Raw genomic sequence first — 230686 nt, forward strand, 5'->3', positions numbered from 1 at the left:
ACCTCGGCGGCCTTTTTGTTGAATTCTTTATCGTCTGAAAGCTCATGGGCGGAGTCGCGCAGCAACGTCACTGCTTCTGCGGGTGCATCCTTGGGTGCCCAGAGTCCCTTTTGGTAGGTGTAGGTCAAGCCGAGCAGAGTTTTGTAGGCCTCAAATTTAGGCCCTTCAGGTGCTTTTCCATGCAGTTGCTGATACACCTCGGTCACTGTGGGCGTGTCCGTGAAGTTGGGATCACGGATAACTTTCCCATTCTCATCGAGCTGGCCAAAGGACATCAGTACGGTAGCTGACCCGTCCTTTTCGCTCGGCTCAACGGCGGACTGATACGAGGAGGTGGTGGTGTAGTCGATATCTACTTCTCCACGTTGTAGGGCTAAGTTGACTGGTCCGCGTCCTTCGAAGCCGAAGGTTGCCGAGATGTCTGCTTGCAAGAGATCGAAGGCAACCAGCGTAGTGAGATCAAGGCCGGTAGCTGAAATGCCGCCAAAGACCAATGGCTTCTGCCGGTCGGTCAGGTCCTTGGGGGACGTCACACCAGCGGCCGTGCGAGCGTAGATCACCCCGCCGGTGCCGTTGACCAGAACCGGTGTAAGATCCTCGAACGAGTACTTCACCACGTTTCGGTCCAAGACCCAAGGGACCACCGTAGTGGCGGTGCTGACCAGTAGCTCGGTCCCGTCATCCGAGGCGGAGGAGGCGAAGCGGTTACTCCCGGTAATGCCTTCACCGCCGGCCTCGTTGACTGGCGCGAATCCGGGCTGCCCGGGAATGTCTTGAGCTAGTTCTTGGCCGACAAATCGGGCCCAGGTATCGGTGCCTCCACCTTCGGCCAGTGGAATGACCATCTCAATGGTTTCCCTGAATAGTCACCGTCGGCCGTGGTGGCTGGTGGGTTCAGTAATCCTCCACCCACGAGGGTAGCTCCCAGACCGAGCACCGCGAAGGCTGTCACCGATGCGAAGACGGTGCGGCGACGATGAGGTTCTGGGTCGGGCAGAAGCTGATCTTCTGAGGCGTCGGGAAGTTCAAGATGAGTCACGGTTGGTTCACCATGTTCTGTGCTGATGGGGTCAAAACTGAGCGTAGATTCGGCTAATACTCGAGCGGTGCGGGTGGTGCCCACAACCATTGTGCCGTCGATCTGGCGCTGCCAGGTAGTGATCTGACCGGCAGGTGTTTGTAGTTTGAGGAACTCGCCGGGCGTCTGCTTCAGCAGCTTTGCCAGCACGGTTCCTTGATGTTGGGCTGCCAGGGTCAGCCCAATGCTTCCGGTGATGGCCAAGGCTGGATGCGGAGCACCCATGGAGAGCATCATGACCAGTAGGTCGTTGTGGTTCTGTGTGTCGGCGGCTTGGACGATGGCCAGCTTGGGGATGGCCCGTTCGGCTTGGGCTGGAGAGTCGGCTAGCCCCATGGCCACCGCGCCGGCACGGCGGATGCGGTCAAGGCGTGGCATTTCATCCAGTGACTCGGTGAGCCAGTGTGAAAACTCAATGCCTTCAAGTCGTGCGGACTGCGCATCAATGATGACGATGGGTGCGCCGGCATCGATGAGCGTTGCCTGAACTTGCTCCGACGTGTCGCCGTGAATGCTCAGCGTTGACGTTTCGTTTCTATCAGGAAACAGCTTCCCGGTGGTGGCACCGGCCGGATCGAGGAAACCTATCTCAACGCCTTGGGCGGTTAAAGGGACGCCGGGGATGAGGGCCGAAGATTCTGAACCGTCGAGGTTCATTTGTTCGACGAGCAGCTGTCCCGTATTGGTGTTGCGAATGTGCACGGTGACAAACTGGTCCTTGGCCTGAACCCAGCCCCGTTTCAGGGCGTAAGGAGCGATGACGGCGGAGCAATTTCCGCAGTTGCTTCCCCAATCTACGACAGCTTGGTCGATTCCGACTTCGGCAAAGGTGTACTCAACATCGATTCCTGGTTCCTGGCTTGGTTCCAGGATGACGGCTTTGCTCGTCGTTGAGCTGCCTCCACCAACGCCATCGATTTGGCGGGAGTCGGGAGAACCAAAGAGGCGAAGCAACACCTCATCGGTAGTGTACCCGGGGACTTGCAGTGCGCTTTTTTCGAAGACCCAGCATTTGCTGGTACCTCCGCGCATCCAAGTCGCTGTGACTGCTTGTTTCAATGGATTGAGCCAATCTCTTCAGAACTGCGCGCCAGCCTTGACTGTGACGGCCAGCACAATAATCTGCTATCGATGATCCGTGAGCAGTCAGTTAATGAGTAGCTACAAAAACTGCATATAGTTGTAGTAATGCTTAAAACTGCGAAATTACAAACTGTTTAGACGTGGAGAATTGCTGCTGGGGCTTGAAGTGGGCTGAAGCGATCGTTGTCTATTCGAGTGATTCCATGGCGTGTAAGCTTTCTGAAATATAGTTAAGTTTTACTGAAAGGTGCTGGCGTGCTCGACATCAAAAGACTGCAAATACTGCTCGCCGTCGTAGAAGGCGGATCGGTCACGGCGGCTGCTGATGAACTTTTTACACTCCATCTGGCGTCTCCCAGCAGTTGCGAAAGCTGGAAGAAGAAGTGGGGCAACCGCTGCTGCAGCGACATGCGCGCGGCATGGTTCCCACGGATGCAGGACATATCCTTGCCGGTCACGCACGCTCGATCTTGCGTCGAATGGATGCGGCCATAGCGGACTTAGACCAGCTGGCAGGACTGAAAAGTGGCAGCTTGAGTTTGGGTACCTTCCCAACGCTGGGTAGTTCGTTCTTGCCTCAGGTCATCAGCAAGTTCCGCAAGATGTACCCGTCGATTAATCTCGACGTGCGTAGTACGAGATTGCAGGAGCTTATGGGGTTGCTCTCCCGTGGCGAAATCTCCCTTGGTCTGCTGTGGGAATATGACTGGATGCCGCTGAACCGGACGGACTTTGAACTCACCACGTTGTTTACCGAACCTACTGTTTTGGTTGTTGGTGCCGACCACCCTTTAGCTGAGTTTGATGAAGTGGATATGGCTGCCACGTCAGGCGATCACTGGATCGTCAGAGCAAACATGCATCCGGTTGCTGAGCTCCTAGAGCGCTCTTGCAACGCCGCAGGTTTCTCGCCAAAGATCTACTTCCAGGCTAACGATTATCAAGAAGCTCAAGCGATGGTTTCTGTTGGACTGGGCATTGCCTTGGCGCCGCAGTCCGCGGTGATGAACCCACATCCAGGCGTCAAAATCCTTTCTCTTGGTTCGGGTGCCGCAGCGCGAAGTGTGGTCTTGGCTCAGCGCAGGGATCGTGTTCGCGCACCAGCAGAAAACGCGTTCCAGACGTTACTGGTTGACATGGGTAAGACTTGGATTGAATAGCACGAAACAACCAGGCGCGAGTTGAGTATTTAGGCTGCGCCTCATTGTCTGTTTGGGACTGGAAGTTAACGTTCGTGGAGGCTAGCGGAAAAGCTCTTGACCAGCGCACGGTGGTGTTCTAGGCTTCAATAAAGTCTGATATACCAACTGGATATTAAGCCCTATGTGTCGTCTTCAGCATTCCTGTGGCCCATTATGGTGCGGGCTGAAGCACCCAACACGGCCAGATCCGGTTGGTCTAGGACTGTCATGCCATGCACACTGAGCGATGGGATATTCCATGATCACCACTGAAACTGTCACCAGTTATCTTCAGCGGCTCGCTTCTAGAGCGCCCGCTCCAGGCGGAGGGGCGGCGGCAGCACTGCATGCGGCCCAGGGGCCGCACTGGTGTCAATGGTGGCAGAATTTACCTCCGGCCCACGGTATGTCGAGGTTCAAGAGCAAGCTGAGCTCATCGCACAAAGAGCAAAGCAGCATATGCGAGAAGCAATACACGCCGCTGAAGAAGATGAGCGGCTGTTCGGACTGCTCAGTGATGCGTATTCTTTGCCAAAAGATGATGAAGAGCAGAAGCTCATTCGAAGTACAACGATTCGCAAGGCCACCATTGAAGCAGCCGCTCCTTTGATATCCACGGTTGACATCGCTTCTAAAATCATCAACCTTGCCCAAGACTTATTGCCTATAGCAAATCGCGCCGTTTCTAGTGATATTGCTGCCGCAGGGGAGTCTGCGCGCGCTGCTTTAGGAACCGCGCTGGTCACCTTAGAAATGAATATCGCTGCCATCAAGGATGAAGCAGAGCGTGAGCGCCTGGGTCTGGTCACGAACCTAGCCAGTGAGATGATCGGTCAAGCTCAAAAGCTCAGCTGCGAGGTGCGCTCGGCGGTGACGGTATGACGGCACAACGTTTGAGTGGGAAACCGGTAGCTGATGAGATTCGGGCGCGGACCGCTCAGTTGGTAGCCGGTCTGAACCGTGATGGCTTCAGTGCACGGTTAGCGGTCGTCCTCGCGACCCGGAACGAAGCGACCACATGGTATGTGCGCTCCATCGAGCGAGCCGCCGCTGCACAAGGCGTTGAATGTCAAGTGCTGGAACTGCCGGATGGTACCCAGGCGCAACTTACTGCCACCATTGAGGCCTTGAACGGGGACGAAGCAGTCCACGGCATCATCCTGCAGACCCCGGTACCCAGTGGCGTGGATGCTGCGGCGTTGGTGCAGTTGATCGACCCGACCAAAGATATTGACGGGGCCAATCCATTGAGTCTTGGCCGACTAACTGTGGGCCAGCCTGCTTTTGCTCCAGCGACCGCGCGTTCGGTGATTGAGATTCTTGAGCATTATCGGATCCCGCTCGCGGGCCACCATGTGGCAGTAGTCGGACGCTCAGCGGTCGTGGGTAAACCCTTGGCTCAGCTGTTGTTACAGCGTGATGCCACGGTGAGCATCTGTCATTCGCAAACCGCAGAACTGCCCGAATTCACCAAGACGGCTGCGGTGACGGTCATGGCTGTTGGACGCGCCAACCTGCTCACCGCCCATGAAGTGGCTGACTCGTCGGTGGTTATCGATGTAGGAACGAACGTGGATGACGATGGGCAACTAGTTGGCGACGTCCACACCGCTTCGGTGCAACCCAAGGTTCGCGCGCTGAGCCCAGTACCTGGCGGTGTGGGAACGGTGACCACCGCCTTACTTTTGCTGCACACCGTGCAGGCAGCAACAAAAGTTTGCCAGACGATCATGTGGAGAGGAGAGTCCATGAGCACACGCCGGTAACTGTACGCCAGCGTTTGGGGTTGGCCATGGCGGGCAATCCAGTCCGTCGGGCCGCGTAGGAAGCTGGGAGGGCCGATGCCAGGCGAAGCGATGAATGAATAGGGGCTTTTCCGGCGACGTGGTGAAGTGGGATCTGTCGATCGGATAATGCCCGCCAAACCGCCGCATAGTTGATGTGGAGGTCAAACATGCGGCGGTTTTCGCCGTGGGCTCGCGGTGCCGCGTGAATTATTGGCAGGCCGGGTGCCGCAGCTGTTAGCGCCGGGGTTGACAGCACGCGTTGAGACCGGCCTGAACACGTGTTTGACTTATGGCAGCGCTGATCTGGAGCCAGGGTCCTGCTTGCTTGATTATCGACGCTGTGAATTTACTGATGCTCGACCGTCGATGATCCTCGTGCGCCTCGCCATGACAGTGAGCAACGAGGGTCGGCGCGCTCAGCCACCGACTCTCCGCCCACTGGTCAGCGTCCAAACAGCCGTGAACTACTACAATGCCGGGCACAAAGTGCTCACTCGAATGTTCGCGGTGGAAGATTCGCACTGGTGTGCTTCCATGATTCCGGGCATCGAGGTCAGCGGAATTCCATTGCCGCTGGGTGGCACGTCGAATCACTTGCGCTCTGCGCAACTGAGTGAGCTCGATGGTTGGGATCCGTGGAACGTTACCGGGGCGTTGACTTGGGGCTACGCGACAGTATGCGTGGATTCCGACTGGGGTTCATCGACTCGACCACGTGGGTGCAAGCCTGTTCCAAGGTCTCAGCGTGGGTCAAAGGTTATATGGTTACGGCCGCCGTGAATATGCGTCGTCTCCTGGGGTTTGTGCGGCGCACCTGTCTAGGGGAGCGGTGGGTATAGGTTGGCCTCATTGCCAGTGCTCCGCTCACGAACCTGTCCTACCCGCTGGTTCGCGGATTCACGATCATCACCTCTGTGGGTGTCTGCTTGATCGGGTTGCGATGTCGCGCAGGCCTCTTAGCCTTAGGCTGGGCGACCATGCTCTTGGGTAATGCAGAATGATTCTGTTTTCGGCACTGGTTTCGAGGCGCCGCTGTGGGACCAGGGTGGCAGTGTTCGCGGTGCTCAACCCCGCCTACTGGGTCCTACCCTCCATCGCTGCGTGTCTGGGCGAAGACCCCGCATGGGCTTGACTAGGACGAGGGAATTGCTAAGACAGCCACACGGGTTCGGTGAGCCAGTTATTTCCCTCTGGACGTGCCGATGGTGCTTTGGGCCACGGAGGTAAACAGCCCTGTTGGAATGTCCTGAGCGCAGATGAAACGGCACCGTTCACTGCTGGTACTCAGGTTCTCGGGCTGCCCGCGGAGAGTGATTTACGCTGGCTGCATGAACCCCAGCCATAGCCTCACCTCCGCCCAGGGATGTCAGCTAGTACTTTTCCGCGATGATTTGCGCACCGCAGACCATCCTGCACTGCTGGCGGCCAGTGCGATGGGGCCGGTGGTGGGGCTGTATATCCTTGATGAGAGTTCTCCCGGCATCAGGCCGTTGGGAGGCGCGGCCCGTTGGTGGCTGCACCACGCACTGCTCAGTTTGCGTGCATCGCTCAAAGAGCTCGGCATTCCGCTGTTGTTGCGTCGAGGCAGAACAGTGCAGGTCCTCGACGACGTGATCGCCCACGGTGCTGTGGCTGGGGTGCACTTCAACCGGCGCTATGGCCATGCTGAACGCGCCGTCGATGCCGAGCTTGAGAGTTCGATGCGCAAGGCTAGGATTCCCGCGCACAGCTACGCCGGGAGTTTGCTTCACGAACCGTGGGAACTGCTGACGCAGTCAGGGACCGGATACAAGGTTTTCACCCCTTCCATAAGGCATTATGCGACACCGAGATTCGCCCTGCCCAGCCCGCGCCTGCCCCACAATCCGTGCCGCAGGGCAAGCTGCCACTCAACGAAGAGCTGCAGAGCTGGGAGTTACTGCCGACCTCTCCGGATTGGTCTACGGGCTTGGCTGAAACGTGGACGCCAGGCGAACCAGCAGCCCACGAGCGCCTGGCCATGGTGCGTGATCAGATCGCGCAAGACTATCAGGATCAGCATGATCGACCGGACCTCGACGGGACCTCCGCGCTGTCTGCGGCCCTGCGTTGGGGACACCTCAGCGCGCACCAGGTATGGAACGAGCTCAGTGTGTTGGCGAGCAGCACCCCGGGGTTCGCTCAGGGTGCGTTGGCTATGCGCCGCCAAATTGCGTGGCGGGATTTCTGCTGGCATCTCTACTACCACCATCCAGAAATGCCCACCGAAAATTTGCGCGTAGAGTTTGACGATTTTGATTGGGCCTGGCCCGAGGATTCGGCTCGGGCGGCGCAGTTGGCGCAAGCGTGGCAACGTGGTCGCACCGGAATCGCACTGGTTGACGCGGGGATGGCGCAGTTATGGCAGACCGGTTGGATGCATAATCGCGTGCGTATGGTGACGGCCAGCTTACTGGTCAAGAATTTTGGGTTGCACTGGCGGGTCGGCGAGCAATGGTTTTGGGACACCTTGTTGGATGCGGATCTGGCGAGCAACACGGCCAATTGGCAGTGGGTTGCCGGCAGTGGGGCGGATGCTGCCCCTATTTCAGGGTGTTCAATCCGGAACTTCAAGCCAAGAAGTTTGATCCTTCAGGTAGCTACGTCGCTGCCTATGCGCCGTTGGCCGTTGAGCCGGTGGTGGACCTGAAGGAATCACGGCAAATGGCGCTCGATGCTTATCAGCAGATGAAATCCGCCAAAGGTCAGTGATCGGGGCCCGCTCAGCCTTGAAAGGGACCGTATTTCCAAAGTATGGTGCTGCGGATGCATCCACGGCAGAAACCACCCTGTGGGCAGCTGCTGGGGTTGGTGTTCAGTAGCTGCCCACAGGGTGGACTCTAAGGAGAAGAGCCTGCTGGCTATTTCGCGTCGGTGGTTGCCAAAGTGAGCCGCTGGGTCGGTAGCTGGTATCTCATGCCAGCGGTATTTGGCGTCTGCATGGCAGGGCAGGAAGGAATCACGTGGGCTACGGCGGTGTGCTGCCAGAACCTCACACGAAATTCGACAATTGTCATCGAAGCGACACGGTCTAAGAACTCCCCAATGGTCATCGAGGAGGGTGCTGGGGTAACCACGCGTAGCGCAGGTTGCGGGGTGGTGATGTGTAGCATGCGCAGCTCCTCGCTCCGGGGATCGAGTGTGGCCACCAGCACCGCTCGACCGTGTACAGAGACCATCGCCATCACATCATGGAGAGGTTCGCTGGGGCGAGTAATCACGATGGGCATGCCCGGAGCCCAGCCAAAATACGTCAAATGGGACTTGCCCTCACGGGTAGCGAGAAAATCAGCGACCCGATCAGCGGTCTGGGTTCTAGCAAATCGACCTGGCATTGTAGATACTTCCCTTTCATACGTTACTCAGTGAATACGGTGCTGCAAAGGGTGCGCTATCGATGCACTGGAATGTCATCGATCGCGCTGGCCTTGGGATTCCTTAGGCCATGCTCAAATCCGCGTGCGCCCCTCCCGTTTCTACCCGCAGGCCTTGGGCGGGGGTCAAGGTCGGTGCAATGAAGGGGTTCGCTAGCCAATCAGTGGCGCGCTGCCCGTCGTGGAGGTGTTCGGGCTGAGCCAAGAGATTTTCCCGGCCAGCCACGGCGAACTGTAGATTCCGTACTTCAAACTGGATACCCAGGAGCTGCTCCATCTGCGGCAACAAGGTGTCATTGACGAAGTTCATGTGCTCGGTGACATGTTCTTCGCTCTTTGCGGTGCAGGCAAGATTGACGATCAGCTTTTCCGGCGTGCCTTGGATGGTGCAGATCGCCGAATGCACTGTGCTTCTCAGTCGGCATTGCTCTGTCCCGAACGATGCGATCTTTTGCATCCTGTCAGTCCATGCCTTTTTGACCGTAGTCCTGTGATCTGTGGGAACTGCTAAATGCTCTTTCATCTTGCACTCCGGCACTCGTCGATGTTTCGTAGTAGAATATGTTTAGACAAGCTAACTATTAGAAAGGCTACATTATTTTTTTCAAAAGATGCAAGGCGGAGTTTAACCGTGAGGTGTGAGCGGTCCTCAAAATTCTCAACTGTTGTGCTCGAATCCGATGAAAGGAGTTCTCATGAGTGGCCATGGGGCAAATGGATATTGGTATGGTGACCGCCATTGGGATCCGGACGCTGTTGACCTGTTGAACCTGATGCGCCGCTATCGTGATGCGGAGCGGAAAATGCGCGAGCAGACTCGCGGATCCATGGGGATGAACGAGACCGATATGACTGCCCTACGTTTTTTGTTGAGGGTACACCGAAAGGGGGAAGTGCCCCGTCAACGAGATTTCGCTGAGAAACTAGGTATTTCTAATGCCTCGGTGTCAGCCATGATCGACCGGCTGTGTCGTGACGGATACGCTGAACGGATCGTGCATCCGGCTGACCGCAGATCGGTGGGTATTGTCCCCACCCAGTACAGCGACACCGAGGTGCGAGAGACCTTGCAACAGATGCACGAGCGGATGATGGAAGCCGTTGACGTGCTCAGCGCGCAGGAGCGCAGGGCGGCGGGGAAATTCCTGCAGGGCCTGATTGACAGCGTGGAATATAGCGACCGCGAGCTGCACCATCCTGCGCAGGGCGATCACTCATCTGGCACTGATTCCCGGGGAAATCTTACTTCGTCTTAGCTCGATGGCAGGGGGATGTGAATGCCACTGAGGCGTATTGATCTGAGTGTCAGCCCAGACGAATTCGAAGACCACCGCAATGGATTGACGGATATGACGAAGGAAGTGTCCAACGGCTTTCGCCTCGAACCCGAATACTGGGTGGGCCGGGCCGCGGGAGTCCAAACCTTGCTCAAAAGATTCACCGAGCATAACTATGAAGAATAGGCAGAGTGCGAAGAGTCGAGTCAAGCTCGGGGAACTGGACAGTGCCTGGAGTGCAAGTAGCAGAAAGAACCGCAAAACTAGGGCAGGCCCTTGCCTGGGCACGTGGAATTGCCGTTGACCGTGAACGCACCCCTGAGCGGGGTGCGTTCACGGGCTATGGCATGAGGCCTAGGCGCGTCGGCGGGTCAGCAAGCCCCAAATGACCAGGACCACGAGTGAACCACCAATAGCCAGTAGCCAGGTTGAGAGTGACCAGAACTGGTTGATTCCCACATTGAAGATTGCGGAGCCGATCCATCCGCCGACGAGGGCACCGACGATACCCAGTAGCAGTGTCGCGATCCATCCGCCGCCCTGTTGCCCGGGCTTAATGGCCTTGGCAATAGCCCCAGCGATCAGTCCCAAAACGATCCATCCTAGAATGCCCATGGAGATTTCTCCTTTGTTCAGTGTCACGGTGCTTCGGTGGTGCCTGCTGGCACCGCCTTCCAGATCAGTAAGGTACTAGAGGCAGTGGAATCCTCGATGCCAAGCTGGGTGCTTCCTGGGAATCGACCCTTGGGGTACCCCGGGAATTAGCCATGGTCATTAGCACATCCAACAGGAGAGCTGCAACGTATCTTGCTGGAGCGGGCGGGTTCAGTAATGCACTGCGCAAAAATGCCCATTCGGTGAGAACACAGCGAAGGAACCTGATCGCTTCGGCACCGGCAAATCTCGACCCGGCAAGCAGGCAGCCGGGCCTCTTCTACTTCTTACGCCTAGCTGGCCGAAGTGGCCAGCGACAGGCCACGCAAGCGTTCCATCTGCGGATCGTACAGTGGATCATCGACCACGGTGGCAGTGATTGGCTTACCGAAGTATTCGATGTCTACCGAGTCTCCGGTTTCAACAGTGATAGGCAGCCAGGCGTAGGCGATCGGCTTACGCACCGTGTAGCCGTAGGCGGCACTGGTGACGTAGCCAGCAGGTTTGCCGTCCACGAATACTGGCTCCTTGCCCATCACCACGGAAACTCCGTCATCCACGGTCAAACAACGCAGACGCTTGGTGGCGGCAGCGGCACGTTCGGCCAGGGCCGACTTGCCTACGAAGTCCACGGTCTTGGCGGCCTTGACCGCAAAGCCCAGGCCTGCCTGTTCTGGTTCGTGCTCGGTGGTCATGTCGGTGCCGAAGGAACGGAAGCCCTTCTCCAGACGCATCGAGTTGAACGCCTCGCGTCCACCGGCGATGATGCCCTGTTCTTGGCCAGCCTCGAACAGTGCGTCCCAGAGTCGTGCGCTGACATCGGCTGAAGCGTAGAGCTCCCAACCGAATTCACCCACGTAGGACAGGCGCATGGCGGTGACCGGGATGCCAGCGATGGTGATCTGCTTGGTGCGGAAGTACTTCAATCCGTCGTTGCTCATGTCATCGTCGGAGACCTTGGCCATCACTTCGGGAGCCAATGGACCCCACAAACCAATGCACGAGGTGCCGGCGGTGATATCGCGGACCGCAGCCCACTGGCCCGGGTTGGCCGCGTTGTGCTTTTTGGCCTCACGACTCAGGTAGGCAACATCCACATTCGAGTTGATGCCGGCCTGGTAGAGCTCGTCGGAAATGCGGGCCACGGTGATATCACTGGTTATACCGCCGGCGGCGTCGAGCAGTAGGGTGTAGCTGACCATGCCCGGGGCACGCAGCATGTTGGCGGTGGTTAGACCCTGAAGCAGGGCGCCGGCGCCGGGGCCGGTGATTTCCACACGCTTGAGCGGAGTCATATCAAACATGGCCACCGCGGTACGGGTCTTCCACGCTTCTACTGCCGCGATCGGCGAGTGGAACTTGTTGGACCAATCATCACGTTCTGGGGCAGCCCATTCGGCGGGCAATTGATCAAGTAGTGCAGCGTTGGCCTCGTACCAGTGTGGACGCTCCCAGCCGGTACCTTCTAGGAAGAAGGCGCCGAGTTTTTGCTGGCGGGAGTAGAACGGGGAGGTGCGCACCGCGCGAGGCTTGGTGCGTGGTTCCAGCGGGTGGCGGACGTCGTAGATTTCCACAAAGTTCTGCTGTGAGGTTTCGCTGACGTATTCCTTGGTGGTCTGCACGTCTTCAAAACGGTTCAGATCGCAGTCGCTCAGATCGGTCTTGGAGGTACCGGTGATGATCAGCTCGGCCACGGCCTTGGCGATGCCCGGTGCGTGGGTGACCCAGACGGCCTCGGCCGCGTAGAAGCCATCAACTTCCTTGGACTGACCGACCAGTGAGCCGCCATCTGGGGTGAAAGAGAAGATGCCGTTAAAGCCGCGCTGGATCTGGGTGTTGCGCAGATCTGGCAGCAACTCTTGGGTGGCTTCCCACTCGGCGGCAAAGTCGTCTGGGGTGAACTCCAGCGAGGAAGGCATACGTTCGTGGGTGATCTCCTCTGGGCGGTAGGACTGAAGGGTATCCAGATCAACCGGCATCGGGCGGTGCGCGTAGGAGCCGATGCCAATGCGATCTCCCCATTCGCGGTAGTAGAGGTCGCGGTCCTGGTAGCGCAGGATCGGACGGCTGGCACCATTAGGCAACTCGTTGATGCCGGCCAGCGAAGGGGCCGGGGTGGTCCAGACAAACTGGTGGCCCAGGGGCAGCAGTGGGATGGTGGTGCCAACCATCTTGCCGATGTTTGGACCCCAGAAACCGGCGCAGGAGACCACCACGTCGGCCTCGAAGCGTTCGTCGCCACAGATCACCGCAGTGACCTTGCCGCCGGACTGTTCAATGTCGGTAACGATGGTGCGGTCACGGAATTCAACGCCGGCCGCCTTGGCACGTTCCATCACCAGCGCGGTGCCCTTGGCAGCCAGGGCCAGGCCGTCGCCCGGGGTATATAGCCCGCCAAGCACCTTGCCTTCGGCGAGCATCGGGAACTTCTTCAGGCACTCGTCCGCGTCAATCACCTCGGCTTCAACACCATAGGAGCGGTTCCAGCCGGCACGGCGGTGCAAGTCGTTCAGGCGCTCTGCGGTGGTGGCGATTTCTAGGCCGCCCACCGGCAGGAAGGATCCGGTGCCATCGGCGCCCACCAGAGAAGTGAGCTTCTTGATGGTGTACTGGGCAAACTCGGTCATCGACTTTGAGGAATTGGAGGAGTACACCAGTCCCGGAGCGTGCGAGGTGGAACCTCCGGGAATGTTCAGTGGCCCCTGCTCAATGACCAAGGTATTGGTGTGGCCCAGGGCGGCCAGTTCGTCGGCGAGGTTGGCTCCGACAATGCCGGCGCCGATGATGATGACCCGAGGGGAAACGGGGGACATGGTGACTCCTTAAGCTCTTGATGACTAAGTTTGTGGTGGATCTGGAAACTAGGCGTCGATGACCAGATCCGAAGAGGCGGTGGAACAACAAGGCAAAAACTTGCCGGCCGCAATTTCGCGGGCGCGGATGCCGCCTTGATGATTCATGGTGACCTCGCCGGAAAGTTTGATGACCTTGCATGAGCCACACATGCCTTCTTGGCAGTTGGCGGCGATACGTACCCCGGCATTTTTGGCCACACCGAGAATCTTCTGCTCCGGGTTGATCAGCACGTTGAGTTTGGAGCGCACAAAGCTCATGGTGATGTTGCCTTCACCGACGCACTCGTAGTCCGAGGTATCTGGCGGCAACAGTGGGTCAACCGGTTCTGGTGGGGGAATCGGTGCGGCAGAATCCACCGCGATCAGCTCTTGGCCAACCGACTGGAGGGTCCCGGTCTCATCGTATTCCGGTTCGTACATGCCAAGTTCTGGTGGTTGGCTCTCGTAGAACTCTTCCACCGACTCGGCCACTTCCTCGGCGATGGACTCGGCGAGCACAATTTCCTTCTGGTATTCCAGTAAGGTTTTGCGGTCGCCAGAGAAAAACTCCATAAAGACCGAGGTGTCATCCACGCCGACTTCATGCAAAAGCTGGGTTGCGGAGTTTAAGTAGCCTTCGGGTCCACAGGCAAAAACCTTGCGTCCATTGGCATCGGGGGCCACCGCATCAATCATGGAAGCCGACAGTCGGCCGGTGTAACCCTTCCAATTTTTGGGTTTGTCGCGGTCTCCTAGGGAGTAGTACACCTTGATGCGGGTATCAACCTTGGAGATATATTCCAGCTCCTGCCAGAAGGGAAAGTCTCCTGGGACGGTGCCGTGGCAGAGCACAATCACATCGGCCTGGCCTGGCAGGGTGTGAATGGTGCGCACCATGGACATGATCGGGGTGACGCCTGCTCCTGCTGCCAAAAGAGGTAGCGGGCTCGACGGTCCGAGTCACCGAGGTGGAAGGCACCCACCGGTCCGAGCATATCCAGCACCATGCCCGGGCGCAGGTTTTCGTGAGCCCAGTTGGACACCAATCCCTTAGCGTCGCGCTTAATGCTGATATTAAAGGTCCAGGGCACGGTCGGAGCGCTAGAAATTGAGTAGCTGCGATCAACGGTCTCTTCGTTTTCTCCGTAGACCGGGAAAGCGATGTTCAGGTACTGACCGGCACGGAAGGCCAGAGGAGCGCCGTCCACGCGGCGGAAGACGAACGTCATCAGCCCGCCGGCTTCCTCGATGTTCTGCACACACTCGGCCAAAAATTCCTGCGGGTGCCATGGTCCCAGCGCCTTAGCCGCGGTGGCTGGCTGCTCGGGGCTGCGCAGTACCCGGTTCCACGGCATTTCCAATCCGCGGATGCGCTGTGCGGTGGAGGGGCCTACCACGGTCGTGCCTTTGTTCATGCCAGGTGCTCCAGCACGCGCTGGGTGTACCAGTTGATGAAGGCTTCGACCTGGTATTCGCTCTTCATGTACGGGCCTTGCTGGTAGGCAGGGCTGCCGGCGCCGGTTTGGCACAGTTCCACAAAGGCCTTGTCCTGCAGGTTGGTCTGCTTCCAGGTGTAGGTCAGCTTTTCCAGGTCGTAGTCGACGCCCTCTACCGCGTCGTCGGCCACCAGCCAGGTGGTGCGCACCAGGGTCTGGTGTTCATTGATCGGGTAAGCGGCGAAGGTGATCACGTGGTCGGACTGGAAGTGGAACCACGAGTTGGGCTGTAGGTGCATGGAGCAGCGGCCCAGGCGGAAGTCGCGCAGATCGCCCAGTAGCTTCTTGGACAGTCGGCGGCCATCGGCGGAGAAGGATTCTCCGTCTCCGTCCAAGGATTCGCGCGAGATGCGGATGCCGGCGATGCGGGTATCAAGTTCTTCTACCACTTCAAAGGGCAATCCATAACGGCGGCAGCGTTCTTCCAATGCGGCTTGGGCACTCTTGTTGCGTTCCCAGACCTCTTCGAGGTGTGGTGGGACCAGTTCGTCGGTGAGACCCCAGGTGGGGAACAGGGAACAGGCCAGCTCTGGGTGGCCATCGCAGTGGTAGCACTCGCGATTGTTCTCCATCACCAGCTTCCAATTACCTTCTTCAATGATGTCCTGCTGGTAGGCGACCTTTGAGCTGCCCAGATCATGAGGAGCGAGGTATGGTTCAAAGATTTTGGCGACATCATCAAAGTCAGCCGGTGGCGTGTCAGCGATGGAGACAAAGATTAGGCCAGCATGGATGCGGCCGTGGGCACGCTTGAGCGCAAAGCAGTTTTTGTCGAAGTCGATTTCACCCGGGGAGGAGGCGTGGATTAGGTTGCCTTCTGGCGAGTAGGTCCACGAGTGGTAGCCACAGACCAGATTGCCGGTGCTGCCCGAACTAGAGGTAAGTACGCGGGCTCCGCGGTGGCGGCAGACGTTGTGTAGGACGTTGACTCCGCCGTCATCGGTGCGCAGCACGATCAGTGAGTGGGGTCCGTAATCCAAGGTGACGTAGTCGCCGGGCTCCGGGAGTTCGGCAACGCTGGCGGCAAAAAGCCAGTGGGTGCCGAAGACGGCTTCCATTTCTACTTTGAAGATTGCGGGGTCGGTGTAGAAGGGGGCTTCGAGTGAAAAGCCCTTGCGCCGATTTGAGAAGAGTTCGGTAATCTCGGCGAGCTGTTGCGTGTCCAGTGTCGAAACGAGTTTGCCTCGCGAGCTTCGCGTGGCACCTACCGAAGCGGTCATCTGTACTCCTAGAAACACGGGGCGATGCGCGCCCTTTTGCTGTGGATATAGCGGTGAAGGGAACACCATTGTGATCTACCGCATGAATCGAGACTAGGGAGAATTAGTATCCATGAAAAGCGCAATATTTTGGATGAAATCGTGCACAATTAGTGCATGATTGATCCACGCCTGAGCACCCTGCGAGTCTTCTCTTCCACCGGAACTATCGCCCAAACCGCGGAATTGACCGGATACTCGCCCTCGGCGGTATCCGCGCAGCTACGCGAACTACAGCGCAGCCTTGGCCTAGAGCTATTGGTCAAGGACGGTCGAGGGGTGCGGTTGACTGCCACCGGCAGACATTTTGTTTCTGGCGTTGACTCGATTGTGACGCAGTGGGAGCTGTTGATGGCTTCTTCGCGCACCGCGTCCGGGCAGTTACAGTCCAGCTTTGGTCTTGGCGGATTCTCCACGGCTGCGGCCGAACTTCTGGCCCCGCTGGCGGCCAAGCTACGCACCACCCGACCGGAGATGGAAGTGCGACTTGTTGAGGCGCAACCCCAGCGCTGTCTAGATCTGCTGCTTTCTGAGCGCATTGACCTCGCGGTGATTGTGGCCAGCCAGGCGCAGACCGGTTCCATGGTTCAGGCTCGCTTTGAGCAGACGGTGCTGCTTGATGATCCCTTGGATGTGGTGTTGCCTGCTGACCATCGCTTGGCCGGCAATAAGTCGGTGTCTTTGGAACAGTTGGCCGATGATCCGTGGATTACCGAAGCCGAGCACTCGGTGTACCGGGCACTGTTTGTTGCCGCGTTTACCTCCCTGGGCGTGACTCCGCATATTGCTCATGAAGCGGTGGAGTGGGAAACCATGATCGCGTTTATTGGCGCCGGATTGGGTGTGGGACTTTTGCCTCGCTTGGCCACCCTGGGCAATGTTGAAAACGTGGTGCGTCGACGGGTCAGCGGCGCGGCAAAGCCCTCACGTCGAATTCTCGCCGTCACCCGAAAAGGCAGCGTGGGCTCTCCGATGATTGACGAGTCTTTGAAAATTTTGCAGGACACAGCCCGCGGAATTATCTCCCAACGCTCGGCCGACGAACTGGACTGAGCTGGTAGGCCTAGGGCTCACCTAAGGGCACTTCTTAGTTCCAGCAACCTATTGACATGACTGACTCAGATGTGGAGACTTTCGTACATCCGATTAGTATCCAACTAATATTTCATTCGAAAGGTCTGGCATGGGCAATCTAGCAGTGAGCTATGCAGGAGCCGGAAAAGTCGAACTCATCGACACTCCGTACCCCGAATTTGAACTCAAAGACGGTCCGGGAGTGCATCCGGCCAACATCGGCAGAAAAGTACACCACGGCGTCATTCTCAAGACCATCGCCACCAACATTTGCGGCTCTGACCAGCACATGGTTCGAGGACGCACCACCGCACCGGAAGGCTTGGTCCTAGGCCACGAAATCACCGGCGAGGTGGTGGAAGTTGGTCGCGACGTTGAGTTCCTCAAGGTCGGTGATGTGGTCTCGGTACCCTTCAACATTTCCTGCGGACGCTGCCGCAACTGCAAGGTTGGCCAGACCGGCATCTGTTTAAACGTGAACCCTGATCGTCCGGGCTCAGCCTACGGTTACGTGGACATGGGCGGCTGGGTCGGCGGACAGGCCGAGTATGTGCTGGTTCCCTATGCAGACTGGAACGCACTGAAGTTCCCTGACCGTGACCAGGCCCTGGAGAAGATCTTGGATCTGACCATGCTCTCGGACATCTTCCCCACCGGCTATCACGGTGCCATTGGCGCTGGCGTCACCGTTGGCTCCACCGTTTACGTGGCAGGTGCCGGCCCAGTGGGTCTGGCAGCAGCAACCTCAGCCCAGTTGCTCGGTGCAGCAACGGTCATCGTGGGAGATCTGAACGAAGATCGTTTGGCCCAGGCACGCAGCTTCGGTTGCGAAACTGTGGACGTCTCCAAGGGAGATCCGGGAGAGCAAATTGCGCAGATCCTCGGTACTCCAGAAGTAGATTGCGGTATTGACGCGGTGGGCTTTGAAGCTCGCGGACACGGACACAATGCCGGCAAGGAACAGCCTGCCACCGTGCTGAACTCGCTGATGGAAATCACCCGAGCAGGCGGAAGCTTGGGCATCCCGGGCTTGTACGTCACCGGAGATCCAGGAGCCACCGACGAGGCTGCTAAGCAGGGTTCGCTGTCCATGCGGTTTGGTCTTGGTTTTGCTAAGTCTCACACCTTTGTCACCGGTCAGTGCCCGGTAATGAAGTACCACCGTGGCCTGATGCACGCGATCCTTTCCGACAAGGTTTCGATTGCTAAAAACGTCAATGCCACCGCCATTGCGCTGACGGATGCACCGAAGGGTTATGCAGCCTTTGATGAGGGTGCGGCACAGAAGTTTGTGCTTGATCCACACGGCATGATTGGCGCCTAAACGCCACGAAGAACTTCAGCAGGTGCGGGGTTGAGGCAGCGAAGCCTCAGCCCCGCAATACCTGTGGCAAGCACGTCATCGGAGCCGGTTGCCTGCCATTTCTAGCTTGGGCTGGGGCAATGATGCGCCCTCCCGACTCCCTCATCACGGCTCACCCCCGTGATCTGGCACTAGGCTAACCGCCACGGACCACACCCAGCCGGCGGGGCGCCAACTCACCGCAAAGGAAATGCTATGAAGAGCACAGAGCAACCTGAAGTAGACCTTGTGAGCGAGCTGCATACAGCGCGCAAACGCAAGCCACGAAGATATCTGAACAGCGGAACTGACTATTGGGTGTTCGGAATTGCAGGCATTCTCACTCTGGCGTTTATCGCCTGGGGATTCATCTCGCCCGAGGGGTTGGGTAGTGTCGCATCCACTGCCCTTGATTGGGTGATCACCAATACCGGCTGGGTCTTTGTTATCGCAGCCACCGTCTTCACCATCTTTGTTCTCGTGGTGGCCGCCAGGAACTTTGGCCGCATCCCGCTGGGTAAGGATGATGAAAAGCCACAGTTCAGCACCGTCTCATGGATCTCCATGATGTTTGCTACCGGTATGGGCATCGGGTTGGTGTTCTACGGTGTGGGCGAACCGCTGTACTTCTACATGGTTCCACCACCTGAAACGGTCGGGGGACAGACCTCGGCCGCAGTGGGAACCGCTATGGGAACCACGCTGTTCCACTGGACGCTTTTCCCTTGGGCCATGTACGCAATTGTTGGTTTGGGTATGGCGTACGGAAGTTTCCGATTGGGTCGCCCGCAGTTATTCTCTTCAATGTTTTCTTCGATTTTTGGCGAACGTGCCGTCAACGGTTGGGGCGGCAAAACCATCAACATCCTGGCCATTTTGGCCACCTTGTTTGGTTCGGCTTGTTCGCTGGGTCTAGGCGCATTGCAGATTGGTGGCGGTATTCAGTCCGCCGGGATCATGTCCTCAGTAGGCTCCGGCGTGCTGGTCTTGATCATCGCCATCCTCACTGCTCTGTTTGTTGCCTCGGCAGTCTCCGGTATTGAGCGCGGAATTCAGTGGCTTTCCAATATCAACATGGTGCTGGCCGTCGCTCTGGCCTTGGTGGTCTTCATTGGCGGCCCGACGCTGTTCATCTTGAACGTTATCCCGAACGCGGTTGGATCCTTCATTGCTGATCTGCCGCAGATGGCATCACGCACCGCATCATCCGGTGATGGTGACATGGCCAGCTGGTTGTCCTCGTGGACCATCTTCTACTGGGCTTGGTGGGTTTCATGGACCCCATTTGTTGGTCTGTTTATTGCCCGCATTTCCCGTGGCCGCACCATCCGTCAGTTTGTCACCGGCGTACTGCTGGTTCCATCGGCAGTGACCCTGCTGTGGTTCGCGATTTTTGGTGGCGGTGCCATCGGCATTCAGGAACGTGCTGAACGCTCGGGCGATATGGGCCAAGCGATCACCCAGATGGTGGACGGGGCTCCGGACATCAACTTCGACTCGGTACTCTTTGAGCTATTGGGCAGCCTGAACCTACCTGGCTGGTTCGCCTCGGCACTGATGGTTTTGACCGTCATACTGATTGCCATCTTCTTTGTCACCGGCGCTGACTCGGCCTCGATTGTGATGGGTGCGCTCAGCGAACGCGGAGCCGAAGAACCGACCAAGAAATCAGTGATCTTCTGGGGCGTCTCCGTAGGGGCGGTGGCCGCAGTGATGCTGCTGGCCGGTGGAGAGCATCCGGCAGAAGCGCTGAATGGTCTAAAGAACATCACCATTGTCGCGGCGCTACCGTTTGTGCTGGTCATGCTCTTGCTCTGCGTGGCTATCTGGAAGGACCTGAGTAAGGATCCTTTGGTGCTTCGTGGCAAGGTAGCGCTGGAAGTTCTGGAGCAGGCCGTGGATGAGGGTATTGACCGCCATGACGGTGAGCACTTTAGCCTGATGACCACCGAGCAGCCTATTGTTCAGGTTTCCAGCGATGAACCGGTGATCCTGCCAGCTGCTGATCCAGATCTAGAGGCAGAAGGTGTCGGGAAGTAAAAGTATCTGCTCACAGCGCCTCTTGGACCGTGAAAGATTGCGGACTAAGGGGCGCTGCGCAGCGCCTGCTCAAAGTGGGTCACATGCTCGGAGACCAACTTGGCGGCAAGCTCTCCGTCATTGTCTAAGATGGCTCGCAAGAGTGCCGAATGCTCTTTGAGGTGTTCGGCGATTGGTGGCATCTGATCGATAACGAGGCACCAGATTCGCGTTACGAGGTTATCCAGGCGCACCAGGGTTTCTTCCAGATGCTTATTGGCTGCGGCCTTGTAGATGAGTCGGTGAATCTGTACATCCAGTAGCAACAGTGAGCGCTGATCCAACGTCGGATCAAGTGCATCAATGCGTTCCAAATAACCGGCGAGCTGGGACTGGATCTCGGGATCCTTGTTCGCTGCCGCATTACGTGCTGCGAGCGGTTCAAGGGCTTGGCGCATCTCAGAAATGTAGTTCAGTTCATGGAAATCTACCGCGGTGGCGAAGGTTCCACGACGCGGATAAGAGACCACCAGGTGATCAATTTCTAAGCGCTTAAGAGCTTCGCGCATCGGGGTGCGTCCCACGCCCAATTCTTCAGCCAGCTGTGGTTCATGAATCGGGTGAGTTGGAGCGATCTCTAACAGCATCAGCCGATCACGTAGCGCCGCGTAGGCGCGATCCGCCATCGAACCTTGTTCGGTGATGGTGCTGGAGAATTCGGGGGCCATCGATATTTCGCTTTCTTCACTGTTCAAAACGCACTTGCCACTACACAAAGGGTATCGCCTGCAACCGCGAGGGGTGATTTTTGCCCCGCGGAAGCGGTGAGAGTGCTGCGGATGAAGAAGTTAAAAATCTGTTGAGAAATGTTGTTGACGCTGTCCTAGTACACACATAGTATTGTGATCAGCTATTGATATATCAGTCTCATGGTCAGACTTTCAGACACTTGCTAAGTCAGGAATCGACGGAGTTCTCAAAGATCTCTGACCATCACACGCCACCAATCTTGAACTCAGATACCACCACGAGCCATGGCGAAGCTAGCGCTAACTCGGCGAACGCAAGGAGCGGCACGATGACCGAACCGAACAACAAATACGTCTTGACCTTCACCTGTGCTGAGCGCGCAGGAATCGTGCATGCGGTCACCGGTCTGCTACTTGATCATCATGGAGATATTCGCGAACTCAAGCAGCACGATGATCAGCGCTCACGCACTTACTTCCTGCGCATCGAATTTGAGGTTGCGGACAGCGACAATAATGAAATCGCTATCGCAGACCTAGAATCCAACCTGAAAAACCTGGCTGAAGAACACGACGCCAAGTGGGGCCTACGCCCAGCGGGCCAGAAAAAGCGCGTGCTGATCATGGTCTCCAAGTTCGGCCACTGCCTGCATGACCTACTCTTCCGTGCCCGCATGGGGGAGCTTCCGGTAGAAATTGCTGCGGTTGTTTCCAATCACCCAGATCACCGTCAGCAGGTTGAATGGAACGGTATTCCGTTCTTCCATGTTCCAGTCACCGCAGCGACGAAGCCAGAGGCCGAAGACAAGCTGATGGAACTGGTGGATCGCTTTGACGTGGATCTTGTGGTGCTCGCTCGCTACATGCAGGTGCTCTCCGATGACTTGACCCGCAAGCTCAATGGCCGTGCGATCAATATTCACCACTCCTTCCTGCCTTCGTTCAAGGGCGCTAAGCCGTACCACCAGGCATTTGAACGTGGCGTAAAAACCGTGGGCGCTACCGCTCACTACGTCAACAGCGAGCTGGATGAAGGGCCAATCATCACCCAGCGTGTTCAGGAAGTTGACCACAGCTACGAACCCGAACACCTAGTTGCCGCCGGCCGCGATACCGAGTGCAAGGCGCTCTCGGACGCAGTGCGCTGGCACTGTGAAGATCGAGTCTTCCTCGACGGTTCGCGCACCGTAGTTCTTCGCTAGAAAGACGAAAAACAGCACAAGGCCAGCCGTGGCACACAGATACTGCGGCTGGCCTTGTGCTGTTCAGCAATCTTCTCTTTCCCTTGCGGGGCAGGATTTATTCGACAAGGATGGGTGCCAGCGCCTAGTGCGACTGGCGTCACATCACTGCATTGATGGACCTGGACCAGGGGCGTCAACATTTTCATCACCCGTCACTATTGAGGAAGAACGAAGGAAGAACCATGCAAAGAAGTTCATCACTGTTCCCAACCCAAGCGATGAAGAAAGGAGCCTGCATCGTTGCCGGATCAGCGTTGATGCTCGGACTAGGTCTGGCTCCGGCGCAAGCCGTAGGTGAAGGGCCAAACAACAACCAGAATGGAACGACCAACACCTCGATCTTGCACACCTATGATTCGATGGTGGCCGAACTGAAGACTCAGGATGCCAAACAAGCGGCACTGGACCTCGAAGTTATCGGTCAGTCGGTTAAGGGTCGTGACCTGTACTTAGCAAAGTACATCTCGGACCCGAGTAACCCGACGATCCTTTTCCTAACTCAGCAGCATGGCAACGAACAACTGACTACCGAGGGAACTCTTGAAGTTATCAAACATCTCGGATCAGGTCGGATGAAAGACGTACTAAAGAACGTTAATATCCTCGTGGTGCCAATGCTCAACCCGGATGGGGCCATGGGAGACGTGGATTTCTCGCTGGATGACTACATAGCATCCGGCGACCGTCACCTCACCCGATACAACGCCAACAACGTTGACATAAACCGCGATCACGTGGCCAAGAGCCAGCCGGAAATTCAGGCTCTGCACAATAACGTGCTGTCCGCTTTCAACATTGATTACATGATCGACTTGCACCATCAGGGAACTCGCTCAGCCATCAATGGGGAATTGGTCTCGGGGTCGATACTGTATCCAACTACTGCCGACGTTTCGGAAGAAGTGCGCGAGGGGTCTAAGCGCCTTGGTTCCATCGTTTACCAAAACGTGGATTCCACGGGATGGGGCCACTTAGGAAAGTATGTTGGCGGTACGGCTAACACCATTGCTCGCAACGGCATCGCGGCCGAATACGGCATCTCGACTTTGCTCTTCGAAATGCGCGGAATGAGCGATCACTACAACGCTGACTATGTGCTGGGTCAGAAGTCCAACGGATATCTGCGCCAGCGAGACCATCCTGACCTTGGAATCCACCATCAAAGCGGTGGCCGACGGCTCGGTTGAAACGGCAGACACTTCCGTCTGGGATACGTTGCCGGAGCAGTCGACGTTGCCAGGTGAAGAAGAAGCAGACGAATAGAAATTCAAAAATGCATGCGGGCCGGTTACGTTAGCCGGCTCGCAGTTCGTCCCGCTACTCTCTGACGGCATGCCACATTAAACTCGTGCACGTCCTGCGAACGATTCGGACCGATACTAAACACTGATGCAAGGACTTACCTCCCGACTGAAGCGAATATTCCGCTCCTCAAACATCTGCGCGACAGCAATACAAGTGAACCGTCGAGCACGTTGGGACCGCTGAGCCGCACGGTACGTTTTACCAACCAGGCACAGGGCAGTAAGACCGACGGAAAAGCACAGTGCACCAAGCACCTGTTCCTGCGGGATTCTACAGGCGAATCCTGCACACACCGCGCCGATTCCTAATCCAATGAGCAGCAAAGCCACAATCATGGACTGGATGCGGATGCGGCGTTCAAACTTTTGGATGTGTTCTAGGGCTGTCTGAAACCCTGAATGCAGTTCAAGAACTCTGGCGCGATTCTTGATGCGCCGGTTGCGACGCAAGATGAGCAGTGTCCTGTGCGGGGTGCGTTGCACGCAAGTTCAATTATCTGAGGAATCGTCAGGGACTACATCGGACCAATGAAGTACGGGCTAGTACTGCATTTGAAGTAGTTAAGAGGCCAGATCCGCAGTAAAGTTGAACAGGCTGAAGAAGTATCAGTTGGGGTGCCATGCAGCACCAAGGTAACTAGTGACCTTGGCTGTCGGCATTCTTTACAGGGCATCAGTAGTCGCCTGCGCACGAACCTGAAAGCAGGACCGGCAATGAAAAAGCATTCGGAGCTAAAGCTTCAGCGAAAGTCCAAGAAGCAACGGCTTGGCGCCTCATTGCTTGGAGCTAAGACCCATAGCGATCAACATGAGCGGCTGAACGTGGCGTTGGTGCTGCGCTTATTGGTTCAGGCCCTGCGGCTGAGCCACGCGCATGTGCCTCGCTATTTGGGTGCCATCATTCTGGCTCAGGCGTTTAACGGTTTTGTTGTGCTCCCTGCGGTCAAGGCGATCTTCTCGTACGCACTAAACGTCAGCGACCTGGCCAACCTGACGAACCGCGACCTGCCAACGATGCTGAGCCATCCGGGGGCCGCGCTCCTACTCTTGCTGATTGCATTTATTGTTCTGTTGGCTCTCGGGCTTCAGTTCTCCGTGCTCATCGTGATGGTCAATCGCCAGCAATCAGGTTTATCGCTGAGTACCAAAGAGGTAGTGCGGGAAACCGTGGGCACGCTGTGGCGTATGGTGCGCAGACCTCCGCTGCCACTGATGCTTTACCTCATTGTGGTGCTGCCGTTGGGTGGGTTGGGTCTTTCCTCGGTGTTGATTCAAGGAATTGAAATCCCACCATTTGTCAGCAGAGAGTATCTGAAGACTCCACTCAGTGGCGTGGGATATTCATTGCTGATCGCGGTGATCTTCTACCTGAATCTGCGTCTTATACTCAGCCTGCCGATGTTTGTTGTGGGCGGGAAAAAAGCTACGCACGCTATTTTTGAGAGTTTCCGTGCCACAAGCGGCAACTTCTGGGGCTCGGTGTTTATGTTCGGTATTCCGGCGCTGGGTTGTGCACTGCTCTCATCATTGATGGTGGAAATTCTGATCTGGATTTCCCGTACGGCCAACACTCTCCTGGACCTTCAGCGATCCGCGTTTGTGGCTTTGGTGTGCATCCAAGCCGGTTATGTTCTGGGCTTCTTACTTGTAGGCGTCACCACGGTGGTCATCATTCAAGTCCTCGTGGTCGCAGCCCGATCCCAGTTGGATCTTCCGCATGGACTAGCACGCGTATCGACACCCAACCACACTGCACGCTCAATGCTGTTCATGATTGTGGCGGTCGTGGTTTCCTCGTTACTGCTGGCCTTTAGCGTCCGTGCCGTGCCACTGATGGCTGGCACCACGTCCAAAGCAGAAGATACTGCGATCTTGGCCCACCGAGGATTCTCGGGTGGAGGAGTGGAGAACACTATTGGCGGTTTGGAAGCGGCCGCAAAATTGCATCCGGACTATGTTGAAGCTGACTTTCAAGAAACCAAAGATAAGCACTTCGTGGCCAGCCACGACACCAACCTCTTGGTAGTGGCTGGGCGCAATCAGAACATCTATGAAATGAACGTCGATGAAGTGACCTCGGTGAAGCAGAACGTCAGCGGGTTTACCGGGACAATCCCCACCATGAATGAGTATCTGAATCGGGCGAAAGAGTTGAAGACTCCGTTGCTTGTGGAACTCAAGGTCTCAGGACATGAGGCGCCTGGCTTTATGGACCGTTTCCTCAAAGAGATTGACGCGGCCGGCACCGCCGAGCAGAACATCTATCACTCGCTGGATCCCGCGGCGGTCAGTGAACTGAAAGAACGGCGTCCCGAACTTCGTGTGGGGCTCACCATGGCCATGAGCCTTGGGGCGATCCCGGAAGTTGAGTGCGACTTCATTGTCGTGGAGCAAGCGTCCTTTGACCCTGAACTGTTGGCGATGGCCAGGGAAGCGGACAAGCCGGTCTACGTCTGGACGGTTAATGAGGAACAGAAAATCCTAGAGCTCCTAAGTCTAGGAGTGGATGGAATTGTCACCGACAGCGTGGACGTCGCGCTGCGAGACCGGGACTTTGTGGCTGAGAACCCGAGGTCTGATTACCGTGTTGGTGTAGCTCTAGCGCACCTAGACCTCTTCAGATAAGAGCACCAACATTTGCGAGCTGTTCTGATTCTGTCTCCACCCTTGGGTTGATCCGGGCGCTCTAAAGTCGTCCTTGTATGCGAGGTATTGGAAGTGCCTACGGATCTAGGCTTGAGACTGTAGCAATTGCACACCTTGATCTCGTGAAGGAATTTCATGCGTGGATTTTCATCGTCCGACCTTTCTCGCAACATTGCCCGAATGTCGGCGAGCACAGCATTTTTAGCATTAGGCGTAGGTCTGGCAGGGTGCGGCGCAGTGGACTCCTACGACAAAGCAATTTCCGATGCGTGGTCTGTGACCTATGAAGTCAGCGTGGATGGTGCCTCCGACGACACTTTGAGCGAAGTCTCCTATCTTGAGGCGCAAAAGCGTGGCGAGGAGTCGGCTGAAGTCACCGAAGATACGGTGACAGCTAATGCCGACGAGAAGAAGAAATCTCGCAAGGTCTGGTCCTTGGAAAGTATGGTCACCGCAGAACAAGATGCGGCCATTGCTGCCACGCCGGGGAAAGACGCAACGGCAACCTGCAAGATTCTCCTAGACGGTGTTAAAGAAATAGCTTCTGAAACGGGCGCACCAGGCCAACGCGTGGACTGCGAAGCTACGACCCCAGCGTTTGGCGCAAAATAAATTGTTGCCATCCTTAACGCTTTTGAATCCAGAATCGTCCAGAGAACTCTAAGAATTCGGGGTTGTTTCTGAGACCCCCTCCACAGCGCAGAAAAAGAGACCGGGATAAGATAGTCGTTAGCCTTCTTTAGCTTTCGAAACGATTGGAACGGGATAAAACGCTGTGAACGACAGAATGAAATTCGGATCTACTTGCCCGGATCATTCTGCTCAGTTGCACCCGGCGACCCGCGAGGTGGCACCAACCTTTTCGCAGATTCCCGGATTCCTTCGTCGAATTTGGCGTCTTAGCCATGCGCGAGTTTTCCGCTACCTAGCTGTCATTAGCGTGATTCAGCTGATCAACGGACTAGGCGTCTTGCCGGCTATCAAGTACCTGTTTGGGCTGGCCCTTGAAGCTAGTCATTTGGAAAACGTCACCGACCGTACCTATACGGAATTGCTGACCCATCCGATCTCCCTTCTGTTGATACTGGCCATCGCGATCCTTGCTTTTGCGGCCATTAGTTTGCAGTTCGTGGCGTTGATCGTGATGGTCAATCGGCAACAATCAGGCCGCCCACCAAACCTGGCTGACATGGTCAGGGATACTCTTACGGTGATGCGCAAGTTGCTGCGCTATCCATCTCCACTGTTGATGGTTTACTTCTTCCTGGCGTTGCCAATGGGCGGCTTGGGCCTCTCATCGGTATTGATTCAAGGTGTGGGTATTCCGCCGTTTATCACCCGTGAGTACCTGAAGGTCCCGCTAAGCACGGGCCTTTATGCATTGATGATCGCCGCGATCTTGTGGCTGAACCTACGTCTGATTCTGACCCTGCCACTGTTGGTTATTGGCGAGAAAAAGTCATACGCAGCATTGGGCGGAAGCCTCAAAGCAACGCATAAGAACTTCTTCCGATATCTTCTGCTTGTGGGTCTGCCACTAGGGATAGCCGCGTTGAGCGCCTCGCTGTTGGTAGAAGTTCTGGCGTGGATCTCCGAGATGGCCACCAACATCATGACTGCGCAAAGCTCTGCGGTGGTTGCGAGCTTGTGCATCGGGGTAGGCCATACCCTAGGGTTCATGATCATCGGTGCTGCCACAGTGGTGGCCCTGCAAATTCTGGTCGCTTTGGGACGTGACCACCTCGGACTCACCTCCGTCTTTGAGGAGTACACGCTACGCAAGCGCACTGTGCAGGCCAAAGCTACCCGTGCCTCGGTAGAGGCGCTGGCTTTTGGTCTTGCGGTCTCCGCCAGTTTGTATGCCGCTCCGGCCTTGGGCCAAACAACCTCCAGTGCCGAAGACAGTTTGGTGATAGCCCACCGCGGTTATGCCGCCGGTGGGGTGGAAAATACGCTTGGTGCTCTGGATGCCGCTGCCGAAAACAAGGCCGACTATGTTGAAGCGGATTTCCAGCAGGCCAAGGACGGAAAGTTCGTCGCAAGCCACGACACCAATCTGCTGATGGTTTCCGGCGTCAACAAGAATATCTACGACATGACCGTGGACGAGGTACAAAAGGTGACCGTCCGAGAGGGTGGCTTCACCGACCACATTCCCACCATGGCGGAGTACTTGAAGCATGCCAAAGAACTTGGAATACCGGTTCTAGTAGAGCTCAAGGTCAACGGGCATGAGCATAAGGGATACCTCAAGGAATTCCTCAAAGAAATCGATGCGGCCGGGACTGCAACCGATAATATCTACCACTCGCTCAACGCTCCTGCAGTCAAGGAAATTAAGCGCCAACGCCCTGAACTTCGTGTTGGTCTCACTGTGGCCATGAGTGTTGGCAGGCTGCCACAGGTGAACTGCGATTTCTACACGTTGGAACAGGCATCGTTCCGTCCAGACTTGCTGGATCAGGCTCACGAGCAGGGTCAGGAAGTCTACGTTTGGACCGTTAATGACGAGTCCAAAATTCGGGAGCTGTTGAGCCTGCCGGTAGATGGCATCGTGACGGACCAAGTTGAAATGGCGATAACTGACCGCCAGATGGTTGCTAGCGAACCAGCCAGCGAGTATCGAGTCGGCTATTCGTTGGCGTACCTGGACCTGTTTCGGTAATACCGAGACGGCTCTGTGCCCTCTTGTTTAATTGGTACCAATAGTGGAACTATGGTGTCATGCCATTGGTAGACGCCGTTGTGGCGCAGATGAGCCAAGGTCCCAATAAGGTTCGTTTCTCAAAGCTGACCAAAGCTTGCAGCGCATGATTTGGGTATTCCGCGTCAAAGTTTTTTGGCGTAACCCGTGGACGTTCAAAACACCAACGGGACAACTGGGTCTTATTAGGTGAAACTAGGGCCTCCGGTTATCAAGGAAATGGGGAACGGAAGATGGCAACTGAAGAATCAGTGCAAGTAACTCGCTATAAGTACAGTGTTGCGTGGTCCGCTGAAGATGATGAGTATCTCGCCACCGTGGCCGAGTTCCCGTCACTGTCCTGGCTGGCCGAGTCCCAAGCAACCGCACTGTCGGGGATGCTTGGTCTGGTGAGAAGCGCGGTTGCTGACTTATCCAGAGCAGGCGAAGAAGTGCCAAGCCCATTTGCCACACGTGTGTACAGCGGAAATATTCGACTGCGAGTGTCACCCCAAAAACATCGGGACCTAACAATCAAAGCTTCGGAGCAAGGCGTTTCGTTTAACCGCTATCTGAACGAACTGCTCTAAGTGCGCCAGTTCCGGTTGATCAGGACGGTTGGATTCCACTAGAGCGCGACGGTGTGCAGTTCATATGGCGTAGCATATATGTTACGCTAGAATCCACGCCGAGGAGGGTTCAATGGAAGCGTCAACAACATTTTGGGACGATCTAGCTAAGGATCTTGAGGATCCGGAATTCCTCAGGGAGTACGTTGTCGAATCGATCCGGATTGCCACTATCGACAGCATCGTGAATGGTCTGGATGAGGCTCGCGTTGCCGCGGGATTGTCGAAAGCTAGCCTGGCCCGCGCTATAAGTGCTGAGCCGGCAACAATGCGACGGCTCTTTTCTGGCAGTGCATCTAATCCGACACTTGGGACGCTCGCCGAAGTGGCTGCAGCTTTGGGCATGAGGGTAAAGCTTGAACCTCTACCTAAATCAGAACGCTCGGCGCTCACCCGGCCGCTACTCGAAGGAAGATCTGCCAACACGGAAGAATTGGCTGAATACTTAGAAAAACTCCGTCAAACTACGAAGGCTTCAAGAGCTGCGTAATAATGGACTCAAGCAAGAGGCCGTGGGTTTCGACTGAAATATTCGTCGCCTAGCTTGCGCACTGCAGCGTAGTCTTCATCTGAAAGCGTCGTTCGAATTGGTTTGCTTCGACCGTCAATAATTACAAGCAAAGGCTTGTCGAGTCCTTCTGCTTCGTAATCGAGTCTGCAGAAAAGACGGAAATGTTCTTTCTTCTTTGGGCCGTCGACGCGAATCTCAAACCATCCAGACATATCGCAGTGCATTGCTTCCCAGTATCCGCCGCCAGAGAAGCTTTTGGAGGGGCCTCGGCCACTGCGATAAGTACTGCCCTCATGGTTGCCCGAACTTTCGGTGGGCAGGATTTTAGAAAATCTCGACCTGGAGAAGGTTGGTTCGGATCATCATCCTTATGGCGCTTGAAGTAAACCAATGAATGTACATCATCGCTGGAGGGCGCTCACTTTGCCTGCGAGGTTGCTTTTAGTGGCAAGCGTGACTGCTTAGAGGACTTACGTTGTCTCTTATCCGGACTCATGAAGCGAGATTCTACGCATCGCACTCAATGAATGGGCCAAATAGTATCTTTGGCGGGGATAAATCTGCCCTCTGTCCGGCGCATTGGCTCTACTAGTCTCGTGCACAAGGTGCTTGCGGTGAGGTTACTGGGTAGCGACTAGATGCCCCCTGTAGGACCTTCGAGTCCTGCTTCTTGCTATGAAAAACAAGCCCTAAATCGCGTGCTGAGCAAGGATTGGTTTCTCGCTCCAAGTATTTACTTGGAAGCCCTAGTATTTAGTAGGATGTCCAACTATATTTGTGGCTAACCGCATCTTTGGAAGGCCCGAGCATGTTTGAAATTACCGAGGACCAGCGCGCACTAGTAGATATGGTGCGTGATTTTGCAACCACCGCATTGGAACCAAACGCGGCGAGCTGGGACGAAAATAAATACTTTCCCGTAGAGGTTTTGGCCCAAGCCGGTGAATTGGGAATGGGTGGCATCTACGCCACCGAAGAGTTCGGCGGCTCCGGACTGACCCGCAGTGATGCGGTGCTGATTTTTGAAGAGCTTGCCAAGGCTGATCCGACCATCGCAGCCTACATTTCCATCCACAACATGGTTGTCTGGATGATCGATACCTTCGGATCCAGAGAACTGCGTGAGCAGTGGATCCCGCAGCTGGCCTCCATGCAGTCCTTGGGTAGCTACTGCCTAACCGAACCCGGCGTGGGTTCAGACGCCGCAGCTCTTCGCACCCGAGCAGTGCGCGAAGGCGACGAATACGTGCTCAATGGCGTTAAGCAATTCATCTCCGGCGCCGGATCTTCGGCCGCTTACGTTGTTATGGCTCGCACCGCGGACACCGGATCGCGTGGCATCTCCGCGATCCTCGTCCCTGCCGATGCTCAAGGTTTGTCCTTCGGCCCTAACGAAAAGAAGATGGGCTGGAACGCACAACCTACCCGACAGGTCATCCTCGACAACGTCCGAGTACCCGCAGGCAACCTATTGGGAGCTGAAGGTGACGGTTTTGGCTTTGCCATGAAGGGTTTGAACGGTGGACGTCTGAACATTGGTGCATGCTCGCTAGGTGGCGGACAGAAAGCCTTAGAAAAGTCAGTTGCCTATCTCAAAGAGCGTGAAGCTTTTGGCGGCCCACTAACTAATCAACAGTCTTTGGTTTTCAAACTTGCCGATATGGAAACCGAATTAGAAGCCGCCCGCACTCTACTGTGGCGGGCGGCAGCAGCGTTGGATGCAGGCGCACCCAACGCAGTGAGGCTGTGTGCCATGGCCAAACGACTAGCCACCGACGCAGGATTTAATGCTGCCAATTCCGCCATACAGCTCCACGGCGGCTACGGATACTTGGCTGAATACGGGTTGGAGAAAATTGCCCGTGACCTTCGAGTGCATCAGATCCTTGAAGGCAGCAACGAGATCATGCGCCTGATCGTAGGCAGAACCTTGCTGGACTCATAGACTTCCGGGTTGCAGACTGAAACCCCAACGAATAAACCTTCAATGAAGAAGAGAGAATTTCAATGGTAAAGAACATCGCATTCATCGGTCTGGGCCATATGGGTGGTTATATGGCCGCCAACCTGGTCAAGGCAGGACATCAGGTAACAGGCTTTGATCTCTCGGCCCCAGCCCTAGAAGCTGCGATCAAGGCCGGCGTGAATATTGCCGAATCCGGGGCCCAAGCAGTGACGGATGCCGACGTTGTCATCACCATGCTTCCCGCCGGTCGCCACGTAATCGGCGCGTTCGAGGGACCGGACGGACTACTCGCAGCAGCCGCCAAAGGAACGCTGTTCTTGGAATGCTCAACCATTGCCGTGGACGATGCCCACACAGTGCATCAGATGCTCAGCGCCGCCGGGCATCGCGGTGTGGACGCCCCAGTATCCGGCGGAACCACCGGTGCAGAAAACGGGACACTGACCTTCATGGTTGGCGGCAGCGACGCAGATTTTGCCGACGCAGAAGTCATCTTCAAAGATATGGGCAAGCGAATTGTGCACTGTGGCGGCCCTGGCGCCGGACAAGCGGCGAAGGTCTGCAACAACATGATCCTCGGCGTGAGCATGATTGCCGTTTCTGAAGCTTTTGTACTGGGTGAAAGCCTCGGACTGTCCAATGAAGCGCTCTTTGAAGTGGCCTCCGCAGCCACCGGCCAATGTTGGGCGCTGACCACCAACTGCCCAGTCCCCGGACCGGTACCAACAAGCCCGGCCAACAAAAACTTCGAGCCAGGCTTCGCCGGTGCATTGATGGCCAAGGACCTCGGCTTAGCGGTCCAGGCGGTGGACGCCGCAGGCGTTCAAGCCCGACTGGGAGTGGCCGCCGAAAAGATCTACCGAGACTTTGCTGCCGGTGAAGGCGCACGCAAAGACTTCTCCGGAATTATCAACGAGATCCGAGCTGCTTCCGCCGCAGCCAAGCCCGCCAACTGATCTGGTCAACCCTAGCTTTATTGAATACGAGGAACAATGAGCACTTCTAACACTGATCCACGCACCGAAAACCTGCTCAACGGTTTTGACCAGCCCATGTGGATAGATGGCGAAAAAACCGAATCGAGTACCGGTGAATGGCGCGAGGTCCGCAACCCGGCGATCCGTGAAAGTGTCATCGCCCGAGTGCCTGCCGCCGGTATCAAAGATGTGGATCGAGCGGTTGACTCAGCTCGCAAGGCGTTTGGTGCATGGCGCGGGGTGCACTTCACCGAGCGTGCCAGGGCACTGGCCAAAATCGCCGACGACATTGAAGCACGAGCCGAAGACTTCGCTAAGCTCACCTCCCTTGATACCGGCAACGCGCTGCGCACCCAGGCCCGCCCGGAAGTCACCACGCTGGTGGCCCTGTTCCGCTACTTCTCCGGCATCGCGGGCGAAGTCAAAGGCACCACACTGCCCGCGGGCGAGAACCAACTGCAGTACACCCGACTTGAACCGTTGGGAGTGGTCGCGTGTATCTTGCCGTGGAACTCACCGCTGATGATTGCCGGCTTTAAGATTCCAGCGGCGCTAGCAGCCGGAAATACTGTCATCCTCAAAGCGGCCGACGATGCGCCGCTGACCATCTTGCTACTTGCCGAAATCTGCAACCGACACCTGCCCGCAGGAGTGCTCAACGCGTTGACCGGTCGCGGATCCGTGATAGGTCAGGCCCTATCCGAGCACCCTGGCGTGGACAAAGTCTCCTTCACCGGATCAACCGACGTAGGTCGAGGAGTCGCCCGCACCGCAAGCGAACGCCTTGCCCATGTCTCTCTGGAACTAGGCGGAAAGAATCCTTCGATTGTCTTCCCCGATGCCGTAGACGATGAACTGATTGATGGGCTGCTTGCCGCCTCGCGCTTCACCCGTCAGGGGCAAAGCTGCACCGCCGGATCGAGGCTTTTCCTACATGAAGACGTCTATGACGAAGTCTTGGAAAAGCTGACCCTTAAGCTCGGAGCGCTGAAGGTGGGTGACCCGCTGGATGAGGCCACTGACATGGGCGCGATCATCAATGCCAGCCAGCACCGCCAAATCAGTGACTACCTGCAAGAAGGTCGGAACAACTCGGCGCTGACCGTAGCTTTGGGTGGAGACGAGCCAACTTCAGGGCCACTGACCGAAGGATACTTCCACCAGCCCACCGTTTTTGGCGGAGCAAGCAATGACTTCCGTCTTGCACAAGAAGAGATTTTTGGGCCAGTGCTGGTGGCTATTCGTTGGAAAGAAGTCGACGAGGTCGTGAAGATGGCCAACGATTCGCACTATGGTTTGGCCGCCTACGTATGGAGTCACAACCTAGATAATGCGCTGAACACTGCCCACCGTGTGGAAGCAGGTTGGGTTCAAGTCAACCAGGGAGGTGGCCAAGTGGTGGGCCAATCCTATGGTGGCTACAAGCAGTCAGGCATCGGGCGCGAAGTATCTCTAGAGGGCATGCTGGCCGGCTTCACCCAGACCAAACAAATCAACGTAAAGTTGCGCGGCTAGAAGCAACAAAATGGGCCGAGTAAAAGCTAGTTCGCCTGGTCAAGAAAGAATGGTGCTTTGATAGAGGCAGGAATGATCAACTGGACCAGAGCTGGGTCAGTGCTAAGGGGCGGACAATGAGTGTCGAACAGCAACCGGATCTAACCGGTAGCCTGCGCGTAGAACGCAGTGGCGCGGTGGCAACGCTGTATATCGATAATCCGCGTCGACGTAATGCGGTGTCCAAAGATATGTGGGGACAATTTGCGCCCCTGCTGTATACCCTGGCTGAAGACGACTCGGTACGCGTGCTGGTAGTTCGCGGGGCCGGAGAGAACTTCAGTGCCGGTGCTGATATCAGAGACTTGCGCGCAATCTTGCATGATGCCGAATCAGGCCGCCATGACGGTGGACATGTCAGCGCCGGAGAAAATGCGTTGGCCGTATTCCCTAAGCCAACTATCGCGGCGATTGATGGTTATTGTGTCGGCGGTGGTTGGCAGATTGCCGGAGCGTGCGATATCCGCATCGCTAGCGAGCGTGCCCACTTCGGGATTACTCCGTCCAAGATTGGCATCGTTTATCCCACCAGTGGTATTGAACGTCTAGTTCATCTTGTCGGCCCAGGCGTAGCCAAGCAATTGCTGTTCAGCGCTGACTTCATTGATGCTGATGAGGCAAAAAATGTTGGGCTGGTTGGAAGTGTTTTACCGGTTCAGGGTTTCTGGGAAGAGATCGAAAAGTACGCACTGCATTTGGCAGGACGTTCGGCCTTGTCCATTCAAGCCATGAAAGCCATTGTTGACGCGATAGCTGTTGGTGGCATTGACCTAGAAGAGGTCAACGCCTATTGGCAACAGCAGGTGGATGTCTCGGATGACCCAACCACGGGCATTACGGCGTTCCTAGAAAAGCGGACCCCGGAATTCACTTGGAACGGTACGGTTCCCTTAGGCTAGCGCTTTGAGGGTGAGGGCTCACCACAAATCCGCACCAAATAGCGCCAGAACCCTTGGGAAGGATTGAACGTGGGGAACGCTATTAGCGCAGGTATTCAGATTGCTCAGATGACACAAGATCATTGGGAGTCGGTATCCACTATTTATGGTCAAGGGATCACAACCGGACTGGCGACTTTTGAATCCGAGGTTCCGTCCAAGGAAAGATTCTTCGGTGCGAAGATCCCGGAACTATCCCTGGTAGCGCTCGTTTCCTCTGGGAATGTTGCCGGTTGGGCTGCTGCCACGCCTATTTCAGAACGTTCCGCCTACCGTGGGGTCGTTGAGCATTCGGTCTACATTGATCCGCAATGCTCGGGGCGTGGGATCGGAACCATACTGCTTCAAGAGCTCATCAAACGGGCCAATGAGCAGGGTTATTGGACGATTCAATCAGCGATTATTTCCGGCAATGAAGGTAGTAGATCACTGCACAAAAAAGTTGGTTTCCGGGAAGTCGGCCGCCGAGAACGTATTGCGAAGGGCGCATGTGGTGAGGTTGCCGGACAGTGGATGGACACGTACCTGTACGAGCTGAGGCTTTGAGTGGACGGCAGTGAGCTGACCGGCTCGCTAGGGCGGGGTCATCTGAACTAATGAAGCTACTTTTTTGCCACCAAGGCTGCGCTTAGGGATTCCAGTGCGCCGGGAACCACGGAGAAGTAGGCCCAGACGCCACGCTTTTCGCGGTGTAAAAGCCCTGCCTCAACCAAGATTTTCAGGTGATGGGAGACGGTGGGTTGCTTCAGTCCCAGGGGTTCGGGCAAGTCGCAGACGCACGTCTCAGATTCCTTGTTCGCCGAGACAATCGAGAGAATGCGAAGCCGGTTGGGATCGCTGAGCGCCTTAAAACGAGAGGCGAGTAGCTCGGCTTCTTCTGCCTGAAGGATGTCTTTGCCCTCAGCTGGAACACAACATGGAGATTCGAAAGGCTGAAGGTTCAGGCCCGACTCGGTGCTTGTGTCCGTACTCATTGTTTGGGCCGCTTTCGTAGTTCCGTCAGAGATTGACAAACGTCGATATACGCAAGGATACTCGAAATATCGATAGTCGTCGATGTCTAATCTTGGAGTGATAATTCAGTGACACCCGCGCCAATGCCCGACACCGCCCCCGTGGCGGCGAAGCTCTCTTTCCTAGACCGATATTTGGCACTATGGATCCTGCTAGCCATGGCCATCGGGCTGGGGTTGGGACGCATCTTTCCTGCGCTGGGTGAACTGTTGGACCGCTTCACTGTCGGTGGGGTTTCGGTTCCCATTGCCATGGGGCTCTTAGTGATGATGTACCCGGTCCTAGCCAAGGTGCGTTACAACGAAACCTCTCGAGTTCTCACTGATAAAAAGCTCATGATCACTTCGCTGGTGATCAACTGGGTGCTGGCACCGGCCTTCATGTTTGTCCTGGCCTGGATCTTCCTCGCAGACCTCCCCGAGTACCGCACGGGGCTGATCATTGTTGGTTTGGCTCGCTGCATCGCGATGGTGTTCATCTGGAACGATTTGGCCTGCGGTGACCGAGAAGCGGCAGCCGTGCTGGTAGCCATCAACTCGATCTTCCAAGTCGTTGCCTTTGGTGCGCTGGGTTGGTTTTACCTCCAGTTGCTGCCTTCCTGGTTAGGGCTGGAAACCACCAGTGCAGAATTCTCCATAGGTGCCATCACCGCCTCGGTACTCGTCTTCTTGGGCATTCCACTGCTGGCTGGTTTCTTGACCCGAACCCTGGGTGAAAAAGCCAAGGGCAGGGATTGGTACGAGGGTAAATTCCTGCCAAAGATTGGCCCGTGGGCGCTCTACGGTCTGTTGTTCACCATTGTTCTGCTCTTTGCCTTGCAGGGAGATAACATCATCTCCAAACCGTGGGATGTACTGCGGATGGCGCTGCCGCTACTGACCTATTTTGTGGTGGTTTTTGGTGCTGGAATGCTCATTGGTCGAGCCCTGAAGCTTGGCTACCCACGCACCACTACGCTGGCTTTCACTGCAGCTGGCAACAACTTTGAGCTGGCTATCGCGGTGGCCATTGCCACCTTCGGTGCAACCAGTGGACAAGCGCTCGCTGGCGTGGTTGGTCCACTGATCGAAGTACCAGTTTTGGTGGCACTTGTGTATGTGGCCCTCTGGACTCGCAAATTCTTCCCATCCACTGAACGCGCAACTACTTCGGCCTAAGGAATCAACTAACCATGACTGAGCTCCACAAACCTTCGGTACTCTTTGTCTGCGTTCACAATGCAGGACGTTCACAAATGGCTGCTGCGTACCTCTCCCATCTTTCCGAGGGCAAGATTGAGGTCCGTTCAGCCGGTTCCGCACCAGCTGATTCGGTGAACCCTTCAGCCGTGGCAGCCATGGCCGAAGAAGGCATTGACATGTCGGCGGAAACTCCAAAGATTCTGACCACCGAAGCAGTGAAAGAATCCGATGTAGTGATCACCATGGGCTGCGGAGATACCTGCCCGATCTTCCCGGGTAAGCGCTACGAAGACTGGAAGCTGGAAGACCCAGCCGGTCAAGGAGTGGACGCCGTACGTCCAATCCGCGACGAGATCCGCAGCCGGATCGAAACCCTGATTTCCGAGTTGCTACCAGCTAACTAGCCACCTAACGCAGTCCTTACGCTAAGGAGAATGCCATGAGCTCAACCTATCCGGTGATCGTAATTGGTGCGGGACCCATTGGCCTGGCCACCGCAGCACACCTGCGTGAACGCGGTCAGGAAGTATTGGTTCTGGAAGCAGGAGAGCAGGCTGGTTCGGCCATCAAGCAGTGGGCACACATCAAGCTCTTCTCTCCTTGGCGGTTTAACATCGACGCTGCCGCTCAGCGTCTGTTGGAAACCGCAAGCGAAGGCTATGCAGGGGAGTGGGAAGCACCGCGAATCACCAAACTGCCTACCGGCGGCGAACTGGTCAGCGAGTACCTTCAGCCGCTGGCCGCGCATCCCGAACTGGCGCCACGCATTCGTTACGGTCACCGGGTTATCAAGGTCAGCCGCATCGCCGCCGACGGGCGCGGTGTAGACAAGACTCGCGGTGCCAATCGGGACGAAACACTATTTTTGGTGCGCGCCCAAACTAACGAGGACCAAGTAGATCTCATTGGTCGCGCCGTGGTTGATGCCAGCGGAACCTGGAACCAGCCCAGCCCAGTAGGTCGAGCAGGTATCGAAGCCATCGGAGAAGCGAAAGCCCGCGAACGCGGATATATCCTCGGTGGTCTTGTTGATCCGCTAGGTGCTGATGAGCAGGAATTGGCTGGAAAGTCCTTGCTGGTTCTCGGCGCCGGGCACTCGGCAGCCAACACCATCATTGCGCTGGGTCGATTGCAAAAGCAGTATCCCGAGACCAGGGTCGTGTGGGGCTTGCGTGGGGACGCGAATCCGATTCGCCTCTATGGCGGTGGCGCCGCTGATCAGCTGCCTGCGCGAGGACAACTGGGAACCAGCCTGCGCCGACTGGTAGAAAACGGCAACGTGCAGCTACTTGAAAATGTGGCTGTGGCTTCGCTGAAGTCCGAAGAGCAATTGACGGTGTCCCTGTCCGATGGCCGGGAGCTTGTAGTGGACCGCATTATCGCGGCGACCGGTTTCCGCCCAGACCTGCAGATACTTTCCGAGCTTCGTTTGGATTTGGATGAAAGTGTTGAAGCACCACGACAGTTGGGGCCACTAATTGATCCCGAGTTCCATAGTTGTGGCACGGTCACCGCGCACGGAGAAAAGTTGCTGGCTCATCCGGAAAAGAACTTCTACATCGCCGGAATGAAGAGCTACGGACGCGCCCCAACCTTCTTGATGGCAACCGGGTATGAGCAGGTGCGCTCCATTGCCGCCGCGTTATCCGGCGATAGCCAAGCCGCTGACCGGGTGGAGCTGGACCTACCGGAAACCGGAGTCTGCTCTACGGATCTGGGTGGCTCATGTGATGCCCCGGCACAGGAAGAATCTTCGTGCTGCAGTAGTGGACCGCAGCCGGTGGTCTTCGGGCTATCAACCGGAACGTTGCATGGGAATGCACAGTTGGTCGAGGGAACTTCAAGCGACTAGGTGCTTCTTCGGCGCTCCCCTTCGGTCCGTCAGCGGGGTGTCTGCAAAGAAGATCAGGACGCGCGCGAGAGGTACTCGTCCAAGGCGCGACGGATGACCTCGCTGGGCTTTATCTGGTCATGCTCTGCTCTTTCGATTAACTTCTCATCCATGTCTGCAGGTAGTCGTACAGATCTGGCGGGAGATATGCCGCGTCCACTGAGGGACGGTTTCCCAACGGCGCGATGCACCGCTATTTTCGAACCTAAGGCAGTTGCGAGTAGATCCATTCCGGCACCCGCAGCTTCGGATTTACTAATCAACGCATTTTCAGAGATCTGCGCAGTTTCTGCCCAAACCTCTAGCTCTTTGATCTCAGTTTCGCTCAACATGTCAAAGGTGCCTGAGCTCTTGATGGGTGGATTCTTCTTATGCATGTCTACTGAGTGCTTTCTCGCACAATATTCAAAATCTTCTTTCGAGCCTCCATGGCGTGAAAGTTGAAGACCTTGTTTGGCGGGGTAACTACCGCCATAACTTCTAGCAACTTTGAGCGGTCTCGTAATGGATCGATGAACAGGTCGGGGCGACCGTGCGATCCGACACTGGGCTTGGCAAATTTCTCTTCGCGATACTGATAATTCAAAATAGCGTTCAATGCATCTCTGCGGTCTATGCCGTGTTTGTCCGCACTGTTAGAGAATTCCAATGACACAGGAATATTGTCACACAATATTGATTGGAATCAAGAAGATTTTTTCCGATGGGGAAAACTCAAGCGACGCTGAGGGGTGCCAGCAAAATCCCCAGCGAGACATAGCCTTACAGCGCAAGGTGAGCAACCCTAATTGCTCAGTGTTGTAACGATCTCTAACCAGAGGCAGGCCACCGGAAAACATCTAGCAAGCCATGGTCTGCTTGAAAGCCTTTGGTGGGCGTCCTTTGGTTTAGGGTGAAGCAAGGAACCGGCCCTCTAAGCATTAGCTCTGACAGTCGGTCTGACCCTAGGTGTAATGCTGCGGCAGCCTGGGGTTGCTTCTTCTAAAGTCCTGGATGTGGATCTATAGGACAAATGGGGGAGCGGGCTCAAACCTGGAAGGGTTGATCCCTTGAATCTTTCATCTCTTGAGGAAGCGCACCGACTGCCGTGCCCTTGATGACGAACAACCATGAAGCTATGGATAAAACAGGAGCCACGAGTTGCTAGTACATGAGCGCAATGTGAACTCGCTGAGGTGTCAGGCAATTAAAAATAGGTATGGCGGGCACACTTCAAAAACGGATTCAATAACCTAAACCCGACCGGCGCGTTAATGCTTGCGTGAACCACACGGAGTGTTAATTTGTGGGTATGCCAACCCCCGAAGTCACCGACGCTGAACGCCGACTGCTCAAAGACTACAAGAACACTGCTCCCCACAAGCTCGTGGTGAAGAAAGCAGAGGCACTCTTACTGCTTTCTGCGGGTGTTGACCCGGTGATTGTTGCTGACTTCGTGGACCGTGAACCTTCCACGCTGGAGGACTGGGCCCGGGACTGGAGTAAGCAGCGTATGGCGTCTTTGTTTACAGGTCATGCAGGAAACCTGAACCGTAGTTTCCTCACTGAGGAGCAACGAGAGATTATCGCTCAGGTCCTCTCCCAGCCGCCAAGTGACCAGTACTTGCCAGCACAGTTCTGGGATGTCCCGAAACTAGATCACTGGTTATTCACGACGTTCAACGTTGAAGATGCGTCCGCGACTTCGTACCAGTTCTTGTTGCGCATGGCGGGGTTGTCTTTTCATAAGCCAGAGAAGTTTGACCGCAGACGAGGCGATGACAAGGCCATTGACCTGCGGATCAAAGAGATCCGTGAAGAACTCGCGGTCCCGTTAGCTGACGAGGACACGTTGGTCTTCGCTGCGGACGAGGTGCGTATTGATCAGGAAGCCGTTCTCCGGCGGGCTTGGTATGAGAAGGGCACGAAAACCGTGGTGAAGGTTGACCGGCAGAAGGCTTCGCAGTCGTTTATCGGGTTCTTGGATCAGAATACGGGCCAGTGTTTGACGTTGCGGTTGGATTGGCAGAACGCCACCACGATCCTTGAAGCTGTGCAAACGTTGGTGGGGTTGCATCCAGGGAAACGGATTGTGATTGTGTGGGATAACGCGACGTGGCATAAGAACCAGTTGCTACGTGCAGAGCTAGCTCAGGGCGAAACGTTGCAGGATGTTCATTTGATCAATTTTCCGCCGTACGCTCCAGATCATAATCCGATTGAGCATGTGTGGAATGATGCGAAGAACGCGATCAGTAATGTTCAACGTGATGACTTTGAATCGACGGTGGCGGCGTTTGAAGCGCATATCCGGTCACGGTTGTTTGATTACAAGATTTGAGGTTCTGGCTGACCGTTTTTGATATATGAGAGCCATATCTCCCAACAAATTAGCTTGTGGCCTATCCGGGACGCCAACAAAACGGCGGGTTTATTCTCAGAACCGCTCGCTGAGCATGAGGAACGCAGAGAGCCGGCAATAAACCCTCAGCCTGAATGACTTGAAAACTCGGCGGTTTTACCTAACGCGCTGTATGTACAATTCATTAAATGTACTGAGTCCAGAAAAGCAGGTAGGGTCGAACCATGGCTAACGATCAGGAATTCGAGAAAATGTTGCGAGCAGCTTCGCTGCGCGTGACGCGTACCCGTATTGCTGTTCTTAATGCAGTCGATGCCCGACCCCATGCCGATGCCAATGATGTTTTTGATGCCATTCACCAAGGGACGGAGAGTGCTTCGAAACAGGCTGTCTATGACGTTTTGACTACATTGGTTGATGTTGGTCTGCTGCGATGCATTAAACCTTCCGGGTCAACGGCACGCTATGAACGCAGGGTGGGGGACAACCATCACCACGCGGTGTGCCGCGATTGCGGAAAGATCACCGACGTGGATTGTGCCATCGGTCAGGGACCTTGCCTGCATGCCTCTGACAGCCATGGTTACAGCATTGACGAAGCCGATGTGATCTATTGGGGAATTTGCCCGGACTGCACTGCTAAAAAACTTTTGACGCAATCACCGTCGAACACCACAAGGAGCAAATAACATTATGACTACCGAGAACACTGCGCCACTGACCACAGCTGCAGGAGCTCCTGTTGCTAACAATCAGGACAGCCTCACCGCTGGTCCCCGCGGACCAATGTTGCTGGAGGACGTTTGGTTTCTGGAGAAACTGGCCCACTTCAGCCGCGAGGTCATCCCCGAGCGCCGCATGCACGCCAAGGGCTCAGGCGCTTTTGGTACCTTCACGGTGACCAATGACATCACTAAGTACACCAAGGCGAACATTTTCTCCGAGGTAGGCAAGCAGACTGAGCTGTTCACCCGTTTCTCCACCGTTGCCGGTGAGCGCGGTGCTGCCGACGCTGAACGTGATATCCGCGGCTTTGCCATGAAGTTCTACACCGAAGAAGGCAACTGGGACTTGGTGGGCAACAACACCCCAGTCTTCTTCTTCCGTGACCCTCTGAAGTTCCCCGATCTGAACCGTGCAGTCAAGCGCGATCCTCGCACCAATCTGCGCAGTGCCGAGAACAACTGGGACTTCTGGACCAACCTACCCGAGTCCCTGCACCAGGTTACGATCGTCATGTCCGACCGCGGCATTCCGGCAAGCTACCGTCACATGCACGGTTTCGGCTCCCACACCTACAGCCTAATCAACGCTGAGGGCGAGCGTTTCTGGTTAAGTTCCACCACCGCACTCAGCAGGGCATCAAGAATTTGACGGACCAAGAAGCTGCTGCAGTCGTTGCGGCGGACCGCGAGTCGAGCCAGCGCGACCTCTTCGACTCGATTGAAAACGGAGACTTCCCGAAGTGGAAGCTCATGGTACAGATCATGCCCGAAGCCGATGCTGAGACTTACAAGTACCACCCGTTTGACCTCACCAAGGTCTGGTCCAAGAAGGACTACCCGCTGATCGAGGTAGGCGAATGGGAACTGAACCGCAACGCTGAAAACTACCACGCAGATGTTGAACAGGCAGCTTTCACCCCGGCCAACGTCGTTCCCGGCATCAGCTTCTCTCCGGACCGCATGCTTCAGGGCCGTCTGTTCTCCTACGGCGACGCCCAGCGCTACCGCGTCGGTGTGAACCACCACCAGATCCCCGTGAACGCGCCGAAGAACGCCCCGGTCAACACGTACCACCGTGATGGCCAGGGCCGCGTTGATGGTAATCAGGGTCGCACCCCCGGCATTGAGCCGAACTCCTACGGTCGTTGGTCCGAACAGCCAGCCTACGCCGATCCAGCACAGTCGATTGGCGCCGTCGCGGACCGTTTCAACTACCGCGAAGATGATGCCAACTACTTTGAGCAGCCTGGCATTCTCTTCCGCGAAAAGATGACTCAGGAGCAGCGTCAGGTGCTCTTCGAGAATACTGCCCGCGCCATCGACGGTGCTTCACAGGCCACCATCGAGCGCCACATCTACAACTGCACTCAGGCCGATCCTGCGTACGGTGCAGGTGTCCGGGCAGCCATTGAAGCTCTGCAAGCTGGCAAGAGCTCCAGTGTGGATGTTAACTCTGACTCCGTGTAGTCAACGCTAGCCATCTCCGGCGGCACCCACCTTTTGCATTTCTGCATGAGGCAGGTGCCGTCTTTGTTTGCCATGACCTCACCTGCTGAGGCTGGGGTTCAACCAGCGGGGTTGATCAGGTGTTCGCGGGAGAACATAGCGGCGGCAGCTCGGGCCGATGGGGTACCTGCATCGAGATCGGCTCCGGCCGCCACAAGCTGCACGCAAATGGTCTCTTCTCCCTTAAACAGGGCTCCGGCGAGGGGTGACTGGTCCCTGTTGTTGCGGATATCGACGTTGGCACCGCGGTTCAGCAGCATCGTTACCGTGTCCACTTCGCCTTTATACGCGGCGAGCATCAGCAAGGTGTTGCCGTCGGGGTCCTGAATATCTATGGGGAGCCCATGGTCTAAGAATTCTGTCAATTCTGTGCTTTTGCCTTCACGGGCCAGGTCCATGGCAAGAGCTGTCAGTTGAAGAATCTGTTCTTTATTGAGGGAGGAATCCTTGTTCATTTCTCCACATTAGGCGATCGGCCACTATTTTCCATTTCCTACCCAGTCGGTCCCACACCAATACTGACCTAGCGACGCTAATCTGAATCCGCGACCAACCTACGTGTCGAGGGGCAAACTTTGCTACCTCATACACAAACTGACAGGCTGAATCGCGCAGAGTTTTATACCGTTTTACTTCCAGATAATCGATAGCATGCCCCAGCAGTACACCCCGAAGCCAAGAACCGGGCAGTGATCCACGCGATGCAACCCCTAGACCGCTACAAGCCGACCTCCGCAGCCTGCGCAGATATGGTGGGGACGCAAGGCCCCACGCAAGCACAGATGAATAATGGGCCGGTATTCACTTTGGGATGAATTCCGGCCCATGATCGTGTGTTCGTTGAACTTTCGTTGGAATTGTTAGTTTGTCGTTTTTCTTTCGAGAGCGACGACGCATGGGGGTGGCGAGTATATTCAGTTCTGCTTGTGACCATCCTTTTTGAGAGCTGCGGCGAATAATTGTTTTACGCCGGCTTTTGGCTTGCTCTAGGTGTTGTTCTGCTTCGAGGAGTGCGGCGACAGCTTGGGCGATGTCGTTGGAAACACAGGTTAGCGCGCTCGAAAAATTCTGCACGGAAATCGGGTCGACAGTTTTCCAAATCTTCGGTCTAGGCTCCTGCTATGATCTTCAAAAATGAAGATAGCGATCTGATGACTGCGAGCACACATCCAAACGGGAAAGTTAGGTAACCATGGAGTTCATGACCTTTCTAGCAGCCATCGGGATCGTGGTTTCCACATTCCTGCTTGGGTTTTTCATTGCCGGCCTACACGAGACCGGGCCAGAATCCGACAACGAGAGCGCGACATCGGTGGCACTCACCGCGCTCGTGATGCTTTTCGTGGCCGTCTGCACCGCATTCATTCTCGTTGAGCCTGCACTGATCAACCCACTGTGGTTGCAATACACACTGATGGCAGGCGTTCCGCTGGTGGTTGGGTACATCTTGCGCCGAGCGTTGGCCAAGAGTATGGATAGCACTCAGCAGTAGCAACTGTTTTGACTGGAGAGGAACCCCTAGCAACGCTAGGGGTTCCTCTCGTTTAACTAGGTGCCAGCCTGACTGACAGGGAGTCGGGGATCAAAGCGGTGCGTTACCCGAAACTTCATTATGTGCGGTAGGAGCAAATAGTCTTTTTATAACTTGACATAACGTATCTTATCGGCGAAAAACTCACGGGAGTGGAAGTGTGGCGCGCTCAGCGAGCGAAGCTGAAGACTGAATCGCAATTGGAAATCTAGGTAGAAATCTATATAGTTTTTTGTATGACTACTCTGAGCATCACCGAAGCTTCGCGGTCCGGTCTTTCCGCATTGGTGGCAGCCGCTGAAGAAGGCCACGATACGGCGTTGTCGCGCCATGGCAAGGTTGTGGCCGAAGTGGTATCCGCCAAGGAAATCGCTCGGCTGCGCCAGGATCGGGAGACACTTCGCGATGCCGCATTGGTCATGGCACGCTTCGCCACGGATGGCGGCGTACGCACGACCCTTGATCAAGCCATGGAATTCTTCAACTTAGACCGCGCAGAGCTTGAAGCCGAAAATGCCGAAGAAGCTAAGTCAGCGGATTCGTGAATCAGCCTCAAGAGCGGTTATGTATTGTTCGGCTGACTGAGGACGCAGTGTCCGACCTGCATCGCCTGCACAAGAAAGACCCCCAGATCGTCCGTGCAGTGTTCAAGAAAATACTGCTTCTGGAAAAGTCACCTGAAGCCGGTGAACCCCTGCTTGGTGCCTTGGTTGGCTTTCGCAAGTTAGTTGTTGGCGATCGGGATTGGCGCATCGTTTGGCGCATCACCGAGGACGCTTCAGGGATGCCCTTCCTTGATATCTCCGAAATCTGGGCCGTAGGAGCCCGTTCAGATGGCGAAGTTTACGATGAGCTCACCTCAAGGGTTGCGCGCCTGGGCAACAGCCCGAAAATTCGGCCCTTAAAGGATGTCATCATCCAAATGGGCCGGCTCTACGATTCGGTTGAGGCAACAGCAGAGCCAGACCACACGTCGGCCCTTCCCGAATGGATGATTAGTGCACTAAAAGATCAGCTGCACCTGTCTGATCAGGAAATCTCGGAGCTCAGCGAACAGCAAGGCCAAGAACTGCTCATGGCGTACTGGTCTCGCGCATCCGAAAACTAAATCTCCTGCCACCACCTCGGGGTAGAACAGTCGCGTCCACTCAACTACCGTGCTCGGCACTTCAGATCCATTGCCATGGATGGAATCTATGCACCCCTGCTCTTTTATATGTCCTGTGAGCTCATTAGTGACAGGTGCAGCAGGAGCCTTGTTTCCCTATATGAGTTCAGTGGCCCTCCAGCTATAGCTGGAGGGCCACTGGCGGCTATACGTTATACATAGAACTGTTCAGTAGCTCTGTTTGTGTTTGAAGCTGGGTGGCCGCTTGCTCGAGCGGCCCCGTGGCGATGTTCTGCAGTATCTCGGCAAATCCGGTATCGAAACTAGCATCGGGGCTAATAGCAACCTCAGAGTAGTCCGCAAGCTCATGTTGAAGTTCTTGCAATGTCTGGATCGAAGCATCCAAAACTGATTTCAGCATCCGATCTTCGGCATGCTCAAGATGCACTAGGTCCAAGACATACAACGAAGACACCGCGAGAGAAGCTGCCAGCCTTTCGGCACCTTCCAGCGTTGAAGTCCAAGCGGTGATGAACTCATCAGCAATCTCGGGGTGTTCTCCCGCCACGTTGCGAAGGACATCCACGACTCCCGAAACTGACTGCCTTGAGGCCACTTCCACTGCAGCGCTTACCTCTGCAGGATGCCCGGCAAGACCTTCCCCAGCGCCGCAGCCATGGCCTCCTACGCCGGCTTGGCACCAACCACGCGTCAATCAGGGACATCGATCAAGTCCGAACGCGTCAGCCATTCAGGGAACAAACGCTTGAAACGAGCTCTCTTCCTCTCAGCGTTCGCGTCCATCCGCTTTGATCCGACCAGTCGGGACTACTATGACCGGAAACGGGCACAGGGGAAACGCCATAACCAAGCACTCATCGCGCTAGCGCACCGTCGCCTCACAGTCATGTTTGCCATGATTCGGGATGGCTCACTTTATGATGTTCCGGAGCCGAAAATTGCTTGACAAAAAACATAGGGGCACCCCCTGTGTACAGGCTGAAGCCTGGAGCTTCAGTTTGCTCACTCAACGTTTTTCAGACGTGTAGGAGTGGCCTAAGAAAGCAGCATCGATTATTCGATGCTGAACTGCAGCCGGTGCCACCCGGAGGAACCGTTTGGAACGGGCGCGGCGGTTTCTTCTGTCTGTAGCTGGCCATGGGCATCGGTCATGCGGACGGTAGCGGAGTGATTGCCCGCGGTTGCCTCTGTCCATTCGAATCTCCATTGACGCCAGGTGTCTACGGAGAGCTCGGTGGCCAGTTCGACCTCTTGCCACGGCCCGCTATCGATACGGATCTCCACTTTGGAAACTCCCGTGGTCTGAGCCCATGCGGTGCCGCCAAAGACGACCTTGCCGGCGGGCAACTTTGCGAAGGACCGTGGGGTATCTATCCGAGATGACATCTTGATTGTTCCTCGTTCCGACCAGCCTCGCGTTGTCCAATAGGCTGCTTTGTCTTGGAACCTTGTCACTTCCAGATCAACCACCCATTTGGTGGCCGAAACATACCCGTAGAGTCCTGGAACCACCATACGGACCGGGAACCCGTGCTCTAGTGGCAGGGGTTCGCCGTTCATTCCGATGGCCAGCAGGGCTTCGCGACTATCGGTGAGAGTTTCCAGCGGTGTGGAGGCGCTGAAGCCGTCGAAGGAGGTAGACAGAACCATATCGGCACCCGGTAAGGGTTTGGCCTGGGCCAGTAGTTCTCGTAGTGGGTAACCAAGCCACTTGGCGTTGCCGACGAGATCGCCACCGACCGGGTTGGAGACACAGGTCAAGGTGAGGTAGTGCTCAACCAGATCCATGTCCAAGAGTTCATTGAACGTGAGTGTGAATTCTTTCTCGACCATTCCGTGAATTTTTAATGACCAGTCTTGAGGGTCGATTTGCGGCACAGACAAGGCCGTGTCGATTCGATAGAAGTCCTGGTTCGGTGTGACAAATCTAGAGGCTCCAGGGACGTCTAGTTCAGCTCCTTGAGGTGGGGCTTGTACTTTCACTTTCGCCGGTGGAAGACCAAGGGCTGAGCGGGCTGACTCTGCGGTATTTCTAACGGTCCGCAGGGCCTGGGTAGCGCCGACGGCTAGTAGTCCCAGTGCCACGCTTCCCGCTGATCCGAGGAGAAATTTTCTTCGTGATGTTGTGTTTTCGGACTGGGGATGGACCGTTGGTACACCGGCACGGGTAGCCATGCCGGCAAGAAGTGTGAGTGTTCCCAGGCCTAGTATGGTGCCGACTATTGTCGGTATTAGATCGAGGAAGTTTGTTGCCGAGCGGCTCAGCACGGAAGCACCTAATAGTACTGATAGCCCTATTACCAAGCTCAATCCGAATGCAAGGCTCCGTGCCGTGGCAAGTCCCACTATGGCCGCTAAGAGGGCGGCGGTGATCGATAAGGTGATGAATAGAAAAAGCTTGTCGTTGGTGCCGAATAAACCGATGGCCAAATCTTTGAGCCACGGTGGAGTGAAATCAATGATTGTTGACCCTAGAGCGACGAGGGGCGATGAAGCAGTCCCGAAGAATGTGGACGCTGCTTGAGCGATAGTGAACAAGACAATAGCTGAGCAGATGCCAGCTATTGGATAGCGCCAGATATGACGCTTGCTTTTTCTTTGTTGTTGCTCCATGGCACTGAACCCCACACTTCGTTGCGGTGCGTTCGAATGCTTTACTCGAACACCGGATAACTCCTATTCGGTGTCACCCGGTGCCTGGATTGGATGTCAAGGAATTGCGGCATGAGCGCTGCATGCGTGTCTGTGTTTCTAAAGGCTTTGCAAGAGAATTGGTTCGGTAGTCGGAGCAGGTGAGCCCGTTGCAGGTTCCACGGTGATTCCGAAGTGGGTGATGCCCTCCATTGAACCGGTAATCATTGCGGTTGCTGAGGTGCTGGAAGGATCCAGCATGCCGGCAGGGATAGCTTTCTCAGCGGAGATGAGCCAGAGTTCGTAGCCTTTCGCTTCTGGGAGTTCAGGCAGCGCGTGGGTTGATACGGCCATGACGCCAGACTTTGCGGAATATGAAAGCCTAATTGTTGCCCCATTATCTAATGTCTGGGATTCAGACTGCATGTCCTGAGCGCTCAAGATCTGCTTCATCGTATCCCGCTCGCTCTTCATAGCCTGAACAACCATGTTCATCTGCTGCTGAGTATTCAAATTCCATGCCAGCGCACCGAGACCACCAGAAGCAACAAGTAAAATCCCCGCATTTAGGGCAAAGAACTTCCGCGACTTTCTGTGAGCGCTCTGCATACTTCCAGCCAATTCGTTATGAGAGTAAAGCAGAGCTCTTGCTTCCGTTGCGGAATGCTCGCATTGACTCTCATCAACTCTTGCGGGAACCTGTTCAACGGTGCGAATCGCATCCATGACGTAGGTCTTAATTCTCGGTGGCGGCTTCACCTCACGGACGGTGAGAGCAAGGTAGGCACCAGTCTGTTGCAAAGAAGCAAGCTCTTGCTCGAGCGTGGCAGCATTGGCCTCATACTGCAGCGCCTGATCACGTTCAGTTTGGGTCAGCGCATTCAGGGCGAAGCCGCTGAACAGTCTACTTTTGTGCTTACCCATGACATGGCTCCCAGTAATTCTCGTATTTCCTTCGTTCTGTCTCGTGAGCCGGCTTTCACGATCACCACAGGTCGTTGAGCATGATCAAGGATCTAACAATGCGTCAAACCCCGAAATAGACCAGTTGGATCGTACCTCTTTGCTCTTCAGTCAGTTGGCGAAGAGCTTCGATCATGCGTTTGACTTCATCAGGCCGTACTACTCTTCCCTACATTGGTTGATGTCTTGCTTAGGAGGTTTCAACAGCGATTTCCAGTTCAGATTCCGGGCGCTCTGAAGTGAAGCGGATCTGTCCGACAGCAGGCTGATGGACGATCTTCAGCAGCCAAGTTGGTGCGGTAGTTCGCACAGTGGCGAAGCCATCAACATGCTGTCAGGCGTCTGGAAGTATTTCTTGGATAGCTTCCTGCCTTTGGACTTCATCGCTCAGTTGACGGGCGTCAAAACCGAACACTCTTGGGACAAGTCCGCCATAAGGCTGCGTAGCTGCTTCATCTCCTTGCGCTGCTTGAAGCAAGAGAGCTTCATCCGGCGCTGAACCGTCGGTGACTTCAACCTCTCGATTCAGAATCTTGGGTTCAACGACCCCGTAGCGTCAAGGGCCATTGCTCTCGTTCAGGAAACGGCTGCAGGTCAAATCTTGGGTAGACGGAAGCCAGGGAACGGGCGTCCCCCAAATCGTGCATCGCCCGTTCCCTGGCTTCTTCAGCTTGATGCTGTAGTGCTACTTCTTTGCCGGTGGCATCAGCACCGAATCAACGAGGTAGACCGTGGCGTTGGCAGTCTGCACGCCACCGCAAATGACCTTGGCATCGTTGACCATCAGGTCATCGCCGCTGCCGCTGATCTTGACCTTGTCGCCTTCAACGGTTTCCAGATCACCCTTCAGATCATCAGGGGTTATCTGGCCGGGGACCACGTGGTAGGTCAATACCTTGGTCAGCATGTCGGCATCCGACACGACAGCGTTAAGGTCCTTTTCTGGGATGGCCTTGAAGGCATCATCCACCGGAGCGAAGACGGTGAACTCATCGCCATTGAGCGTGTCCACCAGGTCGACGTCCTTGTTGAGCTTTCCCGACACGGCCTTCGTCAGGGTGGTCAGCAACGGGTTGTTGGATGCTGCAACGGCTACCGGATCCTGGGCCATGCCAGCAACGGAACCGTCACCTTCGGGCACTGCTTCTGCGTACGCTGCACATCCTGAGCCAACAAGGTTGGCGGCCGGATCCATGGCCGATTCGCTGGCCATGCCCGAATCCTCGGATGCGCTCGGGCTGCTCTCAGTCATGCTGGAGGCCGAGCTTTCGCTGCTGGGGGCGGTCTCGCTGCTGCTGTCCATCGAGCAAGCGCTCAATCCGAACGCGGCGACCGCGGCGATCGAGAGCAATCCTACCGTCTTGCGCTGCATGGTTTTCATGTCGAACTCCTTACCTGGCGACCCCGCTGGGCCAGTCGTTGATCCAAACCTCTTGGTCTGTGATGTCATAGGGCATTCGGGGCCAGGGATGTTCCGGATTGGATTATTTAAAAGTTTTTTGCCCTTCCATCCGAACGTAAAGGGCTCATATCATGACTGATAACTAGCGCTTAGTTGAGTCATAGATCTCGTTGACGAAGCTGTTTGTTCTCTCAAGAAACTTGCTTCGCTTGAGTTTCAAGGTCGGCGTCAGCAGCTCACTGTTTTCCCCTAAATCGGTGGAAAGCATAATAATCTCTTTGACTTGTTCACTTCTTGCTACCCGCTTATTGGCTGAGCTGACGGAGTCGGAGATGACTTGAAACAGGCGCTGGTTTCTAATCCTGTCAATTGATCCTTCTGTGCGATGCTGAAATAGGGATGCGTCTGTAATCCCTTGGCTTGAAGCCCACTGTTGAACTGCTTCCGAGTCAATGAGCACGAGGCATCCCAGGAACGGCTTACCCTCCCCGACCATTACCGCGTGGGCAATTAGTTGATCAGTTTCGGCATATCCTTCCCATATGCTGGGAGATATTGTTTTTCCTCCCGCAGTTACTATGACGTCTTTGATTCTTCCCCTCAGCGTGATGCGTCCACGCTCGTCAATTGATCCCAAGTCTCCTGTGCGAAAGAACCCATCGGTGAAAGCGTCGGCGTTATCGTCGGGATTGGTATATCCAGCAAATACGCCGACTCCTTGCGCGAGCACTTCACCGTCGTCCGATATTCGTACAGTGGTCCCAGGCATCGGAACTCCCACGGTTCCCGACTTGATCGACCCGGGCATATTCCCCGTTAGCGGCGCTGTAGTTTCTGTCAGCCCATACCCCTCAATTACTGGTAAGCCGATCCCCCTGAAAAAGAGGGAAACTTCTCTATCTAGGGTTGCAGCTCCTGATAGCAGGTACTCAAGACGGCCGCCGACTACTTTTCTTAGACGCGAGTAGAAAATCCGGTCAAAAATGAAATGTCTCATCCAAAGGCTAGGAGAAGCTTGCTTCGACGAACCGGCATCGTTTACCTCAGCCATCTCGCCCCACTGCGTTGCCGTGTCGCTGGCCCACTTCCAAATAAGATTAAGGCGTTTCTGATTAGCGGCCTGTGCTGCGGAGTCTTGGATCTTTTGTAACACCCGTGGCACCACTACGAGAAATGTGGGTTTGAGGATTTCCAAAGACGGTATTACTTCTTTGGGTTCTGAGAGATGCGCGATGCGCATCCCGTTGGCCAAACAGATCAGCTGTAGACCACGAGCCAGAACGTGGGCCATGGGAAGGAAAATAATCGTATTTCCTGTCTCCTTGACCACCTCAGTGTAAGCGGCAGCGACATTGAGTACTAAGCCAACGAGGTTACCATGCGTAATTAAAGCGCCCTTGGGTGCTGCCGTCGTTCCCGAAGTGTAGACGATGGTCGCTATCGTCTCTGATGTTGCTATCACTCGTCGTTCTTCAACCGCATGATCGGTGATAGATTTCCCTACTTCAAGAAGATCTTCAAGATCGAGATCATTCCGGGTGTCCATTGTCCAGATTCTCGACCCGCCTATTCCCGCTTCAGTTAGTCCGCGCTCGAGAATCGAGGCCTGGTCGGTGCTTCCAGCAACTATAAATTTTGGGGAGCAATCGGCAAGTATGGCTGTGACCTGATCAAGTGACGAAGTTTCATAAATCGGGACCACGACCGCACTTGCAAACCATGCAGCCATATCCACCTGAGCCCATTCGTAGCGTGTAGGTGACATAATCACTAGCTTGTTTCCAGGTTGCAGCCCACTAGCGATGAGCCCCTTGGCCAATGCCTGCACTTCGAGAAAATATTCCCGAGTAGTTATTTGCTTCCATGGGGCAGCGACGGCGCCATCAGCAGATCGAACTTCGAATGCTATATGCTCAGGCGAATTCTTCAGGCGCTCCATCAAGAGATCGGTGGCATTCCTGTGCATGTGCAAAGGGGCCAATAGTGGCGTCGAAAATTCCCTCATAGCTTTTCCTTCTGGTCAGGGGTAACGATGGATATCAAATACGGACAGGACTAACCTGTTGTGGGCTACTTCTCGGCCAGGCGTCATTCAAGGTAGGTATTGTTGGGCGCTATCATCTCAGATAGGCAGCATAAGCAGGGACGAGGCGAGGTTCGCATAGCTTGGTTTCAAGCTTGTTTAGTGTGAGGCTTGAAACCAGGCCATGCGTTCCGTTTCGACGTAATAACTAGTCAATCGATATTAGAACGGTTTTCATCTGGCATTCAGAATGCTTGATTTGTCCAGTCAGGCCAATTAACAGGTCGCGAACAATTCTGGGGACGAAAGCTGTTTCTGCAATCCTCCGCCAACGGCAGGAATCTCCTAGACGCTAGCCCCGCGAAGAGATTCCATGAGAAGCGTCAAGCCGCGATTCCATCAAAAGCTTTGGCTCAACCTGTGTCCAATAGTATTGCCCGGTCCCAAACAATATGATGAAGCGACTCTTGGATAAAAGTATCGCAGGATCCCTGGGTTGTCCCTGAGGGAAATTTAACGGAGGAAACCTCATAATGAAAAGCAAGGAACGCAAGGCGCTGACCGCCGTGCCTGTAGTGCTTCTGCTAGGTGTGATACTTGCATTGTCCGGTAGTGATGGTGGGCTTACATGGGGTTCGACGCCCCTCTTCGCTCTGGCTGTACTGACGTCCTTCATAGTCCAATGGGTCGCTTTCATACCTTCGTTCCTAGGACAAACAGAGAGATTCTACGACCTGACCGGGACTCTGACCTATACGGCAGTCACATTGTTTTTGCTTCTCTTAGCCCCTGAAGTTCATTCCAGATCACTATTACTGGCGTTTATGGTGTTGGCCTGGACTCTTAGGCTGGGAATCTTCCTCTTCCGCCGGGTTAATAGGGACGGCAAAGATGATCGCTTTGACCAGATCAAACCGTCTTTCATCCGGTTCTTCAGTGTCTGGACCATCCAGGGTCTCTGGGTCTCTTTCACTGCTGCTACTGCTTGGGCTGCCATGACCTCGGAACGCGCTAGTGAACTGGACGGATTCGCACTGGCTGGGTTCGTCATCTGGGCGATAGGTCTCGGTGTGGAAAGCCTAGCCGATCACCAGAAATCAATTTTCAAACGCGACCCGGAGAATAAAGGGAAATTCATTTCCTCCGGATTGTGGTCCAAATCCCGTCATCCGAACTATTTCGGAGAGATTCTGCTTTGGATCGGAGTGGCTGTTGTTGCCGCTCCGGCATTGCAGCACTGGCAGTGGGTTGTGATGATTTCACCGGTATTCGTGGCTGTGCTGCTCATCAAGATTAGTGGAGTCCCGCTACTGGAAGCGAAAGCTGAATCAAAATGGGGAGGTCGCTCGGACTATGAAGCTTACAAGGAAAATACGCCAGTGCTTATCCCGAAGTTCTGGTAGGAAGACGGTTTGCGCAAATATTTGCTGACGCTCCCTCGACTCTGTCATTTCTAGAACTTGCTGTATGTGAAGTCGTCGAGATCCAAAACGAATCTAGAGCAGATAAAAGCGAGCTGCACATCGTCGACGAGCGCAGGTCGCCCTGTATCGTGGGTGACAGCGCGGGCCAGCCTGGCCAGTGCGAATCTGCCAACCGGCCATGCTGCATAGTGAGTGTGCTTGCCACTGCGATGCAGACCCTCGGAAAGTTGTGGCGTTTCCGCCGATAAGCGGAGGGCGCGCATGCTTAAACGAAAAATCCCTCGTAGGTCTCTGTCTACCTACGAGGAATTCTTTGGCCGGCTGCGGCCGCTTATGAGATATCCGCAGGTGTAGAAAAGCGGTACCCACAGATGTTTTTAGTCTTCCACGGCCTGGGCTGAGTCAACGTCTGAGGGAGCTTCATCAGTGGCCTTTTCTTGACGAATCACTGCGGCCAGAAGCTTTTCCATTTCCTTTGCAACACCGGCAGCCGAGGCAGGGTTCTGACCGGTGACCAGACGCTCGGATACCTGGACATTTTCTTCAAAATCATCGGCGGCGATATGGTTGGCCCCCTGCTCAACAAGTTTGTCGGCCAATGAGAATGGAATGATCTTGTCCTTGCCGACCGCGACTTCTTCATCGTTGGTAAAGGCAGCAACATCCTTGCCACTCAGCAACTTGATTCCGTGGTGCAGTTCTACATCCAGCAACCCTGCCGGACCGTGGCATACTGCTCCAACTATGCCTCCACTGTTGTAGATGGCCCCGATGAGCTTTTGCAAGTCTTCGTTGTTGGGGAAGTCCCACATGGTGCCATGACCACCGACAAGATAGATGGCATCGTACTGGTCCGGATCAACTACCCCGACCCTCGCCGTGTTGTAGAGACCGGCTCGTGTGGTTTCATCTTGGGTGAATTGCACCTGGATCGGGTCGTCGGTATCGACAGTATCTTGTGGTGGCTGTCCGCCCTTGATAGAGGCGAAGTCGACGAAGTGTCCCGCGTCCCGGAAAACCTTCCAGGGATGGGCTGCTTCCGCGACGTTATAGCCAGTGGGTTCTCCTCCTGCACCGAGTTCGGAAACGCTGGTCAGGACCATGAGGATTTTCTTCACGTTAAGGGCCTTTCATAATTTTAGATTGCGAGTTTCTTCTTCCCCTGCTGAGCGGGAATCTATGGGAAGCATTGTGAGTTCTGTTCGGAAATAGTTGTCTTGCGCCATGCCGCGTCCTTGCAAACCACGGCAGAATTGCAGATCTGCTGATGCACTGACACCCTGTTAAATTACTAGCGGTAGAATGCATTGTCGGCCTAGCTAAGCACGGCAACTAACGTTCACGGATTCATCAGCCCAAAGTTGCTTGTAGACATCTTTGACAATCTCTGTGGCACCCCGCCGGCTATGTCATATTGGCCCATCAGCTCCCAGATCCTTGTTGCTGAAGGAATCATCCATGCTTTCTTTGACTTGTCCGATATTTCCTGAGCCTTGTTCCGGATCTTGTCTCCGTACCGCTGCTGCTTTCCTTCGATTGGTTAATTAATACAAATCATTAGGTCAGGGTCGTTTTGGCGGATGTTCCCGATGTCTTAGGCTGGAAATCAATGTTCACGTGTTTTCTGGCGAACCGGGCGCCGAGGGCTTGCTCCATCTGAGGAATGAGAACATCCCTTACGAGGCCCATGCCATCCATTGGCCGGGCATCCACGCGCAAAGCGAATCGTGCGTACAGTATCGGGCTCTTCACTGTCCCATTAATACGTATATCTGCACGGGCAACCTCAGGTGTGCTTTCAGCTGCTTCCCGGGCAGCCAGGGCGACGGTTCCTGAATCGACAGTGGAGATGCCAGTGCCTTTATCTGATTGGTAGATGAAGGTCCGTTTACCCGGTTTCTTGGGTAGAGCTGACACCATCACAAAGATCAGCATGATCGACATCAGGGCTAGTGCGCCGGCTATGTAAATGCCCAATTCTGGCATTTGTGCAGGAAAGCTATCGACGAGACGTTTCTGGGCAAGTCCGTTCTGAGTTGAATCCCAGCTTAGCCAGGCCACGCAAGCACCCCTGCCATAAGAAGCACTCCAAAGAGCGCCAGGAAGACTCGTTGCCGAATGCTATTGGGTTTCCACAAATCTACTGCCCTCCTCGGGTAGTTGCTTTGACACTGACGCTTATCGAATGTGCTAACGGGATGGCCGATAGGGCTTCCTGGACGTTCGCTTGCACCGACTGCGAAATATCTTTGGTTTCATGCACCGGAGTGGAAACGCCGACATGCAGCTTCTTACCCCGCAATATCAGCGAGGCGCCGCCCACCCCATCAGTGCGCTCTGCTTCGTAACGCGCCAGATTAGCCAAGCCGCGGTTATCCGCAACCCACTCCTCATGCTCGTGGACTGAATCCCATTCAAGCAGTGCTGTACTGCGCTTTCCCGGGACCAAAGCAGCAATCAACAGAAGCAGACCGATAACGGCGACGCCAATAGCTAAGGCCAGCAAACTGCTATTTTCCCAAACAATATTCTTAGCAGAATTCAGAAATCCGGTTATCCAGCTCGGCCAAGAACCGCTAGCTACTCTGATAAGGCAAATCACCAGGAATGTAGTTGAGATGCCTAATAACAACAGGCAGGTACTGAGCAGGGTTGCAGTTCGAGCACTGCGAACATGCCAAAATCTGCTCATCGCAGCCTCCCCTTCACAGCATTGGTTGAAGCTGCATGAAGCCATGCAACATCGATGTCGACTTGGACTGATGAAGCGCCAAGGAAATGAACGAGCTCATCTGTCACTTGTTGACGTATGGCCTCGCAGGTTTGCTGCAAGCTCAGCGGGTATCGAATGCCGACTTTCAGCTCGACTGCTATGGCACCACCGAGAACCTCTGCTGTAGCAGTAGGTTTCCCTGTAATATCGCGTGGTTTGCCCAATTGCAATAGGCCGCCAGAGCTGGCTCCGACTCCAGGGATCTTGGAGGCCGCTTTTGCCGCGATCTTGGAATAGATCTGGTTATTCACGGTAGTAACACCCACGGTGGCACTATTTGTCGCCATACTGATCACCGCCGACGGCTAATGAACACACTCTCCCAGTCGACGCGGGTCTGCAGGAACCAGCCGACCACACCACCGATGAGCACGAAGAATGCTACGACTATGAACTGGGTGAATGAGCCGAATGCGATAAGCAACCCGGCCACTAGCCCTATGACTAGTCCCCACCTGAGCTGATTCATGGTTTTCCTTTCGTTGTTCACCGGTGGTGCAAAGGCCTACTTCAGGTCCTCGCGCGGCTCGTCATCTTCGTCGTCTTCTGGCAGGTGCACATCGGTCACATCGATATTCACTTCGATGACTTCCAAACCGGTGGCACGTTCAACTTGAGAGACAATGTTGGAACGGATGTCGTTCGAAACCTCCACGATGGAGAAACCGTAAGAAATGACGATGGAGACATCGATCGCAGTCTGTTGCTCACCCTTCTCAACGCTTACGCCACCGGAAGTATTTGCCGATGCTCCTGGAATGCGTTCGGCAAGTGAGTTGAAAGTTCGCCGGGCAGCATTGCCCATTGCGTATACGCCGGGCACCTCCCGAGCTGCAATGCTGGCAATCTTCTGGACCACGCGGTCTTCGATCGTAGTCTTACCCAGTTCGGTGTGCAGCGGACCGGAAAGCTGTTCCTCCGATGCTTCATGGTTTCCTTGACGCTTTGCCTGGCGTTCCAGTTCCTCGCCGGTTGGCTTGATGATCTTGTCGTTCGACATTGGCTGTGCCATATTCTTCGCTCCTATATCGAGGGAAACTTTTCGCTTACACTCATACAGACGAGGTCCGTACCCATATCCTCACACACAAGATAAGTGATTTGCATCACATAGGGGTTGTGTGGACGATTTAGAGCGGCTGGCGATCGTGGGCCGATCCCGTGAGGGCGCTCCAGAAGCTTTCGGGGTGCTTGTTGCCGAATTAACACCGGGGCTTGGGAGATATTGTCGTTCCTTCTTTGAGAATTGGCAGGACGCGGACGACGCTGTGCAGGAAGTTTGGATCAAAGCGTGGAAGAACCTGCATACGCTCAAGGCTAATGGTGCCTTCAAGACGTGGATCTTCCGAATGGCAAGGAATGTTTGCTTGGATCGAGTTCGTTCTGCTCAAAATCGGGTTCGCGTGGTTGATGCTGAAGAATTTTCTGGCCAGCCGGCGCCGGAGCATCTTTCACCCGAATACTTGGCCGTACAACGAAGCGAGGTTGATATTGCGTGGGGTATCGTCGCTAGGCTTCCTTCGACCTTGAAGCAGGCTTTTGTTCTGGTATGCCTTGAGGGAATGACCTATGGGCAAGCAGCCGCAATCGCCAACACGTCAGAATCCACTATTCGCGGACGGGTCGCCCGGGCGCGCAAGGCAATCATTGAGGCGGTGTCATGAAAAATCTTCCCTGCGGACGCACGATAGAGGACGTACTTCATAAGCTTGATGACGCACCAGACCTGCATGAGCTCGAATGCCGATGGTGCCATCAAGAACGACGCCGTCTCAAGGACCAAACCGCTACTGTCCTGGATCAGCTTAGAGGCGAAGATCGCTCCGCCGACGGCGCTGACATAACTAGCATTGTCCTGGCCAAGATCTCAAAACTGCGACCTATGCAGAGGACTTGGGAAGCTGCCTCACGCGACACGGGAGAAATTGTACGTGTCCCCGCGAGCGAGATCATCAGCAGCATTAGGCAGCAGTTCTCGCGATCCCAAACTGCCCAGTTGAACTACACCGAGGTTAAGGCCACGGACACGAAAATACCTCATGTTCAGTGGCTGGTTAGATGCACCGTCAGCATGCTCACCGAAGCTAACGTTCAGCAGATCGAACGGGAGGTCTTAGAGCATGTTCAGAGGGGCCTTGGTGCCCAGCTACTCATTGAACGTTTACGGTTGGAGATCGCGGTCGAGGATGTTCATGGAGAAATTCTCGGTTATTCGGAGATCGGAACCTGATTATTTCGATCCAAGAGTAGCCGCTGCATTAGAGATGCTTACTCCTTAGCGTTGCGCCTCAGCGCCCGATATACGGTGCTGCGGCTGACACCCAGAACTTCACCAATTTGCGCGACCGTCATGTCCTTCTGCTCATACAGCCTCTTCGCGGTGCGCAGCTTGTCGGGGGAGAGGGATGAGGGGCGGCCGCCGGTACGTCCACGGGCACGTGCCGCAGCTAAGCCGGCATTGGTGCGCTCACGGATGAGGTCTCGTTCGAACTCTGCCAGGGAAGCAAAGATGTTGAACACGAGCCGGCCACCTGAAGAACTGGTGTCGATATTCTCCTGCAGGGATTTGAACTCGATGCCTTGTTGCTGCAACGCGTCCATGTGGTTAATCAGGTGACGGATGGATCGGCCGAGTCGGTCCAGGCGCCAGACTACGAGAGTGTCTCCGGGACGGATCTGGTCCAGGAGCTTATCAAGCTCTGGGCGTGACTCGAGGGCGCCGGAGGCCGTGTCGGTAAAGATTCGGTAGCAGCCGGCGTTAGTCAATGCATCGAGCTGAAGTTGCGCGTCTTGGTCGCCGGTGGAGACCCTGGCGTACCCGAGAAGATGTCCCATGGCTCTAAATGTATCAATACTCGTGGCGTGATCACTGTTTCGACGCATAGTTTGTGACACTGGGTATTGCGACTAAACGCGCTTGAAAAACTATTGAGTTTTCAACTATCGAGGATCTTCACCTTAGCTGGCAGGATGGTGCGTCAAAAACGAACGTTATTGGCACCAAGCTAAATTCTTACTCCAGTGTTGTGCCATGCATTGTATTAAAAGCTGTAGGGGCTAAGCAATTATCCAGACGTTGTCTAGACAATTGCGACGAGGGGTACCGTCGCCGATTATGGTTAATGCATGTCGCAGATCGAACTTGAACTCCCTGACGGTTATTCCGATGCGGTAGCCACGTTGAAATCATTGATTCATGATGCTCAGCATCGGGCGCAGCGGATGGTCAATACGGCGATGGTGGAGTTGTACTGGAATATCGGACGAATAATTCTTGACCGTCAGGCTGATCAGCCGTGGGGAAGCAAAGTCTTTGACCGGATCGCTAAGGAGCTGCGCGCAGAGTTCCCTCATATGAAGGGCTTTTCTCGGACGAATCTCTACAACATGCGAGCGTTTGCCGCAGCTTGGAGTGATGACAACTCAATTGTCCAGACACCGTCTGGACAATTGAGTTGGAGTCATAATGTTGTGCTTCTGAATAAGCTTGATGAACAAGAGCTACGGCAGTGGTACGCGTGTCGTGCTGTTCAACATGGTTGGTCGCTGGCCGTTTTGGAACATCAGATTCGCACTCAATTGCATGCTAGGGAAGGTGCTGCACCCAACAATCTTGGATCTCGTCTGCCAATAGAGGGGACCGACTTGGCCCGCGAGGTTGCCAAGGACCCCTTAATCTTCGACTTCCTAGGTCTGACGGCAGAAGCGCAAGAGCATGCCATGGAAGAAGCGATGACTTTGCGATTGTCGCAGACCCTGGCAGAGTTTGGTGCTGGTTTCGCCTTCGTTGGCAGGCAGTACCATCTTGATATTGATGGCGATGATTTTTATATTGATCTACTGCTCTATCATGTGCCGTCAGACCGCTACGTTGTTGTTGAATTGAAAGCCGGCAAGTTCAAGCCCGAGCATCTGGGGCAGCTGAATTTCTATGTCGCTGCGGTCAATGACATGCTTCGGCTTCCACGTCAGGCCCGGACCGTGGGGATCTTGGTCTGCGGGTCCAAGAGTGACCGGACGGTGCGTTACGCGTTGGATGGTTCTACACAGCCATTGGCAGTGTCGTCTTATACGTACGAGGCTCTGCCGCAGGAAGAAAAAACCACATTGCCGTCCCCTGAAGCGATTTTGGCTGCTTTAGAGTCAGAGGATGGGGCAGCGAATTAGTGGTGCCAGTGAGACGTCTTACAACCTAAGAGTTTCGACACGCCGGTGTCTAGGATGCCAGGCATCTAAGGAAGACAGCCCTAGATGCCAGTTTCACGAGAGGACCGAGTTGAACGCTAGAAGCCGGAATGAAGTGAAGTGTTGGCACTTCTAATTAAATGACTGCAAGAGTCCTCGCCCATCCTACGGATTTTCTTTTATAGGATAAGCAGATGAGCGAAACTGCATCAGGGACTGCTGGCCCAGCCCAAGTTTTAGCGTTCGACGGTCAAGTCGGAGAAGAAAAGCTTGCAGAGCTCCTTGCTCTTGGAGCGGAACACTCATCTCTCGACTTCAAGAGGGAACTAAACCTCAACGAGCCGATTAAAAAACTCGATTTCATCAAGGATTGCGCAGCCATGATGAACCAACCCCAGGGCGGGTATTTGGTCATCGGGGCAAATGACGACGGAACCCCTGCAAAAGGGGCCTTTGCTCCATCGAAGGAGATGTTCGATTCAGCTTCGCTCACCGAAATTGTCGGAGGCTATGTCGACGCACCCATCGACATACGCGCTCAGGTACATACGCTACGCCTGGCAGGGAGCTTGCCCAAATGGCAGTCGTCTACATCGCCCCTCCGGCTGATGGGATACCCGCAGTGATGGCAAAAGACGGCATCGGTAAAGCCCCGAGCGGCACGAACGTAACACGGTTCAGCCGTGGGGTTGTATTCACCCGCGAAGGAACTTCCAATGCCGTAGTCACACACAGAACGTGGCGTAACGTTCTGTCCAACTTCAGGAGCCAACAACGGGCCGAATCTCGTCAAGATGTGGATACACTTATCCGGAAAACTTTACAAATGGTTGGCACCTCGGGCACCCCTCCACTGATAGTTCCCGATTTGAGCATGGACGCAGCGACATTCGCTGACGCCGTGAGTATGACACTGACTGATGGCAATGTGGGTGCCCTCAAAAAGTTCTTTATCGCGGCGAAGAACGCCTACCTCCATGAAGAAGGTGACGAGCAGAGGGAAATAGCGCTCAACAGGATTGCTGCAGTCGCGGCAGAAGCTGTGAGCATGGGCGACGTCGCAGCCGTCAAGCTCGCCATGGAAGTGCTATCCAACTTATACGAAAGTCGTCTGCTTAGGCCGGGAAGCACGTCAGGTAATCAAGGGGCAGCGGCTGAATGGTTAGAGATCATTCTCCGGGTTATGGCCGTAGGTGCCGCCGCTGTTCGGAACGGTCTGTACGGATCTCTCCCCACCATTGTTTTGAGACCCATAGGCGATAGTGTGTACTCCTACAGATCCTGGATCCGGCACGGGTTAACAGTGGCCTCCAGAGAGAATCTATTGGTTAGGTCCGAAGAAAATGAAAAGGGCGGAAATCTCATTGCAATGTCCGCCGCGCTTCTGCGCCATACTCCCGAGTTGAGACCTGACATGCAGGTTTCTGGCGACGAAGACTCGGGTGAAATATTTCTCGATTCTTTGTGCCAGTTCGACTTTCTGTGGTGCTGCCTGTCCTTAGCTTCGAACGAAGACGCATCATCTTCAGCTGCCTACTACCCGAGTTGTGCTGCCTACCACCAGCACAGGATCATGCCAGCGCTCTACGCCATTGAGAATAAGCCGGAGGTCAGAGCGGCAATCTTTGGGGACCTCTCAAATCAGAAGATTGCAGATTCAATTCTCGAAGTCATAGACGTGGCTAAAGGACAGTCATGGAATTACGGAGGGTGGTGGGGAGGCCGCCGCGAGATAGATCCAGCTGGCTGGACCATGAAAAATGGAACTACCGCGGATTCTGATAACGGTTTCTAGACACTGAGGTCGACTGATCAATCTGGCATGTCTAGTCGAAGGAACTCGAATATCCACGATGTGGACACCGTATCCATGGCTGGGAACTGTGCAGTTTGGAACTCGGAATGTGTCAGACCTTCGAAGACACCTTGGACGAGAGCGCAATAACCAGCGTTTTAGAGACTAGGGATACATCTCGAAGCCCCTGGGTTACACGGCGCCTTCTCCAGAGTCTCAGCTAGGCCCAACCGAGGACACTCCAGGCCCTACGACAAGCACCAATGCAGTACAAGAACTTATTTGAGAAAAGATGCCCATCTCGGGCGTAAATACTCCGATATCGTTAGTGCCAACGTATCTAACTATGGCTTGATTCCACGAACGAAAGAAGGCATCAACTGATGGCGCGTGTAAGTTTCAAAATAGCTCCTGGTGTACGAATTAGCGCCTCCAGTCGGGGAGTACGAACAAGCCTCGGCAACTCCAAGGCGCGGGTATCATTCGGGGGTGGGCGAACTTACACGTCGGCGAAAGTGGCCGGAATCCGTGTTAGCAAGACAGCATCGCAGTCCCCAAAGTCCTCCGGTTCGACCGGCCGCCTGACACTGGCTCAACTCGAAAGAGCAGAGAGAGCTGCTGCCCAGACCTCAGCAGTGGAAGACTTAAAGGAAATCGAAGAAGCACTGGTGTCGCATCACCAGGAAGAGTTCCCTCCTGCACGCAGGCAAGAAATCGAAGCGCCCCAACCAATAGACCGGAGTGAGCTACAACGTGAGTTGGAAAAATCTCAACTTGCAGATATCAGTTGGTTTCGTTTTTCCGCAAGAAAAGCTGCCAAGCTAAAAGCTACCGAACAAGCTCGAATTGAAGCAGATCGAATCGATACAGAGAATCAGAATCTCTACCGTCAAGTTAGCCTAGAAGCAGAGCAGGATTGGCGCGATTTACTGAACCATCAACAAGAGGCCGTCATGTCTGCCCTGGAAACTGCGTTCGCTGACAATCTGTCAGAGGCCACATGCGTAGATGTTGGGGTTGAAAACGGTGTCAACTACGCCACCGTCGTTATCGTATTCGGATCCGAGAATCAGATACCTGAACGAGCGCCTTCGGTTACTCCGCAGGGGAGGCCCACCACAAAGAAGCGTACGAAGACTGACCGCAATATGTTGTACGTTTCCGCGCTTGGGTCAACAATCTTGGCCACGATCAAAGAAGGCTTCGCGGCAGCTCCATCCGTTATGGAGTTCAGAGTATTTGTCCTGCGCAAAGACCTGAACGCACTGACTCCTGAAGAATTTGTGACGCCGATCTATAGGGCGGAATTCCCTCGAAAAATGAATGATTCGTTGGATTGGAAATTCGTTGACCCAGCCGAAGCCCTTCTAGCTGCGCCTGATGCGCGTTTCCACCGTAAAGGTGCAGTTGGAAATGTAATGCCTATTGATGTTAAGGATGAACCGGAACTGCTGAATCTGGTCCAGATCTTCAGATCTATCGTGCGTGGCTAGTTGAAGATGCCAGGCGGAAACAACGATAACCGGCGGGGCACGCAGCTGCTGCTTGGGCGCCCCACCGGTCTGTTTTACTGCTGCTAGAAATCGGATTCCGTATCAATGGTCTCAGCGATCTTGATCGCGACCTCTTCCAGCGAAGATGACTGTGTGCTCAGACCCGAGCGAGCAGCCAAGAGAGGGCTGACATCCCGAAGCTCGTCGAACGTAGTTTGATGTGTTACAGGAATGACTCGGTCAGTCGCTAGAAGTGCTGAAAGCTCTTTGTCAGCGATACCTTCCATATCGAGACTCTTAAACATTGACGGCGTCACAAGCACAATTCCGATTCTGGATGTTCTGAGTCCTTTATCAATCTCTCGGATAAGTGATTTTCCTAGGACCACGTCTTTCTCGCTGAACCAGACACTTACGTTCTGCTTCTCCAGCTCATCATGCAGTTCCCTCGCCGCGCCCTGCCTGTCATCCCAAGCATGACATAGGAAAATATCACGGCGGTCAGGATACCTTTCGGAAATCCGCACGGCTTGCTTGTGCACCGGGGAGAGGGTTCGCACTTCGGCAGGGGTAAAAGAAACACTCATACCCTTCGAGGTACGGCGCTTACTACTGCGCCCGCCACGCGAAGACGAGGAAGACGCCGAAGACCGAGACTGTGTTGCTTGGTATGGGGAAGCGGTATAAGAACGTCGATATGAACGGCTTGAACATGCCGGGCAGCGTGCTGCTGCGCTAGCCGAGCGGTGACCCTGAACGGGAGCTGTACATTGCATAAGTCAAATCCTAACAGTGATTCAAGACACATTTGCACCCTGTTCGCTTGCAATGCTATTTGTACAAATTAAGAATAGCCTTAACTTTACATAACGGAGGTTATCGGCGAACGAATTCCGTCCAAAAAAGCGGTCGCAGAGGTAGATAAGATCAGCAAAATAGCATGTCAGTAATGATATTAGTGAACACAGTTTTCGATTTAGAGATCTTCCTGGCAAGAGCGCATTTAGATGGATATAGTTCTCTAAAGGCCGTTGCAAGGACAGTCTGTTAGCTGTTTTTCCTGGCACGAACGCGACTCTGATATTTCTGCTGATACATTAAAGCATCAGCCGCGGCAATGCACTGATCAATGTTGGTACTACCTGGCTGAGCTGAATAGAATCCTATGGCTGCAGGAATCCCTGCCTCTTCCAAGGACTCTTTGAATACTGAGAAATAAGCCTCTGTCTGGGATGGAGCTACTCCGTTGGCCAAAATCATGAACTCATCACCCCCATATCGAGCGACGCGGCAGGACTCAGTGCTTTTACCTCTCAGGATCTCACCAGCGCGCTGCAACAATAAATCTCCAGCTGCATGACCTTGGCTGTCATTGACCTGCTTAAGCCCATTGAGGTCTATCACAGCAACCGAGACGGAATCGCCAAAAGCGTCGAGACGTTCTTGCGCATCGCCGACGATCTTATCCCACCCTCGTCGGTTCAACAGACCAGTCAAAGCATCTGTTTGCGCCAAGGCATCGGATAGCTCACAATTTCTCCGTTCTCTATCAGCTACTCTTGCTAACTTCAATTGGGCAGATAGAAGTGAACTGATAAGGGCAACGAGTTCTTCATCAATTTTCTCTCCCTCAGTGAGCGGATCGGTGCGCACCCCGCACAGGACACCAAACATCTCACCCCGGTCATCATTGATGGTGTACCCGGCATAGGCCCCCACCTCAGCTGATAATCGCATACACGAATAGTCAGGATCTTCCTGCGTATTTTCCACAATATGAGCAGCACCATTGGCCATTCGACTGCATAAAGATTCCTCCCACTCAACACGTTGACCAGTTTTGAGCAACTGATCCGGCTGCACGTGCAAGTGGACCTGCTCTCCATCGATTACGCGAGAAACAGACCAATCTGTCAGCGGAGTATGCTTTTAAGGTAAGAAATAGCCTGTTCGGCCGAATCGGTGAATATCTGAGCACCGTTAAATACCTGCGCATCTTTCGCCATGCGTGTCATCTTAGGCTTTAACCTCCATACGGCTCAGGCGATAATGCCCTCAGAGCCCCATTCGAAATTAATCAAACATAAATCCTCAACGAGAACAGCGATCTGGTGTGGAACTATTTCCTGCTGAACAGCATAACAACCATCAGTTGCTGAATTGATATCTAAGCTCAGGATAAAATTCGTCTCGATACTCGCGTCGTAGCATTTGAGAAAAATTGAAAAATAAATTATCCGGCATCACGAATATCGGATATTGATTGACTTCGTCAGTAAGCAGGAATGGCGGAGACGTCGATTCTGCATGGTACGCGGACTCCGCCGTCGGCTATGTACAGCTATGTCCATCATTTGAGGGTCTGAGCGGTGTTCGCTTTGTGCTTAGGTCCGCGCTTGCTCATCCTCGCAGCAATTTGTCCGACCTGGGAACTAACAACGAGCTGGTCGCAGTTGAAGATCCGATTAGATTAATCCTTTAGAAATGCGATGGCATCATCAAATCTAGTGACGTACTTCGCGATTTTAGTGGTGGAGAGATCAGCCATCAGAAAGCCAGAAAGCACTTGGTCGACATGGCTGTTCCCGAAGAGCGCCAATCGAGTCGATTCTGGTGCCTTACTTAGGTGCGCAGCCACATCAGGGCACACGTCTACCAATCCACTTAGATGCACGATTACGCGGATGCGGTCATTTTCATTTTGCCTACAATATTGACTACCGATTTCATCGAGCAAGAAGCGATTGAGTGTGGTACCTTGAGCGAACTTAATTTCACAAAACGCTGAGTCCCCGTGAGACATTGTCCAATGAGGGTCTACTGTCGGCGCTGACGGTGAATCTGGCGGGTTGATGGTCATTGGTCCCCAAATCCTGATCGCTGAAATCACCGAGGGAGCTTGCGCTCGAACCTGAGGCGAATGTCACTTTGTATTTTCTGGACACAGCCTACCCTATGATTAGGGAAATTATCAGGACCTGTTCAAGGGTGGGATGTAAAGGTCTGGTTTTCCATATAGATAGCCTTGGAAATAAGTGGCTCCAATATCACGCAGTGCAGCTTCCTGCCCCTGGGTTTCCACGCCTTCCACAATGCAATCTAGTTCGCAAGCTCGTCCCAAATCCAGCACAGAACGCAATATCGACTGTTGCATCGCACTGGTATCTATTTCGGTTATTAGAGAACGGTCAATCTTCACTCCCGTGATCGGAAGCTTGTCAAGATAACCGAAGGCGGAGTATCCGGCCCCGAAATCGTCAATGTAGATTCTAACGCCCATGCTCTTGAGCCCTCTGAGTGAATATAATTCAAGGTTTCCACCTGAAATGTATTCGTTCTCGGTAAGCTCAATGGCTAGTGAAGAGGCGGGTATCTGATAGTCGCGCAACTGACTTTTCACGAAGTCTGGAAATGCCAGATTACTCAGTTCTGAAGGGGTGACATTTATATGCATGCGGAATTCTTCAGTGACACTTCGGTTGGCTCGCCACTGAGCCAGATCGGCAAGAGCTCCAGAAAGGATCCGCGCAGTCAAGCTATGGTCCAACCCCGCGCTAGTTGCTAATGGCAGAAAATCACTTGGTGGCAGAATTCCTAAACTCGGGTGAGCCCATCGAGCTAATGCTTCTACGCCTACGTGCTCACCGGTGGCCGAACTAACGATGGGTTGGTAGATCGGATAGATCTCTTTTCGTTCTAGAGCTATGCGCAACTCGGAACTGAGCCTAGCTTTATGTTGTCGTTCATAGAGCATGTACTTTTCGAACCGTTGAACTTTAGTGACATTACCGCGTTTGGCGACGTACATCGCTGTATCGGTTTGTTCTATCCATTGTTCGGAGTGCTGGGATGGTGTGCTTGCACTGAAACCGATACTTCCACCAGGTGTGATGACCGATGAACCGATGTTCATTGGCTCATGCAGGGCGTTGAGGATACGCTGTCCCATTGATTCCGCTACGGCGATGTCAGTGTGTGCCAGGATAGCAAATTCGTCGCCACCTAAACGTGCCGCGACATCTCCTGGGCGAATATTCTCCTTCAAGCGCCGAGCGACTTCCTTGAGAACTAAGTCGCCGGCATTATGACCCTGGGTGTCATTGATGTGTTTAAAGGAATCGAGATCCAATAGAAAGAGGACCGCTGACGGCTCCCCGCGACCTAGGGCAACTAAGTGCGCATCAAGTTTACGCAGAATTGCAGCGCGATTATCTAGTCCGGTTAATGCATCGGTAAATGCGAGAACCTCAAGGTCGCGTCGTGCCTCTTCCAATAAGCCAGTTCGTTGCCGGACCCGCTGTTCTAAAGCCTCATAGGTTGCTTCCAGCCTTAACGACATAGCCTTGATACCGACGATAATTGCATCCACCTCGTCACGTAATGGACTGGGAGATAGTGAGACAGAAAAGTCGCCAGCGGAGATCTTGACTATTGAATCAACGATCTCTTGGATGCGTGGATCAGAATCCGCCAGTGACATTCTCTCTCGATTCATCATTCTTCTCTTGGACAATTTTTTCGATGAACTTCTGTTTTTCGTCAGCAAGCTCTGATTGATCCGTGAGGGCCAGTAATTCGGACCACCACTGGTACAACGGGATGAGGTGTTCAGGGGCCCCCGAATAGTCAGCACAAAATTCTTCGAGCATCTTCAATCCTCGAATAGGGTCTCCACCTAAAGCTATGAATCGGGACTTCGTCATGTACAATCCCACCTGGTCCAAGTCGCCGGGCTGCACCAGCCCGAAAGCAATCTCGGCTCGACTAAGGCAATCGCTGGTGGAGGGTTCGAACAGACCCGCTTGCAATCTGAGCTCTGTCGAAGCTCTATTGAAACGTGCCCAAAGCAGCATGTCTTTCGTCGGGCTGAGCAATGTCGCCGCACGATCATGATAACGCATGCCCAGAATGGGCTCTGAAACCAAGAACGCCAGATTTCCCAACGTCCAGTAAGCCTTACCCTGTTCATGTAGATCAGCGATCAGGTGAAGCGAGCTATCTAGTAAATTGTGCAGTTTCCACGCCTCATGTAGCTGGCCAGTTTCTACTAGGGCGGCCAGAAGGACTTGGAGAACCTGAACGCGCAATGGGAAACTATCGGGAAAATTCGCTGCTTGTGCACGCGCTGCTTCCGCTATGTCTAGCGCCGCATCTCCATCGCCTAAGCATCTTTTAGCCGTCGAAGATTTACACAAAGCCATGATATGCAGATCAGGGCGGTCCATGAGATTTGCGGTATGTAGCAACTCTTCAGCGATGGTATTCATCAGTTCGTAGTTGTCTGTCTCATGCGCGGCAGAACAGATAGCCTCCTGTACAAGCCATATTGTTGAAGGATCCGTGTTTGGCGACATCTGGCTAAGCATAGTCCTGCCGAGAGTAATCACCGCATCATGGTCTTTGAGTCGTACGTTACTCAGCAGCTTAGAGACCATCAATTGGAAAGAGGCTGCAGGGAGTATTGGGTTCATGTAAGTAGTATTCCATTGCCGACCCAAGCAGTTGTCGGGAGTCGGGGCATTCACTAAGATTAGGCACGACGCTCGCTATGTTCTCAAGGCGTCGTGCCGCATTGAAGCTTTTAACATTGAAGGACGCACACCCATGATGATTAAGTTTAAGAAGCTACTAGTTTTAGCGGTAGCAGCCGTGGCGTTGTTGGTTGGTGTTACCGTCAATTCTCCAACACAAAGTGATACTGATGCCGGTGGATTGTGGCCTTATAAAGCCTCCGTTACAAATCCAGCTGGTGGGCTCTGGCCATACTAAGAGTGATTTGATCCCCGGTAAGCGATGAACCTTGTCCAGTAACATCAGCAACCGGGAGGCAAATCTCCGCGTCGATGTGGCTACCGACTAAAGTCCGTAGGAAACTGCTCCCTGAAAGTTGAACTCTACAAGTCAACAACTTTCAGGGAGCATTTTCATGCGTGCACCAAGCACACTATCCGAGTATCAACTCTCAGGGAAAGCTCTTTGTGCGCACAAATTAAACTCTCAGCCGTGTTCTCGACGATCCCTACAATAGCAATGAAGCGACTGGACAGCTGACTTGACGCAATAGCTGCACCGCAGGTTCTTCTCGACGCAAAATGGTATTAGTTGGCAGTCACTACGCTGCTCTTCGTTGTGTAGCCCTTCTTTATTGCGCTCACCTTGACTGTCAGTTTCTTGCCTTTGTCAGCTTTAGTAACCCTGTAGCCGCTCTTGGTTGCACCTTTGATGTTCTTGCCGGAGCGTTGCCACTGGTACGTCACTTTCTCAGCAATGGGGCTATAGGCGCCGGATGACGCTTTTACGGTTTTCCCCACGATCTTTTTGCCTGAGAGAGTCGGTTTCTTACTCACCTTTAGCGTTCCCGGTGCCACTGTCTTGGTCGCTGTACTTTGAGTGACCACGGTGTTGTAATAACGGTGGGTGAACTGTGTTTTTACGCTGATCTTCTTCCCCAGGTCGGCGGGAACAAGAGTATAGGTGCTGCGGTTCTGCTGGAAAATTTCCTTTCCGTTGCGCAGCCAGATGTAAGTAAGTTTCGCATCCTGCTTGGATACCGTTCCCGGTTTGGCCGTCAGCTTCGACCCCACCCTAACGGATCCAGAGATGGTCGGTTTCCCGGATTTCAGATTGCCATGATCGATCTTTACGGATTTGGAGATCAGCTCGACCGGCTCCGCATGTGCGCCAACGAAAGTTACGACGGCGTGGACCCGCTTCAAGTTCAAAGAATCATCTGGGATGAAGGTGGGACCAGTCGCGCCCTTGATCGCAGTAGTGTCGTCTTTGAACCACTGATACGTCTTCTGGGCATGGGGGAACACGGTGGGATCCAACGCAACACTGAGTTTCTCCGTCACGAATCCGGTGCCGGTCAGCTTGGCAGCGGGGTGAGCGGACTCAGAGGCCGGGATCTGTAGGTCGTACTCGGTGGACAAGGTAGCGGTAGGGACGTAGACAATCTTCTTGTCCCAAGAAGTTTTCTCAACGCTGGTGTACTTTGCGGTGATCTTCTTCCCGGCATCAGCGGGGGTCAGCTTATAAGTGCGCCCGGTAGCCCCAGGGACCGCGACAGCATTGCGGAACCACTGGAAGTTCTTTTGCGCATAAGAGCCCCAAGGTATTTCCAATTCGTCACCGACGATAGCGAAAGGAGAGTCGGAATTGCCCTTTCGTGCTGTGCGGTAGTTGACTCTCAACGGGCTTGACTTCGCGGTATCAAATACGTCGGTGACCAAAACAACGTATATATCAGAAGAGATCAGGGAGGAACCCGTGGTTGCATCGGAAGTTGCGACCATGACGTTGCTGCCAGCCACCATGGGCAGCACGGATGTGGCAGTAAGTTTCGTGTAAACAGGCTGTGGATCAGCGGCCCCTGAAGGCCGATGCGGAACAAGGGCTCGGCCGTCCACACCAACAATTGGTGCGAAGGCTAGCGTTTTGCCCACCCAGCCCTTGGAAAGCGAATGCGTCTCATTGGCTTTGAACTCTTCAAGCAGAGGCATAGCTGCCACCCACGAGTAATCCGTGAGGCCCGCGTCTTGCACGGTCAGACTGGTTAGCTTTGTCATCTTGGTCAGAGCAGTCCGCGTGGCCTCAGTGACACCGGACGCTGGCAGGAAGGTGACCCACAGCTTCTTCAGGTTGGGCAACTGAGCCGCTGCCGCAACCGCCTCGTTGGTGGCACCGTAGATTTCCACAGAAATCAGCTGTTGCATGTCCTTCAGACGCTCCAGCCCAGCTATGGTCGATTCGTCCTGGTTCAGAATCCTCAGCTCGGTCACCGTGGTGGGAACCTCCAGATCAGCCAATGATTCAACCTGAGAGCATTCCATATGGAACGGGCGATCTTCTTCATCGCTCCATGACCAGCAACTGTGCGGTGGGGCTGCCTGAGCAGCCGGCGTGAGGCCGCCGACAACGAGAGCCAGGGCAGCGCTGATGGCTAGTGTTGTGCGGTGAAAGTTCATGCGCCCCTCGGGATGCTTAGATTTGAGAACTGGGTAAATCTTTGCACAGCTTTTCGGATCAGAGTATTCGCGGGCGAACATCGCCTCAGAATACGAGCACATTCGACGGTTAGACTAAAAATCCGCCGAGTATCAGCGATACCATGGCGCGCTTCAGCCGCCCAGGGTCGGGGATCGATGCGAGGCGTTACCTGAAAGTTCATTATGTGCGGTGAAAGCAAATAAAGTCTTTTCTACTTTACATAAGATAGGTTATCGGCTTTCGATTCACGGGAACAGAGGTAGCTGCGAGAACTCCCTTCCATTACCAAATCCTCGTATCTGAATGTCAGGTGGACTTTGTATGTTTCGCCGCTCTTAGGATCGGCGACTGCTCTAAACTCTTGCGGGCATAGCCTTCCTGCACCTCCGCGCACAACGAGCGATGCTGGAAAATCTTGTATAGGTGAAATTCTAGGTAGAAATCTATATAGTTTTCATATGACTACTCTGAGCATCACTGAAGCCTCGCGCTCCGGCCTTTCCGCGTTGGTGGCAGCCGCTGAAGAAGGCAACGATACGGCGTTGTCGCGTCACGGCAAGGTCGTAGCCGAAGTGGTGTCAGCCCGGGAAATCGCTCAGCTGCGGCAGGACCGGGAGACACTTCGCGATGCCGCATTGGTCATGGCACGCTTTGCGACGGATAGCGGCGTACGCACAACCCTCGATCAAGCCATGGAATTCTTTAACCTGGACCGTGCAGAGCTTGAAGCAGAAAATGCCGAAGAAGCTAAGACAGAGGATTCGTGAATCCATCCCAGGACCGGCTGTGCATTGTTCGGCTGACCGAAGACGCAGTATCCGACCTGCATCGCCTTCACAAGAAAGACCCCCAGATCGTCCGCGCGGTGTTCAAGAAAATGCTGCTGCTGGAAAAGTCACCGGAAGCCGGCGAACCCCTACTTGGCGCCCTGGTTGGTTTTCGCAAACTAGTTGTCGGAGACCGGGATTGGCGTATTGTTTGGCGCATCACCGAAGACGCCTCCGGGATACCCATCCTCGATATCTCTGAAATCTGGGCCGTAGGGGCCCGTTCAGATGGCGAAGTCTACGATGAGCTCACCTCACGCGTTGGACGCTTGGGCAACAACCCGAAGATTCGGCCTTTGAAGGACATTATCGTCCAGATGGGCCGGCTCTACGAATCGGTTGAGGCAGCAGCAGAGCCCGACCGCACATCCTCCCTGCCTGCCTGGATGATCAGTGCATTAAAAGACCAGCTGCATCTGTCTGAACAAGAAATCTCTGGTCTCACGGAGCAGCAAGGCCAGGAGCAGCTCATGGCGTACTGGTCCCGTACATCCGAAAACTAAATCTCCTGCCGCCACGGCGCTACCTACATCCGGCTGCGTCAATCCCCGGCAGTTGGTGTTGCTTCCCGATGTATAAGCCCAGTTATGGTGCCATCTTTCGGTGACATTCTCGATCATCGCTAGTGGGACCGAGGCAGATGATTTCAGACTAACCAGGGCAAATGATGATTAGTCCATTGATTTTTCAGCAGAGCTCGTGAAGAGTCGACCTCATGCGCACTTACATGATTGTCATCCCCAGCGTCATTGTCGCGTTTGCCGCCAATGTGGCGCTGGATATTCTTACCGATATCCCGATGCTTCTTCGGTGGGTCCTGTCTATCGCCGCTGGCTTGGTCGTGACCCATGTGCTCAGCACCATCGCAAACCGCAGGCAGCGGTCAATCAATAGCGATCAGACGAAGTAACCGCGCCATCAATGCATGCCATGGCAGAGCAGGGCTCAAGGTTCTCCGGGTGTCGAGGACCGCTGGGCCTTCTCCTTTGGCGGGGCAAAGCCTTCCTCCTCGTCGAGCCCATGCGGGGTTTTCTCCCAGACATGCGGAGTGCGTGCCATCTGGTACGCCGCACGCCAGGCGGCGATGGAGTGCAAGACCCAATAGGCGGGGTTGAGCACCGCGAAAACGGCCACCCTGGCCCCGTAGCGGCGCCAGGACACCAGCCCCGAAACCAGAATCATCATGGCATTTCCAAAGAGCATGGTCGCCCAGCCCAGACTCAGTAAACCCGTGGGAAGTTGCAGCCCGATAAACCGGACACCGACATAGGTGAAGATCGTGAACCCGAGAACCAGCGGGTATGACAAGAACGCCAGCGGAGTCCCGGCAATCAGGCCGATCATGCCCACTGCTCCCCGAACCCGGTACGCTGAACGAATCGCAGGGGACGACGCATATTGACGGCAGCCGTAATCATGTAACCCTTGATCCACCGGGTGCGCTGCTTGATCCATGCCGGGACCTTAGAGCAGGCTTCCTCCCAAGTCGTCGAATCGATGATCCCCACCCGAAATCCCCGCACACTGGCGCGCAGCCCCAGATCCGCGTCCTCGGTGACATTCCACGGATCCCAGCCGCCGAGCTCACGCAACTGCGCAGAGCGGAAATGATTCGATGTGCCACCCAGCGGCAGCGGGATGCCGGTGCCCTCCATGCCAGGCAGCATGGAGTCGAACCAGTGCGAGTATTCCACAGCAAACATCCTGGTGAGCACGTTGTGCTCGGCATTGAAGTAATTCAAGGCCGCCTGGACGCACACCAGGGGTCGGGCAGTGGGATCCACGTCGCGCCGAATTCTTTCATCCTCGCGGAAAGCAGCAATGGCCAGTCGCAGCTGGTCCGGTTCGGGGCGGTCCTCGGCATCGTAGATCACGCAGAACTCGCCCCTGGACAGCGCCAACCCGTAATTGCAGGCGCGGGGCTTGGTCTGCGGCACGCCTCGGGGTACCACCAGGATCCGCACGTTCATTGGCGGGGCTGCGGCTTTGGCGGCCGCGATCGTTTCCGCGTCATCCTCCTCCAGCAGCAGCAGGACTTCGAGCTTGGAGCGGGGGTAGTCCAACGCCCCGATATTATCCAGCAGCTTCGCGATGATATTGGCCTCGTGGAAGGCCGGGATCAAGATGGTGTAGACCGGCAATTCATCATCCGGGATGCGTCCACCGCTATCGACGGCGACCCCCAAATCCTTCCGCCACCGCTGTAGCATCCGCGCGCCCAGGCGTTCGCGGGCCCGTTGGATCGGGGCGTTGACGCTGGCCAGCGTCTTGAACAGGATGCTGGAGGCAAAACTGATATTCGCGATGAACAGCACAACGATCAGCGTAAGCCGCACATCAAGTAGCAATCCGGCGGCCAGCGCCGCGGCCAGCAGCACCGGCAGCACTTTCTGCCAGGTCGTCAGCGCCACGCGCGCCGACGCTGAGGGCTCCTCGGCGGAGAGCTTATCGGAGGCGTCATAGAGCATTTCACGGCGGAACGCGGACTGCAGCGCCTGCTGCATGTCCCAGTCGGTGGCCGCCACAACCCGCACAGGTGTGCCCACGCGCTCTTCGGCTTCGGCCACCATCAGCTCGGTCGGACGCTCGCAGGTGACGATGACCGTGCTATCGCCCTCGCAACGGTAGGGCAGCCACGCGGAGGACAGTGCCCAGGTGTGGTCGAGTTGCACAAGCAGATCCAGTTGCGGCGGATCTGCCACCAAGTCCACCAATTCGGTCTGCCATTGCGCGGCAAGCACCCGGTACATCGCGCGGCGGTCGACCGAGCCGTTGAGAAGCAGGTGGCGGCCCAGCAGGCCGCCTTCGCGGCGCTGGTCCGCCAAGGCGCGGTCGATCGCCGCTTGATCCACCAGACCATGCTCGATCAGCAGCTGCCCCAGGGGAATGGAGGAAGTATTCATCAGTCGTTCCTTTGCAACACGGCATGCGTGGGTGAGCTGTAGACGGTGTGGTACTGCGCCCGGACTGACGGCAGCCTGATCAACGCCTGGTCCACAAGATCCACCGGGCCCGAGTTGATGGCGGATCCTTCTTCTTCGACGTTGAGCAGTATCCAGCGTGCGTGCGCTGCCGGATTGGCCAGGGCCTGGTCGAACAAATCCCCCGAGGCCCTCAGGTAGATCTGCGAAATGTCAATCCCCAGCAGCGGAACGACCGAATTGCCGCGTGCGCTCTCATCGATAAGCACCGAGCCGCCATCGTAGTGCTCGGAGAGCCAGCGCGCGGCCGCGGTGGAGTAGCGGGTCGAGTCCCGGCTCATCTGCGCCTCGGCCAGCACGGGAGCACGAGCTATCGGCCCATTGGCCCACCAATTGACCTGCAGCACGGTCGCGACCAGCAGCATCCCGGCCAGAACCGCCCTTGCCGCGCGCGCCGGGAAGCGCGCGAATACCCGGTCCACGGCCAGCGCGGCGGCCACCAGATACAGCGGCATGGCAGTCACTGCAAAGCGGTTATTCCACCAGGTGCTCGGCAAGGAGTGGGCGTTGTTAATCGCGGTCTGGCCCATGTACATGCTTAGTACCGCGAAGACGTAGGCGCTGGCGGTAAGCCAGAATACCAATCCGGCCGTGGACAAGCGCCAGCGGTAGGCGGCCACGAACAATCCGGCGCCCGCCATGACCAGCAGCAGCGTCCCCGCGGTTCCCAGCACTGAAGCATGGAAGGTCACCAGGGTCAATCCGAGGTTTCCTTGGTGGGCAGCAGGCCACTGCCACTGATGGAGGACTGCTGCGCGCTGGCCGAATACTGGCCGAACATAAATTCCAGCGGATCGCCATAAATACCCCAGTTGTAGGCCAGCCACCAGAGCACCGACAGTGCCGGGATCCAGGCGAATCCGGCGCCCATGATCATGACTTGGCGCACCGAGCGGGTGCGCCTGATGGTCACCAGGATCACGAACATGGTCCCGGTCAGCGCCAGCATCCAGCCCTCATAGCGAGAGAGTATGGCCGCGGCCGTCGGCAGGCCAGCGAAGATGGCCAGCTCCCCTGCGCTCATGCGCCGCGTGCCCAGCGCCCATCGGGTGAGACCGGAGAGCGCCGCGACGAGAAACAGCAGGAGCACCGGTTCGGTGAGTGCGGTGGTGTATAGATACAGCACGCTGGGGTTCGTCACGAGCATCAGGACCATGCTCAGCCGCCCGGCACGCCCGATACCGAGCCTGGCCACAATGCGGTAGAGCCCGGCTGCGGTGCCGGCTAGCGAGAAGCTGCCCAGCAGCGCGGCGGCCCACCCCGAATGGAACAGCGGATCGAGCTGGACCAGCGGCACCAGCAGCAGGTGCGGCACCGGGAGCCATACGGTGCCCAGCTGGGCAAAACCGGAGCCATGGAATCAACGATGCGCCGGGCGATGGTCAGGTGGCTTTGCGCATCCGAATAGGCCAGCGCCCACCCGGTGCTGACGGTATATACGCTGACCGCAAGGGACACTGCCAGCGCGAAGCCTGCGATCAGCAGCGTGCCGGGAACCTTGCGGTCTTCCGGCGGCGCATCCAGCAGCTGCCAGGCGCGCCGCCAGCCTCGCAATGCGAGCCGAACTGGCGCCACCTGTGCGGCGGCCGAGGCGTAACTAGAGCTCATCGTGGGCAGTAGATGGGGCGGCGGCCTTCGCTTCGGCTTCTGCCTGCGCCCGCGCCTTGCGGTTGGTGCGCCGGTATACCAGAGCGCCAGCGGCACCGAGTGCTACCAGCACGGCCAGGCCGCCGACGGCCCACCACCCATAAATCCGGTAATCATCGGTGCGCGATGGCTGGGGCACGACGGAATTGCTCTCCAGCAGTACTGGTTCGGCATTTGGCTGGGCGATCAGCAGATTGCGCGAAAGCGCGGACCATCCGCCTTCGGAAGCGAGCACCTGGTGGGCCAGGTCGGCGTAGAGCGAGCCACCATCGGCCCGCGATAACTCGGCCGCGCCGGTGGCATCACCCGGTGCCCAGCCCCCGGCGGCCAGGATGGTGCGCGAGTTACTGGTAAATGCCTGCAGTGCCGCGTACGGCGCCTCGGTGCCGACCCCGGCGGAGAGCATCCCCTCGTCGATGGTGCGCATTTCCTCCAGGCGCAGTGGCGCACCCAGCTCATTGATGGTAGCCGCCGAGGCCCCGACGACAATAGCGCTGAGCGGGGAGGACGCCACCTTATCTTCCGGCAGCAGCGTGACCTGCAGCGGAATACCACTGGCCTGCTGCAGGGAGGCCAAGAGCCCCGTGGCCAGCAGGTAGGCATCGGATGGTTCCGCGGACTGGCCAAGTGCCAAGGCGATCTGGCCCGAAGCGGCCTGGGGCAGCATCTCGAAGCCTTGGGTCGCGCTGGTTCCGTAGGCCGGGGTGATCGAGCTGGCCGCGCCATCAAGGTGCACCTGGACCGGCAGTGATCCGGCGGTGCGGCATTCGGCTCCGACGGCCGCGGCATCGAGCTGGATCCGCAGGCCATTGCGCCCCTTCACGAGGCTTTCGGGCACGGCTATGTCGGTGTTGATGGAGGTGTCCTGCGCATCCAGCGCATAGGAACCCACCAGGCTGTCGTTCCAATACACATTCAATGCAGCCTCGGCACTGCTCGGAAGCGCGCTGTGCGTTCCCTCGAGGTGGATCAGCACACTTTGCATGCTGGCGCCGAAGACTGCTTCATCAACCCCGGTATACAGCGAGGACTGCCCGTAACCTTCCAACCGGGGATTCTCAAGCCCCAAATCCTTCAGGCTCAATTCCTCGGGTGGCGCCCACCGCACCGGCTCATCCGGTGTGACTTTGGCGGTGGTCTCGGTGCCGGTGGCAAGGCTGATGGCCTCCGTGCGTAGCACCGAGTCCAACCCCGCAAATTCTTGTGCATCCCCGGACACGGTCAGGGTCTTGCCCGCCCGGTCTAGCTTCAGCTTCAGCTTCCCGCCAGACGCGTCGAAGCGAACCGTCAGATCAGGGTTCTTGGCCTCCCAAGACACATCGGCGTCGCCGAATGCCGTGGCGATCGCCGGGACGGCGGTCATTGCAGCTGCTGCGGACTGGTCGGTGGCCTGGATGGCAACACGTTTCGGGGACATGGCAAAGAACTGAGCGATCGATTGCGGGGCGGCCGCCTCGCCCTCGACCTTGATGCGCAGGCCGGATAAGCTGACCTCTTCGGGTTGCGCGGCCAGGCAACGCCCGGCAGAGTCCTCCGGTACCCATCTTGCGCCCACACTCAGGCGACCGCCGTTTTCCGCGTCCGCCAGCAACGTGCGCGCTGGCTCATCCAGGTCGATAGCGAACTCTCCTGCCTGCTGCGCCGGGAAGGTCTTGAGAATCTTCTGGCCAACGCGCAGCTGGATTTCTCCGCTGCTGGCTGTTGTCTCGATCAGCCCCTGCACCGAACGCGGGCTTTGCCCTTCAGGAATAGCCACGGAACTCGAAGCCCACGCCCCGGTATCACTGGTGGACGCCGGGTTGGGAACGGTCAATGTTTCGTCAGCTGCAGCAGGTCCCAGCGGCTGCAAGACGAGGAAGGCGCTGGCTGCCAGGGCCAGAGCGTAATGGGAACGGGGCAAAGCTACTCCTGGGTTTTCTGCCCGGGCGTTTTGGCCCGGGCTGGCAGATGAGTCCTGTGCAGAGGGACGGTATCCAAACGCGCAGGCAATCGTTGCTTGTCATCATTTTGAGGCGCGACAAAAGTGTTCAGGGTCGAGCATCGGTAGTTCGTAGCTTCCTTGATCAAGGAAGCAGCAGTACCCTAGCTCCAGAACAGTGCTGTGGTCAGCGACTCGCGTTAGGTCTGCGGTCTCATCCTACCCTAGTCAGCAGCGCGTTCGCGTCCCTCCAGCGCGGGCCATTGGACGGATGCCGTCAGCTGTGGAGTGTAGTCGCCGACGAACTCACGCGGCGACGCCCCTCTGGGGTTGCGCGCTTGGGCAACAACCCGAAAATTCGGTCTTTGAAAGACGTCATCGTCCAAATGGGCCGACTCTACGATTCGGTTGAGGCAACAGCAGAGCCCGACCACACACCATCACTTCCTGAATGGATGATCAGTGCATTAAAAGATCAGCTACATCCCATCCTGGAAGTCTCCGACCTGGGCGCACTGCCCCGAGGCCGTGCCATTGTCACCGGCTCGGGCATCCCTGCAGGACTACTCGAACTCGTGCACTTCTCCCAGAAGCCATACGGCGAAGATGTGAAGCTCTCGCAGGACTACTACGAGAACGTGGAAAAGTTCCTCTCATAGGCGCCGCCTTCTCCCCAGCAACGCGTAGAAGTAATCACATACGCACAAAACCAAGCCGTACGAAACCTCGGATACTCCCCTTAGGCCACAAAAAGGCTGCCAACGAGCTATCGCTCACTGGCAGCCTTTCAAACCAACGGGAAGACCTCCTACGAGGAAGATCCCTGAGAATTAGTAGGAGACATCTCCATGATTCCCTCGGGGCCTTCCTGAACCGACCATTGCTGATCGGCCGGGAACGCCTTTAAGTAGTCTGACTTTCCAGAGCAGAAATCAACCTTCGAACGGCTCAACTCAACCGGCTGGGCATCATTCCCTTGTCCAAAGACCAACCACTGTCGCTGGTCCCCGGAGTCAGCATCCAACTGATCCACCACGCTTTTCATCGGGGCAGGCAGATCTGCAGAAACCGAGGAATACGGGCACACTACTGCGACACGTTCCCAAGATTCCATGGGCGAATCCTGCTGCGGAAGCATGACAGTTTTACCAGGCTTCGCCTCAGAAATCAGCGTTTCCTCGTATGTACCTTGCGTAGAGCAACCAGCCATCAGCACGGCCAGAGCAGTCACAGGGATAATCTTCAAAGACAGTCGTTTAGTAGTTTTCATGCTCACATTCAATGATTATTAGAGGGTGACCAGCTTATTCTGGTTGGCCAAAGACTTGCACTTATGGCGGGCACACTTCAAAAGCGGGTTCAATAACCTAAACCCGACCGGCGCGTTAATGCTTGCGTGAACCACACGGAGTGTTAATTTGTGGGTATGCCAAACCCCGAAGTCACCGACGCTGAACGCCGACTGCTCAAAGACTACAAGAACACTGCTCCCCACAAACTCGTGGTGAATAAAGCAGAAGCAGTACTCCTGCTTTCTGCGGGTGTTGACCCGGTGATTGTTGCTGACTTCGTGGACCGTGAACCTTCCACGCTGGAGGACTGGGCCCGGGACTGGAGTAAGCAGCGTATGGCGTCTTTGTTTACAGGTCATGCAGGAAACCTGAACCGTAGTTTCCTCACTGAGGAGCAACGAGAGATTATCGCTCAGGTCCTCTCCCAGCCGCCAGGTGACCAGTACTTGCCAGCACAGTTCTGGGATGTTCCGAAACTAGATCACTGGTTATTCACGACGTTCAACGTTGAATATGCGTCTGCGACTTCGTATCAGTTCTTGTTGCGCATGGCGGGGTTGTCTTTTCATAAGCCAGAGAAGTTTGACCGCAGACGAGGCGATGACAAGGCCATTGACCTGCGGATCAAAGAGATCCGTGAAGAACTCACGGTCCCGTTAGCTGACGAGGACACGTTGGTCTTCGCTGCGGACGAGGTGCGTATTGATCAGGAAGCCGTTCTCCGGCGGGCTTGGTATGAGAAGGGCACGAAAACCGTGGTGAAGGTTGACCGGCAGAAGGCTTCGCAGTCGTTTATCGGGTTCTTGGATCAGAATACGGGCCAGTGTTTGACGTTGCGGTTGGATTGGCAGAACGCCACCACGATCCTTGAAGCTGTGCAAACGTTGGTGGGGTTGCATCCAGGGAAACGGATTGTGATTGTGTGGGATAACGCGACGTGGCATAAGAACCAGTTGCTACGTGCAGAGCTAGCTCAGGGCGAAACGTTGCAGGATGTTCATTTGATCAATTTTCCGCCGTACGCTCCAGATCATAATCCGATTGAGCATGTGTGGAATGATGCGAAGAACGCGATCAGTAATGTTCAACGTGATGACTTTGAGTCGACGGTGGCGGCGTTTGAAGCGCATATCCGGTCACGGTTGTTTGATTACAAGATTTGAGGTTCTGGCTGACCGTTTTTGATATATGAGAGCCATAACTGACTTGTTAAAAGGTGATTTCGTTCGGTTCTTTGATGCGCATGATCCACGTTGCTTCTTTATCGAGAACGCTTCGTGAATCCATCTTCCTCCGGGCATACCCGGAAGACTTTTGGACTGGGTTTGGACGTACGTCGCGTTGATATCCCGCTGGATTCCGTGTGGATTCCGCGTGGATTCACAGTTGCATTCGGGATTGCGGCGGGATTCAAGTGAAGACGTCCAGGAGCCGCACTTGCTCGGTTCATTGGGCGGTCCAGATTCCCACCGCCACTCTGCATGCGTAGACACGCAATTTCTTCGCTGACAGCGAACCGTTTATGCTGAACCGTACGAAAAATCATTGCAGCAACGCGTGCAGATTGAACCTTTCTCTAGTGAGGCACCATGGCAGGAACACAAGATCCCTCCAGCACCCCAACCGGAACGACAGTTAAGCCCAAGCAGCTTCGCTCGCGCCACGTCATGATGATTACCCTCGGCGGAATCATCGGCGCAAGCTTGTTCGTCGGTTCGGGCAACGTCATCCGTTCGGTGGGTCCAGCGGCAATTATCTCTTACCTCATCGGCGGCTTGCTGGTATTTCTTGCCATGCGGATGCTCGGTGAGATGGCAGCTACCCGCCCTGCGGTCGGTTCCTTCATGGAGTATGCCCGAGTAGGGCTGGGCAATTGGGCCGCGTACCTGGTGGGTTGGCTGTACTGGTATTTCTGGGTCGGAGTGCTCGCCTACGAAGCGGTGCTTGGCGGTGAAACCCTGAACTCCTGGTTTGCTTTCCTCCCTGCCTGGACCTGGTCGCTGATCCTGATCCTAATCTTCATCGGCACTAACGCCATCTCTGTGCGTACCTTCGGCGAAGTCGAATTCTGGCTGGCAAGCATCAAGGTCTTGGCCATCGTGGTCTTCCTCGGCGCTGGTCTGCTCTTCTCGTTGGGCCTGTGGCCTGATACCGAAATTTCGGTGAGCAACTTGTGGAATCATGGCGGGTTTGCCCCGAATGGCTATGGGGTGGCGCTCACCGGTGTGGCACTGGTGATTTTCTCCTACTTCGGCACCGAGATCGCCGTGATGGCAGCGGCCGAGTCTGAGGACCCAGCCAAGGGAATTAAACAGGCGACCAGTACCGTGATCTGGCGTATCCTGCTCTTCTTTGTCGGAGCAGTATTGATCATCACCATGGTGATTCCATGGGATGAGCTGCCTGAACCAGTGAACGTAGCCGCAGCCCCGTTCACCAAGGTCTTTGAACTGCTCGGTTTGCCGGGAGCTGCGATCATCATGCAGCTGGTCATCTTCACCGCGGTGATTTCCGTGCTCAACTCTGGACTGTATTCTGCCTCGCGCATGTTCGCCGCGCTGGCTGATCAAGGGTTCGCTCCTAAGTTTGTGGCCCGCCGTTCCAAGAACGGCGTCCCATTGTGGGCTTTGGTGGCTTCCACTTCCGGTGCGGTGATTGCGACTATTGTGAACTTCGCTGCTCCCGATTCGGGAGTCTTCGACTTCATCATGAACTCTGCCGGTCTGGTGGCGTTGTTCGTCTACGTCTTCATTTCGTTGACACAGATGCGCTTACGCCAGAAGATGACCTCCGAAGAGGTTGCGAATCTTAAGCTGAAGGTGTGGCTGCACCCATGGCTGAACATTGTGCTGTTTGTTGCTATCGCGGGCGTGCTGGGAGTCATGCTCAGCTCCGAGAGCGGTCGAACCCAGGTGTGGACCAGCTTGCTGGCCACCGCGGTGCTCGTCGCCTTCTGGCCGCTGGTGCGCAAGAACCTGAAGAAGCGCGGAACGTCTCAAGACGCCCTGGCGCTGAACAACGGCACCGAAGGCGAGCGCGTCAGCGAACACTAGGAATCATTGAACAAATGAGAATCGCCCTCAACCATTGATCATGGTTGAGGGCGATTGCCGTTCTGGCCCGGAGTGAGTGACCCGAAGTGAGAACCAAAGGGCATCTGGTCGGTGCCTAGGAGTACGGTAAAGGCATGACCTCAGCAAAGATTTCCTTGGGCGCAATAAACATGACCGCCGACAACCCACAAACACAGGCCACCTTTTGGGCAGCAGTAACCGGCAACCAAATTTCTGGTGGAGGCGACAGCTTCTACCTGGCACCTGCCAGTGCTGACGGCTTTGGAATGTTCTTCCAGCCTGCCACCGGGCCACGTTTGCAGTCGCAGGACGCTCATATGGATCTCACGGTCCCTTGGGGAACACGGGAAGAAGAAGTTCAGCGGGTGATCGAACTGGGCGCTACACACAAATGGGACGTCCTCGAAGAATTTGAGCACGTTCAGTGGACTACTCTGGCAGATCCAGAAGGCAACCTCTTCTGCATTGCGGAGCATCCTCCGGTTCACTAATTCTTGGCCTTTATGGGCAGATAATAGAGGGGTATTTCTTTACCGAGTTCCTTGCCGGTGAACCCTAAAATCGACGCACCGTATCCCCAGCCTCTTGCTTTATCAGCGAGGTGGGCGTGATGGAAAGATGGGGCGCCTGCCGCAGCGTGAGTTTGCTCCGATTCTTGGTGTGACGCCTTTTGCCGTTTCAGCCCTCGCCATCCGCGCACGTGACGGTCAGCGTTAGGCGTATCTTGCAGCACATCTGAAGGATCCGTGCGTGCTGTCCCAGCGGGGCGTTGATGTGCGCAAGCATCTTCTCCCTTTGATCCTTGGCTCTAATAAAAGCAAAGAAGAGAAGGCATTAAAGCAGCACAGTAAAGTTTGCAAAGAATGCAGTACGGTTTTTGCTGAGCTCAATGAAGTGGGCTCGGGCCTGCGCGCCGTCATTCTTCCATTGGTTGTTGATGGCACTACAGCCCTGGGTTTTCCGGCGGCCGGCCAATAATTCGGCGGTGCTGGACGTATTACCGCGATGGCTTTGGCGAGTGTTGCCGGCAGTGCTATCCGTGACTATGTTGCAAACGAACAGAAAACGTTCGATCAGCTCTGACCTCCCGGAGAGTCCCCAGTCGTTCTCCGAGTTCAGGATCCGCTAGTTGGACTAAAGATATCGCCCAAGATCAAGAAGATCTTGGGCGATATCTTTATGCGAAATTGAGCAGTAGCCAACAAACTATTTTTGAGTTTCCAGCGGCAGATCTGACAGAGGTAAGTCATCGCTCGTGCGGCGCCCTCCGCGCTGTGCCCCGGCTCCGGCAGCGATCACGATAATGATGCCAAAGACTTGGAACCAGGTTGGGGTCTGGGCCAAAACGAGCAAGCCGATAAGAATGCCAAAGGCCGGTTCGATGGAAAGCAATGTGCCAAAAGCGGTGTGCGTCATCCGCTTGAGGGCCAACATCTCCAAACCAAAGGCGATGACCGGGGTGATGAGGGCAATGCCCGCTGCAGCGGGCAGAGTCCACCACGCAAAATCGTGGCTGATAACTTGTGGCAGGCCCACCGGCATCGTTGCGATGGCAGCCACGGGGATGGTCAATGACAAGCCGCTGATTCCCGAGAAGCGATCACCAACGTGTTGAGTCAGTATGTTGTATAAGCCCCAACAGGTTCCGGCGCCCAGTGCGAACATCACACCTACTGCGTCAATTTTCCCGTGCCACGGTTCGGTGAGCAGTACAACGCCTAGGACAGCCAATATTGGCCACATCAACGCCTTGCGGTTTTTGCTCATGATTCCCGCAACGGTGAGCGGACCGAGGAACTCGATGGATACGGCAGTGCCCAGGGGTATGCGGTCAACGGCTTCGAGGAACAACGCGGTCATGAAACCGGTGACCACACCTAGTGCGATCAACGCTGGAATGTCTTGCTTGCGAATAGAGCGGAAATTTGGGCGCGCTATGATCCAGAGGAAAACAACGCCAAAGCACATGCGAAGCCATGCCGTACCGCCAGCGCCAACCTGCCCGATGACAAAGACGGACGTGGCGTTGGATAGCTGGACTGCCAGCATCGCGGTAACCGCCAAGGTCCACGGCGGCAGGCCATTGAGTGTGGAGCGAGGGTTCACTGGGCACCTACCATCCGCGTGGACACTTGTACTGCGGTGCCCAAAGATTCCAAGGCTTGGCTCAAGGCTTCGCCGGTTGCCTCTAGCTCTTCATCGGTCATGGGTGCCAAAGCATCCAAGATGAAAAAGCGGTAGTGGTGTCCTGGGACAGCGCGGTGCGCTTACCTTGGCGCCAGTTCCAGCGGCGGCAAGTCACCCCGGTATTATCCCGCCAAATCACTTCGCCTGCTTCAGGGTTCTCTAGCACCACTTCGCCACCGGCGGTCGTATCAAAGGATTCATCACCGGTGGCACGGGTGAGCATGGCCGGTCCGTCATAGAGATCAAAGTCTTCGCCACCGAGCGGAATTTGATGCAGTACGGAAATGGCGTTGTAAATATCAGTCAATGCATTCACACGCGGTAAGCCTGTGCCCGCGCGACGAGTGAGTGCTTCGAGGCTGTTGCGGGTGCGTTGAGGTTTGGCGCCAAACCCGCGGTAAGCTTCGCGCCAAGCGCTGATCTGCGGTAGCTGATCCACTGGGGTGGAGGCCAATAACTCATTGGCGTGAGCTTCTGCCTTGTTGATCAATTCATCAGCGATCTCAGAATTCGCCTGTGGGTCGATACCTTCAACCACCAACAGTAGTGCGCGGTAGTCGGTGCGTAGTTCTATGACCGAGGGGTCAATGGAGCAGCCGTAGAGGAATTCGGTGGGGGTCAGTCTATTCGTCATGGATGTTCTCCGTCTTATGTGTGTGGCCCACGCCTGGTTCGAATACGCACAGGCTGAATATGGCGGTGGTCTTGTGAATGTTTGAGTAAGAGTGGGCGGTGTCCCCGTCAAAGGACATGGCATCACCGGCTTTGAGCTCATGGGCTTCACCATCAACGTCTACGGTGATAGAGCCTTTGAGCAGATGCAGAAGTTCGCGGGTTCCTGCAACATGGGCTTCGCTCTCGTGGCGCTCGCCGGGGGCTAAATTCCAGTCCCATAGCTCAACGACTTCAGGGGCTTGGGTGCCGGCCACCAGAATTCCTCGGCCGCCATTCTCACCGTTCCACAAGACAGCACCTTCGCCTGCGCGCGTCACATTAGAGTGGCGTGCTTCCGGCGGTTCAACCAGGGCGGGCAGTCCTAGTCCCAACGCATCAGAAAGTTTGAGTAAAATGCTGACGCTGGGGTTGGCTGTCCCTTGCTCAACGTTGATGAGCATGCGGCGGCTGACCCCGGCATGCTCAGCGAGCTGATCCAGCGTCCATTCGTGTTTTTTGCGTTCGTTTTTTACTCGCGTGCCGATGGTTTGAGCGAGCCGCTCCGCGCTGGTCTCCATTAGTGCATCATATTGCACTGAAAGTGCATAGTCTATATTTAACGTCCGAAATGTCTGTAACTTCGTGGTCATAGGGTGCTTGTCATAAGAGCGGAATTCATTGACCGGTGCCAACTGATCACCTAGGGTAAACAAAAAATGCATATAGGTAATCCATCTCACGCCATATGCCCACCTCGAAGCGTCCGAATCCGGACCTCATCCTTGGGAGAACCGTTGAGCACAGTTGCACCTACCGAACAAGACGTTCTGGCCGCCGCCGCCAAAATCGTGAAAGCATTTGGCACGACTAACACTGAAGAATACTTCTCACTCTTCGCGCCCGAAGCATCATTCATTTTTCACCCCGAAGCATCCCGCTTAGATGACCGCGCTAGTTACGAAAAACTCTGGGACAGCTGGCTCAGTGATGGATGGCAGGTCACCGGATGCCAGTCCACTGAGCAACTGGTTCATGTTTTCGTTGGCGGTGCAGTCTTCAGCCACACCGTGGCAACACAAACCCGCACTGGAAATGATCCAGAGAACTACACCACTGATTCCTATGTAGAACGTGAAACTATCGTTTTCCGCCACGAAACAGACGGCTCACTGATAGCCATCCACGAGCACCTTTCAACGGTGCCGGAGACAGCACCAGCTGAAGCCACCGGTGAGAACGCATGAATCTCTACCGCAAATTTGAACAGAAGCTAGAAGCCGGCGCCGAAAGCTCCGGCCCGATTCGCGGACAGCTGGGCACCGGCCGCATCGGCATGATCTGGCTAGCAGCAAACCTCGTGGTAACCACACTTCTGACCGGAACCTTCTTTGTACCCGGACTGAACTTCTCACTGGCGCTGGTGATGATCGTTGCCGGAACGTTGATCGGTGCCGTCATCTTGGTGTTGATCGGAAACATTGGCACCCGCACCGGGCTGCCGACCATGGCCATCACCCGCGGAGCTTTTGGCACGCGAGGCAGCTTGTTACCCGTGGCGGCCAATGTCATCGTATTGATGGGATGGAGCTGGGTGCAAGCCATGCTGGCGGGCGTCACCGTCAACTATCTAATTGCCTCCACGACCGGGTTCAGCAATCCTGTCCTATTCTCAGTGCTTTGCCAAGTCTTCGTAGTGATACTGGCACTGTTTGGGCACGAAGGAATCTCGAGAGTTGAACCCTGGCTTGCCGTATTGATCTTGGCCATCATGGCCTACGTCTTTGCCATGGCCTTCGGCAAATACAATCCTGCAGAGTTTGCTGCGATCCCAGTTGATACCTCGCTAGGGTACACACCGTTTATCGTTCTGGATATCGTGATTGCCACGGCGATTTCATGGACTGTGCTATCGGCCGATATCAACCGCATGGCGCGCAATACTCGCGCCAGCATTGTCGGTTCAGGCATTGGCTATACGCTTTCCACCGTGTTGGCAATGATCCTTGGCGCCACCGCTATTGGGTACGTCATCCTTTCCGGTGACCAAGCAACAGAGTTTGATCCAACAATCCTTGTTGAAGCCTTTGGCGCCCCACTGGCTATTGCCATTTTCTTATCGGTGATGGCCACCAATACGATGGCGGTCTACGGAATGATCACCTCGGTGGTCAACTCTCGTCCCGAACGTAAACTGCCGTTCTTGGCTACAGCTTTGGTGGTCGGTACAGTTTCCATCCTCGGAGCCACCTGGCTAGCGTTACTGGATCAGTTCACTGATTTCTTGACGCTCATCGGTGCATTTTTCGTTCCAGTCTTCGCCATCATGATTGTGGACTACTACCTGCTCAAGCGTTCGCGCTACACGCGTGACATCCTGCGCCACACCGGTGGAGCCTACTGGTACCGCAACGGAGTGAACCCGATTGCCGTTGCCGTATGGGTGGCAGGTGCGGTTGTCGCCTACCTGCTGACCTACCTCTTCCCAAGCCCAATTGGCGCCACCCTTCCGTGCTTCTTCGTCAGCTTCCTGCTCTATCTGGGTCTGTCCTGGAAACAACGAGACCGAGGCCAAGTTGTAGCTCATGAGCACCTAGTAAGTGAGGAATCTCAGAACGCCAGCTGACCGGCAAGAGAGCAAGGTCTGGAGCTTATATCTGAATCTCTGGCACCGGTAGCCACCACTTCACTTCTACACATAGACTTGCTAAAAACGGGACGAGTCAAGCTCATAGCTACTGACATCGAAATGACCGCCAGCAGTGTTCTCCGCCGTAAGAATGTGAGTAGTGACTATGGAAGTTACCGGTGCTTTAACACCCTTCAATTCACCCATTGTGAAACTTGAGCGTCTCTTCGATGCCAACGAAATTGAAATATTCGCCAAACTGGACTCATTACAACTTTCTGGCAGCACCAAGGAACGCACCGCGGAATCCCTGATCACAGCATTCCTAGAGACAGGTGAACTGAAGCCTGGCGGAATGGTGGTGGAATCAACTTCAGGTAACTTGGGGATTTCCCTGGCCCGGCAATGCATCGTGCGAGACATCAGATTTGTTGCCGTTGTTGATGAAAACGCCAACAAATCAGCCCTAGACATCATGCGTGCCTATGGAGCAACCGTGGACCTAGTGGTGGATCCACCCGATGGCAACAGACTTGCCGCACGCCGGAAACGGGTCGCTACCCTGTTGGCAGAAAACCCTGGTGCGGTGACCACCAACCAGTACGGGTCTGCGCGCAACCCCGAGGCTCATTACTCCACGACCATGCCAGAAATCATGGAGGCGATGGGTGGGGATCTAGATATGCTCTTTGTCGCCACCAGCACCACTGGCACGATTCTCGGATGCCAAAAGTACGTGCGAGAACATCAGCTCAAAACAAAACTGATTGCGGTGGATGCGCTGGGCTCGGTGCTCTTTGGCGGCCAATCGGCCGAACGGCGCCTGCCTGGTCTGGGTGCAGGAATCGTCCCTGAGCTGTCCCTAGAAGTACAGCCCGACGAAGTTTTACGTATACCTGAAATCGAAATGGTTCGTGGCTGCCGACTACTGGCCAAGCGGGAAGGCATCCTTGCTGGAGCATCTACCGGAGCAATCGTCGCTGCCATGGGGAAAATGCTCCCAGAAATTCCCCAAGGATCACGGGTTGCTTTCCTCGTGCACGATTCGGGGGTTCCCTATCTCCACACGGTCTACAACGACGAATGGGTGCAAAAACTCTCGGTGAGTCGCCTCAGTCTGCAAATTTAGCTGAGTTAGAAGTTGATGCTGAACGATGATCCGCATAGCGATGATCGGAGGCGGACCAAAATGTTTGTTTGCTTTGCTGGAACTGAACGATGTGCTCAGCGACAACGAAGCCCAAACAGTTCAGGTTGATGTTTATGACCCATACCCGCCGGGAGCCGGACGGGTATGGAATACCACGCAGCCCAACGAACTGAGATTGAACGTCAACTCGCGCATTATCGACGCGTCATCCAGTCTGTGCGATCAGACGTTCAACGAATTCAGAAATAACGCATTGCAGGGAACTACCGATGAGGTCTTTCCGCCGAGGGCTCTTGTCGGGGAGTACCTCAGCGAGCAATTTCAACGATTGGTACAGCACGGGAAACTGCCGGTCACACATCGGGCGTCAGCAGTGCACAAAGTGGAACGCCAAGCAGGACAGTGGTTGGTGACCAGCGACTCCTGGTACGACCTCTATGACGAGGTAGTCATCGCCACTGGGCATGGACTCGCTGGCTACCAACACGAGCAGAAGTCGGCAACGACCATAACTGCGGCTGAACTAACGGTAGAGCGCTCGGCCGATGCTCAGCATAAGGTGCCCGACCGAAGCACGGTGCGGATCCGCGGTGCAGCACTGACCGCTTATGACGTGGTCATGACGTTGACCGAGGGACGTGGCGGGCAATGGGCACCTTCGGAGGACGGGACACCGGGCCGCTTGAGATATGTGCCCAGCGGAAAAGAACCACGGCTCATGACCATGCTCTCGCGTCACTGTATCCCGATGACACCCAAACCCATGGGCCTTCCGACCCAAGCGCAGGACATTCTTCATAACTACCGGTTACAACTGCGCCAGTGGAGCAACACTAGCGAACACCACACCGAGCAGATGTGGCGGATCCTTTTAGCTTGCGCCATGGACATCGCCGGTAGCGCCGGAGTTCCGGCGAGCAAAGAATCCCTAAAACAAACGGTGGATAACGGGAGATCAGAGCAGTTCTCCACTCTGGCCAGTCCCTTTGAACAAATGAGATATACCCTTGATGCGCACCGTGGGCTGAAGCCGCAAACCCATGAATGGGTGTGGGCCATCGTTTGGTCTGGCCTGTATTCAGAACTAGTGACCGCACTGGCTAGATACCAGTGGGCCCCGGCGGACCGGAAGAAGTTCAACGCGGCGGCCACTAATCTTGAACGCATGGCTTTCGGACCGCCAGAACCGACGGCGCAGAAACTGCTGGCCCTGTACGACGCCGGAATGCTCCAGCACCAAACATCCGGCATGGAACATACCGGCGGCGTCCTAACCATCGATGCCGTGACCGCACCTCCCGGTGTGCTCGCAGCTGCCTTCCCTGACGGAGAACCCGCCAACGAATTGATCAGCTCGTTACTCTCTGCCGGCGAGGTCAAGATCAGGACCGGCGAGCGCGGGCTGCTCACGGATGCCGACGGGACCTGTATCAATGCCGAAGGTTCACGCAACGAATCCTTGAGTGCTCTAGGACGCCCCACCGAAGACCCCACCTTGGGCCATGACACCTTGAATCGAACCTTGCACCTGGAGTACCGGGGCTGGGCCCGGCGCATCATGGCGCAAGTGAACGCTCGAAGCCAGAAAGTAGCCAACTGATGCCACCGCTGATGCACGGAACCTTGCCCATGACTGCCCGACTAGAACCATGGATGGAGAGCCTGGTTCAGGATCCGGAGCTATGCAAAGAATTGCTGTCCGATTACGGGTCACCACTGAACGTTCATGATTACTCATCCATGGCCCGGAACGTCGCTGAATTACGGGATGCCGCGGCAGTGCATGACATTGATTTCCAAATCTATTTGGCACGCAAGGCCAACAAGACCCTGGGTGCCATCGACAAAGCCGTGGCCGAGGGATGCGGTGTAGATGTGGCGAGCTTCAATGAGCTGGATCAATGCTTGAGACGCGGTGTCAGCCCAGAGTCGCTGATTGTCACCGCCGCGGTGAAATCTAGAGCTCTGCTGAAGTTGGCGGTAGAGAATGACGTCGTGCTGAGTCTGGACAACACCGATGAAGTCATGGATCTCTTGGAATTGACTACGAGTGACGGAACGCCGGTGCCGGTGGCTTTGCGTCTGGCCTCAAGCAACCCGGCGATTGCGCCCACCAGGTTTGGGCTGAGCGCTCAGCAATGGCTGGACTTCTTTGCCCAGATACATAGTCCCGAAGTTTTCAGCATTGTTGGTGTGCACTTCCACCTTAACGGCTACAGCGGCGAACAGCGGGCACTAGTCTTGCAAGAGTCCTTGGAATTTGCAGACGCCCTGGCACAGCTGGGTCATAAGGTGAAATTTGTAGATATGGGTGGCGGTATTCCCATGTCTTATCTTGATGATTCGCAGCAGTGGTCTGGATTCTGGGAAGCGCTCGCCGAAGTACCTGAGGGTGATGAATCATTAACTTGGAAATCTGACCGGCTGGGCGCCACTGGGCCGCAGGCCAGCACCGCTTTGTATCCGTATCACCAAGAACTGATTCGCGGCCCATGGCTGGAGAAGATTCTCATCGCTCGGGGTGCTGATGGGTCCCAGACTGTGGGCCAGATGCTCAATGCCCGGGGGATCCAGCTGCGTTGCGAACCGGGACGTTCGCTACTTGATGGGTGTGGACTGACCCTGTCCGAGGTGGCGTTTACCAAGGAACGCAACGACGGGGTGAGCCTGGTGGGACTTCATATGAATCGCACCCAGTGCCGTTCTACTGCCGCGGACTTCTTGGTCGACCCGATTCTCATCAAAGCTTCGGGAAGGCATGCGCACGATCGTTCCCCATACAGTGGCTTCCTCGTAGGTGCGTACTGCATCGAGGAAGAACTCATCCTGCGCCGGCGCTTCGAATTCCCGCAAGGGGTAGCCAAAGGCGATGTAGTGGCTTTCCCCAATACCGGGGGATACTTGATGCACATTATCGAAAGTGCTTCGCACCAATTGCCGCTAGCCAAAAATGTTGTATTGGATGGTGCCAACGCGAGCCTTGACGATATTGACCAGGTCGGCGCCGGCCATTGATGGCTGGTACCGACCTGGTGCATGACGCGCAGAAGCGGATGATTTGGACTAGCCCACGTGCACCCAGGGCCGGCGCTGCAGATTAGGCTCTGCTTCGCGCAAAACTTCGCGGGTCAAGGGGGCAATCTCACCTTGTCCAAGGAAAATGAACTTGGCCAGGTTCAACAGTGGATTGCCTTCGGTCCAGCGGAAGTAGATGTGTGGCATTACTTTGTACTGATCTCGAATAGCCATGGAGATGGCCGCAATCGAGGTAGAAACCGATGGGGCTGTCGCTTCAAGAATCCATTGACCATGACGGGTGATACCGCGAACTTCAATATCTTGGGCGAAGTCCGAGTAGTCACTGACCTTGATTTCCAGGAACACCACCTGTGCACGCTGCGGGATATGGCTGGCAAGGATAGCGTGCTGGTGCTTGTGCAGGTAGCGCCGCTTGGAAATCTTCACCGGCTCGTGGGCGATCAGTCGGAGCAACCCAGCGCTGCTGGCTTTCTGGATGATGTCCACTGCGCAGTCATCAAACATGACCGAGGTGGCGCGAAGTTCAGTGGAGCGGCGGAACCTAGAAAGTATCGAGACCACGAGCACTCCTGCAATGAAGAAGGCAGCAATCTTCAAGCCATCCGGGCGCTCAACACAGTTGGCAATCGTGGTGTAGACGAAGACCAGGCTGGCAGTTCCAAAGAGAATTGTTTTGCCTCTTTCACCGTGCCGTCGTGCCGAGATGGTTACCGCAATGGCCGCGGAACTCATGAGCACCAGAACACCGGTGGCATAGGCGGCTCCCTGCGCATCAACACTTGCATCAAAATGAACGGTGATGCCAATGGCTACCAGGATGACAACAAGAACCAGGGGCGCACTGCGCTGGCCCAAGCCGGAGCCATGCCAAAACGAGGCAGGTAACGCGGAATAAGGTTCAGCATGCCAGCCAACGCTGAAGCGCCAGCAAACCACAAAATGAGAATCGTGGAAATGTCATAGACCGTTCCAAATGCGTCACCCATCAGGTGGTGAGCTAGCCACGATAGTGCACGGCCATTGGCCTCACCGCCGGCTTGGAATTCTCGAGCTGGGATCAAGATGGTGGTCACGATAGATGACAGGACCAAGAAGCCGCTCATGATCAGCGCTGCTGTGGTCAAGAGCTTTTTGCGCCCTTGATGCGTCCAGCAGGGTTCGCTTCGGTATCACCTGGAGCCTTGGAGATTTGGGGCATGACAGCAACGCCGGTTTCAAAGCCGGACAGGCCCAAAGCTAGCTTGGGGAACACCAGCAGGCAGACCAGCAACATCATGATCGGATCCCCGTGCGCGGTGAACAGTGAGTCCACCCAGTTGCTGACCGTGACCGGGTGTCCAATGATGTTGGCGGCCGAAACGATGATGATGACCAAGTTCAGTGCCAAGAATGAGAACACGAGAGTTACGGCAATCCAGATGACCTCGGAGAAGCCACGCAAAAACAGCGCACCGAGCAAGATGAGTAGAACTAGGGTGATCGGCACTTCCTTGCCGGTGAACCAGTCTGGGGTGAACGGGTTCTCAATGAGGTGTGCTGAAGCGTCCGCGGCCGACAGGGTTGCGGTGATCATAAAGTCGGTGGCTGCGAATCCTAAGAGGATGAGGACAAATACTTTGCCCTTCCAATGCGGCATGAGCCTTTCGAGCATGGCAATGGAACCTTGGCCGTGGGGGGACTCTTGGGCAACGCGGCGGTATACCGGCAGAGCGGCGCCCAAGGTGACGGCAACAAGTATCAATGTTGCAAAGGGTGCGAGTGCGCCGGCAGCAAGCGCGGCAATAGCTGGCTGGTAGCCGAGCGTAGAGAAGTAATCCAGACCTGAAAGGCACATTACCTGCCACCATTTGGCACCATGCTTGCCCTCGTTGCTGGTGTCTTCCTGGCCGACTGAACTGTCGGTCAGCCACAGGCGCAATCGAGATGGCACCTTGGCTGCTGGTGCCTGATTCGACCCTTGGATCTGCGCATTTGTTTTGTTCACGAAAATGTACAGTACGCCTCAATTGGCAAGTAAGCGCCCCTTTGGGAGGAATATTTTTAAAAGCCCAGTCAACGCAGGAAATAGTGATTGTACGCAAGTTAGGGTGAACGTTTATGAGGCGTCAGAAATACTCTATTGGTGCGCAAGCCGACCCGGAACGGTCCAGAGGGAAATCCCTTTGATCTATACCTTTAAAATCCATACGATTGGTTGATGGCGAGATTTGAGATCTCGGCATCGAGAGTCTCTTTTCTTTGGCAGTGGGAGCATTCAAACGAAAGAAATTGTGTCGTTGAGCACAGGAATGGCCGTGATGTGAAGCCATTATCAAGATTCCTCCAAGGCGCATTAAGACGGCGTTAAGAGCCGGTCTTGGCGGGGCCTTGGGGAGGTGCAATGGGAATGTATCAGCGTCATGCATTGGTATGACCAAAACTTCGCAGAGTGCACAAAGGTGGACAGCATCGTGTTCATGAGGGTCCAGCGTTCCCACGACGCAGCGCAGGTCATCAGTGCTCTGACCGGACCAGTTCGCAAAGCATTGCTGAATAATCCTGTCCGCCTGGTTCCTCTAGGATTTTTAGCCGCAATTGCGTTTGGAACGCTCATGCTGCTTTTGCCCATCTCGCGAGTTGACCCAGAGGTTGGCGGCTTCATGCCAGCCTTGTTCACCGCAGTATCCGCTGTCTGCGTCACCGGCTTGGTTACGGTAGATACTGCTACCTATTGGACTGAGATAGGCCAAGGTTTTATCCTGTTGCTGATCCAGGTGGGCGGTTTCGGGATCATGACCTTGAGTTCACTTCTGGCGTTGTTAGTGCGCAAACAACTGGGCTTGCGCACACAACTTGTGGCCGCTTCGGAGACCCAAGCCTTAAACCTCGGCGATGTGCGCCGGATACTCGTTTTTGTCGCCAAAACTACTTTTGCCATCGAATCACCGATAGCCCTCGTGCTGTCGGTACGGTTCTGGGTTATTAATCCCGCAGATCCGGCTGGCGCCATCTGGGGCGGTGTCTTCCACTCGATTTCTGCTTTTAATAATGCTGGATTCGCCCTCTACAGCGATAGCCTGATCAGCCACGCAGGTGACCCGTGGATTATGGTCCCGCTGTGCGTCGCGGTGGTTCTGGGCGGATTGGGATTTCCGGTGATCTACGAATTGCTTCGTGGCAATGGCTCAAAGAAGAGCTGGTCCGTACACACCACGCTGACCCTCTGGGGAAGTGTCGGCCTGCTGGTGATAGGTGCACTGCTTCTGGGTCTGTTCGAATGGAACCGGCCCGAGACCTTGGGGAACCTTTCCCCAGGAGGTAAAGCACTGGGCGTGATGGGATTGAGCGTCTTTCCACGTACCGCAGGATTTAACAATATTGACTATGGGCAGGCTTCGTCCGAGTCCTTGCTGGTTACAGAGGTCCTAATGTTCATTGGTGGAGGAAGCGCAAGCACCGCCGGTGGCATTAAGATCGGCACCTTTCTGGTGCTCGCCTTCGCCGTGTGGAGTGAGGCGCGCGGCCATGAGCAGATCACCGTGGGACGTCGTGCTATTGGAACAGTGATTCAGCGCCAAGCGCTGTCTGTAGCCCTATTGGGCGTTGGCGCGGTGGTGGTCGGTTCGCTGTTACTACTGGTGCTCACAGAGCATTCGTTGGAAGAAGTCTTGTTTGAATGCATCTCGGCGTTCGCTACTGTCGGAGTAAGTATGGGAATTACTGCCGATCTGTCCACCGGCGCCCAACTGGTGATTACCAGTCTGATGTTCATCGGCCGTGTGGGGATCGTTTCGGCTGCCGCCGCGCTGGCCCTGAGCCACCGACGGTTGCTGTTTAGGTTGCCAGAAGAGCAGCCGGTCATAGGCTGAGTGGGGCACCGTGTCTGAGCTACCGTATTCCGGTACGATCACTGGGTACTGGCTAGGATCCCGAACGCCAAGGAGCATCATGGACGTGTCGAACACCGGGCCACAGGTCCACCCGCTTCTGATCGTCGCGCTGTCGGGCCGTGCCGGGTCCGAGTCCCTGCTGCGCCGCGCACTGCACGAGGCCGTGCAGATGCAAGGGGCTGAGGTAATGGCGGTCCATGTTCCACAACGCGGCATAGGTGCAAATCAAGCAGGCCAAGAAGCAGAGCTTGCCAGATTGCGCACGGCCGCGGAAAGCGCCGGGGCCACCTGGCATATGGTGCTGGGCCAAGACATCAGCGAAGCGCTACTGGGATTCGCCCGAAGCACACAAGCCACGCACCTGGTCATCGGAGCCCAGCTCCCAGGCTCTGGACGCCGGCGGATGCGCGATCAGCTGTCCCTGAGGCTGGCACAGCAGGCCACCGCACCGGCTGATCCCAGCATCATGATCATTCCCAGTCCCGCACTGCCAGGTAGCGAAGGAAGGGCCATGCGTGATGTTTTCCAGAAACGCCAACGGCTTAACGGCACCCGGCGACTGCTGGGCTGGCTCTTAGCCGCTTGCGGACCACCCTTGCTAGCCAGCGGTTTTCTACTGGGCGGCAGTGAAAGCGAACTGCTGACCTTGATCTTCCTTAGCCAGCTCACACTGGTGGTCTTTGTAGCCCTGTTGGGAGGCTGGTGGCCAGCGCTGGCAACGGCCTTACTGGGCACCGCCATCCTGAACTGGTTCTTCACCCCACCGACGGGGCAATTGCATATCCATGAGCCATTCAATGTCGTGGCGCTGAGTCTTTTCTTGCTGGTCGCGGCCGGCGTGGCACGGGTGGTGGACATCGAAGCACGGCGCACCGCCGAGGCCGGCCAAGCCCGGCACCAGGCGGACACGCTCTTTGAATTATCCGGCGGGGTGATCCGCGAAGGGCTGCGCGTTCCGGCACTGCTCGAGTGGCTCTGCCGTTCCTACCAGCTGCGCGGGGCCGCACTGGTTCGGCGGGGTAGTGAGTCCTCGCCGACTCCGGTCACCGTGGCATCGGCTGGAGTAGCGCCTGCGAAGGCAGAGACCAGCGACTACGCCATCACGGTAGATGCAGAACATCTGCTGTTGATCGATGGCATTCCGCGTGAAGCCTCGGATCAGGGAATCTTTGAGGCCTTTGCTGGGCGCATCGCCGCAGTGCTGCAACATCGGGCGCTCGCCGAGGCGCGTTTGCAGTCCCGAGAACTGGCCGCCGGTAATGCCATGCGCACCGCATTGCTCGCCGCGGTCTCCCATGATCTGCGCACTCCGTTGTCGGGGATCAAGGCTTCGGCCTCCAGTCTGCGGATGCAGGATGTGGTGCTGAGTGAGGAAGACACCTCGGACCTGTTGGCCACCATTGAGGAGTCGGCCGACCAGCTCAGCGAACGAATCGAGGATCTGCTGAGCATGAGCCGGATCCAGGCCGGCGAGCTGGTGGTGCACCGTAGCCGGATCCAAGTTGAGGATCTGGTGGCTTCGGCCGTGCGCGATCTGGCCGGGCAGATTCGTCCGGCACACCTGCAGGTGCAAATTCCCCCAGACTGCCCACCGGTCAGTGCAGACTACGGACTGGCCGTGCGAGTGTTGGCCAACCTGCTGGAAAATGCGGTGCGCTATGGCGGGGAGAGCCCGTTGCAGCTGCGCGCGGTCCCCACCTCCACCGACGTACGTATTCAGGTCATCGACCATGGGGCCGGGGTGCCGCAGGAAGAAAAAGACCGGATCTTCCGCCCCTTCCAGCGGCATGGCGATAGGGATAACACCACCGGCCTAGGGCTGGGATTGGCCGTAGCCCGAGGCCTGGCCGCCGGCATGGACGGAGACGTCCAAGCACAAGATACTGAGGGCGGGGGAGCCACGATGGTCTTCATCCTGCCGATATTCGAGGACAGAACATGACCACCACTGTATTGATCGTGGAGGATGATCCGCAGATCGCTCGTGCCCTGCTGGTGAACCTCAAGGCCCGAGGCTACCGCGCACTGCATGCAGCCACCGGACTCCAATGCCTGCAGTTGGCTGCGGACGCGCACCCGGACGTGATCCTGCTGGATCTGGGGTTACCCGATCTTGAAGGCGGAGATGTTATTGACGGAATCCGTGGCTGGTCAAGTGTGCCAATTATTGTCGTCTCCGCCCGGCACGAGTCCCACAGCAAGGTAGATGCCCTGGACCGGGGAGCGGATGACTTTATTACCAAGCCCTTTGCCATGGATGAGCTGTTGGCACGATTGCGTGCAGCACTGCGCCGTGCACTTCCGGACCCGGGACAGGCCGTCGTGGAAACCTCGGACGGTCGGCTGCGCATTGATCTATCCAGCCACTCGGTGAGCGTTAATGGCGGAGCGGTGCGGTTGACCCGTTTGGAATGGCGAGTGCTGGAAGTGCTAGCCAGCAACCCGCATCGGCTGATCGGCGGTAGCGAGCTGCTCACCACGGTCTGGGGTCCCGAATACGGTGAAGAAGCGAATTATCTGCGTGTGTATATGTCGCAGCTGCGCACCAAGCTGGAACCTGAGCCTTCCAACCCCTGCTACTTCCTGACCGAATTGGGTATGGGGTACCGCTTTACGCCGTGAGCGACGAGCACGATTAGAAGGTCTTGCCCGAATATCCCAGCTTGCGCGAAATTTGCGCTGCGGTAGTTCCCATGACCGTCTTCAGTGCCTTCATGCGTTCATCCGGCATATATGGATTGGTGGCCGACATGCTGATGGCGGCAATGATTTTTCCACTGCCATCACGAATTGGCGCAGCCACGCAACGGATTCCAGGTTCATTGTCTTCCAGATCCAAGGCGATACCTTCTTTGGCGTAGGACTTCATGCGCTTGAGGAAGGCTGCCTTAGTTTGGTGCGGTGCTTGCTCGATGGGGGACTCCGAATCGAAGGTTGATTCCCACCTGTCCGGGGTGTCTAACAGCAACGCCTTGCCAATGCCGGTGCGGCTTAGTGGCATTCGTTGACCTACCCGAGAGCGCATCTGTGCGCCACGAGTTCCGGGAACTTTGTCTACATAGAGCACCTGCGCTTCGTCTTCCACTGCTAGGTGCACGGTGTCCTGATATTTGCGGGCCAACTCTTCAAGGATTGGTTTGGCAATGACTGGAACTGGGCTTTGGTAGAGCGCATGGAAACCCAGCTCAATGAGCGCTGGGCCCAAACTGAAATCAGTGCCATGGGTGCTGCGCAGGAATCCGCGCTGCACCAAGAGCTTCACCATGCGCTGGGCGGCGCTTTTGCCAATGTTCGCTTCAGCTGAAACTTCATTGAGGTTAGTTGCACCGCGCCCAACAGCACGCAAAATGTCTAGTCCGCGTGCAAGTGTGAGGGTGCCGGCGGGCGGAGAGTCAACTGAATTTTCGTCTTTGAGTTCAGCTTCGAGTGCCATTGACGTCCCCTTGGTTTGATAATCAACAAGATCCTGTATCCCACTATATGCAACGCTCTTTGAAGTATTGGGATGACTCAGAGAATATTCACATGTGAATGGGACCACATTCAAGTGAGCTCGTGCAGTGCACGAGATGAAACAGGAGTTATGACAAACATCGCCGAAGCCCAGCTGATTGCCCTTGACTGGGGAACCACCTCCGCACGTGCCTACCTCATGGGCAACGACGCGAGCATTGTGGCCGAACGAAGTGCAGCTCTAGGAATCATGCAGGTCGCGGCACGAGCTAAAGAACAGTCCCTGACACTGAATAAAGCATTCGAGCAGGCCCTGGCCGAACTATGCGATAACTGGCTGGAAGACTATCCGCAGATCCCCGTCATTGCCTGCGGAATGATTGGCAGCCAGCAGGGCTGGGTTGAAGCAACCTACCGTCAGGTGCCCGCCACCGTGGCAGACCCCACCTTTGAACTAGCCTCGGTCCAGATTGCCGAGAACCGACGAATGCACATCATTCCCGGCGTCCTAGACCTCAGAGAACTTCCCGATGTCATGCGTGGAGAAGAGACTCAGATTCTCGGCGCAATCGAGCTTGGTGATGCAGCTGTAGATAATGCGGCGGAGCAGCTCTTCTTGCTACCCGGCACCCACTCAAAGTGGGCCACAGTTCAAGGGCGGACAATCACCGGATTCTCGACCTCCATGACGGGGGAGACCTTCGGGTTACTCAGCACCCAGTCCATCTTGTCCAAACTAATCAAGCCAACAGACTCAGTGAGCTGGGATGCCTTTGAACGTGGGGTGAACATCTCCAAATCTTCTAATGGGGATGCGGACCTCATGCTGACGTCGTTCTCGGCGCGCACCTTGGTACTCACCGGACGTTTAGAGCAAACCGAAGTCAGTGACTATCTGTCCGGATTGATGATTGGTGCCGAAATTAGGTCGGTACTTGGCGCCTGGCAAGACTCAGCACTTCCAGCGCTGACCATCTGCGGCAACGAAGAACTTAGCGCCAGATACACACGGGCACTGAAGATCTTTGGTGTCACCGAAGTCCGCGCACTTCAGGGCACCGCGCCTCGTGGAGTCTGGGCCGTGGCCAGTGCGCTCGGCATGTTTCAGACCACCTCGATCTAAGTCATTTATCTCGCCAACAACTCTTATAGAAAGGCTCACACCGTGAATGAAGATCCATCCTCGTTGCGTCCCTCAGGGCTTGTCGCCATCTTGCGTGGCCTTGACCCGGCTGAAGCGCAGGCCGTCGGTGAATGCCTCTATGCCAGTGGTTTTCGCTCTTTAGAAGTACCGCTCAATTCACCACAGCCACTGAAGAGTATCGAAATCTTGCGCCGCACACTTCCTGCGGACGCCGTTGTTGGTGCCGGGACCGTACTCACCGTGGATCAGGTTCGCGCTTGCCACGATGCGGGCGCACAGATCATCGTTTCGCCAAACACCAACGTCGCGGTCATCGCCGAAACCGTGGCACTACGGATGGAATCATTCCCCGGAGCCGCGACTCCGAGCAATGCCTTTGACGCCATCGAAGCTGGCGCCACAAACGTAAAGATTTTCCCGGCCGAGCAAGTTGGCTTGGCGGGCTTCAAAGCCTGGACCGCAGTGCTCCCCAAAGAGATTCGCCTGATACCAGTAGGCGGTATTACCGAGGAGAACATGCAGCAATGGGTTGAAGCCGGTGCCACCGGATTTGGTATTGGCTCCTCGCTCTACAAAGCGGGACGAAGCCTAGAAGATTTGAAAACCAGAGCGGACAAGATTGTCCACGCTTACCAAACGATCCATGAGATGAGGATGTCTGCATGAAAATCACCAAACTGACCACTTACATGGTGCCACCACGTTGGCTCTTCCTGAAGATCGAAACCGACGAGGGAATTTCCGGCTGGGGAGAACCAGTTCTTGAAGGTCGTGCATCAACCGTAGCTGCGGCTGTGGAAGAACTTTCTGATTACCTCATTGGCCAGGATCCACGAAACATCGAGGACCTGTGGACCGTGATGTACCGTGGCGGTTTCTACCGCGGTGGCGGAATCATGATGAGTGCGCTGGCCGGTATCGACCAGGCGCTGTGGGACATCAAGGGCAAGGCACTTGGTGTTCCTGCCTACGAGCTGCTGGGTGGCAAAGTCCGCGACAAGATCCGTGTGTATTCATGGATTGGTGGCGACCGCCCCTCGGACACCGCTGCCGCAGCGAAGGCCGCTGTTGATCGTGGCTTCACCGCGGTGAAAATGAACGGTACCGAAGAACTTCAGTACATCGATACCTGGGACAAGGTCCAGGGCTGCTTGGAAAACGTTCAGGCAGTTCGTGATGCCGTAGGTGAGAACGTAGGTATCGGCGTCGACTTCCACGGCCGAGTCCACAAGCCTATGGCCAAGGTCCTGCTCAAAGAACTAGAACCCTACAAGCTGATGTTCATTGAAGAGCCAGTGCTCAGCGAAAACGTGAACTCAATGCTGGAACCGCTGCGTAACTCCAGCACTCCTATTGCCTTGGGTGAACGCCTCTTCTCACGCTGGGACTTCAAGGATGTTCTGGCCAGTGGGGCAGTAGATATTATTCAGCCGGATCCTTCGCACTGCGGTGGCATCACCGAAGCGCGCAAGATCGCGGCCATGGCTGAAGCCTATGACGTGGCCGTAGCGTTGCACTGCCCACTAGGCCCAATCGCTCTGGCAGCAAACCTGCAGATTGACGCCGGCGCGTACAACGCCTTTATCCAGGAACAATCCCTGGGAATCCATTACAACAAATCCAACGATCTCCTTGATTACGTCAATGATCCGTCGGTCTTCGCCTACGAGGATGGCATGGTCGCTATCCCTGACGGCCCGGGTCTGGGTGTTGATGTAAATGAAGAGTACGTCATTGAACGCGCAGCTGAAGGTCACCGCTGGCGCAACCCAATTTGGCGTCACAAGGACGGATCCTTCGCAGAATGGTAAATCGAATGTCTCAGTCGACAGTGTCGTCAGCTGCCACACTTAAGAGCACTGACAAAGCAACAAAGATGCGCTACGCCGTAGCGTTGATGTTGTTCCTAACCGTAGTCATCAACTACATGGACCGTTCAAACCTTTCGGTTGCAGCTCCATTGATCTCCGAGGAATTCGGTCTCGATACTGCACAGCAAGGTCTGCTGCTCTCCGCCTTTGGCTGGACCTACGCCGCCATGCAGCTGCCTGGCGGATGGTTGGTAGACCGGGTACAGCCCCGCCTGCTGTACCCAATCTGCCTCGTGCTCTGGTCCGTAGCGACCATCTTTATGGGCATGGCTGGAAGCTTCGTTGCCTTGATCGTTTTGCGTTTGGCCGTTGGTGGTTTTGAAGCACCTGCGTACCCAATCAATAACAAGGTAGTCACTGCTTGGTTCCCAGAGCGTGAACGCGCCACAGCTATTGGCTTCTACACCTCGGGCCAGTTCATTGGTCTTGCGTTGCTGACCCCAGTTCTGCTGTGGTTGCAGCATGCACTGACCTGGCACTGGGTCTTTGTTGTCACCGGCGCTGTTGGCATCGTGTGGGGCTTGATCTGGTTCTTCATGTACCGCAATCCGGTGGACTCAAAGCGGACCAACGCTGCTGAACTGCAGTACATCCGAGAGGGTGGCGGACTGGTAGATTTGGGCAGCTCGCAGGCCAAGGCGCCTGCTGCGAAACTGAGCAAAGCAGACTTCGCTCTGGTGCTGGGCCGACGCAAGCTCTGGGGCATCTACATTGGTCAGTTCTGCTTGACCTCTACCTTGTGGTTCTTCTTGACCTGGTTCCCAACCTACTTGGTGACCTACCGCCACATGGACTACATCAAGACTGGTTTCTTAACGTCGCTTCCGTTTGTTGCAGCGTTGGTGGGTGTATTGATTAGTGGTGTTCTCTCTGACTTCATGCTCAAGCGTGGAGTAAGTCTGGGGACTTCTCGAAAGCTACCAATCATTACCGGGCTGTTGCTCTCCATGAGCATGATCGGTGCCATCTTCACCGACAGCACTGCTCTGGTTATCACGTTCATGTCCATTGCTTTCTTCGGTAATGGTCTGGCATCGATTACCTGGTCGCTGGTTTCTGCGCTGGCACCGTCGCGCCTGATTGGATTGACCGGTGGCATGTTCAACTTCATCGGCAACCTGTCCTCGATTGCCACCCCAATCGTGATTGGCCTGCTGGTCTCGGCAACTGACTTCGGTCCGGCCTTCATCTACATGACGGTCATTGCGGCGGTTGGCATTCTTTCCTACGTGTTCTTGGTAGGTAAGGTGCAGCGCGTCGAGGGGTAATCGCTCCTATCAGGTAGAGGCCACGCTTCCTTATTCATTCGGGAAAACAAGCGTGGCCTTTTCATTTTGCGAAGGTGTAAATGACGACCAGGGCTGGTGGCGGTATCGACGGACGACACCAATTCACGCGCAGTCCGCAATCTGTCCTTCTCGCCCGATATGATCGCAAGTAGCGGAAGGTTCTGATCAAAAGAGACGTCAATGGGGGATTGGGTTGAAGAAACAGATCAATGTTGTCGGGGCAGTAATTGTTCGGAACGACGAAATTCTCTGCGCGCAGCGTGGCCTTGGCGGCAGCCTCGGCGGAATGTGGGAGTTCCCGGGCGGCAAGATCGAATCCGGTGAAACTCCTCGACAAGCCCTTGAACGCGAAATTCAAGAAGAACTACTTTGCACCGTTACGGTAGCTGACGAGGTCACCAGCACAACTTACGAATATGACTTTGGGATCGTCACCCTTACGACTTTCTACTGCGAGCTAGTCGACGGTGAACCGCAGCTCACCGAACACGAAGACGCAAAGTGGCTCAAGCGAGATGAGCTCTCCACACTTGAGTGGGCCCCAGCTGATATCCCAGCTGTAGAGATTATTCAGGCTGCATGATGTCATCCAACCCCGATATCTCGTTCGCGGTCGGTCTTTCTGGCGATGTCACCTATGGATTTCTGGATGGAGCGAGGCAATCTCGCCGCCATCATCACCCACGGGTGGTTCTAAACGCTGACGGCAATACTGTTCTGCGTATTCTCCGAGAAGAACTAGCTCGATGCGACGAGTTCATTTTCTCTGTAGCTTTCGTAACTCCCAACGCAATCGCCATGCTCAAACAAGAATTGGTGGAGTTTTCTGGCCACGGCACAATAATCACCTCGGACTACTTGGGGTTCAATTCGCCCGCAGCATTTAGCGAGCTGTTGAACCTGGAAGCACTCGGCATTGACGTCCGAATTCATAGCGCTGATGCCTTCCATCCGAAAGGCTACATTTTTAAGTCGACTGACGTAGTCACGGCGATGATTGGAAGCTCGAACCTCACGGGCAACGCCATCGTCAAGAACCATGAGTGGAATTTGAAGGTTACTGCGGCGACCGATAGTGACTTAGCAGGTCAGCTAGCTGAACTGGCTGGTAACCAACTTGCCGATTCAGTGTCGCTGAGCCAGGACTGGATTGATCTTTATGCTGAGCAGTACACGCCGCCTCCACCGCGCAAAAAGATAGAGATTGCCAGAAAACTGAAACAAGCAGACGAGCAACTCATCGACGAAGTTGCCGCAGGACTTTCCGAATCCACTGGACTGGGTGGCGACGTCAATTGGGCCGACCAGCTCATGCCGATTTTTCCCAACCAGATGCAGTCTGAAGCGCTCAAAGCCCTGGAAGCGGTTCGACTAAGCGGCGAATCCAAGGCAATCGTAATTTCGGCGACGGGCACGGGAAAGACAATTCTGTCTGCTCTTGAAGTGCGAGCCGCCCATCCTGAACGATTCCTGTTTGTTGTTCACCGCGAACAAATTCTAGACAAGACGATCAAGGAGTATCGACGCGTCATTGGCGGAGATGCCCAACAGTTCGGCAAGCTCGCCGGCGCAGCCAAGCAAAGCGACCGAAAATATGTTTTTGCGACGGTTCAGACGTTATCTCAAGATTCAGTACTCCAAACTATCGAGTCTGATGCCTTTGACTATGTGATTGTCGATGAAGCTCATCGTGTCGGTTCGCCGACCTACAAGAAAGTCTTGGCTCACCTGGAACCGTCGTTCCTGCTCGGATTGACTGCAACCCCAGAACGCAGCGATGGCTTCAACGTATTCGAGTTTTTTGACTACAACGTTCCCTATGAGATTCGCCTGAGCCATGCTCTGGAAGAGAACATGCTGAGCCCGTTCCACTATTACGGAATTGCAGATGTGACTCTAGACGATGAATCGGTGCGTGACAGTTCCGAAGATCTTTCACATTTGGTGACTCCGGAACGTGTACACCACGTAGTCGATGCATTGACCAAGTACGGGCAAGCGGGCGTTGCACCAAAGGGACTGATTTTCTGTTCTCGAAAAGATGAATCCAACGCTTTGTCAGCCGCACTGAACCAGCAACAACTACGCGGAAAGACGCTGAGGACTTTGAATCTGAGCGGCGACGATTCGATTGAACGCCGGGAACAGGTCGTTGCGCAGCTGGAAGCTGGCGAACTCGATTACATACTCACCGTGGATATCTTCAACGAAGGCGTGGACATCCCGACCGTGAATCAAGTGGTCATGCTCCGACAAACGCAGTCAGCGATTGTCTTCGTTCAGCAGCTTGGTCGAGGCCTTCGCAAGGCGCCAATGAAGGACTATCTGGTTGTTATTGACTTCATTGGTAATTACGCGAATAACTACATGATTCCCATCGCCTTGTTTGGCGATGAATCGTTGAACAAGGAGTCTCTGAAGGAAAAGCTGATCGCAACAGAGCAAGCCGGAGTGATGGCAGGTCTGTCGAGTGTCCGTTTCGATAAGATCGCTCAGCAAAGAGTCCTAGACTCTATCCGCACGACTGTCTTGGACAGCATTCAAAAGCTACGTAGTTCAATGCAAGCAATGCAGAATCGTGTTGGGCAATCGCCTCGGCTGTTCGACTTCTATCGCTTTGAGTCCGTAGACCCAGTATTGCTCGCGACGAAAAAGGAAAACTATCCGACTCTCGTGAAAAGTCTCCTTCGGATCGATCATGATCTTGATCGGGATGAGCTGAGAGCCTTGTCGCTGCTTTCACACGAAGTGCTAACCGCGAAACGAGTCCACGAGTTCGTCCTGGTGCGAGAACTGCTTACACACGAATCAATTACGCTGAACCAATTCAAGATGGCTCTGCGTGAGTATGGCGTGGAAACCACCGAGCGTGAAATGCGCAGCGCGGTTGAGACTCTGAACCTGGCTAATCACGCTCAGGTGGACCAGACCCGGTACGGAACTCAACTAGCCTCAATTGAGAATGAAACCGTTTCGGCTAACCCGGGTTTCATCCATGCGTACCGCACCCATGGATCCTTCACCGAGGAGGTCGACGACCTTATCCAAACAGGTTTGGCTTTGGTCAGCGACCGGTATGTCGGCGGCAGTCCGTTCATCGTCGGCGGTCAATACTCGCGTAAAGAGGTCACGAGACTGTTGGGTGTCCCGCGAAAGTGGACTTCAACTTTGTACGGGTACAAGGTCGACATGGATTCAAAGACCTGTCCGATTTTCGTGACTCTCCACAAGTCTGACGACATCTCGGCTAGTACGGCCTACCAAGACGAATTAGTGGACCCGTCTCACCTGAGGTGGTTCACGAGATCACGTCGTACGTTGCGCAGTGATGAGGTTCGCCGCATCGTCAATAATGAAGTGGACCTTCATATCTTCGTTAAGAAAGACGATGCTGAAGGTACTGAGTTCTTCTATCTCGGCAAGGCGGACTCAAGAAATGCACAGCAAGCGCAGATGCCCGACAAGGACGGCGTGCCGCTGGACGTAGTCATCATGGACTTGCATTTTGAAGAGGCCATCGACCGCGCGTTGTACGACTATCTAAGTCCGAACAATGACCTCACGTAATACAGAAGCAGGTAGAAACGACAAGTTTCAAACGCGATTGGGTGATGAGAACGAAGGGACCTTGGCTCTGACCAACTACGCGGGTGCGCCGGGAACGAAAGACGATTTGATCCGTCTTCTTATCGACTGCGACACCGGCATCGACGATGCCTTAGCCTTGGCATATCTTTGCTCGCTCGACCACGTGCATATCCGAGCCATCACCAGTACTCCGGGCAACGTCGATGTTGAGCAGGTCGCGGCCAACAACCGCGCACTCCTCAAGCTCTGCAGCAAGCCTGATGTTCCGGTGCTCATTGGTGCGCGAAAGCCACTTGACATTCCGTTGGTGACAACTCCGGAAACGCATGGCCCTCAGGGCGTCGGTTACGCGACTCTTCCAGCTCCTGGTCCTGATTCGCTGGCGAACAACGATGCCGTTGATTACTGGATTCAAGCGGCCCGCGCGAACCCCGGTGAGCTAACCGTTATGCTGACTGCGCCTCTGACCAACTTCGCGTTGGCTCTCCGACGTGAACCAAGACTTCCTTGGCTTCTTCGCAAAGTAGTGATCATGGGTGGCGCCTTCTACTACCAAGGCAACACCACACCCACCGCAGAGTGGAACACCCACGTGGATCCGCACGCTGCCAAAGAAGTTTTTGCCGCCTACACCGCTGCTGCTGAGCAAGGCCTTGAATCTGAAAAACTTCCCATTCTCTGTTCCTTGGACACCACCGAACGCTTTGAGATGCAGCCTGAATTTCTGACCAAGCTTGCCGAAGAAGCCGGATGCGCAGAGCCCGAACTGGTTCAGCCAAGCGATGTTGAAGGAACGCTAAGCAAAGCATCAAATCCACTGGTACGCTACCTCTCGGATGCATTGCGCTTTTACTTTGAATTCCACCGTCACTATGACCAGGGCTATATCGCTCACGTACACGACTACTTCGCCGCCGGTGTTGCTGCAGGAACCTTGGATTACGAAACGCGTCCAGCAACCATTGATGTTGAGACAGAATCACAATTACTGTTTGGAACCACCGTTGCTGACTTCAGAGGTCTTTGGGGCAAACCAGCAAATGCGCACGTGGTCTCAAGAAATGATCCAGAAGCTGGCTTTGCGGAACTGGTGAAACGGCTTGGTACCTTGGCCCGGAAACTGAACTAAGACTCCTGAACGCTGAGTGTGGTGGGCTAGAATTGTCTACTGGGTCGAGGTGACATAGACCCGCAGCTCGCGCGCGCCAGTACGACCTTTGGTGCGCAGTCATACCCGTACCTCAGGACTGCCCCATCATGTCATCAAATCTTCTGTTGCCCGAAGAAACTTCGTCGCAAACTCTTCGCCGCCGGCTCATGGCTGTCGCAGGAACCGTAATCCTCGTTGCCACCTATCTGACCTTGATCATTACCCAGCCAATGGGAATCGTCGAGGGACTGGGACAGGGCGTTGCCCTTGGTACTTTCGCTGCTTACCTCATCTCTGCTGTTCTTCTTTTGCTTGCTGTATTGCCTGATCTTCCAGTCTCAACCCTGACCTTGATCCCAGTCGCCTTGGCACTGAATATCATTCTTGGTCAGTTTGTTGGCTCGGTCATGATTCCCCTCTACATTGACTCCATCGGTACTGTCATCGTTGGCTTCTTGGCTGGCCGCCGCGCCGGTGCGGCCACCGGTGTATTGAGCACTTTGGTTTGGTCCCTGTTCGCGCCAACTGTCTTGCCTTTCGCAGCAGGAGCGGCCCTTGTAGGATTCCTTGCCGGAACCGCAGCGCGATACGGTGCGCTGCGTCGTGTCTACCTGGCTCCGATTGCTGGCCTTGTTGCCGGTGTACTAGTTGGTGTGGTCTCTTCGCCGGTAGCTACCTTTGTTTACGGTGGAACCTCCGGCGTTGGCACCGGTGCCTTGGTTGCTGCCTTCAGCTCTATGGGTGATTCACTGCTCTCCGCAGTCACCAAGCAGGCCTTGATTTCTGACCCAGGGGATAAAGCAGTGGTCTTCTTGGTTGCAGCTCTCTTGGTTTACGCATTGCCAAAGCGTCTGAGCGGTAGCTTCGCCTTTGTTCGTCGCTACCGGGTCTTGGGAAAGCGCGTCAGCAAGTAAGCGAAAACTCCATGCCCCGCTCAAATAAGCTTCATCCGTTTACCATTCTGGCTATTGCCGTGGCAGTCGTAACTATGACTACCGCAGCAAGCCAATGGTGGTTGAGTTGCGCCGTCATTGGACTGTGCTTTCTCATCACGGGATGGGCGGGGCACACCAAAAAACTGGCATTGCTCAGCGGTGCCATGTTGCTACCAACGTTCCTTTCTCTGTTGTTGATTCATGGATTAATCCCCGAGTCCCGTCGCCTGCTGTTGCACAGTGGGGACCACTGCGGGTTACTGTTCATGGACTTGAAGTGGCGTTGTCTTTAGGGCTGCGTACCGCAGTACTCGTGGTGGTGGGTCTGCTGTGCGGGCTACTCATTGATAAGCATCAGCTGGTGGCAGCGATTGATCTATCACCCGTGCCACCTCAGGTGGGCTATCTGCTGGCGGCGACATTGTTCTTGCTGCCGCAGATGACTGAGAAACAACGGCAGATTGGTGAAGCCCAGACTCTTCGCAATGCGGGCATTGGTACGGGCCTGACAGGATGGTTTCAGCGGGTGCGGTTACGGGCTGTGCCGTTGGTGCTGACTTCTATGCAAGACGCTCAAGACCGAGCCGTCCACTTATCCGCCCGGGGATTCCCAGCCACTGGAGTTCGCACCCGCTTGCGCGAAGTTCCAGATACTTCGGTCCAACGCGGAATCCGCTGGGCTGCTGTGATCTGCGCGGTGCTTGGTCCAGTCATGATCTTGGCTCCCACCTGGTTTGGGATTAACTAATGATGGACCGTAATCTCTCCGCACAGTCGACCACCGTCCTCGGTCTGGACCTGCACAGCTACACATATTTGCACGCACAGAGCTCCGTCCTGAGCGATATTCGTCTAGAAATTCAGCCAGGTTCTTTGACTGTTATTTCCGGTCATTCAGGTTCCGGGAAATCAACGTTGGGCGCCGTCTTGGCTGGCCTGCTTCCGCGTTATGACATGGATCAGCTTGTCGGCAGTGTCAGTGTGAACGGCACGAAGGTTGAGTTTTCTGATTCGTTGCAGCCTCGCGTTGATATCGCGCAATGGTCAAAGCATGTAGGTCTACTGCCTCAGGAAGCAGGGCACTACCTATCCGGGATTCGCGGGACAGTTTCTGAGGAACTGGTCTTCTGCCTAGAAAATCAAGGGATGCCCCGTGAGCAGATGCATCAACTGGTCACTGCACTTGCCCAGCGGCTTGGTTTGGAGCATCTACTAGACCGCCACCCGCAACAGCTCTCTGGCGGACAAGAACGACTTGTTGCGATGGCCGCATTGGCCATCAGTGAACCAGAAGTCCTAGTTCTTGATGAGCCTCTGGCTGGCTTAGATAAGCAGGCTACTGCGTTGGTTTCGCAGATGATCAATCTTTTGCGCGCTCAAGGAACTGCCTTGGTGGTCCTTGCCGATTCAGTACACTTCTGGTCTCATGAAGCAGACGCTCTTTGGTCCTTAGAACAGGGGACTCTCCAACGACTTTCAACTGTGGATCAACAACACCAGGCGAAAACCTCGAAGGTTGAGCGTCAGCCGGCGTCGGACGATTCTCGCGTGCTGCTGAACATGGCTTCAGTGCAATTGGCATACCCTGGAGCTGCTCGCCCTGCAGTCCAAGATCTTGATCTCCAGGTGCGTGCGGGGCAATGCCTGGGTCTGGCCGGAGCCAATGGTTCAGGCAAAACAACCGTGCTCAAAGCTATGGCCGGATTGCTGAAACCCACAACAGGAACGCTGGACACCGTTGGACAAACTGGGCTATTGCTGCAGAATTCTTCTGATCAACTCTTTGAACGCACAGTTCTTCGAGAGGTGTCCTTTGGAATTCCAAAGAAGAGTCCTCTGCGCAAACGCGTCCCGGAGGTTCTTGCCCAACTGGGTCTAGAACACTTTGGTGATACACATCCGTACGAGCTGCCAGCTTCTGCCCGCAGGCTTGTTGCTCTGGCCACCGTGTTGGTCCGCGAACCGCAGATCCTGCTTCTAGATGAACCAACGGAAGCCTTGGATGAAGCTGGCGAGACAATCCTTCAGGAAGTCATTAACTCGGTGCTGGAACGTGGGGGAGCCGTGGTCCTGTCTTCTCATGATGAGCAGTTCATGCAAAGAACTGCCGACCGCGTCCACGTGATGAACTAGCGGAACTCTAGCGTTGTTGTGCCTTCCCATGAGGTTGGCACTCTTAGGGGCTTCGCTGTCAACCAAACGTGAGTCAACTCAATTTTTAACCACAAGTGGAATACCTCAGCGGTTGCCTTGGTTGCACCAAGCAACTGCAATTTTCCAATTCCACTTAAGGAGTTCCACGCATGGATCTGTTTTCCCCGCTAACCCTTGGCGACCTCAAGCTCTCTAACCGTTTGGTCATGGCACCACTGACCCGCTCGCGTTCCGGTGTAGACGGCGTGCCAAACGATGACGTTGTTGAGTACTACCGTCAGCGCGCAACCCTCGGCCTGATTGTCAGCGAAGGCACCTACCCAAGCTTTGTTGGCCAGGGGTTTGTGCGCCAGCCAGGTCTGGTTACCGAAGAACAGATTGCCGGCTGGAAGAAGGTCACCGATGCAGTGCACGCCGAAGGCGGACTCATTGTCGCTCAGGTCATGCACGCAGGACGTGTAACCCACCCAGAGACCACCGGCGTTGACCACGTTGTTGGCCCAAGCGCCATCGCAATTGAGGGACAGACCCGCACCTACACCGGCAAATATGACTACCCAGTGCCAGTGGCACCAACTACCGATGAGCTACCAGCCATCATCGAGGAATTTGTCACCGGCTCACGCAACGCAATCGCTGCCGGCTTTGATGGCGTAGAACTTCACGGAGCCAACGGTTACCTACTGCACGAGTTCTTGGCCCCATCGGCTAACACTCGTACGGACAACTACGGCGGATCACCTGAAAACCGTGCCCGCTTTGTCATCGAGGTAGTTACCGCTGTTGCTGAAGCAATTGGCGCTGGCAAGACCGCCCTGCGTATTTCGCCAGAGCACAACGTGCAGGGCGCCGTGGAAAATGACCGCGAGGACGTGTTGGCGACTTACACCGCACTGTTGGAAGGTATTGCTCCGCTGAACCTAGCGAACTTGAGCATCCTGCACCACGATCCAGCCGGCGAGCTAGTTCAATCGCTGCGTAAGTCCTTCGGTGGTCCAGTCCTGCTGAACACCGGCTTCGCAGAGATCACCACCTATGAAGAAGCGGCACGCGTTGCTGGTGAAGGTTGGGGAGACGCTGTAGTTGTTGGACGTCCAGCAATTGCCAACCCGGACTTGGTCCGTCGTTGGAAGGAACAGCTACCTTTGAACGAACCAGACTTTGCGACCTTCTACACCGAAGGTCCAAAGGGTTACATCGACTACCCATTCTGGGAGAACTAACCTGCAAAACGTCTAACAGTGATTAGACAAAGCCACCCTTGAACTACTCCTCAAAAGGTGGACTGCCACATGAACAGTCAGTCCAACTTTTGGGGAGTTTTTCATTTGCTTAAAAGCAATTGATCGCCGTCGATGATTTCAGCATTGGAGCAGATGTGTGGATTTGAAGGCCTCCAGAAATGCTTTTGGTACTTCAGCAGAGGGAACCTGAAAGCCGGTTAGGCGTCATGAGAGCCAGTCATGGGTCCCTCCAAAGTGATAGTAAGGATCGGTGTTGCTATCACTTTCAGTTTGGTGGTTCATGGCCTAGAAGGATCCTGGCAGGAAAGGGGCCCGCCTCGGTCAGGATAGAGTGACGCAGGATTTCATCCGGGCATTATGCACAGTTGATCCAAGGCGCTTTAGAGGCTCTTCGCAATCTAAGGTGTAAGAACCTCAACAGATCCCGGGCATCAGGTAGCGTGTCACGGCATGGACAAGGCCGGGAGCTTCACGAGAATGAAAGTTCCTACACAACCACCGTCGAAAGCTCCCGGCCATGCTCAATGCTACCTACTGCACCCCGGAGTTGACGGCATTCTGCGGCCTTCAAGACCTCGGACTGACCGCCACCGGCCAGCACATCACCGAAACCCGCGCAGTGATCGAGTGCCGAGTCGTTGATGATGGCAAGTTCTGCCACCGGTGCGGGGCCCAAGGGTACTACCGCTAACACATGCATCTGCATTGATATTTCTTTACGTCCGGACTCAAAATCGATGTCCAGAACGTAGAGGCTAATCTGGCTTGATGAAGAATCATTCGATGCATCACAGACTTACTTCGTGCCGCTTAGGCGGCACATGCTCAAACCATCGTTTACTCGCTGGTTAAGATTTAGGAATACACATGGCTACTGGCACTGTAAAATGGTTCAACTCCGAAAAGGGCTTCGGCTTCATCGCTCCTTCAGACGGATCCGCAGACGTTTTCGCACACTACAGTGCGATCCAGAGTTTCGGCTTCAAGAACCTTGAAGAAGGCCAAACCGTTGAATACAAGCTTGAAGCTGGCCCTAAGGGTCCTCAGGCTACCGAGATTCAGGTGCGCTAAGCACGCCTAGTAATTCTATGAAGAGTGGCGGGATGGGCTGTGAGCCCATTCCGCCATCTTTATTTGGTTGATTCTTTCAGGCTCTTCCTTCCATGAAGCTACGTGCCACGCCATCAAGATTTAGGGCGTGTAGTGTCTTCAAATCTCACAAATCTCGAATTCGCAGGTACCCTTCGGGTTGCTAAGATCTGTGGCTTGCCGGTAAGGAATCCCAGCTAGGTGTTGTCGGCTTCTGATCCCTTCCCATGCAGCAAGTCGTAGAACAGGAACCACTCCCTGGGCTCAACGGACCTTCGGGAGTGACCGACGGAGAATCGACCGTTTCCCCGCGATATTGAGCCGCCCGCTCCAAGGTAGCATCGACAAGCCCCGACACAAATATCGGGTCAACCCCAACAGTCGCGGCCCGCACATAATCAAGTCCAAGATCTTTGGCAGTCTGTGCTGCCTCGGTATCAAGATCGTATTTTACTTCCATATGATCGGATACGAATCCCAACGGAACAACGACCACACCTTCCACCCCTGAGCTAGCGAGCTCCTCAAGTCGATCATTGATATCAGGCTCCAACCACGGAGTTCGCGGCGAACCAGAACGAGAACAAAAAACAAGCTCAGCATTCAACGGTTGCTTTTCTCCCAGTTCTTGATTGATCCATTCGATCAGCTGCAGATGCTGCTCCCGATACCCAACAGTCTGACGCTCCGAGGCTTCTTGCATTGCTAGAGGGATCGAATGGGTGACATAGAGCAAGCTGTGCTTCTGCGGATCCAAGACCCCGACTTTCTGGATCAAGTCTGTGAGCCCGCGATGCACGCAATCCAATTCCGCATAAGCAAAGCCCGGATGGTTATAGTATTGGCGGATCTTCTCGAAAGATACCTCGATACCTTCTTGAGCTAGCACATTTTGGGTGTGGGCGAAATCTTCGCGATACTGGCGGCACGAGGAGTAGCAAGAATATGCGGAAGTGTCGATAGCAAGGAATCGCGACCCTCGCGTCCTTTTGGCGAAGTCGCGCACGGTGTCTGTGAGATAAGGATCCCAGTTGCGGTTGCCCCACAATACTGGCGTCGTGATTCCACGTTGTTCGAACTCTTGACGTAGGGCTTCTAGTAGCTGGCGGTTCTGGTCGTTGATGGGGGACTTTCCGCCGAACCCGTAATAGTGTTCACCTACTTCGACTAGTCGCTCATCGGGGATGCCTCGTCCCGCAGTGACATTCTGGAGAAACGGAAGAACATCTTTATCTTTCTCCGGTCCGCCGAAGGACATGAGGATGACTGCGTCGAAGGGTGCTAGGTTGTTGATTTCCATGCCTGAATTTTACGTACTGTAGAAAAGACTGTGCCATTCGTTCAGGATATCTCCAGCTTTGCTCAGCTCGTCGCTTCATTCTTGAAGATGGTCTGAGAGAATAACTAAAGTCGTACCATATCTAGTACCACTAGGAGGCGGTATGGCAATTACCACTGGTTGGGTCCCTTTGAGCAGCCCAGCAACTATGCGATAGCTAACTGATTCTCTCTGACCCATTCATCCCAAAAACGGGACGGCGTCGACCCATCCAAGGAGCCATGGGGACGTTCCTGATTGTAAATGTCCTTCCATTCATCAGCCAAATATCTCGCCTCCGCCATGGTGTCCATGATTTCTCCGGAGAGTTGTTCACGTCGGAACTGCGCATTAAACGACTCAATAAAACCGTTCTGCCAAGGCGAACCCGGATCAATGAACGCAGTAGAAACTCCAACAGTGTTGCACCAGTTCACCAACGCACCGGCAGTGAATTCAGGCCCGTCATCACACCGCACGAATGTTGGTTGGGTCCCTGTCTCGGCGATGATCCCTTCCAAAACTGCCACCACGTCCTCAGCCTTGAAAGACCGCCGCGGAATAATCGCCAATGCTGTTCTCGTGTACTCATCAATGACATTGAAAAAGCGGAAGTGACGTCCGCAGGAGGTGACATCCGACTGAAAGTCGAAACTGAGCACATGCATTGGATACGTTGCGATCAGTCGCTTCTGCTCCCCGGCATCTGGGCCGGTACGGCGCTTCTTTCGACGCTTGGGCTTACAGACCAAGCCTTCCTCGCGCCACAACCGTCGGACACGCTTGCTGTTCAAGGCTGTGCCTGCCCGTCGTTCAGTGCTCAATAGATGCCAGCGGGCCTTGCGCCAGCCCCAGACCGGATAGTCGGACGCGACGGCGCGCAAATCGGCCCTCAGCTGCGCTTCGTCAAAGCTCATCGGTGATTTCTTCTTACGCAGCGCAGAACGGTTCTGGCCCAGAACTTGGCATGCGAAGCGTTCGGATGCCCCGAATTTTTCCATCGCCATCCGTACGGCACGGCGGCGTGGTTCAGGGTTTAGAATTTTCCCTTAGCTACCTCGGTCAAGATGTCGTTGGCGAGCATCTGATCGGCTAGCAGCTTCTTCAGGCGGGCGTTTTCCTTTTCCAGCTCTTTGGTACGTTTGCTGGCTTCAGCGTTTTTCTCGGACCCGTACTGGTTGATCCAGCGGTACCAGGTCGCTTCGGTGATCTGAAGTTCCTTGATGACCTCGATCATCGGGTGGCCTTCATTGAGCATCTTCTGTCCTTGGCGGACTTTAGCGATGACCTGGTCTGGTGTGTGTCTGCGTGCCATTGTTTCTGTGATTCCTCCTGTGTCCATTGTCGGACACGAGTACTCACATAGTCACTGGACTACTTTCCCGGGACCCAACCAGTGCATTGGGTGGAAGCTGAAGAGCTTCGCAGGGAGCTCGAAGACATGATTGGTGACGAATACCGGATAATTCTCACTCGCTCATACCGATGAATCCTCCAATTGCCGGACCGTGAAGCACTGGCACATGGAATCAGCTTTGAGGATAGCCAATCTGTGGCATTCCAACTCGTGTTTCCATTGCCACTCTCTTTGTGAAGGCTGCTTCACGCCCGCATTGCCGCGGTGATATTTAGCGCGGCCACTAGGTCCTTGCTGTGCGGATGTTCCGCATTGGTCAAGAATTCGTTGAGTGGGCGCTGCTCCACTAGCTCACCCTCATAGAACACGGCCACATCATCACTGACATAACGGATCACGTCCATGTCATGGGAAATGACTACAAGGCTCAGACCCATGCGCTCGCGTAGATCCAGCAACAGATCAAGGATGTGGCGCTGCGCCACCGAGTCCAACGCCGAGGTTGATTCATCACAGATCAATACCTGTGGATCGGTCAGAAGCGCCCGGGCAATAGCTAACCTTTGTAGCTGTCCACCTGAGCATTGGCCCGGATACCGGTCCAATAATTCATCGGGTAATCCAACCTGAACCATCGCTTGTGCCATGCGCTCCCGGGCCTGATCTGCAGGTAGCCGGTGCACTGCGGCGCTCATGCTGGTACGGATAGAAAGCCGCGGATCAAATGAAGAGAACGGCTCCTGCGCAATAATCTGTACTCGCGTTGCCGTAGCACCCTCGTGCTTATCGATGATCTGTCCGGTAGTTGGCTGCTCCAGTCCAGCAAGGAGTCTGGCAAAGGTGCTCTTGCCAGAGCCGGAACGTCCCACAACGCCCAATACCTGCCCGCCATGGAGGCAAAGGGTAGTGGGCTTCAACGCTGCTTCACCCTTGGCTCGGCGCCAATAATTCTTGCTCGCATCCACTGCTTCGAGCAGGCAGCCGGAATCCTCGGACCGTGGTTCACGAACTGCAGGCAGGCTGGCCTCAACTAATTCACGGGTTTTTGCGTGACGGTCTTTGGAGAAGATCTGTGCGGTGGGGCACTGGTCAACAATCTGACCGTCACTGACCACCACTACGCGGTCAGCAATATGCTGGACGCTGGCGATGTCGTGGGTAATAAAAAGAACACCAACGCCACGTTCTTGCTGCTTGCGGCGCAGTAGCTGCAAGACTTCAGCCTTGAGAATTGAATCCAGAGAAGACGTCGGCTCATCAGCCAGAATGAATTCTGGATCCGCGGCCAAAGCAAGGGCCAACATGGCACGTTGAGCCATCCCGCCAGAAAGTTGATCCGGGCGCTGGCCAGCAATCTGCGCGGCAGGGGACAGTCCAACTTCTTCTAACAGAGCTAGGACCTCAGCCGCATGCTTTCGGGCCTTGCCCCAACCATGGGCACCCATGGCCTCAAGCAAGTGCGCGCGGATGGTCATCCGAGGATTCATGACGCGCTTAGGCTGTTGGAACAGCATGCTGATACGGTGCCCACGCACCTGGTTCATGGCTTTATCGCTGAGCTGATCTAGCCGCTGGCCATCGAGCAGGATCTGACCCTCGGCCTGCAACTGTTCTGGGAGAAGTCCCATGATCGCTTTGGTGAGCAGCGTCTTGCCTGAACCGGAGCGCCCCACCACGGCCACCAGTTCTCCGGAGCGCAGTGCGCCACGAGCCTTGGACAGCAACATTTTCTGTCCCGAGCTGACCGATAGATCAATGAATTCAAGTTCTTCAGCCATGGGCTTCCGCCTTGGTTTTGATGTACAGAACGTCGTTTCCGCCCAGCACGTGGGTGATGCGGTTGCCCAGCAAGGTGACGCAGAAGCTGACTAAGAAAATGGCAGCTCCAGGGACAAGTAAGCCCCAGGGGGAGCGGATGGCATGTGGTTGGGCTTCGGCCAGCATGGATCCCCAGTCGGACTGCGGTGGTTGTACGCCAATGCCCAGGTAGGACAGCGAACCGAGCAAAACAAGGAGCAAACCAAAACGTAATGCGGCCTGGGCTAGCACCGGTCCAGCAACGAAGGGCAAGACGTGGTGGCGCAGGATGAACCAGCGTGAAGCGCCCACATGTTTGGAGGCTTCCACATGGTGCGTGGACAAGGCTTGGGCAGCAATGGAACGCACCAACCTTGCGGTGGGGGTCCACGCCACCACGCCAACGGAGAGCACCATGGTGAAGAAGCCAGGACCCATGACCGCAATAATCAACAGGGCAATGACGATTTCGGGCAGCGCGAGCAGCAGGTCATTGATGCGCAGGAAGATCTCGTCCAGCCATCCGCCACGCAGTGCGCTGAGCAATCCCAGCACCGTGCCGACCAACAGTGAAAACAGCGTGGTGATCAGTGCTACGGACAGGGAGAACTGTCCGCCATGCAGCACCCGGCTCAAGGTATCGCGTCCCAGGGCGTCGGTGCCCAAGAGGTGCGCTGCACTTGGGCCCTGCAACCTATCTGCCAGCGACTGAACGTCAGGGTCATAGGGAGAAATCAAGGGAGCTGTGATGGTCAAAAGAACTATCACTAACAAGATGAACGCTGGAACGGAAAGAAGAATCTTTGAAGCAGTGCTCTTAGCCATGTCGAACTCCAATCCTCACGGTGGGATCACTGAGCTTGTGAATCAAATCAATAATTCCGGTGACCAGAACGGCGCAGGTCACCACGACCACTACGCCACCTTGGGCCACGGGAATATCGGAATCAACAATTGAATCAAAGATCAATCGCCCCATTCCGGGGATGGCAAAGATGACTTCAACAATGACTGAGCCACCAAGCAGTCCAGCAAACCAGACACCCACCATGGTCCACATTGGCAATAATCCGTGGGGAACTACGTGGCGGGTCAATGCCTGAGTGCGGCTTAGACCGCGGGCGCGAGCTGCGAGTACATGTTCAGAATCCAAGGCTTGGAGCACGCCTGAGCGCACCGCAACAGTGAAGAAGCTGATGGGCCGCAACGCCAAAATGAATACTGGAAGCACCAGCGATGCAGGGGAGTCGTAGCCTGCTGAAGGAAGCAGTGACCAGCGCACCGCGAAGAGTAAGACCAGTAGTGGTGCCAGCGCGTATTCGGGAATGGCGATTAGTGCGTGGGTCACTGAAGTGATGAGTTTATCGGTCCACTTCCCGGCATGAGTAGCTGAAATGACACCCAAGAAAATAGAAACAAGTATCGCCACCAGCAGTGCGCTGCCGGCCAGCGATAGGGTGACGCCAATGGCCGGGAGGACTTGGTCAGCTACTGGGGTTCCACTGATATGAGAGAGCCCCATATCTCCGGTGAAGAACCGTCCAAGCCATCGCCCGAACTGCACCAGCATCGGGTCGTGAAGTCCAAACTGCTCTGCATAGGCCTGCACTGTAGCCTCATCTGCTTCGCCGAAGTCCATTCGCGCGCGCAACAAGGCACGCACCGGATCCCCTGGGGAAACGAAGGGGACAAGAAACACCGCAAAGGATGAAAGCAGAACGGCTGCGCCGAGTCCTACAACTCGGCGCAGCACGGCAGTTAGTGGGGACACGTTACTTGGTTTTCGCCAGATCCTTGGTCAGTACGTAGCGGGTCAGTGGATCCTGGACGTAGCCCTGAACCTTGGAGCCCACACCGTCGATGGCCTGCTCATTGACCAGCCACACGTTGGCGGCATCCTTAGCCAAGATATCTCCGGCCTTGCGGTAGATGTCGTGGCGCTTAGTTTCGTCCTTCTCACCCATTGCCTGGCTGATCAGTTTGTCGTAGTCCTTGTTGCAGTAGTGGCTCAGGTTGTAGCCACCTTCGCAGGTGTAGTCCGCCTGCAGGAAACCGATCGGGTCAGCAATATCAATCATGCGGTTGCGCTGGCTGAGGATCATGTCGTACTTGCCGGCCAAAACATCTGGCTCTACAGCACCGTAGGACTTGGTCACCACATTGGCCTTCAAACCAATCTGCTTGAACTGCTCCTGGATGATGGCACCTACACCAGCAAATTCAGCACGTTCGGTGATCGCAATGATCTCCAGAGGCTTCTCTTGCTTGTAGCCGGAGGCTTCTACCAATTTCTTGGCTTCGTCGATGTTCACTGCAGGTACTGCCAGATCTGGGTTGGCCCATGGCTCACTCGGAGCAAAGGGTCCGGTGGCAGGCTGTGCTGCACCTTCATAGATGCTGGCGGCCATAGCTGGCAGATCCAGAGCCATGGTGGCTGCCTTGCGCAGCTCCACTTTGTTGAATGGTGCGCGCGAGTTGTTTAGGTACAGGGTCGAGGTGCGAGGAGAGTCGGCCTTGAGCACGCTGATCTTCTCGTCTGCTTCCAAGGTAGCCAAGCTGGTGGCCGGGATGGACATGGAGATGTCCGCTTCACCGGTCTGTACCTGGGTGGAGCGGGTGGCGCCGTCGGTGATGTAGCGGATTTCGCCGCCGGCCAGTTTCACCTCACCATCCCAGTAATTCTTGTTGCGGTCCAAGGTCAAGGACTGTCCGGCCTTCTCTGAAACCGGAGCGAAAGGCCCGGTGCAGTGATTCATCGGATCAATGCCCTTGTCGGTGTACGCAGCACCCGAGAGCACGCCGGCATTCACGCTGGCCATGCGATACGGCAAGAGCGGATCAGCTGCCGGGGTAGTGACGCGTACGGTATCAGCGTCGAGGGCTTCTACCTTCTTGATGGTCTTAGGGTTCACTGCACGTGCTGGTGCGGTGGCATCAAGAACATGGTTCAGTGAATTAGCAACAGCCTTGGCGTTGAAGTCGGTGCCGTCCTGGAACTTTACGTTCTTGCGCAGGTCGAATTCCCATGCGATATCCGAGGTCTGCTTCCAAGAAGTGGCGAGCATTGGCTCTACCTTCTTCTCGGTCTGGTCATACTTGGTCAGGGTTTCCAAGCAACCGGCGATTGAGAGCACATAAGCGTCATCGCTTTCCAAAGCCCAGTTGGAAATTGGGGCACGGAAGTTCGCTACAACTACGCGGGCTTCGGCATCCGCTGCTGCATCCGGAGCGGGGGTGGCGGTGGAACTGCAGGCAGTTAGTGCGAGGGCTACCGCTGCAAAACTTGCAGCTACGCTCAATCGTCCAAGGTTCATGGAAATCCTTCGGCAATACGTGATGAATTGGCATCCAATGTCTTAGAGCCTTGGTAAGCGTACCCTAATTCCTTGATTTCTCATGAAGCAATAAAAGGCCATGAAAACCCCTTTAGAACTTCGGGATTCTGGACTGCGATAGAACGCTAGCTGAGTAGTAGAAAGTTGGTGTCAACCGTGGAAGTTCTGAGGACATTTTGCGTTATGTGTCGCAGTTCACGCACTGCGTGTGCGTAGCATGCGGTCACGAACCAACCGAGAACCAAGCCACGAAGCCAGCAACAGCGGAATGATCATGACTAGCCAAGGGATAAAGGACAACTCGGCTGCTCCTGCGGTGTGTGAGAGTAACCAGCCAAAGAGCATGTTGCCTAGAAGTACTGCTAGGCCGCCGCAGGTGGAGAGTAATCCGAAGTAGGAGCCGGTAGCGTTGAGCCCGGCAAATTTTGGAACAAGACTGAGCGCGGTGGGATGAACACTCATATGACCCAGGGTCATCAGGGTGACTGCGCAAAGAATTCGCACCAAGCTGGTTTCCTCACCAAAGGCTGATGAAGGGATGAAGGCCAAAACACTAAACCCCAAGGCGCTGAGAATATAGCCCATGCGCAACGTTGCAGCTGGGCCGATTCTTGCAGCAAGCCACGATAAGGGAATCTGCAGGCTCAGGGTCAAAATGGAGATCCACGCAAAGATCAGCCCCAACCACTGGGTAGGCATGTCTTGGCGTTCAAGTTCCAAAGGAATAGCTAGATACAGCTGGTTGTAGGCCACTAGGTCCGCGGCATGCAGCGAACAGAAGGCCAAGAACTGGCGGTCGCGCAGACATTCTCGGAAGCTACTGTGAGGCTTCGATGCTTTAGTTCCTGCACCGGTAGCAGCCGACAGTGCGCTCGCCGTGTCAGTCTTGCCAAGAGTGAGCGCCAAGAAGATTCCGATGGCCACAAAGAATACTGCGCCAAAACCTGCCACGGTGGAAAATCCCCAGCCCCACAGGGCCGAACCCATCAAAGGTCCGGTGACGGCGCCAATTTCACCCGTGATGCTCAGCCACGCAAAGAGCGTAGCCCGCCGCACGTGCTGGACTTGTCCTTGATCCCGCGCGCTTTGGGCAGCCGCCACCAAGATGTTTAGTCCCGGGGAGAATAGTGCCCCACCAAATCCGGTGAGCAGTGTGCCAAAAATGAACATTCCCAAGTGTGGAGTACTAGGCCATAGGGATGCGGCCAAAGTGAGGAAACCTGCGGCACGTACCGCGCAGCCGATCAGAATCATGGTGCGGGCGCCGAAGCGATCCGCCAGAGTGCCACCAGCTAAGAACAGTCCTTGCTGGGCAAAAGTTCTGATTCCTAAGATCAGACCCACCGCGGTAGATGCCAACAGGAAATCACTGCTGAGGACTACCGCAAGGAAGGGGACTACAGCGTAGAAGCCGATATTAAACAGCGTCTGGGTTCCCAGGAGCACGGGAATTTCTAAGCGTTGCGAGCGAGTTTTCATGGTCCTCTGGGACGCGGTGATGATGACCAGTCTGATCTTAGCTAAAGGATGGTCAATCACTTGTGTTCAAACTGTCGGTGCATTGTCCTATGGTTGAAAACAGGTTCAAGAGTTACGACGTAAAGTACCTGGCTAGTCGTACGGCAACCCCTCTCCGGCTCACGGGGTGCCTCAGGGGAAGAACCGTTCCGAGGCAAAAACCATCGGTTCAGTTAGCGGTTTGCCTCGTCCAGTATTCGGTACGGGGCGGCACCGCTCTCACGCTAGGAGAATTTCCATGACTGAGAATTCCTCAGAAAACCTGTCCCACGACGACTTCAAAAATGGTCGGCCGAGCTCAACAGCGAATCGACCACAATACAAAACCTTTGCCGAGACCTAGGGAATCTTGCGATCTTTGGCAGTGGCGGCCCTGGACTGCATCCGAACACGGACTTTGACGCGCCGGAAGATGAGTTTGGCCTTCCACAGTTGCCCCACCATGCATCGCGCACGGAGCAAGAACTAGTCGATCTGCGCTGGGACTCGGTCCTTCTGGACTATCCGTACACGCCACCGAGACTGCGTGGAATGAAGTTGCCATGGGCCTTCATCTTGCCCCATCGTGCTCAGAAGCTTAGACAAGGTCAAAGCTATCGAGACTCGGAAATCAACCAATACGTCAAAGAGTGGGAGGCCTTCGGCTTCAGCCCCGAAGCTTATGCGCTGCTTTGCTCTTCGGTTCGCGGTGCAGTCGAATATCTGCGTATTGCCTACAAATCAGAGGCACAACAAGCAGCCATTTCGCGTCGGCTGGACGAGCTAAACATCGATCTTGAGAGCCGAAATCTAGCGCGTTGGAACCTGAACCCAGAACAGTGGTCACGGCTGCCAAACCTACTGACGCGAGTGCGTCCATCGGTGGCTGTGAAGTGGATTATCTACATGGATGATCGCGACAACCAGGGATAGTCGAAGCACAAGACTCACGGCTGCGTCTTAGCTAGTTGTGGCCTAGCTAGAAGTCTCATGTCTAGAGGCATCGTTACCACCCGGTGTCTCTAGACACGGATACCATTTGCGCCTGTTTGCCCGTGTACTCGAATTTCCTAGCCTGCTCGGTTGGGCCCTGCTGAAACAGGCTCTGTCAGTACCTGCTTCAATAGACCCTGCCAGAAAATAGTCGATAGGTATTTACTTGGATGTATTCCCACCACTAAGGAGTGCATCGTGAAAGCAACGCTCATCTATTGCGCCGGTGACGTACGTGTAGAAACCGTCCCAGACCCTGTTATTAATCTGCCTACCGACGCAATTGTGCGCATTACCGCAGGTTGCATTTGCGGCAGTGACCTGTGGCCATTTGGTTCTAAAGAAGCCTCCTTAGAGGGCTCGCGCATGGGACACGAATTTGTTGGTGTGATCCAAGCTCTCGGCTCCGAAGTCACTGACTTGGCCGTTGGTGACTTTGTTATCGCTCCGTTTGTCGCATCGTGCGGAACCTGCGACTTCTGCCTCGAAGGATTGCAGACCTCTTGCCGCCACGGTGCTCACTGGGGCGGAACCGCAGATGGTGGACAGGGCGAACTGGCTCGTGTCCCGCAAGCTTCAGGAACCCTGGTGCGTGTACCTGCCGGATTTGATGAATCCCTGATCCCATCATTGCTCGCCCTCTCTGACGTGATGTCCACCGGATACCACGCGGCATCAAAAGCCAATATCAAGCCGGGCCAAAGTGTCACCGTCATTGGTGATGGTTCGGTCGGACTGTGCGCGGTCATCTCCGCCAAACTTCTAGGTGCCGGACGCATCATCCTGATGGGACGCCACGAGGCACGCACTGCCCTCGGACAAGAATTCGGGGCCACCGACGTGGTGGCCGAACGTGGCAGCGAAGGCATGAAGAAGGTCAGAGAACTCACCGGTGGCGACGGTACCCATGTAGTCCTCGAAGCTGTGGGCCTAGCTCCAGCCTTGGACATGGCCATCGGGGTAGTGCGAGATGGCGGAGTCATCAGCCGCGTTGGAGCACCTCAGTTCCCCACGGTCCCATTGGGCTTCACCGAATTCATGCGCAACGTCACCCTCACCGGCGGTGTGGCCCCAGCCCGTGCCTACATTGACCGGCTGTTGCCGCTGGTCCTGAACGGAATCATCAACCCCGGCAAGGTATTTGACCAGAGCATCAGCTTGGATCAGGTCCCTGCCGGATACCAAGCCATGGCAGATCGCACCGCACTCAAAGTACTAGTTCGCCCTTAAATCAAGGAGAAAACTACCATGAATCTCACCCTTAATAACTCAGTTACCATGCCAGCGATTGGCCTCGGCGTCTTCCAGACGGCACCGGAAGAAACTACCGCCGCTGTAGTTGAAGCACTCAAGGCTGGTTACCGTCACATCGATACCGCTGCCGCCTACGGCAACGAACGTGAAGTTGGCGAGGGAATTCGTCAATCAGGAATTCCGCGCTCAGAAATCTTTGTTGAGACGAAAGTCTGGATCAGCGACTACGGGTACGAACAGACCGTGCACGCCTTTAAAAAAGTGCTGGCAAGCTGGGGCTAGATACCATTGACTTGTTCATTTTGCATCAGGCATTGCCAAGCGACTTCGACAAGACCATCGCAGCCTACCGTGCCATGGAAACGCTTCTTGCCGACGGCAAGGTCCGTGCCATTGGCGTCAGCAACTTCATGCCAGAACACCTACAGGCATTGCGTGAACAGACCAGCATTGTCCCGGCGGTCAACCAAATTGAAGTGCACCCCTACTACTCGCAGGCCGCAGTGCGCGAGGCCAACGCGGAACAAGGAATCTTGACCCAGGCCTGGTCACCTATGGGTGGAATTACCTCCTACCGTGGCACTGGTGAACAGAGCACTTTTACCGACCCAGCCATCACCAGCATTGCCAAGGAGCTAGGTAAAACCACAGCACAGGTCATGCTGCGCTGGCAGCTACAGCTGGGCCACTCGATCATCCCGAAATCAATTCGCCCAGAACGCATCAAAGAGAACTTTGACGTCTTCGATTTTGAACTGACTAACGAGCAGATGAATATCCTGGCCGGATTGGAAACTGGCGTGCGCGGTGGACCAGAGCCAGAAGAGATCACCCTTGAAACTTTTGGCCGCGAGATCCCAGAAGCTTAAGCATCCATCTTCCGAGACCAAGAACTTCTCAAGACAGACAAAGGATCACTGATGGGACAACTTTCTTCAAAGCCAACAACGGTACTCGTGGTTGGCGCCACCGGTAGCGTGGGACAGTACGCGGTGGCCGAGTCTATCGCTCAGGGCTACACCACCCGTGCACTGGTTCGTTCTGGATCATCAACCTCCCGCATCGCAAAGGGTGCCCAGATCGTGGTTGGTGACCTCACCAAAGCAGAAACGCTCACCGATGCGCTCGCCGACGTGGACGCCGTAGTTTTCACTCACGGCGCATCCTATGGTGACGCCGGCGCGTCCGAAGCGGTGGACTACGGAGCGGTGAAAAACGTCCTGCAGGCGCTGGATGGCCGAAAGGTCCGGATTGCCCTGATGAGCTCCATCGGGGTGACCGTCACCGGCGGTACCCACGACTGGAAACGACGCGGAGAACGATTGGTCCGCGCCAGCGGCAACTCCTACACCATCGTGCGTCCTGGCTGGTTTGACTACAACGCAGATGACCAGCTGGCCATCACCTTGCTGCAGGGAGATACCCGACGTGCGGGCAGTCCGGCAGATGGGGTCATTGCCCGTCACCAGATTGCCCGGGTGCTTATCGACAGCCTTTCGGCACCACAGTCTCAGCGGCTAACCGTTGAACTGGTGGCCGAGTACGGACCTGCACCGGAAGATCTCGGCCCAATTTTTGCTGCACTGGATCAAGACCTAGCTTCCAGTGTGGACGGAATTCGCGACCCGGAAAATATGCCCTTATCCAAGGAGTCAGCCTCCGTGCGCCAGGACTTAGAGAGAATTCAAGGCCATGTTGCTTAGCCCCAGGACTCGGTTCAATAAGAGGAAGGCGTAGCCTTGGACACTATGGATCCCCGTGAAGAAATTCGTGAGTTCTTAGTTTCACGTCGCGCAAAAATCACCCCACAGCAGGCGAAGCTTCCGGCCTACGGTGGTAACCGCAGGGTTGCCGGGTTGCGCCGAGAAGAAGTGGCAATGCTTGCCGGGGTGAGCGTGGACTATTACACCAAACTTGAACGCGGTAACTTTGGCAGCATCTCCGAAGGAGTGCTGCACGGTTTGGCTCAGGCCTTGCAACTGGACGAGGCCGAAAGTGAGCACCTATTCCATCTGGCGGCCAACAATGCCACGATCAAGCCGGGCCGTCACCGGGTGGCACCACAAAACGTCCGTCCCGCGGTACTGCGCGTGGTGGACAGCATGGTTGACGCTCCAGCATTCGTAAGGAATAACAGCCGAGATCTGTTGGCAGCCAATGCGATGGGCAAGGCACTGTATTCGGTGCTCTACAGCAGCAACGTGGCAGGTCCAACGTTTAATACCGTCAAGTACCTTTTCCTTGACCCCAGTGCACGTGAGTTTTTTGATCATTGGGAGCAAGCTGCCGCAGACATTGTGGCCAACTTGCGCACCGAGGTAGGCCGGGATCCACACGATAAAAAGCTTCAGGACCTCATCGGTGCGTTGAACGCGCAAAGTACTACATTTGCCAGCCTGTGGGCAGCGCACAACGTAAGATTCCACGACAGCGGAACCAAGACGCTCAACCACCCAGAGGTGGGAAAGATGGAACTTTCCTATGAGGTCTTAGAGCTTCCGGCTGACCCCGGTCAGGCGCTGATCGTGTACGGAGCCGAGCCAGGTTCAGCAACCGGCGAAAGGCTAAAGCTGCTGTCCATGCTCTCGGCCACTAGGTCACAGCAACAAGTTCATGGGCAAGCCGATAGTCGTTCCTGACGTGGTGGATTAGGAGATCCTGCTGAGGGGTACCGGCATTACCCTGTTAGGCAGGATCTTCCTGAATATCCGGATGCGCGGTGGACTTAAAGACATGCAAACCTCTACTCAGCTAAAAACTAGTCCAGATAAATCTCGGCCCACCCGCAATGCCATGGTGTTGGCAATCGTGCTCGTAAGTTACTTCATGATCGTCTTAGACAATTCGATTATCTTCACCGGTCTTCCGCAAATCCAAGCGAGCATGAACCTCTCGGCTAGTGGCCTAGCGTGGGTGCAAAACGCTTACACGCTGGTCTTTGGCGGTCTGCTGCTCTTGGGAGCGCGGGCCGGAGATCTACTTGGGCGTAAACATGTTTTTGTGGTCGGCCTTGCGCTCTTTGGCGTCGCGTCATTCTTGGTGGGAATGGCCCAGAATGAAACGTGGATGATTGCAGCCCGCGCGTTCCAGGGCATTGGTGCGGCTATTGTTGCTCCGGCGTCACTGTCACTGATCACCGCAGTGTTCCCAGCTGGCCCGGAACGTACACGGGCCATCGCAGCCTATGGAACCACCGCTGGTCTAGGTGCAAGCCTTGGATTGGTGGCCGGGGGAGCCCTAGCAAGTTGGGTTTCGTGGAGGGCAGGATTTTTCATCAATGTTCCTCTAGCGATTCTGATGATTATTGCGGCTATTAAATATCTTCCGCAGTTCTCAACTCAGCGGGGACGCTTTGACCTCACCGGCGCGGTGACCTCAACCCTTGGCATGGATGCACTGGTCTTTGGCATCATCAACTCCTCGGAACGCGGTTTTGGCGACCTGTTGACACTCGGCCCGGTGATTGCTGGCCTGCTGATCCTGGCGCTCTTTGTCTTCAATGAGCACCGAGCCAAACAACCAATCATGCCGTTGCGGCTCTTTGCTCACCGACAGCGAGCAGGAGCAGCCATTGCCCGGTTGCTGTTCGCCGGCACCATGATTGGTTTTTCTTCTTCACCACGCAGTTCTTCCAGGACGTCTTTGGTTGGACTCCGTTGCAGGCGGGCCTTGGTTTTCTTCCGATGACATTAGTTCAGTTTGTGTCATCACTGTTTGTTTCAAAACTGACCCGAAAGTTTAACAACGGGATCCTACTTGTCACCGGACTGGCGCTAGTGCTCACCGGCATGGTGTGGATGACTCAAGTTAATTCGGCAACATCACCCATCGCAGGGATTGTTGGTCCGCTCCTCGTGATCGGGCTGGGCCAAGGGTTCTCCTTCGGACCACTAACGTCAGCCGGATTAGTCGGCGTGCAGCCAGCAGATTCGGGTGCAGCCTCGGGGTTAGTCAACACCGCACATCAGTTGGGCAGCACCTTGGGCGTCGCAGTTCTGACCTCCTTCGCCGCCGGGGCAACAACCCAACAGGCGCGGGTGACTGACGCCTATCTAGGTGGAAGCATCATGGTCGCACTGGCCCTAGTTGCAGTGATTGTCCTAGTTCTTCCATCCGAGCTTAAGAAACAACAACGCGTAGAAACCGGATTAGCTTCAGACGTTTTGACAGGAGAAAAGTAGTGAGTGCAATGAGCCGTCGAACGGCCTTACGTACCACCGCGCTTATTTCCGGTGCCGCCGTTGCTTCACTAACCGGGTGCGCCCCGGAAGAGCAGAGCACGCGGTCCACACCGGTGGAACAACCAACTGCCAGCGCTTCGGTCAAAAGCTCCAAGACGTTGCTGGTTTACTTTTCCAGGGCTGGCGAGAATTACTTTAATGGTGGACGGCGAGTGCTGCAGACGGGTAACACCAAGGTAGTCGCTGGCATGATCAGCGAACTGGTTGACTGCGACGTCTATGAAATCCAAGCTGCCGAACCCTACTCGGATTCTTATGATGAGACGGTGCAGCGTAATAGGCTGGAACAAAGTGACGACGCAAGGCCGGCCATAGCTGGCGCGTTGCCGGATATCAGCAAATACGACACGGTGATCCTAGGGTCTCCGGTCTGGAATGTTGCAGCCCCAATGATCATCTCTACATTCTTAGAGAAAGTAGATCTTGCAGGGAAAACAGTGCTTCCCTTTGTCACCTATGCGGTCAGTGGCCTTGCCGGCATTGACGAGGACTATCGTGCAAAGCTGCCCTCCAGCACAGTCTTGAACGGACTGGCGGTGCGTGGAGAAGAGGTTGAGCAGGCGTCAGCTGAGCTGACGAGCTGGCTACGTCAACATCAACTGATCAAGTAGTCGAAAGCCGCTGCCATCAAATCATGGTAGCGGCTTTAGTGCATCAAGCTGTTGAATCTTAGATCCCTAGCTTCGCGTTTAGGCGGGAAGTATTTTCCTCAGTTACTTCGCGAGGGCTTTTTAGCTGTCAGTCCAAGACCCACGCAGGGGATGGCAACAGCGATGGTCAAGACCAGGCCAAGTACAGGGACTCCTTGTTCTGCCAGCGTTGAAGCGATAGCAACTCCACCCAAGCCCGAACCGAGGGCGATGCCAATGTTGAAGAACGAGTTGCTCAGGGCAATAGGTAGTACTCCATCTGGTCCAGCTACGCGCATGGCCTCAGAAACCAAGATGGGGTTTGCTGCGAAGCCAAAGAGACCCATGAGGGTATAGAAGACGATGGCCACGGTCAGGTTGTCGCCCCAAAGGAACAATACGGTCATGGTGATGATCAGACCTGCCACGGACAGACCGATGACGGTGTACGGATTGCGGTCACCGAAGCGTCCGCCAAAGGTGGTGCCGGTCAGTGCTCCAATACCGTAGGCAATCATGATCAGTGGCACGATCCCTTCAGCTGCCCCGGCACGTTCGGTGAGCTGCGGAGCGATATAGCTGTACACACCAAGGAAGGCTGCCTGAATCAGTGCCGTGGCAACGTAGACCGTCCACAACCGGCCCTTGCGCAGGCGAGCTAGTTCAGCACGAACGTTGGCGCTGGTTTTCTCCATAGGTGAGGAAGGAAGCACCTTCCAAAGCAGTGCTGCGCAACCGGCCGAAAGCACTGCCAGTGCCCAGAACGGGCCCTGCCAGCCAAGGAGCTGACCGGTGGCGGTGCCAAGTGGTACACCGATGACGGTGGCCAGGGTAACCCCGCCAACCATGATGCCCATGGCTTTGGCTCCAGCCTCTTCGCCGGCGGCATTTGCTGCTACTACGGCGCCAATGGCCCAGAACGTTCCGGTGGCGATGGCAGCTATGAAGCGCGAGACCAATAGGACGGTGAAGCTATCGGTGGATGCAGCGACTACGTGCGCGATAGCAAAAACCAGCAAGGCAATGATCAGGGTTGCTTTGCGTGGAAGACGCAGGGTGAGCACCGCCATGATGGGTGTTCCAATTACCATCCCCAAGGCGTAAATGGTGATCATCAGGCCGGCTTGGGCAATGCTCACATCTAGTGCGCCAGCAACTTCAGGTAATAGGCCAGCGACAATCATTTCGGTGGTGCCCATGACGAAGGTGACAACACCAAGCATCCACACAATCAGTGGCAGTCGTTGCCGGCCAGTGGCAGGGGTAGAAGCTAAACCTGTCGATTCTTTCGACTCGGTTTGATTGGTTGGCATGAAGATCCTTTCACAGATAATTTCTTCGGAACCGGCCAGAATGATTACTCATGGCTGTCCCTGAAGTGCCGTACTTTTGGTGGCCCATCATCTAGTAAAACGAGAATTTTGTTTTGGTAGCAGTGCTGTGTTTTCCCAGGGTCTGCCAGTACCTGCCAGCGTGATTTACCCGTGTGTATTCTTGAGGCCATGGACCAGCAAGCAGAGCTCAGAAGCTTTCTCACCACGCGTCGTGCACGCACCACACCCGAGGAAGCTGGAATGCAGCCGTTCCCGGGAACTCGACGCGTTGCCGGAATGAGGCGTGAAGAAGTGGCGTATCTTGCCGGGATCAGTGTGGATTACTACACCCGGCTGGAACGCGGACGAGTGACCGGGATTTCTGAAGAAATTCTCGAGGCCGTCTCGCGGGCGTTGAAACTCAACGAGGTGGAGCATGAGCACTTGTTTAGTCTGGTGCGGGCACTGCGTCCACGCTCAAGTTGGCCGCCACGCACCAAGCCAGCTGCGACTACGCAGCATGAGGATATTTTGCAACGAATCGTGGATGCCATTGATGTGCCGGCCTTTATCCAAAACCCGCGACTCGACGTTGTAGCCTCAAATCCAATTGGTTGGAAACTGTTCCCCTACGCGCAGCAGTATCTGGACCGAGGGGAGAAGCGCAGATTTAATCACATGCGCTTCCAACTCTTGGACCCCCGGGCGCAAGACTTCTACGTTGATTGGGAGGGGTCCATTCGTGGCGGGGTGGCCTTGCTTCGCCAAGCCGCTGGGCGAGATCGCGAGGATCAAGAATTATTCACCTTGATCGGAGAGCTTTCGGCAAAAAGCGAACTATTCCGCACCCTATGGGCCTCACACGACGTCCAAAAATATCATCGAGCAACTAAACGTCTCCGCCATCCGCTGGTAGGTCAACTGGTTTTTGACTCTCAGTCGCTGACGGTGGACGGCGGTTCTGGGTATAACTTGGTGATCTATACGGTTGAACCCGGATCGCCCACTCACGACGCACTGCAAATCTTGAACAACTGGAGTACGCAGGAGGAGACCTCACTGGCTCTAGATGAGCAGCAAGCAGAGTAGAAGTTGGGACAGCTGTGCTGAGCGCTGATGCGAGTCGCTGGTTTTTACAGAAGCGGGTCAGCGGCGGTTCTATCGGCTGGTCCTTGGCACGCTGTTCGCTGGCCATGAACATTTGCCGATAGTTGCACTGCGGGACTGTCGAAGACGTGCCGGACGTGAAAGTGTGGAATGCAAGCGGCATCGCTGAACCAAGCCAGTAGCTCTGCCGCCACCAACACACCTGCTACATGATCAGGAGCAACTAATGAGCACCTACGCAGTGACCAACCCAGCCACCGGAGAGGTGGAAGCAGAATTCCCCACCGCAACCGACGAACAGATCCAGCAGGCGATGACCACTGCTCATCAGGCTTACCGCGGCTGGTCGACTTCTTCCTTGGATGAGCGTGTAACGCTACTCAATCGTGTTGCAGACATCTATGAATCGCGTGCTGATGAACTGGCAGCGATCATCACCCGCGAAATGGGTAAACCGATCAAGCAGTCACTCGGTGAAATTAGCATTGTGGTGGCCATCTACCGCTACTATGCCAAGAACGGTCCCAAGTTCCTAGAAGACGAAGAGCTGGAAATCGCTTCGGGCGGTCGAGCCCTGGTGCGCAAGGAATCCGTGGGTGTGCTGCTGGGTATCATGCCGTGGAACTTCCCTTACTACCAGGTGGCCCGCTTTGCGGCTCCAAACCTGATGAACGGCAACACGGTTCTGCTCAAGCACGCACCGCAGTGCCCTGAATCGGCTGCCGCCATGGAAGAGATCTTCCGCGAGGCTGGTGCCCCAGAAGGTGCCTACGTGAATATCTATGCCACCAATGATCAGGTTGCTGACATCATTGCTGACCGCCGGGTCCAGGGTGTTTCGCTGACCGGTTCCGAGCGTGCAGGTTCGGCCGTGGCCGAGATTGCCGGACGCAACCTGAAGAAGGTTGTACTGGAGCTGGGCGGCTCTGATCCATTCTTAGTCTTTGACGATGCTGATATCGCTCGCACCGCCAAGCTAGGACTGCGCGCACGTTATGGCAATACCGGTCAGGCCTGCAACGCGGCCAAGCGATTCATCGTGGATTCCTCAGTGTATGAAGACTTCTCTTCTGCACTGGTTGAGCAGGTTGCCGGCATCAAGGTCGGAGACCCAACGGTGGAAGAAAACTTCGTGGGCCCACTTTCCTCGGTGGCAGCTCGCGACGGATTAGCTGAGCAGGTACAGGATGCCATCGATAAGGGAGCAACGGTACTGACCGGCGGCAAGCCAATTGATGGTCCGGGCGCTTTCTATGAACCAACGGTATTAGCTGGTGTCACCGAGAAAATGCGTGCCTTCTCCGAAGAGCTCTTTGGCCCAGTCGCCGTCCTGTACAAGGTTGACGGCGAGGAACAAGCCGTAGAACTGGCAAATAATTCGGACTACGGATTGGGAGCCTCCATACATACGCAGGACGCCGAGCGCGCACAACGTATTGCCACCCAGCTGAGCAGTGGCATGGTCGCCATCAATGAACCATCCTCCACCTCACCTGAACTGCCATTTGGTGGCGTGAAGCGTTCTGGCATCGGCCGTGAACTGGGCAAGTTTGGCATGGATGAATTTATCAACCGCAAGCTGGTGAAGATCGCCGGCCGCTAAACTCGGCGTCAATAAGCAATGGCCCGGTCTACAGGAAAATCTTCCTGCAGACCGGGCCATCGTTGCACTTATTTGCGGTTAGTCGTTAGATGCCCAAGGCTTCGCGCAGTCGGGCTACGTGGCCCTTGGCGTCCACACCGTATTCAATCTGCGAAATCTTGCCTTCCGGATCAACCACCGCGGTGGAGCGCAAGGTGCCAACCGATGTCTTTTCACCAAACGTCTTGGTGCCATAAGAACCGTAGGCCTTGGCCACTTCATTTCCTGGGTCTGAGAGCAACGGGAAATTCAATGATTCATCGCTGGAGAAACTAGCCAAGGCTTCTGGCTCGTCTGGTGAAATGCCCAGTACTGCATAGCCGGAGCTACGTAGAGAATTCAGGTTGTCACGGAAGTCGCAGGCTTCGGTGGTGCAGCCAGGGGTGGCTGCTTTCGGGTAGAAGTACACGATGACGTTCTGCCCCGCGTAGTCCGAAAGCGATACGGTCTCACCTTCGGCGTTACGCAGCGAAAAGGCTGGTGCTTGCTGTCCAACGGACAGTGCGGTGGATTGCTCTGACATGATCCCAACTTTCGGATTGTGATATTTGGTTCTCATCCTATGGCTTGTTGCTGTCCGAGGCTAGAGGGGAGTGCTTGAATAGTTTTTATGTTCAAGAGCAAGGCGATACCTTGGCATTGCACTGCGTAAACCTCCGCGCTACCTGCCAATCACGAGCAGTTGGCGACATTCTGTTGATAGAAGTGTTCCACTGAATCGGCAGGAATGGGCGATCAATTGATCACTCTAGGACGGATGGGAGCTCGATGACTGAGAACATGACATCGATACGCACAGTAGGGCTAATCGCGGACCCAGGCATTGCCCGGGCCCTATCAAACCGTGTCTCCAAGCGCTTAGAAATTAAGCTCAACAACGGTTATGACAGTGACTACCACTGGCAAGTTAATACTGATACCTATACCTTGCCGCTGGGTGAGAGCGGGCGAGTGGCTTTGAATGAAAAAGTCCCTGAACTACGTGAAAAGCACGGCTGGAATTTCATTATCTACCTCACCGACGTACCGCACTATGTGCAAGAACGCCCGGTGCGTTCAGTGATCAGTCCCAATGACTCCTCTGCGGTGCTCAGTGTGCCCACTATGGGTTTTGCCCGGATCAGTGTCTTGGCAAATCAACTAGCAGAGCTAGTCCATGAACTCGCCACTGGTCAAGAACCCAACCGTCATGGGTCACAGCTGGCCAAGGCGATGAGTATTCAAGGCAGTCTTGCTGACGGGGATGAGTCCCAGGATCGAGTCTCCAGTATCGAAGGACTACGTGGCAGGATCTTGCTCATTGGTGGCATGGTACGTAGCAACCGTCCTTGGCGGTTAGTGCCAAGGTTGTCTTCGGCAATGGCCGGTGCCGTAGCTACCGGTGCCTTTGGTGTGTTCTACACGAGCATCTGGTCCATGGCTGACTACTCGTCCTCGCCTCGACTGGCACTGATTACAGTCTTCAGCATTCTGGTGCTGACCATCTGGCTGGTACTGCATAACCGATTATGGGAGAGCCCTCAGGGTAGCCGCCGACGAGAAAAGCTCGTGGTCTACAACCTGGCTACGTTGCTCACTGTATCCATTGCTGCCTTCACCATGTACATACTGCTTTTCTTGGCGCTATTCCTTGGTTCGCTGATTGTCATTGATCAGGAATACCTCGCCTCGGAACTGGCCCATCAAGTGGGGCTGGCCGAATACTTCAACCTAGCCTGGCTAGCTTCCTCATTGGGTTTGATGGGTGGTGCGGTCGGCTCCAGCTTTGATGACGTGGCACGAGTGCAGCGGGCTACCTTCAGTCAGCGCGAATATGAGCGCCGCAATATGGAGTTCACACTAGATGACACCAACGAGGACTCCGCCTAAATACGACGGAGTCCTCGAGAAGCGCTAACTATGGCTGGTTCTTACCACCGTTAACATGCACGGTGGAACCGACCACGTAGGACGCCTCATCACTGGCAAGGAAAACATAAGCCGGTGAAACTTCCACCGGCTGTCCAGCCCTGCCCAACCAGGTATCGTGTCCAAACTCGGGCAGGGCTTCGATGGGCTGACCATCACTTGGCTGCAACGGAGTCCAAATTGGACCCGGCGCCACAGCGTTCACCCGCACGCCCTGTTTGGCAGCTTGCGAGGCCAAGGACTTGGTGAAATTACTGATGGCACCCTTGGTGGCCGCGTAATCCATCAAATGATCCGACGGGTCAAAAGCCTGAATGGAGGTGGTGTTGATAATGGAGCCTCCTTCGCCGATGACCTTCAGCGCGGCACGCGACAGTGCAAACATCGCAAAGATATTCACGTCAAAAGTCGCCTCGACCTGTTCATCACTGAGATCCTGCAGGGACTCAACGCTGATCTGCTTACCGGCGTTATTTACCAAGATATCTAAGCCACCCAAAGCGGTGGCGGCTTCATCTACCAATGAATCCCGGTAGCTTCTGTTCCGTAAGTCTCCGGGCAGATGCTTAACTTCCACCCCAGCGTCTTCTAGTACTTGTGCCACGGTGAGGGCATCAGAGGTTTCAACCGGAAGATAAGCCAGCGCAACGTCGGCACCTTCTCGGGCAAAAGCGATGGCTACCGCTGCCCCAATTCCTGAGTCACCACCGGTGATCAAAGCACGCTTACCTTTTAACCGGTCATGGCCCTTGTAGCTGTGCTCGCCGTGATCTGCCTTGGGCTGCATCTTGCTATCAAGTCCTGGTTCAGGCTGGCGCTGTTCAGGTGGGCTGATGCGTTCTTTACCTGCCCGCTGAGTATCTGCTGCTGGATCTGTCATGAGAAGTCCTCCTTCAGCTGGTGGATGATGCCCGGAGTTTGACCCAAGGCATCTTCGAACAATGCCCAGTCTTGGCTTAATAGGTGCATAGTGACAGCTCCACTGCTGTTTTTGTAGGCAACGGCCAGTATGCGTCCGGTTCAAATTCAGCGTCAGGCACCAAGAAATTCAATGTGTTAGTGCTCAATTCTGAGTCCTGACACAAAACCACGCTTTACCCCTTTCATCTGATCGCTCACTTAGCTAGCGTGGGTCGCGCAGGGAACTTGTTGGTATCGGCAGCATTGGAGGTTCAAGATGGCAGGGAAAGCACAAAGCCCTATCAAAGACGAAGAACTCTATGAAGAACTGCGCGAAGAGGGCAACTCCAAACAGAAGTCAGCACGAATCGCCAATGCCGCAGCTCGCGACGGAAGATCCGCGGTAGGCAAGCGAGGCGGAGAAGCTGGTGACTATGACGACTGGAGCGTTGCCGAACTTCGCAAGCGGGCCGGTGAAATTGGCATCAAGGGTCGTTCCAAAATGGTCAAGAGTGAATTGATCAAGGCTCTACGCAATTCCTAATTCTCGAATCTAGTCAGACAGATCAGGAGATCGTGATGGGTGACCGCAAGAATCCAGAAGAACCAGCACGCACGGCAGAGCTCGATGAATCCGCAGAACCGGGCGACGAGCGCGTTGTGCGTCGTGGCGAAGTACAAAGCGACAACGAAGAATTAGCAACCTCAACCGACGATGATCGGTTTGATGCCGGATAGCCACTACGGTTCTGGCAAGTAAGCACCGAAAACACCGACCACAGATGCCACTTGTGGCATTGAAATAGATGATCTGCACGCCCCACAGAAATGGAGAAAGATCATGGGATTTTTGGACAAGGTAAAAGATTTGTTCGGCAGTGCTAAAGAAACGTTGAAAGACCCAGACAAGAACCTGGTTGAAAATACCTGGCCAGCCGGGGAGCCAGATGACGAGCATGTCCCTGAGGACGGTGTGGATCTGACCGAATATTCCGAGACCGATGCAGAGCCGGTCACCCCTGATCACGCCGAACCGATCACCGGAGTGGATCCTGAGCTGGATGCCCCAGATGAGGCGCAGTACCGACAAGACGAGCGGTAATCCTCTCTGGCGGGAGGGGATACGTAGCTTCGTAAGTGAGTAACTGCCAGAGCACGGTGCTCTGGAATGCCAAGCTGATCCGCCACTAGTGCAGTGGCGGATCAGCTTTTTGTTTACAGCTATTTGTCACGGAAAGGATAACCATGAGTGACAACGACATTCTTGATAGGCAACAAGTAAATCAATACCTTGAGGAGCTGTCCCAATGGCGATTAGTTCCCGGAGCTATCGCCGCAGTTTTTCAAACCAAGACTGCAGCTGCAACCATTGAGCTGTTTGCAGATATTGCCAGCGCTGCTGAACTAGATAATCATCATCCGGACGTCGACTGGCGATACAACATTCTTTTTGTCACCACAACATCCCATGATGTTGGCTCACAAGTCACCACCCGTGATATCGCCTTGGCGAGCAAAATCTCTGAGCGCGCGGCAGCCTTGGGAGCCACCGCACGAACCGATCTCATTGGTGTTGTGGAGATCGCGGTAGACACCGCCGACGTGAGTGAGATTAGTGCTCAGTGGGCTGCCGGTCTTGGATATAAAGAGAAGGGCGATGGCAGCTTGGCCGACCCTAATCATCGACTGCCAGCCATCTGGTTCCAGGAGACCCAAACGCCGAACGATAATCGTCTGCACCTAGATGTCTGGCGCGCCCATTCCGAGAGCCAGCCGGTGCTTGATGAACTGCAACAAACCGGAGCCAAACTTGATCACGAAAGTGCGCCCAGCTTTGTAGTGGTCACCGATGCTCAGAACAACAGATTCTGCATCTGCACAGAGAAGGGCCGGTAACTAACTGGCGAGCCATGAAGGCTTAGAGAAGCAAGATCAGGTGATTGATTAGCGCCTAAGATCGGCACCACCAGACCCTGAGATCATGCGGATTTTGAACGACAAGATAGCGATTGGCAAAAATCAATCGCAAGGATGATTCTACTTGTCGGTGCACCGGGTTAGACTGGCAATCGCTCTTCAATCATCGCGCCCTTAATCCGAAGTGGCCTGGTGCCGGAGAGCCTGATGCCAGCGAGGATTTTTCCACATGCTTCTCAAGCTCATCTTGAAACACTCCAAGCCTTATACAGGCTGGATTATTGCCGTAATCATCTTGCAGTTGGCCACCACCATGGCCACTCTCTACCTTCCCAGCCTGAACGCCAAAATCATTGACGTAGGCGTGCAGTCCGCAGATATTGACTACATCTGGCGTACCGGCGGACTGATGCTCATTGTTGCTCTTGTTCAGGTAGTCACCGCTGTGGCTGCCGTCTACTTCGGAGCCAAAACCGCCATGAGCGTGGGCCGTGACATCCGACAGTCTGTCTTTGAAAAGGTCTCCACCTTCTCAGCTCAGGACGTCAACAAGTTTGGTGCCGCCACCCTGATCACCCGTGGCACCAACGACGTGCAGCAAATCCAAATGCTGACCTTGATGGCATTAAACTTCATGATCAACGCACCAATCATGTCCATTGGTGGCGTCGTCATGGCTATCCGCGAAGATCCCGGACTGTCATGGCTAGTCTGGGTTTCGGTACCAATGGTACTGATTGTTGTTGGCCTGCTGGTCATCAAGCTGATGCCACTATTCCGTGACATGCAGGTACGAATCGATGGGATCAACGGGGTGCTGCGCGAGCAGATCACCGGTATCCGTGTTGTTCGCGCCTTTGTCCGTGAAGAGCACGAAACCGAACGTTATGCTGACGCCAACCAGAAGCTGACCAACCTTGGTGTGAAGGTCGGTAACCTGTTTGTGCTGATGTTCCCAGCCATCACCATGATCCTTCACCTTTCCACCGCAGCAGTGTTGTGGTTCGGTGGTCATCGTGTAGATAACGGCCAGGTGGAAGTTGGCGCACTGACCGCCTTCTTGCAGTACATGCTGCAGATCCTGATGGCAGTCATGATGGGTACCTTCATGGCCATGATGATTCCACGCGCAATGGTTTCAGCTGACCGTATTTCTGAGGTCCTCGACAGTGAGCCATCGATGAAGGACGCGGAAGACCGCGACGTCGCTCTTCCAGAGCCTGGCACCGTTGAATTCAAAAACGTGAGTTTTGGCTACCCGGGTGCAGAAGCTCCCGTACTGTCCAACGTTTCCTTCACTGCCAAGCCTGGACAGACCACCGCTATTATCGGTTCTACCGGCGCTGGCAAAACCACCTTGTTGAACCTGATTCCTAGGCTCTATGACGCCACCGAAGGTGAGATTCTCATCGGCGGTGCTCCACTGAAGGAACTGGGCCGAGAGGCAATTTCACAGAATATTTCCTCTGTGCCACAGCGCCCTTACCTGTTCTCCGGAACCATTGCCAGCAACCTGCGCTTTGGTGCTCAGGACGCAAGCGATGAGCAGCTCTGGGAAGCTTTGAGAATCGCGCAGTCAGCAGATTTTGTTGCTGAACGTGATGGCCAGCTGGAATCCACCATTGCTCAGGGCGGTACCAACGTCTCCGGCGGTCAGCGTCAGCGACTATGCATCGCCCGTGCCTTGGCAGCCAAGCCAAACACCTACCTCTTTGATGATTCGTTCTCTGCTTTGGATGTGAACACCGATGCCAAGCTTCGTGCGGCGTTGGCGGAACCAACCAAGGATGCAGCGGTCATCATCGTGGCCCAGCGAGTCTCCACCATTACCGAGGCGGATCAAATCCTCGTCTTGGATCACGGAGAAATCGTGGCCCGAGGAACTCATGAAGAACTCTTGGAATCCTCGGAAACCTATCAAGAAATTGTGACATCCCAGCTGAGCGTGGAGGAGGTGGCCTAAGTGGCGAAAAAACAGAAAAATGTGGAACCAGAGCAGCTTGATAGCGAGCTCGCCGCAATTGATGAATTTGAAGTCGCCGCCGGTGCAGACGACTGGAGCGGTGGTGCTCCAGCGCGTAAAGCTGAGCGCTTCTGGCCATCGGCCAAACGCCTGGTAGGACTGATGTCCCCCTATAAGTGGGGCATGGTTCTCGTCTTTGCACTGATCACCGTGTACGTAGTGCTTTCGGTGATTGCCCCTCGCGTTCTGGGTAAAGCCATGGACGTGATCTTTGCTGGTCTGATCGGCAAGAATCTTCCTGCCGGAACTCCTGCCGACGTCATTGTTCAGCAATTGCGTGACTCCGGTCAGGACACCCAAGCTGACATGCTGTCTAAGGTGAATTTTGTCCCCGGTCAGGGCATCGACTTCACTCAGCTCTCGCAGTTCATCCTGATTGTGCTGTCCATGTACTTCGTGGCCTCAGTCTTCTCTTGGGCTTCAGGTTGGTTGCTGAACAAACTGGTCATGCGCGTGGTTTACAACCTGCGTAAGGATGTTGAAGACAAGATCAACCGTCTGCCACTGAACTACTTTGATACCCGCCAGCGCGGAGACATTCTCTCTCGCGTGACCAACGACGTGGACAACATTCAGAACGCATTGCAGCAGGCATTGAGCCAGTTGGTGCAGTCCATCATGACGGTTATTGGCATTGTCATCATGATGTTTGTGGTCTCTTGGCAGATGGCGTTGATCGCGTTGGTGGCGCTGCCACTATCCGGTGTGGCCGCAGGCTTCATTGGTTCCAAGGCACAGAAGCTGTTCACTGCCCAGTGGAAAAACACCGGTGCACTGAACGGCCAGATCGAAGAGTCCTTCTCCGGACATGAGCTTATGAAGGTCTTCGGCCGTGAAGAGGACATGGTTGCACGTTTCACTACCCGCAACGAAGAGCTGTACAAAGCTAGCTTCGGTGCACAGTTTGTCTCAGGCATGATCATGCCAGTGATGAACTTCGTGTCCTACCTGTCCTACGTCGGCATCGCCGTGGTGGGCGGGTTGCGCGTAGCCTCGGGTGCGATGAGCCTTGGTGATGCCACGGCATTCATCCAGTACTCGCGCGAGTTCACCCAGCCACTGGGCCAGATCGCTGGTGTGGCAAATATGCTGCAGTCCGGTGTGGCTTCGGCAGAGCGTACCTTTGAGCTGTTGGATGCCGAGGAACAAGATCCGGAAGACGCGCAGGTAGCACTGCCTGAACGCACCGACGGTCACGTCTCCTTCCAGAACGTCTCCTTCTCCTACGCCCCACAGCAGCCACTGATTGAGGACCTGTCCTTTGACGCTGATCCTGGGCACACCGTGGCCATTGTCGGACCAACCGGTGCCGGCAAGACCACCTTGGTGAACTTGGTGATGCGCTTCTACGAGCTGAACTCCGGGAAGATCTTGGTTGATAACCATGACATCACCCAGCTCTCGCGTGCAGATCTGCGTTCCAAGGTGGGCATGGTGCTTCAGGATGCGTGGCTGTTTGGCGGAAGCATTATGGAGAACATCCGCTACGGACGTCTGGATGCTACCGATGAGGAAGTCATCGAGGCAGCCAAGGCAACGTTCGTTGATCGATTTGTGCGTGCGCTGCCTGATGGCTACGACACCATTATCGATGAAGAAGGTACCAACGTCTCGGCCGGCGAGAAGCAGCTGATCACGATCGCGCGCGCGTTTGTGGCCAATCCATCCTTGCTGATCCTTGATGAGGCAACCAGCTCGGTGGATACGCGTACCGAGTTGCTGGTGCAGCAGGCCATGGCCGCCTTGCGCAGTGACCGCACTAGCTTTGTGATTGCTCACCGCCTGTCAACAATCCGTGACGCCGACACCATTTTGGTGATGGAATCGGGAAAGATTGTAGAGCAGGGCAACCACGAGTATCTGCTGAAAACGCAGGGTGCGTACTACCGGTTGTACCAATCGCAGTTTGCTGGTCCGGCTGAGGATGTGGACGCAAATCCAGATACCGCTGCCGTTCCTGCGGTAGCTGCCGGTGCTCCGGTGGCTGCTGAGTTGGCGCCGGAAGCAAAGGAAGAAACCGAGTAGGTTTTCTTCGCTTTTAGGACCCAGATCTCTGACAGAAAATCTGTCAGATATCGGGGTCCTTTGTTATATCTGACAGCGCTCCAGATCCGATTGGTATGGCACGCCAGTAGGTCATCAATAGCGTTTCTCATCCCGATGATGATGCAATGTGATCATGATGCTTAGACAGCTGGAATATCTGGTGGCTTTGGCCAATGAAGGGCATTTTGCCCGGGCCGCTGAAGAATGCGCTGTGTCCCAGCCGGCCTTATCGGAGGGGATCCGAAAACTTGAGAAAGAACTCGGTGTCCCATTGGTTAGGCGGAACCACGCTTTCCAGAGCCTGACCCCCGAAGGGCAGACCGTGCTCAAATGGGCGCGAAAACTCTTAAAAGACCATGAGTCGCTGAAACAGGAAGTTTCTCATCATCTTCATGGTCTGAACGGCACACTGCGCATTGGTGCTGTTCCCGCTGCCTCTTCCACGGTCGCGATGCTCACTGACAAGTTTGCGCGAGCCTATCCCGAGACACGCATCAATGTTCAAGCGAGTCTGCGTTCACAAGAGATTGTCCGACAGATCAGGAACTACGAGCTTGATGCGGGCCTGATCTACGCAGAGCCACAGGATGTGGCCGGGTTGCTGGTGTACCCGCTGTATGCAGAGGAGCATGTGCTGCTCACCGCGACGGGCATGCGTAAGAAAGATGCTGTTGAGTCATGGGCGACAGCATTGGAAATGCCGCTGTGTCTTCTCGATTCTTCTCTTCGCGGACGCCAAGTCTTGGACCAGACCCTCAGCCAGCATTCTTTGGAGGTTTCACCACGAATTGAATGTGATTCGATAGTGACCCTCTTGGCGCATGTGTCGACCGGGCATTGGGCCAGCATTGTCCCTCGCCAATGGCTGCCTCCATTGGGCGCCCTTCCAGGAATCGAGCTAACTCGGCTGGACAATCCGCAAGTCACCTCTCAAATCTCTGTGGTCATGGTCGATGACAAACCGTTAACTTTGATGACGCAGGCGTTAAAGGAGATTATTTTTGACACATTTGAGTTGAGCGATAAGTCAACCACTAGTGATCATAATGAATGATTATTGAATCATTGATTGTGATTGTTGGAATTGATCAAGTCTGATCCTTGATCCTAGAGGCAGACCCGAGCCCCAGAAACGAATCGGGTCATGCAACTAGATGCGGGGACAGTACAGTGGGACAAGTCAGTTCAAACAAGCGGCCAAGTGCCGTGCAGACTAGGTCTGCGTGATGCCGGCGGGAAAACCGGCCGACGTTTTTGCGGCCATTCCAAAGGTCAAGTCGAAGATGGCTTCACTCGTGGACTGGCAACTCTTCCTCATCGCGCACAGCCCTGAGATCCGTCCGGCCCTGCGCGTAGGCCTCGGCTTGGGTATCCCAGGCAGTTTGCTGTTGCTGATGGGTCGGGTGGATCTACTTGCCTATGCGGTCTTTGGGTCAATTGTCGGAATGTACGGGCGCGATCCGCATCGTTGGCAACGGCTGAAGAACCAGCTGATTGCCATGGCTTTGATGCTCGGCGCCGGAATCTGCGGGATCGTTGTGGCCCCGATGGCAATACATGGGTGGCGGTTGCTTGCCGGGGCAATGTTTTGGGCTGCCTTCAGCTCGCTGGTCGCCGATCGATTTGGGATCAAACCAGGCGGCGCCTTCTTTCCGCTTTTCGCGTTTGGCGCCTTGGGAACCTTGCCGGTGAAGGACCTGCCCGCTGTGGATGGACTTATGGCGTTTGTGGTCACCGCGCTGTTCAGTGTCTTGCTCGGCCAAGCGACGCGATTCGACCGAGCCGCGCAACGGGTAGTAGCCGTCCACGATATTTATTGGCCAGGCATCCTGCGCAGGGTCAGAACCTACCTGATAGTTATTTTCCTAGCTGGGGCGTTGGGGATTTTCCTCCAGGTTGAGCACCTTCAGTGGACACTGGCTGGAGCGGCCGTTCCTCTGGCCGTCGGCAACGCCCGAGGTCGACTGCAACGAGGAGCCAACCGCATCGCCGGAACCCTAGCCGGCATCGTGGTGTTGATGGGAATTAGCTATCTTCAGCCCAATGAAGTCGCGGCCGGGTGCCTGATTATCGGACTGATGTTCCCGACTGAAGCCTACATGGTGCGTAACTACGGTCTTGCTCTCAGTTTTTTCACCCCGTTGGTCATCTTGATGCTCCAAGCAGCGAATCCGTTGGCAGGATCCCAAATGTTATGGGACTGCGCTATGGGCAATCTCCTTGGCGTTGTGGTCGGTATTCTGGCGGCAGCCATAGTTGAACGTCGGCCTGTAGTCGCATAACTGTCGGTTAGTTCCACCGCTAGTGAGGATTTGTCTTTTGTTACCAGCGTTTGTCACAAGCAACCCCAAAACTGCAGGCAAGCGACCTGACAAGAGAATACTTCGCGAGATGCATCGGAATAATTGGTGAAATCTCTATTCAGGTGTCCTTCGATGGACATAAGCTGACAGTGAACTCGCATTATTCATCGAGGAAAGGGAAAGAACGGATGTCAGACATTGCCGTGCCCACTGTGGGCGCAAAACTCTCGGCAGAATTCTTGGGCACATTTGTGCTGGTCTTCGGTGGCTGTGGTTCGGCCATCTTCGCCGCAAAGGTCATCGCGGATGAATCGGTCAACATGGGGATCGGATTTGTCGGTGTTTCACTGGCCTTCGGTCTAACCGTGCTGGTCATGGCCTACGCGGTCGGCCATATTTCAGGCGGACACTTCAACCCAGCGGTCACCCTCGGAACAGCCTTCGCCGGCCGTACCCCGTGGAAGGACGTTGGACCATACATCGTTACGCAGATTGTTGCCGCTTCGGTAGCAGGTGCCGTGCTGTTCGCGATTGCCTCAGGCAAAGACGGCTTCAGTGCGGTTGAATCAGGATTTGCTTCCAACGGTTATGGCGATCGCTCACCAGATGGCTATTCGCTGGTAGCAGCATTGATTGCTGAAATCGTGCTCACCGCCATTTTCCTATACGTGATTCTGGGTTCCACCGACGAGCGTGCACCAAAGGGCTTCGGTCCAATTGCTATTGGTCTATCTTTGACGTTGATCCACTTGGTTTCCATCCCGGTCACCAATACTTCGGTTAACCCAGCGCGTTCGTTGGGTGTTGCTTGGTTCGCCGGGCCAGAAGCCTTGGGTCAGGTGTGGCTATTTATCCTCGCTCCAATTATTGGTGCGGCCATCGCAGGCGTAACCTACAAGATCCTGTTCCCAGCATTTGTGGACAAGGGTCGCGAAGGTTTCGACCGCAACTAGTTTTGCATTGAGCTAGGGCTACGGCCGTGGCTCGAAGCGACCCCGGGATGAGTGCTGTGCACACAGCACCAGTTCCGGGGTCTGTCATGTCTGCAAGTTCTACGTGAAGCGATTCATAGGCCAGACAGCCTACAGTTTACGAATTCCATAGCTAACGACAGTAGGCTTGTACCATGCAACAGTGGCCCGAACACCCGACTCAGTATGCACCGCTCAGGCCCAAACAACGTGTCTTCAACGCTGGAAAATTCAGCAAGGGCGACCTGTTCACCGTCTTGGCCTACCTGATTTTCTTCATCGGGGGAGCAGCGAGCCTGATCGCCCTGATCCCTGGGTATATGGATGCCTTCGACACCCAAGATCAGGCGTTGTTCGGGATCAACCTGATCCTGTATGTCACGTTTTTTGTGCTGGCCATGATCCAGTGCGGGCCGCAATTTTTCGAGTCCTTCAAGACCATGCGCTACCACTCGTTAGCAAAATGGCTGATGCTGCCCGGTGGCTGGCTGCTGACCATCATGCTCAACGCGCTGGTGGCAGGGCTTACCGGTCAAGCGGTCACCAGCGAAAACCAGGCTGCCCTAGAAAGCATGGCCGGAACCGTCCCATTACCGGTGATGTTGGTTGTCACCGCGTTCTTTGGCCCCTTTGTTGAGGAATACTTCTTCCGTCATCTGCTCATCGGCAAGCTCTCTCGCAAGCTTAATGTCTGGATCACTTTACTGATCTCCACACTCTTGTTTGCCGGAATCCACTTTGTTGGAGCTGGCGTTAGTTCGTGGCTAGAAGTAGTTCCGTACTTCATGCTCGGAATCATGATGGGCCTTGCTTACATCCTCAGCGGTAAGTCGATGGCCTATTCCTACATGTTCCACGTGCTGAATAACACCGTGGCTTTGTTAGTTGTGTATCTGATCTACCCATTACTTCCTGCAGGAGTCTAAAGAAGTGTCTTTTACCGGACATGTTCCACGCACCCCGGCCTATCGTGGCATGCTGCTGGCATTATTTGCTAGTGGTGTTGCCACTTTCTCTCAGCTATACGCGGTGCAGGGACTGCTTCCAGTCATCTCCGACTACTTCCAGATCAGCTCATCTCAAGCTGCCTTGGCCGTCTCTTCGGCCACCCTGGGATTAGCGCTTGCGGTCACCCCGTGGGCCATCATCTCGGATCGAATTGGCCGGCGCAAGGTGATCTGCGCGGCGCTGATCGCGTCGGTTCTACTTGGCTTGCTCAGCACCCAGTCACCTAATTTTGAAACCCTAGTTGCCATTCGATTCTTTGAAGGGCTTGCCCTGGCCGGCGTTCCCGGATCGGCGTTGGCCTTCCTCGTTGATGAGGTTAATCCAAAAGCAGTGGCAGTAGCTAGCGGCACGTACATTTCAGGTACCACCCTGGGCGGGCTGGCCGGACGTCTGGTAGCCAGCTTTATCGGCGAACCCGCAGGATGGCGCTGGGGAATCGCAGCGGTGAGCATTATGGCCGGATTGGCCACTTTGTTCTTCTTGCTCAAAGCCCCGCCGGCCCGAGGTTTTGCCCCAATCCGAGGCCAAAACCTCAAGGGCATCGCCGCGAAGTTTGGGCGGGCACTGCGCGGCAAAATGGCTTTGGTTTACGCCCAAGGCTTCTTGCTGATGGGTGGCTTTGTCGCCGTATACAACTACCTCGCTTTCCGCCTGGAAGCCCCACCGTATCTGATCCCATCCTCGCTGGCAGCTCTCGTATTCTTGGCTTACCTTTCTGGCACCTACACCTCGGTGGCCAGTGGCAAAGTGGTGGCCAAAATAGGACGGCGTAATACCCTTCGCCTGAGCATCCTGCTCAGCGCGCTCGGCCTAGCCTTGACCCTGGCCGGAAACCTCATCGTGATTGTTGTCGGCCTGTTGATCTTCACCGCCGGATTTTTGCAGCGCACGCGGTGGCCAGCGGCTGGGTTCCTGTCTTGGCTGCGGACGCTCGGGCCCAAGCATCCAGCCTGTACAACCTGTTCTACTACGTTGGTTCATCGGTGCTCGGATGGCTCATCGGTATTCCGTTCATGCACTTGGGCTGGGGCAGCGTTGTCCTCAGCGTCATCACGCTGCAGGCGCTGGCCATGCTTCTGGCGTCCTTCTTATCCAAGCGGGATCCATCCTTGGGTAAGGCCTAGTTTTTCAGCGATCCCCAGCGGACGAGCACTACCAAGAATTGTCTTGCCAGCTGGGCATGAATGGTGAAAGCTAGCGGTGCTTCGTAGAGTGGAGTCTGTGAGCTCATCAACCCCCATCGATTCCCCGAAGAACATCTCGCGGCAGATCCTTGCCCTAGCAGTGCCCGCCCTCGGTGCGCTCATTGCTGAGCCACTGTTCTTGATGGCGGACTCTGCCATCGTTGGCCACCTTGGAGTGAACGAGTTGGCCGGCGCAGCCCTGGGCACCACGGTGTTGCAGACCGCTGTGGGACTGATGATCTTCTTGGCTTATGCCACCACTCCGGCGGTGGCACGTGCCATCGGTGCCGGACGACCAGCCCAAGCCATGGCTGCCGGACGTGACGGCATGTGGTTTGCGGTTGTCATTGGTGTGCTGCTTTCGGTCCTCGGGTACTTCGGCGCCCGACCGCTGGTTCTGCTGATGGGTTCAGATGGGGTGACTGCCGACTTTGCGGTGGACTACATCCACTACTCGTTGCCGGGGTTGACCGCCATGCTGTTGGTGCTCGCTGCCACCGGTGTATTGCGCGGAATGCAAGACACCAAAACGCCACTCGTGGTTGCCACCGTGGGCTTTGGTCTGAATATCGTGTTGAACTTCGCCTTGGTTTATGGCGCCCACATGTCGGTGGCCGGTGCGGGCTTAGGTACTTCAATTGCCCAGTGGTTGATGGCGGCCGTCTACCTGTGGATGTTGCTACCGCGGATCCGTGAACAAGGGATCTCGCTGGCGCCGAGCTGGGCAGGATTTATCTCCACCGGTCAAGTTGGATCCTGGCTAATGCTGCGTAATCTGACCATGCGTGCGGCCCTGCTGCTCACGGTTCTTGTAGCGACGTCTTCGGGGACGCAGACCTTGGCCGCACACCAATTGGTCTTTACCATCTTCAGTTTCCTCGCCTTTGCCCTTGATGCTTTGGCGATTGCTGCTCAGGCGATGATTGGCCAAGAACTAGGCCGCGGTGATGCACAGCGCGTCCGCAAACTCACCGGCATCATGAGTCGTTGGGGAATCTACTTTGGAGCGGCCACCGGCATTCTGCTGCTAGCCACCTCATGGATCTTCCCGATGATCTTCACTCCTGATGAGCAGATCCGTCAGCTAACTACGGTGGGATTGTGGGCTCTGGCCTTGTCGCAGCCGTTGTGCGGGCTGGTGTTTGTACTTGATGGGGTACTGATCGGCGCTGGCGATGCCCGCTACTTGGGGTTGGCTTCCGTGGTGAACCTGGTGGTGTACCTTCCGATGCTGTGGGCTGTGCTGGCTTTGGCGCCCGAACCAACATGGGCAATTTGGTGGATCTGGGTGGCCTTTGCCCTAGGGTTCATGGCCTCACGCGGGGTGACCCTCGCGGTGCGCGCCCGCGGAACGGCCTGGATGCGCTTGGGCGTGTAGCGGAGGTAATTCGCAGCTTTGAAGATGCGAAAACTGAAACTGTTGATGTCCCTCGGCGAGAAGCATCATCACCCTAGGATGTGAGGAACCCCGGTCCAGCTGGCAGTTAGTTCTATGAACGGTAGAATAGAAATTGTGCCTGCACCAACAACCACCCCAGTTCAAGCCCAAGAAGTATTCCGCCCAGTCCTTATGCGCGGTGTCACTGCCGTTATCTACGCTCTGCTCTCCATCTTCTGGATCGGAGCGGACCAGAATGCTCTGGCCTATGTAACTGCAGCGTTCTTCGTGGTCACCGCCGCATTGATGTGGCAATACGTAGCGGTGGAAAGCGCGCCTGCAAAGTCGCGTAGCCCTTACGTTCTGGGTGCTGGGTTGATGATGTTGGCAGGTATCGCGACTATCTTTGTTGATTCGGTCGCCTGGATCAGCTACATTGCTGCATTCGCTTTCCTAGTCTCCGGTATTGCCGAGCTTTATGTCTTTACGAAGCTGCGCGAGCAGTTCCCGCCGTTTAGAAACCAGCTGGTATCCGGTGCAGTAGGCGTGATCTTGGCCATTGCACTGAGCCTGTCCGGGGGCATGGACGCCCATGCGCTCTTCGGCCTGATTGGTGGCGGCACCATTATTCTGGCGGTCTTCGAGCTGATTGCTGGCTTTGGGCATCGCCACGAAATGAAGGCAGCAACCGCGAACGCAAGCGATACACCAGAGCCGGAAAGCAACTAGTCTTAAGGCCTGCACGAAAAGTAGAAACGGAGTTCTTGGTGGGAAACGACAAGAAGAAGCAGCCGTGGAGCCAGTCAATCAAGGGTCCACTGAGCTTTTCGCTGGTCATGGCGCTCATCGCAGGAGTTGTCGGCCTGGTTAGCTCCACCGGCGGATCACAAAATCCTTTGCGCTTTGATATCGGCCTAGCATGCTTCGGCATCGCCTTTATCGCTTGCCTGCTGGTCATCTCGGTGATGACCATGGCCGGCAAGGAGAATGATCCAGATTTGGGCAAGGGAACCGGCGTGAACCGATCTTCCTCGAACCCGGACAAGAAGTTTGAAGACTGATAATAAAGCTTAACCACGCATCACGCGCTGGGACTGTCCACCATAGATAGTCTCAGCGCGTTCTCGTTTGCCGTAACACGTTCAAGGATTCCCCGTGAGTAGCACCAGCACCACCGAGCCATCAGGCAGCACCCCTCTGGGCAAGCAGTTGCGCCGACGCAAATCCATCAAGGCGATGAGCAACGACGCAGCCAACAACGCAGGGCTCGGGCAGCTTAAGCGCTCACTGGGCGTCTTGCAGCTGGTGATGATCTCCGTTGGTGCAACCCTCGGAACCGGCATCTTGGTGATCCTTGGATCTGCCGTTCCAGTGGCTGGTCCGGCGATCTGGATTGCCTTTGTGCTTGCCGGCATCACGGCGCTTCTTTCGGCAGTGTCCTATGCCGAGATGGCTGGCATGGTTCCGGTTTCCGGATCTAGCTACTCGTACTCCTATGCCACCTTGGGTGAAGGTGTGGCATGGATCTGCGGTTGGTGCTTGGTCTTGGAGTACGCAGTTTCAGCGGCCGCCGTTGCCGTGGGCGCTGGCGCGTATGTCAACCAGACCCTGCAAATCTTTGGCCTGTCCTTGCCTGATTCTTTGGCAGGCGGCCCGGGCGAAGGCGGGGTTATCAACCTCTCCGCGCTGATCGTGGTGGTTCTTGCAACCCTGTTGCTGGTACGTGGAGCGCGTGAATCTGCGCTAGCAAACACCGTGATGGTGTTGGCGAAAATCGCCATCCTGATCTTCTTTGTCATTGTTGCTTTTACCGCTTTTGATGCGGGAAACTTTGCTCCGTTGTTACCGATGGGCGCTGCCGGAGTCACCGGTGCAGCCTCCATGGTGTTCTTCTCTTACATCGGTTTTGATGCTGCCTCCACCGCGGGCGAGGAAGCAAAAACCCGCAGCGTGATCTGCCCCGGGCCATCATGATCGCCATGGTGCTGGTGACCGCGATCTATGTACTGGTAGCCGTTGCCGCTATTGGTGCCCGCCAGTGGGACTGGTTCGCTACTTCTGAAGCGGCGCTGGTTCAGATCGTTTCGGAGATCACAGGACAGAAGTGGCTGGTGCTGGCCTTTGCGTTAGCTTCGGTCATCGCGATTATCTCGGTAGTGCTCACCGCCCTGTACGGACAGACGCGTATCTTGCTCTCCATGGGGCGCGATGGGCTGGTGCCAAAGTTCTTCGCCAAGGTTTCACCCAAGACCCACACACCGGTAGTTGGTACCTGGGTTACTGGATTGGTGGTGGCAATTGCCGCCGCACTGATCCCCTTGGGTCAGCTGGCCGAAGCAACCAGCATCGGTACGCTCTTTGCCTTTGCGCTGGTTGGTGTCTCGGTGATGTACCTGCGTAAAACTCAGCCAGATACCCCACGTACTTTCCGTGTTCCGCTCTACCCAGTCACCCCCATTCTGGGCATCGCAGCCTGCCTGTTCTTGATGTTCAACTTGGCCGGAATTACCTGGGTTGTCTTTGGGATTTGGATGCTTGTGGGCATCGGGATCTACGTTGGTTACGGCCGACGCCATTCACGCCTAGGCGCACTGAACGCTAAGGCCTACCAAGCAGAACTGGATCTGTAACAACTAACTTGTACTGGCTGGTACGTGGGGCACCGATATGCTGTGTTGTGGAACACCTTCGCAGATTCTAAGGAGCCCGAATGCAGCAGGAACCGATTAGCACTGCAGACCTCTATGACCAGCATGGTGAGGCTTTACAGTCCGTTAGTGTGCAATTCCAAGACTTCGGCGGACGCCTATCGTTTAACGGTCCAGCGCGCACAGTGAAGTGCTTTGAAGACAACGGGCTGATCAAGGAGCTCTTGAGCTTCCCCGGTGAGGGTGCAGTCCTGGTCGTTGATGGTGGGGGATCCCTGCGCTTTGCACTGATGGGCGACATGATTGCCGCCAGTGCGGAGCTTAATGGCTGGGCTGGCGTCATTATCCACGGCGCGGTGCGCGACCGCGCAGCGCTGGCGGAGCTTGAGCTGGGCATCAAGGCGCTTGGTAGCAACCCACGCAAGACGGTCAAACGTTCACATGGTGCGGTAGATGAAGTGATCACCATTGGGGACGTGAAGGTGCGTCCAGGTGCGATGGTCCACGCAGACATCGACGGGATCCTTGTTGAGCATTAACCTCAGCGAGCGCTAACCTCGGTTAGTGCTCGCTCACGGCTAGCGTTCTTGGTCGCCTGCGGATTCCCACTCATTACGGAATTCCTCCGGGCTGAGATTTTCTAAGTCTTCGCGAATCTGCACGATCAGGCGTTCGGCCTCTTCCAAACTGGAAGTGGTCATGCGCAACAGTACCGAATCATCCACACGTGAGTGCACAACGACCTGTGGCTCATTGGCTTCGAATTCACCGTCGCCAAAACTTGCTGAAGCCAGTGCCACTACCCAGCGACCAGCGGCCATCAACGGATTGCTGTGACCGGCTTCCAGACGTGCCTCGTAGTCATCTGATGCGTGCGTTCCTTGTGACATGACCTGTCCTTTCAGCTACTACAACTCCGGTGTACTGGTGGTGTGTTCATCATAGGGTGCTGATCGGGTTAAAGGCGAGGAATCACCGAGTCAAAACCGGTGATCACCGTACACAAGCGCAAATTGGGCCGCAGGTGCGTCGCTGGATGTGGTTGCTTAGGCGCCTTCGGTAGGCAGGGCACTGTCTACCTCAGTGATCACAGGACGAGGCTTGCGCCAGGTGCGGTTCACCGTCTTGTGGTGCGCTTTGAGCAACGCTGGGACGGTGATGTAAACGGTCAGCGGAACGACAATCAACGTCAGCACCAGGGAGCGAAGAACTGGATGCCACGGGGGAGCAAGCCACGCCAACACCAACATTCCCGCAGACACCATCGGGAAAATGGCTAGCCATGTTAACGCCGCTCTGGTGTGTACGGAGGGGAGTTTTGGTGGAGTCAGCAAATCTGCATAAGTCTCGTCGGTCGCTAGCTCGTTGCTCGTGGGGGTCATGAATCTCCAACTATATGTGTGAAGTCAGTTTACGTGTCCGGCGGAATAATTACCAAACAACTGTTTGGAGATACGATTGGCTCATGAGCTGGGATACGGAAGCGACTCGTCAAAAATTGCTCACCGCTGCGGTTGGAGAATTTGCAGACCGTGGGTTTGCTGGCGCCCGAATTCGAGAGATTTCAAATAAATCGGGATGCAACCCAGAGCGGATTTACTTCTACTTTGGCAACAAAGAGGGACTCTTTGAGGCGGCCTTGGTGCACGAATTGTCCACGGCCCTTGACGCCGTCACGGTGGTGGGTCAGGGCATCGAAAGTATCGTGGCATTCGCTGAAAAATACTTTGACTTCTCCTCAAAGAACTCAAAAATGGCACGGCTTGCTCATTGGGAAGGTCTTGAACATGGCAGTGCAGCTGGCGCCAAAGAACGCTCGGTGCGAGCTGAATCCAAAGTTCAAGAGATTCGCAATGCTCTGGGTATCAGCAACTTAGAGGACGCGCAGAACCTGCTGTTTGTTGTAGTGTCGCTGTGCAATTCTCTGCTGGCCACACCCAACGTTCACCAAGTGATCTTGGGGAAAAAATCAGTGGCTGGCCACAAGAAAATCGTGGCAGACACGATTCGTTCGCTGGCGCAGGACCTTGTCGAGAACGAATCCGAAGGTCAAATGGGCATGGCCGACAACGCGCAGAACCAAGAGCTCTCCAATGACTGAAGAAGTCAGGTACTCAGGGTAAGAGTACGAGTTTGCCGCAAGCCTTATCTGATTCCATTAGGGCATGGGCATCCTGAACTTCGCTGAGCTCAAAAGTCCGGTCTAGTGGAACGGTGGCGGAACCAGCGGCAACCTGATCCAAGAAGCGTTGCAGTACGGTGGCTGGAAGATCCCTCGATTCACCAGAATAGGCGGAGAGTCGCACACCGCGAGGCAGGTAGTCGATGGGGTAGAAGTCCTTCACTGTCCACTGGTTAGAAAGCATGCCGGTGAAACAAACGGTCCCGTGCATCCGTGTTGCCAAGAGCGTATCGCGAAGTGTCGGGGTGCCGACAAGCTCAACGGCCGCATCAACTCCTTCCGGATAGATTTCCCGTACTTGCTCCGCAACGTTTCCATCATCAATGATGATGTGGTCCACTCCAAGCTCACGCAACCTATCGCCCTTGGTTTTGTCTCGGGTGGTTGAAATGACGGTCATGTTCATCAACTTAGCCAGCACTGCAATGGTCATGCCAATTGAGGATGTTCCGCCCCGAATGAGGATGCTTTGTCCAGGCTGGGCATCCAGACCTACACTCAACGTTCCGTAGGAAGTTTGAAGCATCTCCGGTACTGCGCCAAGAACTTCCCATGGCAACTCGGAGGTAAATGGAATCACCTGGTTGACTGGAACGCAGGTGTATTCGGCGTAACCGCCGTCAAAGGTGCGTCCCATGCCACCCATCATGGTGGCCACCTGAGTTTCGGTGGTAAACGTGCCGCTGGGATCAAGGTCCACTGTGCCAACCGTTTCAATGCCTAGGACTCGAGGCATCTGCACTGAGTCGCCGGCCAACCCAAGCCGGGTGTGAAGTTCTGACCGGTTCATTCCCGCCGCGCGAACGCGGATGCGAATCCAGCCCTCGGTTGGTTCTGGAATGGGTAGGGATTGAAGCTGTAAGTTGGACACTGGTCCGGGCTGAGATAAGACGACTGCACGCATGGTCATTTGGATCATTTTCCTTCGTTGTCATTGAGAAGCTCGCGAATCCACTTGCGTTCTTCATTGCGCAAGGCGCGGGCGCTGCGCTGAGCACCTCTCCGGTATGGATCCGTCATGTCTGCAATCTTCACGCGAACTCCCTCATTTGAGTAGAAGCTGGCTGGTGCTTCGAGAAAGTCCAAGCGTCGCTGAAGCACTGCGTTTCTTTCTTCGGCATCAGGTAAGACAGAAAGGAAAGTGAGGACGGTGAAAAAATGTGTCAGGTCGGTGATGGCTAGTCCGGAAGCGTCCCGCAGAATTGCCAGAAGGCGAACGTGCCCAGCCTCGGTGAGGCCTAAGGTTTGCCGCTGAGCGCCCGCTACTCCGGGTTCGCTTTCTTTAGTCACGTACCCAGCTTTGGCAAGTCGGGTGATGGCTGGATAAAGGGTGCCGTCACTGATCTTGCGGGCGTGCCCACCGAGCTCTTCCATTCGACGTCGAAGCTCATAGCCGTGGAGACGGCCTTCAGACAAGAATCCCAGAATCATCAACTCAATCACGTGAACATCATACCTCGATTCGTGGTATATCGGAACGAGGTATAGAATTATCTGACCGTCTTGACCGGAAAGGTGATCCGGTAGTCAGGTATCGGAAACTGTTGAGCCGAGCTTGGGATCTGATCCTGAACTTGGCGTCACCGTCCAGGAGTGAGAAGGACCAATGGCAAAACCAGCCGGAAATATTGAACCAAAACCAATGCGCTGGGATGCTCAGAAAGACGCCGTTGAACGAGACGTCATCACTGGAGCTGCCGTACTAAAACTCTCGGGAGTCACCCGCACGGTTCGTACGCCGGAGTTCGCAGGAATCGAATTTCATGAAGTCGAATCCAAATCAGCACTGACTAAAGTGCCAGAAACCTCGCGAATGCCGTTTCGCTGGACCATCAATCCTTACCGAGGATGCACGATGGGCTGCCGTTATTGTTTTGCCCGCAGCACCCACGAATACCTGGGGCTCAATAGCGGGCCAGATTTTGACCAACAAATCATCGTGAAAACAAATATTGTTCAAGCGCTGGACCAGGAACTGAGAAGAAAACGTACGTGGAAGCGTGAACTGGTTGCGCTGGGATCAAACACTGATCCGTACCAGCGTGCTGAAGGACGCTATCAACTCATGCCGGGCATCATCCAAACGCTAGCGGCACACGATACTCCGTTTTCCATCCTGACCAAGGGCAGCTTGATTCGGCGGGACATCCCTCTACTCAAGGCGGCACGGGAGCGCGTAGATATTAGTATCAGCATGTCTATTGCGATCTTTGATGAAAGCCTGCGCGAGCTGATGGAACCCGGCGCACCAAAGGCCGAAGCCCGACTAGAGACGGTCAGGTTACTGACCAACGCGGGATTCGACGTCACCGTCTTCTTGATGCCCATCATTCCGTTTCTCTCGGATTCAGCGGAACACTTAGAGCGCGCTATGGAACTGATTGCCAGCTCCGGTGCCAAGGCTGTCATGCACGGGGTGATGCATCTTCGACCGGGCGCTCTCGAATCGATTCAAGCGTGGGTGCGCACGCATCGCCCTGAACTAGGCCCGCAATTTGAGAAGCTGTATGGGCGCTCTTCTAATGCACCGGTTGAGTACCGCCGGCGCATTAGTGAGACGGTACATGTCTTGGCGCACAAGTACGGGTTACATTCACTGGATGATGCGGATCAACCACTCGGACAGTGACTACGAGTGTTTTGCTGCCTTGCGCGCACGATAGGCGCGAACATGCTCACGGTTGGCACAATTGCCGATATCGCAATAGATCTTTGAGCGGTTTCGTGACAGATCTAGCAGGGCGTTGTGGCAATCGGAAGAAGCGCAGATTCGCAGTCGATCTAAACCGCCAGCACGAATGACCTCAGCAAGTGACATGGCTGCGTCCACTGCCAACCGGTCGTAGAGCGGAGTGCTGGTGGTTGTGGCGTGCAGGTGATATCCGAGGTTTTCACTCTTGATCAACTGTGGCTGGGCGTTGGCGTTACGAAGGATCTGATTGACCCTAAATACTGCTTCTTCCTCATCTCCAGTCCAGATGCTCTTGAGCTGGGAACGCAGCTGACGAATGGAACGAAGTTCGGCCTGGTTGTGAGCGCGGGAGCCTTCAAAATTTTCAGAGTCAAGGAACTCATCCAGATCAGCCACGGTGGAGAGCATGTCGATTATTTGCACCTCGGTGTTCAGGAGGTTCACGACGGTCTTAAGTGAGGCTTCGATGTCTGGAGCAAAGGTCATAATTCGTTCCTGAATAAGGGTGGATTGACTGCCTTACAAGCCTAACCGCATCGTGATGCCCGCTTGTTTGGTTGCCCTTGTGTGGGGCGGAAAATTCTTCCCAAAAGTTGTCATTAGGCATGAATGAAACCACTGATCCGAGGTTGCCACCATTGCTGGCACGTTGTTGCCCTTGCTGAGTCTGGCAACCGTAGAGTCCAGGAATCGAGAGGTGCTTTCGCGGAGGTTTTCTTGTGAGTCAACGAAACGTTGAAATTCTGGGTGAAGCAGGAATATAGTTAATGGCGCAGACCCCCTCATATTCTTGAGATCAAGGGGGTCTAGCTGTTTAACTTTCAGATTTCTTTGCACATCAGGGTTTTTACCTTGCGCTCATCCCTCAGCGTTGCTGTTGCCGTCATGCGGATGTGACGTTCGTTCGATTATCGGCTCAAACGGAAATAGTTTCGGGATGAAATGATATTTTGAAGGGATGAACGACTTTCTGATTCCCCAGTTCCAATGGAACTCCCTGAGCTACCTGACCTCGCGGGCTGGACGTATAGGCACCCAAGAACTCACCGAGCTCATGGAATCAGAATCACTGACACGCAACCACTTCATGATCGTTTGCGCGCTCGCCGAGTTCGGGCCAATGTCGCAAAATGACTTGGCCAAGCATTCAAACCTGAACCGCGGGCACTTAGTGGCCTACTTGGACGAGCTGGCCGAACGAAAGATCTTAGAGCGCAGTGTTGACCCGGCGGACCGCCGGCGCAACATCGTCACACTGACGAACGCCGGCAAGAAGTTCACCGCACGGGCCACCGCCGCGGCGCAACGTAGCGAAGCTGACGTCTTTGGTGCGCTTGACGCCAAGCAACAAGCAACCCTGCGCTCATTGCTTCAGCAAGTAGCCACCAAAGATGGCGAGGCACGCTAATGAAACAACATGTCAAAGAAGTCCTCGCACGCAGTGTTGTTGTCGCGCCACCTAAACCCTCGGTGATCCCGGCCGCTAAGGCAGCGCTGGCACTGACCGTCCCGCTGGTGTTGGTCACCATCACCGGCCACCTGGACTGGGCAATGTATGCCGCCTTTGGTGCTTTCTGTTCGGTCTTTGGACGTTACGATTCCTACGCGCCACGTTTTTGGCAGCAGCTTTCCGTAGGTCTGGTGCAGCTGGCTGCCATGCTGCTCGGAACCTATTTCTCGTACATCCACGCGCCATTTTTCATCTGCGTCGTCGTGCTGGCGCTGATTGGTTTTGGCGCGCACTATGTTTCTCACGCAGCCCGATGGATGCCACCAGGACCTGTCTTTGCGGTCTTCGCAGGTGGCGCTTGCATCACCGTTCCCGCTACAACTAACTCGTTCATCGGTGTGCTGCTCGTTGGTGGCGGAACGATGATCTTCAGTCTGCTGTTCATGCTTGGTCTGTCGCTGCGTCGGGCGCACCTGTTCCACACGTTGGGTCGAGGGATCTCTTGGGCCCCATCGGCACGCGCCCTGCCCGAATCACTCCAGATGGGATCCGGCGTGCTACTGGCAGGCATCGTCGCTCAGCTGGTTGGTGGTGGGCACTGGTACTGGGCCTGCCTTGGTGCCATCGCAGCCGTAACTGGAATTGATACCTATGCGCGGGTGGCCAGAGGGCTACAGCGTAGTGTCGGAACCTGCGTTGGTGTACTGCTGGCCGCCGCGGTTTTTGCCTTCCAGCCGCCCATCTGGGTCATCTTGCTGGTGGCGATTATTGGTCAGATCTGCATTGAGCTGGTCATCTTGCGCAACTACGCCGTTGGCATGATCTTCATGACCGTCACCGCGCTATTGATGGTTCACATGGTCAGCCCGGAACCGGCTTCTAGCTTACTGATTGACCGGATCGCGATGACCGCACTGGGCGCCGGGGTTGGCGCAGTGCAGAGCATCGTGATCGGAGTATTAGCGAGTCGCCGAAAGGCCGCCGCGTAGTACTTCCGGTTTGCCCTTGGGTTGGGCAGTGGTTTCTTGATTCAGATTGAGCACCACGCAGCTCAGTCGGTGCGCGTCCGTGGAAATGCGGCGGGCCAGGGAAAGATCCTGCTCGGTAATTTCGGTATTCAATTCATGGGCCAAACGAAGCGTGACAACATCAGCACGCCAATCCACCTGCGGGTGAAGGTCCACCTTCTCAGCGAGCAAGCCCACGAGGGTAATGAATTCTAATGCGGTGCTGCTGGATTCAAATCGGTAGGAAACTCTGAATGAATCCTCGTCTGCTATCCAATCATCAAGAGCGGCTAAACGCTGCTTCAGATTTAATGCTGTTGGTGATTCATGAAATGGAATCTGTCGAAGGACAGTCATGGTGTATCTCCTGAAGGCGGAGGGTCATCCCATGGTGCTGGCCAGAGGCCGCCAAATTTCATCATCGCAGTAATTAGTCCCGAGGTACAGCGTCCACAGTGAATACGCAGGCTGCCCCGGACCCTAGGCCTAAGGTCCGGGGCAGCCGGCTGTCGCGCTGAGGTACCTTGGGCTACTTATGCGCCTTTTGCTCCAGAACCTTATCCGTGGCTGGAATATCGCGATGGCCAAACGCCTGAGCATCTCGGTAGGCCGCGGCTTCATAGCGTTCCTGGGCCACCTTGCCCACGTGCGCCATACGTAGCGCTTGGTGCCTCGGGTGGCGGCGGATCACGAGGTAGGCAATACCCAGTAGCAGGAACCAGATGGGTGTGACCAGTAGGGCAACAAGAGTATCTGGCTGAGTGGTCAAGGCCCACAGAATAAATCCGAAGAAGCCCAGAACTATGTACGGCATCACTCGACCACCGGGAACCTTGTAGGCCGACGCATCGTGCAGGTGAGGGCGGCGGGCGCGGAACACCAGGTAACTGAGCAGAATGATCGTCCATACAAACATGAAGCACAAAGCCGAAACGGTAGTAACCAACGTGAAGGCTCCCATCACCGAATCGCCACTGTAGAGCAGGACAACCCCGGCCAGCAGGAACATGCACGAGAACATCAGGGCGTTCTTGGGAACTTTGCGGTGCGAAAGCTTGGCAAAGCTCTTTGGAGCATCGTTTTCTAGGGCTAGGCCGCGCAGCATGCGGGAAGTGGAGTAGATGCCGGAATTGGCGCTGGAGGTCGCGGAAGTGAGCACCACAAAGTTGATGATGCCGGCCGCCCCAGCCAGCCCGGCTAGGGTGAACATCCCGACAAATGGCGAGTTTTCCGGGGAGAACAGCTTCCATGGTTGGACAGTCATCAAGATGATCAAGGCGCCGACGTAGAAGAACAGAATGCGGATCGGGATGGAGTTGATGGCCTTGGGCAGGGTCTTCTCAGGATCCTTTGTTTCGGCGGCAGTTGTACCCACTAATTCGATGCCCACAAAAGCAAATACGGCGATTTGGAACCCTGCGACAAAGCCCATGAAGCCCGTAGGGAACATTCCGCCATTGGCCCACAGATTACTCACCGATGCGGTGGCACCATTGTGTTGGAACCCGGTGATGATCATGACTAGCCCAATAATGATCAGTGCGCCGATGGCGATGATCTTGATCAGCGCGAACCAGAATTCGGTTTCGCCGAAGGCTTTCACGGTGGCCAGATTCAGCACGAGTAGTAGCGCGATGCAGCCCAGAGCGGGAATCCATAGTGGTAGCTCACCCCACCAGTAAGCAACGTAGTGGGCGATGGCCACGACGTCGGCAATGCCGGTGACCACCCAGCAGAACCAATAGGTCCAGCCGGTGAAGAACGCCGCCCAGGGCCCAGCAGGTCTCCTGCGAAGTCGGCGAAAGTCTTGTAATTGAGGTTGCTCAGCAGTAGCTCGCCCATCGCCCGCATGACGAAGAAGAGCATGAAGCCGATGATGATGTAGACAAAGATGACTGACGGGCCGGCGACGGAGATCGTTTTACCCGAACCCATGAACAGGCCGGTGCCGATGGCACCGCCAATGGCGATGAGCTGGATGTGTCGGTTTGATAGTCCGCGTTCAAGTGTGGGATCAGAACTGGTGGTACTCATGCTGGTTGCCTTCCAGGAGTGTGGCGTGACGCCTAGCAACTTGCTTTGCTCAAGATGCCAGATTCGCCGACTCCGGGAAGGCAACGTCAGCTCGCTGCGCTAAGAGCAGCTACTGCCTATGCCACTGGAGAGAGCCGTCGAATCTAATGCGCACAAAGCGTCACTGTTCGTGGTCCCTCCCCAATCTGTATATGAACCTGAGAGTTTTCACTTCAACCCGACTACTGGGCGAAGCTTGCTCCTTCGGTGAGCGCAGTTCATTCTGCGCTGCTTTCCAGAGTTGCCTTCTCGTGGCGGTACGGGGGCCTGAGAGTTTCCCGGGGAGGAAATTGCTCCTACGGCGCCCGCCCTTGGTGAGGGCGGGACTCTCCCGCCACGTATCAATGGCATTGTGGTGATTACCGTCACAGTATGCCCTGAGCGGTGAATGTGACGCAAGTCTCATGGCGCAAGGTTTCTTTGGGGGCCGTACCGAGACATTAGTGATACCAAACCGAGGCAGTATCTTTATATCCGGACTCTTGATTAAAGGTCGGGTCAGTTTCATCATTGTGGACGGGAGAGAGGACCCCACAATGAAACCCATTCTCAAGTCGCTATCCAAGGGTGGCGCAGTACTGGCAGCGAGGCTTCTGCTTACCAGCAGTGCAGTTGCCATCGCAGCACCACCTGATCATGCAGGACGTCCGGATCATGTCGGCCCACCGGGCCATGCAGGTCCGCCGAGTTGGGCGCCGGCACCGGAGCATGCCGGACCACCAACTGCCAAGCCAACTCCGACACCTGAGCCAACGGAACCAACCGAAGATCCGGGGGTACCTGGCGTACCGTTTCGCTGTACAACGTCACCTTTGACCTGCCGCAAGACTGGGAAATCGTTGAAGATTGTGAATATGGATGCCAAGACGAGTATTCGGTCTACAAGATCTTGGATTCAAAGAAGAATCTCGCATTGGATCTTGAAACGACTAGTTTCAGGGACACTGACAACCCGAACACCTATAAGCGCGAGGTGCTCGACTCGGCCCCAGCGCCTGATTTGCAGTACGCACCGACCAGTGTGGTCTCCTACTACCGGGAAGCCAGCCTCGGCGACAGGGATTTGAGTGTTGCCGTCATCATCGATGATGTATGGCAAAACTGGACCGAAGCACCGGCAATTGATTACTTCAAAACCAGTGCCGAGGAAACCCCAATCATGGCCATGAATCCTGAGTACCTGCACGCACTGGGACTTGATGAGGACGGGGATACCACCCTCGACGAGGCCAAGACTTTCGTGGCAAGTGAGCAGTACTCAACTCTGAAGAAAGTCCTGACCAGCGTCAGGGAGACTCCGTAACCGCCGGGCTATTTGCCAAAGCTGCGAAGGCGCAGTGAGTTGGCAACCACCAGAACGGAGCTGGCTGCCATAGCGGCACCAGCAATCATTGGATTGAGCAAACCCAAGGCCGCGATCGGGATACCCGCAGTGTTGTAGGCGAAAGCCCAGAACAGGTTCATCTTGATCGTGGCCAAGGTTTTGTCCGATAGATCAATGGCGGCAGCGACCTGATGAAGGTCATTGCCCATCAGAGTAATATCTGCAGCTTCAATGGCAACGTCGGTGCCGGAGCCCATGGCGATGCCGAGATCGGCTTGAGCCAACGCCGGAGCGTCGTTCACACCGTCACCCACCATGGCCACAACCTTGCCCTGCTCCTGCAGCGAAGAGATAGCCTTGGCCTTTTCGCTTGGCAGTACACCAGCAAAAACATCGTCAGACTTGATGCCAACTTGTGTTGCCACCTTGGCGGCCACCGATGGGTTATCACCGGTAAGTAAAACTACCCGCAGACCACGGGATTGCAGTTCATTGATCGCTTCTGAAGAAGTTTCTTTGACTTGATCACCAACGGAAATCACCGCTTGGAACTGGGCATCGACCGCAACCAGAATCGCAGTGGCGCCGGCTGCTTCAGCCTCTTCGAGCAAAGAGCGGGCCGAGGAATCAAGTAGCGTTCCCTGGGCTTCAAGCCAGCTGGGCCGGCCAACAACAATGGTCTTCCCAGCCACGGTTCCCGATACTCCGCCACCGGGCTCCGAGCGGAAATTACTCACCTCGGGAAGCGTGCCAACGTTGGCACCGGCGGTGGCGATAGCCTGGGCAATTGGATGTTCTGAATGGTGTTCCACTGCTGCGGTCAACAGCAAAACTTCAGTTGCGTCCACTCCAGCGGCGGTGGTTGTGCCCGTATGTGTCATCACTCCGGTGGTGACGGTGCCGGTCTTATCTAGAACAATCGTGTCCAGTTTGCGTGTGTCTTCCAAAACCTGTGGGCCACGGATCAAGATACCCAGTTGAGCTCCACGGCCGGTACCCACCAACAAACCGATGGGGGTGGCAAGACCTAAAGCACAAGGGCAAGCAATGACTAGCACAGCAACAGCTGCACTGAATGCTTGGTATGGATCAGCGGAAACCAGCCACCAAATAACAAAGGTGAGTACTGCGATGCCCAGAACAATCGGCACAAAGACGGCCGAGATGCGATCGGCAAGCCGCGCAATGGGTGCCTTGCCGGACTGTGCCTCGGAGACTAGCTTGCCCATCTGGGCCAGGGTTGTTTCTTCACCTACGCGGGTGGCTTCAATTACTAGACGGCCAGAAGTGTTCAGGGTTGCACCGGTAACTTCGGAGCCCACGCGAACCTGTTGCGGTACGGATTCGCCAGTGAGCAATGAGGTATCTACCGCGCTATCACCGTGGGTGACCGTGCCATCGGTGGCGATTTTCTCACCGGGGCGCACCACAAAGTGATCTCCTGGCTGCAATGCACTGGCCGAGATCTTCACTTCTTGGCCATCACGCAGCAGTACAGCTTCCTTCGCTCCCAGACTGAGCAAAGATTTCAGCGCGTCAGATGCCGACGTCTTGGCGCGATGCTCCAGAAAGCGTCCAAGCAACAGCAAGGTAGCCACAACGCCTGCGGTCTCAAAGTAGAGGGCATGCTCGCTCATGGGCATGCCAACGTGCGCCGTCATCTGCGGATCCAGAACAAGCTGGATTGCCGAGAAGAGATAGGCGGCCAGCACACCGAGAGACACCAAGGTATCCATGGTGGAGGACAGATGCCGGGCGTTGATTGCTGTTGCCTTATGGAAAGGCCACGCACCATAGAAGACCACTGGGGTGGCCAGGGCAAAGGCTACCCATCCCCAATGCGGGAACTGCGAGGCCGGGATCATGGAGATCACAAACAGCGGGATGGTGAACACCGCCGAAACGATCAGCCGTCGCAGCAGATGGTTGGGGACCAAATGCTCATGACCCGAATGTTCATCCCTATCATGGTGATGCTCAGGCTGTACTGGCTTTTTTACCGAGGCGCCGTAGCCGGCAGCTTCAACGGTATTGATCAGCGTTTCGTCGCTGACATCCACCGGTACCTGAACCTTTGCTGTTTCCAGCGGGAGGTTTACCAAGGCGCTGACACCGGGCAGCTTGCCCAGTTTGCGTTCCACTCGGTTCACGCAGGAAGCGCACGTCATGCCTTGAATATCAAGATCGACGGTACGCAGTTCTGCGATTGGCTTCTGGGGTGCGTGGGAGCTCATTATTTCTACCTTGCACTTTCTGGCCCGTTGTTTACGGGCTGTGCCTGGCGCGGGTGGCTAGGCGTTGATTGCTTCGAGGGTGTAACCGGCCTCGTCGATCGCTTCGCGCAGGCTTGCTTCGCTCAGCTGCTGCGTTGCGGTGACGGTGGCCGTGGAGATGCCCTTGGCATCGAGTACGACGTCGACGTTTTGTACGCCGGAAAGTTCCTTGAGTTCTTCGGTGACCGAGGCGACGCAGTGGCCGCACGTCATGCCGGAGATCTTCAGTTCCGTTTGGATGTTTAGGGGAGTTGCCTGATCACGAGTGGTGATCTGTAGGCCCTGGGAGGTCTTCGAGTTGTTCTCATTGGAGCATCCGCAGTTGCATTCGTGGCTCATGATCTTGCTCTCTTTCGATGAATTTTGTGTGAATCGGAAATCTAGGCGAAAAAACGCTTAGCGGACCAGCCTCGATATTGCGGCGGTGGCCTCAGAGATTTTCTCCTGCACAATGCTCGGGTCCCCGGTTTCCAGCGAAGACTTCGCAGCATCAACCACACAATGGCCGATGTGGTCATCGATCAGCTGCACGCTGACCTTGTGTAATGCTGCGTTGATCGCCGAAATCTGGGTCAAGATATCGATGCAGTATTTGTCTTCATCAACCATCTTGGCCACTCCGCGAACTTGGCCTTCAATACGTTTCAGTCGGCGTTCCAGCGCGGCTTTATCCGCGTGGTAGCCATGATGTTGTGCATGCTCATCAACGCTCTGCGTGGTTTCCATACTCCTAGAATACCCCTATGGGGTATTAAGTCAAGTACCCCCTAGGGGTATTCAACCTCCCTACTTAAGTCCACGAAGCACGATAAGATTTCACCCGTGAGCCACAACGACCTGCACGTGCGTCCGATTACCAGCGCCGAACACTCAGTTTTCCTTGAGACCGCCCTCGACGTCAGCTTTTTGCAGCGTCCAGAATGGGCCCGAGTCAAGGGCGGCTGGCGTGGTGAATCCATCGGCTGGTTTGACCAAGACGAACTGGTAGGCACCGCGCTAGTACTGCACCGCGCTGCCCCAGTCATCAAGAAGACCCTGGCCTATGTGCCGGATGGTCCAGTGATTGACTTCCAGGCGCACCCAGCCGAAAAGGTCATCCGCCCGCTGGCTGCGTACCTGCGCAACCGTGGTGCCTTCCAGCTGAAGATGGGCCCAGGCCGCGAAGTACGCACCTGGGCAGCCGGCGCTGTACGCAAAAACCTTGGCAAGGAAGGCTTCGCCCAACTTTCTGACCTAGAGCTGAAAAGCTCGTCGGCCCAGGCACTGGCCTTGAACGACGCCCTGCTAGACCTGGGGTTCACCAAGGAAGACGTCGGCCTAGACTTCGGCGCAGGCCAGCCCGAATACGTCGCTCGGGTAGCACTGCAGGATGAAAATGGCACCCAGCTGGACGTTGAGCAGGTGATGGCCAGCTACTCCGCGACCACCCGCAACGAAACTCGTAAGGCGCTCAAGAGCACCTTGGAAGTTGAAGTGGGAGACACCGCGGACATGGCTCGATTCCATGCCCTGTACAACACCACCGCAGACCGCCAAGACTTCACCGGCCGTCCACTGAGCTACTTCGAGACCATGCACAAGGTGCTCAACGAAGCCGTTCCAGGTTCTTGCACTCTGTACATCGCGAGTAATGAAGGCGTGGATTTGGCCGCCTCCATTGTGATCCGCTCTTCTAACCTGGCGTGGTACCTGTACGGTGCCTCCTCCAATGAGCAGCGCAAACTCTTTGCCCCTAAGGCGATCATGAACCGCATGGTGGAAGACTCCATCGCTGCCGGTTGCCGCTACCTTGACCAGGGTGGCGTGAGTGCAACCTTGGATAAGGAACACCACCTCTCGGGTCTGACCAAGTTCAAAACCAATACCGGCTGTGACATCGTGCAGACCAACGGCGAATGGGACCTAGCGCTGAACAAGCCGCTGGCCTGGGCCTTCGAAAAGTACATGAACTGGCGCAAGAAGTAGGGAAAACAGTACTCATGGCAATCGAAGAAACCCAGCCATTCGTCCCCGTCATTCTCGGCGGCGACATTGGCACCTACACCCTGGCGCGCGAATTTTATGAAGCCTACGGCGTTCGCTCGGTAGTCCTGCCCGCAGCAGGCAACGGTGTTATCGAGCATTCGGTAGCCATCGAACTGCGCCCCATCGGCTCCATGGCTGATGAAGACCGCGTTGTGGCAGCACTGATCGGGTTGGCTGCAGAGCTGACCGCAAACTCTGCACGCCCACTGATGCTCTTTGGCTCGTTGGACTTCCACATCATGCTCATTGCCAAGCACCGTGAGCAGCTCGAAGCACACTTCGTGATTCCCTACCCAGAGCGGGAGATCATTGAAGCGGCCGCGCTGAAGGAGAACTTCTACGCGCTGGCAGAAAAGTTTGAGATCGCGCACCCACGCACCGCCGTGTACTACCCTGCCAATGACCTTGAACTCATGGCCAAGGAGTTCACCTATCCGATGATCGGTAAGCCATCAAGCTCCGCGGATTGGATCGCCGCGAAGTTCGAGGGCAAACAGAAAATCCACACCATCAATAACCGTGATGATCTGGAAAGTCTGTTATCCAAGATTGACGCCAGTGGTTACACCTCCGGCTACGTCCTGCAGGAATATGTGCCTGGCGGGGACGACGCTATGCGTTTGTGCACCTACTTCGCTACCAAGGAAGGCAAGGTCATCTTTGCTGGTTATGGGGAAGTCGTCATTGAAGAACACGCCCCGCTGGTACTGGGCAATTCCGCGGCAATCGTCACCGGTCAAAATGATCAGATGGCCGCCGATGGTGCGCGCATGCTTGAAGAACTCGGATGGCGCGGTATCGCAATGATTGATGCGAAGTTTGATCGCCGAGATAACACGGTGAAATTCTTCGAGATCAACCCACGCTTGGGCCGCAACCACTTCTATCTGACCGCTGCTGGGGTGAACCCGGCCCGTTTCTACGTCACCGAATTCTTGGGTCCTGAATTTGATAGCGGTGACCCACAAACCGATGCAGTCATGGAAACGCCTGCTGGCGTGCTGCAGTTGCGTCGTGAGCACCTGTTCACCGTCCTGCCACACCACCTGCTGGGACGTTTCTTGGGCAGTGCAACCGGGAAGAAGGCAGCTGCCCTGCTCAAAGCTGGCAAGGTATCCAACCCGTTGAAATTCGCTGCAGAGAAGCACCCACGCCGTAAGGCTTACCTAGTGCTCAATGCGATTAACCACTACCGCAAGTACAAGAAGTTCCCGCCGCGCGAGCAGTAGTCTGCGCAGTTCGGTACCCCTAGATGGCTGGCCGCTAACCGGAAGAATCCGGTAGCGCCCAGCCATCTAGTGCTTGAACCCACGGGCTCTGGCTGACTTCGCCGCCGTCTAGAATGTCCAAGCTAGTTGCTGATTGTTCATACATACTGGCAAGCTCGGTGGCGCTAAAACCTGAAGCTGCGCTGATGCGCAACCTCGTAGTTTGATCCGGGTCGTTGGCCGTGGACATGGCCTTCCACTGCAAGGCAGACAAGATGCTTTCACCAGCAGGAATCACAGCGCGCTGAGATTGAATGTGTGGCATCTTAGTTAGCGTGACGTCCTGCTGTGGCTCACCGTCAGCGTTGAGAAATTGAATCTGCGGATAGCCATTAACTGCGCAGGCACCGCCAGAAATGTTCTTGGCGTATACGGCCATGTAGCGTGAACCTGTTGCTGCATCGGGAGAGCCGAGGCTTAGGGCAAGATCTTTGTCAGTGCAGATTTGAGCGGCAGCATCCTGCGGCCAAGGCATCACAGCTTCAGGCAACCGCGCAGGCCTAGCAATCAGGGATTCAGGAATTTTGTCTCCAAGCCAACCTTGGATGATGTCGGCAAAACCGGGGCTGGATAAGGTGAATGCCATCGGTTCTTTGAGAGGCTCATGCTCGGTCAGCCACTTCTTGATCTGAGCGGTTTCCTTCGAATCAGCAGCAGTTTTGGTATGCACCGAAAGCCCAGACGAATCCATGATTGCCGATTCCACGGGTCCAAGGCCTGCAGCTTCAATAGCTAAAGCAAGCTGGGCAATATCAAACCCTGTGGTGGGCGCATACCGAATGGAACCATCGGCTAGTTCTAAGGTAATTGGAGCACCCTGGTTCGAAGCGTAGTCTGCCAAGGCCGTCAGCACTTGAGTATTTTCGGCGGTCGCGGAATTCTGGCCGACTTTTTGTGCGCCGAGCTGATGTAGCGCAAAGCCCCGTGCGACTTGAGCCTTGGCCTCTGAACTATCCGAGACGTCCAACGGATATAACTTGAAGTCAGGAATCGATGATTCTTGGGGTTCTCCAGCGACAAAACGCAATGAGCTTTGTACCAACGGGCGAGAAGCGATGAAGCTTTGGACTTGTGCCGAAACAGCGGAAGCGAGTTCGCCGGCCTGCGCACTGTCAAGATCTTCAGCTAGCTCAACGGTCCAACGGACCGTTGAGCGGTCGCCATCTTTGGCGTCAACGGCAGTAACTTCATAGTCCACAGCGGTTGCTTCGACGCCATCCTTTTCTTCAAGCTGGGAAGCTAAAGCGCAGAATTCATCGGGAGCATGACAACTATCTAGCAGCTTCCATGGTTTGGTGATCACGATGAGCGCCACTACGAGGATGAGGGCCGCGACTATCGCGCCAGCACGCAGTGGTTTCATGAAGTCACCATACCAAGAAGCAAAAATGCGGTGGCTTAAAGCGAGTAGAGTTTCAAGCACACGTACTTTGAAAGCGAGTCCCCATGAGTTTGAAAGATCGCCTGCGCGAAGACAGCATCGTCCACCTGAAAGCAGGCAACGAGCTGGAGAAGACCACCCTACGCAATATCCTCAGCGCTATCGGCACTCGTGAGAAGTCAGGGAAGAACCCTAGCGAACTGAACGATCAGGACGTAGAGAATCTGTTGCGCAAGGAAGTTGGCAACCGCGAGGAAACCGCCGAACTGGCTGCCAAAGACGGTCGCGCCGAGCTAGCCGAACGTGAACTGGCAGAGGCAGCATTCATTTCTACCTACCTGCCAAAGCTGCTTGATGAAGCCGAAGCTCAGAGCATCGTTGACAGGGTGATGGCAGAACTGTCTGCTGATCACGAGTTGACCATGAAGGATATGGGACAGGCCATGAAACTGGTCGGTGCCGAGATCGCTGGCCGCTTTGACGGCAAGGCTGTATCGCAGATGGTTCGCGCCAAGCTCGGCTAGTAACGCCGAGAAGTAGTGATCAGGGTCGTTCTTCGGAACGGCCCTCTGTCATATCTTCCGTTGCGTAGGGCTAACGACGGCAGGGAACGGGTAGAAGAAATTGCCACTTAGAAAATCTAACTCGGAATTTTGGGGCAATATTTCCAGTAAAAGACCTTAGCTAGCTACTTCTCCCGCGGGCCCGTTGGACTCAACATCTTTGCCAAAGCCAAGATCCGCACGACTTCCCGCGACCCGGCCGGCCAGGGCAGCGTTCAAACTACCGGAGGCCGCGCGATTACGGCTGCGACGCAAGGATGGATATTTTTCGCTGACAAATTCGTCAACCTGTTCCTTACGACTAACGAGCACAAGTTCGGTACCACTGCCGCTGTGTTCGCTTTCCTCTTGGTAGAGCCCGCGAATGCGCTCAGCAACTTGCAGATAAAAACTTCGCTGGAATTCACGGCGCTCAATGACCTTTTCAGAATCGGTTCGATCCCAAGCGATGTGTCTGCCTTCTTCACTCCACCAGTGACTCATCGCGAGGCTTGCCTGAATGACTAATGAGGAGAACAAGTTTTTCACGGTACTGACGTCTGACTCGTGACCAATGATGTACAAACGACAGAAGTTCGAATAGTTCGTTTGCAGCAGTGTCACGGTGCGGAAAGCATGCCCGACGGTAGCTAGCCCGTCGCGTTGTCCTAAGCGGTAGGTACCTCTCATATCGAAGCGTTCTTCAATGATCGGTTCTTTTTTCTTGTCCGGGCCGGTGGCCATCGCATCAAGTTCTGCGCGGCCAATACCGTAACGAACCATGAGGCGCTCAGCATGCTCTTGGAAGGTCTGGGCTTCAGCGGGGAAGTTGGTGTTTTCAGCCTTATTAAGCAGTAACGCGATGCGTTCTTTGAGTCGCTGAAGCTTGTGTTCAGAGGTGCTCATGACGCCTTCTTTCCGGGCTTTGCTTCGGGCAACGAAGCAAGTTTTGTGGGTTCATTGCCCCAGTGTGGCAGGAGAGTGAAAATACTGCTTGACGGGCTGTGGGTAACTGTTTGGCAACGACTCTAGCCGGTAGTGATATCCGCGCGTAGAGTGAAGGCACCAAGCAGGTCCAGCATGCCCCGCGACCCTGGTTCGGGGCCATTTGAGAAGAGGTTCTGATGGGTGATTTTCGGACGTACACCATGGAAGAGCGGGGCACTTACTTAGCTCCTTCCTGCCAACGTTGTGGACAGCATCGCCACATCGTGTGGGAAAAAGTTGAAGGCACCGAAACCTACAGGCCACGTGATGCTGGATGCTCCAATGAGGCCTGCACTGCCTAGGTGCAGATGAATCAACCCATCACTCAGGTGCTTAGTTCAACCGAATCCCCAACGCCTGTGAAATGCGTTCGGAAGCGTTGGTGAGCACCTGGGCGATGTGCTTCTCATCCAACTCTAGTGGCGGATAGATGACCGCGATGGCTGCCGGTTTATTCTGCGGCAACAACAGCGGAACCGCAATGGAGGTCAGGCCCGGGATAACTTCGTCGTGACTGGATTCAAAGTCCCTTGCTGGATACTGTTCTGGGTTCAGTTGCGAACGGATCACTCGGCCAGGTGCACCATTATCAATGGGGTGACGAGTGCCGGGGCGTTGAGCCACCGTGGCATCGGCCATCCGGGGTTCCGCGGTACTCAAGGTGACAGCAGCTTCACCATCAAAGACCACCAGTATGGCGGTCATGCGCAGTTCATCTGAAACCGTGGCCAAGTGCGGCGCCGCTGCGGACTGCAACGACTTGGCGACATTGCGTGCCAGTGCGCCGAGGCGTGCTCCGAGTTCAAGATCGCCTGAGGCCAAGCGTTCTACAAAGCCGTACTGTTCAAAGGTCTTGACCAGGCGGTAGGCCATGGAGCGGTGGATCCCGAGCTGCGTGGCAAGCTCAGCGACACTCAGTGGCCTCTGCGATTCACCGATGAGGGTCAGCGCTTCGAGTCCGCGGCCCAAAGTTTGGGACCCGCCTTCGGTGGATTTGGTCATAACTTCATCATTTCATCTCGTCCGCGCCTTGAGCGACAAGCTACTTACTCGTCCGAACTATATTTGCTCACAGCCTAGCTCAATGCTTTGGCATGGCTTGCTTTGAACTTAATCAGAAGCCAAAGGCCCGCCCCACCAAAACTTGGTGAGACGGGCCTTATCTGCGAAGCATGACCGAAAGGAAGCTGTTAGCGGATGGGCGGATCGGCTGGCAACAGGTGCTCGCCGGTTCGGTCCGTAGCCAGTGCCAGTGAGGAGATGTACTGCAGTTCTCCGTTCGGACCAGGGACCGCCGAGGCCAGCATGTCTGGACGCTCGAAGCGCAAACCGGTCACGCAGCAGGTGTAGAGCTCATCGCTCGGGTTGCCTTCAGCATCTAGTAGTGGGCTGTTGATACCGTCGTCGCTGCGGCGCAGGTAGTAGCGTCCCTTGGTGACGATGGCCAAAATCGGTGGCAGGAACAAGGCCAGAGCTACGGCTACCAGTGGGCTGAACGGCTGGAGCTCAGGGCCGAGCAGTCCGAAGAAGACCGCGATGGAAGCGATGGCGGAGACCAGCATCGAAACGAAGCCCACCGGATTGACCGCGTAAAGCATGCCACGACGGAATTCTGGCACCTTGGGGGAGAGCTTAAGCAGGTACTTGTTGATCGCAATGTCGCTGGCCACGGTGACCACCCAAGCCATCGCGCAGTTCGCGTAGAAGCCAAGCACGGTATTGAGGAAGTCGAACATATTCGATTCCATCAGGATCAGGGCGATGCCCAGATTCACCAGCACGAAGACCATGCGGCCGGGATAGGTTTTGGTCACGCGGGTAAAGGAGTTGGTCCAGGCCAGTGATCCCGAGTAGGCGTTGGTGACGTTGATCTTGATCTGCGAGATGACCACAAGAACCACGGCCAAGCTCATGGCCAACCAGGCCGGCATCATTTCACGGTAGACACCGAGGAACTGGTGCACCGGCTCGTTCGCGGTAGCCGAGGCCTGCGGATCCAGCGTGGCAATCAGATAGACGGCAATGAACATACCGGTGATCTGTTTGATCGCACCGAAGATGACCCAACCCGGTCCGCCAAGAATGACTGCGGTCCACCATTTGCGTGCGTTTGCTGAAGTTTTTGGTGGCATGAATCGCAGGTAGTCGATCTGTTCTGCGATCTGCGCCATCAGCGAGAGGCAAACACCGGCGGCCAGCATGGCCGAGGCGAAGTTCACGCCCTCGCCGGTGCCCTGTGCGCCGGCGTAGTTCACAAAGGTATCTACGGATTCGGGGTGGCTAGCCACAAGATACACCATGGGTACGACCATCAGGATGAGCCAGAGCGGCGTTGTCCACACCTGTAGTTTGGCCAAAGTCTTCATGCCGTAAATAACCAGCGGGATGACCATAAGCGTTGAAATTGCATAACCCAGCGCCTTAGGGATTCCGAGTCCCAGCTCCAGACCCTGGGCCATGATGGCACCTTCTAAAGCGAAGAAGATAAAGGTAAAGGTCGCGAAGATGACATTGCTGACGATTGAACCGTAGTAGCCGAACCCGGAGTCACGGGTGATCAAATCCAGATCAAGGTTGTAGCGGGCCGCATAGTAGGCCAGCGGGAATCCGGTAACGAAGATGATGACCGCTGCGATGAGCACACCGGTAATTGCGCTCGCCGTTCCGTGGGCCAAAGCGATATTCGCGCCAATGGAGAAGTCCGCGAGGTAAGCGATACCGCCCAGTGCGCTGGTGGCCACTACCGAAGGAACCCATCGACGGTAGGAGCGTGGGGCAAAGCGGAGGGTGTAATCCTCTAAAGATTCCTTGGCCGCGTTCAGTTGGTCTTGCCCGGCAGTAGCGCCGGTGACTACCGATGCCTGCTGTTGTTCATTCGTCGCTGTCATGTTTCTCAGCTTATGGATCTGATGTTTCGCCGATTGCCGTCGTTCTGTGTCCGGCACGTAAATTACGTCCACCCCACGTGAACCCTTGGTTACGTGAGTGACTGCCCAACTCCGTGTGCAGTCTGATTTATGGCTCACGGTTGTTTGCTCAGCAAAGAGGTCAAGGAGCATGGTGTAAGTGGTCGCATGAAGCTACACTTGTTTCTATAGTTAGAACAGTGTCGCAACTATAGAGACAATGACGTTTTGCGGCACAGAACTAGGAGTCGGGTAATGCAGATTCACCACCGGGGATATGTTTCGGGGGATCCACGCGTCAAAAAGGCCGCAGGTTATGGAATCAATCGATCAACAGATATTCCTGATCAAATGGACGTGCTGATTGTTGGCACCGGCCCGGCCGCCTCCGTGGTGACCGCTCAGCTTTCTCGCTTCCCTAGCATCAACGCTCGCGCCATCGAATTACGCCCCGGTCGCCTCGACGTAGGACAGGCCGACGGGATCCAAGCCCGTTCAGTGGAAACATTCCAAGCTTTCGGCTTTGCCAATGAAGTTATTGAAGAGGCCTACCGCAATGTGGAGATGTGCTTCTGGACCCCTGATCCGGAAAATCCAGCGAACATTAAACGTCACTCACGGGCAGCCGATGACGCCAACGGCATTAGCGAATTCCCTCATATCTATGTGAATCAAGCACGCATCCTTGACTACTTCCTGCGTGATGCAGAACGTGCCCCGGGCAAGATCACCCCGGACTACGGTGTGGAATACCTCGGCTGCGAAATCGACCCCAGCGCCGAGTACCCGGTGACCGCGACGATCAAATATGTTTCCGGTGAGCGTGCCGGTGAAGAGCGCACCGTCAAGGCTAAGTACTTGGTTGGTGGCGATGGTGCCCGCAGTCAGGTGCGCCGTTCGCTGGGCCACAAGTTGCATGGCGATTCGGCGTTGCATGCGTGGGGCGTCATGGATGTCATGGTGAATACCGACTTCCCGGACATTCAGGTTAAGTGCTCCATCCAGTCCCATGATGCGGGCAATATTCTTTTGATTCCCCGTGAGGGAGGCTATCTGGTCCGCTTCTACGTTGACCTAGGAGAGCTGAGCGCACAGGACGCTGGAGCCATCCGCAATACCCCGGTGGAAGACATTGTTGCCACCGCCAACCGCATCATCCACCCGTACACCATGGACGTGAAAAACGTCGCGTGGTTCTCTGTCTACGAAGTTGCTCACCGCATCACCGATGGCTTTGACGATGTCTCTGACCAAGAGCGTGGAACCCGTGCTCCGCACGCCTTCATCATGGGCGATGCCTGCCACACCCACTCGGCCAAAGCCGGTCAGGGCATGAACGTGTCCATTCAAGACGGCTTTAACCTCGGCTGGAAACTCGCCGCAGTGCTCGAAGGCCGTGCCCCCGAAGCGCTGCTAGATACCTACGCCGAGGAGCGCAAGGTGATTGCCCAGAATCTTATCGACTTCGATAAGGAATGGTCCTCACTGATGGCCAAGTCGGTAGATGACTGGGAAGACCCGGACGAACTGGAAAAGTACTATCTGAAGACCATGGAATTTCCTGCCGGCTTCATGACCCAGTACACCGAATCAACCATCACAACCGGTGTAGAACACCAGGATCTGGCAGTTGGATTCCCTATAGGTAAGCGCTTCAAATCTGCTGAGGTGATTCGCCGAGCCGATAACCGTTGGCAGCACTTAGGTCACCAGCATGAGGCCGATGGACGCTGGCGCGTTTATGCTTTCGCTGATGCCACAGCTCCTGCGCTTCAAGGCACGGCCATGGCTGACTTCGCCACCTGGTGGGAGGCGGATCTTGCTTCCCCGCGCAACCTCTACACTCCGGTTGATGGAGACCAAGACGCGGTCTTTGACACCAAGGCCATCTACCAGCAGGACTACACCGAGGTTGAACTGCATGATGTGCCTAAGATTTTCCAGCCGTTGAAGGTGCCTTTTGGGCTGCACGACATCAACCAGGTATTTGCTGCCGGACATGGACGCGACATCTTCAGCGAACGGGAAATCAACCGCGATGGTGCCATCGTCGTGGTTCGGCCGGATCAGTATGTCGCAGGCATCTTCCCGCTGGATGCCCGTGAGGAAATCAGCGAGTTCTTCGCCCGGAACATGCTGCCGGTGTCCTGAAGCTGAATTCGATACCTACCAAAGAGTCGTCATGCGCCATTGCGGATGGCGACTTTTTAGGACGAGGGTATCAACAGCTGTAGCTTCCTAAGCCATGAGAAGTTCAACTTCCACGCCTGCGAGGTAATCAACAATTCTGTCGAATCCCGGACCGGCTGCGTAGATACGTCCTTGCTCCGGCACAATATCTAAGTCTCTGTCGGTCACTCTGTCGCCAAAAAAGACGTAAGCGCGATCAGTATTTCTTCGATCGCTCATCCACACCAGTCCGTCAAAACCTGCGGCGTGGGCAGCTTGTGCCCATAAAACTGTGCGGTGATATTCCGAGGACATTGTTCCAGTTACGTGCCTTGCCTCGGTACCAAGTTTCCGCAAACCGTCGCCCATGAAGGACGCCAGTTTCAGGACTCGGGTAGGCGTTATTTGCGCGCAGACCTTGTTCTTGACGTCGTCATACAGCACATACCCTGGCCCCGGCGGCACATCATGCAATATGGTTTCGCAGATTGCGGCCTCTTCGGTTTCTGCCGCATACAGAACGGGGACTAGGGGATCGCCAAAGAAAGCGAAGCGGGTTGGGGACCCCAAACCCGGGTTGAAATCCAAGGGTCCAGTCCTCCGGTTACTGAAAACTCGGTAAAGCTGCAAATTTGGCTGGAGCTCATAAGTCATCGGATCAAATTGATCACCCGGTTCACGATTCACCATTGGACGTCAAAGGCCGGTTTTGCGACCTCCAGAACTCTCTCAGGATCCGAGAATCTATCAACCGGACGGTCTCCGTCGAGATATCCGGTTGGCCGAATGATCCATAACGCCAAGCTCGATTCGCTCCGTCCAGCAGCTTGGGCCAGAGCGATCAGCTCTTCGATCACAGGAAGAATTGCGTGCTCTGACCTGTCGAATTGATAGCCCGGATAGCGCAGCCCCTTAGGACGTTTCACCGCAATCAACTTCCCTTGGGAACGCTGATTTGATGCATAGGAGCGATTAGGCGAATCGGAACCGACAAGATCGGACACCTCTGTGCTGGTGAGTAGACCGAACTCGCTCTCAAGCTCACGCCAAGCCTGTTCGGTTGCAGCGCTCGCGCGGGCCAGCTGCGGTGACACGGATGTTGGTATCTTCGCCAATGCTGGGCCCAACGAGGAAAGGCTTTGCTCCATCTCGACTGCGATACCTACGAACGATGGATCGCTACGATCTTCTATGCCTGCTTTATGGTCTTCATCCTGCAAACGATGATTGTGCCGGACCTTCACGGCTACACCTTCGAAAGCCTCGCTCGCTTTGTTGGTGATGACTGTTCTTTGCTTAACAGTGATCCCACGCAGGCTTTGATCGTCCTGCGCCATTTTCTGATCCAGGGCAGAGCGAAACTCTCCAACTAGCTTTCTAACGCCGGTTGCTTTCGATCGCACGATGGCCTTGGGGGCCCGTCTTTTCGAAACTGATCGCTTTGGGGTGCTCATCGCATCCTCCTGACGGTATGTACATTTACTCTACGCGTCAGGAGCGTCAGCGAGAAGAGTTGGGGCGAGGAACGCAGGGTGAAAGTGCGTGAAACAGACTCGTCTTGTCATACGGGTTGGCATTCTCGGGGCATGAACCCGTTCCTTGATTTCTTGCCGATACGCCACATCGATGAGCATCCCAAAGAGCCCATGGACCGTACCGCTTGGGCGTCCTAGGTCCAGGGCGTGCGCCAGGTCTTGGGATAGCTACTCCCTGAAAGGAATGTCTGAGGAGAATTAAGTACAGGTCCGTGGCGTCAGTTCAAGAGTTCGTTGACAGCATCTACGGCTACTTATGCACACAATTTGAAGCTTGCCCTGATCAAACGGACATAACCCTGAGAGCATGAATTAAAGCAGAACCCCGGCCGTCTGATCGGTCTACCAAAAGACTACAGGGACGGTTCCGGGGTGTTCTCTTCCATTCTAGACGAGGTGGTTATCGATGGGCAACCTACAATCCTGGGACTTTTACGAGTTTCACTTTGGGGCTGCGCGTCTCAAACACTATTTAGCTGAAAGCCATGACGTACAAAGCCAAGCAATGCTCCTTTATGAATGGAACTCCGATATCTCCGCGGCTTTTTGGGGATCGCTGGGCCACCTAGAAGTCGGGCTGAGAAACGCCATTGATCGACAGATGAATTTACGACATGAAGCTAAAGGGCGATCAGGAAATTGGATTTTTGATGATTCCCGAGAGCTAGGACGTAACGCAGGCAGGGGACAGCGAAATCACGCCTATCCATACGCCGATATTGATACAGCAATTTCTCGTGTACGTAGGAACCGTATGCCTATTGACCCAGGACAGGTCATCTCTGAAATCTCGTTCGGGTTTTGGCACCAAATGGTTTCGAAAAGTCAGATGTTCCTGTGGCCGGACCTCGTTGCGGCCTTCCCCTATATGAAAGGACGCAATCAACTGCTAGCCAGCACCAAAGTTGGAGAACTACGCGAGTTGCGAAACAGGATTGGGCATCACCACCGAATCTGGGCCTCAGATCTGGATCAAAAATTTGAGGACCTCGTTGCTCTAGCCGGTTACATACATCCAGATTTCGGGCGTGGGATCAAGGTCGAAAGCCGAGTGCCACTTATTCTGTCGGAGCGGCCCATATAACGCGGGCCGATGTCATGCGGCAGGCCATGCAAGCCCCCAGTACCAACTTTCATTTACTGACAACCAATGTGCAATGGCCCCGTCATACGCAGTCCCAGATCCGACGCCCGGCAACTCGTCCTGTCCTACGGGGCTGATATCCTCTGGGGCATGAACGCGTTCTTTGATTCCTTGCCGATACGCCGAATCTCAGAGCACCCCAAAGAGCCCATGGATCATTCCGATTGGGCGGCTCAAATCCCAGCGGTACAACAAGTCTTGGACGAAGGTCTGGACTTGGGACAGCTGACCGTGTTGGTTGGTGAAAACGGTGCCGGCAAGTCAACCCTGGTTGAAGGCATCGCGGCGGCCTTCGGGCTGAATCCAGAGGGCGGAACTCGCGATTCCATGCACCATACACAAATGACCGAATCAGGGTTATCTTCGCACCTGCAATTAGAACGCGGAGCCGGGGCTTCGAAGGCAGGGGTCTTTTTGCGTGCCGAAACCATGCATGGGCACTTCGCCTATTTGGGTTCCGTCGGCTCGCGCGGCAAGCACAACTTCCAGAGCCATGGTGAATCCTTCATCGAATTCTTCACTCAACGCTCCAGCGTCAACGGGCTCTGGGTTTTTGACGAAGCCGAATCCGCGCTCTCCTTTAACGGCTGCCTGATGTTGCTCTCGCACATTTCCGATCTGCTGCGCAGCGGATCCCAAGTCATTCTCTCCACCCACTCACCCATTCTCGCCTCGCTGCCGCAGGCAAAAATTTACGAAATCGGCCAGTGGGGGATCCGCCCGGCCAGTTATGACGACTTGGAAATGGTCAGTAACTGGCGTTTATTCCTTGATGCACCCGGACGCTACCTGCGCCACTTTGACGCGTAGGTTCATCGAATTGCCCTTCAGTTATTGAGGCAGGCGCTCTTCCCCTAAGCTTTAAGCAAAGGACAACGAAGGGACGCACCATGGCACAGAAGCGCTCAATTTGGGCTCGAATGTTCGGAATCGGCAAAGCCAACGCCAACGCGGCACTGGACGCCCTCGAGGATCCAAAGAAGATGCTGGACCAGACGGTCCGCGACTACACCAACAACATTGCTCAGGCAGAGCAGGCCGTTGCCCAGACCATCGGCAACCTGCGCATGACCGAGGACGACTACGCCAAGCTACAGCAGGAATCCACCGAGTGGGGTTCAAAGGCCGTCGCTGCCTCCAATAAGGCTGATGAATATGCTGCCGCAGGAGATGCGAACAGCCAGCAGAAGTTCAACCAGCTAGCCACCGTTGCTATCCAGCGACAGATGGATGCTGAGAAGAAAGCTACTTCGCTGCAGTCGACCATCGCCACCCAGCGCGACGTCGTAGATAAGCTCAAGACCGGTCTGAACACCATGCAGGCCAAGCGCCAGGAACTGGTGGCCAAGCGCGATGAGCTGGTGGCTCGTGCACGCAATGCCAAGACTCAGAACCAGATGATGGACACCATGAAGGCTTTGGACTTCAACGATCCATCCAGCGAAATCAGCCGTTTTGAGCAGAAGATCCGTCAGGACGAGGCCAAGGTTCGTGGTGCTCAGGAACTCGCAGCTTCGTCGCTTGACGCGCAGTTTGCTCAGCTTGAAGATCTGGGTGCGGCTTCCGAAATTGATGCCCGTTTGGCTGCGCTGAAGTCCAACAACAATCCTCAAGATGTCATCGAGCAGGCACCGGCTGATCCTCAGCTGGAAGCAGCTGCGCCAGATCTTTCAGAGGTTGAAGCACGTTTGGCTGCGCTGAAGAACAAGCAGGCCTAAGCTTTTCTTTAGACACGAACAGCATGGGCTGCAGATGATCAAATCTGCAGCCCATGCTGTTTGTGTTCTCGGATTAGTTATTCCAAGGACCAGGGCCAGAATCCTGTGGATGGAAGGTGGCATTGCCAGCCGAAACATTGACCGAGATCTTATTCGGTGAATCCATATCCGTTGCTAGTTTGTTGCTCACGTCCCCGGCTGAGACATCTTGACGCAGGTCATAGGTGACGTCGGGGAGCTCAAGTTCCAAGGAACCGGCGCTGACTTCAGCGTTGATTTGTTTCGGTGCCTTGCCGGATAGGGTGCCTTGAAGCTGCCCTGCGGAAATATCAAAGTCAGCTTGTTCAACATCCTCTAAGGACACTTCAGCTTCTCCTGCTCCGATCTGCACTTTGGCGTTCTTCGCTGTTCCGGACAAGTCCAAAGAACCTGCACCAACTTCAACCTCGAGATTCTTATAGGAACCGACAGCATCGAGTTCACCGGCGGAGAGCTCAAAGTAGGCATCCATACTTCCATCATTCATGGATTCAGGTAGCGTGAGCACCGCTTTATTTTCATAAGAACTGCAGCCAAAGAAGCACCAGTTACCCCATGAATCCGGAGAATCAACGGATAACTTGTTGCCTTCGCGCTTCAGCTGCCACTCCTGAGAATCCGAGCTATCCACTTCCAACGTAGCTTCTTGGACCTTGGCAAAGTGCAGATCAAAGCGTCCAGAACCGGCACTAATTTCTAAGTTGGTGACACCGGCAATGTCGGCACTCTGTGTGGAGTTTTCACGGCTCAAGGTGGCAAAGGCGCTACGCGCGGAGCTGATCAACAAGGTGAGGATCACCAGCGCACCGATCACAGCGAGGATGATATTCAGTGCTGTGCCGTTGCCGTTGGACGTAGGGGGAATCGGTGGCCTCGTCGTGGTTTGTGTATCAGTCATGATCCGTTCCGATCTGTGTGGTTGCTGCCCAGGTTTTGTATATGTGCCAGGGCGGCCAGCACACGCCGGTTGCCCGTTCCGTCGGCCTCTAAGCCGAGCTTCTGGAAGATGGAGGTGATGTACTTTTCAACGCTGGCTTCCGAGAGGAAAAGCAACGCAGCAATTGCTTGGTTGGATTTTCCCTCGGCCACCGCGGCCAGGACATTGCGTTCCCTATCGGTCAGTCGTTGCATTCGGTCATCATGATTGCGGCGAGTTAATAGCTGAGCGACAACTTCCTGATCCAAAATCGTGCCGCCGGCAGCGATCTGTTCCAACGACGCAATGAACTCACTCACATCAGCCACCCGGTCCTTGAGCAGGTAGCCAATGGCCCCTGACTGAGTGGAAATCAGCTCCGAAGCGTAACGCTCCTCAACGTATTGGGAGAGCACCAGCAACGGCAGATCCGGATAGACTTTGCGCACTTCAAGAGCTGCTCGGATGCCTTCATCGGTGTAGCTTGGCGGCAGCCGAACATCCAAGATGGCGATCTGTGGGAAGTCTTCGGCATCCACCGATTCCAAGAAACTCATTAGCCCGGTGGCGTCGGGCAGATCCACAACCACGCGGTGACCGCTGTGATCCAGCAAGCGCACCAGTCCTTCGCGCAGCAGCACCGAATCCTCACAAATTAGTACGCGCATGGCACGCTCACTTCCACTGTTGTTGGTCCGCCGGCCGGACTTTGCAGAAGCAGGGTTCCACCGGCTGCCAGCACCCGGTTGTTGATTCCATCTAATCCGCCACCGGCAGTGATGTGTGCGGAGCCCACGCCGTTGTCTTCAACTCGCGCCCACAAATGTGGCTGACCGTTGGTTTCGCGCACCCTTACGGTTACTTGGCAGCGTTGGGCTCGTGAGTGTTTGGCCGAGTTGGTCAAGGCCTCAGCGATGGCGAAGTACACGGCTGCTTCTGCCACCCGCGGGTAGCGACCTTCTAACTGCACATCAAGCTGGACCGGAATATGTGAACGTCCGGCCACCGCCGAGAGTGCTGCGTCCAGGCCACGATCATCGAGCACTGAGGCGTAGATGCCTCGGGTCAGTTGGCGTAGCTCGGTGACGGCGGATTTGGTGGAGGCGTTAGCTTCGGCCACCAGCTCCTTAGCCTGTTCGGGGTTGGAATCGATCTGCTGATGCGCCAGCCCCAAGGTCATGGCCACGGAGACCAGTCGTGGTTGGACGCCGTCGTGTAAGTCGCGTTCGATCCTAGTGCGTTCCACTTCGGCAGCACGCACCGCGCCTTCCCGCTGTACCGCGGTGCTGCGTACCCGTTCGGTGAGCGCGGTTTCCCGGGCTAAGGATCCAATGATGCCAACGGTGATGCTGCGGTGCAGGAAAGCTAAGGCGATGACTATGCCTGCGCCGGCGATGGCCAGGAGCATCAGCCATGGGGCCTGGTTTACAGGGGTGTCCACGTTGAACGGTCCGGACACTGTGTCTGTGCCGGTGAGCGGAGCGAAGGAAAGAATCGCGAAGTGCACACTCCACTGCAGAACTCCGAGCATGATGGTGCCGGTGATGCAGGAAAGCACCAAGCTGCCCAGCGCCGCCCACATGCGTGATTCGGAGACCGCCCGGCCCAGCGTACGGACATACCCGCCAAGGCCTGGACCGCGTCGAGCCGGCCAACGCAGTGGCACCGCATCTATTCCGTACAGTCCGCCGATTCGTGAAATTTCAAATCGGGCCACAACGAACATCGCGCCGAGCAAGCCAACAAGTACAAGCAGGCCAATACCGAGCAGTGGAATGAGCCCAATTCCTAGGGCCAGCCAGGTAACCAGCAGGCAAAGCCCGATGACACCGAAAGTGCCCATCACTGCTAGATGTAGCAGCGTGAAGCCTAATCTCAGTGGTGGGCGGGAGCGCGTAGTTCCCGGGGAAGACAGTGATGTCGAAGTCATAATTCAACAGTAGATTGCGCAGATCAGCGCCGATACACAGGGAACCATACAAGTTCATTATGGAAAACCCGAAGTATTTGGCTTCAGCGACTTGGTAGCCAGCCGGATGTCGGGACTGAACATGTGCAAGGAGTTTTTGACTGCGTGCTGATTCCAGCATTTACCCGGTGTTCAACTCGAATCTGATCGCCATGCACATTGACCCAATAGCGTCTTTAGTATGGGACGGCTATTTATGGCGCTAGGTGATTCCTTCACCGAAGGAGTAGGGGACTGGGAGCCTCGGTTACCTAACGGGGTGCGCGGCTGGGCGGACCGAGTGGCCAAACAGCTGTCTAAAGCGGATCCGCAGTGGCAATACATGAACCTGGGGATTCGCAGCCGCCGACTTGAACAAATCATTGAAGAACAGATCCCTGTGGCCCTTGAGCTCAAGCCGGACGTGATCACTTTTTACGCTGGCGGAAACGACATCTTAGAGTTCCGCAAAGACATGAGATTTTTCCTTGAACGATATTCGCAGGCAGTGGATGACCTAGTCTCCACCGGTGCCAAAGTACTGTTGTTCACCGGATTTGATATCCCAGTACATCCGGTGCTGGCACCGTTTAAACGTCGCAACTGGCGGTTTAATGACTGCGTGCGTACGTTGGCGCAAAAGTATCCGGAGAGTGTCGTGCTGGTGGATTACTGGCAATGGGATGCCTACCGAGACCGGCGCATGTGGGATATCGACAAGCTGCATATGAATCGTGCGGGCCATCGTTATATGGCCATCCGAATTCTTGAGATTTTAGAGTCTGAGCACCAGTTGGAATTTGATCCGCTGGCACATGCCGAGCGCGCGGGATTCTGGCAGGCCACCCAGCGGGACGTGGAGTGGTTGCGACAATGGGTGCTACCAATGTTTGGTCGACGGATGCGCGGAGTGACGTTGGGGGACGAGCTTGCACCACGTTGGCCAGAACCCATGTACCCGGCCAAGGGCATGAAAAAACAATTCCGCAAGCGCCGCGCCTCGTTCGTGGCGCAGCCTTTGCGGAATTCAGAAGTTTCTTGAGTACTTAGCCTGCTGGAGCTTCCATGGCTTCAGGGCTCATCCAAGCAATTTCCCACACGTGTCCGTCAGGGTCCTGAACTGCTGCCTGATACATGCCCGGGAATGGTTCGCTGGCTGGACGGTAGGTCTTGCCGCCGCCGGCCTGAGCGCGGGAGACAAAATCATCCACGCCTTCACGAGTCTCGGCGGTCAGGGAATTGAGTGCTTCGCGGAATCCTGAATCCAGTCCTGGCTTATCGCCATTGACTAGGAAAGTAGCGAAGAATTCTTGCTTCAAGCTCATCACAAAGATGTTTTCATCGATAACCCACGAGGTTGCATGATCATCGGAGAAGGTGGGGTTCTTGGTGAATCCAAGCGCTTCGTAGAACTTGTCTGCTGCGGCCAGATCTGCGGTTGGCAGATTGACGAAAATCATTTGTCCCATGGTGATGCTCGCTTGTCTCTATGCGGGTGATATCTAACGGCAAGATCTACTTTGCGGGATGCTGTCAGCTAGATCAAGTGCTTTGCCTCAACTGCCATGGACAAAGCACAAGACCTCGACCCGAACACATTAGATGTGTTCGTGATCGAGGTCTTGGAAGCACCCTGAATGCAGTGTGGGCTTAGGGTCTTTGGTACTGAAAGTTAGATGAGCGCAGTGGTGATTTCCAGCGGGATGCGATCCCGGGTGTAGGTGATGTGGTCGAAGCCGTGTGGCTGTGGCTTACCGTCTTCACCGATATTCACAAACACGATCTTTTCGATGGTCAGGATTGATTCCTGAGTGAAGATGTTGCGTACTTCTGCACGCAAGGTGATCGAGGTGCGACCGAAGTCGATGGCCGTGAGGCCCATTTCAATGAGGTCGCCTTCCTTAGCCGAAGCAATGAAGTTGATCTCGGACATGAACTTGGTGACAACATGCTTGTTGCCCAGCTGGATGATGGAGTAGATCGCCGCTTCTTCATCAATCCATCGCAAGAGGCTACCGCCGAATAGCGTGCCGTTTGCATTCAGATCTTCTGGGCGAACCCACTTACGCGTATGAAAAGTAATACCCTTAGCCATACTCAAAATGCTAAGTCAGATACGGGTCATTGCGCTGTTATGTGGTCCACACTGTCGCCGAAAACACATAGCCTTACCGTGGAACCGGGCCTTGTGCTAGCGATAGCGTTCTTTAGGTTGCGACTTTTGGTGCCAATAGGCAGAGCTGTTGGTAGTCTCAAGTCAGATAGGCATGATTAGGCATTTTTAGAAGCAGAGGCAGGTGGCATTGAACTATCCTTCGGAAGGCAATAACGAGACCATTCCTACGGATTTTGACGACGTAGTTCAGCAGGTATCTACCGGTGCGCTGAAAAATGACCAAATCGACAAACTGCTCAAAGAAGCCCATGAACGTTACGCAGATGTAGATGAAGGCCTGCTGGCGCACTACATTCCGATTCTCGGACAAGCGGACCCAGGACTCTTCGGTATCGCTATGTCGCACGTGGGTGGCTCGATGCACTCGGTGGGCGACTGCGCTCACCCATTCTCCATTCAGTCGATTTCTAAGATGTTCGTTTACGCGCTGGTCCTTCAGGAACATGGGCGCGAAACGGTTCGCGAACGCATTGGCGTGAACAACACCGGAATGTCCTTCAACTCGGTGATGGCTGTTGAACTCAATAATGGGCACCCAATGAATCCGATGGTTAATGCTGGCGCAATTGCCACCACCTCGTTGATTCCGGGAAAGACGGCAGCCAAAAAGTGGGAGAACGTGCAGGAAGGTCTCTCCGCTTTTGTTGGTCACTCGCTGAGCTTGGATGACGAGGTGTATCACTCCGAGTCCTTGGCCAATGAGCGCAACAAGGCTTTGGGACGTCTGCTCAAAAGCTATGGTCGGCTAGAGGATGACCCGTTCGACGCCGTGGATGTTTACACAAAGCAGTGCTCACTGAACGTCACGGCACATGACCTAGCCATCATGGGCGCAACCCTGGCCGATGGCGGGGTGAATCCGGTGACCGGCAAACGAGTGGTGGATGCCGATGTTTGCCGCGATACCTTGGCTGCGGTGGCATCCAACGGACTATATGAGCGCTCCGGTGAATGGCTCTTTGAAATTGGTTTGCCAGCAAAGTCTGGTGTTTCCGGTGGCATCGTTGCAGTGGCCCCGGGTAAGGGTGCTATTTGCTCGTTCTCACCACCTCTAGATATGGCGGGAAACTCGGTGCGAGCTCAGTTGGCTATCGGTCAGCTTTCGCGTGCCATGGGTTTGAACCTCTTCGCTTCTGCGCCCAGCCTACTGCGCTGAACTCAAGCAAGTGAGCTCTGAAGACCGTCCAAGATGATGTCCAAGCCGAGTCGGAACGTTTCCACGGAGCGGTCCTGAACATCTTGGCCTGAGTCCAAGGCTTGCCTGAAGGCGGTGGAGACCTCGGTGTCGGCAACCCAGACTTCACTCGGGGCTGCCGCGTCGAGGGCTGAGCCCAGGACGAAGGAATCAATAATGGTGATCGCTTGCAACCGCTGTTTTGGTTCAAAACCGGCAGCTGCGAGGGCTTCGGCCAAGGCATCGTAAACACGCAGTGTGGTGCTATCGCGCACCGTATAGCTGGTCATCAACGGGATGAGCCTCGGGTGCTTTGAATACGAAGCCCAGTACTCGATGGCGATTCCTTGAACGGTGTCTTGCCATGAAGAATTCTCTAGGTCAGGCAGCTTGATGGCAGACATCGCTTGGCCACGCATCAACTCAATGATTTCATCGCGACCCTGAACGTGGTTGTACAGCGAGGAAGCGGAAACCGACAAAGCCTTGGCTAACTGGGGCAGGGTGAAATCTCCGTGGGCATCCACTAATTTCAGGGCTGCCTTAGCGATGGCGTCGGTGCTCAGCTTGGGTTGTGATGGCCGGGCCATACTCACTCCTGTAGGTGGAAATCTCTTGACATGAGCATACACAAAATAAACGAAAAGCATTCGTTAAACCTCTTGCTTTCACCCCGCGGAAGCATCTACGCTATAAAACGAATCACATTCGTTTAAAACCGTGAAGGTGAACCATGCAAGAAATTCTGGCCCTAGAACCACCGGTGTCCCCGGCCCGCGCCGAAGAAGCCACCCGAGGCACACTGACCGTAGCGTTGGTCCAGCACCGCTGGCATGAAAACCCGGCAGACGCCGAAGCCGAACTAGAAGAAGGCATCAAATCGGCAGCCAAGCACGGCGCCAAAATTGTCTTCCTTCCCGAGCTCACTTTGAGCAAGTACCCGGCTTTTGAAATCCCGGATGGCAACGCAGCGGACGCAACGGCGGAAGATCTGCTCACCGGCAGGACCTTTAGCTTCGCGAAGAAAATGGCCGCGATCTACCAGCTGCAGGTTCACATTTCACTGTTCCGCAAGGCCCCAGAGGCCGACGGTTTAGGACTGAACACCGCCATTATTGTTTCTCCGGAAGGTGAGCTGGTGGCAGCGACTAACAAGCTGCACATTCCGCGCACCGCTGGCTACTACGAGGACAGGTACTTCCGCGAAGGACCCAACGAAGATCCCTATCCGGTACACCGTATTCCAGCCCTAGGGGATGTGGCCATGGGCCTGCCCACTTGCTGGGATGAATGGTTCAGTGAGCCACCACGCATCTACTCGCTGGCCGGTGCGGATCTGCTTGCCTACCCAACGGCTATCGGCTCGGAGCCAGATCACCCGGACTTTGATACCGAACCACTGTGGCGTCAGACCATTGTTGGCAATGGCATTGCCAATGGTCTGTTCATGGTGGTCCCTAACCGGTGGGGAGATGAAGGAGCATTAACCTTCTACGGTTCTTCCTTCATTTCTGATCCCTACGGACGCATCCTGGCCCGCGCACCACGCGATGAATCTGCGGTACTGGTCGCTACGCTAGATCTTGACGCGCGCCGAGACTGGCTGACGCTCTTCCCATTCCTACGTACCCGCCGGCCAGAAACGTACGCAGCGCTTCGTGAAGCGCGCGAAGAGACTGGTTTGGGAGAACGGAGCAGCAGCAATGTCTGAGTTTTTCATGCCTGCAGAAACCGAAGCCCATGATCGAATCTTCATGGCCTTCCCTGCCAGTGGCTACACGCTTGGGGATACCGAAGAAGAAGCAGAAGCGGCGCGATCCACCTGGAGTCAGGTAGCCCGGGCCATCACCAAGTTCACCCCGGTGACCATGGTGGTGGATCCTTCGAGCGAAGCCGACGCGCGCCGCCACCTAGGGGACTCGGTCAGCTATTCGTTCCATGAACTAAACGATGCATGGATGCGCGATATCGGACCAACCTTTGTGCGCACCGCACACAATGAACTGGCCGCCGTGAACTGGAACTTCAACGGCTGGGGTGCCCAAAGCTGGGCGAGCTGGGACAAAGACCAACTCATCGCAGACCACCTGGCGCAGCTAACAGAACTGCCCGTTGCCCGCGCGAACATCACTAATGAAGGCGGCGGAATCCACGTTGATGGTGAAGGCACCATCTTGGCTACCCGCAGTGTGCAGCTTGATCCAGGACGAAATCCTGAGGCCAGTGAAGTGCAGATCGAGGAGGAATTCGCCCGGTTACTGGGCACCTCAAAGGTGATCTGGTTGGACCGGGGATTGACGCGCGACAATCAGGAGTTTGGTACTCGCGGGCACGTGGATATTGTGGCCTGCTTTGCCGCCCCAGGCGTGGTGCTCTACCACGATCAGCAGAACCCAGAACATCCAGATTTCCTGATTTCCCAAGAGGTGCGCACACGTCTTGAAGAATCAACGGATGCCAAAGGCCGAAAGCTCAAGCTCATTGCCGTGCCCGCACCCACGGCGCTGCGCGACGACGAAGGGTGGGTGGATTACTCCTATATCAACCATCTCGTGACCAACGGTGGAGTCATCGCTTGTGCCTTTGATGATCCCAATGATGCGCAAGCAGCAAAGATCCTGGCCGAAGCGTATGAAGGCCGGGAAGTAGTCAGCGTAGATGCACGCGAACTATTCGCCCGCGGTGGTGGCATCCACTGCATCACCCAGCAGCTGCCACGCAGTTAGAGGATATCTAGTTAGCTGATCCCCAGCGCGCGCCGACGTTCTAAGAACAATGGCTCGCGCTGGGTCCGGCTGGCTGAGAACAATTCTTCTGTGCCGCGACTGCCCAAGGCCAGTTGGGCGAGGTACTCGCCGATAGCCGGAACAAATTTGAATCCGTGACCACTGAAGCCCGCACCGATGGTGATCGGTCCAAGACGATCCAAGATGAAATTCTCGTCATCAGTATTGGAATAGGTGCAGGAAATCGATTCATAGATTTCCGAATCCACCCCAGGTAGCCAGCGCTGAGCGTAGTCTTGCAATCCGCGGATCTGTTCCTCGATGACCTGATGTTCACGGTGGTTAGGATCGGTCAGTCGCCCGGAGCCATGCCAACCGACCTTGATCCCCAGTCCCGGAGTATGCATGCCGTACACGGGACCGAAGACCGGGGAACCAATATCCCGCGTGCCGTCCAAAATATGGTTAAAGCCGGGGAACTTGGCCTCGGAGGAACGCAATGCGAAGTGCACGGGATGCTCTTCGGTGACGTGGATGGCTGGCAAATCATGCTGACCCAGTAGCTGATGGGTCCAAGCTCCAGCGGTGACGATCAAATGTTTGGCAAACACAGTGCGCTCGCCGGACTCATCACGAACGCGCACCGCTACCTGTTCGTCGTTGATCACCTCGATGCCTACGACTGGGTGCTCATGCTGGATTCTTGCGCCGGCCTCGGCCGCCAATCGCTGCATTGCGGCCACGGCGGCATCAGCGTTGATCTGCCCGCCCGCTGGAATGTGCAGCACTTCGGTTTCAAACTTCATGCCACTAAAGCGTTCTTGAGCCTCATCGATGCTCAACAGTTCGCTAGCAAAACCTGCACCGGCCAGTACCTCATGCATGTGCCGTTGTTCCGCGACAACGCCGTGGTTGACCAGCCCGGTACGAGTCAGCAGTGGGGTGTTTGCCTGAGCCGAGATGTCATCCCAGAGGATATTGGCTCGCTGTAGCAGTCGCAGGTACTCGGACCGTGCGTAAGCAGGATTAAAGTTGCGGGTGCTGCCATGGGAAGCGCCCTGCTGATGCCCCGGTTCAAAGCGCTCAAGTAACAACACTTCGTGCCCGCTCTGCGCCAAAGATAACGCAGTTGCTGAGCCCATGGCCCCGCCGCCGATGATCAAAAATTCTACGTTGTTGCTCACGTTTAAAGCTTAAAACCTTAGTCAGTGCCTAGCTGCGCAATGAGTCGTATTCTCGCTGGGCTAACGTAATAGTCAGGACATCCAAAGACACAGAGGAAGAGTGGGTTTGAGCGGGGAATTAGCAACGGTGCTTTTGCTGGTAGCAGCAGTATTCCTTGGAGCCTCCACTCAGCGCATCTCCGGAATGGGCTTCGCCATGGTGGCCTCCCCATTCCTGGTCTTGCTACTCGGACCGCATGCAGGAATTACCTTGGTCAACCTGCTCGGAGCGTGTAGTAGCCTGATGATTTTTGTTCAGGTCTTCCGAAAGGTGCAATATAAAAAGGTTGCACTGATCTTGATTCCGGCAATGCTCATGACCATTCCCGGTGCCTGGGTAGCAGCCCGAGTTCAGGGTCCGTGGTTATCCATTGGCATTGCTCTGATGGTGCTTTTGGCACTGGGTTCTAGCTTTATGATCCGCAACCTTCCCGCGGCCCAAGGCAAGTCACTGGCTATTGGCGCCGGCGCAGTCTCTGGATTCATGTCGGTGACCGCCGGAGTCTCGGGTCCTGCCATTGCCGGCTACGCGGTGGCCAGTCGTTGGCCACAACGCCAATTCGCTGTCTCGGTGCAGCTGTATTTCCTGGTGCTCTCGTGCACCTCCTTGGTAGCTAAAGGCGGACTGCCACATTTACCCGCTGGTCAGTGGATCGGTTGTTTCACTGCCATGCTGATAGGCATCTTGCTGGGTAATTATTTGGCACCAAAGATCCCGTCCAAATACAGTCGCGCATTTGTTGTGCTGATTGCCTTTGCCGGTGCGCTGAGTCTGATGGTTGAAGGAATCACCGCGCTCGCAGCTCGCTGATGGCTAGCGGTGCCACGACAGTTTCTCTACGGTAATGAGAGAATAGAACACGTGCCGTACCAGTATTCCGAAGTCCCAGCTAACCGCCGGATCAGCGAGCTTGCTATTGAGCGGCGTGCGCTGTGGGCCGGACTGTTCTGTTCTCTTTTGGCCTGACCGCGGCGCTGATCTTCTTTGCCGGTGAACGTCCCGCACTTTTTGGACGTTGGTCGGTGGGCTTTGTATCGGCGGTCTGCGGTGCAACCGCAGCAGCATCAAGTAGTGCCTATGCTTTCCGTTCGATCCTTAGATATCGCGAACCGTGGTTGCGGCGCATCCCGGTATGGCGCCAATTGGTCACCGGTATCGGGTTGATCCTGGTGCATATGGCCAGCTCAGCCATGATCATTTTGGTGGTCTTCCACCTGTTCCAACAAGCATTTTTTGGTTTGCACCTTGATGTTCTTGCTGGGGCGTTGGCGGTCAGCGCGGTGACTGGATTGACGGCCTACCTATGCTTGGTGGCCACCGCTCGTACGAGTGCTGAAACGCTCTCGGTGGTCTTGGGAATCTTCATGGCCGCCGGTGTTTTGATCAGCATGTTGCTGGCTGAAGAACAAGGCTGGTGGCGCAGCATGTTTTCCTTCTTGGGTACTGCGCAGGCTGGCCGAGGATCCTTCTGGACGTTTAACCTGACGCTGATCATTTCGGGTTTGGTCTTGGCGGCCTTCACCGAGTTCCTCACCCGTGATCTTATGTTGCTCTCTCGGACCTATCGCTGCCGACCAGCACTACGCAGATATAAACTTGCACGGAAACTACGTCCCCGTCCAAGGATTGTGCGCTGGTGCTTGGTAGTGGTGGCCGTGGGCATTATCGGGATCGGTCTGGTGCCGGTGAATGTGTCTATGGAAATACATTCGGTATTTGTGCAGCTCGCTTCGGTAGCAATGATCATCCTTTTGGCAGGTACGGCAGTCTTGCTGCCGGGTTATCCTGCCGTATTCCATCTGATGTCCTATGCGGCTGTTGGTGCAGTTTGGGTGGCCTTCCTGCTGTGGAATGACTGGGCTTACTACAACTTGACCGGGTTTGAACTCTCCGTCGTAGCCATCATGTTTGCGTGGATCTCGGTGTTCATTCGTACCACAGCGGCGATGACCCGAGATGGTGAAGAACGTGAACCTGCCGGTTTTTCGCACGACTCTGCGACAAAAATTAGTTCCTAATATCCGTCGAAATGCTGAGGACTGAGCATTGGTCGGGTAGGTAGCCTGTAGGCATGCTGATCTCAGAAAAGCTCTACCTACTGATGGCCGATAATCAACAGAAGCCCGAAGCGGTGATGACAGCTGCCGGCTACGGGATGAATGCCGCAGTACTTTCTGACTTAATGATTGCTGGACGGGTTGCGCTCAGTGATGACACGGTTCCACGGATCAAACTCATTGGCGCCGGTCCTTGCCCGGATCCGGTCTTGGCTTCTTCGCTGGAAAAGTTGGAGAAAAAGGGCAGTCTCACCTTAGACGCTGCGGTCAAGATTCCAGGTCTGTGCAATGTTCGTCGGGTTACCGATTCTTTAGCCAAGCAGGGCATCGTTGAATACGGTTCGCGGACAATGCTCGGTTTGGGTAAAGAGCGGGTCAATATTCTCAACGAACAAATTGAGCGTCAGATGCGCGCGGATTTCAGCGCCCAGATCCACGGCAAGCGGCCTTCGGGGATCAGTGACACCACGGTGCTAGCAATCCTGCAAGCATTGGGAATCGCTCAAAAAGTACTAGCCGATGAGATCTCTCCGGTGAGTTCCGGGCAAACACAAACGCGTATCGCTGAACTAGCCCAAGACTCGCCGGCAGCAGATTCTGCCCAGCGGGCTGTGGCCGAGATGAATGCGATCATCACCAGCGCGCAAGTCATCCCTCCCGCGACGGGATCCAAGTAGAAAACCCCGGTGGCGGGTAACTAGGTCATAACAACTACGACTCGTTTTGATCACTTACGTGAACGGATCTGCCTTTTGGGTCCTCGCTCCCACCGGAATTCTCCCTGCAGTGGCCAGCCATGGATTCCACTGACGGGAGTCGAATGAGTGTCTTGAATCAGCGACGGAACTTCGTGGCTTCGAACCGACATGACGACGCGAAATTTAGTTATGCCAAATTCGCTTTTCTGACCGCTGGTAGGTCTAGGAACCGTAACTGTTATATCAATCTATTGCATTAATGGTGTGAGGAGTTGGAGACTGGCTGAGCCTACATTCGCGTGCAACGGCGCATGCGGAGAAAGAAGGGAATCAGCATGAATACGAAGATTCGCGGAGTTCTGTCCGCAGCTGGGGCGCTCGCGCTAGCAGTGACCGCATTCGCACCTGCCTCTGCAGCGCCACCTGAAAAGAGCAACGTCACCTGGGCCACTGCCGAGATTGCGCAGGTGGGGGAACTAGAAGGGTTCACTGGCACCTCGCACCTGATCGGATTTTCCGGGAACACCGACGGCTTTAGTGACGTTTCGGTGGTGAGCTTCAACTGCCCTGAGGGTCAACTTCCATCATGGGATCCGGACAGCGGGTGTGAAGAAGTGGGGATAGTTGGCATGTATGGCTACGCCGCTGATGTCAGCATCAATAAGAAGCTGTCACAGGCCACGGTTGATTCAACGGTTCGCGTCTACGAAGGTGAAACTGAATCAGGTGAGCCGATCTGGGGCCAAGCTCGACAGCTGAACTTCACCATGCAGGCCACCGGTGATCTCGTGACCACGAAGGACCGGCAGGACGGATACGTTCGCACCGATAGGGAACGTCCTGCCGTGGTCACCAGTGGTCAAGTCGGTGAATTGGACCTGGCTGGCAGCGTGGGAAAGATTGAACAGGTGAAAGAAACCTACAAGTACTAGCCGCTCGAATCAATTGGTGCTGCATTGTCGCTAAGCTGACGGTGCAGCACCATTAGCGCGTGCCCAAACTCACCGCCAAGACGCTTCCGATACGTGAAACAATAGGTAGTAATGACTTCCATCGATTCCACCCCACTTTCCGCTGACGAACGCAAGGCACTGCGCACCGAGCAGGCCGCAGCTCAGCGCGCCCAGCAGCTGCGCATCTCCAAGTCCCGAGCCGACGCCGAAGGGCGCGCCCAGGTCATCCCAACCGCTGAAGGTTGGAAGCAGGAGATGGGTGCCGATGGTCGTCCCGAACTACAGTTCGCGACCAAGCGCCGCGTCTCCCAGCCGCCAACGCACCTAGCCGACCTGTCGCTAGCTGAGCGTCAGGCCAAGCTGAAGGAACTGGGTCTGCCAGGATTCCGCGCTAAGCAGCTTTCGGTGCACTACTTCCAGCACTACACCACCGATCCTGAGAAGATGAGTGATCTTCCTAAGGAGCGCCGTGCGGAACTGGCCGAGGCCATGTTCCCGAAGCTGCTCACCGAGGTTAAGCGCCTAGAGACCGATGATGGCAAGACCATCAAGTTCCTTTGGCGTCTCTTTGACGGTTCGCTCGTTGAATCCGTATTGATGCGTTACCCAAACCGCATCACCCTGTGCATCTCTTCGCAGTGCGGTTGTGGCATGAACTGCCCATTCTGCGCCACCGGACAGGCGGGCCTGACTCGCAATATGTCCACCGCTGAGATCCTGGACCAGATCGTTCAGGCTAACCGCGTGATCGCCGAAGGCGGTCTGGGTGGACAGCAGCACCCAGAGGAGCGCGTTGGCAACATCGTGTTCATGGGTATGGGTGAGCCACTGGCTAACTACAAGCGCGTCATGAACGCCGTTCACCGCATGGTCGCTGAAGCTCCTGAAGGCCTGGGTATGAGTGCTCGCGGCATTACCCTCTCCACCGTTGGTTTGGTTCCTGCCATCCGCAAGCTGACAGAAGAGAACGTCCCAGTGACCTTCGCTCTGTCGCTGCACGCACCAGATGATGAGCTGCGCGATGAGCTGATCCCAGTGAACTCACGTTGGAAGGTCGATGAGGCATTGGATGCCGCGTTTGACTACTACGTGAAGACCGGACGTCGTGTCTCAATTGAGTACGCGTTGATCAAGGACATGAACGACCACGAGTGGCGTGCAGAAATGCTAGCCAAGAAGCTCAACGCTCGCGGTCGCGGATGGGTTCACGTGAACCCAATTCCGTTGAACCCAGTACCGGGTTCCATCTGGACCCGAAGCGAACCGGACATCACTTCCAAGTTTGTGCGTCGCCTCGATGAGTTGGGTGTTCCAACCACCTTGCGTGATACTCGCGGCAAGGAAATCGACGGAGCATGCGGCCAGCTCGCAGCTGACGGCGACAAGTAAGCAAAGAAAAAATCGGGACCCGAAGGGGTCCCGATTTTTTTAGTTAAGCTCAGTGAGCTGGAAGCTACAGCTTTTCCTGCGAGTCAACGTTGCGAGCGGCCGCAGTGAAGCGACGCTCAAATTCTTCGGCGGAGACCAATTCGCGCTCAACGCGGAAGGACGATTCCGGAATACCAAGCACCGCTGCAATCAGGGTGCGGGTATAGCCAGCAATCTTGCGTGACTTTCGGGTGCAGGTTACCTGATCAATTTCCGGGACCCAGATGTTCCACCAGCCGCCTTCTTTGCCGACGACGGCTTGGAATACTTTTTGCTTGCTCATGTGTTGCCTTTGCTCTCTGCGTTGTCGGGGCAGAATCCTGCCGTCTGCGTTAATAGTCCACCATACTCGTCCTTGATGGTCAGTTGCCCGGCCGCAATAAAGCTCTGATCTCTACGCCTTGATAGATTTGGTGAAGTAGGGATAAGGGGATGGTATGAATCAGAATGATGACCAGAATTTTGACCCGATGATTTACGACGTCATGCGCGAATTGACGACACAAATTGTCGGCAGATATTCGGCTTGGCAAAGGGAAGCTGCAACCGAGCGTGAAGCGAATCATTGGCGCGAGGAATGGCTACGAGTCCGAACGGAAGCACGCGAGGTCGACCGCGCAGCCGCGCAGCCATTGAAGCTAAAACGGCCGAACTTCGTCAGGTCCTGCTCGAGTTGCCTGTAGATGCGCCGACGCTTGAGTAGTGCTCAGGATCAAGATCTCAAGATGAAGTGGACGACTGATTGGCACTATGCGCTTGGCTCAAGGCCAGCCGGTGTAGCGTTGGAGGCTGAGAGTTAGGCGCAGGTCAAGCGCGAGTGCAAGTAGTGAGGACAAAAAGTGCAGGTATCCCAGCGCGCCCAAGTTGCTCCCTTTGAAGTGATGCAAATAGTTGATCAGGTGTCCACAATGCGCCAAGCGGGTCACGACGTGATCTCCTTATGCGTCGGCGAACCTGGTGGGGAGCACCGGCTGCGGTCAATGGGCTTGCGGCGCAACTGCACGCTGAGCAGGCCGACTTTGGGTACACCTCTACTGCTGGTTTGGCTGAAACCCGCCAAGCCCTCGCCGAGCATTACCGCAATTCTTACGGCGTGCAGATTCCGGCGAAGAACTTCGTGATGACCACTGGCTCCTCGGGTGCTTTCCAGCTGGCGTTCCTCGCGGCCTTTGATGCCGGAGATGTCGTCGCACTGGCACGTCCGGGCTACCCGGCCTACGCCAACATCCTCAGAGCGCTGGGCCTGAAGGTAGTGGATCTTCCTACCAACGCAGAACAACGCTTCCAGCCGACTATCGCCAACTTGGAACAGGCCAAAAATGAGCATGGCCGTTTGGATGGGCTAGTAGTCGCCTCGCCAAATAATCCCACCGGAACCATGTTCAGTTCCGAGGAGCTGAACGAGTTGGCTACGTGGTGCGAATCCAATGGGGTTCGGTTAATCAGCGACGAGATTTATCACGGCATCGAGTTTGATCCTGAGCGTAAGGGGCACACCTCATGGGAGTTCTCCGAGACGTCCATTGTTGTCTCATCCTTCTCTAAATATTGGGGAATGACTGGTTGGCGGCTGGGCTGGATGGTTGTTCCCGACGATCTGCTGTCAGCCGTTGACGCCTTGGCTTCCAACCTTGCATTGTGCGCACCTGCGCCAGCGCAGCGAGCTGCGGTTGCCGCATTTACGCAGGAGAGTCTGAAGGAAGCAAACCAAAGAGTTGAAGAGTTCGCTCGCACTCGCACTCTGGTTCTTGAAAACCTGAAGAGGCTAGGAATCGCTGAAGCCGCACCGGCTGATGGCGCGTTCTACCTCTACGGACGGTTGGCTCCGGAAGTACTGGAACATTTTGGTTCGGCTAGCGAGTATTCTCAGGCAGTCCTTGAGCACGCACATGTTGCTCTGACCCCTGGTGGAGACTTTGATCCGTTTGAAGGTCACCTGTTTATCCGGCTGTCTTTTGCCGCCGGATATGAGCAAGTAGCTGAGGCTCTGGAACGAGTAGATGCCTTCTTGCGGCAGAGCCTTGCTGGAGCATAGATGTCCACAACTCGTGAGCCTTAGCGTGCTGGGCCGGCTCAAAGCTGGAAAGTAATGGCAGGAGCAACAAATTGGTTGCTCCTGCCATTACGTCTTTAAGGAGTTCTGATGTCCCAGCTGCCATTACCGGTTGAACACGAATGTCTGCCTTGTTATCTGTACCGGGTTGCCGGGTCGCAGTCCTGCGATGGGACCCTGCAGATGCTCAGTCACTACCGGGACCAATGCGCCCCGCGGGCCAGTGCACTGGAGAAAAAGATGCGGTTGTTGGGCGGGTATTGCGACTGCGAGGTGTTGCTCAACGCGGTGCGGCCAGCATCTACCCAGGCCATGCGTTTGATTGATGCGGGCGAAGATTTGGTCTGTAAAGGAGTACGCCGCGGCACAATCCAACCGTGTGAGAACTGGTTGATGCGCCGCGGCGTACAGTGGGGTGGCGGTCGTTTTAGCCGCCGAAGTGCTTAGAAATTAGTCTTCGATGTTCTTGCTTGGCTTGCGGGACTTGAGCAATTCAATACCGATCGGGATGACCGAGACCAGCACGATCAAGATGAAGATGATGTCGATATTTTCTTCGATCCAGGTGAACTGTCCCAGCCAGTAACCCAGCATGGTGACGCCGATACCCCATAGGGCTGCGCCGATCAGGTTGAAGGTGGCGAAAGTCTTGTGGTCCATCTTCGCAACACCGGCAATGACCGGGACGAAGGTACGTACCACTGGGACAAAGCGTGCGAGGATCACTGCGCGGCCACCGAACTTTTCGAAGAATTCGTGGGCGCGTTCTACGTTCTTCTGCGAGAAGAAGCGTGAGTCAGGCTTGTTGAAGATTGCCGGGCCGGACTTCCTGCCAATCATGAATCCAGTTTGATCTCCTGCAAAAGCGCTGATGAAGATTGCTAGCGCGAAGAGCCACAGTGGGATGTGGATGGTGCCAGTTGCGATGAGCATACCCACGGTGAAAAGCATTGAGTCACCAGGTAGGAAGAAGCCAACTAGCAAGCCGGTCTCAGCGAAAACGATGGCGCAGACAAGCACGACGACCCATGGGCCGAGGTCTGGGTTATCTAGGAAAACCGCAGGGTTAAACCAGTCCGGTAGGAACGCGGCACCCATAGTTGGTGAGGCGTAATTCGTCAGCGTGGAAAGGAAAGAAGTTTGATCAAGCACAGAAAAATCCTACGGGAAGTCACTGTGAGTTTCCCATAGGACTCGGCAGAGAAAGGTTTGTTCGACCGGAGATTCACAAGGCAAGAGATCGGCCTTTTGATCGCTAACCGGCATTGATCACTACTTCTGTGAAATTCTCACTCCAACAGCCTCGGTCCACTTCGCGACCAACTGTTGTCTAAGTCACAGCGTTTATTAAAGCTCAGGCCAGATGGTTGTTTTGTTGCAACCAGTTTGTTGAAGCCATGACAACTGTCATGCGTAGGTCATGACATTCCGCTCTTCTGTGGTGTTGTTCTGAAGCAAAGAATAGAAATATGGAAACGATAATTGGGGCCAATGCCATTTCGTTGAGTGCGGTGGAGAAAACGTTCACGTCGGGAAAAAGTACGGTTCAGGCAGTAAGAGGGATAAACCTTCAAATCGAGCAGGGACAAATTGTCGCGCTACTGGGCCCAAATGGTGCCGGGAAAACCACCACTATCGACATGATGTTAGGGCTGATTTCTCCCTCGTCTGGATCCATCCGAGTATTAGGTAACAGTCCCCACCAAGCAATCTCTTCTGGAAACGTTTCGGCAGTACTCCAAACCGGAGGACTGCTGCGCGACCTGACCGTGAGGGAAACCATTAAAGTCATCGCAGCCATGCAAGAGTGCACAGAGCGAATCGACTCGGTAATGGAACGAACTAGTCTGAATAAGATTGCCAAGCGCAAAGTTGGCAAATGCTCCGGTGGCGAACAGCAACGCATCAAATTTGCGTTGGCTCTGCTACCAGACCCAGACGTGCTGATCTTGGACGAGCCAACCGCTGGCATGGATGTGATGGCGCGTAGAGAGTTCTGGCAAACGATGCAGAGCGAGGCTACAGCAGGGCGCACCATCATTTTTGCCACTCACTATTTGGAAGAAGCCCAAAATTTTGCCCAACGCACCGTCTTGATGAGCCAAGGACAAATTGTGGCGGATGGGGCAACAGAAGAATTGCGGCATCTCATCTCTGGCCGTGTAGTTAGTGCCAGTTTCACTACTGAATCCCAGGCAGACCAAGCGCGCAATTTTGACGATTCGGTCTTCATCACCGAACGTCAAGGGCTGCGCTACACATTCCAATGTGCCAACTCTGATCAGTTCACGCTGGCGCTGTTGCAACACTTCGGGGCGCGAGATATTGAGATCTCGTCCCCGAGCCTTGAAGACGCTTTTATCCAACTCACCAAGGTTGCATCATGATGACTACCTACATCCAAGTGGAGTTTGCTCGGCACTTCCGCGACGGCTACAACTTAGTTTTTGCATTGTTGTTACCGGCGGCAATGTACATCCTCTTCGGAAACATCCCGAGTTACGGACAATCCGAGCTTGGGGGAGGAAACGTCAAGTTTTATCTGATGATCTCCATGGCTGCCTACGGTGCAGCGGTGAGCACTGTTTCTATTGCAGGAACGGTGGCCACCGAAACAATGCAGGGCTGGGGCAGACAAATCGCGTTGACCAGAATGTCTCCTACCACTTTTGTTGCTAGCAAGATGATTGTCGCCGCCACCGTTGCCGCAATTTCTGCGGCCGTCGTTTTCGTTCTAGGTGCGGCCACCGGAGCGGTGGTTCTAGACAGTTGGATCTGGAGCGTTAGTTACCTAATCACCTTGCTCGGCGCCATGATCTTTGCATGCTACGGAATCGGAATGGGCATGATTCTTAAGTCGGAATCCGCTTTAGGTCTGGCGTCAGGGCTGATGGTGTTCTTCGCATTCTTTGGTAACGTCTTCATGCCGTTGGAGGGAGCGATGCTAGATGTGGCCCGTTTCACACCAATGTTCGGTTACGTAGCCCTTGCCCGTTATCCGATGCTCGCTGATATTCCTGCCGGCGAGCCTATGAGCTCAGACCCATTGTGGATGATCGCTACTAACCTAGTGGTATGGGCAATGATCTTCGCCGTCTTCGCGGTACTCGCCACGCGCCGGGCCAAGGCGCGTCAGTGAGCAACAGCGCGGGTAATGCAATGGATGCCGAAGAGCAGTTCTGGCGCCGTTGGGGATGGATGCTATCCGGCGTATGGCTTCTGTTCTTGATCTTCCCAATTCTTCAGTTGTTGCAGAACCCGTACCCAAGCCATGTGCGAATTATCGGGCTCGGATTGCTTGTAATATTTTCCTTCACGTACCTGCGGGGCTTCAGAAAATATTCGCATCATGTGGGGCAAGGAGGCACCAATGAGCCAGAAGCGCTACTCAGCTTCTTGCTCTTGGCCGTCTTGGTAGTTCCCGCGATTTTCTTCATCGAAGTCAATGCTCTAGGACTGCTCCCGTTCATTACCTCCTTTGCTGCCTTCTTGCTGACGAAGCGCTGGGTGATTGCCACCTATGCTGTTGCGACCGCGCTGAGCATTGGACTACCAATATTTTTAGGTCAGTTCTCGGATGGACTGTTCCTCATTGGTCTAAACCTGGCAATGATGGTGGTGTATGCGGTGACCGTGGCAGCGATTAGCAGATCCGTTGCCTCTGAAGAGTTGCGTGGCGACTATCTGGTGATGGCTGAACAGGAGCGAGTGGCCCGCGATGTTCATGATGGAATTGGTCATTCACTCACAGCTCTGAATCTCAAAGCACAGTTAGCCCTGCGTTTGATTGATGCCGGACAAATTGATCGGGCCCGCACGGAAGTTCAACAGCTCTCGACATTGGCGCTCGATGCGCTTGCTTCGGTGCGGACCACCGTTCAAGGACTGGAGCGTCAGGACCTAGACGCGGAGCTGGCTCTACTTCGCAAAGTCTGTGACGATTCGGGACTGTCTTTCACTTTGGTGGGTAACGCCGAGCAGATTGAGCTACGGTGGCGTTCTCATACCGCTTGGATTGTGCGCGAGGCGCTCACAAACGTTCTACGCCATGCTCACGCTGGTGCAGTGCGAGTCACGATCACTGCCGTTGAGGTGACTGTTGATGATGACGGAGACGGGTTGCGGGAGCAGGATACGGGACACGGTATCCGGGGTATGGTCGAACGTGCCAAACAGATCGGAGCAACAGCTACCGTGGGCCCATCGCCCTTTGGTGGAACTCGTCTTCAATTGATTTTTGCGAGCAGCATCAAGGAGCAACAGTGATTCGAGTATTGATTGCCGATGACCAGCACTTGGTGCGTGGCGCCATAGCGGCGTTGTTGAATCTGGAAGATGACCTTAATGTCGTGGCTGAATGCGCTGACGGTGACGAAGTGGCAGCTGCCCTAGCGACCCATCCAGCTGATGTAGCACTTCTGGATATTCAGATGCCTCGACTTGACGGGTTACAAGTAGCCGAGCAACTTCGCTCCACGCACCCTGAAGTGAAGGTGCTAATTCTGACGACCTTTGATCGGCCTGGATACTTCCGTCAAGCCTTTGAAGCTGGAGCCAGCGGGTTCCTCGTAAAGGATGCGCCGCCAGCTGAGCTGATCGCGGCGATCCGCAAAATCCATGCTGGTAATAAAGTAGTTGACCCAAAGCGAGCGATGCTGAGCGTGGAGAGCAAACGAAATCCGCTCACCGAGAGGGAACGCGAAATCCTTGAGCATGCGGCTACCGGCGCCCCGGTATCTCACATCGCCGCCAGCGTGCATCTTTCTACTGGGACAGTGCGCAACCACCTGTCTAACGCGATCGGCAAAACCAATACTGCCAACCGGATCGAAGCCGCCCGTAGGGCCAAACAGATGGGCTGGCTCTAGCGGGTCGCGAAGTGCGCGATTAGCCCGATCACCCAAATGGATGAAGCCAAAAGTACACAGCCGAATTCAACTACAATGCCTAGTCCCATAGCCTTCAGTGCGGCCCAAGAAGAACTGAACGCACCGGAGACTTCACGACGCCGCACGCTCTCTCCGAGGAACAGTCCCACAGCAAAGCCGATGAACAAACCCAGCACGGGGATGATGAAGGCTCCGGCGATGGCTCCGATCACCGCAAAGAGAATTGTCCCCTTGGGAACCTGGTGCTCTTTGAGTTTGCGTCCGGTGAGGACTGCGGAGGCTGACCATCCCAAGAAGGTAATAGCCATACCTAGGCCAGCTGCCCACCATGAAGCGCTGGAACCTAAGAGCCAACCCCACGCAAGCAGGGTGCCGATGGTCAATAATGAACCGGGCAGCACCGGGAAAATGGTGCCGAAGGCCGAAACTACCAGCAGTAGTCCGGCAAGGATGGTGTAAATAATCTGTGTATCCATGAGCCAAGTTTCGCACGGTCAATGCCATGAGAAACTCGGTAACAAATGGAGAGTTCGCCTGTCGGATAATCTTTGACGAATCAAGGGCTGTTTCTTTTGCAATAATGAGCTCATGATTTCCTCGCAAACCGCAATCGATAATGACGCTCGGCGCCCTCCGTCGATGTCAGATGTTGCGGCGAGGGCAGGGGTGTCACATCAGACGGTTTCGCGAGTTTTGAATAATCCGGACCAAGTTCGACTTGATACCCGCGAGCGGGTTCAGCAGGCTATCGATGAGCTCGGCTATCGGCGCAATGGCGCAGCTAGGGCCTTGGCCACCGCTCGTTCGAGAACCATTGGTATCCTCACCATCGGCAATGCGCATTTTGGCCCCTCGAGCACGGTGAATTCCGTAGAATCCGCAGCGCGTTCGCGAGGATATTTCGTCTCCGTTAGCTCGCTGGAATCCTCAGGTGAATCGGCGGCGCACCGGGCGTTGGCACAATTGGTTGATCAAGGCGTGGACGGGATTATTGTGGTGGCGCCCTTGATGGATGTCGCGCAAGTGGTCGAACGGGCTGCTCCTAGTGTGCCGGTAGTGGTAGCGGCTGCAAATCCGAACGCTGAACCGACGAAGATGGTGCGCTACGTCTGCGTTGACCAGCGCGCCGGGGCGCGTCTCGCAGTGGAATACTTGATCCGATTAGGACATCGAAAAATAGCCCACGTGAGCGGGCTGGACTCCTGGATTGATGCTTCTGAGCGGTTGGCCGAATTCCGCAACGTCGCCAATGAGAATGACATCGAAGCGCTGGAATTCCCTGCCGACGGATGGGCGGCAGCTGATGGATACGCGGTAGGTCTGCAACGTGCAGAACAGATTCGCTCGGAGCAAGGGCCAACAGCAATTTTCGCTGCCAATGACTACATTGCCCAGGGTCTATTGCGAGCTTTCTGGGAATGTGGAATCCGAGTTCCACAGGATATTTCTGTCATCGGATTCGATGACGTCGAAAGCTCGGAATACTTTATACCGTCGATAAGTACAGTCCGTCAGCCCTTCGATCTTTTGGGGCAAGCCGCTATGGAAGCACTGACCTCAGTTCAGTTAGGTGATGCGCCAACTGGTGGTCGCTTTGAAGCCGTCCTTGAGCCTGAATTGATCGTTCGAGGAAGTTGTGCGCCAGCACCAGCACGCAAAGTTAGCGTCTAAACTGGCGTCCTTTTTTCGATTACCCCTATCGAAAGACCAAAGATTTACCTAGAACGCCTAGTGGAGAGCTCCGGGAACTGGACTCAGAAATTTTTGGACATTTTCAGGCAAAAAAGAATTTTCTCTCCGACTCTTCCCACCCTGAAATGTTAGCGCTAACATTGTGATCACCGACACAGTAATCCCGCATTCGGCACCTATCACTCGACAGTCGGCGGGGACCCACGAGAAGGAAATCTCAATGAAGCGAAAGACCTTTTTACGCGCCGGAATTGCAACGCTTTCGGTTGCAGCAATGGCGGCAATGAGCGCATGCTCGGGCTCAGCATCCAGCGAACCAGCTGCAAGCGGAGCCGCGTCAGAAACGATTTCGATCGGATTCTCGCAGGTTGGCGCCGAGTCAGGCTGGCGCGCAGCTAACACGAAGGACATTCAGGACACCCTCACCGAAGCCAACGGTTTTAAGCTCAGCTTCTCCGACGCGCAGCAAAAACAGGAAAACCAGATCCAAGCTCTTCGTTCCTACATCGCCCAAGGTGTCGATGTATTGGCTTTCTCGCCGGTCGTTGAAACCGGCTGGGATGCAGTACTCCAGGAAGCAAAAAACGCCAACATTCCCGTCGTCCTCACAGACCGAGCTGTCGACACCACCGATGAGTCGCTCTACGCCTCGTTCATCGGCTCCGATTTTGTTGAAGAAGGCAAGCGCGCTGGTGACTGGGTAGCTGAAAACTTCAAGGACAAGGAAATCAACGTGGTTGAGTTGCAGGGCACCACTGGCTCTGCACCGGCTATCGACCGCAAGGAAGGCTTCGAAAAGGCTATTGCTGGTTCGGACATCAAAATCGTTGATTCTCAGACCGGTGACTTCACCCGTGCAGGCGGAAAGCAGGTCATGGAAGGGTTCCTGAACTCGCATGATGACATCGACCTCGTTTTCGCGCATAACGACGACATGGGACTAGGGGCAATCGAAGCCATCCAGGCAGCGGGCAAGAAGCCAGGTGTTGACATCAAGATCGTCACCATCGATGCCGTCAAGGACGGAATGAAGGCCCTAGCCGACGGAAAGATCAACTACATCGTCGAGTGCAATCCGCTCCTTGGTGAGGACCTCGCGCAAATCGCCAAGAAGGTTGTCGCCGGGGAATCGGTAGAGAAGCGCATTGTCGTCGAAGACGCAGCTTTCAACCAGGAAGAAGCCGCCAAGGCCTTGCCAGATCGCAAGTACTAAGCGACAACAACCCCTCGAACCGGCGGATGGAATTTCCGTGCGCCGGTTCTTCACCTAGCGCCACATCACGCATCTTCAGAGGCAACATAATGATTGCATCCACACCTCAGCAACGGCCGACAGCGGCCACCGAAGCTGAGCACCAACCAACTTCTCCGATAGTCCAGATGAGTGGAATCACCGTCGAGTTCCCCGGTGTTAAAGCCCTGGAGAACGTCGACTTCAGACTCTTCCCTGGCGAAGTACACGCCCTCATGGGGGAAAACGGGGCAGGAAAATCTACCCTGATCAAAGCACTTACCGGAGTGAACCAGATAGCCTCCGGAAGTATCACCGTCAACGCGACACCAATCCGCTTTAGTGGACCTGCAGATGCTCGAGAAAATGGGATCTCGACGGTCTACCAAGAAGTGAATTTATGCACCAACCTGACCGTCGCGGAAAATATCATGCTCGGCAGCGAACCCCGCCGCTTCGGTGGGCTGGACTGGCGAAGTATGCGTCGCCAAGCAGCGGTATTCCTGAAGCGTATGGGACTAAATATTGATCCCGGCAGCTCCTTGGGCTCCCACTCCTTGGCCGTCCAGCAACTAGTAGCCATTAGCCGTGCCATGGTGGTTGATGCCAAGGTACTCATCCTCGACGAGCCCACGTCCTCCTTGGACACTGACGAAGTGGAACAGCTCTTCGCCGTCATGCGTCAGCTACGCGAAGACGGAGTGGCAATCCTTTTTGTCTCACACTTCTTGGACCAGATCTACGCGATCTCAGACCGAATTACCATTCTGCGTAACGGTGCACTTGTGGAGGAACGGCTGACCGGTGAATTACCACAGCGCGAACTCGTCTCCTTGATGATTGCAGGCACTTCAGACGCCACCGTCGGGCAAGTCATTGAACGCAACGTGGTCAGCGCGCGCAAGTCAGATGCCAAACCGCTGTTGCAGGCCGTGGGCCTGGGTCGCAAGGGTGCGGTGCAACCGTTCGACCTAGAGCTGTACCCCGGTGAAGTTATTGGCATGGCCGGGCTGCTAGGTTCTGGGCGCACTGAATTGGCCCGGTTGCTTTATGGCGCTGACAAAGCAGATGAAGGCTCAATCCAGCTACATGGTGTCCAAGCGAAACTGCGCACACCGCGTCAGGCTCTGGGGCATAAGATCGCCTACACCTCCGAGGACCGAAAGGGTGAAGGAGTAATCGGTGATCTGAGCGTTGCCGAAAATATTATCCTCGGTTTGCAGGCGGCCCGAGGATGGACCAGACCGTTGCCAGCTACTAAAGCGGCGCAGGTTGTCGATGCGTACATCAAAGCATTGGGTGTGCGTCCGGCGAATCCGCAGGCGTTGCTCAAAAACCTCTCCGGAGGAAACCAGCAAAAAGTACTGTTGGCTCGCTGGCTAGCCACCGCACCAAAGCTCTTGCTGTTGGATGAGCCTACGCGCGGTATCGACATTGGCGCCAAGACCGAGATCATGAACCTGGTTTCGGAATTGGCCGAACAGGGGATGTCCGTGGTTTTCATCTCGGCCGAACTAGAAGAAGTGTTGCGTCTTTCCGACCGCATCGTTGTCATGCGTGACCACACTAAGGTTGCCGAAATTCCAAGCAGCCAAGATGTGGATGTACCACGCCTAATCGAAATCATCGCCACCGGGGAAGAAAACACATGACCCGCATATATAAGCATCGGCTGTTCTGGCCGTTGGTAGCATTGGCAGCATTGTTGCTGGCCTGCAGTATCAAACGCCCAGATATTCTGGGGATTACCGTTCTGGATGGCCACCTATTTGGTGCACCGATCGATATTTTGCGCAACAGCGCACCGCTTCTTTTGGTGGCCCTTGGCATGACTTTGGTTATTGCCACCCGAGGAATCGACCTGTCTGTGGGCGCAACTGTGGCCATTGCCGGTGCCGTGGCGCTGACCTTCATTGCCAGTTCGGATCAGCCAGGCTCGTTGGGTACTGCGCTGGGTGCCATCTTCGTGGCCGTGGGATTGTGCTTTTTACTTGGCTGCTTCAACGGCTTACTGGTGGCCAAGTTTGGTATCCAGCCCATCATCGCAACGCTCATCTTGATGACTGCTGGACGTGGCATGGCCATGTTGATTACCAATGGGCAGATCACCACGGTCACTAGCGCACCCTTTAGCTCTCTAGCTTCCGGCTTCCTGATGGGACTGCCGGTGGCGGCAATCATCGCTTACGGCGTGTACCTTGTGGTGTCCATATTGGTACGACGCACCGCTTTGGGCATGCTGCTGGAATCGGTGGGCATTAACCCTGAAGCCAGCCGCTTGGCCGGTGTGAAATCCAAAACCTTGGTCTTCACCGTTTACGCTCTGTGCGGGTTGCTCGCCGGGCTAGCCGGACTGATCTTCGCTTCCAATACGATGGCGGCAGACGCTAACAATGCCGGCCTGTTTATTGAGCTGGACGCGATCTTGGCCGTAGTCATTGGTGGAACTTCGCTGGCTGGAGGAAAGTTTAATCTTTCTGGCACGCTGATCGGCGTGCTCATCATTACTACCTTGAGCCTTACGGTGACCGTACTTGGCGTTTCGCCGCTGGTCACTTCACTGTTCAAAGCAATCGTAGTCATTGCGGTCACGCTGATGATGTCCACGCGCTTGCGCACCATGTTAGCGGGACTGCGTGAACGTCGACGTTTCCAGGAGGTCAGCGCATGAGCGTTGCAACTGCCACGGTCAGTGGCCGCGTTACACCTAAGCTGTCCCTAGACCGGCGTTACCTCCCGGTCATTGGCACCGTCGTCGTATTCCTATTGATGTTGCTGGTCGGAGGGGTGCGTTACGAGAACTTCCTGTCACCGGCTGTGATTTCAAACCTCTTCATCAACAACGCTCACCTCATTGTGCTGGCCACCGGGATGACCTTCGTGATTCTTACCGGTGGAATCGATCTATCGGTCGGCGCAGTCCTTGCCCTGTCCTCGGTAATTACGGCTACCTTGCTGCAAGCCGGTATTCCGCTGATCATTGTTTTGCCGGTGGCTCTGCTCGCTGGTTCAGTGATCGGCTTGGGTATGGGAGTCATGATCCAATACTTTGAAGTGCAACCCTTTGTGGCTACGCTCGCCGGAATGTTTCTGGCTCGTGGACTGTGCTTCATCTTCGCCCCACAGTCGGTCCCAATTCGTGATCAGGGATTTGTTTCCCTGACCAACTGGGGCCTGACAGTTGGTCGCTGGCGGTTGACTGCGGCCGTGGTGATTGCCCTGCTGGTGGTAGTTGGCGCGTTGTGGGTACTGCACAGAACCCGCTTTGGCCGCACTGTTTACGCAGTTGGCGGTGGAGAACAGTCGGCAACTTTGATGGGGTTGCGAGTGGCAAGAACCAAAGTATTGGTTTACGTCATTTCTGGAACCTGCGCTTCACTCGCTGGCATTCTATTCGCGATGTTCTCCCGGTCCGGCTACGCACTCACCGGCGTTGGTATGGAACTGGATGCGATTGCCGCAGTGGTCATTGGAGGCACACTTTTGGTGGGAGGCATGGGATTTGTCGCTGGCTCTTTAGTCGGCGTCATGGTTCTAGGCCTAATCCAAACGATCATCACCTTTGAAGGAACCCTGAGTTCCTGGTGGACCAAGATCGTGATCGGTGTTTTATTGCTGGTCTTCGTGATCTTGCAACGAATACTTTCCCTGCGGCGAACCTAAATGCCGTAGCGAAAAAGTTCAGGGTCCGGCATTACCGTGCCGGACCCTGAATCATATCCAGCCGCCTTCCGGCGGCGAATATCCCTTCCGAGAACGGTGTTTTATGTAGGAACCCGTCCTCGTCATCACGACGTTAGCACGTCGAACTACCTCACGGAGGTTTGAGTAAGTGATGCATCCTCGTCAACGATGGGCCGTGCCGTTAGCACTGCTCGTTTCTCTGTCTTTCCCTGCCTCGGCACTCGCCGCGGTTCCGCATGTGAGCAGGCCGAATATTGCGCTCACAACAACACCTGGCAATGAAGCCGATCGTGATTACGCGGCCTATGTTTTCCCCTATTTCACCGGTGAGAGCACCGATGATGGCGAGAAAATACATATGGCCGTCTCGCAAAAGAACGACCCCAATAGCTGGTACACGCTCAACGACGGCAAACCCATTTTGGAGTCAACACTGGGTACCAAAGGGCTTCGAGATCCATTCTTGATTCGATCCCAAGACGGTTCCAAATACTACCTACTGGCTACCGATCTTAAGATGTACGGGGGTGGCAGTTTTGGCGACGCCCAAGAAACCGGTAGCCACTCGTTGATGATCTGGGAATCATCTGATCTGATCAACTGGTCACAGCAGCGCGAGGTCAAAGTGGCCTCAGATAATTCAGGCAATTTGTGGGCTCCTGAGGCGCACTGGGATCCGGTCACCGAGCAATACATCGTGTATTGGGCCTCAGCGCTTTATCCGGATGATGTTCCAGCAGATCAGCGCGATATTAAGAACTCCTATCAGCGCATGATGTATTCAACGACCAAAGACTTTAAGGATTTTTCAGAACCAAAGGTGTGGATTGACGAACGTCAAGGTCCGGGCCTAGGAATGATTGATTCAACAGTGGCTGAGGTCGGTGATACTTTTTATCGTCTGACCAAGGATGAAGGCGACATGAGTGTGCGCATGGAATCTTCATCGGAACTCCTGCGGACCCAAGGGGTCAGTGAAGGGGACGGTTGGGATATGGTCACCGAGCACATCGGTGTGGGCCAACCTAATCCATGGGGCGGGACTTTCACATCCGGTGAAGGACCAACCATGTTCCCCTCGCTGACAGACGACAACTGGTATCTGATGATTGACCAGCCCTCGTACCACGGTGGCAAGGGTTATATGGTTTTTGAAACTGATGATCTCGCCGGAGGCGACTGGACGAGCGTTCCCGATGCAAAACTGCCTACGAGCCCACGTCATGGAACTGTTTTGCCGATTACCGCCGACGAACAACAGGCCCTGATTGCAGCCTACCCACCGGGCGAAGTTGAAGAGCCTCCAGGTCCGGTAGTTCCGGGTCCTGACCCGGAACTTCCCGATGGTACCTTCAGCGAAGAGTTTGATTCAACGGAGCTTAATCAGCGATTCTCAATCCTCAATGAGCAGGCTGGTGCGTGGAAGCTGGAGGATTCGGCGCTGAAGCTGACCTCTCAGCGAGGGGACACTTGGCAAGATTCGAATGACGCCAAGAACCTCTTCATGCTCGACGTTCCCTCCGGTGACTTCTCGGTGGCCACCCACCTTACTGCACCGGTCTCGCAAGACTTCCAAGGCGCCGGGCTGCTGGCATGGAAAGACTTCGATAACTATGTACGAGCTGGCCTGGCCCATGTATCCAGCGCCCCCAACGGACCAGTAGTGATTGAAAGTGCTGCCGAGTCAGCCGGAGTGTATGGTTCGCAGTTCACCGCGCGCCCCGGATCCACTACCGAGTGGCTTCGTTTGGATCGTAAAGGTAAAGAAATCACTGTTTACTACGGGGATTCCCAAGGGCAATGGGCAAAAGCCGCAAGTTTTAATTTGGATTGGAACGCTACCAAGGTAGGGCTTTACGCATTGGCAGCCCAAGATGGGACCGCACATACAGCGTCCTTCGACAGCGTCTGGCTTAACGAGGCTGGCCCTGCAGATCTGGTTCCTACCGAGCCGTTTACGCTGAGCGCCACAGGTGCCCAAAGCTATGTCACTACCGATAAACAACAACGGCTAAAGCTGGAGTCAACGCGACCAAAATCGGTACTGCGCTTTACCTCGCAGGCCGCAGATGGCGTGACCAGCGACGACCACCACCCACTGGTGCTCACTACCCCAGCAGGCAACATGGACGTTCGCAACGGGAAACTCCAATTAACCAAGGGCTCCACAACGTCTTGGCGTTTGGTGGATGCTGGTGGCGGAAAAAGCTATCTACGCTTGACCGGAGCCAGCGATGAAGATTCGGCCTGGGTAGTGCGCCATGAAAATGGTTCCCTGCGTCTAGGATCCAAAGCTAAAGCCGCAAGTTTTAGTCTTGGTTCAGCCACCGTTGGGCAGCAAGAACTGTCGATTGACGGCGATGGCACCAGCCACGAAATCAGCGACACAATGTACGGAGCGTTTTATGAAGATATCAACTACGCTGCTGACGGCGGACTGTACGCCGAGATGGTGCGCAACCGTTCTTTCGAGTTCAACAGCTCAGATAATAAGGACTTCACAGCACTGACCGGATGGAAAGCAGTAGGTACCGCCGGGAACCAAGTGAGTTCTGAACGAGATCAGTGGCTCAACGACTCCAACCGCGCATATCTACAACTCAATGCCAAGGCCAAGGGTGATGGTGTGCAGAACCTTTCCTTTAACAAAGGAATGGCGCTGAAGAAGGGAGCAAAGTACGACTTCAGTGTTTTTGCCCGAGCACAGAAGGATCAAAAACTGGAAATAAAGCTCACCGATGCTGACGGTTCCGCAGTGTTTGGATCCACCACCATCACCGTGGACGGCAACGATCAATGGAAAAAATATAGCGCGACGATGACTGCACTATCCACCGTTGACACTGGTCGACTAGAACTGCTGGCCGATACACCGGGGAGTGTGAACTTGGATATGATTTCGCTATTCCCTCAAGATACGTGGGTTGGACCAGTGAATGGTAAGTCCGTGCTGCGCAAGGACCTAGCCGAAAAAGTGGCGGACCTGAATCCGAGCTTCCTTCGTTTCCCGGGTGGCTGCGTGACCAACGTGGGTACTTTTGATACGTACTTGCAGTCCGATGGAAAGGACCGTCAACGCACCTTCCAATGGAAAGAGACCATTGGTGCCGTGGAGAGCCGGCCGACCAACTGGAACTTCTGGGGCTATAACCAGACTTACGGAATTGGCTACCTGGAATATCTGAAATGGGCTGAGGACTTGGGTGCCACCGCGTTACCGGTGGTTTCTGTAGGCGCCAACGGCTGTGGTTCAAATATTGCTGAGATGACAGATCAGCCGCGCATTGATCGTTGGGTACAAGACACCTTGGACTTGATCGAATTTGCTAACGGAGACACCACGACAACGTGGGGTGCTAAGCGTGCACAGCTCGGACACCCCAAGCCGTTCGATTTGAAGTACATCGGGTTGGGCAATGAAGAAGTCACCAAGACTTTTGAAGCTAACTTCCCGAAATTCCGTGACGCGATCGCTGCCAAATATCCCCAGATCACCATCATCTCCAATAGCGGCCCCGATGACACCGGAACCCGTTTTGATGAGCTGTGGAAGTTTAACAAGGCTCAGGGCGTGGACATGGTTGATGAACACTATTACAACGATCCCTCATGGTTCTTAGGCAATGACCAACGGTATGATTCCTACGACCGTCAAGGTCCGGAGGTGTTCCTAGGCGAATATGCCTCACGTGGTAACACCTTTGCCAATGCGCTTTCCGAAGCTGCATATATGACTGGATTGGAACGCAATTCAGACGTCGTGAAGCTAGCCTCTTATGCGCCGATGTTTGCCAACGAGGACTATGTTCAGTGGGCACCAGACATGATGTGGTTCGACAACGACCAGTCGTGGGGTTCGGCTAACTACTACAACCAGAAACTCTGGATGAACAACGTCGGTGAACAGGTGGTGCCTTCGACCCTTACCGGCAAAACTTCCACCGCCCCCGATCTCTCCGGTGGTGTTTTCCTGAGTAGTTGGCAGACGAAAACTTCCTACGACAACCTGCAGGTGACTGAGAACGGTACAGGGGAAACCCTGTTCAGCGATGACTTCACCAGTGATGCGAACTGGGAAGCTCAACGCGGGAACTGGGCAATTGCTGATGGGCGTTATGTGCAGTCCGATACCGGTGTGGAGGACGCACGTAGCCTGATCACCGGTGCCTATGACAAGGACTGGAAAAACTACACAATGGAGCTGACCGCACGAAAGGAAGCTGGGAAAGAAGGCTTCTTGATCGGCTTCGCGGCCGGGGCGGAAGATCAGTTCTACTGGTGGAATCTTGGCGGTTGGGGCAATACCCGCTCTGTGCTGGAACGTGCCGACTCGGCTCGTCAAGGCGAGGTCGCCGCTGGACCGAATACCACCTTGGAAACCGGCAAGGATTACAAGGTCAAGATTGTGGTCGATGGAAACACCATCAAGCTCTACCTCGATGGTGAATTCCAGTTTGAGTACACCGAGCCATCAGCCAAACCGCTCTACCAAGTGGTTACCCGCGATACCAAGAAAAATGAGCTGATCGTCAAACTGGTGAACCCAACGGCCACGGTTTCGCAGACCAAGATTGCGGTAGACGACGTCAAGGTTGGTTCCGTGGTCAAGGTTACCGAACTGGTCGCTGCGCCAGAAGCTCAGAACACCAAGCAGGACCCCACTAAAGTGGCGCCCCGTGAGTTCAAATTGAAGGCCGAAGCTCATGGTCTTGATTATGAGGTTCCAGCCTATTCAGTCACGTTCTTGAGACTGGCGGTGAAATAACAGTCGCCAAGAAATAGCAGTGCTCATGCCCTCTACCCGCGATGATTCGCAGGTAGGGGGCATGAGCATGTTCTCAAGTTTTGCCAAGTGAAGGGCGTGAGGATCGCGACCTGCCTGGGAGCGTTGTTCCTTGAGACGGCTATTCCTGGTCGAACTGCGCGATCAGTTCTCGCTTGAGGATCTTACCGCTGGGGCCCAGCGGGAATTCTTTGACTATCTCGATGAAGCGCGGGTACTTGTAGGCAGCCATCTGCTCACTAGACCAACGGATCAGTTCTTGGACACTGAGTGTTGAACCCTGCACCAAGGTCACCGAGGCAACCACTTCCTGACCGTGCTTGTCATGAGCTACTCCGTAGACGGCGGCGTTGGAAATCTCTGGGTGGCTGGTGAGCACCTCTTCAACTTCGCGCGGGTAGACGTTGTAGCCGTTACGCAGAATCATGTCTTTGGTTCGGTCTAGGATCCGCAGGTAGTCCTCTTCGTCCTTGGTTCCCAAGTCTCCGGTGCGGAACCATCCATCCACTACTGCTTCGGCGGTTGCGTCGGGGTGGTTGAGGTAGCCGGAGAACAGGTTGTGACCACGTACCACCAGTTCACCCAGTTCTCCGCGTTGCATCAACCGGATCTCGTTGGGGTAGGCGGGGTCAGCAATTTCCACGTCCACGCCCCATACCGGCGTGCCGACGGTGCCTGGACGAGGTTCGCGCCCGACATGGTTGAAGCAGGCTACCGGTGAAGTTTCAGTTAGTCCGTAACCCTCGTAGATCTGTGCGCCAAAACGCTGTTCAAAGGCGGAGAGTACCGACAGTGGCAAGGAGGCACCACCCGAGATGGCATAACGAAGGTTGGTTGGTTTGCCTTCACGGTTTGCCCCGGCTTCAACGAGGGCAACGTACATGGTTGGCACACCAAAGAACACGTCAATCTCGGCATCCAAAACCAGATCTAAAGCAGCGTCCGCGGTGAACTTGGGCAGCAACATGACTTCGGCACCGATTCTCAGGCCCGTGTTCAGTACACAGGTTTGGCCGAAGGTATGGAACAGTGGCAATCCGCCAAATAGCTTGTCACCTTGGCGAATGTCCATGGTGTTCAGCAGCGTGGAGTGAGTCTGTTCGATTAGTGCCAGATGTGTCCCCAAGGCGCCCTTGGGTTTGCCGGTAGTGCCCGAGGTGTAGAGGATCGTGGCAATGTCTTCGGCCTTGCGAGGCAGGTAGGTGGTGATTGGTTCAGCCTTGGCTGCCAAGTCTTCTAAGCGAGTGATTTCCCCGGCTTCAGGTTCCATTACGCTCACCAAGTTGATCCCGGAGTTTTGGGCTCCCTTGGCGCCTTCGCCTAAGAGTCCTGCAGCGCAGACCAAGATCTTGGCTTCAGCGTCTTCTAATACATAGGAGATTTCGCGGGCCTTGAGTAGCGCGTGGATGGGAACTGCTGTGGCGCCGAGGGATAGCACCGCGTAGTAGACGCGGGCGAAGTCGGTGACGTTGGGGATGAGCACTGCTACCCGGTCACCCTCGGTGATGCCCTGTTCTTTGAGAGCTCCGGCGTAGGCTTTGGTTTCCTCCCAAAGCTCACGGTAGGTGGTGCTTACGCCGTTCATGGTGATGGCGTTCAGATCCGGGAAACGGTTGGCACCTTCGGCCACGATGGCGGCTACCGAAAGGGTGAGGTTTGAAGTGGTCATAGAAGTCTCCTCGAGGCTGCAGAGTTTAGATGTGCTCCATGTCACAAACAAGCCTAATGGAACCGCGATTCAAATCAAGGTACTAAGTTTCGTAATAATGCTCGTTTCAGCAATGAACCGGAATAGACTCAGCGCATTGAGCTGGTATGAGCGCGAAATGGGGTAGCGATGCCGGTAGTCAGAGGTCCACGAGCCGAACCTTGCTGGGTGGATTTACTCACCAGCGATATTGATGGTGCCATCGAGTTTTACTCGGAACTCTTTGGATGGAAAATTCACGATGATCCGCAAACTCGCAGTGACGGATACCTTCCAGTCACGTTGGATGATCAACCGGTCACCGGCCTTGTGCTCAACGACCAAGATTCGGCGGCCCCGGATGCGTGGACCACGTATCTGAATGTGGCCGATATTCATGCGGCCGTCTTTGCCGCCCATTTACATGGCGGTCAGCGTTATCTGAAACCTGTGGCCATGCCCGGTCAGGGGACCGTGGCCCTAATTGGGGATCCCGCAGGTATCGGAGTGGGACTTTGGCAGTCCTTTGACCCGACTAACTATCCGGCACGGAAAATTCACGGTCACCGCATCTGGAATGAGCTGCATACCAAACACTTTGAAACCGCCTGCCGGTTTTACCGCGAAGCCTTGGGGTGGGATCTAAACCAGGTCGTTGATTCTCCCGACTTCAGTTACTACACCCTGGGCCAAGGAGCCGATGCGGCCGCAGGACTCTATGACATCAGCGGCCAAGACTCTACCGAGGGCTGGCGAACCTACTTCGCGGTAGATGACGCAGATCAAGTAGCGCAGCTCTGTACAAGCCTGGGTGGACAAGTGGTGAACGCACCGCATGACTCGTACTTCGGGCGCACCGCCATGCTCAGTGATCGGGGTGGCGCCGAATTTGCGGTGATCGCACCAGCTCACAAATAGCTGGCGCGCAACTAACTACACTTCGCGATTCCAAACGTATGGCGTGGTGGTGGAAACTTTGAGCAGGCCCTGGCTTTCCAAAATGGGGCGCGAGTATTCGGTGGAGTCACTATGGACGTAGCGCAAGCCGTGGGACAAGGCGCTGCGTGCCCGAGCGTCGGTGAGCGCGCGGTAGATTCCGCGGCCGCGGTACTCGGGTAAAACGCCGCCACCCCATAGACCAGCAAATTCGGTACCCACCACCGGCTCCAAACGTCCTGCACCCACCATGTGCCCATCGATGATCGCAACCCACAGTTCCATGCCATCCTTTGTGGCTGAACGAGAGATCAACGCATCGGTGGTGGCTGGGTCATAGGGTTCGCCAAAAGCCTGATCGACCATGCGACACATTTGTTCAATCTCGGCCGGAGTGGTTACCTGCCGGACTTCCACACCTTCGGGCGTGGGCTGATCACTGATCAGAGTTTGCATTAAACCGATCATGATTGACTCGGTAGGTTCAGCAACAAAGCCCAGCTCTTCCAAGCGCTGAGCCAAACCCGGCGCATGGTCATGACCGCGAGTTTTGAATTCCACCGTCCGGATCTCAGGTTGTTGGGTGAAGTGTTCCAGCGCAGCAGGCACTAGTTCGGCCAAAGACTGCGGTGCCTGGTCGGTGATGTGCGGATAGGTAATGAACCCGCGCCCGTTGGCGAAGGTGACCAAGCGCAGTTCACCGAGCATGGTCACGGACAGCGCACTGGGTGTCTCTGCGTCGGTTCGTAGCTGCGCGTCGTAGAGGGCCAAAAATTCTTCACTTGGTGAGGGCATTTGCTCAGTCTACGACCACGGTGGAAGACTCGGAGCAGTGAACTAGCAATGTAGGAGCAGAGCATGGGTCGAAAGATCGTTCGCCGTCGAGTTATTCGTGCAACCCGCGAGGGTGGCTGGCGTACCCGCGAGGAGAAACTAGCTGGCGAAGAGCCGTTGGAAATCCGTTTCGGGCACACCTCCTACACCACCTCCATGCGCACCCCCGGAGACGACTTTGATATGGTCGCCGGCTTCTTGGTGGGTGAAGGGGTCATTCGTGAAGCCGAACAACTTGTCTCCATGCGCTACTGTGCGGGCACCGATGAAGAAGGCAATCAGACCTTCAATGTCATTGAGGTGCAACTAGGTGCAGGTGCGACGCCGCCGGATCTAGGGGTGGCCCGCAATGTGGTGACCAGCTCTGCCTGCGGAATCTGTGGAACTAATTCCATCGATGAAGTGCGAAAGAAAGCCGGATTTGATCTGGCTGATCGCAGCGGGATTATTGACGTGAATACCTTGCTGGACCTCCCCGATACGCTGCGTGAATCCCAGCAACTCTTCTCTTCCACCGGTGGAGTACATGCTGCTGGGCTGTTCACTACCGCCGGTGAATTGCTGATCCTACGTGAAGATGTGGGACGGCATAATGCGGTGGATAAGGTGATTGGCGCGGCCCTGCGCCAAGGGATGTTGCCACTAAATGACGCGGTACTGCAGGTTTCCGGGCGGGCGTCCTTTGAGCTGGTTCAGAAGGCTGCGATGGCAGGAATCGGGCTGCTCACCGCAGTTAGTGCTCCCTCGTCCTTGGCAGTAGATCTAGCTGAGGAAACAGGTCTGACGCTGGCAGCATTTTCGCGCAATACCAGCGTGAACATTTATACACATGCGCATCGAGTGAACGAGGCGTAGCCTAGTAATATGTGAGCTGGATATCAGGACCAGGTTACACAACCGGGAGGAGAGCCTCATGCATCGTTCGGCACCTAAAAAAGACATCAACGAAGATGATCTGAAAGTCAGCGAACCAGCCCACGCGGCGGCCGGTCTGAAGGCTGTCATGGTATCCATGGAGCGCGGATTCAGCCAGGCAGGCCCTAGCCGAACGCTGCATGCGATGTTGCGAGTTAACCAGCATGGCGGATTCGACTGCCCGGGTTGCGCCTGGCCTGAATCCATTACCGCACGTCGTAAGCCCGCAGAGTTCTGCGAAAACGGTGCCAAGGCGATTGCTGAAGAAGCCAGCTCCCGCACCGTCACCCCTGAGTGGTTCGCGCAGCACCCAATTTCGGTACTGCAGGACAAGACCGAATACTGGTTGGGTTCACAAGGCCGCATCACCCAGCCCATGATCATTCGTGAAGGTGAAAGCCACTACCAGCCAATCAGCTGGGGCGACGCTTTTGAAACCATCGCGCAGCATGTTCATGATTCCACCCCTGAACGCTGCGTTTTTTACACCTCCGGTCGTACCGCCAATGAGACCGCGTTTATGTACCAGTTGCTGGCTCGTAGCTTGGGCACCAATAACCTGCCAGACTGCTCGAACATGTGCCACGAATCCTCGGGCACCGCGTTGAACCCAACGATCGGTATCGGCAAGGGCACGGTCAGTCTTGAAGACTTTGAACACACCGAACTGATTTTTGTTGTGGGTCAAAACCCCGGCACCAACCACCCAAGGATGCTCTCGGCTCTCTCCGATGCACGCAAGCGCGGGGCCCGAGTTGTCGCGGTTAACCCACTGCCAGAGGCCGGATTCTTCGGATTCAAAGATCCCCAGACCGTTAAGGGAATGCTGGGCACTCCTGACCCAGTGGCCAGTGATTTCCTGCAGATCAAGGTGGGCGGTGACTTGGCACTGTTCCAAGCCTTCGGACATCTTTTGCTCGAAGAAGAAGCCAAGAACCCTGGCACCGTTGTGGACCACAAATTCATTGATGAAGTCACCGATGGTTTTGACGCCTACCAAGAAGCTCGCGCAACCCTGGACTGGGACGCTACTGAGCAAGCCACCGGTCTCACCCGTGCAGAAATCACCGAAATAGCCGGGCTGCTGATCAAGTCCAAAGCAACCATTATTTGTTGGGCTCTGGGACTGACCCAGCAGCCGCACTCGGTGCCGACGCTCAAAGAAATCATCAACCTTCTGTTGCTTCAGGGCAACTTCGGCAAGCCCGGGGCCGGAGCCTGCCCTGTGCGTGGTCACTCCAACGTTCAGGGCGACCGCACCATGGGCATTTGGGAGAAGCCGACCGAACAACTGTTGGCTTCCATTGATAAAGAATTTGGCATCACCTCACCACGCGCGCATGGTTATGATTCCACCGAAGCGCTACATGCCTTTGAAAAAGATGAGGTTGATGTTTTTGTCTCGATGGGCGGAAACTTTGCTCTAGCCAACTCGGATACCGAGGCGTTGGAAGCGGGCATGCAACGGGCCAAACTAACCGTGCATATTTCGACCAAGCCCAACCGATCGCACGTGGTGCATGGCAAGACTTCGTTGATTCTTCCTACCTTGGGGCGCACCGACAAGGACAACAAGCACCCGGGCGGTGCGCAGTTCCTTTCCGTGGAAGACTCCATGTCGGTCATCAAATCAACCCAAGGGCGGCTGGCCCCGGTCTCTGACCACCTTTTGGCGGAACCCGTAATTGTGGCGCGTATGGCGCAAGCAATTCTGGGCGAAGAGCACCCGATCAACTGGCGCGCCATGGCTGAAGACTATGACGTCATCCGCGACCACATCGAAAAGGTGTTGCCCGGATTTGAGGACTTCAACCGCCGGGTGCGCGAGAAGAATGGCTTTGTCCTTCCCAACCCGCCACGCGATACTCGGTCCTTCGCCACGGACATCGGCAAGGGACGCTTCACCGTCTCGGACTTTGAAGCGCTGGAAGCCCCCGAAGGTCACCTCATCTTGCAGACCATGCGAAGCCACGACCAGTACAACACCACCTTCTACGGGCTTGATGACCGCTACCGCGGCATCAAGGATGGGCGCCGTGTCATCTTGATCAACCCTGAAGATCTGGCGGATACAGGATTTGTCGACCGTGATTTGGTGGACGTGATTTCCACCTTCGCCGGCACCGAGCGTCGTGCCAATCGATTCCGTTTGGTTTCCTACCCGACTGCTAAGGGGTGCGTTGCTGCCTACTATCCAGAAGCTAACGCACTAGTGCATCGTGACTTGGTGGCCCGTGAATCCAACACCCCCGGCTTTAAAGCAATGATGGTGCGTTTCGTCGAACATACCCAACAGCCGGGCGCAACATTGGACTCCTAGCGCCTAAGTTCCGCAGGTCAGCGGTGGTGATGGGCGAGAATTGAAGGCATCATCCACCGCAGCGACCTGAAGAGGAACAACCCCATGAGTGCTGCCAGTAGCCAACCGGTGCTGAGTGCAAGACCTGAAGATGAACGCCTGAGCCCCGGTCGCACGGTGGCCTACGGCTTCCAACACGTGTTGACCATGTACGGCGGAATCATCGCCCCGCCACTGGTTATGGGTGGCGCTGCAGGAATGGATACGGCACAAATGGGTGTGCTGGTTGCCTGCTGCTTGTTTGTTGGCGGCTTGGCTACCATCTTGCAGACCTTGGGCATTCCATTCTTCGGAGCTCAGCTGCCATTGGTTCAGGGCACCTCGTTCTCCGGTGTGGCAACGATGATCGCCATCATGAACGGTGGCGGTGGCATGCCGGCGGTCTTTGGTGCGGTGCTAGCAGCCGGTGCGATCGGTATTGTGATCGCACCATTCTTCGCCAAACTCTTACGGTTCTTCCCGCCGGTGGTCACCGGAGTGGTGATCACCATTATTGGGGTTTCGCTCTTCCCGGTGACTGCAGACTGGGCCATGGGCGGAGCCGCTGCGGGGGAGAACTACGGGTCGATGAAAAACATTGCCCTAGCTGCCATCACCCTAGTAATTCTGTTGGCTCTGTCGAAGTCCGGGGTCGCAGCTCTTTCGCGCTTATCGATTCTGCTCTCCATCGTCTTGGGTACGATTGTGGCTGTTTTTATGGGGATGACCGATTTTTCTCAGGTGCTTACCGGTGACATTTTTGCGGTGCCAACACCCTTTGCTTTTGGTGCTCCGGTCTTTGAGATCAGTGCCATTATTTCGATGATGATCGTCATCCTAGTTACCTATACCGAAACCACTGCAGACATGCTCGCGGTCGCCGAGGTGACTGGATCTAAGGTTGATGCCCGTCGTATCGCCAACGGCCTGCGCGCCGATATGCTTTCCTCCACCGTTGCCCCAGTGTTCAACACCTTCACCCAGTCAGCCTTCGCGCAGAATGTTGGCCTGGTGGCAATCACCGGTGTGAAGAGCCGCTTTGTTGTGGCTACTGGCGGTGGCATCCTGGTCATTCTGGGCTTACTGCCGGTACTTGGACGTGTTATCGCCTCTGTTCCGCAGCCCGTACTCGGCGGCGCCGGAATTGTGCTTTTTGGTTCGGTGGCGGCCGCTGGTATTCGCACCCTGGCCAAGGTCAAAGATGACAACATGAACATGCTGATCATCGCGACCTCGCTGGCCTTCGGCTGTATCCCTATGGTGAAAGCTGACTTCTATGCTGCCTTCCCTACTTGGGTGGGCACTATCTTCCAGTCCAGCATTTCGTCGGCCACCATCATGGCGGTACTGCTGAACATTATCTTCAACGAACTGTCCTGGGGGAAAAAGACAATCTCCCAGCGTGCAGTCTACAAATATCAGATTGCCGGGCTAGAAGACGGTGACCGTCTAATCGATGGCAAACTCTATGACCACCAGGGTCTTGAAGTGCAGATCATCGCCGAACAGCCAGGCTAGAGCCTCAGTATCTAGGTACAGCAATGGCTCCAACAAAATGTTGGAGCCATTGCTGTACCTGCGTGAAGTTACTTGGACTTCTGATCACCGGTCATGGTGATGGGCTGAACTCCCGAGTTAGGGAAACAACCGATAGGGCTCTGGTTGGATTCAGCAACGATGTCCAAACACTTGGAAGTCAGAGTCTCAGGAGTCAAGGAGCGTTCCAAGATCTTGTTGGCCTCTGCCTCGGCGGTGCTGGTCTGCTTACGCTGTTGCGCTACGCGAGTCTTAGCAGCTTCTGACTGCAGCTCATTGATTCGGTTCTGCGTTGGCTCATCAAAATTGATGATTGGCAGGGTTACCGAGCGGATCGCAATCTGAGTTTTGACCTTGGCCTGCATCTTTTCCTGAACGGACTTAGCTAGTCCTTCAAGGTCCTGACCGCCCTTGGACGGTTCGGTGTAGGCCAGTGGATCATAGGTGGCCATCACTTCATTCAATGCGGCGCGGAAGTTTCGATCAACAAGGTTCGACTGAATACCTTCAAAGGTGCGGTAATCCAGGAACACGTCCATGGCGTCGTCGGTCTTCAGCTGCCATTGGATCGAGGCATCAACGTCGGCACGACCGTTGTTTCCCAAACGAACTGGAATGCCACTATCTGCGGAGTAGACATCGTTCTGGACCGAACCGTCTAATTTCTCGACCTTTTCCCAAGGCCACTTCAGGTGGAAGCCGTTGCTAACCACCGAGGTCGGCTTGCCCAATGCAACCTTCACTCCCACGGTTCGTGGCTGAACGATGGTGACACACATAAACGCGAGGACAATCAGCGATACGAAGAATATGCCAAAGCCGGTGAGCCTGGTGGAAGTGCGGTTTTTGTTTTCAGGCTTCAATGCCTTGCCGACGAGCATGACAATCACGCCAATGAAGGCGCAGATGATCGTTAAAATTGCGAGAAACATGATCTCCTCAGTGTTGTGATGACAACCAATATTCTATCGAATGGAACATAAAGTTATTGGTTGAAACACCGCCGTTGGTATCGTTAATAGCTAAGGCACCATAGACTCGGAGCTATGCAAAATAGAGAACTTGGACGCACTAACCGCACGGTATCCGTCATTGGCCTAGGAACGTGGCAGCTTGGAGCTGACTGGGGATCGGTCGATGAAGCAGACGCCCTAGCAGTATTAGATGCCGCCTACGAGGCTGGCGTGAGCTTCTTTGATACTGCGGATGTCTACGGCGACGGACGCAGCGAAGAGGCGATTGGTAAGTGGCTCAAAGCAAACCCAGAAGCTGGCATCACGGTGGCCACCAAAATGGGCCGCAGGGTTGAGCAGGTACCGGAAAACTACAACCTTGATGCCTTCCGAGCTTGGAATGACCGCTCGCGTAAAAACCTTGGAGTGGACACCCTGGATTTGGTGCAGTTGCACTGTCCGCCAACTTCGGTGTATTCCACCGATGCCGTCTATGACGCGCTGGACACGATGGTGGATGAAGGCCGCATGGCCAACTACGGCGTTTCGGTAGAAACCGTGGATGAAGCATTGGCTGCCATTGCTCGGCCGAACATCGCAACAGTGCAGATCATTATCAACGCCTTCCGACATAAGCCTTTAGAAGTTGTCCTGCCAGCAGCACGCGAAGCCGGCGTAGGAATCATCGCTCGTGTTCCTTTGGCCAGCGGGCTGCTCACCAATCGATACAACTTGAACACCGAATTTGCCCAAGACGATCATCGAAACTTCAACCGTGACGGTTCGGCCTTTGACGTAGGCGAGACGTTCTCCGGCGTGGACTACGCCACCGGGGTAGAGGCTGCTGGTCAGTTTGCACAGTTAGCCAAAAATGAATCCCCAGAATCTACCAGCGCGCAGGTTGCGTTGGCTTGGTTGGCGGCTCAAGAGGGAATCAGCACCATCATTCCCGGGGCACGCAATGAGCAGCAGGCACGTGCTAATGCCGCGGCCGGTTCACTAGAGATCTCCAGTGAGTTCAACACTGCGGTTCGTGATCTCTACGATGCCAAGCTGCGCGCACAAATCCACCCGCGCTGGTAACAGCTCGAAACTGTAAGCGCGGGTGGATTTGGGGGTACTTAGTGCTGGGTTACTTAGTGCTGGGGTGCTCCGATGGGGATGTGGGTGCCTAGCGCCACCGGCTCGGCCGGACGCTTCTGGCCACGCTCTGGAACGTAGGCCAAGTCGGTATCTGGCTCTGCGGTGTTCACGAAGGAGCGGAAGCGCTTGAGCTTGACTGGGTCAGCCAGGGTAGCGGCCCACTCATCCTCATAGTTGGCAACGTGGCGTTCCATGGCCGCTTCCATCTCTTCGGCCAGACCCAGGGAATCGTCGATTACTACCTGCTTCACGCGATCCAGGCCGCCATCCAGATCCTGCAACCAGTGCGCGGTACGCTGCAGCTTGTCTGCGGTGCGGATGTAGTACATCAGGTAGCGGTCGATGTATTTGAGCAGGGTGGCGTCATCTAGGCCACCGGCCAGCAGCTGAGCGTGGGCCGGGTTGGCTCCACCATTACCGCCAACGTAGAGGTTCCAACCTTCGGCGGTGGCGATCACGCCAATGTCCTTGGCCCGAGCCTCGGCGCATTCACGGGCGCAGCCCGAGACACCCATCTTGAACTTGTGCGGGGCTCGCAACCCGCGGTAGCGCAGCTCCATTTCGATGCCCATGGCCACCGAGTCGAGCATGCCGTAGCGGCACCAGGAGGAACCGACACAGGTTTTCACATTGCGTAGGGACTTGCCGTAGGCCTGACCGGACTCGAATCCGGCATCCACTAGTTCGCGCCAAATTTCAGGCAGCTGGTCGAGTCGGGCGCCAAACATATCGATACGCAGGCCGCCGGTGAGCTTGGTGTACAGGCCGTATTTCTGTGCCACCGTGGCAATCACTGCGAGCTTCTCTGGGGTGATTTCACCACCTGGAATACGTGGGACTACCGAGTAGGTGCCATCCTTTTGCATATTGGCCAGTGCGCGGTCGTTGGTATCCTGGGCGCCGGCTAGACCTGCATCCATTGGGTGCACCGAGGTCTGCGAAGAAAGGATGTTGGCGATGGCCGGCTTGCAGATATCGCAACCTGGCCCGGTACCGAAGCGTTCCATCACTTCATCGAAGGTGGCCGCACCGGCAACGCGGATGGCTTCGAAAAGTTCTGGGCGGGAGAAGGAGATGTGTTCGCACAGATCCGTGGAAACCTCGGCTCCGTCCTTCTTCATCTGGGATTCCATCAGCTTTTTGATCATCGGGACACACGAACCACACTGAGTTCCGGCACGGGTGCAAGCCTTCAGGCCAGCCACCGTGGTGACTGGATCCTTGCCCTCACAGCTGCCACAACCGGAGACTGCGTCGCGGATGTCTCCAACCAAAACATTGTTGCAAGAACACATCACCGCGTCATCGGGCAGTTCACCTTCCGGTGCTTCTCCGCCAATTGCGCTCAGGTAAGCACCGGGTTCGGCAGCAAGTTCACGGCCAAGCATGGGACGCAGGGACTGGTACGGGGTCGCATCTCCAACAAAGATGCCACCGAGCAAGGTTTTTGCGTCGGCAGAAACAACAAGCTTTTGGTACAGGCCACGCGGTGCGTCAGCGTAAACAACTTCCAGCGCACCTTCGGATTGGGCAAAGGCATCACCGAAGCTGGCGACATCTACTCCGGAGAGCTTGAGCTTGGTGGCGGTATCAAAGCCAGGGAATTCTGCGTGGCCGCCGGAGAGCTGTTCGGCCACAATTTCAGCCATGGAGTTGGCTGGAGCGACCAGACCGACGCACATTCCGTCGAAGTTGGCGACTTCACCGATGGCCCAGATGTTTGGGATCCCGGTGGAGCAGTTCGGTTCGATAACCACACCGCCACGTGGGCCCATGCCGAAGCGGGAGCTTCGCTGCCGGCCTGATCTAGAGCGTTGTTGTAGGTGCGGGCCAGCTCATCACGCGGGGAGACACCGATGGAAGCGATGACCATATCGGCGTCGATAACTTTATCGTTGGTGAGCAGGACGCCGGTGACCGCGCCGTCGTGGGTGATGATTTCCTTAGGGCGGAACCCGCCGTGCACGGTGAAGCCGGTTTCCTTGATCAATCGGCCCATCGCCTGACCGGCACCTTCATCGAGCTGGGAGCGCATCAACCAGTTACCACTATCAATAACTAGCGCTTCGGCACCTAAAGCCTGTGCGCCGGCGGCAGCTTCCAAGCCGAGCAGACCGCCACCAACGGTGGCTACTACTGGAGTACGGCCAAGGGTAGTTTTGAGTTCCTCGATCTTTTCCGCGATAGACCAAACATCTTCTAGGGTGCGGTATACAAAACTGTGCTCGTTGCCTGGGATTTTCAGTGCGGTGGCGTCGGAGCCGGTGGCGAGTACTAGTTCGTCGTAGCCGAAGGTGCGACCGTCCTCGGTGGTGACGATGCGCTGGTCACTATCGATGGCTACCGCTTTAGCGCTGGTCTCCAAAGTGACATG

208 protein-coding genes, 12 pseudogenes and 3 riboswitches (2 of these 223 running past the window's edge) are annotated in these 230686 nt (G+C 55.4%); of the genes and pseudogenes, 137 read left to right on the forward strand and 83 right to left on the reverse strand.

The window, feature by feature from the left end; all coding sequences use genetic code 11:
- Both N6V40_RS03980 and N6V40_RS03985 read right to left on the reverse strand, forming a co-directional pair.
- Window positions 1-845: the 5' portion of a type 2 periplasmic-binding domain-containing protein gene (locus N6V40_RS03980; RefSeq protein WP_165477315.1), read on the reverse strand. It extends 133 nt beyond the left edge of the window; only the first 845 of its 978 coding nucleotides appear in the window; the start codon lies at window positions 843-845; its stop codon lies off the left edge, out of view.
- Window positions 779-2137 carry a PrpF domain-containing protein gene (locus N6V40_RS03985; protein ID WP_262199095.1) on the reverse strand — a complete coding sequence of 453 codons (1359 nt, stop codon included), beginning with the start codon at window positions 2135-2137 and terminating at the stop codon, window positions 779-781. Before N6V40_RS03985 ends, N6V40_RS03980 begins: the two co-directional genes overlap by 67 nt.
- A gap of 407 nt (window positions 2138-2544) precedes the next feature.
- Between N6V40_RS03985 and N6V40_RS03990 the strand changes: the two genes are divergently transcribed.
- The 7 genes and pseudogenes from N6V40_RS03990 (at window position 2545) to N6V40_RS17590 (ending at window position 7859) form a co-directional block, all read left to right on the forward strand.
- On the forward strand, window positions 2545-3321 hold the full coding sequence (locus N6V40_RS03990) for a LysR family transcriptional regulator (protein WP_315973764.1): 777 nt from the start codon (window positions 2545-2547) through the stop codon (window positions 3319-3321).
- Window positions 3322-3601: 280 nt separating this feature from the next.
- A pseudogene (locus N6V40_RS17580) lies at window positions 3602-3655 on the forward strand (hypothetical protein); the annotation flags it as partial.
- Between the two features lie 20 nt (window positions 3656-3675).
- Window positions 3676-4224 (forward strand): annotated as a pseudogene (locus N6V40_RS03995) (cyclodeaminase/cyclohydrolase family protein); the annotation flags it as partial.
- Entirely contained in the window at window positions 4221-5108 is an 888-nt protein-coding gene (locus tag N6V40_RS04000; RefSeq protein ID WP_262199096.1) for a bifunctional 5,10-methylenetetrahydrofolate dehydrogenase/5,10-methenyltetrahydrofolate cyclohydrolase, read from the forward strand. The pseudogene N6V40_RS03995 and the gene N6V40_RS04000, both read left to right, overlap by 4 nt.
- Before the next feature lie 1349 nt (window positions 5109-6457).
- Window positions 6458-7390, forward strand: a complete 933-nt coding sequence (locus N6V40_RS04005; protein WP_315973765.1) for a deoxyribodipyrimidine photo-lyase — start codon at window positions 6458-6460, stop codon at window positions 7388-7390.
- A pseudogene (locus N6V40_RS17585) lies at window positions 7366-7608 on the forward strand (FAD-binding domain-containing protein); the annotation flags it as partial. The gene N6V40_RS04005 and the pseudogene N6V40_RS17585, both read left to right, overlap by 25 nt.
- Entirely contained in the window at window positions 7602-7859 is a 258-nt protein-coding gene (locus N6V40_RS17590; protein ID WP_396268330.1) for an FAD-binding domain-containing protein, read from the forward strand. The pseudogene N6V40_RS17585 and the gene N6V40_RS17590, both read left to right, overlap by 7 nt.
- 149 nt (window positions 7860-8008) lie before the next feature.
- Here N6V40_RS17590 and N6V40_RS04010 read toward each other — a convergent pair whose 3' ends face one another.
- Both N6V40_RS04010 and N6V40_RS04015 read right to left on the reverse strand, forming a co-directional pair.
- On the reverse strand, window positions 8009-8482 hold the full coding sequence (locus N6V40_RS04010; RefSeq protein ID WP_131089421.1) for a hypothetical protein: 474 nt from the start codon (window positions 8480-8482) through the stop codon (window positions 8009-8011).
- Between the two features lie 103 nt (window positions 8483-8585).
- Window positions 8586-8978 (reverse strand): hypothetical protein, encoded by a 393-nt coding sequence (locus N6V40_RS04015; protein ID WP_262199097.1) that lies wholly within the window; start codon window positions 8976-8978, stop codon window positions 8586-8588.
- 238 nt (window positions 8979-9216) lie between these two features.
- On the opposite strand from N6V40_RS04015, the gene N6V40_RS04020 reads away from it, so the two are divergent.
- Window positions 9217-9777 carry a MarR family winged helix-turn-helix transcriptional regulator gene (locus N6V40_RS04020; protein WP_262199098.1) on the forward strand — a complete coding sequence of 187 codons (561 nt, stop codon included), beginning with the start codon at window positions 9217-9219 and terminating at the stop codon, window positions 9775-9777.
- A gap of 375 nt (window positions 9778-10152) precedes the next feature.
- On the opposite strand, the gene N6V40_RS04025 is transcribed toward N6V40_RS04020, so the two are convergent.
- From N6V40_RS04025 to N6V40_RS04040, 4 genes and pseudogenes are all read right to left on the reverse strand, one after another.
- Window positions 10153-10413, reverse strand: a complete 261-nt coding sequence (locus N6V40_RS04025; RefSeq protein ID WP_131089418.1) for a GlsB/YeaQ/YmgE family stress response membrane protein — start codon at window positions 10411-10413, stop codon at window positions 10153-10155.
- Between the two features lie 332 nt (window positions 10414-10745).
- A complete protein-coding gene (locus N6V40_RS04030; protein WP_262199099.1) occupies window positions 10746-13265 on the reverse strand; it encodes a GcvT family protein in 2520 nt (839 codons plus the stop codon).
- A 48-nt stretch (window positions 13266-13313) separates the two neighbouring features.
- A pseudogene (locus N6V40_RS04035) lies at window positions 13314-14701 on the reverse strand (flavin reductase family protein).
- Entirely contained in the window at window positions 14698-16002 is a 1305-nt protein-coding gene (locus N6V40_RS04040) for an aromatic ring-hydroxylating oxygenase subunit alpha (protein WP_262199100.1), read from the reverse strand. Before N6V40_RS04040 ends, N6V40_RS04035 begins: the two are co-directional and overlap by 4 nt.
- Before the next feature lie 156 nt (window positions 16003-16158).
- On the opposite strand from N6V40_RS04040, the gene N6V40_RS04045 reads away from it, so the two are divergent.
- From N6V40_RS04045 to N6V40_RS04055, 3 genes are all read left to right on the forward strand, one after another.
- A complete protein-coding gene (locus N6V40_RS04045) occupies window positions 16159-17094 on the forward strand; it encodes a LysR family transcriptional regulator (protein WP_262199101.1) in 936 nt (311 codons plus the stop codon).
- Window positions 17095-17224: 130 nt separating this feature from the next.
- Window positions 17225-18439, forward strand: coding sequence for a formaldehyde dehydrogenase, glutathione-independent (gene fdhA / locus N6V40_RS04050; RefSeq protein WP_131089413.1), 1215 nt, complete (start codon window positions 17225-17227; stop codon window positions 18437-18439).
- 234 nt (window positions 18440-18673) lie between these two features.
- Entirely contained in the window at window positions 18674-20497 is a 1824-nt protein-coding gene (locus tag N6V40_RS04055) for a BCCT family transporter (RefSeq protein WP_131089412.1), read from the forward strand.
- 44 nt (window positions 20498-20541) lie between these two features.
- Here N6V40_RS04055 and N6V40_RS04060 read toward each other — a convergent pair whose 3' ends face one another.
- Window positions 20542-21204: a GntR family transcriptional regulator gene (locus tag N6V40_RS04060; RefSeq protein ID WP_131089411.1), complete on the reverse strand. Its 663-nt coding sequence runs from the start codon at window positions 21202-21204 to the stop codon at window positions 20542-20544.
- 350 nt (window positions 21205-21554) lie between these two features.
- Here N6V40_RS04060 and purU point away from each other — a divergent pair, with 350 nt between their 5' ends.
- From purU to N6V40_RS04120, 12 genes and pseudogenes are all read left to right on the forward strand, one after another.
- Entirely contained in the window at window positions 21555-22427 is an 873-nt protein-coding gene (gene purU, locus N6V40_RS04065) for a formyltetrahydrofolate deformylase (RefSeq protein WP_131089410.1), read from the forward strand.
- A 260-nt stretch (window positions 22428-22687) separates the two neighbouring features.
- Window positions 22688-23732 (forward strand): annotated as a pseudogene (locus N6V40_RS04070) (M14 family zinc carboxypeptidase).
- A gap of 755 nt (window positions 23733-24487) precedes the next feature.
- Complete coding sequence (locus N6V40_RS04075; RefSeq protein ID WP_262199102.1) at window positions 24488-26398, forward strand: glycerophosphodiester phosphodiesterase; 1911 nt, start codon at window positions 24488-24490, stop codon at window positions 26396-26398.
- A 156-nt stretch (window positions 26399-26554) separates the two neighbouring features.
- Window positions 26555-27031, forward strand: a complete 477-nt coding sequence (locus N6V40_RS04080; RefSeq protein ID WP_131089408.1) for a hypothetical protein — start codon at window positions 26555-26557, stop codon at window positions 27029-27031.
- 175 nt (window positions 27032-27206) lie between these two features.
- Window positions 27207-29084, forward strand: coding sequence for a glycerophosphodiester phosphodiesterase (locus tag N6V40_RS04085; RefSeq protein WP_262199103.1), 1878 nt, complete (start codon window positions 27207-27209; stop codon window positions 29082-29084).
- 272 nt (window positions 29085-29356) lie between these two features.
- A complete protein-coding gene (locus N6V40_RS04090; protein WP_262199104.1) occupies window positions 29357-29692 on the forward strand; it encodes a toxin-antitoxin system HicB family antitoxin in 336 nt (111 codons plus the stop codon).
- Window positions 29693-29804: 112 nt separating this feature from the next.
- The gene (locus N6V40_RS04095) at window positions 29805-30221 is read left to right on the forward strand and encodes a helix-turn-helix domain-containing protein (RefSeq protein ID WP_131089405.1); all 417 of its coding nucleotides are present in this window, start codon (window positions 29805-29807) and stop codon (window positions 30219-30221) included.
- Between the two features lie 829 nt (window positions 30222-31050).
- Entirely contained in the window at window positions 31051-32187 is a 1137-nt protein-coding gene (locus N6V40_RS04100; protein ID WP_131089403.1) for an acyl-CoA dehydrogenase family protein, read from the forward strand.
- Window positions 32188-32249: 62 nt separating this feature from the next.
- The gene (gene mmsB, locus N6V40_RS04105; protein ID WP_262199105.1) at window positions 32250-33164 is read left to right on the forward strand and encodes a 3-hydroxyisobutyrate dehydrogenase; all 915 of its coding nucleotides are present in this window, start codon (window positions 32250-32252) and stop codon (window positions 33162-33164) included.
- A gap of 36 nt (window positions 33165-33200) precedes the next feature.
- Window positions 33201-34700 (forward strand): aldehyde dehydrogenase family protein, encoded by a 1500-nt coding sequence (locus N6V40_RS04110; protein ID WP_131089401.1) that lies wholly within the window; start codon window positions 33201-33203, stop codon window positions 34698-34700.
- A gap of 116 nt (window positions 34701-34816) precedes the next feature.
- On the forward strand, window positions 34817-35638 hold the full coding sequence (locus tag N6V40_RS04115; protein WP_262199106.1) for an enoyl-CoA hydratase/isomerase family protein: 822 nt from the start codon (window positions 34817-34819) through the stop codon (window positions 35636-35638).
- A gap of 69 nt (window positions 35639-35707) precedes the next feature.
- Window positions 35708-36223: a GNAT family N-acetyltransferase gene (locus N6V40_RS04120; RefSeq protein ID WP_262199107.1), complete on the forward strand. Its 516-nt coding sequence runs from the start codon at window positions 35708-35710 to the stop codon at window positions 36221-36223.
- Between the two features lie 56 nt (window positions 36224-36279).
- Here N6V40_RS04120 and N6V40_RS04125 read toward each other — a convergent pair whose 3' ends face one another.
- Window positions 36280-36651 (reverse strand): ArsR/SmtB family transcription factor, encoded by a 372-nt coding sequence (locus tag N6V40_RS04125; protein WP_262199108.1) that lies wholly within the window; start codon window positions 36649-36651, stop codon window positions 36280-36282.
- A 123-nt stretch (window positions 36652-36774) separates the two neighbouring features.
- Here N6V40_RS04125 and arsB point away from each other — a divergent pair, with 123 nt between their 5' ends.
- The 3 genes from arsB to N6V40_RS04140 are packed head-to-tail and all read left to right on the forward strand — an operon-like array spanning window position 36775 to window position 39724.
- Window positions 36775-37848 (forward strand): ACR3 family arsenite efflux transporter, encoded by a 1074-nt coding sequence (arsB, locus tag N6V40_RS04130; RefSeq protein ID WP_262199691.1) that lies wholly within the window; start codon window positions 36775-36777, stop codon window positions 37846-37848.
- A gap of 14 nt (window positions 37849-37862) precedes the next feature.
- The gene (locus N6V40_RS04135) at window positions 37863-38276 is read left to right on the forward strand and encodes an arsenate reductase ArsC (protein WP_131089398.1); all 414 of its coding nucleotides are present in this window, start codon (window positions 37863-37865) and stop codon (window positions 38274-38276) included.
- Between the two features lie 35 nt (window positions 38277-38311).
- Complete coding sequence (locus tag N6V40_RS04140; RefSeq protein ID WP_262199109.1) at window positions 38312-39724, forward strand: FAD-dependent oxidoreductase; 1413 nt, start codon at window positions 38312-38314, stop codon at window positions 39722-39724.
- 53 nt (window positions 39725-39777) lie between these two features.
- Here N6V40_RS04140 and N6V40_RS04145 read toward each other — a convergent pair whose 3' ends face one another.
- Window positions 39778-40140, reverse strand: coding sequence for a hypothetical protein (locus N6V40_RS04145; protein ID WP_131089396.1), 363 nt, complete (start codon window positions 40138-40140; stop codon window positions 39778-39780).
- Window positions 40141-40142: 2 nt separating this feature from the next.
- Window positions 40143-40349 (reverse strand): hypothetical protein, encoded by a 207-nt coding sequence (locus N6V40_RS04150; RefSeq protein WP_262199111.1) that lies wholly within the window; start codon window positions 40347-40349, stop codon window positions 40143-40145.
- Between the two features lie 699 nt (window positions 40350-41048).
- Between N6V40_RS04150 and N6V40_RS04155 the strand changes: the two genes are divergently transcribed.
- From N6V40_RS04155 to N6V40_RS17275, 4 genes and pseudogenes are all read left to right on the forward strand, one after another.
- Window positions 41049-42083, forward strand: coding sequence for an IS630 family transposase (locus tag N6V40_RS04155; protein ID WP_262199113.1), 1035 nt, complete (start codon window positions 41049-41051; stop codon window positions 42081-42083).
- A 245-nt stretch (window positions 42084-42328) separates the two neighbouring features.
- Window positions 42329-42793 carry a Fur family transcriptional regulator gene (locus N6V40_RS04160; protein ID WP_262199115.1) on the forward strand — a complete coding sequence of 155 codons (465 nt, stop codon included), beginning with the start codon at window positions 42329-42331 and terminating at the stop codon, window positions 42791-42793.
- A 4-nt stretch (window positions 42794-42797) separates the two neighbouring features.
- Window positions 42798-43909, forward strand: a pseudogene (locus N6V40_RS04165) (catalase); the annotation flags it as partial.
- A gap of 189 nt (window positions 43910-44098) precedes the next feature.
- Complete coding sequence (locus N6V40_RS17275) at window positions 44099-44296, forward strand: catalase-related domain-containing protein (protein WP_315973802.1); 198 nt, start codon at window positions 44099-44101, stop codon at window positions 44294-44296.
- Window positions 44297-44394: 98 nt separating this feature from the next.
- Here N6V40_RS17275 and N6V40_RS04170 read toward each other — a convergent pair whose 3' ends face one another.
- Window positions 44395-44790, reverse strand: coding sequence for an ankyrin repeat domain-containing protein (locus N6V40_RS04170; RefSeq protein ID WP_262199116.1), 396 nt, complete (start codon window positions 44788-44790; stop codon window positions 44395-44397).
- A 746-nt stretch (window positions 44791-45536) separates the two neighbouring features.
- On the opposite strand from N6V40_RS04170, the gene N6V40_RS04175 reads away from it, so the two are divergent.
- The 3 genes from N6V40_RS04175 to N6V40_RS04185 all read left to right on the forward strand — a co-directional run bounded on the left by N6V40_RS04175 (window position 45537) and on the right by N6V40_RS04185 (window position 46974).
- Entirely contained in the window at window positions 45537-45827 is a 291-nt protein-coding gene (locus tag N6V40_RS04175; protein WP_262199117.1) for a hypothetical protein, read from the forward strand.
- A 275-nt stretch (window positions 45828-46102) separates the two neighbouring features.
- On the forward strand, window positions 46103-46411 hold the full coding sequence (locus N6V40_RS04180; protein ID WP_262199118.1) for a type II toxin-antitoxin system Phd/YefM family antitoxin: 309 nt from the start codon (window positions 46103-46105) through the stop codon (window positions 46409-46411).
- A complete protein-coding gene (locus tag N6V40_RS04185; protein ID WP_262199119.1) occupies window positions 46408-46974 on the forward strand; it encodes a type II toxin-antitoxin system RelE family toxin in 567 nt (188 codons plus the stop codon). Before N6V40_RS04180 ends, N6V40_RS04185 begins: the two co-directional genes overlap by 4 nt.
- A 205-nt stretch (window positions 46975-47179) precedes the next feature.
- On the opposite strand, the gene N6V40_RS04190 is transcribed toward N6V40_RS04185, so the two are convergent.
- Complete coding sequence (locus N6V40_RS04190; protein WP_262199120.1) at window positions 47180-47560, reverse strand: hypothetical protein; 381 nt, start codon at window positions 47558-47560, stop codon at window positions 47180-47182.
- A gap of 48 nt (window positions 47561-47608) precedes the next feature.
- On the opposite strand from N6V40_RS04190, the pseudogene N6V40_RS04195 reads away from it, so the two are divergent.
- Window positions 47609-47941, forward strand: a pseudogene (locus N6V40_RS04195) (transposase); the annotation flags it as partial.
- Window positions 47942-48048: 107 nt separating this feature from the next.
- On the opposite strand, the gene N6V40_RS04200 reads toward N6V40_RS04195, so the two are convergent.
- The 4 genes from N6V40_RS04200 to N6V40_RS04215 form a co-directional block, all read right to left on the reverse strand.
- Window positions 48049-49608, reverse strand: coding sequence for a molybdopterin-dependent oxidoreductase (locus N6V40_RS04200; protein WP_262199121.1), 1560 nt, complete (start codon window positions 49606-49608; stop codon window positions 48049-48051).
- 138 nt (window positions 49609-49746) lie between these two features.
- The gene (locus N6V40_RS04205; protein WP_262199122.1) at window positions 49747-50550 is read right to left on the reverse strand and encodes an anti-sigma factor; all 804 of its coding nucleotides are present in this window, start codon (window positions 50548-50550) and stop codon (window positions 49747-49749) included.
- A gap of 724 nt (window positions 50551-51274) precedes the next feature.
- On the reverse strand, window positions 51275-51970 hold the full coding sequence (locus N6V40_RS04210; protein WP_262199123.1) for a fasciclin domain-containing protein: 696 nt from the start codon (window positions 51968-51970) through the stop codon (window positions 51275-51277).
- A gap of 163 nt (window positions 51971-52133) precedes the next feature.
- Window positions 52134-53996, reverse strand: a complete 1863-nt coding sequence (locus N6V40_RS04215) for an AMP-dependent synthetase/ligase (RefSeq protein ID WP_262199124.1) — start codon at window positions 53994-53996, stop codon at window positions 52134-52136.
- A 551-nt stretch (window positions 53997-54547) separates the two neighbouring features.
- Between N6V40_RS04215 and N6V40_RS04220 the strand changes: the two genes are divergently transcribed.
- Window positions 54548-55417, forward strand: a complete 870-nt coding sequence (locus N6V40_RS04220) for a DUF1295 domain-containing protein (protein WP_262199125.1) — start codon at window positions 54548-54550, stop codon at window positions 55415-55417.
- Window positions 55418-55815: 398 nt separating this feature from the next.
- Here the strand turns inward: N6V40_RS04220 and N6V40_RS04225 are convergent, their stop codons facing one another.
- The 6 genes from N6V40_RS04225 to N6V40_RS04250 all read right to left on the reverse strand — a co-directional run bounded on the left by N6V40_RS04225 (window position 55816) and on the right by N6V40_RS04250 (window position 59223).
- Window positions 55816-56556 carry a type 1 glutamine amidotransferase domain-containing protein gene (locus N6V40_RS04225; RefSeq protein ID WP_262199126.1) on the reverse strand — a complete coding sequence of 247 codons (741 nt, stop codon included), beginning with the start codon at window positions 56554-56556 and terminating at the stop codon, window positions 55816-55818.
- Between the two features lie 439 nt (window positions 56557-56995).
- Window positions 56996-57499 (reverse strand): hypothetical protein, encoded by a 504-nt coding sequence (locus N6V40_RS04230; protein ID WP_262199127.1) that lies wholly within the window; start codon window positions 57497-57499, stop codon window positions 56996-56998.
- 79 nt (window positions 57500-57578) lie between these two features.
- A complete protein-coding gene (locus N6V40_RS04235; protein ID WP_262199128.1) occupies window positions 57579-57944 on the reverse strand; it encodes a DUF6286 domain-containing protein in 366 nt (121 codons plus the stop codon).
- Window positions 57945-58126: 182 nt separating this feature from the next.
- A complete protein-coding gene (locus N6V40_RS04240) occupies window positions 58127-58462 on the reverse strand; it encodes an Asp23/Gls24 family envelope stress response protein (protein WP_262199129.1) in 336 nt (111 codons plus the stop codon).
- A 41-nt stretch (window positions 58463-58503) separates the two neighbouring features.
- Window positions 58504-58680: a hypothetical protein gene (locus N6V40_RS04245; protein ID WP_262199130.1), complete on the reverse strand. Its 177-nt coding sequence runs from the start codon at window positions 58678-58680 to the stop codon at window positions 58504-58506.
- A 36-nt stretch (window positions 58681-58716) separates the two neighbouring features.
- Window positions 58717-59223, reverse strand: a complete 507-nt coding sequence (locus N6V40_RS04250; RefSeq protein WP_022876870.1) for an Asp23/Gls24 family envelope stress response protein — start codon at window positions 59221-59223, stop codon at window positions 58717-58719.
- 109 nt (window positions 59224-59332) lie between these two features.
- Here N6V40_RS04250 and N6V40_RS04255 point away from each other — a divergent pair, with 109 nt between their 5' ends.
- Both N6V40_RS04255 and N6V40_RS04260 read left to right on the forward strand, forming a co-directional pair.
- Window positions 59333-59875 (forward strand): RNA polymerase sigma factor, encoded by a 543-nt coding sequence (locus N6V40_RS04255; protein ID WP_262199133.1) that lies wholly within the window; start codon window positions 59333-59335, stop codon window positions 59873-59875.
- Window positions 59872-60441: a hypothetical protein gene (locus N6V40_RS04260; protein WP_262199135.1), complete on the forward strand. Its 570-nt coding sequence runs from the start codon at window positions 59872-59874 to the stop codon at window positions 60439-60441. The genes N6V40_RS04255 and N6V40_RS04260 overlap by 4 nt, the downstream gene beginning before the upstream one ends.
- A 38-nt stretch (window positions 60442-60479) precedes the next feature.
- On the opposite strand, the gene N6V40_RS04265 is transcribed toward N6V40_RS04260, so the two are convergent.
- A complete protein-coding gene (locus N6V40_RS04265) occupies window positions 60480-61046 on the reverse strand; it encodes a recombinase family protein (protein ID WP_262199137.1) in 567 nt (188 codons plus the stop codon).
- Between the two features lie 291 nt (window positions 61047-61337).
- Here N6V40_RS04265 and N6V40_RS04270 point away from each other — a divergent pair, with 291 nt between their 5' ends.
- The 4 genes from N6V40_RS04270 to N6V40_RS04285 all read left to right on the forward strand — a co-directional run bounded on the left by N6V40_RS04270 (window position 61338) and on the right by N6V40_RS04285 (window position 65684).
- A complete protein-coding gene (locus N6V40_RS04270) occupies window positions 61338-62378 on the forward strand; it encodes a PDDEXK nuclease domain-containing protein (protein WP_262199139.1) in 1041 nt (346 codons plus the stop codon).
- Window positions 62379-62590: 212 nt separating this feature from the next.
- Window positions 62591-63022 (forward strand): AlbA family DNA-binding domain-containing protein, encoded by a 432-nt coding sequence (locus N6V40_RS04275; RefSeq protein WP_262199141.1) that lies wholly within the window; start codon window positions 62591-62593, stop codon window positions 63020-63022.
- Window positions 62974-64191, forward strand: a complete 1218-nt coding sequence (locus N6V40_RS04280) for a hypothetical protein (RefSeq protein WP_262199143.1) — start codon at window positions 62974-62976, stop codon at window positions 64189-64191. The genes N6V40_RS04275 and N6V40_RS04280 overlap by 49 nt, the downstream gene beginning before the upstream one ends.
- A 635-nt stretch (window positions 64192-64826) precedes the next feature.
- On the forward strand, window positions 64827-65684 hold the full coding sequence (locus N6V40_RS04285; protein ID WP_262199145.1) for a hypothetical protein: 858 nt from the start codon (window positions 64827-64829) through the stop codon (window positions 65682-65684).
- 83 nt (window positions 65685-65767) lie between these two features.
- Here N6V40_RS04285 and N6V40_RS04290 read toward each other — a convergent pair whose 3' ends face one another.
- The 5 genes from N6V40_RS04290 to N6V40_RS04310 all read right to left on the reverse strand — a co-directional run bounded on the left by N6V40_RS04290 (window position 65768) and on the right by N6V40_RS04310 (window position 71155).
- Window positions 65768-66271 carry a toll/interleukin-1 receptor domain-containing protein gene (locus tag N6V40_RS04290; protein WP_262199146.1) on the reverse strand — a complete coding sequence of 168 codons (504 nt, stop codon included), beginning with the start codon at window positions 66269-66271 and terminating at the stop codon, window positions 65768-65770.
- 460 nt (window positions 66272-66731) lie between these two features.
- A complete protein-coding gene (locus tag N6V40_RS04295; protein ID WP_262199692.1) occupies window positions 66732-67547 on the reverse strand; it encodes a GGDEF domain-containing protein in 816 nt (271 codons plus the stop codon).
- Window positions 67548-68154: 607 nt separating this feature from the next.
- Window positions 68155-68544 carry a hypothetical protein gene (locus tag N6V40_RS04300; RefSeq protein ID WP_262199147.1) on the reverse strand — a complete coding sequence of 130 codons (390 nt, stop codon included), beginning with the start codon at window positions 68542-68544 and terminating at the stop codon, window positions 68155-68157.
- Window positions 68545-68655: 111 nt separating this feature from the next.
- Window positions 68656-70164, reverse strand: coding sequence for a bifunctional diguanylate cyclase/phosphodiesterase (locus N6V40_RS04305; RefSeq protein ID WP_262199148.1), 1509 nt, complete (start codon window positions 70162-70164; stop codon window positions 68656-68658).
- The gene (locus N6V40_RS04310; protein ID WP_262199149.1) at window positions 70145-71155 is read right to left on the reverse strand and encodes a hypothetical protein; all 1011 of its coding nucleotides are present in this window, start codon (window positions 71153-71155) and stop codon (window positions 70145-70147) included. The genes N6V40_RS04305 and N6V40_RS04310 overlap by 20 nt, the downstream gene beginning before the upstream one ends.
- Before the next feature lie 133 nt (window positions 71156-71288).
- Between N6V40_RS04310 and N6V40_RS04315 the strand changes: the two genes are divergently transcribed.
- Complete coding sequence (locus N6V40_RS04315; protein WP_162989161.1) at window positions 71289-71453, forward strand: hypothetical protein; 165 nt, start codon at window positions 71289-71291, stop codon at window positions 71451-71453.
- 329 nt (window positions 71454-71782) lie between these two features.
- Here N6V40_RS04315 and N6V40_RS04320 read toward each other — a convergent pair whose 3' ends face one another.
- Window positions 71783-73651, reverse strand: coding sequence for a hypothetical protein (locus N6V40_RS04320; RefSeq protein WP_262199150.1), 1869 nt, complete (start codon window positions 73649-73651; stop codon window positions 71783-71785).
- 480 nt (window positions 73652-74131) lie between these two features.
- Between N6V40_RS04320 and N6V40_RS04325 the strand changes: the two genes are divergently transcribed.
- The 3 genes from N6V40_RS04325 to N6V40_RS04335 all read left to right on the forward strand — a co-directional run bounded on the left by N6V40_RS04325 (window position 74132) and on the right by N6V40_RS04335 (window position 75410).
- Window positions 74132-74440 (forward strand): type II toxin-antitoxin system Phd/YefM family antitoxin, encoded by a 309-nt coding sequence (locus tag N6V40_RS04325; protein WP_262199151.1) that lies wholly within the window; start codon window positions 74132-74134, stop codon window positions 74438-74440.
- Window positions 74437-75003, forward strand: a complete 567-nt coding sequence (locus tag N6V40_RS04330) for a type II toxin-antitoxin system RelE family toxin (RefSeq protein WP_262199152.1) — start codon at window positions 74437-74439, stop codon at window positions 75001-75003. The genes N6V40_RS04325 and N6V40_RS04330 overlap by 4 nt, the downstream gene beginning before the upstream one ends.
- Window positions 75004-75215: 212 nt before the next feature.
- The gene (locus N6V40_RS04335; RefSeq protein ID WP_262199153.1) at window positions 75216-75410 is read left to right on the forward strand and encodes a hypothetical protein; all 195 of its coding nucleotides are present in this window, start codon (window positions 75216-75218) and stop codon (window positions 75408-75410) included.
- 35 nt (window positions 75411-75445) lie between these two features.
- Here the strand turns inward: N6V40_RS04335 and N6V40_RS04340 are convergent, their stop codons facing one another.
- From N6V40_RS04340 to N6V40_RS04360, 5 genes are all read right to left on the reverse strand, one after another.
- Complete coding sequence (locus N6V40_RS04340) at window positions 75446-75844, reverse strand: hypothetical protein (RefSeq protein WP_262199154.1); 399 nt, start codon at window positions 75842-75844, stop codon at window positions 75446-75448.
- Complete coding sequence (locus N6V40_RS04345; protein WP_262199155.1) at window positions 75841-77403, reverse strand: glycosyltransferase; 1563 nt, start codon at window positions 77401-77403, stop codon at window positions 75841-75843. Before N6V40_RS04345 ends, N6V40_RS04340 begins: the two co-directional genes overlap by 4 nt.
- Window positions 77403-78182 carry a hypothetical protein gene (locus N6V40_RS04350; RefSeq protein ID WP_262199156.1) on the reverse strand — a complete coding sequence of 260 codons (780 nt, stop codon included), beginning with the start codon at window positions 78180-78182 and terminating at the stop codon, window positions 77403-77405. Before N6V40_RS04350 ends, N6V40_RS04345 begins: the two co-directional genes overlap by 1 nt.
- The gene (locus N6V40_RS04355) at window positions 78179-78796 is read right to left on the reverse strand and encodes a glycosyltransferase family protein (protein ID WP_262199157.1); all 618 of its coding nucleotides are present in this window, start codon (window positions 78794-78796) and stop codon (window positions 78179-78181) included. The genes N6V40_RS04350 and N6V40_RS04355 overlap by 4 nt, the downstream gene beginning before the upstream one ends.
- Window positions 78797-79078: 282 nt before the next feature.
- Window positions 79079-80884, reverse strand: coding sequence for a cellulose biosynthesis cyclic di-GMP-binding regulatory protein BcsB (locus N6V40_RS04360; protein ID WP_262199158.1), 1806 nt, complete (start codon window positions 80882-80884; stop codon window positions 79079-79081).
- Between the two features lie 500 nt (window positions 80885-81384).
- Here N6V40_RS04360 and N6V40_RS04365 point away from each other — a divergent pair, with 500 nt between their 5' ends.
- Window positions 81385-81705: a hypothetical protein gene (locus N6V40_RS04365; RefSeq protein WP_262199159.1), complete on the forward strand. Its 321-nt coding sequence runs from the start codon at window positions 81385-81387 to the stop codon at window positions 81703-81705.
- 149 nt (window positions 81706-81854) lie between these two features.
- Here the strand turns inward: N6V40_RS04365 and N6V40_RS04370 are convergent, their stop codons facing one another.
- The gene (locus N6V40_RS04370) at window positions 81855-82316 is read right to left on the reverse strand and encodes a hypothetical protein (RefSeq protein WP_262199160.1); all 462 of its coding nucleotides are present in this window, start codon (window positions 82314-82316) and stop codon (window positions 81855-81857) included.
- A 150-nt stretch (window positions 82317-82466) separates the two neighbouring features.
- Here N6V40_RS04370 and N6V40_RS04375 point away from each other — a divergent pair, with 150 nt between their 5' ends.
- The 4 genes from N6V40_RS04375 to N6V40_RS04390 all read left to right on the forward strand — a co-directional run bounded on the left by N6V40_RS04375 (window position 82467) and on the right by N6V40_RS04390 (window position 86390).
- Complete coding sequence (locus N6V40_RS04375; protein WP_262199161.1) at window positions 82467-83501, forward strand: IS630 family transposase; 1035 nt, start codon at window positions 82467-82469, stop codon at window positions 83499-83501.
- A gap of 426 nt (window positions 83502-83927) precedes the next feature.
- Window positions 83928-85391, forward strand: a complete 1464-nt coding sequence (locus tag N6V40_RS04380; protein WP_262199162.1) for an amino acid permease — start codon at window positions 83928-83930, stop codon at window positions 85389-85391.
- 134 nt (window positions 85392-85525) lie between these two features.
- Window positions 85526-85903, forward strand: a complete 378-nt coding sequence (locus tag N6V40_RS04385; protein ID WP_262199163.1) for a VOC family protein — start codon at window positions 85526-85528, stop codon at window positions 85901-85903.
- Window positions 85904-86162: 259 nt separating this feature from the next.
- Complete coding sequence (locus N6V40_RS04390) at window positions 86163-86390, forward strand: hypothetical protein (protein ID WP_262199164.1); 228 nt, start codon at window positions 86163-86165, stop codon at window positions 86388-86390.
- A gap of 228 nt (window positions 86391-86618) precedes the next feature.
- Here N6V40_RS04390 and N6V40_RS04395 read toward each other — a convergent pair whose 3' ends face one another.
- From N6V40_RS04395 to N6V40_RS04405, 3 genes are all read right to left on the reverse strand, one after another.
- Entirely contained in the window at window positions 86619-87518 is a 900-nt protein-coding gene (locus N6V40_RS04395) for an EamA family transporter (RefSeq protein ID WP_315973767.1), read from the reverse strand.
- A gap of 97 nt (window positions 87519-87615) precedes the next feature.
- Window positions 87616-88233: a B3/B4 domain-containing protein gene (locus N6V40_RS04400; protein WP_315973768.1), complete on the reverse strand. Its 618-nt coding sequence runs from the start codon at window positions 88231-88233 to the stop codon at window positions 87616-87618.
- Window positions 88223-88831 carry a helix-turn-helix domain-containing protein gene (locus N6V40_RS04405; protein WP_262199165.1) on the reverse strand — a complete coding sequence of 203 codons (609 nt, stop codon included), beginning with the start codon at window positions 88829-88831 and terminating at the stop codon, window positions 88223-88225. The genes N6V40_RS04400 and N6V40_RS04405 overlap by 11 nt, the downstream gene beginning before the upstream one ends.
- A 216-nt stretch (window positions 88832-89047) precedes the next feature.
- On the opposite strand from N6V40_RS04405, the gene N6V40_RS04410 reads away from it, so the two are divergent.
- The 5 genes from N6V40_RS04410 to N6V40_RS04430 all read left to right on the forward strand — a co-directional run bounded on the left by N6V40_RS04410 (window position 89048) and on the right by N6V40_RS04430 (window position 95044).
- Entirely contained in the window at window positions 89048-89497 is a 450-nt protein-coding gene (locus N6V40_RS04410) for a YybH family protein (RefSeq protein WP_242632504.1), read from the forward strand.
- Window positions 89494-90876: a purine-cytosine permease family protein gene (locus tag N6V40_RS04415; RefSeq protein WP_131089389.1), complete on the forward strand. Its 1383-nt coding sequence runs from the start codon at window positions 89494-89496 to the stop codon at window positions 90874-90876. Before N6V40_RS04410 ends, N6V40_RS04415 begins: the two co-directional genes overlap by 4 nt.
- Before the next feature lie 169 nt (window positions 90877-91045).
- Complete coding sequence (locus N6V40_RS04420) at window positions 91046-92008, forward strand: pyridoxal-phosphate dependent enzyme (protein WP_262199693.1); 963 nt, start codon at window positions 91046-91048, stop codon at window positions 92006-92008.
- Between the two features lie 40 nt (window positions 92009-92048).
- Window positions 92049-93629, forward strand: a complete 1581-nt coding sequence (locus tag N6V40_RS04425) for an FAD/NAD(P)-binding protein (RefSeq protein WP_262199694.1) — start codon at window positions 92049-92051, stop codon at window positions 93627-93629.
- Window positions 93630-93658: 29 nt separating this feature from the next.
- Entirely contained in the window at window positions 93659-95044 is a 1386-nt protein-coding gene (locus N6V40_RS04430) for an alanine racemase (protein WP_262199166.1), read from the forward strand.
- Between the two features lie 48 nt (window positions 95045-95092).
- On the opposite strand, the pseudogene N6V40_RS04435 reads toward N6V40_RS04430, so the two are convergent.
- Window positions 95093-96902 (reverse strand): annotated as a pseudogene (locus N6V40_RS04435) (amino acid transporter).
- A 622-nt stretch (window positions 96903-97524) separates the two neighbouring features.
- On the opposite strand from N6V40_RS04435, the gene N6V40_RS04440 reads away from it, so the two are divergent.
- From N6V40_RS04440 to N6V40_RS04450, 3 genes are all read left to right on the forward strand, one after another.
- Window positions 97525-98916 carry a TrkH family potassium uptake protein gene (locus tag N6V40_RS04440; RefSeq protein ID WP_262199167.1) on the forward strand — a complete coding sequence of 464 codons (1392 nt, stop codon included), beginning with the start codon at window positions 97525-97527 and terminating at the stop codon, window positions 98914-98916.
- Between the two features lie 79 nt (window positions 98917-98995).
- Window positions 98996-100879 (forward strand): ATP-binding protein, encoded by a 1884-nt coding sequence (locus tag N6V40_RS04445; RefSeq protein WP_262199168.1) that lies wholly within the window; start codon window positions 98996-98998, stop codon window positions 100877-100879.
- Window positions 100876-101559, forward strand: coding sequence for a response regulator (locus N6V40_RS04450; RefSeq protein WP_262199169.1), 684 nt, complete (start codon window positions 100876-100878; stop codon window positions 101557-101559). Before N6V40_RS04445 ends, N6V40_RS04450 begins: the two co-directional genes overlap by 4 nt.
- Before the next feature lie 13 nt (window positions 101560-101572).
- Here N6V40_RS04450 and N6V40_RS04455 read toward each other — a convergent pair whose 3' ends face one another.
- Window positions 101573-102370: an IclR family transcriptional regulator gene (locus tag N6V40_RS04455; protein WP_262199170.1), complete on the reverse strand. Its 798-nt coding sequence runs from the start codon at window positions 102368-102370 to the stop codon at window positions 101573-101575.
- A gap of 150 nt (window positions 102371-102520) precedes the next feature.
- Here N6V40_RS04455 and N6V40_RS04460 point away from each other — a divergent pair, with 150 nt between their 5' ends.
- The 13 genes from N6V40_RS04460 (at window position 102521) to N6V40_RS04520 (ending at window position 116836) form a co-directional block, all read left to right on the forward strand.
- Window positions 102521-103513 (forward strand): 2-dehydro-3-deoxygalactonokinase, encoded by a 993-nt coding sequence (locus N6V40_RS04460; protein WP_165477310.1) that lies wholly within the window; start codon window positions 102521-102523, stop codon window positions 103511-103513.
- 42 nt (window positions 103514-103555) lie between these two features.
- Window positions 103556-104200: a 2-dehydro-3-deoxy-6-phosphogalactonate aldolase gene (locus tag N6V40_RS04465; protein WP_131089380.1), complete on the forward strand. Its 645-nt coding sequence runs from the start codon at window positions 103556-103558 to the stop codon at window positions 104198-104200.
- Complete coding sequence (gene dgoD, locus N6V40_RS04470; protein WP_131089379.1) at window positions 104197-105345, forward strand: galactonate dehydratase; 1149 nt, start codon at window positions 104197-104199, stop codon at window positions 105343-105345. Before N6V40_RS04465 ends, dgoD begins: the two co-directional genes overlap by 4 nt.
- A 5-nt stretch (window positions 105346-105350) precedes the next feature.
- Window positions 105351-106673 (forward strand): MFS transporter, encoded by a 1323-nt coding sequence (locus N6V40_RS04475; RefSeq protein ID WP_131089378.1) that lies wholly within the window; start codon window positions 105351-105353, stop codon window positions 106671-106673.
- Between the two features lie 214 nt (window positions 106674-106887).
- Window positions 106888-107277, forward strand: coding sequence for a (deoxy)nucleoside triphosphate pyrophosphohydrolase (locus N6V40_RS04480; protein ID WP_131089377.1), 390 nt, complete (start codon window positions 106888-106890; stop codon window positions 107275-107277).
- Window positions 107274-110261 carry a DEAD/DEAH box helicase gene (locus N6V40_RS04485; protein WP_131089376.1) on the forward strand — a complete coding sequence of 996 codons (2988 nt, stop codon included), beginning with the start codon at window positions 107274-107276 and terminating at the stop codon, window positions 110259-110261. The genes N6V40_RS04480 and N6V40_RS04485 overlap by 4 nt, the downstream gene beginning before the upstream one ends.
- Before the next feature lie 61 nt (window positions 110262-110322).
- Complete coding sequence (locus tag N6V40_RS04490) at window positions 110323-111411, forward strand: nucleoside hydrolase (protein ID WP_396268358.1); 1089 nt, start codon at window positions 110323-110325, stop codon at window positions 111409-111411.
- 128 nt (window positions 111412-111539) lie between these two features.
- On the forward strand, window positions 111540-112346 hold the full coding sequence (locus tag N6V40_RS04495) for an ECF transporter S component (RefSeq protein WP_165477309.1): 807 nt from the start codon (window positions 111540-111542) through the stop codon (window positions 112344-112346).
- A 94-nt stretch (window positions 112347-112440) separates the two neighbouring features.
- Window positions 112441-113115, forward strand: a complete 675-nt coding sequence (locus N6V40_RS04500; RefSeq protein ID WP_262199174.1) for an energy-coupling factor transporter transmembrane component T family protein — start codon at window positions 112441-112443, stop codon at window positions 113113-113115.
- A complete protein-coding gene (locus N6V40_RS04505; RefSeq protein ID WP_131089373.1) occupies window positions 113115-114500 on the forward strand; it encodes an ABC transporter ATP-binding protein in 1386 nt (461 codons plus the stop codon). The genes N6V40_RS04500 and N6V40_RS04505 overlap by 1 nt, the downstream gene beginning before the upstream one ends.
- 170 nt (window positions 114501-114670) lie before the next feature.
- Window positions 114671-115744, forward strand: coding sequence for an alkene reductase (locus tag N6V40_RS04510; protein WP_131089372.1), 1074 nt, complete (start codon window positions 114671-114673; stop codon window positions 115742-115744).
- Window positions 115745-116282: 538 nt separating this feature from the next.
- Entirely contained in the window at window positions 116283-116456 is a 174-nt protein-coding gene (locus N6V40_RS04515; RefSeq protein ID WP_165477308.1) for a hypothetical protein, read from the forward strand.
- A gap of 176 nt (window positions 116457-116632) precedes the next feature.
- Window positions 116633-116836: a cold-shock protein gene (locus N6V40_RS04520; protein WP_131089371.1), complete on the forward strand. Its 204-nt coding sequence runs from the start codon at window positions 116633-116635 to the stop codon at window positions 116834-116836.
- A 181-nt stretch (window positions 116837-117017) separates the two neighbouring features.
- On the opposite strand, the gene N6V40_RS04525 is transcribed toward N6V40_RS04520, so the two are convergent.
- The 7 genes from N6V40_RS04525 to N6V40_RS04555 form a co-directional block, all read right to left on the reverse strand.
- Window positions 117018-118154, reverse strand: a complete 1137-nt coding sequence (locus N6V40_RS04525) for a ferrochelatase (protein WP_131089370.1) — start codon at window positions 118152-118154, stop codon at window positions 117018-117020.
- A 185-nt stretch (window positions 118155-118339) separates the two neighbouring features.
- Window positions 118340-119487, reverse strand: a protein-coding gene (locus tag N6V40_RS04530) for an IS3 family transposase (RefSeq protein ID WP_262199178.1) whose coding sequence is annotated in 2 segments (ribosomal slippage) — window positions 118340-119214 and window positions 119214-119487 — 1149 coding nt in all. Because the reading frame shifts where the segments join, the coding sequence is not laid out codon by codon here.
- Window positions 119488-119774: 287 nt separating this feature from the next.
- The gene (locus tag N6V40_RS04535) at window positions 119775-121307 is read right to left on the reverse strand and encodes an ABC transporter ATP-binding protein (protein ID WP_131089368.1); all 1533 of its coding nucleotides are present in this window, start codon (window positions 121305-121307) and stop codon (window positions 119775-119777) included.
- The gene (locus N6V40_RS04540; RefSeq protein WP_242632503.1) at window positions 121300-122151 is read right to left on the reverse strand and encodes an ABC transporter permease; all 852 of its coding nucleotides are present in this window, start codon (window positions 122149-122151) and stop codon (window positions 121300-121302) included. The genes N6V40_RS04535 and N6V40_RS04540 overlap by 8 nt, the downstream gene beginning before the upstream one ends.
- Window positions 122144-123097, reverse strand: coding sequence for an ABC transporter permease (locus tag N6V40_RS04545; RefSeq protein WP_131089366.1), 954 nt, complete (start codon window positions 123095-123097; stop codon window positions 122144-122146). The genes N6V40_RS04540 and N6V40_RS04545 overlap by 8 nt, the downstream gene beginning before the upstream one ends.
- A gap of 1 nt (window position 123098) precedes the next feature.
- Window positions 123099-124640, reverse strand: a complete 1542-nt coding sequence (locus N6V40_RS04550) for an ABC transporter substrate-binding protein (RefSeq protein ID WP_131089365.1) — start codon at window positions 124638-124640, stop codon at window positions 123099-123101.
- A 216-nt stretch (window positions 124641-124856) separates the two neighbouring features.
- Window positions 124857-126140, reverse strand: coding sequence for an MFS transporter (locus N6V40_RS04555; protein ID WP_262199179.1), 1284 nt, complete (start codon window positions 126138-126140; stop codon window positions 124857-124859).
- A 103-nt stretch (window positions 126141-126243) separates the two neighbouring features.
- A riboswitch (SAM riboswitch) is annotated at window positions 126244-126360 on the forward strand.
- A gap of 251 nt (window positions 126361-126611) precedes the next feature.
- Here N6V40_RS04555 and N6V40_RS04560 point away from each other — a divergent pair.
- The 8 genes and pseudogenes from N6V40_RS04560 (at window position 126612) to N6V40_RS04595 (ending at window position 133257) form a co-directional block, all read left to right on the forward strand.
- Complete coding sequence (locus tag N6V40_RS04560) at window positions 126612-127091, forward strand: hypothetical protein (RefSeq protein WP_262199180.1); 480 nt, start codon at window positions 126612-126614, stop codon at window positions 127089-127091.
- Between the two features lie 258 nt (window positions 127092-127349).
- Complete coding sequence (locus N6V40_RS04565; RefSeq protein ID WP_262199181.1) at window positions 127350-128381, forward strand: zinc-binding dehydrogenase; 1032 nt, start codon at window positions 127350-127352, stop codon at window positions 128379-128381.
- A gap of 18 nt (window positions 128382-128399) precedes the next feature.
- Window positions 128400-129274, forward strand: a pseudogene (locus N6V40_RS04570) (aldo/keto reductase).
- A gap of 51 nt (window positions 129275-129325) precedes the next feature.
- The gene (locus tag N6V40_RS04575; protein ID WP_131089360.1) at window positions 129326-130108 is read left to right on the forward strand and encodes an SDR family oxidoreductase; all 783 of its coding nucleotides are present in this window, start codon (window positions 129326-129328) and stop codon (window positions 130106-130108) included.
- Between the two features lie 45 nt (window positions 130109-130153).
- Entirely contained in the window at window positions 130154-131044 is an 891-nt protein-coding gene (locus N6V40_RS04580) for a helix-turn-helix transcriptional regulator (RefSeq protein ID WP_131089359.1), read from the forward strand.
- 94 nt (window positions 131045-131138) lie between these two features.
- Window positions 131139-132092, forward strand: coding sequence for an MFS transporter (locus N6V40_RS04585; protein WP_262199182.1), 954 nt, complete (start codon window positions 131139-131141; stop codon window positions 132090-132092).
- The gene (locus N6V40_RS04590) at window positions 132062-132586 is read left to right on the forward strand and encodes an MFS transporter (RefSeq protein WP_262199183.1); all 525 of its coding nucleotides are present in this window, start codon (window positions 132062-132064) and stop codon (window positions 132584-132586) included. The genes N6V40_RS04585 and N6V40_RS04590 overlap by 31 nt, the downstream gene beginning before the upstream one ends.
- Window positions 132587-132594: 8 nt before the next feature.
- A complete protein-coding gene (locus tag N6V40_RS04595; RefSeq protein ID WP_262199695.1) occupies window positions 132595-133257 on the forward strand; it encodes a flavodoxin in 663 nt (220 codons plus the stop codon).
- A gap of 98 nt (window positions 133258-133355) precedes the next feature.
- On the opposite strand, the gene N6V40_RS04600 is transcribed toward N6V40_RS04595, so the two are convergent.
- Window positions 133356-134588, reverse strand: a complete 1233-nt coding sequence (locus N6V40_RS04600; protein WP_262199184.1) for an MFS transporter — start codon at window positions 134586-134588, stop codon at window positions 133356-133358.
- Between the two features lie 189 nt (window positions 134589-134777).
- On the opposite strand from N6V40_RS04600, the gene N6V40_RS04605 reads away from it, so the two are divergent.
- Window positions 134778-135677 carry a helix-turn-helix transcriptional regulator gene (locus N6V40_RS04605; RefSeq protein ID WP_262199185.1) on the forward strand — a complete coding sequence of 300 codons (900 nt, stop codon included), beginning with the start codon at window positions 134778-134780 and terminating at the stop codon, window positions 135675-135677.
- Window positions 135678-135921: 244 nt separating this feature from the next.
- Complete coding sequence (locus N6V40_RS04610) at window positions 135922-137298, forward strand: NAD-dependent succinate-semialdehyde dehydrogenase (RefSeq protein ID WP_131089356.1); 1377 nt, start codon at window positions 135922-135924, stop codon at window positions 137296-137298.
- Window positions 137299-137383: 85 nt separating this feature from the next.
- On the opposite strand, the gene bcp is transcribed toward N6V40_RS04610, so the two are convergent.
- Window positions 137384-137860 (reverse strand): thioredoxin-dependent thiol peroxidase, encoded by a 477-nt coding sequence (bcp, locus tag N6V40_RS04615; RefSeq protein ID WP_131089355.1) that lies wholly within the window; start codon window positions 137858-137860, stop codon window positions 137384-137386.
- Window positions 137861-138105: 245 nt separating this feature from the next.
- On the opposite strand from bcp, the gene N6V40_RS04620 reads away from it, so the two are divergent.
- Window positions 138106-139206, forward strand: a complete 1101-nt coding sequence (locus tag N6V40_RS04620) for a hypothetical protein (protein WP_262199186.1) — start codon at window positions 138106-138108, stop codon at window positions 139204-139206.
- A gap of 28 nt (window positions 139207-139234) precedes the next feature.
- On the opposite strand, the gene N6V40_RS04625 is transcribed toward N6V40_RS04620, so the two are convergent.
- On the reverse strand, window positions 139235-140125 hold the full coding sequence (locus tag N6V40_RS04625) for an SDR family oxidoreductase (RefSeq protein ID WP_262199187.1): 891 nt from the start codon (window positions 140123-140125) through the stop codon (window positions 139235-139237).
- 297 nt (window positions 140126-140422) lie between these two features.
- On the opposite strand from N6V40_RS04625, the gene N6V40_RS04630 reads away from it, so the two are divergent.
- The 16 genes and pseudogenes from N6V40_RS04630 to rraA all read left to right on the forward strand — a co-directional run bounded on the left by N6V40_RS04630 (window position 140423) and on the right by rraA (window position 156162).
- Window positions 140423-140689 (forward strand): DUF7218 family protein, encoded by a 267-nt coding sequence (locus tag N6V40_RS04630; RefSeq protein ID WP_131089352.1) that lies wholly within the window; start codon window positions 140423-140425, stop codon window positions 140687-140689.
- A gap of 35 nt (window positions 140690-140724) precedes the next feature.
- A complete protein-coding gene (locus N6V40_RS04635; RefSeq protein WP_262199188.1) occupies window positions 140725-140883 on the forward strand; it encodes a hypothetical protein in 159 nt (52 codons plus the stop codon).
- Between the two features lie 103 nt (window positions 140884-140986).
- The gene (locus N6V40_RS04640; protein ID WP_262199189.1) at window positions 140987-141247 is read left to right on the forward strand and encodes a hypothetical protein; all 261 of its coding nucleotides are present in this window, start codon (window positions 140987-140989) and stop codon (window positions 141245-141247) included.
- A gap of 143 nt (window positions 141248-141390) precedes the next feature.
- Window positions 141391-142041, forward strand: a complete 651-nt coding sequence (locus N6V40_RS04645; RefSeq protein ID WP_262199190.1) for a 4a-hydroxytetrahydrobiopterin dehydratase — start codon at window positions 141391-141393, stop codon at window positions 142039-142041.
- A gap of 250 nt (window positions 142042-142291) precedes the next feature.
- Window positions 142292-144025: an ABC transporter ATP-binding protein gene (locus N6V40_RS04650; RefSeq protein ID WP_262199191.1), complete on the forward strand. Its 1734-nt coding sequence runs from the start codon at window positions 142292-142294 to the stop codon at window positions 144023-144025.
- On the forward strand, window positions 144026-146110 hold the full coding sequence (locus N6V40_RS04655) for an ABC transporter ATP-binding protein (RefSeq protein WP_396268370.1): 2085 nt from the start codon (window positions 144026-144028) through the stop codon (window positions 146108-146110).
- Between the two features lie 154 nt (window positions 146111-146264).
- Window positions 146265-147185, forward strand: coding sequence for a LysR family transcriptional regulator (locus N6V40_RS04660; protein WP_315973770.1), 921 nt, complete (start codon window positions 146265-146267; stop codon window positions 147183-147185).
- A 172-nt stretch (window positions 147186-147357) separates the two neighbouring features.
- The gene (locus tag N6V40_RS04665; protein WP_131089347.1) at window positions 147358-148413 is read left to right on the forward strand and encodes an FUSC family protein; all 1056 of its coding nucleotides are present in this window, start codon (window positions 147358-147360) and stop codon (window positions 148411-148413) included.
- 209 nt (window positions 148414-148622) lie between these two features.
- Entirely contained in the window at window positions 148623-149387 is a 765-nt protein-coding gene (gene aqpZ, locus N6V40_RS04670) for an aquaporin Z (RefSeq protein ID WP_131089346.1), read from the forward strand.
- 173 nt (window positions 149388-149560) lie between these two features.
- The gene (locus N6V40_RS04675) at window positions 149561-150331 is read left to right on the forward strand and encodes a CPBP family intramembrane glutamic endopeptidase (protein WP_131089345.1); all 771 of its coding nucleotides are present in this window, start codon (window positions 149561-149563) and stop codon (window positions 150329-150331) included.
- 4 nt (window positions 150332-150335) lie between these two features.
- The gene (locus N6V40_RS04680) at window positions 150336-151604 is read left to right on the forward strand and encodes an MFS transporter (RefSeq protein ID WP_262199192.1); all 1269 of its coding nucleotides are present in this window, start codon (window positions 150336-150338) and stop codon (window positions 151602-151604) included.
- A gap of 30 nt (window positions 151605-151634) precedes the next feature.
- On the forward strand, window positions 151635-152975 hold the full coding sequence (locus N6V40_RS04685; protein WP_131089343.1) for an MATE family efflux transporter: 1341 nt from the start codon (window positions 151635-151637) through the stop codon (window positions 152973-152975).
- 135 nt (window positions 152976-153110) lie between these two features.
- Entirely contained in the window at window positions 153111-153704 is a 594-nt protein-coding gene (locus N6V40_RS04690; RefSeq protein WP_165477306.1) for an HdeD family acid-resistance protein, read from the forward strand.
- Between the two features lie 38 nt (window positions 153705-153742).
- Window positions 153743-154036, forward strand: coding sequence for a hypothetical protein (locus N6V40_RS04695; protein ID WP_242632502.1), 294 nt, complete (start codon window positions 153743-153745; stop codon window positions 154034-154036).
- Window positions 154037-154130: 94 nt separating this feature from the next.
- A pseudogene (locus N6V40_RS04700) lies at window positions 154131-155605 on the forward strand (amino acid permease).
- Between the two features lie 80 nt (window positions 155606-155685).
- The gene (gene rraA, locus N6V40_RS04705; protein WP_131089340.1) at window positions 155686-156162 is read left to right on the forward strand and encodes a ribonuclease E activity regulator RraA; all 477 of its coding nucleotides are present in this window, start codon (window positions 155686-155688) and stop codon (window positions 156160-156162) included.
- Between the two features lie 39 nt (window positions 156163-156201).
- Here the strand turns inward: rraA and N6V40_RS04710 are convergent, their stop codons facing one another.
- Window positions 156202-156513 (reverse strand): WCX domain-containing protein, encoded by a 312-nt coding sequence (locus tag N6V40_RS04710; protein ID WP_131089339.1) that lies wholly within the window; start codon window positions 156511-156513, stop codon window positions 156202-156204.
- A 156-nt stretch (window positions 156514-156669) separates the two neighbouring features.
- Window positions 156670-157005, reverse strand: coding sequence for a putative antibiotic biosynthesis monooxygenase (locus tag N6V40_RS04715; protein ID WP_262199193.1), 336 nt, complete (start codon window positions 157003-157005; stop codon window positions 156670-156672).
- A gap of 83 nt (window positions 157006-157088) precedes the next feature.
- Here N6V40_RS04715 and N6V40_RS04720 point away from each other — a divergent pair, with 83 nt between their 5' ends.
- Window positions 157089-157724 carry a TetR/AcrR family transcriptional regulator gene (locus N6V40_RS04720; protein WP_165477305.1) on the forward strand — a complete coding sequence of 212 codons (636 nt, stop codon included), beginning with the start codon at window positions 157089-157091 and terminating at the stop codon, window positions 157722-157724.
- Between the two features lie 13 nt (window positions 157725-157737).
- On the opposite strand, the gene N6V40_RS04725 is transcribed toward N6V40_RS04720, so the two are convergent.
- Together N6V40_RS04725 and N6V40_RS04730 are read right to left on the reverse strand one after the other, a co-directional pair.
- Window positions 157738-158715, reverse strand: a complete 978-nt coding sequence (locus tag N6V40_RS04725; RefSeq protein WP_262199194.1) for a zinc-binding alcohol dehydrogenase family protein — start codon at window positions 158713-158715, stop codon at window positions 157738-157740.
- 5 nt (window positions 158716-158720) lie between these two features.
- Window positions 158721-159248 (reverse strand): PadR family transcriptional regulator, encoded by a 528-nt coding sequence (locus N6V40_RS04730; protein ID WP_131089337.1) that lies wholly within the window; start codon window positions 159246-159248, stop codon window positions 158721-158723.
- Between the two features lie 163 nt (window positions 159249-159411).
- Between N6V40_RS04730 and N6V40_RS04735 the strand changes: the two genes are divergently transcribed.
- Window positions 159412-160434 (forward strand): Rv2578c family radical SAM protein, encoded by a 1023-nt coding sequence (locus N6V40_RS04735; protein ID WP_131089336.1) that lies wholly within the window; start codon window positions 159412-159414, stop codon window positions 160432-160434.
- Here the strand turns inward: N6V40_RS04735 and N6V40_RS04740 are convergent, their stop codons facing one another.
- Window positions 160435-160983, reverse strand: a complete 549-nt coding sequence (locus N6V40_RS04740; RefSeq protein WP_131089335.1) for a CGNR zinc finger domain-containing protein — start codon at window positions 160981-160983, stop codon at window positions 160435-160437. It lies immediately after the preceding gene.
- Between the two features lie 472 nt (window positions 160984-161455).
- Here N6V40_RS04740 and N6V40_RS04745 point away from each other — a divergent pair, with 472 nt between their 5' ends.
- Window positions 161456-161905 (forward strand): MarR family winged helix-turn-helix transcriptional regulator, encoded by a 450-nt coding sequence (locus N6V40_RS04745; protein WP_262199196.1) that lies wholly within the window; start codon window positions 161456-161458, stop codon window positions 161903-161905.
- Complete coding sequence (locus tag N6V40_RS04750; protein WP_262199197.1) at window positions 161905-162936, forward strand: FUSC family protein; 1032 nt, start codon at window positions 161905-161907, stop codon at window positions 162934-162936. The genes N6V40_RS04745 and N6V40_RS04750 overlap by 1 nt, the downstream gene beginning before the upstream one ends.
- On the opposite strand, the gene N6V40_RS04755 is transcribed toward N6V40_RS04750, so the two are convergent.
- From N6V40_RS04755 to N6V40_RS04765, 3 genes and pseudogenes are all read right to left on the reverse strand, one after another.
- On the reverse strand, window positions 162907-163311 hold the full coding sequence (locus N6V40_RS04755) for a 4a-hydroxytetrahydrobiopterin dehydratase (RefSeq protein WP_262199198.1): 405 nt from the start codon (window positions 163309-163311) through the stop codon (window positions 162907-162909). The genes N6V40_RS04750 and N6V40_RS04755 overlap by 30 nt on opposite strands.
- 172 nt (window positions 163312-163483) lie before the next feature.
- A pseudogene (gene cycA / locus N6V40_RS04760) lies at window positions 163484-164988 on the reverse strand (D-serine/D-alanine/glycine transporter).
- Window positions 164989-165163: 175 nt separating this feature from the next.
- Window positions 165164-165272: riboswitch (glycine riboswitch) on the reverse strand.
- A riboswitch (glycine riboswitch) is annotated at window positions 165273-165371 on the reverse strand.
- Window positions 165372-165624: 253 nt separating this feature from the next.
- Complete coding sequence (locus tag N6V40_RS04765) at window positions 165625-165837, reverse strand: hypothetical protein (protein ID WP_131089330.1); 213 nt, start codon at window positions 165835-165837, stop codon at window positions 165625-165627.
- Window positions 165838-165940: 103 nt separating this feature from the next.
- Between N6V40_RS04765 and N6V40_RS04770 the strand changes: the two genes are divergently transcribed.
- Window positions 165941-166330 carry a hypothetical protein gene (locus N6V40_RS04770; protein WP_131089329.1) on the forward strand — a complete coding sequence of 130 codons (390 nt, stop codon included), beginning with the start codon at window positions 165941-165943 and terminating at the stop codon, window positions 166328-166330.
- Between the two features lie 8 nt (window positions 166331-166338).
- On the opposite strand, the gene N6V40_RS04775 is transcribed toward N6V40_RS04770, so the two are convergent.
- From N6V40_RS04775 to N6V40_RS04785, 3 genes are read right to left on the reverse strand one after another with little or no spacing between them, the layout of a single operon-like run.
- Complete coding sequence (locus tag N6V40_RS04775) at window positions 166339-168585, reverse strand: heavy metal translocating P-type ATPase (RefSeq protein ID WP_262199199.1); 2247 nt, start codon at window positions 168583-168585, stop codon at window positions 166339-166341.
- 57 nt (window positions 168586-168642) lie between these two features.
- Window positions 168643-168963, reverse strand: coding sequence for a heavy-metal-associated domain-containing protein (locus N6V40_RS04780; RefSeq protein ID WP_131089327.1), 321 nt, complete (start codon window positions 168961-168963; stop codon window positions 168643-168645).
- A gap of 57 nt (window positions 168964-169020) precedes the next feature.
- On the reverse strand, window positions 169021-169350 hold the full coding sequence (locus N6V40_RS04785) for a metal-sensitive transcriptional regulator (protein ID WP_131089326.1): 330 nt from the start codon (window positions 169348-169350) through the stop codon (window positions 169021-169023).
- Window positions 169351-169446: 96 nt separating this feature from the next.
- Between N6V40_RS04785 and N6V40_RS04790 the strand changes: the two genes are divergently transcribed.
- Together N6V40_RS04790 and N6V40_RS04795 are read left to right on the forward strand one after the other, a co-directional pair.
- Window positions 169447-170589 carry a lipid II:glycine glycyltransferase FemX gene (locus tag N6V40_RS04790; protein ID WP_262199200.1) on the forward strand — a complete coding sequence of 381 codons (1143 nt, stop codon included), beginning with the start codon at window positions 169447-169449 and terminating at the stop codon, window positions 170587-170589.
- A 14-nt stretch (window positions 170590-170603) separates the two neighbouring features.
- Window positions 170604-171878: a carboxylate--amine ligase gene (locus tag N6V40_RS04795; RefSeq protein ID WP_262199201.1), complete on the forward strand. Its 1275-nt coding sequence runs from the start codon at window positions 170604-170606 to the stop codon at window positions 171876-171878.
- Window positions 171879-171912: 34 nt separating this feature from the next.
- Here N6V40_RS04795 and N6V40_RS04800 read toward each other — a convergent pair whose 3' ends face one another.
- Window positions 171913-173280, reverse strand: coding sequence for a DUF4232 domain-containing protein (locus N6V40_RS04800; protein WP_262199202.1), 1368 nt, complete (start codon window positions 173278-173280; stop codon window positions 171913-171915).
- 83 nt (window positions 173281-173363) lie between these two features.
- On the opposite strand from N6V40_RS04800, the gene N6V40_RS04805 reads away from it, so the two are divergent.
- Entirely contained in the window at window positions 173364-173822 is a 459-nt protein-coding gene (locus N6V40_RS04805) for a GatB/YqeY domain-containing protein (protein ID WP_262199203.1), read from the forward strand.
- Between the two features lie 156 nt (window positions 173823-173978).
- Here the strand turns inward: N6V40_RS04805 and N6V40_RS04810 are convergent, their stop codons facing one another.
- From N6V40_RS04810 to N6V40_RS04820, 3 genes are all read right to left on the reverse strand, one after another.
- The gene (locus tag N6V40_RS04810) at window positions 173979-174746 is read right to left on the reverse strand and encodes a DUF2786 domain-containing protein (protein ID WP_262199204.1); all 768 of its coding nucleotides are present in this window, start codon (window positions 174744-174746) and stop codon (window positions 173979-173981) included.
- 414 nt (window positions 174747-175160) lie between these two features.
- Window positions 175161-175829: an IclR family transcriptional regulator gene (locus N6V40_RS04815; RefSeq protein ID WP_262199205.1), complete on the reverse strand. Its 669-nt coding sequence runs from the start codon at window positions 175827-175829 to the stop codon at window positions 175161-175163.
- 188 nt (window positions 175830-176017) lie between these two features.
- A complete protein-coding gene (locus N6V40_RS04820) occupies window positions 176018-177715 on the reverse strand; it encodes a purine-cytosine permease family protein (protein WP_262199206.1) in 1698 nt (565 codons plus the stop codon).
- A 273-nt stretch (window positions 177716-177988) separates the two neighbouring features.
- Between N6V40_RS04820 and N6V40_RS04825 the strand changes: the two genes are divergently transcribed.
- The gene (locus N6V40_RS04825; RefSeq protein WP_262199207.1) at window positions 177989-179884 is read left to right on the forward strand and encodes an FAD-dependent monooxygenase; all 1896 of its coding nucleotides are present in this window, start codon (window positions 177989-177991) and stop codon (window positions 179882-179884) included.
- An 87-nt stretch (window positions 179885-179971) separates the two neighbouring features.
- Here the strand turns inward: N6V40_RS04825 and N6V40_RS04830 are convergent, their stop codons facing one another.
- Together N6V40_RS04830 and N6V40_RS04835 are read right to left on the reverse strand one after the other, a co-directional pair.
- Window positions 179972-180592 carry an RES family NAD+ phosphorylase gene (locus tag N6V40_RS04830; protein WP_315973771.1) on the reverse strand — a complete coding sequence of 207 codons (621 nt, stop codon included), beginning with the start codon at window positions 180590-180592 and terminating at the stop codon, window positions 179972-179974.
- Window positions 180586-181356, reverse strand: coding sequence for a hypothetical protein (locus tag N6V40_RS04835; RefSeq protein ID WP_262199209.1), 771 nt, complete (start codon window positions 181354-181356; stop codon window positions 180586-180588). Before N6V40_RS04835 ends, N6V40_RS04830 begins: the two co-directional genes overlap by 7 nt.
- Window positions 181357-181843: 487 nt before the next feature.
- On the opposite strand from N6V40_RS04835, the gene N6V40_RS04840 reads away from it, so the two are divergent.
- From N6V40_RS04840 to N6V40_RS04850, 3 genes are all read left to right on the forward strand, one after another.
- Window positions 181844-182521, forward strand: a complete 678-nt coding sequence (locus N6V40_RS04840; protein ID WP_262199210.1) for an Abi family protein — start codon at window positions 181844-181846, stop codon at window positions 182519-182521.
- Between the two features lie 210 nt (window positions 182522-182731).
- A complete protein-coding gene (locus N6V40_RS04845) occupies window positions 182732-183391 on the forward strand; it encodes an AAA family ATPase (protein ID WP_262199211.1) in 660 nt (219 codons plus the stop codon).
- 80 nt (window positions 183392-183471) lie between these two features.
- The gene (locus N6V40_RS04850) at window positions 183472-184299 is read left to right on the forward strand and encodes a PspA/IM30 family protein (protein WP_262199212.1); all 828 of its coding nucleotides are present in this window, start codon (window positions 183472-183474) and stop codon (window positions 184297-184299) included.
- A 73-nt stretch (window positions 184300-184372) separates the two neighbouring features.
- Here N6V40_RS04850 and N6V40_RS04855 read toward each other — a convergent pair whose 3' ends face one another.
- The 3 genes from N6V40_RS04855 to N6V40_RS04865 are packed head-to-tail and all read right to left on the reverse strand — an operon-like array spanning window position 184373 to window position 187184.
- A complete protein-coding gene (locus N6V40_RS04855) occupies window positions 184373-185236 on the reverse strand; it encodes a DUF4097 family beta strand repeat-containing protein (protein ID WP_262199214.1) in 864 nt (287 codons plus the stop codon).
- The gene (locus N6V40_RS04860; RefSeq protein WP_262199216.1) at window positions 185233-185922 is read right to left on the reverse strand and encodes a response regulator transcription factor; all 690 of its coding nucleotides are present in this window, start codon (window positions 185920-185922) and stop codon (window positions 185233-185235) included. The genes N6V40_RS04855 and N6V40_RS04860 overlap by 4 nt, the downstream gene beginning before the upstream one ends.
- A complete protein-coding gene (locus N6V40_RS04865; protein WP_262199219.1) occupies window positions 185910-187184 on the reverse strand; it encodes a sensor histidine kinase in 1275 nt (424 codons plus the stop codon). The genes N6V40_RS04860 and N6V40_RS04865 overlap by 13 nt, the downstream gene beginning before the upstream one ends.
- A gap of 235 nt (window positions 187185-187419) precedes the next feature.
- Here N6V40_RS04865 and N6V40_RS04870 point away from each other — a divergent pair, with 235 nt between their 5' ends.
- Complete coding sequence (locus N6V40_RS04870) at window positions 187420-188244, forward strand: SGNH/GDSL hydrolase family protein (protein WP_262199220.1); 825 nt, start codon at window positions 187420-187422, stop codon at window positions 188242-188244.
- A 4-nt stretch (window positions 188245-188248) separates the two neighbouring features.
- Here the strand turns inward: N6V40_RS04870 and N6V40_RS04875 are convergent, their stop codons facing one another.
- Both N6V40_RS04875 and N6V40_RS04880 read right to left on the reverse strand, forming a co-directional pair.
- Window positions 188249-188671 (reverse strand): VOC family protein, encoded by a 423-nt coding sequence (locus N6V40_RS04875; protein ID WP_131089308.1) that lies wholly within the window; start codon window positions 188669-188671, stop codon window positions 188249-188251.
- 203 nt (window positions 188672-188874) lie between these two features.
- Window positions 188875-189297 carry an acyl-CoA thioesterase gene (locus tag N6V40_RS04880; protein WP_131089307.1) on the reverse strand — a complete coding sequence of 141 codons (423 nt, stop codon included), beginning with the start codon at window positions 189295-189297 and terminating at the stop codon, window positions 188875-188877.
- A 208-nt stretch (window positions 189298-189505) separates the two neighbouring features.
- Here N6V40_RS04880 and glsA point away from each other — a divergent pair, with 208 nt between their 5' ends.
- The gene (gene glsA, locus N6V40_RS04885; RefSeq protein ID WP_131089843.1) at window positions 189506-190534 is read left to right on the forward strand and encodes a glutaminase A; all 1029 of its coding nucleotides are present in this window, start codon (window positions 189506-189508) and stop codon (window positions 190532-190534) included.
- A gap of 2 nt (window positions 190535-190536) precedes the next feature.
- Here the strand turns inward: glsA and N6V40_RS04890 are convergent, their stop codons facing one another.
- Window positions 190537-191142, reverse strand: a complete 606-nt coding sequence (locus N6V40_RS04890) for a TetR/AcrR family transcriptional regulator (protein ID WP_131089306.1) — start codon at window positions 191140-191142, stop codon at window positions 190537-190539.
- A 143-nt stretch (window positions 191143-191285) separates the two neighbouring features.
- Here N6V40_RS04890 and N6V40_RS04895 point away from each other — a divergent pair, with 143 nt between their 5' ends.
- Together N6V40_RS04895 and N6V40_RS04900 are read left to right on the forward strand one after the other, a co-directional pair.
- Window positions 191286-192263 carry a nitrilase-related carbon-nitrogen hydrolase gene (locus N6V40_RS04895; RefSeq protein ID WP_262199221.1) on the forward strand — a complete coding sequence of 326 codons (978 nt, stop codon included), beginning with the start codon at window positions 191286-191288 and terminating at the stop codon, window positions 192261-192263.
- On the forward strand, window positions 192256-193278 hold the full coding sequence (locus N6V40_RS04900; RefSeq protein WP_262199222.1) for an agmatine deiminase family protein: 1023 nt from the start codon (window positions 192256-192258) through the stop codon (window positions 193276-193278). Before N6V40_RS04895 ends, N6V40_RS04900 begins: the two co-directional genes overlap by 8 nt.
- A gap of 11 nt (window positions 193279-193289) precedes the next feature.
- On the opposite strand, the gene N6V40_RS04905 is transcribed toward N6V40_RS04900, so the two are convergent.
- A complete protein-coding gene (locus N6V40_RS04905; protein WP_131089303.1) occupies window positions 193290-194462 on the reverse strand; it encodes an FAD-dependent oxidoreductase in 1173 nt (390 codons plus the stop codon).
- Window positions 194463-194568: 106 nt separating this feature from the next.
- Here N6V40_RS04905 and N6V40_RS04910 point away from each other — a divergent pair, with 106 nt between their 5' ends.
- The 5 genes from N6V40_RS04910 (at window position 194569) to rlmN (ending at window position 199599) form a co-directional block, all read left to right on the forward strand.
- Window positions 194569-195312 carry a sulfite exporter TauE/SafE family protein gene (locus N6V40_RS04910; protein WP_262199223.1) on the forward strand — a complete coding sequence of 248 codons (744 nt, stop codon included), beginning with the start codon at window positions 194569-194571 and terminating at the stop codon, window positions 195310-195312.
- Window positions 195313-195434: 122 nt separating this feature from the next.
- Window positions 195435-196520: a hypothetical protein gene (locus N6V40_RS04915; protein WP_262199224.1), complete on the forward strand. Its 1086-nt coding sequence runs from the start codon at window positions 195435-195437 to the stop codon at window positions 196518-196520.
- 53 nt (window positions 196521-196573) lie between these two features.
- Complete coding sequence (locus tag N6V40_RS04920) at window positions 196574-197236, forward strand: GOLPH3/VPS74 family protein (protein ID WP_262199225.1); 663 nt, start codon at window positions 196574-196576, stop codon at window positions 197234-197236.
- Window positions 197237-197592: 356 nt separating this feature from the next.
- Window positions 197593-198189, forward strand: a complete 597-nt coding sequence (locus N6V40_RS04925) for a hypothetical protein (RefSeq protein ID WP_131089299.1) — start codon at window positions 197593-197595, stop codon at window positions 198187-198189.
- A gap of 111 nt (window positions 198190-198300) precedes the next feature.
- Window positions 198301-199599, forward strand: a complete 1299-nt coding sequence (rlmN, locus tag N6V40_RS04930; RefSeq protein ID WP_242632499.1) for a dual-specificity RNA methyltransferase RlmN — start codon at window positions 198301-198303, stop codon at window positions 199597-199599.
- Window positions 199600-199663: 64 nt separating this feature from the next.
- Here rlmN and N6V40_RS04935 read toward each other — a convergent pair whose 3' ends face one another.
- Window positions 199664-199921, reverse strand: coding sequence for a hypothetical protein (locus N6V40_RS04935; protein ID WP_131089298.1), 258 nt, complete (start codon window positions 199919-199921; stop codon window positions 199664-199666).
- 154 nt (window positions 199922-200075) lie between these two features.
- Between N6V40_RS04935 and N6V40_RS04940 the strand changes: the two genes are divergently transcribed.
- From N6V40_RS04940 to N6V40_RS04950, 3 genes are all read left to right on the forward strand, one after another.
- On the forward strand, window positions 200076-200321 hold the full coding sequence (locus N6V40_RS04940; protein WP_262199226.1) for a hypothetical protein: 246 nt from the start codon (window positions 200076-200078) through the stop codon (window positions 200319-200321).
- 257 nt (window positions 200322-200578) lie between these two features.
- Window positions 200579-201673, forward strand: a complete 1095-nt coding sequence (locus tag N6V40_RS04945; RefSeq protein ID WP_315973772.1) for a pyridoxal phosphate-dependent aminotransferase — start codon at window positions 200579-200581, stop codon at window positions 201671-201673.
- Between the two features lie 108 nt (window positions 201674-201781).
- Window positions 201782-202138, forward strand: coding sequence for a DUF2695 domain-containing protein (locus tag N6V40_RS04950; protein ID WP_131089295.1), 357 nt, complete (start codon window positions 201782-201784; stop codon window positions 202136-202138).
- A 3-nt stretch (window positions 202139-202141) separates the two neighbouring features.
- Here N6V40_RS04950 and N6V40_RS04955 read toward each other — a convergent pair whose 3' ends face one another.
- Window positions 202142-202789, reverse strand: coding sequence for a DedA family protein (locus N6V40_RS04955; RefSeq protein WP_262199699.1), 648 nt, complete (start codon window positions 202787-202789; stop codon window positions 202142-202144).
- A gap of 371 nt (window positions 202790-203160) precedes the next feature.
- Here N6V40_RS04955 and N6V40_RS04960 point away from each other — a divergent pair, with 371 nt between their 5' ends.
- From N6V40_RS04960 to N6V40_RS04975, 4 genes are read left to right on the forward strand one after another with little or no spacing between them, the layout of a single operon-like run.
- Window positions 203161-204078 (forward strand): ABC transporter ATP-binding protein, encoded by a 918-nt coding sequence (locus N6V40_RS04960; protein ID WP_131089294.1) that lies wholly within the window; start codon window positions 203161-203163, stop codon window positions 204076-204078.
- Window positions 204075-204830 carry an ABC transporter permease gene (locus N6V40_RS04965; protein WP_262199229.1) on the forward strand — a complete coding sequence of 252 codons (756 nt, stop codon included), beginning with the start codon at window positions 204075-204077 and terminating at the stop codon, window positions 204828-204830. Before N6V40_RS04960 ends, N6V40_RS04965 begins: the two co-directional genes overlap by 4 nt.
- Entirely contained in the window at window positions 204827-205957 is a 1131-nt protein-coding gene (locus N6V40_RS04970; RefSeq protein WP_262199231.1) for a sensor histidine kinase, read from the forward strand. The genes N6V40_RS04965 and N6V40_RS04970 overlap by 4 nt, the downstream gene beginning before the upstream one ends.
- Window positions 205954-206559 (forward strand): response regulator transcription factor, encoded by a 606-nt coding sequence (locus N6V40_RS04975; protein ID WP_262199233.1) that lies wholly within the window; start codon window positions 205954-205956, stop codon window positions 206557-206559. The genes N6V40_RS04970 and N6V40_RS04975 overlap by 4 nt, the downstream gene beginning before the upstream one ends.
- On the opposite strand, the gene N6V40_RS04980 is transcribed toward N6V40_RS04975, so the two are convergent.
- Window positions 206556-207056, reverse strand: coding sequence for a DUF456 domain-containing protein (locus N6V40_RS04980; RefSeq protein WP_131089290.1), 501 nt, complete (start codon window positions 207054-207056; stop codon window positions 206556-206558). The two genes, N6V40_RS04975 and N6V40_RS04980, sit on opposite strands and share 4 nt — an antisense overlap.
- A gap of 163 nt (window positions 207057-207219) precedes the next feature.
- On the opposite strand from N6V40_RS04980, the gene N6V40_RS04985 reads away from it, so the two are divergent.
- The 6 genes from N6V40_RS04985 (at window position 207220) to N6V40_RS05010 (ending at window position 217952) form a co-directional block, all read left to right on the forward strand.
- Window positions 207220-208251, forward strand: coding sequence for a LacI family DNA-binding transcriptional regulator (locus tag N6V40_RS04985; RefSeq protein ID WP_262199700.1), 1032 nt, complete (start codon window positions 207220-207222; stop codon window positions 208249-208251).
- A 241-nt stretch (window positions 208252-208492) separates the two neighbouring features.
- On the forward strand, window positions 208493-209485 hold the full coding sequence (locus N6V40_RS04990) for an ABC transporter substrate-binding protein (RefSeq protein ID WP_131089289.1): 993 nt from the start codon (window positions 208493-208495) through the stop codon (window positions 209483-209485).
- 89 nt (window positions 209486-209574) lie between these two features.
- Window positions 209575-211155: a sugar ABC transporter ATP-binding protein gene (locus N6V40_RS04995; RefSeq protein WP_131089288.1), complete on the forward strand. Its 1581-nt coding sequence runs from the start codon at window positions 209575-209577 to the stop codon at window positions 211153-211155.
- Entirely contained in the window at window positions 211152-212174 is a 1023-nt protein-coding gene (locus N6V40_RS05000; RefSeq protein ID WP_131089287.1) for an ABC transporter permease, read from the forward strand. The genes N6V40_RS04995 and N6V40_RS05000 overlap by 4 nt, the downstream gene beginning before the upstream one ends.
- Window positions 212171-213166 carry a galactofuranose ABC transporter, permease protein YjfF gene (yjfF, locus tag N6V40_RS05005; RefSeq protein WP_131089286.1) on the forward strand — a complete coding sequence of 332 codons (996 nt, stop codon included), beginning with the start codon at window positions 212171-212173 and terminating at the stop codon, window positions 213164-213166. The genes N6V40_RS05000 and yjfF overlap by 4 nt, the downstream gene beginning before the upstream one ends.
- Before the next feature lie 172 nt (window positions 213167-213338).
- Window positions 213339-217952, forward strand: coding sequence for an alpha-L-arabinofuranosidase family protein (locus tag N6V40_RS05010; protein WP_242632552.1), 4614 nt, complete (start codon window positions 213339-213341; stop codon window positions 217950-217952).
- A gap of 139 nt (window positions 217953-218091) precedes the next feature.
- Here the strand turns inward: N6V40_RS05010 and N6V40_RS05015 are convergent, their stop codons facing one another.
- A complete protein-coding gene (locus N6V40_RS05015; protein WP_262199238.1) occupies window positions 218092-219639 on the reverse strand; it encodes a long-chain-fatty-acid--CoA ligase in 1548 nt (515 codons plus the stop codon).
- 168 nt (window positions 219640-219807) lie between these two features.
- On the opposite strand from N6V40_RS05015, the gene N6V40_RS05020 reads away from it, so the two are divergent.
- Window positions 219808-220575 carry a VOC family protein gene (locus N6V40_RS05020; RefSeq protein WP_262199240.1) on the forward strand — a complete coding sequence of 256 codons (768 nt, stop codon included), beginning with the start codon at window positions 219808-219810 and terminating at the stop codon, window positions 220573-220575.
- Window positions 220576-220590: 15 nt separating this feature from the next.
- Here N6V40_RS05020 and N6V40_RS05025 read toward each other — a convergent pair whose 3' ends face one another.
- Window positions 220591-221388 (reverse strand): GNAT family N-acetyltransferase, encoded by a 798-nt coding sequence (locus N6V40_RS05025; protein ID WP_262199242.1) that lies wholly within the window; start codon window positions 221386-221388, stop codon window positions 220591-220593.
- Between the two features lie 63 nt (window positions 221389-221451).
- On the opposite strand from N6V40_RS05025, the gene fdhD reads away from it, so the two are divergent.
- From fdhD to N6V40_RS05040, 3 genes are all read left to right on the forward strand, one after another.
- Entirely contained in the window at window positions 221452-222282 is an 831-nt protein-coding gene (gene fdhD, locus N6V40_RS05030) for a formate dehydrogenase accessory sulfurtransferase FdhD (RefSeq protein ID WP_262199244.1), read from the forward strand.
- 58 nt (window positions 222283-222340) lie between these two features.
- Window positions 222341-224662, forward strand: a complete 2322-nt coding sequence (locus N6V40_RS05035) for an FdhF/YdeP family oxidoreductase (RefSeq protein WP_262199246.1) — start codon at window positions 222341-222343, stop codon at window positions 224660-224662.
- Window positions 224663-224746: 84 nt separating this feature from the next.
- Complete coding sequence (locus tag N6V40_RS05040; RefSeq protein ID WP_262199247.1) at window positions 224747-226198, forward strand: nucleobase:cation symporter-2 family protein; 1452 nt, start codon at window positions 224747-224749, stop codon at window positions 226196-226198.
- A gap of 68 nt (window positions 226199-226266) precedes the next feature.
- Here N6V40_RS05040 and N6V40_RS05045 read toward each other — a convergent pair whose 3' ends face one another.
- On the reverse strand, window positions 226267-227148 hold the full coding sequence (locus N6V40_RS05045) for an SPFH domain-containing protein (RefSeq protein WP_131089269.1): 882 nt from the start codon (window positions 227146-227148) through the stop codon (window positions 226267-226269).
- A 114-nt stretch (window positions 227149-227262) separates the two neighbouring features.
- On the opposite strand from N6V40_RS05045, the gene N6V40_RS05050 reads away from it, so the two are divergent.
- Window positions 227263-228252 carry an aldo/keto reductase gene (locus tag N6V40_RS05050; protein WP_131089268.1) on the forward strand — a complete coding sequence of 330 codons (990 nt, stop codon included), beginning with the start codon at window positions 227263-227265 and terminating at the stop codon, window positions 228250-228252.
- Window positions 228253-228305: 53 nt separating this feature from the next.
- Here N6V40_RS05050 and nirB read toward each other — a convergent pair.
- Window positions 228306-230686 (reverse strand): annotated as a pseudogene (nirB, locus tag N6V40_RS05055) (nitrite reductase large subunit NirB); it runs 222 nt beyond the window's last position.

This window comes from Glutamicibacter sp. M10, from assembly GCF_025452055.1.
Classification (GTDB): domain Bacteria; phylum Actinomycetota; class Actinomycetes; order Actinomycetales; family Micrococcaceae; genus Glutamicibacter.

Excerpts from the sequence above, each read along its gene's own strand:
- N6V40_RS04000 (WP_262199096.1), top strand. The coding sequence starts at position 4,221 with ATGACGGCACAACGTTTGAGTGGGAAACCGGTAGCTGATGAGATTCGG.
- N6V40_RS04005 (WP_315973765.1), top strand. The coding sequence starts at position 6,458 with ATGAACCCCAGCCATAGCCTCACCTCCGCCCAGGGATGTCAGCTAGTA.
- N6V40_RS17590 (WP_396268330.1), top strand. The coding sequence starts at position 7,602 with ATGGTTTTGGGACACCTTGTTGGATGCGGATCTGGCGAGCAACACGGC.
- N6V40_RS04010 (WP_131089421.1), bottom strand. The coding sequence starts at position 8,482 with ATGCCAGGTCGATTTGCTAGAACCCAGACCGCTGATCGGGTCGCTGAT.
- N6V40_RS04015 (WP_262199097.1), bottom strand. The coding sequence starts at position 8,978 with ATGCAAAAGATCGCATCGTTCGGGACAGAGCAATGCCGACTGAGAAGC.
- N6V40_RS04020 (WP_262199098.1), top strand. The coding sequence starts at position 9,217 with ATGAGTGGCCATGGGGCAAATGGATATTGGTATGGTGACCGCCATTGG.
- N6V40_RS04025 (WP_131089418.1), bottom strand. The coding sequence starts at position 10,413 with ATGGGCATTCTAGGATGGATCGTTTTGGGACTGATCGCTGGGGCTATT.
- N6V40_RS04030 (WP_262199099.1), bottom strand. The coding sequence starts at position 13,265 with ATGTCCCCCGTTTCCCCTCGGGTCATCATCATCGGCGCCGGCATTGTC.
- N6V40_RS04040 (WP_262199100.1), bottom strand. The coding sequence starts at position 16,002 with ATGACCGCTTCGGTAGGTGCCACGCGAAGCTCGCGAGGCAAACTCGTT.
- N6V40_RS04045 (WP_262199101.1), top strand. The coding sequence starts at position 16,159 with ATGATTGATCCACGCCTGAGCACCCTGCGAGTCTTCTCTTCCACCGGA.
- fdhA (WP_131089413.1), top strand. The coding sequence starts at position 17,225 with ATGGGCAATCTAGCAGTGAGCTATGCAGGAGCCGGAAAAGTCGAACTC.
- N6V40_RS04055 (WP_131089412.1), top strand. The coding sequence starts at position 18,674 with ATGAAGAGCACAGAGCAACCTGAAGTAGACCTTGTGAGCGAGCTGCAT.
- N6V40_RS04060 (WP_131089411.1), bottom strand. The coding sequence starts at position 21,204 with ATGGCCCCCGAATTCTCCAGCACCATCACCGAACAAGGTTCGATGGCG.
- purU (WP_131089410.1), top strand. The coding sequence starts at position 21,555 with ATGACCGAACCGAACAACAAATACGTCTTGACCTTCACCTGTGCTGAG.
- N6V40_RS04075 (WP_262199102.1), top strand. The coding sequence starts at position 24,488 with ATGAAAAAGCATTCGGAGCTAAAGCTTCAGCGAAAGTCCAAGAAGCAA.
- N6V40_RS04080 (WP_131089408.1), top strand. The coding sequence starts at position 26,555 with ATGCGTGGATTTTCATCGTCCGACCTTTCTCGCAACATTGCCCGAATG.
- N6V40_RS04085 (WP_262199103.1), top strand. The coding sequence starts at position 27,207 with ATGAAATTCGGATCTACTTGCCCGGATCATTCTGCTCAGTTGCACCCG.
- N6V40_RS04090 (WP_262199104.1), top strand. The coding sequence starts at position 29,357 with ATGGCAACTGAAGAATCAGTGCAAGTAACTCGCTATAAGTACAGTGTT.
- N6V40_RS04095 (WP_131089405.1), top strand. The coding sequence starts at position 29,805 with ATGGAAGCGTCAACAACATTTTGGGACGATCTAGCTAAGGATCTTGAG.
- N6V40_RS04100 (WP_131089403.1), top strand. The coding sequence starts at position 31,051 with ATGTTTGAAATTACCGAGGACCAGCGCGCACTAGTAGATATGGTGCGT.
- mmsB (WP_262199105.1), top strand. The coding sequence starts at position 32,250 with ATGGTAAAGAACATCGCATTCATCGGTCTGGGCCATATGGGTGGTTAT.
- N6V40_RS04110 (WP_131089401.1), top strand. The coding sequence starts at position 33,201 with ATGAGCACTTCTAACACTGATCCACGCACCGAAAACCTGCTCAACGGT.
- N6V40_RS04115 (WP_262199106.1), top strand. The coding sequence starts at position 34,817 with ATGAGTGTCGAACAGCAACCGGATCTAACCGGTAGCCTGCGCGTAGAA.
- N6V40_RS04125 (WP_262199108.1), bottom strand. The coding sequence starts at position 36,651 with ATGAGTACGGACACAAGCACCGAGTCGGGCCTGAACCTTCAGCCTTTC.
- arsB (WP_262199691.1), top strand. The coding sequence starts at position 36,775 with ATGCCCGACACCGCCCCCGTGGCGGCGAAGCTCTCTTTCCTAGACCGA.
- N6V40_RS04135 (WP_131089398.1), top strand. The coding sequence starts at position 37,863 with ATGACTGAGCTCCACAAACCTTCGGTACTCTTTGTCTGCGTTCACAAT.
- N6V40_RS04140 (WP_262199109.1), top strand. The coding sequence starts at position 38,312 with ATGAGCTCAACCTATCCGGTGATCGTAATTGGTGCGGGACCCATTGGC.
- N6V40_RS04145 (WP_131089396.1), bottom strand. The coding sequence starts at position 40,140 with ATGCATAAGAAGAATCCACCCATCAAGAGCTCAGGCACCTTTGACATG.
- N6V40_RS04160 (WP_262199115.1), top strand. The coding sequence starts at position 42,329 with ATGGCTAACGATCAGGAATTCGAGAAAATGTTGCGAGCAGCTTCGCTG.
- N6V40_RS17275 (WP_315973802.1), top strand. The coding sequence starts at position 44,099 with ATGACTCAGGAGCAGCGTCAGGTGCTCTTCGAGAATACTGCCCGCGCC.
- N6V40_RS04170 (WP_262199116.1), bottom strand. The coding sequence starts at position 44,790 with ATGAACAAGGATTCCTCCCTCAATAAAGAACAGATTCTTCAACTGACA.
- N6V40_RS04175 (WP_262199117.1), top strand. The coding sequence starts at position 45,537 with ATGACCTTTCTAGCAGCCATCGGGATCGTGGTTTCCACATTCCTGCTT.
- N6V40_RS04180 (WP_262199118.1), top strand. The coding sequence starts at position 46,103 with ATGACTACTCTGAGCATCACCGAAGCTTCGCGGTCCGGTCTTTCCGCA.
- N6V40_RS04200 (WP_262199121.1), bottom strand. The coding sequence starts at position 49,608 with ATGGAGCAACAACAAAGAAAAAGCAAGCGTCATATCTGGCGCTATCCA.
- N6V40_RS04205 (WP_262199122.1), bottom strand. The coding sequence starts at position 50,550 with ATGGGTAAGCACAAAAGTAGACTGTTCAGCGGCTTCGCCCTGAATGCG.
- N6V40_RS04210 (WP_262199123.1), bottom strand. The coding sequence starts at position 51,970 with ATGAAAACCATGCAGCGCAAGACGGTAGGATTGCTCTCGATCGCCGCG.
- N6V40_RS04215 (WP_262199124.1), bottom strand. The coding sequence starts at position 53,996 with ATGAGGGAATTTTCGACGCCACTATTGGCCCCTTTGCACATGCACAGG.
- N6V40_RS04220 (WP_262199125.1), top strand. The coding sequence starts at position 54,548 with ATGAAAAGCAAGGAACGCAAGGCGCTGACCGCCGTGCCTGTAGTGCTT.
- N6V40_RS04245 (WP_262199130.1), bottom strand. The coding sequence starts at position 58,680 with ATGAATCAGCTCAGGTGGGGACTAGTCATAGGGCTAGTGGCCGGGTTG.
- N6V40_RS04250 (WP_022876870.1), bottom strand. The coding sequence starts at position 59,223 with ATGGCACAGCCAATGTCGAACGACAAGATCATCAAGCCAACCGGCGAG.
- N6V40_RS04260 (WP_262199135.1), top strand. The coding sequence starts at position 59,872 with ATGAAAAATCTTCCCTGCGGACGCACGATAGAGGACGTACTTCATAAG.
- N6V40_RS04265 (WP_262199137.1), bottom strand. The coding sequence starts at position 61,046 with ATGGGACATCTTCTCGGGTACGCCAGGGTCTCCACCGGCGACCAAGAC.
- N6V40_RS04270 (WP_262199139.1), top strand. The coding sequence starts at position 61,338 with ATGTCGCAGATCGAACTTGAACTCCCTGACGGTTATTCCGATGCGGTA.
- N6V40_RS04275 (WP_262199141.1), top strand. The coding sequence starts at position 62,591 with ATGAGCGAAACTGCATCAGGGACTGCTGGCCCAGCCCAAGTTTTAGCG.
- N6V40_RS04280 (WP_262199143.1), top strand. The coding sequence starts at position 62,974 with ATGGCAGTCGTCTACATCGCCCCTCCGGCTGATGGGATACCCGCAGTG.
- N6V40_RS04290 (WP_262199146.1), bottom strand. The coding sequence starts at position 66,271 with ATGAGTGTTTCTTTTACCCCTGCCGAAGTGCGAACCCTCTCCCCGGTG.
- N6V40_RS04300 (WP_262199147.1), bottom strand. The coding sequence starts at position 68,544 with ATGACCATCAACCCGCCAGATTCACCGTCAGCGCCGACAGTAGACCCT.
- N6V40_RS04305 (WP_262199148.1), bottom strand. The coding sequence starts at position 70,164 with ATGTCACTGGCGGATTCTGATCCACGCATCCAAGAGATCGTTGATTCA.
- N6V40_RS04310 (WP_262199149.1), bottom strand. The coding sequence starts at position 71,155 with ATGAACCCAATACTCCCTGCAGCCTCTTTCCAATTGATGGTCTCTAAG.
- N6V40_RS04315 (WP_162989161.1), top strand. The coding sequence starts at position 71,289 with ATGATGATTAAGTTTAAGAAGCTACTAGTTTTAGCGGTAGCAGCCGTG.
- N6V40_RS04320 (WP_262199150.1), bottom strand. The coding sequence starts at position 73,651 with ATGAACTTTCACCGCACAACACTAGCCATCAGCGCTGCCCTGGCTCTC.
- N6V40_RS04325 (WP_262199151.1), top strand. The coding sequence starts at position 74,132 with ATGACTACTCTGAGCATCACTGAAGCCTCGCGCTCCGGCCTTTCCGCG.
- N6V40_RS04335 (WP_262199153.1), top strand. The coding sequence starts at position 75,216 with ATGCGCACTTACATGATTGTCATCCCCAGCGTCATTGTCGCGTTTGCC.
- N6V40_RS04340 (WP_262199154.1), bottom strand. The coding sequence starts at position 75,844 with ATGATCGGCCTGATTGCCGGGACTCCGCTGGCGTTCTTGTCATACCCG.
- N6V40_RS04345 (WP_262199155.1), bottom strand. The coding sequence starts at position 77,403 with ATGAATACTTCCTCCATTCCCCTGGGGCAGCTGCTGATCGAGCATGGT.
- N6V40_RS04370 (WP_262199160.1), bottom strand. The coding sequence starts at position 82,316 with ATGAAAACTACTAAACGACTGTCTTTGAAGATTATCCCTGTGACTGCT.
- N6V40_RS04380 (WP_262199162.1), top strand. The coding sequence starts at position 83,928 with ATGGCAGGAACACAAGATCCCTCCAGCACCCCAACCGGAACGACAGTT.
- N6V40_RS04385 (WP_262199163.1), top strand. The coding sequence starts at position 85,526 with ATGACCTCAGCAAAGATTTCCTTGGGCGCAATAAACATGACCGCCGAC.
- N6V40_RS04400 (WP_315973768.1), bottom strand. The coding sequence starts at position 88,233 with ATGACGAATAGACTGACCCCCACCGAATTCCTCTACGGCTGCTCCATT.
- N6V40_RS04405 (WP_262199165.1), bottom strand. The coding sequence starts at position 88,831 with ATGGAGACCAGCGCGGAGCGGCTCGCTCAAACCATCGGCACGCGAGTA.
- N6V40_RS04415 (WP_131089389.1), top strand. The coding sequence starts at position 89,494 with ATGAATCTCTACCGCAAATTTGAACAGAAGCTAGAAGCCGGCGCCGAA.
- N6V40_RS04420 (WP_262199693.1), top strand. The coding sequence starts at position 91,046 with ATGGAAGTTACCGGTGCTTTAACACCCTTCAATTCACCCATTGTGAAA.
- N6V40_RS04425 (WP_262199694.1), top strand. The coding sequence starts at position 92,049 with ATGATCGGAGGCGGACCAAAATGTTTGTTTGCTTTGCTGGAACTGAAC.
- N6V40_RS04430 (WP_262199166.1), top strand. The coding sequence starts at position 93,659 with ATGACTGCCCGACTAGAACCATGGATGGAGAGCCTGGTTCAGGATCCG.
- N6V40_RS04440 (WP_262199167.1), top strand. The coding sequence starts at position 97,525 with ATGAGGGTCCAGCGTTCCCACGACGCAGCGCAGGTCATCAGTGCTCTG.
- N6V40_RS04445 (WP_262199168.1), top strand. The coding sequence starts at position 98,996 with ATGGACGTGTCGAACACCGGGCCACAGGTCCACCCGCTTCTGATCGTC.
- N6V40_RS04450 (WP_262199169.1), top strand. The coding sequence starts at position 100,876 with ATGACCACCACTGTATTGATCGTGGAGGATGATCCGCAGATCGCTCGT.
- N6V40_RS04455 (WP_262199170.1), bottom strand. The coding sequence starts at position 102,370 with ATGGCACTCGAAGCTGAACTCAAAGACGAAAATTCAGTTGACTCTCCG.
- N6V40_RS04460 (WP_165477310.1), top strand. The coding sequence starts at position 102,521 with ATGACAAACATCGCCGAAGCCCAGCTGATTGCCCTTGACTGGGGAACC.
- dgoD (WP_131089379.1), top strand. The coding sequence starts at position 104,197 with ATGAAAATCACCAAACTGACCACTTACATGGTGCCACCACGTTGGCTC.
- N6V40_RS04475 (WP_131089378.1), top strand. The coding sequence starts at position 105,351 with ATGTCTCAGTCGACAGTGTCGTCAGCTGCCACACTTAAGAGCACTGAC.
- N6V40_RS04485 (WP_131089376.1), top strand. The coding sequence starts at position 107,274 with ATGATGTCATCCAACCCCGATATCTCGTTCGCGGTCGGTCTTTCTGGC.
- N6V40_RS04495 (WP_165477309.1), top strand. The coding sequence starts at position 111,540 with ATGTCATCAAATCTTCTGTTGCCCGAAGAAACTTCGTCGCAAACTCTT.
- N6V40_RS04500 (WP_262199174.1), top strand. The coding sequence starts at position 112,441 with ATGGTGGTTGAGTTGCGCCGTCATTGGACTGTGCTTTCTCATCACGGG.
- N6V40_RS04505 (WP_131089373.1), top strand. The coding sequence starts at position 113,115 with ATGATGGACCGTAATCTCTCCGCACAGTCGACCACCGTCCTCGGTCTG.
- N6V40_RS04510 (WP_131089372.1), top strand. The coding sequence starts at position 114,671 with ATGGATCTGTTTTCCCCGCTAACCCTTGGCGACCTCAAGCTCTCTAAC.
- N6V40_RS04515 (WP_165477308.1), top strand. The coding sequence starts at position 116,283 with ATGCTCAATGCTACCTACTGCACCCCGGAGTTGACGGCATTCTGCGGC.
- N6V40_RS04520 (WP_131089371.1), top strand. The coding sequence starts at position 116,633 with ATGGCTACTGGCACTGTAAAATGGTTCAACTCCGAAAAGGGCTTCGGC.
- N6V40_RS04525 (WP_131089370.1), bottom strand. The coding sequence starts at position 118,154 with ATGGAAATCAACAACCTAGCACCCTTCGACGCAGTCATCCTCATGTCC.
- N6V40_RS04535 (WP_131089368.1), bottom strand. The coding sequence starts at position 121,307 with ATGGCTGAAGAACTTGAATTCATTGATCTATCGGTCAGCTCGGGACAG.
- N6V40_RS04540 (WP_242632503.1), bottom strand. The coding sequence starts at position 122,151 with ATGGCTAAGAGCACTGCTTCAAAGATTCTTCTTTCCGTTCCAGCGTTC.
- N6V40_RS04550 (WP_131089365.1), bottom strand. The coding sequence starts at position 124,640 with ATGAACCTTGGACGATTGAGCGTAGCTGCAAGTTTTGCAGCGGTAGCC.
- N6V40_RS04555 (WP_262199179.1), bottom strand. The coding sequence starts at position 126,140 with ATGAAAACTCGCTCGCAACGCTTAGAAATTCCCGTGCTCCTGGGAACC.
- N6V40_RS04575 (WP_131089360.1), top strand. The coding sequence starts at position 129,326 with ATGGGACAACTTTCTTCAAAGCCAACAACGGTACTCGTGGTTGGCGCC.
- N6V40_RS04580 (WP_131089359.1), top strand. The coding sequence starts at position 130,154 with ATGGATCCCCGTGAAGAAATTCGTGAGTTCTTAGTTTCACGTCGCGCA.
- N6V40_RS04585 (WP_262199182.1), top strand. The coding sequence starts at position 131,139 with ATGCAAACCTCTACTCAGCTAAAAACTAGTCCAGATAAATCTCGGCCC.
- N6V40_RS04595 (WP_262199695.1), top strand. The coding sequence starts at position 132,595 with ATGAGCCGTCGAACGGCCTTACGTACCACCGCGCTTATTTCCGGTGCC.
- N6V40_RS04600 (WP_262199184.1), bottom strand. The coding sequence starts at position 134,588 with ATGCCAACCAATCAAACCGAGTCGAAAGAATCGACAGGTTTAGCTTCT.
- N6V40_RS04605 (WP_262199185.1), top strand. The coding sequence starts at position 134,778 with ATGGACCAGCAAGCAGAGCTCAGAAGCTTTCTCACCACGCGTCGTGCA.
- N6V40_RS04610 (WP_131089356.1), top strand. The coding sequence starts at position 135,922 with ATGAGCACCTACGCAGTGACCAACCCAGCCACCGGAGAGGTGGAAGCA.
- bcp (WP_131089355.1), bottom strand. The coding sequence starts at position 137,860 with ATGTCAGAGCAATCCACCGCACTGTCCGTTGGACAGCAAGCACCAGCC.
- N6V40_RS04620 (WP_262199186.1), top strand. The coding sequence starts at position 138,106 with ATGACTGAGAACATGACATCGATACGCACAGTAGGGCTAATCGCGGAC.
- N6V40_RS04625 (WP_262199187.1), bottom strand. The coding sequence starts at position 140,125 with ATGACAGATCCAGCAGCAGATACTCAGCGGGCAGGTAAAGAACGCATC.
- N6V40_RS04630 (WP_131089352.1), top strand. The coding sequence starts at position 140,423 with ATGGCAGGGAAAGCACAAAGCCCTATCAAAGACGAAGAACTCTATGAA.
- N6V40_RS04635 (WP_262199188.1), top strand. The coding sequence starts at position 140,725 with ATGGGTGACCGCAAGAATCCAGAAGAACCAGCACGCACGGCAGAGCTC.
- N6V40_RS04640 (WP_262199189.1), top strand. The coding sequence starts at position 140,987 with ATGGGATTTTTGGACAAGGTAAAAGATTTGTTCGGCAGTGCTAAAGAA.
- N6V40_RS04645 (WP_262199190.1), top strand. The coding sequence starts at position 141,391 with ATGAGTGACAACGACATTCTTGATAGGCAACAAGTAAATCAATACCTT.
- N6V40_RS04650 (WP_262199191.1), top strand. The coding sequence starts at position 142,292 with ATGCTTCTCAAGCTCATCTTGAAACACTCCAAGCCTTATACAGGCTGG.
- N6V40_RS04660 (WP_315973770.1), top strand. The coding sequence starts at position 146,265 with ATGATGCTTAGACAGCTGGAATATCTGGTGGCTTTGGCCAATGAAGGG.
- N6V40_RS04665 (WP_131089347.1), top strand. The coding sequence starts at position 147,358 with ATGCCGGCGGGAAAACCGGCCGACGTTTTTGCGGCCATTCCAAAGGTC.
- aqpZ (WP_131089346.1), top strand. The coding sequence starts at position 148,623 with ATGTCAGACATTGCCGTGCCCACTGTGGGCGCAAAACTCTCGGCAGAA.
- N6V40_RS04675 (WP_131089345.1), top strand. The coding sequence starts at position 149,561 with ATGCAACAGTGGCCCGAACACCCGACTCAGTATGCACCGCTCAGGCCC.
- rraA (WP_131089340.1), top strand. The coding sequence starts at position 155,686 with ATGCAGCAGGAACCGATTAGCACTGCAGACCTCTATGACCAGCATGGT.
- N6V40_RS04710 (WP_131089339.1), bottom strand. The coding sequence starts at position 156,513 with ATGTCACAAGGAACGCACGCATCAGATGACTACGAGGCACGTCTGGAA.
- N6V40_RS04715 (WP_262199193.1), bottom strand. The coding sequence starts at position 157,005 with ATGACCCCCACGAGCAACGAGCTAGCGACCGACGAGACTTATGCAGAT.
- N6V40_RS04720 (WP_165477305.1), top strand. The coding sequence starts at position 157,089 with ATGAGCTGGGATACGGAAGCGACTCGTCAAAAATTGCTCACCGCTGCG.
- N6V40_RS04725 (WP_262199194.1), bottom strand. The coding sequence starts at position 158,715 with ATGACCATGCGTGCAGTCGTCTTATCTCAGCCCGGACCAGTGTCCAAC.
- N6V40_RS04735 (WP_131089336.1), top strand. The coding sequence starts at position 159,412 with ATGGCAAAACCAGCCGGAAATATTGAACCAAAACCAATGCGCTGGGAT.
- N6V40_RS04740 (WP_131089335.1), bottom strand. The coding sequence starts at position 160,983 with ATGACCTTTGCTCCAGACATCGAAGCCTCACTTAAGACCGTCGTGAAC.
- N6V40_RS04745 (WP_262199196.1), top strand. The coding sequence starts at position 161,456 with ATGAACGACTTTCTGATTCCCCAGTTCCAATGGAACTCCCTGAGCTAC.
- N6V40_RS04750 (WP_262199197.1), top strand. The coding sequence starts at position 161,905 with ATGAAACAACATGTCAAAGAAGTCCTCGCACGCAGTGTTGTTGTCGCG.
- N6V40_RS04755 (WP_262199198.1), bottom strand. The coding sequence starts at position 163,311 with ATGACTGTCCTTCGACAGATTCCATTTCATGAATCACCAACAGCATTA.
- N6V40_RS04775 (WP_262199199.1), bottom strand. The coding sequence starts at position 168,585 with ATGAGCTCCCACGCACCCCAGAAGCCAATCGCAGAACTGCGTACCGTC.
- N6V40_RS04780 (WP_131089327.1), bottom strand. The coding sequence starts at position 168,963 with ATGAGCCACGAATGCAACTGCGGATGCTCCAATGAGAACAACTCGAAG.
- N6V40_RS04785 (WP_131089326.1), bottom strand. The coding sequence starts at position 169,350 with ATGGAAACCACGCAGAGCGTTGATGAGCATGCACAACATCATGGCTAC.
- N6V40_RS04795 (WP_262199201.1), top strand. The coding sequence starts at position 170,604 with ATGGCAATCGAAGAAACCCAGCCATTCGTCCCCGTCATTCTCGGCGGC.
- N6V40_RS04800 (WP_262199202.1), bottom strand. The coding sequence starts at position 173,280 with ATGAAACCACTGCGTGCTGGCGCGATAGTCGCGGCCCTCATCCTCGTA.
- N6V40_RS04805 (WP_262199203.1), top strand. The coding sequence starts at position 173,364 with ATGAGTTTGAAAGATCGCCTGCGCGAAGACAGCATCGTCCACCTGAAA.
- N6V40_RS04810 (WP_262199204.1), bottom strand. The coding sequence starts at position 174,746 with ATGAGCACCTCTGAACACAAGCTTCAGCGACTCAAAGAACGCATCGCG.
- N6V40_RS04815 (WP_262199205.1), bottom strand. The coding sequence starts at position 175,829 with ATGACCAAATCCACCGAAGGCGGGTCCCAAACTTTGGGCCGCGGACTC.
- N6V40_RS04820 (WP_262199206.1), bottom strand. The coding sequence starts at position 177,715 with ATGACAGCGACGAATGAACAACAGCAGGCATCGGTAGTCACCGGCGCT.
- N6V40_RS04825 (WP_262199207.1), top strand. The coding sequence starts at position 177,989 with ATGCAGATTCACCACCGGGGATATGTTTCGGGGGATCCACGCGTCAAA.
- N6V40_RS04830 (WP_315973771.1), bottom strand. The coding sequence starts at position 180,592 with ATGGTGAATCGTGAACCGGGTGATCAATTTGATCCGATGACTTATGAG.
- N6V40_RS04835 (WP_262199209.1), bottom strand. The coding sequence starts at position 181,356 with ATGAGCACCCCAAAGCGATCAGTTTCGAAAAGACGGGCCCCCAAGGCC.
- N6V40_RS04840 (WP_262199210.1), top strand. The coding sequence starts at position 181,844 with ATGGGCAACCTACAATCCTGGGACTTTTACGAGTTTCACTTTGGGGCT.
- N6V40_RS04845 (WP_262199211.1), top strand. The coding sequence starts at position 182,732 with ATGGATCATTCCGATTGGGCGGCTCAAATCCCAGCGGTACAACAAGTC.
- N6V40_RS04850 (WP_262199212.1), top strand. The coding sequence starts at position 183,472 with ATGGCACAGAAGCGCTCAATTTGGGCTCGAATGTTCGGAATCGGCAAA.
- N6V40_RS04855 (WP_262199214.1), bottom strand. The coding sequence starts at position 185,236 with ATGACTGATACACAAACCACGACGAGGCCACCGATTCCCCCTACGTCC.
- N6V40_RS04860 (WP_262199216.1), bottom strand. The coding sequence starts at position 185,922 with ATGCGCGTACTAATTTGTGAGGATTCGGTGCTGCTGCGCGAAGGACTG.
- N6V40_RS04865 (WP_262199219.1), bottom strand. The coding sequence starts at position 187,184 with ATGACTTCGACATCACTGTCTTCCCCGGGAACTACGCGCTCCCGCCCA.
- N6V40_RS04870 (WP_262199220.1), top strand. The coding sequence starts at position 187,420 with ATGGCGCTAGGTGATTCCTTCACCGAAGGAGTAGGGGACTGGGAGCCT.
- N6V40_RS04875 (WP_131089308.1), bottom strand. The coding sequence starts at position 188,671 with ATGGGACAAATGATTTTCGTCAATCTGCCAACCGCAGATCTGGCCGCA.
- N6V40_RS04880 (WP_131089307.1), bottom strand. The coding sequence starts at position 189,297 with ATGGCTAAGGGTATTACTTTTCATACGCGTAAGTGGGTTCGCCCAGAA.
- N6V40_RS04890 (WP_131089306.1), bottom strand. The coding sequence starts at position 191,142 with ATGGCCCGGCCATCACAACCCAAGCTGAGCACCGACGCCATCGCTAAG.
- N6V40_RS04895 (WP_262199221.1), top strand. The coding sequence starts at position 191,286 with ATGCAAGAAATTCTGGCCCTAGAACCACCGGTGTCCCCGGCCCGCGCC.
- N6V40_RS04900 (WP_262199222.1), top strand. The coding sequence starts at position 192,256 with ATGTCTGAGTTTTTCATGCCTGCAGAAACCGAAGCCCATGATCGAATC.
- N6V40_RS04920 (WP_262199225.1), top strand. The coding sequence starts at position 196,574 with ATGCTGATCTCAGAAAAGCTCTACCTACTGATGGCCGATAATCAACAG.
- N6V40_RS04925 (WP_131089299.1), top strand. The coding sequence starts at position 197,593 with ATGAATACGAAGATTCGCGGAGTTCTGTCCGCAGCTGGGGCGCTCGCG.
- rlmN (WP_242632499.1), top strand. The coding sequence starts at position 198,301 with ATGACTTCCATCGATTCCACCCCACTTTCCGCTGACGAACGCAAGGCA.
- N6V40_RS04935 (WP_131089298.1), bottom strand. The coding sequence starts at position 199,921 with ATGAGCAAGCAAAAAGTATTCCAAGCCGTCGTCGGCAAAGAAGGCGGC.
- N6V40_RS04940 (WP_262199226.1), top strand. The coding sequence starts at position 200,076 with ATGAATCAGAATGATGACCAGAATTTTGACCCGATGATTTACGACGTC.
- N6V40_RS04945 (WP_315973772.1), top strand. The coding sequence starts at position 200,579 with ATGCGTCGGCGAACCTGGTGGGGAGCACCGGCTGCGGTCAATGGGCTT.
- N6V40_RS04950 (WP_131089295.1), top strand. The coding sequence starts at position 201,782 with ATGTCCCAGCTGCCATTACCGGTTGAACACGAATGTCTGCCTTGTTAT.
- N6V40_RS04955 (WP_262199699.1), bottom strand. The coding sequence starts at position 202,789 with ATGGGTGCCGCGTTCCTACCGGACTGGTTTAACCCTGCGGTTTTCCTA.
- N6V40_RS04960 (WP_131089294.1), top strand. The coding sequence starts at position 203,161 with ATGGAAACGATAATTGGGGCCAATGCCATTTCGTTGAGTGCGGTGGAG.
- N6V40_RS04965 (WP_262199229.1), top strand. The coding sequence starts at position 204,075 with ATGATGACTACCTACATCCAAGTGGAGTTTGCTCGGCACTTCCGCGAC.
- N6V40_RS04980 (WP_131089290.1), bottom strand. The coding sequence starts at position 207,056 with ATGGATACACAGATTATTTACACCATCCTTGCCGGACTACTGCTGGTA.
- N6V40_RS04985 (WP_262199700.1), top strand. The coding sequence starts at position 207,220 with ATGTCAGATGTTGCGGCGAGGGCAGGGGTGTCACATCAGACGGTTTCG.
- N6V40_RS04990 (WP_131089289.1), top strand. The coding sequence starts at position 208,493 with ATGAAGCGAAAGACCTTTTTACGCGCCGGAATTGCAACGCTTTCGGTT.
- N6V40_RS04995 (WP_131089288.1), top strand. The coding sequence starts at position 209,575 with ATGATTGCATCCACACCTCAGCAACGGCCGACAGCGGCCACCGAAGCT.
- N6V40_RS05000 (WP_131089287.1), top strand. The coding sequence starts at position 211,152 with ATGACCCGCATATATAAGCATCGGCTGTTCTGGCCGTTGGTAGCATTG.
- yjfF (WP_131089286.1), top strand. The coding sequence starts at position 212,171 with ATGAGCGTTGCAACTGCCACGGTCAGTGGCCGCGTTACACCTAAGCTG.
- N6V40_RS05010 (WP_242632552.1), top strand. The coding sequence starts at position 213,339 with ATGCATCCTCGTCAACGATGGGCCGTGCCGTTAGCACTGCTCGTTTCT.
- N6V40_RS05015 (WP_262199238.1), bottom strand. The coding sequence starts at position 219,639 with ATGACCACTTCAAACCTCACCCTTTCGGTAGCCGCCATCGTGGCCGAA.
- N6V40_RS05020 (WP_262199240.1), top strand. The coding sequence starts at position 219,808 with ATGCCGGTAGTCAGAGGTCCACGAGCCGAACCTTGCTGGGTGGATTTA.
- N6V40_RS05025 (WP_262199242.1), bottom strand. The coding sequence starts at position 221,388 with ATGCCCTCACCAAGTGAAGAATTTTTGGCCCTCTACGACGCGCAGCTA.
- fdhD (WP_262199244.1), top strand. The coding sequence starts at position 221,452 with ATGGGTCGAAAGATCGTTCGCCGTCGAGTTATTCGTGCAACCCGCGAG.
- N6V40_RS05035 (WP_262199246.1), top strand. The coding sequence starts at position 222,341 with ATGCATCGTTCGGCACCTAAAAAAGACATCAACGAAGATGATCTGAAA.
- N6V40_RS05040 (WP_262199247.1), top strand. The coding sequence starts at position 224,747 with ATGAGTGCTGCCAGTAGCCAACCGGTGCTGAGTGCAAGACCTGAAGAT.
- N6V40_RS05045 (WP_131089269.1), bottom strand. The coding sequence starts at position 227,148 with ATGTTTCTCGCAATTTTAACGATCATCTGCGCCTTCATTGGCGTGATT.
- N6V40_RS05050 (WP_131089268.1), top strand. The coding sequence starts at position 227,263 with ATGCAAAATAGAGAACTTGGACGCACTAACCGCACGGTATCCGTCATT.